This is a genomic window from Pseudomonadota bacterium (assembly GCA_036339585.1).
Lineage (GTDB): Bacteria > Pseudomonadota > Alphaproteobacteria > UBA8366 > UBA8366 > UBA8366.
This window is the reverse complement of record JAYZAS010000018.1, coordinates 1-169,374: the sequence shown is the minus strand read 5'-3', so window position 1 is coordinate 169,374 and position 169,374 is coordinate 1. Positions and strand designations below refer to the sequence as shown.

General features: G+C 44.8%; 144 protein-coding genes, 4 tRNA genes and 1 pseudogene. 78 read left to right on the top strand and 71 right to left on the bottom strand.

The genetic code is table 11. The features are described 5' to 3' along the window. Positions 1–163: 163 nt before the first annotated feature. The 5 genes from VX941_11225 to VX941_11205 all read right to left on the bottom strand — a co-directional run bounded on the left by VX941_11225 (position 164) and on the right by VX941_11205 (position 6,620). Positions 164–1,162: an asparaginase gene (locus VX941_11225; protein ID MEE2933973.1), complete on the bottom strand. Its 999-nt coding sequence runs from the start codon at positions 1,160–1,162 to the stop codon at positions 164–166. A gap of 47 nt (positions 1,163–1,209) precedes the next feature. After that, positions 1,210–2,292: an ABC transporter ATP-binding protein gene (locus VX941_11220; GenBank protein ID MEE2933972.1), complete on the bottom strand. Its 1,083-nt coding sequence runs from the start codon at positions 2,290–2,292 to the stop codon at positions 1,210–1,212. Then, positions 2,292–3,992: an iron ABC transporter permease gene (locus tag VX941_11215; GenBank protein MEE2933971.1), complete on the bottom strand. Its 1,701-nt coding sequence runs from the start codon at positions 3,990–3,992 to the stop codon at positions 2,292–2,294. The genes VX941_11220 and VX941_11215 overlap by 1 nt, the downstream gene beginning before the upstream one ends. Positions 3,993–4,034: 42 nt before the next feature. Continuing rightward, on the bottom strand, positions 4,035–5,042 hold the full coding sequence (locus VX941_11210) for an extracellular solute-binding protein (GenBank protein ID MEE2933970.1): 1,008 nt from the start codon (positions 5,040–5,042) through the stop codon (positions 4,035–4,037). A gap of 561 nt (positions 5,043–5,603) precedes the next feature. Beyond that, positions 5,604–6,620, bottom strand: a complete 1,017-nt coding sequence (locus tag VX941_11205) for an amidohydrolase family protein (protein MEE2933969.1) — start codon at positions 6,618–6,620, stop codon at positions 5,604–5,606. 235 nt (positions 6,621–6,855) lie between these two features. Here VX941_11205 and VX941_11200 point away from each other — a divergent pair, with 235 nt between their 5' ends. Further along, entirely contained in the window at positions 6,856–7,638 is a 783-nt protein-coding gene (locus VX941_11200) for an enoyl-CoA hydratase/isomerase family protein (protein ID MEE2933968.1), read from the top strand. Between the two features lie 75 nt (positions 7,639–7,713). Here VX941_11200 and VX941_11195 read toward each other — a convergent pair whose 3' ends face one another. Continuing rightward, the gene (locus VX941_11195) at positions 7,714–8,508 is read right to left on the bottom strand and encodes a hypothetical protein (GenBank protein ID MEE2933967.1); all 795 of its coding nucleotides are present in this window, start codon (positions 8,506–8,508) and stop codon (positions 7,714–7,716) included. Between the two features lie 245 nt (positions 8,509–8,753). Here VX941_11195 and VX941_11190 point away from each other — a divergent pair, with 245 nt between their 5' ends. Together VX941_11190 and VX941_11185 are read left to right on the top strand one after the other, a co-directional pair. Beyond that, the gene (locus VX941_11190) at positions 8,754–9,998 is read left to right on the top strand and encodes an MFS transporter (protein MEE2933966.1); all 1,245 of its coding nucleotides are present in this window, start codon (positions 8,754–8,756) and stop codon (positions 9,996–9,998) included. A gap of 48 nt (positions 9,999–10,046) precedes the next feature. Continuing rightward, positions 10,047–11,096 carry a zinc-binding dehydrogenase gene (locus tag VX941_11185; GenBank protein MEE2933965.1) on the top strand — a complete coding sequence of 350 codons (1,050 nt, stop codon included), beginning with the start codon at positions 10,047–10,049 and terminating at the stop codon, positions 11,094–11,096. A gap of 84 nt (positions 11,097–11,180) precedes the next feature. Here the strand turns inward: VX941_11185 and VX941_11180 are convergent, their stop codons facing one another. Next, positions 11,181–11,447, bottom strand: a complete 267-nt coding sequence (locus VX941_11180) for a hypothetical protein (GenBank protein ID MEE2933964.1) — start codon at positions 11,445–11,447, stop codon at positions 11,181–11,183. Then, a complete protein-coding gene (locus VX941_11175) occupies positions 11,447–12,814 on the bottom strand; it encodes an MmgE/PrpD family protein (protein MEE2933963.1) in 1,368 nt (455 codons plus the stop codon). Before VX941_11175 ends, VX941_11180 begins: the two co-directional genes overlap by 1 nt. Positions 12,815–12,954: 140 nt before the next feature. Between VX941_11175 and VX941_11170 the strand changes: the two genes are divergently transcribed. The 3 genes from VX941_11170 (at position 12,955) to VX941_11160 (ending at position 16,047) form a co-directional block, all read left to right on the top strand. Continuing rightward, complete coding sequence (locus tag VX941_11170) at positions 12,955–13,830, top strand: TauD/TfdA family dioxygenase (protein MEE2933962.1); 876 nt, start codon at positions 12,955–12,957, stop codon at positions 13,828–13,830. A gap of 77 nt (positions 13,831–13,907) precedes the next feature. After that, positions 13,908–15,689: a hypothetical protein gene (locus VX941_11165; GenBank protein MEE2933961.1), complete on the top strand. Its 1,782-nt coding sequence runs from the start codon at positions 13,908–13,910 to the stop codon at positions 15,687–15,689. Positions 15,690–15,720: 31 nt separating this feature from the next. After that, on the top strand, positions 15,721–16,047 hold the full coding sequence (locus VX941_11160; GenBank protein MEE2933960.1) for a hypothetical protein: 327 nt from the start codon (positions 15,721–15,723) through the stop codon (positions 16,045–16,047). A 38-nt stretch (positions 16,048–16,085) separates the two neighbouring features. Here VX941_11160 and VX941_11155 read toward each other — a convergent pair whose 3' ends face one another. The 4 genes from VX941_11155 to VX941_11140 all read right to left on the bottom strand — a co-directional run bounded on the left by VX941_11155 (position 16,086) and on the right by VX941_11140 (position 19,078). After that, positions 16,086–16,751: an aspartate/glutamate racemase family protein gene (locus VX941_11155; protein ID MEE2933959.1), complete on the bottom strand. Its 666-nt coding sequence runs from the start codon at positions 16,749–16,751 to the stop codon at positions 16,086–16,088. A 281-nt stretch (positions 16,752–17,032) separates the two neighbouring features. After that, positions 17,033–17,830 (bottom strand): metal ABC transporter permease, encoded by a 798-nt coding sequence (locus VX941_11150; GenBank protein MEE2933958.1) that lies wholly within the window; start codon positions 17,828–17,830, stop codon positions 17,033–17,035. Then, positions 17,823–18,593: a zinc ABC transporter ATP-binding protein ZnuC gene (gene znuC / locus VX941_11145; protein MEE2933957.1), complete on the bottom strand. Its 771-nt coding sequence runs from the start codon at positions 18,591–18,593 to the stop codon at positions 17,823–17,825. The genes VX941_11150 and znuC overlap by 8 nt, the downstream gene beginning before the upstream one ends. Then, positions 18,590–19,078, bottom strand: coding sequence for a Fur family transcriptional regulator (locus tag VX941_11140; GenBank protein ID MEE2933956.1), 489 nt, complete (start codon positions 19,076–19,078; stop codon positions 18,590–18,592). The genes znuC and VX941_11140 overlap by 4 nt, the downstream gene beginning before the upstream one ends. On the opposite strand from VX941_11140, the gene VX941_11135 reads away from it, so the two are divergent. Both VX941_11135 and VX941_11130 read left to right on the top strand, forming a co-directional pair. Next, entirely contained in the window at positions 19,067–20,122 is a 1,056-nt protein-coding gene (locus VX941_11135) for a zinc ABC transporter substrate-binding protein (GenBank protein ID MEE2933955.1), read from the top strand. The two genes, VX941_11140 and VX941_11135, sit on opposite strands and share 12 nt — an antisense overlap. Before the next feature lie 48 nt (positions 20,123–20,170). Continuing rightward, complete coding sequence (locus tag VX941_11130; protein MEE2933954.1) at positions 20,171–21,670, top strand: TonB-dependent receptor; 1,500 nt, start codon at positions 20,171–20,173, stop codon at positions 21,668–21,670. Between the two features lie 45 nt (positions 21,671–21,715). Here the strand turns inward: VX941_11130 and VX941_11125 are convergent, their stop codons facing one another. Beyond that, the gene (locus VX941_11125; GenBank protein MEE2933953.1) at positions 21,716–25,522 is read right to left on the bottom strand and encodes a FecR domain-containing protein; all 3,807 of its coding nucleotides are present in this window, start codon (positions 25,520–25,522) and stop codon (positions 21,716–21,718) included. 385 nt (positions 25,523–25,907) lie between these two features. Between VX941_11125 and VX941_11120 the strand changes: the two genes are divergently transcribed. The 4 genes from VX941_11120 to VX941_11105 all read left to right on the top strand — a co-directional run bounded on the left by VX941_11120 (position 25,908) and on the right by VX941_11105 (position 30,065). Beyond that, positions 25,908–27,266: a sodium-dependent transporter gene (locus VX941_11120; protein ID MEE2933952.1), complete on the top strand. Its 1,359-nt coding sequence runs from the start codon at positions 25,908–25,910 to the stop codon at positions 27,264–27,266. 52 nt (positions 27,267–27,318) lie between these two features. Further along, positions 27,319–27,795, top strand: coding sequence for a peptide-methionine (S)-S-oxide reductase MsrA (gene msrA, locus VX941_11115; GenBank protein ID MEE2933951.1), 477 nt, complete (start codon positions 27,319–27,321; stop codon positions 27,793–27,795). 1,665 nt (positions 27,796–29,460) lie between these two features. Next, entirely contained in the window at positions 29,461–29,694 is a 234-nt protein-coding gene (locus VX941_11110) for a hypothetical protein (GenBank protein MEE2933950.1), read from the top strand. Positions 29,695–29,849: 155 nt separating this feature from the next. Then, positions 29,850–30,065: a tetratricopeptide repeat protein gene (locus tag VX941_11105; GenBank protein MEE2933949.1), complete on the top strand. Its 216-nt coding sequence runs from the start codon at positions 29,850–29,852 to the stop codon at positions 30,063–30,065. 61 nt (positions 30,066–30,126) lie between these two features. Here the strand turns inward: VX941_11105 and VX941_11100 are convergent, their stop codons facing one another. Then, the gene (locus tag VX941_11100; protein ID MEE2933948.1) at positions 30,127–30,330 is read right to left on the bottom strand and encodes a DUF4169 family protein; all 204 of its coding nucleotides are present in this window, start codon (positions 30,328–30,330) and stop codon (positions 30,127–30,129) included. A gap of 536 nt (positions 30,331–30,866) precedes the next feature. Between VX941_11100 and hemA the strand changes: the two genes are divergently transcribed. Together hemA and VX941_11090 are read left to right on the top strand one after the other, a co-directional pair. Next, the gene (hemA, locus tag VX941_11095) at positions 30,867–32,102 is read left to right on the top strand and encodes a 5-aminolevulinate synthase (GenBank protein MEE2933947.1); all 1,236 of its coding nucleotides are present in this window, start codon (positions 30,867–30,869) and stop codon (positions 32,100–32,102) included. Between the two features lie 21 nt (positions 32,103–32,123). Further along, positions 32,124–32,651, top strand: coding sequence for a hypothetical protein (locus tag VX941_11090; GenBank protein ID MEE2933946.1), 528 nt, complete (start codon positions 32,124–32,126; stop codon positions 32,649–32,651). On the opposite strand, the gene VX941_11085 is transcribed toward VX941_11090, so the two are convergent. Further along, positions 32,648–33,397, bottom strand: a complete 750-nt coding sequence (locus VX941_11085; GenBank protein ID MEE2933945.1) for an SDR family oxidoreductase — start codon at positions 33,395–33,397, stop codon at positions 32,648–32,650. The two genes, VX941_11090 and VX941_11085, sit on opposite strands and share 4 nt — an antisense overlap. Positions 33,398–33,406: 9 nt before the next feature. Continuing rightward, complete coding sequence (gene pdxH / locus VX941_11080) at positions 33,407–34,000, bottom strand: pyridoxamine 5'-phosphate oxidase (protein ID MEE2933944.1); 594 nt, start codon at positions 33,998–34,000, stop codon at positions 33,407–33,409. 199 nt (positions 34,001–34,199) lie between these two features. Here pdxH and VX941_11075 point away from each other — a divergent pair, with 199 nt between their 5' ends. The 4 genes from VX941_11075 to aroC all read left to right on the top strand — a co-directional run bounded on the left by VX941_11075 (position 34,200) and on the right by aroC (position 37,935). Then, entirely contained in the window at positions 34,200–34,670 is a 471-nt protein-coding gene (locus VX941_11075) for an RT0821/Lpp0805 family surface protein (protein MEE2933943.1), read from the top strand. A 77-nt stretch (positions 34,671–34,747) separates the two neighbouring features. Beyond that, a complete protein-coding gene (locus VX941_11070; protein ID MEE2933942.1) occupies positions 34,748–35,659 on the top strand; it encodes a J domain-containing protein in 912 nt (303 codons plus the stop codon). A 380-nt stretch (positions 35,660–36,039) separates the two neighbouring features. Continuing rightward, positions 36,040–36,861, top strand: a complete 822-nt coding sequence (gene fabI, locus VX941_11065; protein MEE2933941.1) for an enoyl-ACP reductase FabI — start codon at positions 36,040–36,042, stop codon at positions 36,859–36,861. After that, on the top strand, positions 36,862–37,935 hold the full coding sequence (gene aroC, locus VX941_11060; GenBank protein MEE2933940.1) for a chorismate synthase: 1,074 nt from the start codon (positions 36,862–36,864) through the stop codon (positions 37,933–37,935). Between the two features lie 4 nt (positions 37,936–37,939). On the opposite strand, the gene VX941_11055 is transcribed toward aroC, so the two are convergent. Further along, complete coding sequence (locus tag VX941_11055) at positions 37,940–39,109, bottom strand: glycosyltransferase (GenBank protein MEE2933939.1); 1,170 nt, start codon at positions 39,107–39,109, stop codon at positions 37,940–37,942. A 179-nt stretch (positions 39,110–39,288) separates the two neighbouring features. Between VX941_11055 and VX941_11050 the strand changes: the two genes are divergently transcribed. After that, a complete protein-coding gene (locus VX941_11050; protein ID MEE2933938.1) occupies positions 39,289–40,029 on the top strand; it encodes a class I SAM-dependent methyltransferase in 741 nt (246 codons plus the stop codon). A 155-nt stretch (positions 40,030–40,184) separates the two neighbouring features. Here the strand turns inward: VX941_11050 and VX941_11045 are convergent, their stop codons facing one another. From VX941_11045 to VX941_11030, 4 genes are all read right to left on the bottom strand, one after another. After that, positions 40,185–40,928: a TlyA family RNA methyltransferase gene (locus VX941_11045; protein MEE2933937.1), complete on the bottom strand. Its 744-nt coding sequence runs from the start codon at positions 40,926–40,928 to the stop codon at positions 40,185–40,187. A 15-nt stretch (positions 40,929–40,943) separates the two neighbouring features. Then, on the bottom strand, positions 40,944–41,831 hold the full coding sequence (locus tag VX941_11040) for a farnesyl diphosphate synthase (GenBank protein ID MEE2933936.1): 888 nt from the start codon (positions 41,829–41,831) through the stop codon (positions 40,944–40,946). Next, positions 41,828–42,079 (bottom strand): exodeoxyribonuclease VII small subunit, encoded by a 252-nt coding sequence (locus VX941_11035; GenBank protein MEE2933935.1) that lies wholly within the window; start codon positions 42,077–42,079, stop codon positions 41,828–41,830. The genes VX941_11040 and VX941_11035 overlap by 4 nt, the downstream gene beginning before the upstream one ends. A gap of 79 nt (positions 42,080–42,158) precedes the next feature. Beyond that, positions 42,159–43,091: a histone deacetylase family protein gene (locus VX941_11030; protein MEE2933934.1), complete on the bottom strand. Its 933-nt coding sequence runs from the start codon at positions 43,089–43,091 to the stop codon at positions 42,159–42,161. Positions 43,092–43,204: 113 nt separating this feature from the next. Here VX941_11030 and VX941_11025 point away from each other — a divergent pair, with 113 nt between their 5' ends. Further along, positions 43,205–44,338 carry an efflux RND transporter periplasmic adaptor subunit gene (locus VX941_11025; protein MEE2933933.1) on the top strand — a complete coding sequence of 378 codons (1,134 nt, stop codon included), beginning with the start codon at positions 43,205–43,207 and terminating at the stop codon, positions 44,336–44,338. 11 nt (positions 44,339–44,349) lie between these two features. After that, complete coding sequence (locus tag VX941_11020; protein ID MEE2933932.1) at positions 44,350–47,520, top strand: efflux RND transporter permease subunit; 3,171 nt, start codon at positions 44,350–44,352, stop codon at positions 47,518–47,520. Positions 47,521–47,599: 79 nt separating this feature from the next. On the opposite strand, the gene VX941_11015 is transcribed toward VX941_11020, so the two are convergent. Next, positions 47,600–47,890 carry a hypothetical protein gene (locus tag VX941_11015; protein ID MEE2933931.1) on the bottom strand — a complete coding sequence of 97 codons (291 nt, stop codon included), beginning with the start codon at positions 47,888–47,890 and terminating at the stop codon, positions 47,600–47,602. 281 nt (positions 47,891–48,171) lie between these two features. Here VX941_11015 and VX941_11010 point away from each other — a divergent pair, with 281 nt between their 5' ends. Then, on the top strand, positions 48,172–49,008 hold the full coding sequence (locus VX941_11010) for a TauD/TfdA family dioxygenase (GenBank protein MEE2933930.1): 837 nt from the start codon (positions 48,172–48,174) through the stop codon (positions 49,006–49,008). Between the two features lie 53 nt (positions 49,009–49,061). On the opposite strand, the gene VX941_11005 is transcribed toward VX941_11010, so the two are convergent. After that, entirely contained in the window at positions 49,062–49,685 is a 624-nt protein-coding gene (locus VX941_11005; GenBank protein MEE2933929.1) for a hypothetical protein, read from the bottom strand. Positions 49,686–50,146: 461 nt separating this feature from the next. Between VX941_11005 and VX941_11000 the strand changes: the two genes are divergently transcribed. From VX941_11000 to VX941_10985, 4 genes are all read left to right on the top strand, one after another. Next, the gene (locus tag VX941_11000) at positions 50,147–50,905 is read left to right on the top strand and encodes a hypothetical protein (protein MEE2933928.1); all 759 of its coding nucleotides are present in this window, start codon (positions 50,147–50,149) and stop codon (positions 50,903–50,905) included. Further along, entirely contained in the window at positions 50,790–52,316 is a 1,527-nt protein-coding gene (locus VX941_10995) for a DNA polymerase Y family protein (GenBank protein MEE2933927.1), read from the top strand. The genes VX941_11000 and VX941_10995 overlap by 116 nt, the downstream gene beginning before the upstream one ends. Then, on the top strand, positions 52,222–55,524 hold the full coding sequence (locus VX941_10990) for an error-prone DNA polymerase (GenBank protein ID MEE2933926.1): 3,303 nt from the start codon (positions 52,222–52,224) through the stop codon (positions 55,522–55,524). Before VX941_10995 ends, VX941_10990 begins: the two co-directional genes overlap by 95 nt. 63 nt (positions 55,525–55,587) lie before the next feature. Further along, positions 55,588–56,283 carry a TylF/MycF/NovP-related O-methyltransferase gene (locus tag VX941_10985; GenBank protein ID MEE2933925.1) on the top strand — a complete coding sequence of 232 codons (696 nt, stop codon included), beginning with the start codon at positions 55,588–55,590 and terminating at the stop codon, positions 56,281–56,283. Positions 56,284–56,362: 79 nt separating this feature from the next. On the opposite strand, the gene VX941_10980 is transcribed toward VX941_10985, so the two are convergent. From VX941_10980 to VX941_10960, 5 genes are all read right to left on the bottom strand, one after another. Next, positions 56,363–57,772: an SLC13 family permease gene (locus VX941_10980; protein MEE2933924.1), complete on the bottom strand. Its 1,410-nt coding sequence runs from the start codon at positions 57,770–57,772 to the stop codon at positions 56,363–56,365. Positions 57,773–57,788: 16 nt separating this feature from the next. After that, positions 57,789–58,913, bottom strand: coding sequence for a glycosyltransferase family 4 protein (locus VX941_10975; protein ID MEE2933923.1), 1,125 nt, complete (start codon positions 58,911–58,913; stop codon positions 57,789–57,791). A gap of 8 nt (positions 58,914–58,921) precedes the next feature. Further along, on the bottom strand, positions 58,922–60,835 hold the full coding sequence (gene asnB, locus VX941_10970; GenBank protein ID MEE2933922.1) for an asparagine synthase (glutamine-hydrolyzing): 1,914 nt from the start codon (positions 60,833–60,835) through the stop codon (positions 58,922–58,924). A 238-nt stretch (positions 60,836–61,073) separates the two neighbouring features. Further along, a complete protein-coding gene (locus tag VX941_10965) occupies positions 61,074–61,847 on the bottom strand; it encodes an SDR family oxidoreductase (GenBank protein ID MEE2933921.1) in 774 nt (257 codons plus the stop codon). 34 nt (positions 61,848–61,881) lie between these two features. Further along, positions 61,882–62,349 carry a hypothetical protein gene (locus VX941_10960; protein ID MEE2933920.1) on the bottom strand — a complete coding sequence of 156 codons (468 nt, stop codon included), beginning with the start codon at positions 62,347–62,349 and terminating at the stop codon, positions 61,882–61,884. 316 nt (positions 62,350–62,665) lie between these two features. Here VX941_10960 and VX941_10955 point away from each other — a divergent pair, with 316 nt between their 5' ends. From VX941_10955 to VX941_10935, 5 genes are all read left to right on the top strand, one after another. After that, on the top strand, positions 62,666–63,529 hold the full coding sequence (locus tag VX941_10955; protein ID MEE2933919.1) for a division plane positioning ATPase MipZ: 864 nt from the start codon (positions 62,666–62,668) through the stop codon (positions 63,527–63,529). After that, positions 63,526–64,245, top strand: a complete 720-nt coding sequence (locus VX941_10950; protein MEE2933918.1) for a hypothetical protein — start codon at positions 63,526–63,528, stop codon at positions 64,243–64,245. Before VX941_10955 ends, VX941_10950 begins: the two co-directional genes overlap by 4 nt. Before the next feature lie 90 nt (positions 64,246–64,335). Beyond that, entirely contained in the window at positions 64,336–65,205 is an 870-nt protein-coding gene (galU, locus tag VX941_10945; protein MEE2933917.1) for a UTP--glucose-1-phosphate uridylyltransferase GalU, read from the top strand. A 32-nt stretch (positions 65,206–65,237) separates the two neighbouring features. After that, entirely contained in the window at positions 65,238–66,581 is a 1,344-nt protein-coding gene (locus tag VX941_10940; GenBank protein ID MEE2933916.1) for a UDP-glucose/GDP-mannose dehydrogenase family protein, read from the top strand. Beyond that, positions 66,578–67,957, top strand: coding sequence for a phosphomannomutase/phosphoglucomutase (locus VX941_10935; protein ID MEE2933915.1), 1,380 nt, complete (start codon positions 66,578–66,580; stop codon positions 67,955–67,957). The genes VX941_10940 and VX941_10935 overlap by 4 nt, the downstream gene beginning before the upstream one ends. Positions 67,958–67,969: 12 nt before the next feature. On the opposite strand, the gene VX941_10930 is transcribed toward VX941_10935, so the two are convergent. After that, entirely contained in the window at positions 67,970–69,220 is a 1,251-nt protein-coding gene (locus VX941_10930; protein MEE2933914.1) for a D-alanyl-D-alanine carboxypeptidase family protein, read from the bottom strand. A 347-nt stretch (positions 69,221–69,567) separates the two neighbouring features. On the opposite strand from VX941_10930, the gene VX941_10925 reads away from it, so the two are divergent. Then, positions 69,568–70,038, top strand: a complete 471-nt coding sequence (locus VX941_10925) for a phasin family protein (GenBank protein ID MEE2933913.1) — start codon at positions 69,568–69,570, stop codon at positions 70,036–70,038. 13 nt (positions 70,039–70,051) lie between these two features. Here VX941_10925 and VX941_10920 read toward each other — a convergent pair whose 3' ends face one another. Then, positions 70,052–70,537, bottom strand: coding sequence for a methyltransferase domain-containing protein (locus VX941_10920; GenBank protein MEE2933912.1), 486 nt, complete (start codon positions 70,535–70,537; stop codon positions 70,052–70,054). Further along, a complete protein-coding gene (locus VX941_10915) occupies positions 70,480–70,671 on the bottom strand; it encodes a hypothetical protein (protein MEE2933911.1) in 192 nt (63 codons plus the stop codon). The genes VX941_10920 and VX941_10915 overlap by 58 nt, the downstream gene beginning before the upstream one ends. Positions 70,672–70,932: 261 nt before the next feature. On the opposite strand from VX941_10915, the gene clpS reads away from it, so the two are divergent. Together clpS and clpA are read left to right on the top strand one after the other, a co-directional pair. Continuing rightward, positions 70,933–71,253 (top strand): ATP-dependent Clp protease adapter ClpS, encoded by a 321-nt coding sequence (clpS, locus tag VX941_10910; GenBank protein ID MEE2933910.1) that lies wholly within the window; start codon positions 70,933–70,935, stop codon positions 71,251–71,253. A gap of 6 nt (positions 71,254–71,259) precedes the next feature. Next, positions 71,260–73,554: an ATP-dependent Clp protease ATP-binding subunit ClpA gene (gene clpA / locus VX941_10905; protein ID MEE2933909.1), complete on the top strand. Its 2,295-nt coding sequence runs from the start codon at positions 71,260–71,262 to the stop codon at positions 73,552–73,554. A gap of 319 nt (positions 73,555–73,873) precedes the next feature. Here the strand turns inward: clpA and VX941_10900 are convergent, their stop codons facing one another. The 4 genes from VX941_10900 to VX941_10885 all read right to left on the bottom strand — a co-directional run bounded on the left by VX941_10900 (position 73,874) and on the right by VX941_10885 (position 80,371). After that, positions 73,874–75,049, bottom strand: coding sequence for a GNAT family N-acetyltransferase (locus tag VX941_10900; protein ID MEE2933908.1), 1,176 nt, complete (start codon positions 75,047–75,049; stop codon positions 73,874–73,876). 22 nt (positions 75,050–75,071) lie between these two features. Further along, entirely contained in the window at positions 75,072–75,536 is a 465-nt protein-coding gene (locus VX941_10895; protein MEE2933907.1) for a RidA family protein, read from the bottom strand. After that, the gene (locus VX941_10890) at positions 75,537–76,499 is read right to left on the bottom strand and encodes an alpha/beta hydrolase (GenBank protein ID MEE2933906.1); all 963 of its coding nucleotides are present in this window, start codon (positions 76,497–76,499) and stop codon (positions 75,537–75,539) included. A 191-nt stretch (positions 76,500–76,690) separates the two neighbouring features. Further along, on the bottom strand, positions 76,691–80,371 hold the full coding sequence (locus VX941_10885) for a vitamin B12-dependent ribonucleotide reductase (GenBank protein MEE2933905.1): 3,681 nt from the start codon (positions 80,369–80,371) through the stop codon (positions 76,691–76,693). Between the two features lie 472 nt (positions 80,372–80,843). Here VX941_10885 and VX941_10880 point away from each other — a divergent pair, with 472 nt between their 5' ends. From VX941_10880 to VX941_10860, 5 genes are read left to right on the top strand one after another with little or no spacing between them, the layout of a single operon-like run. After that, positions 80,844–81,200, top strand: a complete 357-nt coding sequence (locus VX941_10880) for an NADH:ubiquinone oxidoreductase subunit NDUFA12 (protein MEE2933904.1) — start codon at positions 80,844–80,846, stop codon at positions 81,198–81,200. Beyond that, complete coding sequence (locus tag VX941_10875) at positions 81,185–81,724, top strand: MlaD family protein (GenBank protein ID MEE2933903.1); 540 nt, start codon at positions 81,185–81,187, stop codon at positions 81,722–81,724. Before VX941_10880 ends, VX941_10875 begins: the two co-directional genes overlap by 16 nt. Positions 81,725–81,741: 17 nt before the next feature. Continuing rightward, positions 81,742–82,197, top strand: coding sequence for an MlaD family protein (locus VX941_10870; GenBank protein MEE2933902.1), 456 nt, complete (start codon positions 81,742–81,744; stop codon positions 82,195–82,197). Next, entirely contained in the window at positions 82,197–82,718 is a 522-nt protein-coding gene (locus tag VX941_10865) for an MlaD family protein (protein ID MEE2933901.1), read from the top strand. The genes VX941_10870 and VX941_10865 overlap by 1 nt, the downstream gene beginning before the upstream one ends. Before the next feature lie 45 nt (positions 82,719–82,763). Beyond that, on the top strand, positions 82,764–83,132 hold the full coding sequence (locus VX941_10860) for a DUF2155 domain-containing protein (GenBank protein MEE2933900.1): 369 nt from the start codon (positions 82,764–82,766) through the stop codon (positions 83,130–83,132). 200 nt (positions 83,133–83,332) lie between these two features. Here the strand turns inward: VX941_10860 and aat are convergent, their stop codons facing one another. Genes aat through aroQ form a run of 4 tightly spaced genes read right to left on the bottom strand, consistent with a single transcriptional unit; the run spans position 83,333 to position 86,257 of the window. Then, positions 83,333–83,971 (bottom strand): leucyl/phenylalanyl-tRNA--protein transferase, encoded by a 639-nt coding sequence (aat, locus tag VX941_10855; protein ID MEE2933899.1) that lies wholly within the window; start codon positions 83,969–83,971, stop codon positions 83,333–83,335. A gap of 8 nt (positions 83,972–83,979) precedes the next feature. After that, positions 83,980–85,332: an acetyl-CoA carboxylase biotin carboxylase subunit gene (gene accC / locus VX941_10850; GenBank protein MEE2933898.1), complete on the bottom strand. Its 1,353-nt coding sequence runs from the start codon at positions 85,330–85,332 to the stop codon at positions 83,980–83,982. Positions 85,333–85,337: 5 nt separating this feature from the next. Beyond that, positions 85,338–85,799: an acetyl-CoA carboxylase biotin carboxyl carrier protein gene (accB, locus tag VX941_10845; GenBank protein ID MEE2933897.1), complete on the bottom strand. Its 462-nt coding sequence runs from the start codon at positions 85,797–85,799 to the stop codon at positions 85,338–85,340. 5 nt (positions 85,800–85,804) lie between these two features. Continuing rightward, positions 85,805–86,257 (bottom strand): type II 3-dehydroquinate dehydratase, encoded by a 453-nt coding sequence (aroQ, locus tag VX941_10840; protein ID MEE2933896.1) that lies wholly within the window; start codon positions 86,255–86,257, stop codon positions 85,805–85,807. 159 nt (positions 86,258–86,416) lie between these two features. Here aroQ and VX941_10835 point away from each other — a divergent pair, with 159 nt between their 5' ends. From VX941_10835 to VX941_10825, 3 genes and pseudogenes are all read left to right on the top strand, one after another. Then, a complete protein-coding gene (locus VX941_10835) occupies positions 86,417–88,360 on the top strand; it encodes a S9 family peptidase (GenBank protein MEE2933895.1) in 1,944 nt (647 codons plus the stop codon). Between the two features lie 40 nt (positions 88,361–88,400). Continuing rightward, positions 88,401–88,757: pseudogene (locus VX941_10830) on the top strand (glutathione S-transferase N-terminal domain-containing protein). A gap of 18 nt (positions 88,758–88,775) precedes the next feature. Continuing rightward, entirely contained in the window at positions 88,776–89,015 is a 240-nt protein-coding gene (locus tag VX941_10825; GenBank protein ID MEE2933894.1) for a hypothetical protein, read from the top strand. Positions 89,016–89,021: 6 nt separating this feature from the next. On the opposite strand, the gene VX941_10820 is transcribed toward VX941_10825, so the two are convergent. Both VX941_10820 and VX941_10815 read right to left on the bottom strand, forming a co-directional pair. Then, positions 89,022–89,777: a DsbA family protein gene (locus tag VX941_10820; protein ID MEE2933893.1), complete on the bottom strand. Its 756-nt coding sequence runs from the start codon at positions 89,775–89,777 to the stop codon at positions 89,022–89,024. Positions 89,778–89,797: 20 nt separating this feature from the next. Then, on the bottom strand, positions 89,798–91,108 hold the full coding sequence (locus tag VX941_10815; protein ID MEE2933892.1) for a M48 family metalloprotease: 1,311 nt from the start codon (positions 91,106–91,108) through the stop codon (positions 89,798–89,800). A gap of 103 nt (positions 91,109–91,211) precedes the next feature. On the opposite strand from VX941_10815, the gene VX941_10810 reads away from it, so the two are divergent. Further along, a complete protein-coding gene (locus tag VX941_10810) occupies positions 91,212–92,714 on the top strand; it encodes a gamma-glutamyltransferase (protein MEE2933891.1) in 1,503 nt (500 codons plus the stop codon). A gap of 17 nt (positions 92,715–92,731) precedes the next feature. Further along, positions 92,732–93,874, top strand: coding sequence for an aminotransferase class I/II-fold pyridoxal phosphate-dependent enzyme (locus VX941_10805; GenBank protein MEE2933890.1), 1,143 nt, complete (start codon positions 92,732–92,734; stop codon positions 93,872–93,874). On the opposite strand, the gene VX941_10800 is transcribed toward VX941_10805, so the two are convergent. Both VX941_10800 and VX941_10795 read right to left on the bottom strand, forming a co-directional pair. Further along, entirely contained in the window at positions 93,871–96,102 is a 2,232-nt protein-coding gene (locus tag VX941_10800; GenBank protein ID MEE2933889.1) for a ribonuclease E/G, read from the bottom strand. The genes VX941_10805 and VX941_10800 overlap by 4 nt on opposite strands. Next, a complete protein-coding gene (locus VX941_10795; GenBank protein ID MEE2933888.1) occupies positions 96,011–96,373 on the bottom strand; it encodes a hypothetical protein in 363 nt (120 codons plus the stop codon). The genes VX941_10800 and VX941_10795 overlap by 92 nt, the downstream gene beginning before the upstream one ends. Positions 96,374–96,818: 445 nt before the next feature. On the opposite strand from VX941_10795, the gene VX941_10790 reads away from it, so the two are divergent. From VX941_10790 to prfB, 3 genes are all read left to right on the top strand, one after another. Continuing rightward, the gene (locus tag VX941_10790) at positions 96,819–97,988 is read left to right on the top strand and encodes an N-acetylmuramoyl-L-alanine amidase (protein MEE2933887.1); all 1,170 of its coding nucleotides are present in this window, start codon (positions 96,819–96,821) and stop codon (positions 97,986–97,988) included. A 113-nt stretch (positions 97,989–98,101) separates the two neighbouring features. After that, positions 98,102–100,552, top strand: coding sequence for a penicillin-binding protein 1A (locus VX941_10785; protein ID MEE2933886.1), 2,451 nt, complete (start codon positions 98,102–98,104; stop codon positions 100,550–100,552). Positions 100,553–100,822: 270 nt separating this feature from the next. Further along, a protein-coding gene (prfB, locus tag VX941_10780) for a peptide chain release factor 2 (GenBank protein MEE2933885.1) occupies positions 100,823–101,951 on the top strand; the annotation gives its coding sequence in 2 pieces (ribosomal slippage) (positions 100,823–100,891 and positions 100,893–101,951; 1,128 coding nt in all). Positions 101,952–102,207: 256 nt separating this feature from the next. Here prfB and VX941_10775 read toward each other — a convergent pair. Further along, positions 102,208–105,144 carry a bifunctional [glutamine synthetase] adenylyltransferase/[glutamine synthetase]-adenylyl-L-tyrosine phosphorylase gene (locus VX941_10775; protein ID MEE2933884.1) on the bottom strand — a complete coding sequence of 979 codons (2,937 nt, stop codon included), beginning with the start codon at positions 105,142–105,144 and terminating at the stop codon, positions 102,208–102,210. 97 nt (positions 105,145–105,241) lie between these two features. On the opposite strand from VX941_10775, the gene VX941_10770 reads away from it, so the two are divergent. Continuing rightward, positions 105,242–108,586: an AsmA-like C-terminal domain-containing protein gene (locus tag VX941_10770; GenBank protein MEE2933883.1), complete on the top strand. Its 3,345-nt coding sequence runs from the start codon at positions 105,242–105,244 to the stop codon at positions 108,584–108,586. A gap of 24 nt (positions 108,587–108,610) precedes the next feature. On the opposite strand, the gene tyrS is transcribed toward VX941_10770, so the two are convergent. Beyond that, positions 108,611–109,864: a tyrosine--tRNA ligase gene (tyrS, locus tag VX941_10765; GenBank protein MEE2933882.1), complete on the bottom strand. Its 1,254-nt coding sequence runs from the start codon at positions 109,862–109,864 to the stop codon at positions 108,611–108,613. Between the two features lie 66 nt (positions 109,865–109,930). Between tyrS and VX941_10760 the strand changes: the two genes are divergently transcribed. Next, the gene (locus VX941_10760) at positions 109,931–111,004 is read left to right on the top strand and encodes an anhydro-N-acetylmuramic acid kinase (protein ID MEE2933881.1); all 1,074 of its coding nucleotides are present in this window, start codon (positions 109,931–109,933) and stop codon (positions 111,002–111,004) included. 18 nt (positions 111,005–111,022) lie between these two features. Here the strand turns inward: VX941_10760 and VX941_10755 are convergent, their stop codons facing one another. Continuing rightward, positions 111,023–111,676, bottom strand: a complete 654-nt coding sequence (locus VX941_10755; protein ID MEE2933880.1) for an alpha/beta hydrolase — start codon at positions 111,674–111,676, stop codon at positions 111,023–111,025. A 244-nt stretch (positions 111,677–111,920) separates the two neighbouring features. On the opposite strand from VX941_10755, the gene cysE reads away from it, so the two are divergent. From cysE to tenA, 6 genes are all read left to right on the top strand, one after another. Next, entirely contained in the window at positions 111,921–112,622 is a 702-nt protein-coding gene (gene cysE, locus VX941_10750) for a serine O-acetyltransferase (protein ID MEE2933879.1), read from the top strand. A 58-nt stretch (positions 112,623–112,680) separates the two neighbouring features. Beyond that, a complete protein-coding gene (locus VX941_10745) occupies positions 112,681–113,790 on the top strand; it encodes a cysteine desulfurase family protein (protein MEE2933878.1) in 1,110 nt (369 codons plus the stop codon). A gap of 26 nt (positions 113,791–113,816) precedes the next feature. Continuing rightward, a complete protein-coding gene (locus VX941_10740) occupies positions 113,817–115,022 on the top strand; it encodes an aminotransferase class V-fold PLP-dependent enzyme (GenBank protein ID MEE2933877.1) in 1,206 nt (401 codons plus the stop codon). Further along, complete coding sequence (locus tag VX941_10735) at positions 114,994–115,329, top strand: 2Fe-2S iron-sulfur cluster-binding protein (GenBank protein ID MEE2933876.1); 336 nt, start codon at positions 114,994–114,996, stop codon at positions 115,327–115,329. The genes VX941_10740 and VX941_10735 overlap by 29 nt, the downstream gene beginning before the upstream one ends. A 241-nt stretch (positions 115,330–115,570) precedes the next feature. Beyond that, on the top strand, positions 115,571–116,851 hold the full coding sequence (locus VX941_10730) for an outer membrane beta-barrel protein (GenBank protein ID MEE2933875.1): 1,281 nt from the start codon (positions 115,571–115,573) through the stop codon (positions 116,849–116,851). A 17-nt stretch (positions 116,852–116,868) separates the two neighbouring features. Beyond that, positions 116,869–117,552 (top strand): thiaminase II, encoded by a 684-nt coding sequence (tenA, locus tag VX941_10725; protein MEE2933874.1) that lies wholly within the window; start codon positions 116,869–116,871, stop codon positions 117,550–117,552. A 4-nt stretch (positions 117,553–117,556) separates the two neighbouring features. Here the strand turns inward: tenA and VX941_10720 are convergent, their stop codons facing one another. Further along, positions 117,557–117,823, bottom strand: coding sequence for a hypothetical protein (locus VX941_10720; protein ID MEE2933873.1), 267 nt, complete (start codon positions 117,821–117,823; stop codon positions 117,557–117,559). A 138-nt stretch (positions 117,824–117,961) separates the two neighbouring features. On the opposite strand from VX941_10720, the gene mnmA reads away from it, so the two are divergent. Both mnmA and VX941_10710 read left to right on the top strand, forming a co-directional pair. Then, positions 117,962–119,077, top strand: coding sequence for a tRNA 2-thiouridine(34) synthase MnmA (gene mnmA, locus VX941_10715; protein ID MEE2933872.1), 1,116 nt, complete (start codon positions 117,962–117,964; stop codon positions 119,075–119,077). Between the two features lie 266 nt (positions 119,078–119,343). Beyond that, positions 119,344–119,420: transfer RNA gene (locus tag VX941_10710), tRNA-Met, on the top strand. 25 nt (positions 119,421–119,445) lie between these two features. Here VX941_10710 and VX941_10705 read toward each other — a convergent pair. The 7 genes from VX941_10705 to VX941_10675 all read right to left on the bottom strand — a co-directional run bounded on the left by VX941_10705 (position 119,446) and on the right by VX941_10675 (position 127,180). Continuing rightward, entirely contained in the window at positions 119,446–120,801 is a 1,356-nt protein-coding gene (locus VX941_10705; GenBank protein MEE2933871.1) for an adenylosuccinate lyase family protein, read from the bottom strand. A 2-nt stretch (positions 120,802–120,803) separates the two neighbouring features. Next, a complete protein-coding gene (locus tag VX941_10700) occupies positions 120,804–122,177 on the bottom strand; it encodes an adenylosuccinate lyase family protein (protein MEE2933870.1) in 1,374 nt (457 codons plus the stop codon). A gap of 14 nt (positions 122,178–122,191) precedes the next feature. Beyond that, complete coding sequence (locus VX941_10695) at positions 122,192–123,292, bottom strand: Ldh family oxidoreductase (GenBank protein ID MEE2933869.1); 1,101 nt, start codon at positions 123,290–123,292, stop codon at positions 122,192–122,194. A gap of 11 nt (positions 123,293–123,303) precedes the next feature. Then, complete coding sequence (locus tag VX941_10690; GenBank protein ID MEE2933868.1) at positions 123,304–124,383, bottom strand: Ldh family oxidoreductase; 1,080 nt, start codon at positions 124,381–124,383, stop codon at positions 123,304–123,306. An 11-nt stretch (positions 124,384–124,394) separates the two neighbouring features. Continuing rightward, positions 124,395–125,492 (bottom strand): Ldh family oxidoreductase, encoded by a 1,098-nt coding sequence (locus VX941_10685; GenBank protein ID MEE2933867.1) that lies wholly within the window; start codon positions 125,490–125,492, stop codon positions 124,395–124,397. Between the two features lie 268 nt (positions 125,493–125,760). Next, the gene (locus tag VX941_10680; GenBank protein ID MEE2933866.1) at positions 125,761–126,285 is read right to left on the bottom strand and encodes a 2,4'-dihydroxyacetophenone dioxygenase family protein; all 525 of its coding nucleotides are present in this window, start codon (positions 126,283–126,285) and stop codon (positions 125,761–125,763) included. A gap of 19 nt (positions 126,286–126,304) precedes the next feature. After that, positions 126,305–127,180: an acyl-CoA dehydrogenase gene (locus VX941_10675; protein MEE2933865.1), complete on the bottom strand. Its 876-nt coding sequence runs from the start codon at positions 127,178–127,180 to the stop codon at positions 126,305–126,307. A gap of 135 nt (positions 127,181–127,315) precedes the next feature. Here VX941_10675 and VX941_10670 point away from each other — a divergent pair, with 135 nt between their 5' ends. The 11 genes from VX941_10670 (at position 127,316) to VX941_10620 (ending at position 143,493) form a co-directional block, all read left to right on the top strand. Next, positions 127,316–128,488 carry a mandelate racemase/muconate lactonizing enzyme family protein gene (locus VX941_10670; protein MEE2933864.1) on the top strand — a complete coding sequence of 391 codons (1,173 nt, stop codon included), beginning with the start codon at positions 127,316–127,318 and terminating at the stop codon, positions 128,486–128,488. Positions 128,489–128,765: 277 nt separating this feature from the next. Then, entirely contained in the window at positions 128,766–130,307 is a 1,542-nt protein-coding gene (locus VX941_10665) for a carboxyl transferase domain-containing protein (protein MEE2933863.1), read from the top strand. Continuing rightward, the gene (locus tag VX941_10660) at positions 130,307–132,517 is read left to right on the top strand and encodes an acetate--CoA ligase family protein (GenBank protein MEE2933862.1); all 2,211 of its coding nucleotides are present in this window, start codon (positions 130,307–130,309) and stop codon (positions 132,515–132,517) included. Before VX941_10665 ends, VX941_10660 begins: the two co-directional genes overlap by 1 nt. 63 nt (positions 132,518–132,580) lie before the next feature. Next, complete coding sequence (locus VX941_10655) at positions 132,581–133,669, top strand: hypothetical protein (GenBank protein MEE2933861.1); 1,089 nt, start codon at positions 132,581–132,583, stop codon at positions 133,667–133,669. 134 nt (positions 133,670–133,803) lie between these two features. Beyond that, on the top strand, positions 133,804–135,162 hold the full coding sequence (locus tag VX941_10650) for a hypothetical protein (GenBank protein MEE2933860.1): 1,359 nt from the start codon (positions 133,804–133,806) through the stop codon (positions 135,160–135,162). 286 nt (positions 135,163–135,448) lie between these two features. Continuing rightward, on the top strand, positions 135,449–136,189 hold the full coding sequence (locus VX941_10645) for an SDR family oxidoreductase (GenBank protein ID MEE2933859.1): 741 nt from the start codon (positions 135,449–135,451) through the stop codon (positions 136,187–136,189). A gap of 183 nt (positions 136,190–136,372) precedes the next feature. Beyond that, on the top strand, positions 136,373–137,806 hold the full coding sequence (locus tag VX941_10640) for an NAD-dependent succinate-semialdehyde dehydrogenase (protein ID MEE2933858.1): 1,434 nt from the start codon (positions 136,373–136,375) through the stop codon (positions 137,804–137,806). Between the two features lie 24 nt (positions 137,807–137,830). Beyond that, the gene (locus VX941_10635; protein MEE2933857.1) at positions 137,831–138,994 is read left to right on the top strand and encodes an acyl-CoA dehydrogenase family protein; all 1,164 of its coding nucleotides are present in this window, start codon (positions 137,831–137,833) and stop codon (positions 138,992–138,994) included. 456 nt (positions 138,995–139,450) lie between these two features. Then, entirely contained in the window at positions 139,451–140,971 is a 1,521-nt protein-coding gene (locus tag VX941_10630; GenBank protein MEE2933856.1) for a 3-hydroxyacyl-CoA dehydrogenase, read from the top strand. 32 nt (positions 140,972–141,003) lie between these two features. After that, positions 141,004–142,209, top strand: a complete 1,206-nt coding sequence (locus VX941_10625) for a 3-oxoadipyl-CoA thiolase (GenBank protein ID MEE2933855.1) — start codon at positions 141,004–141,006, stop codon at positions 142,207–142,209. A 108-nt stretch (positions 142,210–142,317) separates the two neighbouring features. Continuing rightward, a complete protein-coding gene (locus tag VX941_10620; protein ID MEE2933854.1) occupies positions 142,318–143,493 on the top strand; it encodes an acyl-CoA dehydrogenase in 1,176 nt (391 codons plus the stop codon). 57 nt (positions 143,494–143,550) lie between these two features. Here VX941_10620 and VX941_10615 read toward each other — a convergent pair whose 3' ends face one another. Then, the gene (locus VX941_10615; GenBank protein MEE2933853.1) at positions 143,551–145,137 is read right to left on the bottom strand and encodes a thiamine pyrophosphate-binding protein; all 1,587 of its coding nucleotides are present in this window, start codon (positions 145,135–145,137) and stop codon (positions 143,551–143,553) included. Between the two features lie 164 nt (positions 145,138–145,301). Between VX941_10615 and VX941_10610 the strand changes: the two genes are divergently transcribed. Then, the gene (locus tag VX941_10610; protein MEE2933852.1) at positions 145,302–146,279 is read left to right on the top strand and encodes a S1C family serine protease; all 978 of its coding nucleotides are present in this window, start codon (positions 145,302–145,304) and stop codon (positions 146,277–146,279) included. A gap of 28 nt (positions 146,280–146,307) precedes the next feature. Here VX941_10610 and VX941_10605 read toward each other — a convergent pair whose 3' ends face one another. Genes VX941_10605 through VX941_10595 form a run of 3 tightly spaced genes read right to left on the bottom strand, consistent with a single transcriptional unit; the run spans position 146,308 to position 149,041 of the window. Then, positions 146,308–147,375 carry an isocitrate/isopropylmalate dehydrogenase family protein gene (locus VX941_10605; protein ID MEE2933851.1) on the bottom strand — a complete coding sequence of 356 codons (1,068 nt, stop codon included), beginning with the start codon at positions 147,373–147,375 and terminating at the stop codon, positions 146,308–146,310. Positions 147,376–147,399: 24 nt separating this feature from the next. Then, a complete protein-coding gene (locus VX941_10600) occupies positions 147,400–148,011 on the bottom strand; it encodes a hypothetical protein (GenBank protein MEE2933850.1) in 612 nt (203 codons plus the stop codon). Beyond that, positions 148,004–149,041 (bottom strand): LLM class flavin-dependent oxidoreductase, encoded by a 1,038-nt coding sequence (locus VX941_10595; protein ID MEE2933849.1) that lies wholly within the window; start codon positions 149,039–149,041, stop codon positions 148,004–148,006. The genes VX941_10600 and VX941_10595 overlap by 8 nt, the downstream gene beginning before the upstream one ends. A 288-nt stretch (positions 149,042–149,329) precedes the next feature. Between VX941_10595 and VX941_10590 the strand changes: the two genes are divergently transcribed. Both VX941_10590 and VX941_10585 read left to right on the top strand, forming a co-directional pair. After that, entirely contained in the window at positions 149,330–151,288 is a 1,959-nt protein-coding gene (locus VX941_10590; GenBank protein MEE2933848.1) for a tetratricopeptide repeat protein, read from the top strand. 85 nt (positions 151,289–151,373) lie between these two features. After that, entirely contained in the window at positions 151,374–152,672 is a 1,299-nt protein-coding gene (locus tag VX941_10585; GenBank protein ID MEE2933847.1) for a glycerate kinase, read from the top strand. A gap of 76 nt (positions 152,673–152,748) precedes the next feature. Here the strand turns inward: VX941_10585 and VX941_10580 are convergent, their stop codons facing one another. The 3 genes from VX941_10580 to VX941_10570 form a co-directional block, all read right to left on the bottom strand. Beyond that, positions 152,749–153,021 carry a sulfurtransferase TusA family protein gene (locus VX941_10580; protein MEE2933846.1) on the bottom strand — a complete coding sequence of 91 codons (273 nt, stop codon included), beginning with the start codon at positions 153,019–153,021 and terminating at the stop codon, positions 152,749–152,751. After that, positions 153,018–154,016, bottom strand: coding sequence for an NAD(P)H-quinone oxidoreductase (locus tag VX941_10575; GenBank protein MEE2933845.1), 999 nt, complete (start codon positions 154,014–154,016; stop codon positions 153,018–153,020). Before VX941_10575 ends, VX941_10580 begins: the two co-directional genes overlap by 4 nt. Positions 154,017–154,104: 88 nt before the next feature. Further along, the gene (locus VX941_10570) at positions 154,105–154,425 is read right to left on the bottom strand and encodes a rhodanese-like domain-containing protein (GenBank protein ID MEE2933844.1); all 321 of its coding nucleotides are present in this window, start codon (positions 154,423–154,425) and stop codon (positions 154,105–154,107) included. Positions 154,426–154,533: 108 nt separating this feature from the next. Between VX941_10570 and VX941_10565 the strand changes: the two genes are divergently transcribed. After that, positions 154,534–155,307 carry an enoyl-CoA hydratase-related protein gene (locus VX941_10565; GenBank protein ID MEE2933843.1) on the top strand — a complete coding sequence of 258 codons (774 nt, stop codon included), beginning with the start codon at positions 154,534–154,536 and terminating at the stop codon, positions 155,305–155,307. A gap of 7 nt (positions 155,308–155,314) precedes the next feature. Here VX941_10565 and VX941_10560 read toward each other — a convergent pair whose 3' ends face one another. Further along, a complete protein-coding gene (locus VX941_10560) occupies positions 155,315–156,484 on the bottom strand; it encodes an acyl-CoA dehydrogenase family protein (GenBank protein ID MEE2933842.1) in 1,170 nt (389 codons plus the stop codon). A 61-nt stretch (positions 156,485–156,545) separates the two neighbouring features. Next, positions 156,546–157,847 carry a selenoneine synthase SenA gene (gene senA, locus VX941_10555; protein ID MEE2933841.1) on the bottom strand — a complete coding sequence of 434 codons (1,302 nt, stop codon included), beginning with the start codon at positions 157,845–157,847 and terminating at the stop codon, positions 156,546–156,548. A 27-nt stretch (positions 157,848–157,874) separates the two neighbouring features. On the opposite strand from senA, the gene senB reads away from it, so the two are divergent. Next, positions 157,875–158,846: a selenoneine biosynthesis selenosugar synthase SenB gene (gene senB, locus VX941_10550; protein ID MEE2933840.1), complete on the top strand. Its 972-nt coding sequence runs from the start codon at positions 157,875–157,877 to the stop codon at positions 158,844–158,846. 13 nt (positions 158,847–158,859) lie between these two features. Here senB and selD read toward each other — a convergent pair whose 3' ends face one another. The 4 genes from selD to VX941_10530 are packed head-to-tail and all read right to left on the bottom strand — an operon-like array spanning position 158,860 to position 164,146. Continuing rightward, complete coding sequence (gene selD / locus VX941_10545; protein ID MEE2933839.1) at positions 158,860–161,124, bottom strand: selenide, water dikinase SelD; 2,265 nt, start codon at positions 161,122–161,124, stop codon at positions 158,860–158,862. A gap of 2 nt (positions 161,125–161,126) precedes the next feature. Continuing rightward, complete coding sequence (locus VX941_10540) at positions 161,127–162,638, bottom strand: ABC transporter permease (GenBank protein ID MEE2933838.1); 1,512 nt, start codon at positions 162,636–162,638, stop codon at positions 161,127–161,129. Next, the gene (locus tag VX941_10535; GenBank protein MEE2933837.1) at positions 162,628–163,284 is read right to left on the bottom strand and encodes an ATP-binding cassette domain-containing protein; all 657 of its coding nucleotides are present in this window, start codon (positions 163,282–163,284) and stop codon (positions 162,628–162,630) included. Before VX941_10535 ends, VX941_10540 begins: the two co-directional genes overlap by 11 nt. 7 nt (positions 163,285–163,291) lie before the next feature. Further along, positions 163,292–164,146 carry a putative selenate ABC transporter substrate-binding protein gene (locus VX941_10530; GenBank protein ID MEE2933836.1) on the bottom strand — a complete coding sequence of 285 codons (855 nt, stop codon included), beginning with the start codon at positions 164,144–164,146 and terminating at the stop codon, positions 163,292–163,294. Positions 164,147–164,425: 279 nt separating this feature from the next. Between VX941_10530 and VX941_10525 the strand changes: the two genes are divergently transcribed. Both VX941_10525 and VX941_10520 read left to right on the top strand, forming a co-directional pair. Continuing rightward, the gene (locus VX941_10525) at positions 164,426–164,626 is read left to right on the top strand and encodes a CPXCG motif-containing cysteine-rich protein (GenBank protein MEE2933835.1); all 201 of its coding nucleotides are present in this window, start codon (positions 164,426–164,428) and stop codon (positions 164,624–164,626) included. A 143-nt stretch (positions 164,627–164,769) separates the two neighbouring features. After that, positions 164,770–165,546: a sulfotransferase domain-containing protein gene (locus VX941_10520; protein ID MEE2933834.1), complete on the top strand. Its 777-nt coding sequence runs from the start codon at positions 164,770–164,772 to the stop codon at positions 165,544–165,546. 35 nt (positions 165,547–165,581) lie between these two features. Here the strand turns inward: VX941_10520 and VX941_10515 are convergent. From VX941_10515 to rlmB, 4 genes are all read right to left on the bottom strand, one after another. Continuing rightward, a tRNA-Thr gene (locus tag VX941_10515) sits at positions 165,582–165,657 on the bottom strand. 130 nt (positions 165,658–165,787) lie between these two features. Then, positions 165,788–166,978 carry a threonine synthase gene (locus tag VX941_10510; GenBank protein MEE2933833.1) on the bottom strand — a complete coding sequence of 397 codons (1,191 nt, stop codon included), beginning with the start codon at positions 166,976–166,978 and terminating at the stop codon, positions 165,788–165,790. Then, the gene (locus VX941_10505) at positions 166,979–167,881 is read right to left on the bottom strand and encodes a hypothetical protein (protein MEE2933832.1); all 903 of its coding nucleotides are present in this window, start codon (positions 167,879–167,881) and stop codon (positions 166,979–166,981) included. Between the two features lies 1 nt (position 167,882). Then, complete coding sequence (rlmB, locus tag VX941_10500) at positions 167,883–168,707, bottom strand: 23S rRNA (guanosine(2251)-2'-O)-methyltransferase RlmB (protein MEE2933831.1); 825 nt, start codon at positions 168,705–168,707, stop codon at positions 167,883–167,885. Between the two features lie 197 nt (positions 168,708–168,904). On the opposite strand from rlmB, the gene VX941_10495 reads away from it, so the two are divergent. From VX941_10495 to VX941_10485, 3 genes are all read left to right on the top strand, one after another. Further along, positions 168,905–168,989, top strand: a tRNA-Tyr gene (locus VX941_10495). Between the two features lie 82 nt (positions 168,990–169,071). Beyond that, a tRNA-Gly gene (locus VX941_10490) sits at positions 169,072–169,146 on the top strand. Positions 169,147–169,233: 87 nt separating this feature from the next. After that, the coding region (locus tag VX941_10485) for a GTP-binding protein (protein MEE2933830.1) at positions 169,234–169,374 on the top strand (141 nt) is incomplete at its 3' end.

The following is a 169,374-nucleotide window of genomic DNA, read 5'->3' as shown; positions in this document are numbered from 1 at the left end:
ATATTTATTAAGACCACAAATAACACGTAAAAATAAATTTTTTGAAATAAATTTCAAAATATCTAAATAAAAATTGTAGATAAAAATATAAATTACTCTACAAATAATAAAAAAATAAAATTTTTAGTGAACAAAATTATTGAAACACTTTATAAACTCTGGTTTACAACGAGTGAACTGCAGATACCTGTGAAAATATATGCCGTACTGTTTCTATTTCACTATTATGCGAGAGCGCAACCATTAACAAGATGCGGGCTTTAACGCAGCTTAAATAACCACAGGGAATAGCTCCTTTATCAATCATACTTTTGAATGAACCATTGTGTCCTTTGTTGAAGAAAGGACTGCCACTAGACATACGATGACCTATTACTACGGGGATGTCTGCACTAAGCGCATCGCAAACGGCATTGTAATATGGTATATTTACGTTGCCGGCGCCAATGCCCTCGATGACAATGCCATCAACATCATTTTCTATACATGCCCGAATTAAAAGATCATCAATGCCCTGAGTGACTTTTAACAATTGGACATTGGCACTCATCTCTTCAACGTTAATGAAGATGCGACGCTCCGGTTTTGCAAAATATATCAAACCGTCTTTCGAAACCATACCGAGAGGTCCGCTATCGCGCGATGCGTAGGCGTTAACTTGCATGGAGTGGACTTTGATCACATCGCGGGCACTATAGATTTCCCCGTTGAAACAGACTAAAACTCCGCGACTGCGGGAGTCGCTATGGGCTGCAGTCAATACGCTATAAAGGATATTGCGGGGGCCATCCGCATCCGTTTCGGACAGATTGCGCATGGCTCCAGTTACAACCACGGGTTTTTCATTTTTTATGGTAAGGTCGAGGAAGAATGCAGTTTCTTCCAATGTAGCGGTACCATGCGTAATCACAACACCCGCAACCACATCATCCTCTAGTAATTTGCGAACGAGCTTTCCTAGCTCAACAACGTTAGAAATATCCATAAGGTCGCTCGTGATATTGGTATGTTGTAACGATCGGACATCCGCAAAGGTAGCTATTTCTGGTGTGGCAGAAATTAGATCATCTACAGTTGCTGGGGCAGCTAAGTCACCTTCAGACACTACATAGTTGGATGCAATTGTTCCGCCGGTCGCAACAACATAAATAAGTGGCTTCATCAAAGGTCTCTCAATGGATCGAGGATCCAAACAGAAAGTTTAATGTCTTAAGCAATAATTTTTACCGATAACGGATCTATATGCACATAAACAATATCGTCTCTGCTCAATATCGGCAAACGGTGGCCGTGAATGCGTAATTGTTGACCGTATGCGTCGGCCCATATTTCCAGCATGCCCCCCATGTATACAGACTTTTCTATAGTGCATTGCAGAATATTTGGTTCATTTTTCTTCGGCTTTTTAGGGACAACGACCAAGTCTTCGGGCCTAATCGAAAGGGTGACTTGATCACCTTTAATTGCTCCCATGGCATCGCAAAAAATTATTGTTTCTCCGAGTTTTATTGGTGTTTTTCCATCGCTTCCGGGAACGTCAACTATCTCAGCAGACAGAAGATTTGACACGCCGACAAAGCCAGCAACGAATTGATTTGCAGGTTTCTGATAGACTTCGCTGGGTGGGCCCATCTGCTCGATATGGCCATTATTCATAACTATAATTGTGTCGCTCATTACCATCGCTTCGACTTGGTCATGAGTGACAAATATCGTCGTTATGCCTGTTTCGGCCTGTAGCTCTTTTAACTCGAGCCTCATCTCTTCACGCAGAGCCGCATCGAGATTTGATAGTGGCTCATCAAGTAACAATACATCAGGCTCGTAGACTAACGCGCGCGCAAATGCAACGCGCTGCTGTTGGCCTCCAGATAGCTGTGACGGGTAACGATCGCCTAAACCATTAAGACGAACCAAATCAAGTGCCCTATCCACTGCTCCAGATATATGGCTTTTGCCTGCTTTTCGCATTTGCAATCCAAAGGCCACATTCTCGCAAACCTTTAAATGTGGCCAAAGACCGTAAGATTGAAATACCATCCCCAGGTTACGTTCATGCGGCGGCAAAAGTACATTTTCACTTGAGCTAGATATTAGCCGGTCACCAACAAAAACGTCTCCGCCATCTGGATCTTCAAAACCCGCAATCATATTCAGTGTCGTCGTTTTTCCGCATCCACTTGGTCCTAATAAAGTGAGTAATTCGCCTTTTGGCACATTGAAAGAAACACCGGCAACTGCAGTCACGTCACCGAAGCGCTTCACGAGATTTTCTACGCGGACGTTCTGCATTAGGTTATTCCCTCCACATCAGTTTGTTTGGTGAGCCAACGTACCAATGCCACTGACCCAAGTGACAGGATCACAATTATCAATGACAAAATACATACGTGCGAAAATAATCCCTCGTCATAAAGTTGTATCAGAATGGTGCCAATAACTTCCTTATTCGAGCTAAAAAGCATTATAGAAGCTGATAGCTCACGCATCATTGACACAAATAAAATTATCCATCCAGCGACTATTCCTGGCATTGCCAGCGGCACTAGAACTCGCCAAAAAACAGTGAACCAGTTTGCCCCGCTGATAGCGGCTGCCCGCTCGAGCTCTTCATGAATTTGAGTGATAGAATTTGAAACAGCCTTTACGCCAAACGGGAGGAACCGTGTTATGTAGGCAAGAAGTATTATCCAGAGAGTATGGTAAAGATTGAACGGTTCACGAATATAAGCCCATAACATTGCTATAGCGATTACTGCACCTGGTATGGCTACAGGAATCAGTGCAAGAAAATCGAGCGTGCCGCGCAAGCGCCACTTACTCCTAATTACAAAGTAGGCGACTACGGCCGCTAATGCGATGCCGATTGTGGCACCAAGAAAACTCAAAAGAAGACTATTTTCTATTGAGCGTAATATGACCGCACCACCATCTCCAAGCAGTACTTCTTCTATATGCCCAAGCGTGAGAAACTCGAGTGTAGGTGGTCGCCCACGGTTTGATATAAAAGTGCCGTAAATTAGTGTTAGCATTGGTAAGATTGCCGACACTAGAAGATAAAAACCAGAAAAACCAAGCGCTAAGTATTTCCATTTGCCAAGTTGTATCAAGCGTGGCCGAAAACTTTTGCCTCCAACTGTTGTATATTTCGCACTTCGGCCAAGGGCTTTGGTTTGTCCCCAAAGAGCTAAACCACAAACTAATAGGATCGGGATGGACATTGCTGCGGCATGAGAGAAGTTTGGCGGAATGCCGATCATCATCCGCCACAATTGAGTTGCGAATACGTATATGCCACCCGATACACCAATCGTTGCTGGAATTGCAAATATTTCAAGCGATTGAATGAACACTAATAAGGCTCCGGATAATATAGCCGGCGCTGCCATTGGAATGGTAATTCTGAGCGTTGTTTGCCACTTGTCTGCACCGCTTATGTGAGCCGCATTTTCCAACGTTGGATCCATATTTTTAAATGCGGTGACTGTAAATATGAAGACATAGGGTGCGAGCGACAAAGCCATAACAAAAATTAAACCGCCCATTGTAAATATATCGAATAGAGGGTCTTTGGTGTCCATGACCCATTTCCAAAACATATTGACGAATCCAACCCTTGGTGTGCCCAGATATGCCCATGCAACAGCTACAACAACTGGCGGCATGATAAACGGCAGTATCGCTGTCATGCTGATATAGTCTTTGAAGGGGGTGTCAGTGCGACCTACTATCCAAGCCAATGGCACGCCAATCAAGACCGCAAGAATTGTGACACCAATCGACATAACGGCAGTATTACGAAGGACTTCTCCCATGTATTGAGACTCATAAATTGCAACGAACGCATCCAAATTATATTCGTTGCTAGAGAGGTCGGGCTTTACACTGCCCAACAGCAGCCAGAACAATGGGTAGAGAACAATGAATCCGACAAAAAAAAGGCATCCCCATTCTAGAATACGAACGGTGCTTGGAAACTTAAACATATTCATAGTGTGGGGATGCTATTAATTTGAGATTTATGCAGGTCGAAGTTATTTCTTTTTAGCCTCGCGAATATGCTTGGTCATAAAGTCTCGGTATTTATTCTGTTCTTTATAAACTTTCTCAGCATTAGAACTGATCGCTTTGAAAGGGTATGGAATACCTTTTACGTGAGGCACATCGGAGCGAGCTGAATTTATTTTAACGTCTTGTGTTATGACTGTTTGCCCTTCTTTAGAAAGAATCCACCTGTACACTTTTTCGGCATTCTTCGGGTTCGGGGCGCCTTTAACCATGCCAAAAGAAGCGGGAACGACAGGTGTTCCCTCTTTCATGGGGGCTATTTTGATTTTGGCGCCTTTGTTGATGCGCCGAATAGCTATATACTCAAACACCATTGTTACGTCCCGTTCACCGGTTGCAACGCGCTCGGTTGATGCTCCCATCCGCGATTGCACAAGCGCGCCGTTATATAATAGCCCTTTGATATACTTTTCACCAAAGCCGTCAGCCGCATAAAAGAAATCCCAAAGACCTGCTGATTGGAAGGGATCAACTAGTACCAGTCGGTCCTTCCATTTTGGTGTAGTAAGCTCAGCAAAACTTTTCGGCTCCTCGCCTGGTTTTACATTATCTGTGTTGTAAATTACTTGCAGCGTTGGCGCGCGAAGGCCTACCCATTGTGCCTTTTCATCCTTACCCCAGGCTGGAAACTTTTTAGCTTCGGGAAACTGAGTTACATTACTCACGTATCCCCGTTTTGCTAGATCATACCAACCGGGAGTATAACTGAAGTGCAGTAAATCAATTTTACCTTTGCCAGCGGTTCGCTCTGCAACGAAACGTTGATAAAGGCTAACGCCTCCAGCAGTAATTGATTCGACCTTTATATCGGGAAATTTTTTTTCGATTGCCTTGACTAGCGTGGCTTGAGCGGCGGTGCTGAGAGAAGAATAGAAAATTAAATTTGATTCTTTCGCTACTGATGCCGCAGAATTACAAAAGGCAAAGGCCATCAAGCCGATTGCCACAAAAAAACTATTTATATGTTTTGTCATGAAGTACGTTCTCCCTAGGTTTCAAACTAATGATGCTTTATCTCTCGGAGTACAACAGAATAAAATTGTCGGATAAGTTTGTGTTTCAAAAATCTATCCGAGAGATGATGCATTTATCTCCTGAGCATAACTCTGCATAATTCGTGCCGTAAGCTTACATATTGTTTTTATTTAGAAAAAGAGAAAATAAGTTATCCTTAAGCCTAAAAATCACACAATCTAAAGTTTTTTGCTTATATTTTATACACATCTAGGGCCGATAATAAAGATAGGTGCCACTCCAAATGGAACGAGCATTCAAGTGGCAAGCTCCCTACTGAAGATGATACCATGCACTGTGTAGTGTCAGCAAAGAGCCCTTGCAAAAATTCTAAGGCAGGTCGTAGATTTATTGTCATTAGTAAATACTTAATCAATCAGGAAGACGAGCCAGAATTATTTATCGTGCAGACCGATTATTTGCAAGAAGGCTAAAAAGAATGGAATATCAATGATTCAAGACCCCAAGTGGCTCTATTTATCAAAGTACTTCAGCTAATCGATATTGATGCTGTTTAGGTTTCATAGGCTGTATAATTTCACAGCATTGTCGTGAAATAATTTCGCTTTCTCTGAGGTTGAAAATTTTTCTGTTAGGCGTTTGAAGCTATTCCACAAAACACCATAACTGCAACTAAATTTATCAACGGGGAAATTAGACTCAAACATGCAACGGTTAGTGCCGAATGCATCGATGGTATGGTAGTGCCAAGGCCTTGTTGCCTCCATAAGTTCACGGCTTGATGGTGGCATTACGCGTTTGTGCCATTCAAAGCCATTCACATCCATTTGTAAGCCTCCAAGCTTAGCATATACATTTTCACAGGTTGCTAGCTCGCTAATATCGATCTGCCACTGTGCAAAAACCTCGTCACGCTTGTCTGCAAAGGAGCCAACTCCAATGGGGCCTCCGAAGTGGTTTAGGATAATTGTAATGTCGGGAAAGGCTCGAGCAAGGTCGGTGACTTTCTTAAGATGTGTATGGTAGCACCATGCCTCAAAAACCAGATTGCGCCTTCTAAGTTCATCAAAGCCCTCCCTAAATAATGTTTCTTGGAATTGATTATCTGTGGGGTTATTGCTGCCATTGCGTATTTTAGGGTCCGGATTCCATGTGCCCGCGAACCTTATACCCCTGAATCTGTCTCTAGCTGCTGCCAACTCTGCATCAAGGACCTCGCCAACAGCGGCACCTAAGCGCAGGTCGGCATAGCCAATTATGCCAGCACAAATTTTTGTTTTCCCGTACAGACCACTGGCCGCCATAGCTGCTTGACCATTAGCAAACTCTACCTCGCCGACCGGTTTCATTTCGTCCGGTCCATCATTTCGATACATAGCTTTGCATTCTATATAAATCGTAGACACGATGTTGTGACCACTATTTGAAATCTCAGATGCAAACTTTGATTGAAAATAGTTAGCCTCTGTGTTTGGCCGGCAAATAAATAAGTGGTGGTGCGGGTCGCAGATTTGTCTCCCCGGGTCAATCGGCTCCTCTATAACTTGGTTGAGCCATTCCTGATTATTCAATGTCATGGTACTATAGCCTCATATCTTTATCTGGGTTTCAGTTTTTGAGATCAGCAGCGTTATAATTGACTAAATTCGGTAAACTTTGAGGAGAAAATCGAACGTAATCGAATATACTGCAACTTGAGGTTTAGACTACTTTAAAAGACTTTACTTGACTTGCTGGGGCTATTGAGCTGGAAGCCTAAGAAATCTTTTTGCCGTATAATTTTTAAAAAGAACTTTAATGGGGAAATTTGAAATGAGCGACTACAAAACTATTCTGACTGAGGTGGAGAACGGCGTTGGCATTGTTACCCTAAATCGGCCTGAAAAACTCAATGCTATGAATCGAGATTTAAATAGGGAGCTGCAAGAGGCCGTATTCAATTTTGATAGTAATCCTGGGATTGGCTGTATCGTAATAACTGGCGCCGGTGACCGTGCATTTACCGCTGGGGGCGATATCCACGAGCAAGTGGCTGATGAGGGCTGCGACCCAAACGAGGTTGCCGAAAAGAAACGTCAAACTCGTTACGGGGGTTATCGAATGGCTGCTGCCGATACGCCCACAATTGGTATGATCAATGGCATTGCTTATGGTGGTGGAGCAGTTTTAGCCTCATCCCTTGATATGCGTATTGGCAGTGAAAAGACAAAATTTCGATTTCTTGCGGCAGCTTACAAACGTATAAACGCTACATGGACTTTGCCGAACCAAGTAGGTTGGCCCAAGGCAAAAGAATTTCTATTCACTGCAAAAATAGTTGAGGCTCAGGAAGCACTTGACTGCGGATTGTTGAATCATCTTGTTCCGTCCGCTGATCTTTGGAGTAAAACCATGGAAATAGCTACCATGATTGCTGGCAATAGCCACGAAGCTGTGGCGGGTTGTAAGCGCCTTCTTTTGCAAGATATGAACGCAGATCTTGAGCAGCAATGGGAAAATGAACAGAACTACGCTCGCGATATAATGCCAAATGCTTCTGCAACGGAGGCTTTCCCCGAGTTCTTGGCGCGGAAAGGGAAGCATGCCGCTGAATGATAAAAATGTGACCCGTATGAGTAGCATCTCGGTTCGCTGAAAAACCAGCGCCGAGATAGTACTGTAGTATCGTCATTAATTCGCTAGTTGACCGGCTTTTACCTGTTTGTCAACGTAACCGTTTGGGTCTCTTTTAGCCATTTTTATCGGGTCTGAGCCTGGGCGGTTAGACGGTCGCCCAAATTGCATAATCAACACACTAGCACCGTCATTTCCAGACCTGAGGACCGGGGGATCTTCCTCAGGTTCGAGGTGTATCAGTGAATTAGATTCCATAACCTTACCATCTAAATCAAATTCACCACAGCAAGTGAGTATAAATTGGCCGCCAGCATCAGATGGCGGACATTTTAAATCTGTGTTCGGGCCTAAACGAAATCCGATAGCATTTACGCCGTCCTTTTGAGGTTCCATTAGGTCGTCGCGCTCAATCATCCCACGGTCAGGAAGTTTCTTTTCATAATTGAAAAGGCCGGCGATGTTTCGTCCTGCTCGGCCTTTCATGTTTTCACGATTTCCCGGCATTACCCAATGACCGCCGCTTGCAATCGGACGTAGTGTGAAAAAAGAAATTCCATTTTCATTGCCAACTATTGGACCATAGGGCGTGTATGCGTCAGCATACTGAAAAGTAATGGGCGCGACTTTTTGCTTTCCCATGCTGCCATCACCTGCGACCACAACTTGAAATTGATCTACATCGTGAAAATGCGGATCAATTACTGGGTTTGGGTACATTCTTTCCACGAGAAAGCCCTGAGGACCCATCGCTATGGTGCCAGACTTTCCAATGTAATTTCGTCTATAACCCATGCCACCGGGGCGTGGAACTTCAGTGCGTTCTGTGTTTGAAATAGGAACTGTTTGCATCTGCCATCTCCCCATTTTAAGGAGCCCTTAACGAAGGCTCATACAGTTGCTACTAAGACTTTACTCAAAAAAACTTAATCTGTCTCTATAGTAACTATATTTGAGGCGAGAAGGAAGATCGATGCTAATTTATCTAAATTATGTTCAATAGATATGTGAGATATGTGCTAGGCAAAAATGTTTGAGGGGAACGAAAATGATTCTGTTTCGAAATTTGACCCTTTTTACAATACCGTCATAGCGGTATGACGGAAGTTTCTCCAAAAAAATTGATGTTAGTAATCTGTGTAGCCCAGCTATTTTCGCAGATGGGTGCTTATACGCTGCCAGCCTTGCTACCAACTTTCATTAGCGAATGGTCGCTCAGCAACAGTGAAGCAGGGTGGCTAACAGGAATCTTCTATGGTGCTTATATGATCTCGGTTCCCATCCTTCTGCCATTAACAGATCGGATTGATCCTAAGAAAATTTATGTGAGCTCTGTTTTTATGACTTTGCTGGCACACTTAGGCTTCGTATTTGTGGCCCAAGATTGCACTGATGGCCTGATTTTTCGTACATTGGCTGGTTTGGGTTGGGCTGGCACATACATGCCAGGTCTCAAAATTTTAGCCGATCACCTGACTGGTAAATTACAGACCCGTTCGGTATCTTTTCATGCTGCCAGCGTTGGAATTGCTGGTTCTTTATCCTTTATTATAGCAGACACCCTAGAGAGATTTGGTTCATGGCAGACGGCCTTCATTTCGGCAGCTACATTTACATTTATCGCTCTCATATTGGCTGTTCTATACATTCCCAGAAAACCATGCTCCCCTAAAAACTTGTCTACCGCTGTTTTTAATTTTATCCCAATATTGAAGAATTTTTCATCGGTGGGGTATTCATTATGCTATTTTGCACACACTTGGGAAATGTTTGTTCAGCGAAGCTGGATAGTTGTTTTTTTGGCTTATGTTGCTGCTGATTCTAGATCTTCCTCACTTTTTGTTTCGCCCGTTTTGGTTCCATTCCTAGTAGGTGTGTTAGGTACGTGGGCCAGCATCTCCGGCAATGAAGCAGCCATGAAAATAGGGCGTCAAAAATGGGTTTTAGGCGTCTCATTTGCCTCCATGGCTACGCTCGTTTTAGTCGCATTTTCTGCGAATACTTCTCTCTACTCCTTTGTGGCGGGCTTGTGTCTTGTTCATGGTATCCTCATTTATGCAGACTCGTCGGCGCTTACAGCCGGGGCGTCCGGAAATGCAGATCCTGCTAGGCGTGGCGCACAATTGGCATTGCATTCTATGCTAGGTTACGGTGGAGGTTTTGTGGGCTCGGTGACTTTTGGTGTCGTGCTGGATTTTGCGGGAGGGCAGACAGTCACTGGTTGGATGGCTGCATTCGCCAGTGTGCTCTTAGTTTTGTGTGTGGGGCCGATTGCGATTTGGTGCTTGAAACCGCATGATTTAGTTGGCGATGCACCATGGCGGCATAGAAGAAAGAGGTGAACCAACAAAACAGCTGTCTAATCAGAGAATAATACAAGGAGGGAAAGTATGAGGGCAATGGTATTGACGGCCGATGGTGCTCCTTTCCAAATGATGGAAATACCCGATCCCAAACCGGACAACGGTGAAGCTGTTGCACAGGTTATTTCTTGTGGGTCAGGTTTAACAATTCAGCATATCAGGGCAGGCCGCTCAAAAGTAGCGTACCCTAGGGTTATTGGGCATGAAATTACCGCAGAGATTGTTGAGCTCGGAAAAAATGTCAACGGTCTCAGCATTGGTGATCCTGTAACAGCATATTACTATCTTAATTGTGGGGAGTGCTATTGGTGTCGAGCTGGGCGTGAAACTTTATGCTTACAAAATAAAGGCAATGTTGGGCGCGCTTGTGACGGAGGCTACGCAGAATTTATCAAGCTTCCCGAATACAATTTCATAAAGATTCCTAATGGTTTAGATTACAAGCGTTGCCCAGCCGAAGCTGGTGTAATCACAGACGCGATCGCAACGCCAATCAAGGTCTTAAAAAAGGGTAGAATAAATCCTGAGGAATGGGTTGCCGTGATTGGTGCTGGAGGTGGACTTGGTCTGCAAATGGTGCAAGTAGCCAAATGGGCACAAGCTAATGTAGTCGCAGTTGATACGCGGGCAGAAAAATTTGATGCGTGCATTAACACGGGCGCTGATCTGACTATAGATGCATCAAAAGAAAATATTAGTGAAGCACTGCGTCAAGTAAACAACGGCTGGGGCGTCGATGTTGTGGTTGATTTTATTGCGTCGGCAGCGACCTTAGAAGAGGGTTTTGCTGGCCTAAATCGAGGGGGTAGACTCGTGGTTCTTGGTGGAGTGCCACAAACATTTTCTTTGGACACCAATGCATTGAAATATGAACGTGAAGTGATTGGCAGTAAGTATTGTACACGTGATGAAGTGAAGGAGGCATTGAAGCTCGTTGCCTCCGGTAAAATTTGGCCGATAGTCACTGAAGTCGTTCCACTAGAAGAAGCAGAGGCTTTGCATTCGCGCATTGAAGCAGGCCTTGTAACTGGCAGAGCAGCTGTTTTGGTGAACAGCGATGCAGTTGTGTCTCAATAACCAAATGGCAACAAAAAATGCATATCCTCACCGGTAACGAGACACAACGCAACGGATCGTTGCCTGATCCAGCCACTTTTCTGTTTATAACAATGGAGCTAAAATCAAAAAGATTATTGCTACAACCACCCACATCATGAATGTGAGGACTGCAATTGATTTCGTTCCATAGCGCTTGGTAAGAAAAAGTAAGCTGCCAACGGTACCTATTGTCGTTGCTAAGGAAATATTTTTAGCGTTAATGTTGTACTCGCGCATCGAATAAACCAGCGCGGTGATAAGAGCTGCCAACGCTGTCGTTGAAAAGAATTGAACTAAGTTAGTAGGCTTTCCGGGTTCAATATTTGTCATTACATCGCACCGGTTAGATTTATAGTGCTGATATCTTCTATATTTTCGATATTGCAGAGTTGGTCAAAAAGGCGTTCCGCTTCATTATCCCCCAACCGGTAGCAAAGTTTAGAGAACTTTTGCCATAAGCCCTCGCGATCAAGTGGATCGGTTGGAAGGCCCGTAAAGCTCGGAGCATTATGTCTTAACTTCCGTCCGTCAGTAAGAGATATGGTGATCCGGCTACCATAATTATAACCGAACTTTTCGGTGTCTGGCAGCTCTTCAATTTTGACCTTGCGGCAAATCTCCCTGATTTCGGGGTTATCGATGTTCTCCTGGCTAAAGTTTCTTGGGTCCATCGGATCTTTGAATAATGCTAATGCAATACAAAAATTATTTGAATACTGCCCAAGCATAACATCCGACGGCTCGGTAATGTCATGGTGAGTGACGCATTTTTTATTGCCTTGAATGAGAATTTCTGCAACGTCGCTGGGCTTCAATCCATGCTCAGCCTGAACATCAAGAATGCCCTGAATAGGCGTGTGACTTGTGATGTGGCATGCGAATCTCTTGAAGACAATATGTGATGCATCCCATTGCTTGCCGAGATCAGCTGTAAGCTTTGACTGATCTGCATCGCGGCAAAAAACATTGGTCCAACCAAATTTTCCTTCAAGAATTGTTGAAGGTCCGGTGAACCCGTCTTTCGCAAGGGTTGCTGCTAGAGCACCGCTTTCTGACGTGCGTCCAAGGTGAAGCCGCTTAACCATTCCACCAGTGCCAGATGCTGCAAATTCCAACAAGCCGGAGCAAAGCGATCCAGCAATACCAAGTGCGTTGGTCATTTGTTTCTGATCAAGTCCGAGGAGCCATCCGGCTGCCATTGCTGCGCCAAAGCAACCATTTATTCCAGGATTGTGGAACCCAATGTCCTCACAGGAGTGGTTGGACGATTGGCCAATACGGCTCAAAACTTCAATGCCTGCGGTAAATGCAGTTATTAGATCTTTGCCGCTGACACCTTGTTCTTGTCCAAAGCTAAACGCGCATGGTACTAGGCTTGCTCCTGGATGTATCCCAACAGACGGCATGCGCAAGTTGTCTAGTTCGAAAGAGTGAGACAAAGTACCGTTGGCAAGTGATGCCATGGCAGGTGTTATTTTATGACCCTCTGGTCCAAAAATACTCGCTTTGCCTGGTTTGCTCGCAGCGAGGGCGTGATTTATTACTATTTTGCTCCACGGCAATTCAGACCCAAATGTACATGCGGCAATTGTGTCTATGATGCAATCAATCGTGCGTTCTACAATTTCCGGCGGGATTGCATCAAAATTAAGTTCGGTTGCAAACTGGGCAAGTGTTTCTGTTTGTGTAATCATCATTTTTCTCATTTGTTGGGGCTATTAATATAACCGTGAGCATTAGGATTATACTTGTGGTGTTTATCAATGGATAGTGTTCGGTCTTGACCCTCGATCTTCAGCCGCCCATCATGTCATGAAATATTTTGAGGGAGGAATAAATGGACAAACAGGTGCACAAGAGGGCAGGCTCTATAAGTATTAGTCGACTATCTGAACCGGCGGGTGCCGAAGTTGTAGGTATCGATTTATCTTTGGAATTGGGAACAAACGAACGTGATATACTCTTTCACGCGTTAATTAAGCACCACGTCTTGGTGATTCGTGATCAAGATTTGACATCTGATCAACAGATGGCTCTCACCGCGAAGTTTGGAAAACCAGAGAGCCATGTTTTCCACGATGCTGAGGGTAAATCTGGCCCCCAAGTACACGTTGTTAATAATCTGGATAAACACGGAAATCCTAGCAGTCGACCGACCACGTTCGGAAGTTTTTTTTGGCATACTGATAAATCATACCACGAGATCCCATCGCTTGCGACATTTTTGCATGCCCGCGAGTTACCTCCCGGAGGAGGGGGAGATACTGAATTTGCGAATATGTACAATGCATATGAAAGCCTGGATGATTCAGTCAAAAAACAAATTGCTGATTTGCGCGCGGTTCATAGTTGGGAGGCCAATCGACGAAATACCGGGAATCGTCCTGCCACAGAAGAGGAAAAGAAGCTTCGTCCGCCGGTTAGTCATCCGTTGGTGCGCACTCACCCGGATACAAAACGGAAGACGCTCTATATCGGGATACATGCTGACTGCATCGAGGGTTTGGAGCGTAAGAAGGGGATAGAGCTTCTAAAAAAGCTCTATCGGCATTCCACAGAGCGCGAAAATGTCTATGCCCATAGTTGGAAACCGGGCGATCTTGTAATTTGGGATAATCGGTGTTTGCTTCACCGTGTGGTTGGAAATTACGATATGGACTCCTATCGTCGTATCTTACATCGTTCGGTAGTGATAGGAACAAAACCTTGTTGATAGATCTCGTTGATAACTTTGGAATTTTTAGTAGTTTTTCCGATATGACAGCACCATTATCAGGTTAAGGACTCAAAGTGAATCTGGCTGAACGGATGAACTGTGCAATTTTATTGGCAGATCAAAAAGACTTTGTTGGAGCTGATGCTGTATGTGAAGAAATTTGTGTTGCTCTGCCAGATCAGCCAGATGGTTATTACCTTCGCGGGCTTATCGCATTCCGGTCGGGCTTATTGGAGCGGGCGCTGCAATATTTAACACAAGCTGAAATTCTTGGATCTACGGAAGTGGGGCTAAAAAGGTCATTGGCTTTAATTCTTTTATCGCAAGCTGATTATTATGGGGCAATGGTACGTTATAGAGACATTGCCGCCCAAGGAGACCTTGACCGGCAGGATGCTCTTCCATTAGCGCAACTTGGCGAGGCATTACGTGATGAGGGAGCCATTGGTTTAGCAATGGAATTTTTTGCTCACTCTCGATCCCTTGATTCAAAAAATAATCCAGCTACCGTAGGGCTTTTTCTTTGCGCCCAATTGACTTGCGATTGGCGGGAGATTGATGCATTGGAAAAAGAAGTCGAAGCATTGACACAGGTTGCTTTGACTGACGGTATGGTTCCAGTCGAAAGTCCTTTTGTTCATGTAACGCGTGTGATGGATAGTGAGAAGAATTACGCTGTTGCACGTGCATGGAGCAACTCGTTAAAGATAGATGGAATTGAACGAAGTCATAAGCGATCGACTAAAGACCCTATACGGCTTGCATACATCTCAAGTGATTTTCATGAACATGCGACGGCGTATCTAATTCATCATCTTTTTAAGTTACATGACAAGCAACGTTTTGAGGTGTTTGCCTATTCGTGTGACTCCCCGTCGGATAGCAGTCTTCGTCGAGAAATTGAATCAAATTGCGATTTCTTTTTTGATATTACCGAATGGAGTGCAGACAAAGCGGCCCAGCATATTTCAAAAAACGGTATCGATATTTTAATTGATTTGAAGGGGCATACTAGAAAAAATAGACTGGATATTGCTGCCCGGAGGCCTGCTCCTTTACAAGTTACTTATCTGGGTTTTCCAGGTTCTAGTGGTGCTGATTTTTTTGACTACGTTGTTGCTGACCCAATCGTGTTACCTAAGGCTGATTGGAAGTTTTACTCTGAAAGTCCGATTCTGTTGCCACATTGCTATCAGATCAACAGCCACACAGATAAGCCCCTAGTAATGACAAAACGAGAGGCGGGTCTGCCTGAGGAGGTCTTTGTATTCTGTTCCTTTGCGAATACATATAAAATTGATCCACTTATGTTCTCTACTTGGATGCGTGTGCTGGGCGCTGTAAAAGACTCTGTGCTTTGGTTATGTGCAAATAATTCTCTGGCAGAGAGCAATCTCAAAAGAGTTGCCCATGAGCATGGTATTGCCCCTCATAGACTCATTTTTGCGCCTTTTGTAAATCAGGAAACTCATCTAATGCGGTTAAGTGCAGCTGATCTTGCGCTAGACACGCGCATATATAACGGTCACACGACAACTAGTGATGCACTATGGGCAGGAGTTCCTGTTCTTACATTGAAGGGAATGCATTTTGCTTCACGTGTCTCCGAGAGTATCTTGCATGCTATTGGGCTTGACGAATTGGTGGTTGATGGTCTTGACGCCTTTGAAGTTGCAGCAATCGAATTGGCTGAAAAAACAGGCAAAATCGATACAATTAAGGCAAGAATTGCCGATCTGAGAAATGTTGCACCCCTATTTGATACAGTTGGATTTGTTCACGATTTTGAGCGCGGTCTCGCAGAAATCCATCAAAAGAGGATGTTGGGTGAGATGCCTTCACCAGTAATTCTGTAGCTAGAAAATTCGGCCCGCAAATTGCAGTGTTATGGATATGCAAAATGGAATTTATCGTCGCTTGATATTTTGTGGACTAGTTTTTTTTGTCGTTGTGTCATCCGCTAATGAAGTTTTGGCTCAACGCACAAAAATAGTGACTTGGAATATTCAGTGCTTTCTGGAGCACAAACTCGGTGAATGTAGGTCTGGAAGGCCCATTCGCATGGAAGTCAGAGCAAAAAACCCAGATCTAGCGCGGAAGATAGCAAATACTGCTGGTCAGCGTAAGAAACAATGGAGCAGGTGTTTTCGTGTTGCACGGAAGAAGCGCCAGTTGCCAACTTGCGATCCTAAGACGGGTCGTACAGTACGTTAGGATTTTTAAACGTTGTATAATTGGCCTTCGATATTTGATTAGTTTTTGTTTTCGAAGATCTTCTTTAGTTTCAGTACGGCACTTTCTGGTGCATCCAAAACGGGTGTTCGGGCCTGATCCTCAATAAGAGGTTTGGTCGGACCCATTGAAAATTGACCAAGCAATATCGCGTCACAATCTTTTGTTTTCGCTGCCGCATTTACCACCAATGCATCATGTCCTTTTTGGTCCCCAGTTGAGATTAATGTCATGGCTGACTCAACAAATACAGCTTCTGTTTGGGGATTGGGTTTGTTGTTCTTTTTTGCATACCTTTGCAGGTCGCGGCCCAATAACCTGTTTGTTCCAGGATCGGTAGCGATGAGTGCGAAACGGTTACCAGCCATAAAGGCTGTTTCGACGAGGGCTTCGAAAGATGTGAGCACTGGAATATCTACTTCCTTACGGGCGATTTCAATAGCCTCGCCAAATAGGGATCCGGTACACAAGATTGCATCGGCATCTGCAGCCACACAATGCTTGACCAAGTTTTTTACTCGCAGCATCACTTTAGGCGGCATTGTTCTGTCTGAATTTAGGTCAATGTAGAGCGATTGATCGTAAATGCTCGTTCTTTCAGCTTCCGGCCAATGTTTTTCGAACATAGATTCGACGGCAGTGATGGCAGGAAGCACCGAATGTATTAATCCAATTCTGACCGCCATCTTCTATCCTCCTTAATTTCTTGTCAGCTTTTCGAAATGTATTTCTTATTTTGGCAAACACAAAGGTAGTTTCTGAACATTTTGGCTCAATATTCTCATATTTGTCTAAGTGAATTAGCGCACGTTTACATGCTGCTGTAAGTATGGGTTCTCTATCCTGTTATGCCTAATCAAGGTATGAGGTTGATGCCAGGAATCAAAGGTATATTGATTTCAAACTATTCATGATTGGAGCTTTGTAAAGAGATCAATAGATTATTGGATCAGACTAAAATTATATATTACTTAGGATTTGGCTGCCACAATTGGGTAATGAGAAAAATACAGAATGCCGCAACTACGATTGTTGGGCCCGTTGGAGTATCAAGTGGCAAAGAACCGAAAAGGCCCGATACTACCGACAATGAACCAATAATTGCTGCTATCACTGCCATTTGTTCGGGTGTGCGCGCAAACCGACGTGCTGTAGCCGCGGGAATAATGAGTAATGATGTTATCAGCAATATGCCTATTATTTTCATTCCTATTGCAATTGTAATTGCGAGAAGGAGTGTAAAGGTGAGGCGAGCAGCCATAACTGGCGTACCTTCCGCACGGGCCAACTCTTCGTGAAGGGAAAGCGAAATTAGTGGTCGCCAGATTGAGGCGAGTACGACGAGGACGACAATGACACCGACATAAACCGTGATTAAATCGAACTTGCTTACTGACAGCACATCACCGAAGAGGTAAGCCAATAAATCAATTTGTACATTTTGAAGCAACGCGAGCACTACCAAGCCAAGAGATAATGCGGTATGAGAGAGTATACCAAGTAACGTGTCGGATGTTAAATGTATGCCTCTGCGTTCTTGCAAAAATACGGTGACTAAAGAGAATAAAATACACGCTATTATGTTGCCTAGTGTTAGGTTAATACCCAACAGAAAGCCGAGGCCGATCCCAAGAAAAGCGGAATGGGCCAGAGAGTCTCCAAAATAAGCCATTTGTCGCCAGACTACAAAACAACCTAAAGGTCCGCTAATGAGTGCTATGCCAATACCGGCCATTAGGCCGGTTATGAGAAATTCATCAATCATTTGATTGTCGCGATTGGACGTGTTCAGCTTTTTTTAGAAAATTGTGTTGATGGTCATGTTGATGGCTATAAACTGCTAAACCTTCGGCCACGTTTGGACCAAACAGTGCTTGGTATTCTGGATGTCTACTGACCGCCTCCGGCTGGCCTTCGCAGCAGACATGTTTGTTAAGGCAAAGCACGTGATCTGTCTTGGACATAACTAAATGAAGGTCATGAGATATTAATAATATGCCGCATTTTCTTTCATTTCGAATTTTGCTGATGAGGGCATAGAGCTCTGCTTGCCCCGAATAATCAACGTTTTGGGTAGGCTCATCGAGGATCAGCAGGTCGGGATCACGAAGGAGTGCCCGCGCTATATGGATACGCTGTAATTCTCCGCCGGATAAATTTGCTACAAGGGTATCGCGGACTTTAGACGCTCCTACCTCAATTAAAGCAGAGTTTATCTTCTCATCACTAAGAGCCATCGTCATTTTCAAAAAACGGGTCACTGTCATTGGCATGTTAGGGTTAGTGGCAAGTTTCTGTGGGACATACCCGACCCTTAAATTTTCCTTTCGTTTAATTTTGCCAGTATCAGGTTTAATAATACCCAGTAAAATATGGACTAACGTTGTTTTTCCTGCGCCATTCGGCCCTATTAACGTAACGATTTCTTCAGTTCTAATTGCAACCGATACATTTTCTAACCCAGCCTGTTGCCCCAACTTCAGACTTATGTTTTCCGCCGTTATCAAGGAGTCCGAACTTTGGTTCATGCACTATCCTGACATTGTGAACAGCATCCACTCACCTCGACTGTATTGAGTTTGACTGTAAAGCCCATTAGGTTTGCCTTTTCAGAAATTACCTTCTTCACATCATCATCTATTACCTCAGCAGCTTGCCCACAATCGTCGCAAACAAAAAAGTAAGAGTTGTGATTATTATTTGACGCAGTAGATCCTATGTATGCATTAAGCCTCGCGAGGCGATGAACAAGACCTTGTTCAATTAAAAAATCAAGCGCTCGATACACTGTCATTGGCGCTAGCCGTTTTCCATCTTGTTTGTGCAACAACTCAAGGAGCTCGTATGCTCCTACGGGTCTGTGACTGCCCCAGACTAGTTCCAGCACGCGCCGCCTTTGAGCAGTAAGTCTTACACCGTGTTCTGCGCAAACCTTTTCAGCATGCGTCAGCGCTGTATTGATGCAGTCCCTATGATTGTGGTGGGGAGGAGGGAAAATGTTATGTGTCGCCATGTAATAACCTCTTTCTATCGCAATCTACTAGAAATCGACTTGACTACAATTACTTTATATTATACCGAACGTTATAAAGTAACATTAAAAAATTCTTTCGGGGTTCAAAAGATGCGCTTAGTTCGTTTAACTGCTGTCATGATTTTTGTAATAGCAAGTGCAGCTTTACCAGCAACCGCTGCACCTAAAGTGGTAGCATCTATTATGCCAGTTCATTCGCTAGCATCGTCATTGATGGAAGGTGTAGGCAAACCAACCTTACTGATACCAAGTAATATTTCTCCACACCGATTTGCCTTAAAACCCTCCCAACGCAAGGGCATTGCGGACGCAGACCTAGTTTTTTGGATTGGTCACGGTATCGAAGGTAGGTTGTCAAAAATCATTTCTAGTAAGGGCACAAGCGCTTTGGCGCTCACCAAATCAGCTGGGTTGCAGATTTTAAAGGCACGGAGTGGTGGTGTATGGGGAAGCGATGATGGACATGACCACCATGATCACCATGGGCATGGAGAACATGCAGACAGCACCAAGGATCTGCATATTTGGTTGGATCCAGCAAACGCCCGCTTAATGGTTCAGGCAATGGTTGCAGCACTTATTGAGACAGATAAAAAAAACCAAGCACTTTATAGGGCAAACGGCAAAAAGTTACTCGCTCAATTAAAAAAGCTCGAAGGTGAGATGCTGCGCACTTTAGCGCCGGTCAAGAATAAGCCGTTTATCGTTTTTCATGACGCATTTCAGTACTTTGAAAAACGGTTTGGTTTGAATGGTGCGGGGGCTTTAATGGTGCACTCAGGGCATCCTCCAAGTGCGAAACGACTGTTTGAAGTTCGTAAAAAAATTCTCCAGGCGGGTGTAAACTGTGTCTTCCGGGAGCCTCAATTCGATGGTCGATTAGCTGTGTCTGTTGTGCGTGGCACGCCGGCAAAAATCGGGATACTGGACCCGCTGGGCAGTGACATTACGCCCGGCCCAACTGGTTACAGTCAATTAATGCGCAGTGCTGCCAAGAATCTCAGCGACTGTTTGAAGAATTAATGGTTCCAACTTTAACTGAAAACTTTCAAAACTGTTTAGGAAAATGTGATGTTATATCATAATATTAGAAAAAAGCTTCGGGGATTTGCAGCGGCTTGTTGCACAGCATCGATATTAGTGTCGATATATCCATCTAACGGCTTTGCACAAGCATCTATGGAAAAGCGGATGCAATTACTCGAGGAAACTTTAAAAGACCTGCTTGATAGAGATGTTGCCAAAGACAAAGAGATCGCCCGTCTGAAACGCGCGCTTGGAAAGAAGCGAGCTATTAAAAAGAATGAAGGACACCGTGGGCATTCGGACCACAGTGGGCACTCGGACCACAGTGGGCATTCGGACCACCATGGTAGTCACTCAGACCCTCATGATAGCCATGACGAATCTCTTGCCTCAACAGTTGTTCAAGGCCGGAAAGTGGCACTGGATTATCTCGGGCTGAGCGTCAATATGGCTGGCGGTTATAGTTCTGAACCAAGCGCAGTTTCGCAGAACTTGACTGCGGGTGGTCACGATCCGAAAGCATCTGGCTTCCGATTACAAGCCGCAGATTTTGCGATGATGGGAAGTGTTGAACGCGCATTCGATGCTGAACTTCATATCGCTTTTCATATCAATCAGCTGACCGGTGCGACAGTTGTTGACTTGGAAGAAGCCTTTATGCGCACAAACAGTTTACCTTTTGGTCTCGACATTGAAGCGGGCCACATGTTTACGGAATTTGGTGTGCACAACCCTAAACATCTCCATGATTGGGAATGGATTGATCAACCTGTAATCATATCAAGGATGTTTGGCCCTGATGGTATGCGGCAAACTGGCATGAGGGTCGGCTGGGAAACGCCAAAGGTTGGCCTATGGAAGGCGCACTTCCATGTTGGAGCTCAAAATCCAACCGGAGAAACAATGAAAAGTTTTCTCAATAATGACGAAACATTAAGTGATCGGACACGGAATAAAGGTAATGTTAACGGACTCGATGACCTCGTTTATTTAACTCGGTGGGACAATAGATTTGATTTCGGTAAGACTAAAGTACGGGCAGGCTTTTCGGGTGTTTATGGCCCGAATACAACTGGGCAGTCCGCAAATACACAGATTTATGGAATGGACTTAACGGTAAAACATGCCCTAGCAAAAAAGTGGGATCTACGTTGGACGAATGAACTGATGTACCGACGTTTTCAAGCAGCGTTTGACGAGGCAGGTGGGTTTGAAGCTGATAATTTGATTGATCATGGATTCTACAGTCAGATAGCATTAGAGTTTAATAATGCGTATTGGGCTGGCTTCCGCTACGAACGTGCAACCGGCAGTGGTGATGAAGATACAAGAGATAGCAATTCTGACTTAGATCAACGCCAACGGTTTTCTCCAATCGTTGGTTGGCGATTTGCGCCCAACGGCAACCTCCGTCTGCAATACAATTACGATAAAGCAGACCATCTGAATGAGGTTGACACTAAAGATGATCCATCAGCTCACGCATTCTGGTTTGGTCTCGATTGGGCGTTTGGAGCGGGATCTAAAGGGCACCACGACCATTAAATCTCAGATCCCTGTGTGTTTATTGTTGTTGTATCGTCGTCGAGTTTAAGCGAAGCTAACATCTTGTGCGATCGCTACCTCGACGTCGGTATCGTTCTGATATATTGAATAACTACTTCCATTAATGGACGTAGTCCCCGTATTACTCCAGTCGCCAGCTATTTCGACGTGGTGCCCCTTTTGTCCGCTAATCACCAATGAATTTTCTTTGCCAGTGAGGTCGTTCATGTCTCCGAAGAGCCCACTTAAGTTATCGTCGCTGAGCGTAAGTGTTGCTGAGTCAAGTGCACTGAGATCGATATGCTCAATATTCTGAATTTGGTCACTACGCAAATTAGTTAGATTAAATATTTGAGTCTCTCCAGTAAAATAAAGCGTGTCAGTGCCAGTACCGCCGTCAATTCTGGAAAAACCTAGCTCCTGAAGTTCAAACGCATCGTTGCCGGCTTCTCCAAACATAATATCCTCGCCACCATTGCTGATAATCGTGTCTCGGCCAGCGCCGCCCTTAATGACATCTTCCTTCTCGGAGCCAATCAAATTATCATTGTCTGAAGTTCCGTGAAGGGTTACGGCCTTTCCACGAAGCAGCACAGAGTTATCATTCTGATCCATATCTAGTATGACGTCATCGCTGAGATTAAAACCCACTACCTTACTGAAGCTGCCGCTTATATTATTGGCCTCGAAGATATTAAAACTATCGCCAACGCCAACTTTGAAGCCGCCATATTCTAAAACCTGTAAAGTGCCATCCAAGTGCAGATCACCATTTACGACGACTTTGTCATGTTCAGAACCAGGTTCAGTGCCGCCAATTTCAACATGAGAAATTGCCCTTTCACCGTTTGTAAAGTTTCCAGCAAATGTAAGTATGCCTGGTGATTGTCCCGCGCTAATTACACCATTGTTTTCTAACGTAACATCCGTATCGGTAGTATTGAGAGTTCCTGTACCACTGATAGTTTGGCCCGATGAATTGGTAAAAGTCGCTCCTGCAGTGTCACTTTGTACCATCAAGGTGATCCCATCTATCTCTATGCTCCCGTTATTAGTGAAATCACCTCCATTTAGCTCAATGGTACTGTTATTTGTATTAAAAATCATGGTTCCGTTGTTTGTATTATCGGTGCCATAAAGGTTAAAAGTCGTATCATCGGAAACGGTGATGGTTTGACTGACCGAATTTATAAGGGCTCCATTGAAAACGGAGCTGTTATCGTTATCGGAATTAAAGTTAATTGTGGTGTTGTTTGTGAGGGTGCCCGCGCTGTCATTAATTGTCAGAGTGCTGCCTGTAATATCAAAAATTCCGGTGTTGGTGAAAGTGTCTGAACGAATGTCCAACGTCGCTGAATTAACCAACGAAATGGCTCCAGAGGAATTGAACTCAGCACCCACGATAGTCGCATCTGCGTTTGCACTTAATGACAAGGTGTTGCTAAGCGTTACTGTGCCCTGATGGCCGAGGGTTCCCTGGGTAAGCGCTACAGGACCGGTAAGTGTTAGCGTATCTCCGCTATTTGGACCAAGCTGGCCACCGTTGATAGAAATAGTGCCGCTTAGTGTTGAATTACTATCTATAAGTAGTTGTCCACCAGTTAATGAAAGCCCCTCGCTTCCGCTAATAGCCGATACAGTGACGGAACTTGTGTTACTTCCGGCGCCACCATCAAATAATACGTTAGTTGTGCTAGCGATATCAGGAATATCAATCGTTGACCCGCTCGTCTCCGGTGCAACATTATTGTCCCAATTAGCAGCTGTAAACCAGCTGTCATCGGTGCCGCCACCATCAAATGAATACTGAGTTGTTTTAATGTCATCAATGTCGATGGCGGTATCAACAACCAATGTTGCAGAGTTACTTGTGAGCGTTTCGAACCCGCTCGCTGTGCCAGTTGAAATCCATGAGTCTACCGATGCAATCTCAAGCCCAGAGGTTTTCCTGTTTGTTGCATCAACCTTTAGAACCGAACCTCCGATTACGTCACCGGTAATATCGGCGGCGTCAACGGTTAATGTCTGATTAGAACCCTTAAGTTCAACCCATTCAAAATTCTTGTAAACGCTGGCAAAAGTTTCTTCGCCTAAATCAACCGCATTTATGTTTGCATCGATCACCAGGGTATCCGTGCCTGTGCCACCATCGACGGTGTTACCATTGGAGCTGTCTCCGGCAGAATAATTTACGGTGTCATTACCCCCGCCGGCATCGATTTTGTCGACGCCGTTACCGCCATAAATTGTGTCGTTACCATTTCCGGTGGTAATTGTGTCGTTGCCTGATCCTCCCTCGACAGTATCACTGCCTGCCCCCGTTGTGATAACATCCTGACCTGACCCTGTCTTGACGGTGTAAATCTCATTATCGGACGATGTAAAATCTACCCCGGTAGAATTAGTGGTATAGTCATAGGTTCCACCACCCGTTGGGGTAACCGTTATGCGTCCAGTATCGCTATCTCCACTATCTCCGTCATCCGGTGGGTCCGATGACTTCGGCGGTGTTCGAGGGGGGGGTGATGCCTCTGGTAAAGATGATGCCGGTGGTTGGGGTGGAGGCTCTGGCGGCAGCGGTGCGGTTGTTGAATTTCCTCCCTTAGGTTCAGAGCTAATATTTCCTAGTTCACCCTGTGTGCGATTACTGGGAGAAGGTTGTGTGGGCTTGGTATTTCCGTCTGGACCTTGTTTGTCAGGTTGTTCCGTTTCTGCCTCTGCCTCTGCCTCTGCCTCTGCCTCTGCCTCTGCCTCCGCTTCTTGACTTTCGTCGCCCTGCTCTTCGTTGGTCCCTTCGCCCTCTGGTTGTGAGCCATCACTGCCTTCAGAGCTCTCTTCGCTGCGCTCATTGCCAGAGCTATCGCCGGTTTCACTGTTTGAACTCTCTCCGTCAGCACCTTCATTTGTATTGTTCCCGGAGGTTCCAAGCTTAGTACCGCTCGAAACGCTTGCAACACTTCCATAGGCTTTTTGCAGTTGGGCCGGATTTAAAGTAAATATCGCACTTGGAGCCGAATTGATATCAGAGATTGAAGTAGTTTCACCTTGAGAACCTAGGGTGGCAGTGCCTGCGTTGGTAGATACAGTCACAGTACCGTCTAAAACTGTGATTTGGGCCCCCTCGTCGGAAATGTCCCCTGAAACTTCTGTTCCGCGAATGCCAATGGTAGCAACTGGCGTGGTAACTATCATTTTTGAATTATCTGTTTTAGCAATTTCACCAGATGCGAATACAAAAACACCTTTTAAGATAGAGAATTGGGACTGGCCTTCCTTAGTGGCGGGGTTGTACACCATTTCGTCGAGTGCCAGGCGAGCTTCATCACCTATTGCAAAAGTTGTTTTATCGGCCAGCAGCATATTGGCGGCGCTATCTTTTTCAGTCTCTATTACATCCCCTTGAAATACATTGTCTCCTTTTTTAAGCTTAACTCTAGTGCCATCGGTGCGAACCGCGAAAACCACTCCTTTTAGTTCCGCAACCACGCCAATGGGCTCTGCCGAGCTTGCTGGAACCGCATTTCCGAGTTGGGCATATTGGGTGTAAGGCGTGGGTAAAATAAATGATTTTACCAATTCGGCTCCCACCGCCTGTTTGCCATCAGGCGAGATTAGGTCCGGTTTTTCAGTTACATCGAAATAATTTTTAACTATCAGTTGGGTGCCATTCACATCCGAGAGAACTAAATCAGCGCCTCTTTTTTGGTAGGTGGCATCCAATAGGAAACTTTTATAGGGAGCCCGCACCGAAGTGCTTGCAATAGCATCAGCTACTGTAACTTTATGGTCTTCGTGCGAAGTAAACACATAGAACTTTTCCAAAGCACGAGAAACAGGCTCTTCCTTAACCATTTACGTAGAACCCCACGGAACACCCTATGTTTTCAAATTGAGACAAACTATGTCATAGATTAAATTAATAACGCGCCTTCCTGTTCGAACATGCAAGAACTATGCTCTAGATTGCTAAAAATTGGAATAATCATTCTCGTAAATATATTATTTATCTTTTAGAAAGCCCCTCATTAGAAGATATAGTGGCGATACATTTTTGCTTTGCAGGCCCTTCATGATTGTTGTGCACTCATTGGGGTCTGCATTCGACTGGAGATAGTTGCGGTTTTTTTTGGCACAACTTATTTTACGGTCTTTTTCCTTAGCGGCATCCACGACACATTTTTAATACTATGTAAGTTAAAGCTATTGTTTCAGTTGAAAACATCTAGGATGAATTCTTATGGTCCAGCGACTCTCTCATCAGGCTAAGCGAGAACAATGGGGTACGAAATTAGGCTTTGTCTTTGCCGCAATGGGTTCTGCTGTTGGTTTAGGTAATATCTGGCGGTTTCCCTACGTTGTTGGTGAAAATGGAGGGGGAGCATTTATTCTCGTTTATGTGGCCTGTATCATTATTTGTGGCCTGCCGATCATGCTTGGGGAATTAGTGATAGGCCGGACGGCTCAAAGTGATGCTGTTGGATCTTTTGGAAAGTTGGCCCCGAGACAAATCTGGTCGGTTGGGGGACTACTCGGGGTGCTTGCCGGGTTCTTTATTTTATCATTCTACAGTGTTGTTGCAGGCTGGGCTCTCAAATACCTGTTTTCTGCCGTAGGCGGTAGCTTGTGGGAAGTTAATATTGCTAGCCATGGTAAATTTTTTGGCACTTACATCTCAGAAGTTTGGGAGCCATTAATTTGGCAAGGCGCGATGATGGTGGCTACGGTCGTTATGGTTGCTCGCGGCGTGAGAAAAGGGTTGGAACAATGGAATCGGGTTTTAATACCTATTTTAGCCACATTGGTATTAGTTCTTGCTGGATATAGCATGAGTTTGGATGGTGCTGTAAAGGGGATTGCTTTTTTATTCGCCCCCGATTGGGAAAAGTTACTTGAACCTGAAATTTACATAATCGCACTGGGGCAAGCATTTTTCTCTCTCTCAATCGGTATGGCAGTATTCATTACATACGGCAGTTATCTGTCGCCAAATACGCGCTTGCCAACTTCGGCTGGAGCTATTGCGACGGGTGATACAGTTTTTGCGATTGTAGCAGGATTGGCTATTTTCCCGGCAGTATTTGCGTTTGGTTTAAGTCCCTCTGCTGGCCCTGGGCTCAGTTTTATCGTGTTGCCTGAATTATTTCAAACGATGCCTTTTGGTGAGGTTATAGGTATTCTATTTTTTCTTCTCTTAGTATTTGCGGCGCTCACTTCCATGGCTTCGTTACTAGAAGTACCAGTTTCTTTCTTTATGAGAATTTTTGACCAGAACCGTCTAAGGACTACATTCTGCGTCGGCTTTCTCATATATTCTATCGGTATTCCATCGTCCCTCGGATTTGGAGTTTTAAATGATGTTAAATGGGGCAGTAAAAGTATTATTGACGTCATGGAATTCTTTACTCTCAATCTTGCACTACCAATCGGTGGTATGTTGACTGCCCTTTTTGTAGGATGGGCGTGGCACAATCGTCCCAGCAGCGGTGTTATCGGGTTTAAAAGCCAAGTATTGGGTGCCCTTTGGCTGTGGTCGCTTCGGATTATTGCACCGATCACTGTTTGTTTTGTATTTCTGCGTAGTTTAGATTTAATCTGACTTTGAGCATTGAACGGCTGAGAGCAGGTAATATTGATTAAAAGGAACTTAAATGGCTGAAGCTATATTTGCTGCGGGATGTTTTTGGGGCGTTGAACAAGCGTTTCGTGACACCACCGGTGTATTGGAGACTGCGGTTGGGTATATTGGTGGTAATTCAAAGGACCCAACCTACGAAGAGGTTTGTACCGGGCAAACAGGACATGCTGAGGCAGTAAAGGTGCAATATGATCCCATGGAAATTAGTTTTGAGGCGCTTTTGAATGTTTTTTGGAGTTGCCACAACCCAACTCAGGTTGATCGGCAGGGTCCGGATGTGGGCACGCAATATCGGAGCGCTATTTTTTATGTTGGTGCTGATCAACGGGCCGCAGCTGAAAAGTCTAAGCGTGCGTTACAGTCCTCAGGTAAATTTGAGGCGGCAATAGCAACACAAATAGTATCCGCTGGTCATTTCTACATGGCCGAAGATTATCACCAGCAGTATTTTGAAAAACGCGGACAGCGGCCACATTTTTTTGGATTATAGGGGCAACGATTGGCGCTAAGTAAATATAGATGGATAGGGTTATTCCGAATACTTAACTTGAAATGAAGTCGACAAAAACCGTAATGCGTTTTGAACCGTTGACTACATTTCTGTGGCGCTTTTTTACTTAAAAAGTTATGCCGAGACGGATCCGTTTTTGCGTGATAATTCAAGTATAAGTGTTGTGAATCAAAAATATTATGATTATTTTAAAATTTTAATAGTAAATATTAAATAATAGTAACAATATTATTATATTTTGTATTTTTGGTATAAAAAATAGTAATGATTTGGGATTTATAAAAAATAAATCCCTATGTAAATATTATTGTAAGTGATTTATACATTATTTCATTTCCTGAAAAATAAATAAACGAGTATTTTGGGATTGATGTATTTGTTTGTGCCGAGCGACAATAAACATTCAGAGGCGATCTCATTATTGGGAGACAAAAAGTAATACAGAATTTTATACATGTATAACTTTTTTTAAATGTATCGCGTTTGGCGATAATATTGAGGTACTATTTACTGATAAAGGGCTATTTATTGATGATCTCGATATACTACCGGCTCCTGATTCAAATCTATGTATTGATGGTTTAACGTAAATATAAATATTATATTTGGTAAATATAGACGCTTCTCTTTGAATTTTATTTTCTTTCATTATACAAAGTATTACGGGCTATAACGTCAAAAATACTAACGAATTCTATAAAAAAATTTAAAAGAAATATTATATAGTAATATAATACTAAATTTTTTATGTACAAAATATTTAATAACATAAAAAAATTGACAGGGACTAATTTTGAAATAATTAAAAAGTATAGAAAAAAAATATCATCATTAACTATGTAATTAGGAATTTATTTCATTTGGAAATAAGTAATAGATCGTGTAAAAGGTGCGAATATTAATGTAATTAGATTTGTTCTGCAAAGTTTGAGTATGGATGTAATGTAGGCTGTTGATCAGAAGCAAAGTACTAAATTGATTGGTGAAAATGTTAAATATATGCAATGTCTAGGTATAGAAAAAAAATGCAATTATTATATAAATTGCCAAAAGAAAAAATAATAATTTACCTTAATTCAATATATTGTGGATTTTCAATTGGCTTTAGCAAAGTAAAAAACGCACCAATTGTAGACCTTGCCCGGAACGCCAATGTATAAAAATCTGAAATACTTGGTTTAGAATTTATTGATGAAGGAGAACGCCGAATTATTTCCACGCCTACCATGAGCTCCTCTGATCTGACGTTGACGGGGCACATTGCCGAGTTAGTACAGGTGTTTTTTAATAATAGGACTGCGCGAAGTCCACTCCTTTGTTATTAACCATACAGTATAAAGTAAAACTCTCAATTATTAAATAATAAAATAAGTATGGGATAATAAAAAAAATTATATAAATAAAATTATCAAAAAAAAATTAAAAATTAAATTTTTACGCATTTAAAAAAATTGGGAAAAAATTGTAGGTATTTAACCATTATTACGAGATCTCAATCGTTTTGACTATAATACTTGTCATCTTAATTTTGAAGGTGAAGAGGTCTATGCTGCATTTTCCCACGATCCGGTAAAATTAAAGGCCTCGCCAGACGTAATTCTTTAACAGTCACCGTGCTGTTATCGATTTCGGACTGACCAAAAAATGAATAGTAATTTCCTTAATGGCCAATTTTTGAGAAAAGCGTATGATCCTACTGACACTAATACCGCTGGGTGTAATAGACAAAGTTCCCTGCCGAATTTGTATGAAAGTGTTAGCTGTATGGTTTCCGATGCGGAATCGGCGCTAGGGGCCGGAGATATCGTTGTGGCCGAAAGTCTTCTAAGGTCGGCCCGTCCAGCGCTCCTAAAAATGGTGAAATACTTCATCTTCTAGAGCTAGCGGGTGCAAGCGGTGGGCTGGCAGATCACGTAATAGCACTTTTACGTCGGGCTGTTACATCTGATATGGATCAATCGATCTACAGGGTGGCACTCGGTGCCGTGGCGGATGATAATGGGCGACCATTGGAGGCATAGCGAGAATATAAGATTGCGTTATCCATCGATCCCATACTTGTCAAAACTCATTTCAATTTGGCCGATTTGCTTATAGAAACTCGTCGGCTAGATGATGCAGTCCATTCATATCGCGAGGCGTTGGCAGTTCAGCCTGATCTCGTTGAGGCACATTATATTCTTGGTTCGGTTCTTGATGATCTTGGGCGACACGAAGAAGCGGCAAAAGCCATGCAAAAGGCATATTAATTAGCGCCTGAACTGGTTAATGAAGAAATTCAGATATGTCATTAATGAGCCAGTGAAGGTCTTACGCGGTTTCGTCGTCATCTCTTTCCGTTTGTTTAATTTGATGAGATGTGAGATGCCCTTCGGCCTTCTCTTTCTCATTAGCTATTCTCAAGCGGTCGGCTTTATTTTGGCCACTCAAGGCGCGTTTTTCGGCTGACGCGGCTTGTTTTTGATTTCGTTCTTTACGTTTGCGAAACTCCCGCAAGTTGACGATGTTGCCCATGAGTAAATGCTCCAGCTTGATAACGACACTTACTAACTTAGCAAGTTGATTTGTAAGAGTCCCCGATGGATTGTGCAGAATCAATAAGTAATCGACGGGTAAAATGGGGAAAATGGGGAAAACTTTTATAATGCACACCTATTGAGAAGAGGTGTTATTTAATTTCTATGCTTAGACGGCAAAAGACGTTATGTCCAATATTTAGTGTTGGGAGCTAAACAAGTCTGAAACCCAAATATCCCGAGAGAAGATAAGGCAAAGAACTTTTTTTGATATTCCATCGGTTTTCATGGAGGAAGTATCACCCCAGTTTTCTAAAGGTAATATTGAATTGGTTATAATCGGTAACATTTGCTCAGTTTTCACCTGACATGAAAATGTGGTCATTGTTCGAGGGGCGCGGCGGATCGTCTCATATATGTGAAGCCTGACTGGAAGCGTGGTAATAAAAACGGTATATGTAAGAGAAAGTGTGTGAGTCAGCACACGTTATATACGCTTTAATATTCGTAGTGAGCGAGGCAGTAGTTTTAGTAATGGATTACGAGGGCTTTTTTAAGCAGAGGATACAGTCGCTTAGACGCGACGGTAACTACCGTGTTTTCGCTGACATCGAACGTGAGGCGGGTCGTTTTCCAAACGCCATTCGTCATAATGATGAGACAGCCTGCGATGTTACGGTTTGGTGTTCAAATGATTATTTGTGTATGGGCCAACATCCCAAGGTCATAGCGGCAATGACTGGTGCACTTGAGCGGTGCGGCGCTGGGGCAGGGGGCACTCGAAATATTTCGGGTACAAATCATTATCATGTGTTGCTTGAACGAGCATTGGCTGACCTCCACTGCACGGAGGCTGCGCTTTTATTCACATCCGGCTATGTCGCGAATATGACAGTTTTGTCTACTCTCGCTGCGTCGATGCCCGGGTGCGTAATTTTTTCAGATTCTCATAACCATAATTCGATGATCGAGGGTATCCGCCATAGTCGAGTTTCGAAACAAATTTTTAATCATAACGACCCAGAGGATCTTGGCCGTAAGCTCGCAGAGGTAGATCCCAGTATACCAAAAATTGTGGCTTTTGAATCTATTTACTCTATGGATGGCGATATAGCTCCAATTGCCGACCTTTGTGATGTTGCCGATGAATATGGCGCAATGACATATCTGGATGAAGTTCATGCTGTAGGTCTCTACGGGGCACGTGGTGGGGGGATTGCTGAGCGTGACGGTGTATCTCGTCGCATCACGGTGATTCAGGGAACTCTTGCTAAGGGTTTCGGTGTAATTGGGGGATATATAGCTGGTTCTGCTGCCTTAATTGATTTTATTAGGTCTTTTGGATCAGGCTTTATATTTACCACAGCGCTTCCTCCCGCGATTGCTGCCGGCGTTCTTGCCAGTATCGAGGTAGTACGTGGGCAAGAGGGGGGCGCCATGCGCGCGAAACACCAGCTAAACGCTCGTAGCTTAATGGCTAAGCTGCGAGAAGCTGGGCTTCCGGTTATGCCGTCGCAAAGTCACATTGTTCCGGTATTAGTCGGTGACCCGGTGTTATGTAAAGATGCCAGCGACATGCTACTGAATGAGTATGGGATTTATGTACAACCTATTAACTACCCTACTGTTCCAAAAGGTAAAGAACGGCTGCGCATCACACCTTCGCCTGAGCACACCGAGGAGATGATGGACGACTTAGTGTGTGCTTTAGAAAAGGTGTGGGAAAAATTAGACCTTGGCTTGCCATCATCTCGGGCCGCAGCGGAATAAACAGCTGTTGGATACTTAATAATGTATCGCGACAATACGCTTATCCCGACCGAGGCGATAAGGCTCGCTGCTCTCGGGCGTTTGATGGAAGGTTCTGTGGGTTACTCAGAATTAGCCAATGAAGTTCGCCATTTTGTAAGCTCTGTGATTGGTCCATCGTTAGACATGCTTACTCCGTCGTTAGAGTTAATTCGTCTTGAAGGGCTCGCACATAGCACTTCAAAGCCATCCCAGGGGCAGGTCTCAGAGATTGTTATCACTGCCGAGGGTCGGGAAGTTTTCAATACCCTAATGACTTCTAATGTGCGTGCCCCCGTAAATGATGTCTCTAAACTTGTGATAGCATTAAAGATGCGTTTTCTTCATCTGCTTGATAGTGACGAAAGGGCCAAACAGATTGAGATGCTTTCCTGTATGTATGAAAGTGAACTTGTTCGATTAAAACAATTAAAGTCGTTACACATCAAGGGCCGTTTCGCTGACTGGCTTGGTTTTGAAATGGCTCAATTACAAGCTCGCCTAGTATGGTTTAAAGAGCAAAATGGTTAAAGATGCTGACCTCCTGTAACGAACATTTCAGCTCCGGTCACATACGAGAAATCCTTGCTACACATGTGATATACGCAAGCCGCAACTTCCTCGGCTTTACCCATGCGATGCATTGGTATGCGATTAATTAAAGGTTCGTATTCAGCACCTATCATATCGGTTTCAATTTCACCTGGAGCGATAGCATTAACGCGAATGCCGAGGGATGCAAATTCAACAGCAAGTTCTCGGGTTAAGGCAGAGAGCGCGGCTTTCGATGTTGCGTACGCAGATCCCGCAAAAGGGTGAATTGAATGCCCAGCTATAGACGTAATATTTACCACAGCAGCCCCGCGATCTTTTGCTCCCTTGCCAAGTGCTGTTGCAAAACCTCTACTCATTGCCAAAGGTGTAAAAAAATTCAACTCAAATACACGCCGCCAAGTATTTAAATCGCCGTTCAAACACCCAAGACGTTCTTTAAACTCCGTCTTAGGAGATACAGCGGCATTATTCACAAGTGCGTGCAGCGGATCACCACCAAGAAGTCGATTGGCCTCCTCAATAAAGCGCGCAACATCTTGAGAGTTTTCTAATTCTACCGGAATATGACCATGCCAATTTGGATCGCGTTGACATGCATCGGGCACTTCATCGCGGCTGCAGGTTATTATTCGCCAGTCCTCGTCCGAGAAGCGTTTAACCGTTGCGTGTCCAATTCCGCGACTAGCGCCGGTGAGAATGAGTGTTTTTGGAAGTGTCGGCATGGTGATACTCTAAGGGTAAAGTAATGTCTTTTTCCACATCTTTCCTTCAAGTCTATAGACTTCGCGTAAGTGTAACCGAAAACACCGGTCTTGCCAGAACTCCAATGCTTGTGGCTGAAGTCTCAGGCCGCTCCAAAATGGTGGGCGTTTAATAGTCGAACCAGCAAATTTTTCTGTATGCTTAGCCACGGATTGTTCAAGGTCTGACTCATTGTTCATCGGGCGGGATTGATCTGATGCCCATGCCCCGATCTGAGATCCCCGTGGTCGGCTCTCAAAGTATATATCAGCTTCTTCATCAGATACCGGGAATAATTGCCCCTCTATTCGTACTTGGCGTTTGAGTGACTTCCAATAAAAAAGTAAAGCGGCTCTTGGTGTTGAATGAATTTCCGTGCCTTTACGACTCTCAAGATTGGTGTAAAAAACAAAGCCCTTTTGATCGTAGGCCTTCATCAACACCATTCTACTGGATGGCTGCCCATCTGCTGATACCGTAGAAACACTCATTGCTTCTGGCAGTTCTGGTTCACTTTTTTTTGCCTCTTCAAACCAGTATGAAAATTTGTCGATTGGATCTTCGCAGGTCATTTGCACTCGCATTTGAATTTCCCAAAACCATTGTATATAGCTCTCAATCTAGTTAAGTCTAATAATAAGCTTATACAAATCGATTCCAATATTCTGATGGCTAAATAATGTGTTATTACGCAAAATGTTTAATATTCTGCTATTACAGAGAAAAAGTAATCGAAGTCAAATTGAGCTGACATTAGAATTAGGTAACAAACGAGGTAAAAACATGAAGATAAAAAATTTCGCTCCTCTAATTGCAAGTATTTTCATCCTGTGTTCATGTCAAGGCGCAGGGCAAAAACAGCAGGCTGGTACCGTAATTGGTGCTGGATTGGGAGCATTGGCCGGATCACAGATTGGTGGAGGTGGCGCCGGGACGATGGCTGCCGTAGCAATTGGTGGTTTACTTGGCGCTTGGGCGGGAGGTTCCCTCGGACAATCCCTTGATGAAGCTGATCAAGTAAGACACAGTAATGCATACCAAGCGGCGCAAACTGCACCGTTGAACCAGCCGGTGAGTTGGAATAATCCTAACAGTGGTGCCTCGGGAACTGTTGTAGCAACGAGAGATGGCCGTAACCAGTCAACTGGGGCCTACTGTCGGGAATTTGAGCAAACGATTACAGTGGATGGCAAGACTGAGACTAGAAAGGGACAAGCCTGTCAGCAACCTGACGGCAGCTGGAAGGTTCTTTAAAAGACTGTTGTATCACGTATGGGAGATCGGGCGTCGGAATACTCGCTCGCGCGAGTTAATTGATAGGCGGGCTTGTGATGAAGGATCCATATAGCGTTATTGGTGTAAATAAAAACGCGACGGTTGCTGAGATCAAGAAAGCCTATCGTAGTCTTGCGAAAAAACTACATCCTGATGTCAATCCTGGTGATATTTCTGTTGAGAAACGTTTCAAAGAAGTTTCGGCAGCTTATCGGCTATTATCGGATGCCGAGCAAAGAGCAAAGTTTGATCGCGGAGAAATTAAACCCGATGGTTCTCCCGCATATGAAAACTTATTTCGCACTAATCAAGGGGCTCGGAATCGTAGCAGAAGCGAGGGCGGTTTCTCTTTTGGGCAGGGTGGCTCAGATTTTGATCTGTTCTCTGACTTGTTTGGCAACCACGCAAGCCACCGGCGGCGTCCGGCAAAAGGTCGTGATCTGTCATTTTCGTTAAACGTCTCGTTGGAGGATGCTGCTAAAGGCTTAAAACATCGAATAAAAATATCAGGTAATAAGGTTCTTGATGTAAAAGTTCCTCCTGGTACTACAGATGGTCAAGTGCTTCGGCTAAAAGGGCAGGGAGAACCCGGTGTTTTTGGCGGGCCGGTGGGAGACGCGATGGTAACTATTCGTTTAGATACCCACCCATTCTTCACTCTCAACGGGCGTGACATTTATCTTATTGCTCCAATCAGTTTAGATGAAGCGGTTTTGGGAGCAAAAATTACTGTCCCTACAATCGATGGTAAGGTCGCACTCAGTGTGCCGAAGAATACAAGTTCAGGCCTCAAACTGAGGCTTCGAGGAAAGGGTTTAGCCCCGAAGGGAAAAAAAGCCGGAGATTTGATCGTTACCCTTAATATAGTTCTTCCAGATCCTGTTGACTTAGAACTGGAGGCTTTCATAAATAAATGGACGGGCGGAGAAGGTGAAAAATTGCGAAAAAAACTTGGACTTAATGACTAGATTATTACCATTCACGGAAAATTGAGATTTTGTCGCTCGTTTAGGGCAATAATTTACGTCCACGGTTGGGCGCTCAGTCACTGCGAAAATCGAATTATCGCACCCATTATCCTAAATTGCTCCCCAAAGTCGTTTGCATAAGAATTGTTACTTTGTTTGATCGAAGCATTTTTTACTGCTAGAATAAAGAGTCGCAGCAGCTTTATTATGTGCTTAGGAACTTGGCGGCAGGTTTGATCAAGCATTGGAAATCATTTAGCTTGATTTGCGTTGAACATCTTTGACCGAGATCACTATGTGGTTAAAATGGGTTTCGGTTGTCTAGCAAACCTATTGTTCTGTGTTTTTGGGAGTAGAATTTGAGCAATCCGACGAATTTGATGGCAGGTAAGCGTGGCTTGGTGATGGGGGTTGCCAATGATCGGTCAATTGCTTGGGGTATAGCAAAAACGCTTGCCGAGCATGGGGCTGAACTGGCTTTTTCCTATCAGATTGATCAGCTCGAACGGCGGGTTCGTCCACTCGCAGAATCCATTGGTTCGGACATGCTTATTAAATGCGATGCATCAGATGATGACGCACTAGATAGTCTCTTTGCCAACATAGAGAAGAAATGGGGTAGGCTTGATTTTATAGTGCACGCTATTGCGTTTTCCGACCGCAATGAATTGACTGGTAAATATGTGAATACCAGCCGAGATAATTTCCAACTCACAATGGACGTGTCCTGTTATTCATTAACAGCGCTCTGCCAACGAGCCCAGGAATTAATGTCCGATGGAGGAAGTATAATTACTCTTACCTACTACGGTTCAGAGCGTGTTATGCCCCATTACAATGTGATGGGTGTCGCCAAGGCTGCTTTGGAGGCGAGTGTCCGCTACCTAGCGGTTGATCTGGGCGCACAAGGAATACGAGTTAATGCTATTTCTGCAGGTCCCATTAAGACCCTCGCCGCTTCGGGCATTGGAGACTTTCGTTATATACTCAAGTGGAACGAACTGAATTCTCCGCTTAAACGTAATGTGAGTCTTGACCAAGTGGGGCAATCGGCTTTGTATTTTTTATCCGATCTCAGTTCAGGGGTCACTGGTGAGGTTCATCACGTTGACTCTGGCTACCATATGGTGGGTATGGTGGCAGTCGATGCTGCTGAAGAAGTTGGCAAACTGCTGAATGGCCTGAAGCCCAAGGACAAATAAATGTCTAAAAATAGTTTTGGCCGGCTGTTTCGGTTTACTACTTGGGGAGAAAGTCATGGGCTCGCAATTGGTTGTACCGTTGACGGGGTGCCCCCAAGACTTCCGTTGCAAGAGCTAGATATACAGCATTGGCTTGATAAGCGCCGACCAGGTCAGTCTAGGCACACAACCCAACGTCGAGAACAAGATCAGGTGAAAATTCTTTCAGGTGTTTTCGATGGTATGACTACTGGAACACCAATAAGCCTACTAATTGAAAACACAGACCAGCGGTCCCGGGATTATGGGGAAATCAAGAACAAGTATCGGCCGGCTCATGCTGATATAACCTACGATCGTAAGTACGGGATTCGTGACTATCGAGGTGGAGGGCGTTCCTCGGCCCGTGAAACGGCAATGCGCGTGGCTGCAGGTGGGATTGCGCGGAAAGTGCTTGGAAAAAATGTCGTAATTCGCGCCGCACTTGTTCAAGTGGGTCAATTAAAAGTTGACCGTGACCAATGGAATTGGGGAGAGGTCGACAAAAATCCATTCTTTTGTCCCGACGCGAAAAAAGTCGCAGAGTGGGAGAGTTTGATGGATAAAACACGCAAAGACGGTTCGTCGCTTGGAGCTGTCATAGAAGTGGTAGCGTGCGGCGTTCCTGCTGGTTGGGGTGAGCCCATTTATGGTAAACTTGACGCTGAGCTTGCGGCATCCATGATGAGTATTAATGCTGTTAAAGCCGTGGAAATAGGTGCAGGGATGGAGGCGGCCTGTCTTAGAGGTGAGGAAAATGCAGATGAGATGCGGTTAGGGAATGACGGTGAAGTTGTTTTCTTGTCGAATCATGCTGGTGGGGTTCTCGGAGGAATATCATCCGGCCAGGACATTGTGGTGCGGTTTGCTGTTAAGCCGACAAGCTCTATTCGTATTCCAAGACGAACCGTTACATCGGATGGTGATGAGGTGGAAGTTTCAACAAAGGGGCGACACGATCCTTGCGTTGGGATCCGAGCAGTGCCAGTGGGTGAAGCGATGATGGCCTGCGTTTTGGCTGACCAGATGCTGCGTCATAAAGCACAGTGCGAATAAATACTTAATTGTAGACACGCCCTTTCCATTCACCGCCTCTTTTAAGGTAAAAACGACGCGCTGAGTCAATAGTCATCAATAGATAAATGAGTCCGGTAACTGGAAGTAGAAGGCCATACAAGGATTTGACATTGTATAGTCTCAAAGTGGGCCGATATGTGTAGACCATGATGCCCCATGCGCATCCAGAGAAAAGCAGTGGTAAAGTTAAATCATGCAAGAATGCAAAACAAAACACCAATGGTGGAGCTACATAAACAACAGTCATCCCTATTATTGCTAGAAATAACAACACAAGGGAATGGTGAAGTTGTGTATATGCTGAACGTGTAACCATGCGCCAGATTTCCGCCAAGTTGCAATAGGCGCGAATGCTTCTGGTAGTTGTTGAAAGACCGAGCCATATCGAGCCATTATCTTTCAATTTACGAGCTAATGCACAGTCATCAATAATAGCTGATTTGATGGATGTAAATTGGCCTATTTTGTCCATAGCTGCTTTCCTAACCAACATACAGCCACCGGCTGCTGCAGCAACATGGCTATTCGAGTCGTTGACCCTATTAAAGGGAAACAGCTTTTGAAAGAAAAAAATGAATGCAGGTATTAAAAGCCAATCCCAAAGACTATGACATCGAAGTTTGACCATCAAAGAGACAAGATCCAACCTATCTTTTTCGGCCTTCGTAACAAGACGAGTAAGGTTGCCGGCATCATGATATACGTCAGCATCAGATAAAAGGTAATATTTGGCCTTTTTTTTGATGGTGCTATTTATTCCTTGTTGTAGGGCCCACACCTTGCCTGCCCAAGCGCTTGGAAGTTGTTTGCCAGAGATGATTTTGACTTTATCACCCCCCTCGAACTGTGCTGCGGCACTCTGAGCAACTTTGATTGTTGCATCACTGCTCGCGTCATCAATTAAAATTATTGAAAGTTCACCTTGATAATCTTGTTTTAATAATGAGCCTATGCAGCTGGCAACAACATCCTCTTCATTTCTTGCTGGTATTAATGCGATTATCGAAGGTAGGCTGATGGTGTCCCCATCTATCGGCAAACTTTCTAGGCGCTGATCGGCGAGCCAAAAATGGAATCGAAATAACCAAAGGTAAAGCCAAGCCCCCAAGGTAGTAATGCTAAAAATCCAAAGAAAAAGCTCAATATTGTTCATAGTGTGCGGCTTATCGGTAAGAGATAAATGACATACAGCTTAGAGGTCCATTCAGGATAACATCTGAAGTCTAGCAGGTTTAGACAGTTCGTAGGAGTACTGATATTTCGATATTTTCGTTTCAATACATCTCATTGTAAAATGAATAAAAACTGACTTGGTCTAGAGTGTTGCACTAGATGTATCCAAAAAATAAGTTTTCACTATTAACTGAAAAATCAGCCGCGGATTTAGCTACAGAATTATTGCCTCTTTCGGGCGCCAACACATTGGATGTGGGCTGTGGTACAGGAGAATTTTCATGTTTTTTATCTCGGCACGGTGCTAACGTTTCGGGGATTGATCCAAATCCCGAACGTATTTCTGCGGCTTCAGCTCAGGCCCGTTCAATGGGTTTGCGTGTAAATTTTTATGAGGGGTTCGCCGAAAACCTGCCATTTGCAAATGACGAATTTGATATTGTAATCTTCTCGAATTCTTTACACCACGTCGATATTGAAATGATACCCAAAGCTCTGGCTGAGGCAGAAAGAGTACTCTCAAAATTGGGTTTTCTTTACATTATGGAACCAGTCCCTTCTGGTGGTTATTTTAACACTGCTCAACCTGTTGTTGATGAAACCCACATTCGTTCAGTCGCGTACGACAATATTCAGGGTTTGGACCGAAATTTCTTTACTTCGGTACAGGAGGTTTTTGTATCGACACCAAAAATGCATTACGATTTTTCAGACTTTTTGAGCACGCAGACCGCGCGCAATCCACAGCGGGCTAAATTATACGAAAGGCATAGACGTGAGGTAGAACTGAGATTTAGAAGGAATGCAAAAAAAGTTCCTGAAGGTTTTGTTTTAGATGCAGCAATTCGAATAAATTTGTTCAGAAAAAACGAAAATCGAGGTTGCCCAGTGGAGGTATAATTTATTTCAATGGGAGACTGTAATTTATGGCTAGAAATGGAATATTTTCGTAAATCATTTAAAACTAGATCTTGAATAACTGCTCACAAAAATTTGGATTTATTTTTTTATAATATTTTTGGCTCTGGCGCACGGTGTATCTATAGTTGACATCGTTACCCGGAAAAAGAAGCAGCCATAAAAAATTCTTTGTTACCTTTAGGGCCAGTGATGGGACTTTCTGTAATTCCAAGTACCTTCCAATTCCTTTGATTGTTAACCCACTCTTTTATTTCCATGCAGACACGTGTATGAATTTTGGGGTCACGCACAACGCCTCCCTTCCCAACCTCTGACCGTTGTACTTGGAATTGAGGTTTAATTAATGCAATAAGGTTGCAACCGTTAGCTGCGAGTTTGAGAGATGGTGGCAAAATTTTTTCCAATCCTATAAAGCTAGCATCACAACTGATAATATTCACTGCGTTTGGGATCAAATCTGAGGTCAAGTAACGCGCATTAAACCCCTCAAACACTTCGACCCGCTCATCTATCCTAAGAGACCAGTCAAGTTGTCCTTTCCCGACATCAACAGAAAAAACCTTTTTGGCATTATTTCTGAGTAACACATCGACAAATCCGCCAGTAGATGAGCCTATATCTAAGCAAATTTGACCCTTTGGTTTAATTCCGAAGTGTTGAATGGCATGACTTAATTTGATCCCGCCTCGTGATACAAAAGGGTGGTCTTTTCCCTTAATATCTATGCGAGTGTCTGGTGATAAGAGAGTGCCAGCCTTCTCTATTCTCTTCTCACCGGAGAAGACTACCCCAGACATTATAAGAGCTCGTGCTTTGGTGCGATTTGAGGCAAGTCCATTCGCTACAAGTATTTTGTCCGCGCGTTCGCCTTTGGCCATAAAAAAAGTTACCCGTTAGTTGCGTCGAGCTATGACAAACTCTGCTGTTGCACGGAGCAGATTTGCGCGATCATCAAATGACTCCAAATGACCTACTGCGCGGCTTGCAATGCTCTCAGCCTCTTTACGCGCACCATCCACTCCAAGAATTGAAACAAAGGTAGCTTTTCCAGCATTATTGTCTTTTCTCACAGCTTTGCCTGTCTCCTCTATATTTCCTTCAATATCGAGCAAATCATCGGCTATCTGAAAAGCCAAACCAAGATCATTGGCATAGGCTATGAGGGCTCCTCTTTCCTCGTCGCTTGCTTTCCCCAAAATAGCGCCTGCCTCACATCCGTACTCAATAAGCGCCCCTGTTTTCAATCGTTGCAAGTGGGTGATATCTTCAAGATTTAGTTCTTTTTTTTCAGCTTGGAGGTCCTTCATTTGTCCACCAACCATTCCGCGGACGCCTGACGCCCTAGCTAACATATTCACTAATTCGATTCGTATTTCAGAATCCCGATGTGTCTCAGGCTGTGCGATAACTTCAAAGGCTAATGTAAGTAAAGCGTCGCCTGCAAGTATTGCTGTTGCCTCATCAAATGCTTTATGCAGCGTTGCCTTTCCACGCCGCAGGTCATCATCATCCATGGCTGGCAAATCGTCATGAACAAGTGAATAACAGTGGATTAACTCTAATGCGGCGCCCGTGCGGAGGGAGTTAATTTCGCTTACCCCAAACAAACCAGCGCTCTGCTTTACTAAAAAGGGGCGTAGCCGTTTGCCTCCACCTAAAGCGGTGTAGCGCATTGCTTCATAGATACGATCTCCCGCTGACCTATCTGGAGTTAAAATCGTATCAAGCATGACTTCCACATTATCGGCCGTATTAGTAAGGGCAGCTTTAAGGTTGCTCATGATGTCTCAATATCAGCTGGTGTGATTACGGGTTGGCCGTCACGATCGAGCGAAATCTTGTCAATGCGGGTTTGTGCTGAGCGTAACTTTTCTTCACAGTGCTTCTGCAAGGCCGCGCCTCGTTCGTAAGAATCAATTGACTCGTCCAGTTTGCTGCTACCAGATTCGAGGTCACGAACAATTGATTCAAGCTCCTCAAGGGCATCCTCAAAAGACATTTCCGAAATACTTGTTTTCTTTGCGGCCATATTTGCCTCCCTCATGCAATCAGCCTTTTTAATGTTTGCAATCTTAATTGCACCACCCGAATGACGCAATCAAATGTCTTTACCCAGCATCTATTAATGCAGCCACATGGGCAGCGGCACTGCGACCTAGCGATTCAAGGTGGTAACCTCCTTCAAGCGTCGACACCAAACGACAGTGGCAATACTCAGCAGCTATGGCACAAAGCTTATTAGTCACCCAATAGTAATCATCATCTATAAAGTTTAGTGAAGCTAAGGGGTCATCTGAATGTGCATCAAAGCCAGCAGAAATGAGCAACAAATCTGGTAAAAATTCACGCAGTGCTGGGAACACAATGTTTTCCATCGCATTGCGGAATTCTTCGGAACCTGCATATGGCTTAAGTGGAACATTTATGACGTTACCGGCTACCCCCCGCTCGTTTTGATTTCCGGTACCTGGATATAATGGCGATTGATGGGTTGAGCCAAAAAATAAATTAGGATCATTCCAAAATGCAGCTTGTGTTCCGTTACCGTGGTGAACGTCGAAGTCAATTACTGCAACACGTTCTAAACCGTGAACACAGCGAGCATGTGCCGCTCCCACCGCCACATTATTGAAAAAACAAAAACCCATAGCACGAGAATACGTAGCGTGGTGCCCTGGGGGACGAATAGCGCAAAATGCATTTTTTGCTTTCTCTGCCATAATTGAATCGATCGCGGCACAGACAGAGCCAGCGGCTCGTAATGCTGCTTCGTACGAGCCGACACTTGTGTAAGTATCGTTATCAAAAACGGCGGCACCCCTTTCCTTCATTTCCGCGAGCGCCCACGTGACATAGGAATAGTCGTGCACTCGAACAATTTGCTCAACAGTTGCTAGAGGTGGCTGGCAATATTTAAGGGTTTTGAAATTTGGCGCATCAAGTGCCGACAATATTGCGCTAAGTCTCTCAGGGCATTCCGGGTGACCAACGTGCGGATTATGGCCAAAGCAAGCATCATGAGAATATAAAACAGTAGTCATATAAATATAATGGCCTAAATTAAAAGCATATCAATGTATTACTTAATTAATATATGGTTGCTAGATAATACGTCTCAAAGTCCTAAGGTTGAAGATGGAAGATTGCGCGGAATATGTTGCGATTCAATAAAAGATTTCTCTTAATCGTCTTCCTGGTTTTTGGCATTTTTAATGCTGTGTCAGGAGAAACAGTTTTAGCGAGTGAAAAAAAAGATACGCGTGCGAGAATATTTGTTGAAACGGTTGCGAAGAGCAGAGTTACCGAGACGGCTCCGGTTATCGGCAGATTTGTTGCTCTTCAGCGTGGTGCTGTCGCCGCTCGGGTGAGAGGTACAGTTGCAGAAGTGCTTGTAGATGTTGGCACGCGGGTTAAAGCCCAGGAGGTGCTTGCTAAACTTGATGTTAGCCGCCTAGATACAGCCAAATTGATTAACGAAGCAAGGCTGAAAGAGGCAGATGGCTCACTTAGAGCTGCCCGCGCACAGTTAAAGTTGATAGGTGAGGAATTGCGGCGTAACAAAAAACTAAGGGGGTCCGCAGCTTTCTCGAGGGCACGTTTGATTGATAAACGCAACGAATATACGAAGTTTGAAAGTGAAGTAGCGGAAAAAGAAGCCGCAGTCTCTAGCGCTAAAGCCAATCTTCGAATGGCCGAAATTGACTTGAACTATGCTAATATCCGAGCGCCTTATGACGGTGTTGTGGCTGAACGCCATGTTTCACTCGGAAACTTCGTTCGCGTTGGCGACGCAGTCGTAACTTTGGTAAATGACGCTGACCTTGAGGTTGAGGTGAATGTTCCTCAATCCCGGCTTAAAGGTATCGTTCCAGGTACTAAAGTGACAATTCGCTTCGGTAATGGATTATTTAGCGAAGCGGTGGTCAGAGCGATAGTGCCAGAGGAAGATCCCTCAACCCGTACGCGATCAGTTCGGTTAGTTCCAGATATCAATGATAGATTTACTAACGGGTCACTAGCAGCAAATCAGTCTGTTACCATCGACGTTCCCATTGCTCAATCAAAGGATATGACGACTGTTCACAAGGACGCTATTATCGTTAGCGGTCAGTCATATTTTGTTTATGTCATTAAAGATGGGAAAGCTTGGCGTCGCAATATAAACTTGGGCCAAGCGGTTGCCGATCGGTTTGTCATCATCTCCGGGCTTAAGGATGGTGAAATTGTAGCCACAAGGGGTAATGAGAAGCTCAAGCCTGGCAAGAAAATAAAAATAGTAGAAAAATAACGGGGGAGTCGATGGACATTATCCAATTGGCGATTCGCCGCCCCATGGCTGTGATTGCAGCAGTAATCATGGTTGTTCTTTTTGGTGTTGCTTCTTTGAGTTCGATTCCGATACAGCTTTCACCAGATATAACCAAGCCCGTTATAACGATAGTGACACAATGGCCTGGCGCGGCACCAGCCGAAGTGGAGCGTGAGATCATCAACGAGCAAGAAGAAACGCTGACAGGTCTACCGGGATTAAGTCGTATTACAAGTAGGGCAGAGACATCCCGTGGTAGGATTGAGTTGGAGTTTGAGATTGGAACTGATATGGACAAGGCTTTACTGCTTGTGTCCAATCGTCTCGATAGAGTGCGTGACTATCCCAATGAGGCGCAGGAGCCAAAATTGCGTCGGTCGGGAGAGGATGATGACAGGATTGCCTGGTTTCACATGTCTCGTATGGAAGGAAATACAACTCCGATACACCATTTTGGGGACTATGCCGAAGATGTAATTCGCGACCGTCTCGAACGCGTTCCTGGTGTTGGGACTGTTGGGGTGCGCGGTGGTGGCACACTGGAAATGAGGGTAATCATACAGCCTGAGAAAATGGCGCAATATGGACTTACTGTGCCTGAAATACTCACCAAGCTTCGACTGGCTAACATCTCCGTTACAGCTGGTGATGTGCAGGAGGGAAAACGGCGTTATGTGGTTCGCACAGATGGAGAATTTCGTAGTACTGAAAAAGTAGGTAGTGTTGTGCTTCGTGCTGCGCGTGATAAACAAACTGGCCGAACTGCAAGGGTACTAGTCTCTGATATTGCAGATATCAAGTTTGGATACTCTAGCCCCATCCACCGGATACGTACCAATGGGGAGCCGGCTATCGCAATGTTCGCCACCCGTGAGTCTGGTTCTAATATTGTAGAAACGATGAAGGGAATCCGGAAAGCTGTCAAAGAGATTGCTGAAGATGCGGCCAAGCAGGAAGGATTAAACTTTCGGCAATTATATGATGAAACCGTTTACATTGACTCTGCGATTAATCTTGTTGTGCAGAATATATGGATCGGGGGTATATTTGCTGTCGGTATTTTATTTCTTTTTTTGCGATCAGGAAGAGCAACCCTGGTTATAGGGATCGCTATACCGGTTTCGGTGGTTTCCGCCTTTGTGGCCATGGCGATACTTGGTCGCTCCATCAATGTTGTTTCTTTAGCAGGCATTGCTTTTTCGGTGGGCATGGTGGTTGATGCCGCGATAGTCGTTCTTGAAAATATTTACAGATTACGTCAGCGTGGCGAGCCCGCTTCTGTTGCAGCCCTTGTTGGGGCGAAACAGGTGTGGGGGGCAATTATGGTTTCTGTTGTTACTACTGTCGCCGTGTTTATTCCACTTTTATTAATGGAGCGTACAGCAGGCCAGATTTTTCGTGACATTGCAGTTGCAATTTCAGTCGCGGTGACATTATCACTCATAGTTTCGATCACTCTGATACCTTCACTCTCCAACCGTTTGCTAGCCCATGATGGTACTAGCAAAGGAAGCAGGTATAAAATTCCATTAATCGATGCCTTTGGACGTTGGTTTGTTGCTGAGGTTCTAAAGCTGACAAACAAAATAACTGAAAGCCGCCGCCGCGCTTTCGGCGTGGTTGCTGGAGTGACTGGTTTTTGCGCTTTTTTTGCCTGGATACTGTTACCGTCTTTGGAATATTTACCCGAGGGAAATCAAAATTTAGTAATTGGTTATATTTATTCGCCAGCTGGTTACAATCTCAAAAGTGTCACTGAGATGGCAACTCGTATGGAAGAAAAAATAAAACCTAATCTTGCCTCAATTTCTGGGCCTCATGCTGATGTTGAGAGCCCTCCGAAATTGAAATATTTTTTCTTTTTGGCATTTCGGCAACGTACAATTGTTGGTGCTAGAGGTATGGATCCAGAGCGTGCGCGAGAAATGGTTCCATTACTCCGTGATTCTGTGAAAGACGAGCCTGGGACGAAAAGTACATTTCGGCAGTCTTCAATCTTCGGCCGCAGAGCTGGTGGTACCCGCAGTATCAACATTGATATAAAAGGTCCTGTGCTTGAGGATATCTCACAGGTAGCCCAGCGTATTTCAGAAGTGATAGAAGAACATCTGCCGAACTCGCAAGTTCGTGCACGACCGCGCATTGAGGTGGGAGAGCCGGAAATCCGCGTATTACCCGATCCTATTCGCCTTGCTGACAATGGTATATCCACGAAAGATTTAGCACTGTCTGTTGATGCTTTTAATGATGGAGTTAGGATCGCTGAGATTAATGTTGGTGGCAAAATAATTGATTTAATACTAATGGGCCCCGAAACCGATGTTGGCACCACTCAAGCGATACAAAATCTACCAGTCGTTGTAAGTTCCGGAAAAATTTTACCGGTGTCATCTTTAGCAAAGGTTCAAGTCACTACCGGTCCTACCGCTATATGGCATCGTGAACGCCAACGCGCTATTACAGTGCGGGTTCGACCCGCTAATGATATTGCCCTAGGGGATGCAATAAATATCGTACGTGACAAAGTGCTTACGCAAGTCACAGGTGAAGGGTTACCGCCGGGAATCCGTTTCCAGCTTACGGGGACAGCTAAAGAATTAAATGCCACTGCCGCCGAATTAAAGTGGGACTTAATTTTAGCTCTAGCCATTGTATTCCTTTTAATGGCGGTGCTATTCGAAAGTTTCGTATATCCATTAATTATTGTTTTTTCTGTTCCGCTTGCTGCTGCCGGAGGTGTTTTGGGACTTACCATCTTACGTCTGTTTGATAGCGAGCAGCGGCTAGATATGCTGACAATTCTAGGGTTTGTCATTCTCATTGGCATAGTTGTTAATAATGCAATCTTAATTGTTCATCAGGCTTTGCATCATTACCGTGAAGAAAAAATGGAATGCCAAGAGGCGGTTATGGAGGCCACCCGCAATAGAATTCGTCCCATTTTTATGTCAACCCTCACCAGCGTTTTTGGCATGTTACCGCTTGTTTTATTTCCGGGTGCAGGATCCGAAATTTATCGTGGATTGGGTTCGGTGGTTGTTGGCGGATTATCTTTTTCTGCGATACTTACGCTTGCTATTGTACCGCCATTACTGAGCATAGTAATGCAAACTGTTGAAAATTCACGAGTTAACAGAGCTAAGAATAAGGTAAGCTCTTAACGGTTGCAGGCTGCTAACATTCCTGGAAGAAAATATTTTTTAAAAATATTAATTAGACCTAACACCAAAAATTTGAGTGTTAAGCGAACACGTCAACCATTTTGCCCAGTGTACGGCTTGCCTCAGTCTGACTCTTATTATCATTACCAATCTCACGACTTTGCGCTGTTTCCACTTGATTTGTTGTGCGTGCATCCGGTTGGAACCTTTCACTCTGACCCGAAGTTATAAGGTTTTCTTGATTTTGGATTTCGGTCGAACGTTTGGGTTGATTGGCGGCGTTACGCTGCACATCTGTTTCACGCTTGTTTGTGCCAGTGTGAGCCACATCCAACGCATCATTGCCGCTTAATCCTGTGATGTCAGTCATGTAAGATCTTAAACCAAAAAAGCTAATATAATTACTTACGTTATATATTAAGCGGGATAAAAACAACCCTTTCAAGACTGAAAAGAAATTGTCGGGGGTTTAAGAAGGATTCAACGATCTAGAGAATGTCGTTTCAATATCTAGAAAGTAACTGTCGCGGGGATTTTGGGACGTGGCCTGTTACTGCGAGCTTAGCAAGTGCTTGCCATGTTGCCCGTGGGTCCATGGCATCCTGCAATTTAATATTGTACGCTATTCCGTGCAGTAGAGGGAGATTGAATGTGATATATTCTAAAGATATTGCGCCGGCGCTTGGGGCTGAAATTTTTGGCATTGATCTTGCCAAACCATTAGTTCCAAACATCGTGCAAGAAATTCATCAAATTTTTTTAGACCGATCGGTGCTAGTATTCCGAAACCAAGCTCTAACGCCAAAGCAGCAAGTTAGATTTGCACGTTACTTTGGATCGGTTGTCCCATATCCATTCCTTAAAGGCCTCGAATGTTGTCCAGAGGTTCTCGAAGTGATTACCCGACCGGAGGATGGTGTTAACTTTGGTGGTGGTTGGCACACCGATACTCCATATCTGGAAATTCCATCACTGGGCTCTGTTTTGTATGCGAAAGAACTGCCGCCTGTCGGGGGTGATACTATTTTTTCCAATATGTATCTGGCGTATGACGCACTAGACAGAGAGACCCGAAGTTTTTTGGATGGGCAGCAAGCGGTTCACTCTGCAAATAAGCGCTACGCAAAGCCGGCGGATCGTTCTCAAATATATGGTCAAATAAAACAGGCTGGGAACAAGAAAAACATGAGCTTGGAAAACTACCATCCAATTATCCGCACGCATCCTGAGACGAGCCGCAAATCACTATTTGTGAGTTCTCTCCACACAACAAGCATTAAGGGAATGGAAGAAAAAGCCGCCGACTCACTGCTGGCACGTCTCTATGAGCATCAGGCCAGTGATGCGTTCACCTGCCGTGTCGTTTGGGAACCAGATACATTAGTAATTTGGGATAATCGTTGTGTTCTTCATAATGCATTATTTGATTATGCAGGTTACAAACGGCGTATGCACCGTGTCACAATTGAAGGTGATCGACCAACCTAGAAATTGCGGTGTTAAAAAATTACTGCGATACTCTCAGATCTTGAGAAACAGTTCTAAATCTCAGAGCTATTCGTCCATTGTGCTTCTGTGTCTCTTATTTTCAATGCAGCAGAAATGATTGGGTCTTTCATCTCAGGTGGGATCACTAAAATACCGGTGGTGTCCCCAAATACAATATCACCGGGGCGGATTTGAACGCCATCAAGATTAATTGGTTGATTATGCGATAATGTTTCGAGGTCCCATTGGCTCTTTATTGGCGAAAATCCCTTACAGAAGACTGGAAAATTAAGTAATCTGATTTCGTCTGCATCCCGGGTTGCTCCATTTATTACCACACCAGAAACGCCGCGTGGCTTTGCCCGGTTACAATGGTTCTCTCCCCACGTTCCAGTATCTGTACGCCCTGCAGCATCAATTAGTATAATCTCTCCTTCGCTTGCAAGCTCTCTGGATACCTGTGCGTGGGTTACCAAGGCATCGGTATGATTTGCAGAAAAATGTTTTGGTATTTGTTGAACAGTGAATGCGGTGCCCGCCATCCGTTTTCCTGAGGGACCAAGATATGTGTAACCATGAAGTACGGTGCGTGGCAAAGCCATACCTTCCATTGCATCGCTTATATGGCCTGATTGTAGTTCTTTTAGGTGCTCGTAGTCTTTGGTGGATAAGGGCATGAACCGACTCTTATGAAAAATTATCAGATATATGATCATCACGTTGCGTCACTAAGTCACGTAAGAACGTAATCGATGATTTGCGAATATAATACTGCCATTTTTTCAGTAGGGTTGGTTTATTTTACAACGATTAATTATTAAAGCTTTATACGGAATGTGCAGACGTTTCTCTCTGTCAATTGAGAGCAACAAAGTAAGCGACGTATTTAGCTGTAATCACAATCTAGAATCATAATCGTAGAATATTATTATACATCGTGCAGTTTTGGCATACGTCGCAGTTTAAATTTGAGTGGTGCTCGGTAGAAAGAGTTATCCTGTATCTAGCATTTTCGAGTTCACAAATATTAGGCGGATATTTTTCCTCTTATTTTTAGCATGCACTTGACAATGTTCATGTTTTGTTCTTATTCTGATCTCCCATGGAAAAGAACTTAAAAGTATTTAGGGAAAAAGATTTGCGTGCACTGAAAGCGCGGATCCATAAGATCGAGCGGCCAAAAAAGCGACGTTCTGAGTCTTTAACTTTAGGGCTGAAAGCAATAGATTCTACACTGCCTGAGGGCGGAATCGCTTCATCAGCAGTGCACGAGGTAACTGGCAGCTCCGGCAATGGATTTGCAGCATTTTTAGCCGGTCAGGCTTGCCGCAGTAATAAGCCCATTCTTTGGTGTGTTGAAGGCGACTCTTCGAAAATGCTGTACGGCCCTGGATTATTGGTATTCGGGGTCAAAATGGAACTCCTTATAATGGCACGTTGCCGAGGAACAGATGAAATTCTTTGGGCAATGGAGGAGGGGCTCAGGGAAAAATCCATTGGGTTAGTAGTTGGTGGTTTGTCGAAATCGGTTTCGTTAACCGCCAGTCGACGGTTACAACTGGCAGCCGAGGCTGGTTGTACGATTGGACTTATTTTGCACGATGGATTGTCTGAAGAGATTGTAGCTCCGAGTGCGGTGACAACGCGCTGGCGAGTAAACTCTCTACCAACCCTTAAAAATGGGACAATGAATAATAAAACGCACTGGGGTTTATCACTTTGCCGTTGTCGGAGTGTAGCAAAAAAAAGATCTTGGGATGTGGAGTGGGACAATGCGACGAATACTCTCGCTTTGGTTTCCGATGCTAAGTGTGGAACGTTGGCATCGTCAAACAAAGTATGCCTCAAAAACAAAAAAATCATTGCCAGTACCAATAGTTCTCACGGAGTACATTAACGGTGTTTGCTTTGTTTCTGCTGCTAGTCATGATGCTTTGGCTTGTGGTGTTACTCCTCGAATGTCTCTTGCTGATGCGAGGGCATTAGAGTCCAATTTGAACATAGTGCCGGCAGACCCACGTGCAGATATTAATATGCTCGAAAGAATAGCGAATTGGGCTACTCGTTATACTCCGTGGGTCGCGATCTGTGGCCGTGACGGTTTATGGCTTGATATCAGCGGCTGCGCACATTTGTTAGGCGGCGAGGAGGCTCTGATAAAAGATCTAATCATGCATTTAACCAATTTTGGTTTCACTTCGCGTTTCAGTATTGCTGATACACCTGGGGCTGCTTGGGCTATAGCCCACCATGGGGGCGAAGAAAAGTTGATTGCTCCTGGTGCACAGCGATCGGCATTGGCCTCTTTACCCGTGATTGCGCTACGCATTGGTAATATGAAATCAGTCGAACTTATTCGTCTCGGCATTAGGAGTATCGGTGATCTTTATGCTCTACCGCGTGCTACTCTGGCGAAGCGGTTTGGCAGGGTAATTGGCGAGCGGCTGGATCAAGCACTTGGACGAATGCCAGAGCCCATATCACCTCTTCGCCCACTACCTAAATATCGTGCCGAATGCTCTTTTCTCGAGCCGGTCAGCCGAAAAGATAATATTGAATCCTGCCTACTTCAGTTGTTGGAAGATATTTGTTCAGCTTTAGAATCTGCTAGCCAGGGTGTGCGGCAATTAATTCTTGATTTATTCCTAGTTGAGGGAGCTACTAAAACACTTCACGTTGGGACGGTAAGGCCGGTTAGAGAAGCCAGATGTATAGCCAAACTTTTTGCTGAGCCACTCAGTAAAATAGACTCTGGCTTTGGAATCGAGACTATGATCCTTTCTGCACAGGTTGTTGAACCTCTAACAGAATCTCAGATTAATGTCTTGTTCGACGAGAGGGATGAGGAAATAGTTCCTCTCGCACCTTTGCTCGATAGGTTAGGCAGCCGGCTCAATTTCGAGCATGTGACGAGATTGGTGCCAAGAGCTAGTCATTTGCCAGATCATGCCGTGAGGCAGGTTTCAGTTGCAGAAAGCAAAATGCACGGGTCTTGGCCTGAGACGCAGATCCGACCTCTTGTTCTTTTAGATCAACCAGAACCCGTAGAGAGTATTACTGGTATTGCGTATTATCAGCCACCCAAAGTATTTCGTTGGCGTCAGAACAAGTACAGTGTGCGCGCGACAGAAGGGCCAGAACGAATAGCCCCAGAATGGTGGCATTGTGACAGAGGTTGGGCTAAAGGGCTTAGAGATTATTGGCGCGTAGAAGATGAGGAAGGGCGTCGATTTTGGTTATTTTGTGAAGGTAGAAGAGATAAACGGTGTAATTCATTGCGTTGGTATTTACACGGATTTTTTGCCTGAAATGTATATAGATGCCCCCGACTACGCTGAGATTCAGGTGACTTCTAATTTTAGTTTTATGCGTGCTGCCTCACATCCAGAAGAGCTGGTAACACAGGCTGCCGCGTTTGGTTACAGAGCAATCGGAATTGCTGATCGCAATAGCCTCTCGGGCTTAGTGCGTGCACATGTTGAGGCAAAAAAAGTAGGGATTCCTCTGCTGGTTGGTTCTAGGATAGACCTTAAGGATGGCGCTAGCATGCTTGCGTATCCCGAAAACCGTTCAGCATACGGACGATTATCGAAACTAATTACGTTAGGTCGCCGTCGCTCACCGAAGGGTGAATGTGAACTTTACCGTGAAGATATATTGAAATACGCCACTGGTATGGTTTTGGTCTCCATACCTCCTCGAGATTGCAATATTGAATTTGAGGTAGAGCTAGCCGCATTAAATGCAGCTGTTCCCGGATTTGTATATCTTGCAGCTAGCCATTCGCTTCGCGGTGACGATGACGCACATTTGGATTGGCTGTCCAAAGTTGCAGCACGTACGGGTGTACCAATGGTTGCTACGAATGATGTTCTAATGCATCGAGAGTCTCGCCGTCCTTTGTTAGATATCCTGACGTGCATTCGTAAGAATGTTACCGTTGATACAGCTGGTTATTGGATTTCGCGCAATGGCGAACGACGAATAAAATCTAGAGAAGAGATGGGGCAACTGTTTTCGCATTATCCAGGTGCGCTTGTGCGTACAGTAGAAATCGCCGAACGCTGTCACTTTTCACTTGATGAACTCACCTATGAATATCCTAGTGAGGTCACGTCAAGTGGTAGAAGCCCCCAAGTAGAACTGGAACAGTTGACAGATATAGGTTCTAAAAAGCGTTACCCAGATGGGATTTCAGAAAAAGTTAAAAATCAAATTTCTCATGAATTAACGCTGATTGGTGAACTCGGTTATGCACCTTACTTTCTTACTGTCTATGACTTAGTTAGTTTCGCACGAAGCAAAGGTATTCTCTGTCAAGGTCGCGGTTCCGCCGCCAATTCAGCTGTTTGTTTTTGTCTCGGTATAACCTCAGTGGATCCATCGCAAAGCGATATTTTATTTGAGCGATTTGTTTCTTCTGAGCGTGATGAACCGCCAGATATTGATGTTGACTTCGAGCATGAGCGACGAGAAGAGGTAATCCAGTATATTTATGAAAAGTATGGCCGCGAACGAGCTGCAATGACAGCCGTAGTCATAACTTATAAAAATCGTAGCGCGATTCGCGAGGTGGGCAAGGCATTAGGGCTATCCCAAGATATTATCGATGCCCTATTAGAGCAGTCTTTAAGCTTATTACGCAGTGATATCGACTTAGACCGGCTTCAGGAAGTTGGTCTTAATCCTGAAGATCGGCGTCTTCGCTTGACGTTACGCTTAGCGTCAGAATTACTAGGATTCCCTCGTCACCTGTCACAGCATGTTGGTGGTTTTGTGATTAGCCGTGGATTACTTTCTGAAATAGTGCCACTCGAAAATGCAGCTATGGAAGGGCGCACAGTGATCGGCTGGAATAAGGACGATCTTGATGCTCTTGGTATATTAAAAATAGATGTACTATCTCTCGGGATACTGACCTGTATTAGAAAGGCATTCGATTTATTAAAAAGCTATTATGCGGTTGACTTTGATTTGGCATCTATCCCCACAGAAGATCCAGCTGTCTACGATATGCTATGTGCAGCTGACTCAATAGGTGTATTTCAGGTCGAAAGTCGAGCGCAGATAGCATTTTTACCACGAATGAAGCCGCGTTCATTTTACGATTTGGTAATTGAAGTAGCGATAGTGCGACCAGGACCAATTCAAGGGGACATGGTCCATCCTTATCTTAGGCGACGGAATGGTGAGGAAGAAGTAAGTTTCCCTTCCGAAGAGCTCCGTGATGTCTTGGAAAAGACGCTTGGTGTTCCTCTGTTTCAGGAGCAGGTAATGAAAATTGCTATTAATGGTGCCGGTTTCAGTCCTAACGAGGCTGACGCGTTACGTCGTGCCATGGCGACTTTCCGCCACACGGATAATATCCATGCTTTTCGCAGCAAATTTATCTCTGGTATGCTTACTAATGGCTATGACTTAGATTTTGCCGAGAGTTGTTTTCAGCAGATTGAAGGGTTTGGGAGTTATGGCTTTCCCGAAAGTCATGCAGCGAGTTTTGCTCTTCTGGTCTATGTCTCAGCTTGGTTGAAGTGTCATTACCCAGCCATTTTTGCGACTGCCCTACTTAATAGCCAACCGATGGGGTTTTATGAGCCAGCACAAATTGTAAGAGATGTTAAGGAGCATGGAATAGACGTACTGCAGCCGGATATTAATTATTCAGACTGGGACAATATATTAGAATCTTGCGATGCTGGTATTGCTATTCGACTTGGGTTTCGTCAAATCAAAGGTTTTCGAGAAGAAGATGCAATACGGTTGATTGCTATGCGCGGCAATGGTTATCGTGATGTACCTTCGGTGTGGCTACGATCTGGTCTCAGTCTAGCAGCTCTGCGAAGGTTAGCGCGGGCCGATGTCTTCAATTCGGTTGGGCTTGGACGTCGTGATGCGATGTGGTCGGTGGCGGGACTTGGAGAACAGCCTCCACCATTATTTTCTAATGCTATGATAGAAGAGGAGACTAATGAAAGCTCTCCAATAAAGTTACCAGCGATGCCACTTGGTGTAGAAGTGGTCGAGGATTACGAAACGCTGCGTTTAACATTAAAATGTCATCCGTTAGAATTGCTTAAACCACAGTTGAGCGAAGTGGTAAGTGCTAAAAGACTATTATCGTTAGAATCTGGGGCTCGGCATTCTGTCGCCGGACTAGTACTCTGTCGTCAAAGGCCCTCTAGCGCTAGGGGAGTCTGTTTTTTAACGTTAGAGGATGAAACTGGTATTGCAAACATAATTGTTTGGCCTGAAAAATATGAATACTTTCGCCGCCAAATCTTAAGCGCGCGGTTAATGAAGGTTAGTGGGAAAATTCAAAGTGATGGTAATGTGACCCACCTTATTGCTGATGAGATAGAGGACCTGTCAGTTGTGTTGGATGAGCTCGGTAGTGAATGTCAAAAGAGCGTTGAGAGTAAGTCTATGTGTGAGATTAATAAGGGAATACCAAAATCAAATGGTTCGAGTAATATACTTGCATTACGCTCTGTTTCGTCTTTCCCCACTAGGGAATAATATTACAAAGATAAGGTAAAGGTGCTGTTCCTATCACGCAATTTCTATTAGACCATTCCTACCATGCCAACATTTTTTAACCGATATTTTAATAGGCCAAAAAATTACGCACTTTACCGGCGACTTCGATCATGCACGATGATTGGAACTTATGGACGTTTCGAGGATAATTTGTTAATTGCGGAACGCCACATGCGGAAAACAAAAATCGAAGGCGATTATGTAGAATGTGGAGTATGGCGAGGAGGTATATCTTTTGCAATGATGCATAGCCTCAAACGCTACGGTGTGACCGGTTTTCATCTTTTCGATAGTTTTCAAGGATTGCCGATGGCCACGGCTATGGATGGAGCAGACGCTTTAGAGAAGCAAAAGAACGACGAGTTATGGTTTGATGGTAACACTGCAAGTTATGAGAAATTTTTGAAAGACCTGAAACAATTTAGACCCGAAGGTGTTGACGTCACTGTTCATAAAGGTTGGTTCAATGACACTTTGGCTGATTACCCTTCGGATGGATGTATCTCTGTTTTGCGACTCGATGGTGATTGGTTCGAATCGACTATGATTTGTTTTGAAATACTTTGGAATAGAGTGGTGGCAGGTGGTCTTATACTGATAGATGATTATTATGACTGGTCCGGATGCACAAATGCGGTTCACAAGTTTTTGGCTAAAAAGTTCGAAGAGGATTCAAACTTCTATTGTCCGCTTCAAAGTACTAAATATGGCCTTGCATACCTCGTGAAGCCAAGCTAGCCAAGTGCTTTCAAGTGAAATGTTTTGAATATTTGAAGATCAAGAACATAATAATTCACTTGAAGAACTTGTATGTCCGTTACGACGAAAACATACCCAAATGATTCCACCAGAAATAGTTGGTAGGCATTATACAAAATACGTAAAGAATCGAAAAAATAATTCCAAGCTGTGCACAGTGTCTAATGGGTACTTTTGTAAGAATGATCCCGGCGAAGATAGGGGCAGCCTGATATGGTACTATTATTATGAAAAAGCTATTTATTTGACTCATTAAAACCGTTTCTAACGGCCAGCCAGTTGCTTTGGCAATGCTATCAGCCATTGGTGCAAGTACAGCAGGGACACCGGCTGGATTGAGTGCAAAAGAGAGTATGCCGCCAATCATGGTCAGTGCGCTGAACTTGAATAAATCAGTTTTGTCTTCGAAACCTACTATTTCAATTAAGGCTGCTGCTAATATCTCGGCAAGGCCGGTATGAGCTACGATAGCCCCAAGACCAATGATACCAGCGACGAAGAACCATGGAGAATAGTTTGCTCCTTGCACTAGTGCGCGGCTTTCGACCAATTTTAAAAATGGCATTAGACAGATTATTGAGGTGCCTAAGCCTATCCAGCCGGGCGCAATGCCATGGACTTTGTCGGTGAGCCAAAAACTCAAGGTGAGTAAAAGAATTATCAAAAGCCTAACTCCTTCAGGCGTTATCTTTGTGGCCGTTTGCGCTACAAAAGGTTTCTCCAGTTCTGGTTGTTTGCTGCGAAACATAAGTAACGTTAGGGTGAGAATAACAATAAAACTTCCGAATCCCGCTACCGTGAAGTGTAAGTTCATGAAATCCGTGTAATGAAGCGTAATCCCGTGTATGTTTTCTGAGGCACCTGCAAGCACTACATTCGGAACAGTTGCCGGCAGTATACTCAAGGCAGGGAACACTGTGCAGAAACAAAAAGTCAATATGAGCCCTGACCTTGCCCGGCTATTCGTCTCATAACCAAGCCGTTCTGCTATTTTAGCTACAACCGGTGCTAATATAACAACACGACCCATGGCGGAGGGCATTAGAAATGCGCTGCCAAAACCTGCCACGCCCATGCCTAGAACTAGTCCAGTGTATGAGTGGCCAAACCACTTAACCGCTCCTTCCGCAATATTCGCTCCTATTCCCGATTTTTCAACCGCAATGCCAATAACAATTCCGGCAAAAACCAACCAAACTGCACCTGAATGAAATCCCGAAAATATTATAGACGGCGGTGCTATCGAAAATATGAGTGCAAGAAAAAATATAATAAAACTTGTGAGGTGAAGTGGGAGGATTTCGGTGGACCAAAGGCCTACGGCTAGAAAGACAAGACCTAGTGCACTCAGCGCTTGCGGCGGCCAGCCCTCCGGTGTCGGTAAACACAGCAAGAATATGCACGTTGTAAGACTAATGCTAGAAATTATGAATTGCCAAGCTCTCATGGTGCCGACGTCTTTCCGCAATCATGATACTTTTCCATCACCGCAAAAGCCGATCATAAACACCAATTGTGTCCGTGATTACGGAGGCAACCCCGAATTCACTCTCTGCTAACAGTCGGCCTTGACGCCCCAATTTTTGACGTAGAACTTTGTTGGTTGCAAGTTCCGTTAATGCATCGGCTAACGCCTTAACATTTTTTGCTGGGCAGAGGAGTCCCGTAACTTCGTGGCGGCAAACTTCTCTGCAACCGGGCACATCGCTTGCGACGATGGCACGACCACAGGCTGCTGCTTCTAGGAGTGATTTTGGCAAACCCTCACGATAAGAAGGCAGGACACCAATATGAGCTGCTTGATACTCAGAAGCTATATCCGTCTGCGGACCGGCAATGTCGACCACCCCCTCGGCTTTCCAAGAATCAAGTACTTTTTGGGGTATTGCGGAGGGATTTACGTCGGTCGGTCCGACTAATCGAACTTTGATTGGAATATTCCGTTTGCTCAGAATGCGCGCCGCCTCTACTAACTCTCCTATGCCTTTATCCCATAGCATCCGTGAGACGCAGACCGCTACTGGTATGCCGTTAGGTTCGGGTTTTACACTGAATTTTTTGAGGTCTACGCCAGATCCTTTTATGAGGGTAAGGTTTTTCTCCTCAACACCAATTTCATTTTTATAAAGCGATATATCATCGTGATTTTGCAAAATTGTAAGAGTGTTTTTGCGGTTCATGAGAAAACGAAACATTCGCCCTGTTGTTTTGCGCACTAATCTTGCAAAAAAACGCTCTGATATGAAAATGAAACCCATGCCGCCTAATGCATTAACTACAGCGGGCATCCGGGTGATCCAAGCCGCAATGGCACCATATAGCGAGGGTTTGAGGGCTACATGATGAATTATGTCTGGTGTTTCACGTCTATATATTAGGATTAATCTACAAATAGTCATGAAATCCCGAAACGGATTATGCCCACTACGCGCAAGATTTAATGGAATCACCCGTATCCCGGCACGCTGAATGACTTTCTGGAATTTACTCACCTGAGTTACAACGGCTACTTCAGCACCGGCTTCAACAAGGCTTGTGCCCAAGTCAAGGCGATGTGAACAAAAATACCAGTCCTCGCTTACAACAAGCAGGACCTTTTTGTTACGCATGGTCACTGTTATGTCCACCTATCAAGCCATGCTTGCGCCATTAATACACCCCACAGCGCCTCTTGGTAATTTCCAAAACCATCTAAGTGCTGCTGCCAAGCAGATCGTATAACTTTCGCTTCAAATAAACCACTGTTCTTAAGACGGCGTTCATCTAGGAGGTCCTCCGCCCAATCGCGCAGCGGACCCCTTAGCCAAAGATCAAGCGGGACCGCAAACCCCATCTTAGGGCGTTCCATTAATTCATTGGGTAAATATTGTCTTAGCACCTGCCGGAGAATGTATTTTGATACGCCTTTTTTTAGTTTCAAATCACTTGGTACCCGCGCCATTAGTTCGACTAAATGATGGTCCAGCATAGGTACTCTCACCTCAAGGCTAACCGCCATGCTAACTCGGTCAATCTTCGTTAATATATCATCTGGCAAATAGGTAAGACTATCTTGTTGAGCCATCTCTGCAGCAAAACCTAGCTTGTCTGTGTTGTGCCAATCAGCAATATTGGGCAGTGAACCATTCTTCACTGGTTGTAACCCTTGCCAATGACTCACCAAGGCTTGGTAAACTCCCCTTTCATCAGCTTGCTGCAAAATTGCGCCCAGTTTATGGGCTTTAACACCAAATGTATTGGGCCGTTTCGCTTCTGGTAACAACTTCACTAGCTTGTCCCACAAACGTGCATTAGGGATTTGCATGGTCTTGCCGATAAAGTGACGCAGTGCATAGGGCATCCATCTTGTCTTTTGCCAAAACTTTGGTGCTGTTCTGTAACGGTTATAGCCAAAAAAAACCTCATCGCCACCATCACCAGACAGCGCAACAGTAACATCGCGCCGAGCGAGTGCAGAAACAAGGTAGGATGGAAGAGCTGATGAGTCGCCAAAGGGTTCGTCAAAAATATTCGGGATATCTGAAATTAGATCTAATGCTTTGTTTGGATGCATGACAACTTCAGTGTGATCTGTGCCGAGATATTGTGCGATTTTTTTTGCATGATCCGCTTCATCATATGCATTGTCTTCGAATCCTATTGTAAATGTGCGGATACGTTTTTCTTGTATCTGGCTCATCATTGTCACTACTGCTGTGGAATCCAGCCCGCCAGATAATAGTGCTCCTACGGGAACATCGGACACTAGGCGTCGACCAACTGCTTCTCTTAATGAGTTATCTACTGCTGAAATTAAATCTCGCTCGCTTATATCAAGTGATTTGTTTTCATAATATCGACGAAGGTCCCAATATTGGGTTATTTGTGGCTGGCTACCCGCTGTTACCTCGAGAAAACAACCAGCTTCAAGCTTATAAATGTTCTGATAAATCGTTTTTGGTGCGGGTACATAATTGAATTGACAAAAGAGATTAAGTGCTTCCCTATCGATCTTGCGATTCCAATCTGATAGTTCGCAAAAAGGTTTTAGCTCCGAAGCGAAAACAAATCGGTTTCCCGTGTGGCCATAATAAAGCGGTTTTATTCCAAGACGATCTCGCGCTAACCAAAGTTTACGGTCTACCGTATCCCAAAGGGCAAATGCAAACATACCAATACATTTTTTTACGGTGCGTTCGATGCCCCATTTCATGCAGGCTCTAAGCAATACCTCGGTGTCTGATTGGCTGCGAAAAGAAATCCCCTCGGTTTCTAAATTAAGTTTAAGATCTTTAAAATTATAAATTTCTCCGTTGAAAATGATTACATATCTTCCATCACCAAGTGTCATCGGCTGATCTGCGGCTTCGCTAAGATCTAGGATTGAAAGGCGTCGAAAACCAAGACTGATGCCAGTTTTGCTGTCAGCCCACACGCCCCCTCTATCAGGGCCACGATGTCGCAAAGTGGTTGCCATTCGGCACGCTTGTTGCTCTAGTGTCTGTTTTTCACCTTTGCCGGTGTCCTCGAGTAATCCTACTATTCCGCACATAACTCACCCTCAGTGGGTTCTGGGCTGACGATTAAAACACCATTGCCAATGCGTGTTTATAAACACATTTATTTTACCGAAAAAGAAATACATATATAAAGTAATAAATATAAAGAAGAAAAAATTTTACTTATTCTTAACACAATAAAAAAAATGTTATTGTAAATACTTAATAAAACGGACATAATTCTAAATAAAATAATGTATTAAATAAATTACTTCATTTACATTATTTCTTTTAGACTGCAGTTACCCCCCCGTCGATAACAAGTGTCTCACCAGTGACAAATGCTCCTGCGTTAGACGCCAAAAATACCACTGCCCCAGCAACCTCATCAGGCTCACCTATCCGTCTGAGGGGAGTAGAAGCTGTGCGTTCCGAGAGGATTTCCTCATTTTCCCAGAGGGCGCGCGCAAAATCAGTACGTATAAGCCCTGGCGCGATACAATTAGCGCGGACATTTTTGGGCCCGTACTCTGTTGCCAGATTACGTGCAATTTGCATGTCAGCAGCTTTTGAAATACCGTAGGCGCCGATCAACGGACGGCCTCGCAAACCGCCTATCGAGGATATGATAGTTATAGAGCCTCCTTGGATGTGATCCATCTCTGCTATTACCATGTTGCAAAGCCAAAAGTTACTTCGAACGTTTGATTCCATCGTTTTGTTGAAGGCTTCATCGGATATGTCAGCAGACGGTCCAAAATATGGATTGACTGCAGCGTTACATACCAAAATATCAATTGTGCCGAATGTTTCTACGGTTTTGTCTACCAAAAATCTCAATTGTTCTTTGTGATAAATGTTGCACGGGATTGGGATAGCTTTAGCACTATCGTTGGCCCAGTTCCGGGTTACGTCTTCCGCTACTTGATTACATGCACTGGCTTTTCGCGAGGAGATCACGACATTTGCCCCATGTTCTGCCAATCGATTAGCGGTGGCGCGACCAATACCTTTGGTCGATCCTGTTATAATTGCAGTTTTACCGGTAAGGTCGAAAAGTGTCATCACGTTAGTGTCCTCTGGTAGTAATTTTTTAACTCTAGGGCAATGTGGGTTGAGTCTTTTGACCGAGGCCAATTGATTTAAGAGCTTTCGTTGCTAAAGATGGAGAGAATACCTTCCCCGGTTTATTGCAATAGTAACCGGATAAGCTTGTTATTGGTGCGGAACTAGTTGACCTTTTCTCCAAAGACCAACGCTGTAAAAAAACTACACAGGTGCGCGTGCCAATTCCAGTACGTCGCCAAAGTACTGGTCCTAAAATGTTATTTGATTTTTTTAAAATACCGAAACTTGGTTTTTGATTGCGAAAGACCGCCCATTGACCAGCTATGTCCATGGGGTCTTGAGGGTCATTCAAAGGTGGGCCTTCGGCTGACTGGCTTAGTAAGAGACCAGCGATGCTACTTTTATCAAAACGGTACCACTCACCAAGTTCTTCAATATGATTCCCGTTATCTGAGGTGTAGCGCCGAACGCGAATTTGTGATTGTTTAAGCTCGGGCATATTGAAGATTAGCCTTGTTTCATTAGGTTTTATCCAAAGAGTCTTGCCGGAAGGCGGATTGCCGTAATCACCTTGACATCCTATTGGGGAGAGCAAACTGAGACCAAGGAGCAACAAGCCGTTCACAAATTTGTGTTTTATAAATTTTGGCACCTAAATATCGTCTTTATATCGTTGAAGCATATATCATATCGTATAGTGTTGTATTTTGTAGAGGCCTTATGCACTTCTTATGTATTGGTAAGAAACAAGGGAAGTGCTGGGGGTAAACTTTGGCGACTGAAGGTATTTAATTCAAATATTTGGTAAACCACAAATGACAGAAAACCAATCACCGGCCCAAATCATTGTAGTTGGCAATGTCAAAGGAGGTACAGGCAAATCTACAACCAGCATGCATCTGATCGCGGGCCTCCTCCACGCTGGTTACCTTGTCGGCTCGCTCGATCTAGACTCCCCTCAATCAACATTAACCCGTTATATAACTAATCGTCGCGATCATGTTGAAACAAAAGGTATCGGTTTACCTCTCCCCGAACATAGAGTTTTAAAGGCAAGCACCGTTTCAAATCGTGATATTGCGTATGCCGAGGATGAAGCAGCTGTTGACGAATGTTTGACACGGCTTGGTCAAAAGAGTGATTTCATCGTAGTTGATACTCCGGGAGGAGATGACACGTTGTCTAGGCGTGCACATAGCTATGCAGATACTTTGATTACTCCGATGAATGATAGTTTCATTGATCTAGATGTTTTAGCAAAGGTTGAACCAGAGACTATGGAAATTGTAAGGCCGAGTGCTTACGCTGAGCTCGTTTGGGAAAATCGCAAAAAGCGCATACAACGTGATGGCGGGAGTATTGATTGGATTGTTGCGCGCAATAGGCTGAGTAGTTTGGATTCCCGAAATAGGCGAGCTGTTGCAAATGTGTTAACCACATTGTCGAATAGAATTGGCTTTCGAGTGGCGCCCGGCTTCAGCGAGCGCATGATTTTTCGAGAATTATTTCTAAAAGGGCTTACACTTCTTGATCTTCGTGATCCAGACGCTGGCATTCGTCTAAACATGTCTCACCTTGCGGCACGTCAGGAGGTTAGAATGATGTTAGAAGCGATTGGTTTGCCAGAAAGTGTTGAGCAAGATGAAGGTCCAAGAGCGCTAGGGAGTGCGGATACATGATTTGGATACTCGTAGGTGCCGCCTTATTAGCAGTTTTATTGTTTTTTGCGCGTTGGTACGTCAATGCTGAGCCACGTGATGTGTTTTCGGCGCTACGATACATTGGCCTATTTTTTGCCATCGTAGTGCTTGGTATCGCTTTAATATCGGGTCGGTTTGGTATTCTTTGGCTTATACTGCTTAGTATTCTGCCCTGGTTGGGGCGGCTGAAAGCCTTTAATCGCCAAGTCGGGGAGTTAAAAGGGCCAGCGAGTGGGCAGCATATCGATAAACGTGCAAAATTTGTGGTGTTGTATGTCAATCCGGAAACGGGTGATATGGATGGAAGGGTTTTGGCGGGACCAAAAGCGGGTATGTTACTTTCTGACTTGGCCATTGATTCCCTCGTTACTCTGTATGAAGCTGCTGTTATAGAAGACGATGAAAGTGCGAAAATTATAGAAGACTATCTTGATAGGATGCACAGTCAGACGTGGAGATCTAAATCAAAAATTGTTAAAAGTCGGTCAGACGGTGCTGAAGAGAATGTAGAGGGGGACGGCGGAATGACGCGGTCTGACGCCTATGAGATTTTAGGACTACAGCCAGGAGCTTCAAAAACTGAGATCGAACGCACTTCACAGGCATTGATCGAAACGGGTCATCCTGATGCATCGGAGGCTGAGAATATCCGTCGTAAAGTCATACAGGCCAGAGGAATTCTGCTTGGAGAATGACGGTTTTGCGTTTAAGCGGTTGCCGTTAGCACGTTCGAGGTCTAAAAGTGGATCTTACTTGAAAAACTAAAAAGATTTTTGTCGATTTCGATGGCACAAAAAATACGCAAAGCTGTGTTTCCGGTCGGTGGCCTAGGCACAAGATTTCTTCCTGCAACCAAGGCTCTCCCAAAAGAGATGTTGCCTATTGTCGATAAGCCGCTCATACAGTACGCGGTAGAGGAGGCTGCTGCCGCAGGTATAGAAGAATTTGTCTTCGTTACGGGGCGGGGGAAGCAGGCGATAGAAGATCATTTCGATATTTCTTATGAATTGGATCAAACACTAAGTGCTCGTGGAAGAGATGATTTGGTGAACTCACTTAGGAGCTGGATGCCAAATCCCGGGCAGATCACCTATACAAGACAGATGGATCCACTTGGCTTAGGGCATGCAGTATGGTGTGCACGGAAATATATTGACGATGAGCCATTCGCTGTCCTCTTGGCAGATGATTTGGTATTGGCCAGTAAACCCTGTTTGCAACAATTAATAGAATCATATCAGATAACACCGGGCAATATCGTTGCGGCGATGGAAGTGTTGCCTGAGCACACTGATCGATATGGAATTTTAGATGTTGAAAAGGATGAAGGGCAATTAGTATCGGTGAAGGGTTTGGTTGAGAAGCCTCTTCGAGCGAATGCCCCCTCTAATTTAGCTATCATCGGTCGATATATATTGATGCCGGAGGTCTTTGATCATTTAGCAGAGAAACACCCCGGTGCCGGCGGAGAGATACAATTGACTGATGCACTCGCAAAAATGGTCAACAGCATGCCGTTCTACGGGTTGCGATTTGAAGGGAGAAGATTTGACTGTGGCGACAAGGTTGGGTTTTTGGAGGCTAATCTTGCTTTTGCACTTAATCGTGATGATATGAAGACAGATGTCGAGAAGCTTGTAAAGTTGTACACCTAGATACATGCGAACTTTAGCGAAAGTGTGAGAAAATGCGTATTGCAATTATCGGTACTGGTTATGTTGGGCTCGTCTCTGGCGCATGTTTCTCTGAATTCGGGATAGATGTCACTTGTATTGATGTTGATGTAGAAAAAATAAGTGACCTCCAAAACGGTAAAATACCCATATATGAACCAGGTTTGGAAGATCTGGTAGACAAAAATGTGTCTGCCCAGCGCCTTCATTTCACAAATAACCTGGGAGAAGCGGTTAGCGAGGCGGATGCCGTATTCATAGCCGTGGGCACACCTAGTAGGCGCGGTGACGGGCACGCTGATCTATCGTATGTATTTGCCGCAGCCAAAGAAATCGCGAATGCCATGAAGGGTTATACAGTTGTAGTCAATAAGTCCACAGTACCAGTTGGTACGGGCAGGGAAGTCGAGCGTGTGATCCGAGCAGAATGTCCTGACGCTGATTTTGATGTGATTTCGAATCCTGAGTTTCTTCGAGAGGGCTCGGCTATCGAGGACTTTATGCGTCCTGATCGGGTCGTTATAGGGGTAGAGACTAAGCGTGCTAAAGAGCTTATGAATGATTTATACAGGCCGTTGCATTTAATACAGACACCTATACTTTTTACCAAGCTAGAAACCGCGGAACTTGTCAAATACGCCACCAATGCATTTCTCGCTACAAAAATTACGTTCATCAACGAGGTGGCAGATCTGTGTGAAAAAGTTGGAGCAAACGTTCACGATATAGCAAAGGGTATGGGTCTCGATGGACGGATTGGAAATAAGTTTCTGCATGCTGGCCCTGGGTATGGTGGCTCTTGTTTTCCTAAGGATACTTTGGCAATGGTTCGCACTGCGCAATCGGCCGGGGTAGATCTAAGCATTGTGGAAGCAGTTGTTGAGGCAAACAAAGTCCGAAAAAAAGACATGGCAAAAAGGATTATAAAAGCGTGCGGTAATAGCGTAGAAGGCAAAACGATCACCCTATTAGGAGTAACATTCAAACCAAATACTGATGATATGCGGGATAGTCCTAGCCTAGATATTATCCCTATGCTTATTGAGGCGGGTGCAATAATCCGGGCTTACGACCCCGCTGGCATGGAAGAGGCAAAACCCCTCTTACAAAACGTAAATTGGTGTGAAGATACTTATGAGGCACTCGACGGTGCGGACGCACTTGTCATCGTCACAGAATGGAATGAATTTAGATCGCTAAATTTCGACCGTATCAAGAAAATATTGAAGGGATTGGTTGTCGTCGATTTACGCAATATATATGACCCCAAGACAATGACGGACGCGGGCTTTCAATACAGTTCGATTGGACGGCCGTTAAACAGAAAAAGGTTCCTTACTGCGAGGGAAGCTCAGTGAAGCCACACCATTTTGATCCCACTATTCTTAGAGAGTATGACATCCGTGGTATTTATGGGGAAACCTTGACCGAGAGTGATGCTTTTGCAGTCGGGCTCTTTTTCGGTTCAATCATTAAAGAAGAGGGAGATCAAACGGTTTGCGTGGGTTATGACGGGCGTAAATCATCACCAAGTTTAGCTGAAAATGTAATCAGTGGCGCGATGGGTGCTGGTATAAATGTTATAAATATAGGCTTAAATGCAACCCCAACCCTCTACTACGCAACTACTGTACTCGAGGCTGGTGGAGGCATTATGGTGACAGGTTCACATAACGCATCCCAATATAATGGCTTTAAGTTTATGCTCGGTGGCAAGCCATTTTGGGGCGCCGATATAGTTGGGTTAGGACAACGAGCTGAAGTTGCTAATTGCACGAGGGGTTCCGGGGGGATTTCAACCAAAGCCATTAGGGAATCATACGTGGCTAGGCTGATGGGAGATTTTCGTTCGGCCAAAGGATTAAAAGTTGCATGGGACGCTGGTAATGGAGCGTTGGGTCCCGCAATGACACAATTAACCTCGTGTTTGCCGGGAGTGCACATTCTTTTAAACGCAGAGGTTAACGGGGATTTCCCAGCACATCATCCTGATCCAACGATCCCTGAAAACCTTACTCAGCTCCAAGAAGTTGTTCGGAAAGAAAAATGTGACCTAGGTATCTCTTTTGATGGAGATGGAGATCGGATAGGTGTCGTAGATGGGTTAGGCCGTATACTGTGGGGTGATCAGATTCTTGCGATCTTGGCGCGTGATATGCTTGAAGAGCTTCCGGGTGCTACGATAATAGCAGATGTTAAAGCTAGCCAAGTATTATTTGATGAAGTAACCCGTCTTGGTGGTCACCCCGTAATGAGTCCTACTGGCCATTCTGTTATCAAATCAAGAATGGCTGAATTGAAAGCACCGTTGGCTGGAGAAATGAGCGGCCATATTTTTTTTGCTGACCGCTATTATGGGTATGATGATGCTCTTTATGCTGCGCTTAGATTAGTTGATATAGTTGCACGATCGGATAAAACTTTAGCGACAATGCGTGACACACTTCCGCAAATGGTTAATACACCTGAGATACGATTTGATGTGCCGGAAGACCGTAAATTTGCAATTGCACAAGAGGTGCAGGATCGTCTCCAGCAGGGCAGCGCAAGTGTTAGCACCATAGACGGGGTGCGCGTTCAAACGCGAGATGGCTGGTGGCTTCTGCGCGCCTCCAATACCCAGAATGCACTTGTTGTGCGGTGCGAATCACAGACGGAAGGTGGGCTCAAAAAGATGAAAGGCATGGTTTTGGAGCAGCTGCGGCTAAGTGGTGTGGAGCCGCCAATATTTTAGTTCAAGGGGCTGCTACCGACGGTGGTAAGCACGCGTTGGTGCCATCGGTATGCAGTCAAAATCGTGCCGCTTTAGTTCGCGGCACGCGTCATATGCATCTTTGCGACTAAGTCCGGCCAAGCGAGCCCGGTAGAGGGTTCGATTTTCTCGCTCTGCCGTCATGACAGCAATATCGTAATTTTTGCCGAATTTAGAAAGCTTTGCTGCTGCTTTGCCTGCCCTTTTTGTCGCTGGTGCTATTTTAAAATATGCACCAATTTGTATCATCCAGGCCCCGCGTGGAGCAGGGCTTGCAATGGGCTTAAAAAATGGGGGTAATTCGGAATCTTTAGCGATTTGACGGGCTGACTGTCGTGCCTTTGCTGCAACACTAGATTGTGTTGGGCGTGGGTCCGAAAAAACATTTGCCGAATTTGCATGCATCGGTTTTGAACTTGTTAACAGTATTTCGGCTTTGCGTGAGACCGCGGTTTTAGCAAAGCACTCATTCAAAAGTTTTTTTACATGGTTGTCCCGAAATTTTGCAGTTTTTCCACCGAAAACAACGGCAATCAATCTCGTTCCATTGCGTTCAGCAGACGCAGAGAGATTGTAGCCGGCCGCATTTGTGTAGCCGGTTTTGATACCGTCAGCACCCTCGTAGTGCCCAAGAAGCTTATTGTGATTATTGAAGCTATGACCTCTAAAGTGAAACTTACGAGTTGCAAAGTAATTATAGTACTTGGGAAATTTATTGATCAATATACGCGAGAGTAATGCCATATCGCGCGCGGTAGAGAGATGACCGCGATTCGGCAGCCCGTGGGGGTTACGGAATGTTGTATCTTTCATCCCAAGGGCGCGCGCACGACGTGTCATGGCTCGCGCGAAAGAGCGAACAGAACCTGATAATTGTTCGGCAACGACTACAGCAACATCATTTGCAGATTTTGTAATAAGTGCGGAGATGGCTTGTCCAACGGTAATTATGTCGCCAGGTTGTAGGCCTAATTTTGAAGGCTTGGCTTTACTCGCTCGGGTTGATGTGACTAATTCTGTACTTATTTCTAGTTTGCCTTGTCCTAAGGCTTCGAAAAGCAATAACAAAGTCATCAACTTTGTTAGGGAGGCTGGATAATTTAGGGTGTCAGCGTTGGTTGAATGCAGAACATTACCATCTTTCGCATCAATCACTATCGCAGCATAGCGAGCCTCTGATGGCTGCGCTGCCAAAAAGAATAAAACTAAAGTAAAAAATAGTAATATGGATTTTATTACATTCACGATATTATTATTTCCCCGTGCTATAATTTAGTACTACTATAGTAATACTTGTAAATTTTAAAATTATTTTGATTGTAATACTACGATAGCACCATCGAAATGTCGATAGTTTTTAAGTTTTTGGTGGAGTGTTTGGATTATGATTAGGTTCCTTGACTTGAGTGAAGAGACGTATGATTTTTTGTGTTGAAAAAATATTTATTGTGCGCTGCACAAAAAAACCTTGACGGATGAATATAGCTGAAACATATTGTTGCAGTGCAACATAGTGTACAAAAACGGTTATAAATATTTTTCTATTCACAGGACCCATCCGAGGGATGTGGCAGATAATAAGGAATTGATAAATGAGCTCGAACAAAGCTGCAGATAATAACAAAACGACCATGGAAAATGTTAACGATACTGTCGAAGCAGCAATGGCTATGGGAAAAGAAAAGGTTGAGCAAGTACAAGAAAATTATTCCCGAGCGTATGGGGAGTTCTCAAAGTTTAGTCAAGAAACTTTGGGGGTCTACATAAAGGCAGGCGAAATTTTTGCCAAAGGGGCAGAAGACATTGGGCATGCTTATTTTAAACTGGCCAAAATTACCGCTGAAACAAATGCTGAGGCAGCGAAAGCAGTATTCGCAGCGAAAACAATCAATGATGTGGTAGACGTCCAAAACGATTTTGCCCTAGAGTCCTGCCAGACCTTATTCTCAGAGGGTACAAAAATTAGTGAGCTCTCACTGAAAGTAGCGCATGACACTTTCGAGCCATTGAAGGAGCAGATGCATAGCTCGATGGCAAAGACTATGAAGGATGCATCAATATAAGATTAAGGCGAGGTCAGACAGTCTTGTCTGTGGCAGGACTGCTCCCCTCTCTCACTTTTTTGCAGCTATAGATTATACATTTATTGAGGCGATATAAACGGCGCCTTTGGCGTGGCAGAGATCTACTGTCAATCTGTGTAACTTCAAAACCAACCTCAGTGAACCGGTCTGCATAATCAGATCCGCAAGTTCGAACGTGGTAAGGGTGTCCGAAGCGCAAATAACGATCTTTTGGGTTTGTAATAGATTCGTTTTCGTCAGTCTTCTTCAGGCTCATGTCTTGGGGAACCATAATAAGGGCAAGTCCGTTTACTTTTATAACCCTATACAATTCAAGCAGCGCCTTGTGATCATCCATAACATGTTCAAGGACGTGAGAGCATATGATGCCGTCAAAGTGGTCGTTTTGGAAGCGCAGATCAATGATATTCATCTTTTGTTTTACATTAGTGCTAAAAAGGTCAATATCGGTGTAATTGATTTGGGGTAAAGTCGACAAGCATCTACGAATGCACTCCTCTGGCGCAATATGTAGGATGCGAAGGCGTCTACGCGTCCATCGCAATAAATCTCTGACATAAAGGTATAGAAACCTGTGTCTTTCAAGAGAGGCACAATTAGGGCAGCGGGCATTTCGTCTTCCATGAAGGCCAAAAGGCAAAAAGTTTTGGTATCTCTCCATACAAATGGGGCATAGGAATAATCCTCCCCTTTTACGTTTTTGCCTAGTGTGAGTGGTTAATAAAGGGTCGCCGTAAACCTTGGGTTCACTATATTTTCCGGAGAGGATTTTTGGGAAATATCGTCCAATGTTGTCCAGCATGTTATTTAGCCTTTAAACCGATCTATTTAATCTCATATTATAGGGCAAAGGTCGAATTAATGGGTATGACAATGTCAGACAAGGAATACGATACAGGTGTCGGTGTAATCACCAAAAATAAGACAAATGAACAAACAAAGAAGCCGTCCATGTATAGGGTATTATTATTGAATGATGATTATACACCAATGGAGTTTGTGGTTCATGTCTTACAGCGTTTTTTTTCGTTGGATGAGGAAAAAGCGGCACAAATCATGATGCATGTGCATCGGTCTGGTGTTGGGGTGTGTGGGGTTTTCCCCTTTGATGTTGCGGAGACCAAAGTAAATCAGGTCATGGATTTTTCAAGAAAAAATCAACATCCGCTCCAATGCACGATGGAAAAGGACTAGCCCAACATGTTGTCTTCAAATCTAGAGCAAACGCTTCACCGAGCAATCTCAGTTGCTAGTGAATGCGGACACGAGTTTGCAACGCTCGAACATCTTTTACTAGCTTTGTTAAAAGATGACGACGCAGCGACCATTTTGAAAGCTTGCGGTGTAGATATGGGCATTTTGGATGCTAACCTAAGAGAGTTTCTGGATGCTGAATTGCAAACACTTAAGACTTCTAATCACTCTGATCCGAAACCCTCATTGGGATTTCAACGTGTTTTGCAGCGTGCGGCAATCCACGTTCAATCCTCTGGCCGAGAGGAAGTTAGCGGTGCTAACGTCATTGTGGCGCTTTTTTCGGAACGTGAGAGCCACGCTGTATTTTTTCTTCAGCAACAAGAAATGTCGCGCTTTGATGCAGTGAATTTTTTGAGCCATGGAATTACCAAAACTGCAGGAATGGAAGGCCCCCAGCCTGGAGCTGGTGTCGATGATTTTTCTTCCGGAGAAAATTCACGTGAGACCGATGTTAAATCATTAGAGGCGTACTGCATAAACCTTAATAAAAAGGCATCTGCTGGTAAGATTGATCCGTTAATTGGGCGATCTGGTGAAGTTGAAAGGACTATTCAAATACTCTGTCGGCGCACGAAAAATAACCCGCTCTATGTTGGTGATCCGGGTGTTGGAAAAACGGCAATTGCTGAGGGTTTAGCTAGGTACATAGTTGAGGGTAAAGTTCCCGAAGTTTTAAGTGGCGTGGAAATTCACTCTCTTGATATGGGTTCACTTTTAGCCGGAACGCGATATCGTGGTGACTTTGAGGAACGTTTAAAGGCTGTCCTTAAGGAAATGGAGGAACAGCCTAATTCGATATTATTCATAGATGAAATTCATACAGTGATCGGAGCCGGCGCTACTAGTGGTGGATCTATGGATGCCTCAAATCTTCTTAAGCCCGCCTTGCAAAATGGTTCGTTGCGGTGCATCGGGTCAACGACATATAGGGAATACAAAAACTACTTCGAAAAAGATCGAGCACTGGTACGGCGTTTTCAAAAGATTGATGTTTCTGAACCCTCAGTTGCTGATGCAATTAAAATCCTGCACGGCTTGGCTCCTTACTACGAGACCCATCACAAGGTAAAATACACAGCGCCAGCTATCCGAAGCGCGGTTGACCTCTCTGCGCGCTATATCACAGATCGAAAGTTACCCGATAAGGCTATTGATGTGATGGATGAAGTTGGTGCATCGCAGATGTTGTTGCCACCCTCTCAACGGAAGAAAAAAATAGGTACTAGAGATATTGAGCATGTAGTTTCAAAAATCGCTCGCATTCCACCAAAGCAAGTTACAAGTGATGACCGTCAGGCGCTTAAAACACTAGAGCGTGATTTAAAAATGTCGGTGTTCGGTCAGGATGATGCGATCGAAGCATTAGCTGCATCTATCAAACTAGCACGCGCTGGGCTGCGGGAACCAGAAAAGCCCATTGGATCCTACTTATTTTCGGGGCCGACTGGAGTTGGAAAAACCGAAGTCGCACGTCAGCTCGCAATGACCCTTGGCATCGATTTGGTGCGTTTCGATATGTCAGAATATATGGAAAGGCACAGTGTTTCTCGATTGATCGGTGCGCCGCCCGGGTATATCGGATTCGATCAGGGTGGTCTTCTAACTGACTGCGTTGAAAAAACGCCACATTCCGTAGTCTTGCTTGATGAGATAGAAAAGGCACACCCGGATGTATTTAATATACTACTCCAGATAATGGATCACGGGAAACTGACAGATCACAATGGCAAAGCTGCCGATTTCCGTAACGTAATTTTAATAATGACAACCAATGCAGGGGCCGCAGATCTAGCAAAAGCGGTTGTTGGCTTTGCTCGTCAAAATAGGAGCGGTGAAGATACTGAGGCTATTAACCGACTCTTTACACCCGAGTTTCGCAATCGTCTCGATGCGATTATCGGATTTTCTTCCTTACCTGCATCGGTTGTAACACGTGTAGTGGATAAGTTCGTAATCCAGTTAGAAGAACAACTCGCTGATCGGAAAGTGACAATAATCATTTCAAGCAATGCACGGTCCTGGCTTGCAAAGCATGGATATGACCCGCATTTTGGGGCCCGGCCCTTATCGCGACTTATTCAAGAAAAGATAAAGAAGCCGCTTGCGGAGGAGCTGTTATTCGGCAAACTGACAAATGGTGGCACAGTTCGGATTGGTTTGAAGGCTGGGCAACTAACATTCTCTTGCGTAAAAATTAAGAATTTTAGGGCCGGCAAGGAAAAAAAGGATCGAAAATAACAACGGCTCGATTGAGGCACAGTGTTAATGGAAACATTTACGTATAGAGATGCTTGGAGCTCTAGCTGCAAGAATGCTGGTAGAAGTAATATGAAGGGGGCATTGGTTTCGGTATTACTGGCGGTGACTTACCAAAATGATACTTGAGCTTTTGGTTAATAGTCCTTTCAAATATTAGGTCACTCATAATTTAGTTTTCTCACAATTTTATAGGAATATTCCTCAGTTCTTAGACGTATAAAACGCAATGACAGCTCAGGTCATCTATGCCCTATTAGAGGTCTAATGTTCGGAAACCGACTAAATCAAGATCTGAAGGTTAAATTTTGCGGAAGGGGGTAAACTCTTTTAGCACTGAGGCCTCATGAGTTCGATATCTGGTCTCTTCTTCCAGGTAATGTGATACAGCAGTTCGGAAATTTTCATTTTCTATCCAGTGGGCACTATAGGTTCGCCTTGGGATATACCCCCTATGTAACTTATGTTGGCCGTGTGTGCCTGCTTCAACCCTTTTTAAATTGCGGCTTATAGCGAAATCAATTGCCGCATAGTAGCATGTCTCAAAATGAAGATATTTATGTTCCTCGCAACATCCCCAATTGCGACCATATAATGCCTGATCATCGAAGAAATTTATAGCGCCGGCAATTGGCTTCCCATTTCGGTAAGCCAATACCAAAAGTACTTGATCGGCCATGGTTTTACTAAGTTGCGTGAAAAAATCTCGTGTTAGATAAGGGTATCCCCATTTTTTGTCATAGGTGTCTATGTAAAATTTGAAGAAGGCATCCCAATGTTGAGGCTCTATATCATCACCAGTAAGCATTTTAATGCATATCCCACTTTCATTGATAAACCGGCGCTCTTTTCTTATATTTTTCCGTTTACGGCTATTTAAAGCCTCGAGGAAGCTTTCGAAATCATCGTAGTTATCGTTCTCCCAGTGGAATTGTGTATCGTGACGAATTAAGAATCCTTGGTCTTTGAGCAACTCTGCATCTGCTTTTGTACAAAAGGTGACATGTAAAGATGATAATTCCATTTGCCTAGTAATATCAATGAGTCCTTGTGCCATGCATTTGCGGTATTCCAAACAGTCTACCGCTTCCGCAGGGGCAAGTAGCCGTGGCCCTGTAACAGGGGAAAAAGGGACCGCACACTGTAACTTTGGATAATATTCTCCACCTGCACGCTCAAACGCCTGAGCCCAACTCTGGTCGAATACATACTCACCTTGGCTATGGCTCTTCACGTAGAGAGGACACGCTGCAACCAACTGGTTAGTTTCTTTTCGCAAAATAAGATGACGGGGTAGCCAACCTGTTGTGCTATTAGCTGATTGAGAGATTTCCAAAGCATTAAGGAAGGCATGGCTTAAAAAAGGGGCACCGGGTTGTCTTGTTGGTCCTGTGAGGCAGGCGTCCCACTCTTTAGGATTGATGTCAGAGATCTTTGCAATAAGTTCTATTTTATAACGATTTTTGATTTTGGACATACCGCAGGTATCATACACGATATTAGGTGCGAACGCGTACTAGGGCATCGACCTCAGTTGTCGAATTCAGTGGAAGGCTGGAGGCGCCGGTCGCAACTCGTGTATGGCGTCCCAATTCGCCGAAAACATCAACTATTAAATCCGATGCACCATTAATTACTATTGGATGGTCGGTAAAGTCGGAGGACGAATTAACAAAGCCGCTCAACTTAATCACTTGTTCCACGCGGTTGAGGTTTCCAAGTGCTGTTTTTATTTGGGCAAGTATATTTAGTCCACATAGGCGGGCGGCCATGACGGCATCATCTATAGAAACTTCGCTGCTAACTTTTCCGCGGTATTTCACCTTGCCATTCCAAAAGGGCACTTGACCGGAAATCCAGAGCAAGTTCTTTTCCAGAACATAAGGCACGTAACTTCCAGCCGGCACCGCTGTGTTTGGTAGTTTTATGCCTAATTGAGATAAACGTTGTTCTATATTTTCCATCTAACTTTCTTCAGTATTAATTTTTAGAGCTAATGTCATGCTATTCCGTGCAGCAATGTATACGCGATTAGCCACCGGATGTGTTTCAACATGTTTCATAAATCCGTGTATTAGTCCCTCGGCTCGAAATTCTTGCGTAGCCACACCCTCAGCTTTGAGGCGTACCGCATACGCCTCCGCCTCCGATCGCAAAACATCAAATTCCGCCGTTACGATGGCTGTGGAAGGCATGCGTTTGAGAGTATTAGCACGTAGCGGGGCCGCATAGGGATTATCAGTTGTTGTCTTGCCACCAAGATAGTAGCTCCAGTAAGCCTCCATTTGACTTGCGCTTAACAACGGGCCCTCCCCGTAATTGATGTAGCTCGGATTTTTAAAATTACAATCAGTAACCGGATAAAAGAGTAGCTGGAACGCTGGCATAGGGCCATTGCGGTCGCGCGCCATAAGAGCGGTAACAGTTGCAAGATTTCCCCCTGCACTCTCACCTACAACTGCTATTCGTGCAGGGTCAATTTTAAGGAGTTCCTGCTGTTGTGAAACCCAACAAAGGACATCATAACAGTCATTCGTTGCTGCAGGGAATGGGTGTTCCGGAGCTTTGCGATAATCTATGCTAATTACGGGCCATGATGTGTCCCTACAGAGAAGAATACAACTCCCCTGATGAGTATCGAGATTTCCAACCACAAAGCCACCACCATGGAGAAAGATTAGAACAGGCGTGTTTTGTTCGGTTTGCTGGATTTGCCGATATATACGAATGTTGATCTCACGCTTGGCGGTCACAACAATTTCATCATCTATAATTATATTCTCCGGAGGTGTAATAGTAGTTTGTTGCGCATCTCGAACAGCACGTAAAGTTTTAGGCGAGAGCAGGTGCGAATTGGGGAGCGCATTGTCTAATGCGCTTTGTATAAGTGAAAGATACTTCGCGTCAATTCGTTCTGTAATGTTCATGTAGGACGATTAAACTGGGCGCTGGGTTTTCACAAAGAAAGTAAAAGACTTTATCAAAGCAATGAATATCGTTTCGGTATTTGAGTCAATTTTAAATTACAACGACCCTATTGGTATTTATAAAAAAACGGGGGATGGTGATGATCACCATCCCCCAGTCACAGGGAGCACCGTGCCAGAGTGGGGCTCTGCTACGAACACCCGCTCGTAGCGCCACAAGTGTCGCATTTCAAGCAGGTACCGTTGCGCACAAGTGTGAAGTTCCCGCATTCACTGCAGGAGTCACCCTCGTACCCCTTGGCCCTAGCCTCACGTATTCGCTCAAGTGTAGTCTCGAGCACGTCATCATGCGCCAGAGCCTCCGATGCTGCGGCTGGTGCCGTAGCCTCGGAAGTAACGGCTATCTGGCCCTCCGAAGAGCTAGCCGCCACATTTGTTTCAGCGATGTCCGGAGCGTCTACTCCAACACCGCCAGAAATTACTCTAAGTTTTGAGGAACGAACGTATCCATTACTTGTTACTTTTCGAATTGCCGCGATTGTTTCAGCTGCCTCCTTTGGCAAATGGCCTTCGTCTGCACCTGTACCCAATGCGTCAGGCAATACGTCCGAGGGCTCAGCATGTGCCAAGTCATCACGACCTAGGTAGCTTATGGCTACCTCACGGAATATGTAATCCAAAACAGATGTTGCCATTTTAATCGTATCGTTGCCTTGAACCGTTCCGCTTGGTTCAAAACGTGTGAACGTGAATGCCTCGACATATTCTTCAAGTGGCACTCCGTATTGCAAACCAATAGAAATTGCTATTGCAAAATTATTCATCAGACTTCGGAATGCGGCACCTTCTTTGTGCATATCTATAAATATTTCCCCTAGGCTACCATCTTCGTATTCACCTGTTCTCAAATACACCTTGTGACCGCCGACATTAGCTTTTTGGGTGTACCCTTTTCGTCGGTGTGGCAAACGCTTGCGTTCTTGTTCAGCGGCTTTCTCAATGATCCGCTCCACGATCCTCTCAGCCACTAGGGGCGCTTGTTGGCTTTTGGGTAAGTCAACCAAATCGTCTTCCAAATCATCCGCGCCTTCGACTAACGCAGATTGAAGAGGTTGGCTGAGCTTAGATCCATCGCGGTAAAGAGCGTTAGACTTGAGCCCCAGCTTCCAAGACATCATATACGCATCTTTGCAGTCGCGCACCGTGGCATTATTAGGCATGTTAATTGTTTTGGAAATAGCTCCGGTAATGAACGGTTGGGCTGCGGCCATCATAAGAATGTGGCTTTGCCAAGAGAGATAGCGTTTCCCCACGCGCCCACAGGGATTCGCACAATCAAACACTGCCAAGTGATCTTCCTTAATGTGGGGAGCACCTTCAACGGTCATAGCCCCGCAACAGTAAGTGTTTGCTTTTTCAATTTCGTCACGAGAGAAACCTAAGGCTGGCAAAATCTCAAACGATGGGTTGTTCAATTGGTCTTCTGAAAGGTTGAGGGTGTCCCGGCAGAAATCGTCGCCAAGGGCCCATTTGTTAAATGCAAACTTTATATCAAAGGCACTTTCTAAATTTTTTTCAACTGCGTCTAACTGTTCTCTACCGAATCCATGTTCTCTTAGTGTATCATGGTTGATAGAAGGCGAATTCTTTAAGGAACCGTGCCCAACTGCATAGGATATAATCTCATCGATTTGGGCTTCGCTATATTTTAAACGCTTCAGGGCGTCTGGAACCATTCGGTTTATGATTTTAAAGTAGCCGCCGCCGGCCAGCTTTTTGAACTTTACCAAAGCAAAGTCTGGCTCAACGCCTGTAGTATCGCAATCCATAACAAGTGCTATTGTACCTGTTGGTGCGATAACTGAAACTTGTGCATTGCGGTACCCGTACTCCTTACCCAAATTGTATGCTTGTTCCCAGGCGTCCTTGGCGGCTTTTGAAAGCTCTGCTGACGGACAGCTGGAGTGGTCTAACGGCACAGGAGGTATCGCAAGTCCTTCGTACCCATCTTTCATGCCTTGTGCAGCCTTTCTGTGGTTACGAATGACCCGCAGCATTGAAGATCGATTTTTCTTATACCCGGGGAAAGCCCCAAGTTCCCCCGCCATCTCAGCTGATGTGGCATAAGAAGTGCCGGTCATTAGGGCACTTATGGCACCGCAGAAAGCCCGCGCTTCGTCACTATCGTAAGGAATTCCCGAGGCCATTAGTAATCCGCCAATGTTGGCGTAACCAAGCCCGAGTGTTCTGTAATCATAGGACAATCTAGCTATTTGATCTGATGGAAACTGGGCCATTAAAACTGCTACTTCGAGCGCTATGGTCCACAGTCGTACTGAATGTGTAAAGTCATCAACATTAAACTTGCCATGACTGTCCTGAAAGTTCAGCAAGTTGAGTGAGGCTAAATTACATGCAGTATCATCTAAGAACATATACTCGGAACAAGGATTTGAACCGTATATACGATCGGTGTTTGCACACGTGTGCCATTCATTTATTGTAGTGTCGAATTGAAGGCCTGGGTCAGCACATTGCCACGCAGCACTGCCGATTTGATCCCAGAGCTCCTGTGCATTGACTGTTTTGGCTACTTTCCCATCCGTGCGCTGAGTAAGATTCCACTTCCTATCTTCCTCTACCGCCCGCAAAAAATCATTTGTAACTCTTACAGAATTGTTCGAATTCTGGCCTGCGACTGTCAAATACGCTTCTGAGTCCCAATCGGTGTTGTAGGTCTCAAATTCAATCTCGGTAAAGCCTTGCGCTGCAAATTGAAGTACTCGTTGGATATAGCTCTCAGGAACCATTCTTTTTCGTGCTTTTATGATAGCACGACGCAACTCACGATTCTTTTTGGGATCAAAACTATCGGCGTTAACTTCCTCACCAGTGTTACACGCACCCAAGATCAAATTCATTTGTTCATTGCAAATTTTAGAACCCGTGACCAGAGCAGCCACCTTCTGTTCCTCTAAACACTTCCAATTTACAAATTCTTCAATGTCTGGATGATCAATATCAAGGGCTACCATTTTAGCCGCTCGCCTAGTGGTGCCTCCTGATTTAATGGCACCAGCTGCTCGATCTCCTATTTTTAAAAAACTCATTAAACCCGAGGATTTGCCTCCCCCGGATAACGGTTCATCTTCCCCTCGAATGGATGAAAAATTACTACCTGTCCCTGATCCATATTTGAATAGACGGGCTTCCCTTTGCCACAGGCTCATAATACCATTGTCCCCAACCAAATCATCATCGACCGATTGAATGAAACATGCATGGGGCTGGGGGTGTTCGTAAGCGGACTTTGATTTTGTCAAACGTCCTGATTGAAAGTCTACATAGGAATGCCCTTGGGCTGGCCCGTCAATGCCGTAAGCCCAATGAAGACCCGTGTTAAACCATTGGGGAGAATTCGGGGCGCCTTTCTGTTTGGCAAGAATGTAACTCATCTCACTGTAGTAAGTTAGCGCATCTTCTTCGGTATCAAAATAACCGCCCTTCCAACCCCAATACGTCCAAGTACCTGCCAAACGATGGAATACTTGTTTTGCACTAGTTTCACCGCCAAATCGGTCCTCCTCAGGAACGTTGGACATAGCGCTTTTATCCGGCACATGACGCCACAACCATTCTGGCACGTTTTTTTCTTTAACTGGCTTTGATACCGCTGGAACCCCGGCTTTCCGAAAATATTTCTGCGCAAGCACATCCGCTGCAACTTGGCTCCAATGTTCGGGAACCTCAATATCCTCATGCTGAAAAACAACAGATCCGTCTGGATTCCGGATCTCACTGGTGACATACCGAAACTCCATACCCTCTAAGGGCGTTTTTTTGTCTTTAGTGTGGCGCCTTTCGATGCGCATATCATATCCCCCAAAACATCACCAATGCGCTTTTTCAGCGCGTATTTGTACTAGCCGACCTAGGCTCGACACCTCAAGAACACGGGTTTTTAAGATTTAAGTACTGTATTAACCGATGACTAAACGAATTAAGTCTCCAGCGCCAGTTATCCCACCCTCGCCCTATAATACAATATTTAGAGCTTAAAGCCTATAGTATCTACTAGATGTTGGTGGTGCAAGTAATTATTGAGTGATTTACAAAAAATACTCTACTATCGATGCTTAATTAATTTGGTGCGCCACTGACTAAAGCTTTCACGTCAAAAAATATATCGGATTTCTGCGATTTTTAGAGATGATTGCATCACTTTGATATTGGAATGAATATTTTGTATAGCGGGTATAAATTATATTTTGTTCTGAAGCGCTGGACTGATGCGGGTGGCGATGTCATATTTACCCTATATTCTATGAAACGGAGGTTTCCTTGATGCCGACGATGATCACACGAATGATTACGTTGCTTAGCGGCGCTTATGTGGGCTCAGACGAGTCGGGAAATCGATACTACCAAAAACGACGTAATACTGGCCCTGGGCGACGCAAACGCTGGGTGGTTTACGCCGGAGATGACGAAGCTAGTCAGGTCCCGGCGCCATGGAACGGTTGGCTTCACTACACCGTAAGTGAACCGCCACTAGACAATGTTAAGACACACGCCTGGCAAAGAAAGCACATCCCGAACCTGACCGGAACAGAAAGTGCCTATCGTCCGCCCGGACACACGCTAAAAAGCGGTAAACGTGATCGTGCCACGGGCGACTATGAATCATGGAAGCCAAATTAATGGGAGAGGAATCAAGGCACGAAATCAAACACATTTTGCTAGGTATGTTAGTAATCGGGCTAACTGCGGCACTATTTCTGTTGTCGTACCAAAGCGGGCCGAAGGGTGAGGCTGCGGGTTATCTTTTGAGCGCCCGTTTCAATGCAACCGATGGTATTTCAGTTGGCAGTGATGTTGTTCTTACTGGCATTAAGGTTGGACAAGTCACGGCGCGAGAATATGATACCAATCGACAAAATGTTCTAGTAAAGATGGCATTTCAAAAGGAAACTAAGGTTCCGCATGAAAGTACAATCTCGATTGTTTCCGATGGGTTGCTTGGCCCAAAATACCTTAAAATAGAGCCCGGTGGATCTGAGGCAAATATGAAGTCCGGTGATACCTTCGAATTCGTCCAAGATTCTATACCACTTCTAGAACTATTAGAAAAAATTGTGATTGAGGCTGAAGAAAAACGTGCACAAGCAATTGGACCGGCATCGGCGAAGAAGACGGATAACCCATTTAGCATTCTTAACCCTTAATCTGTGGGTGTGGGCAAATGAAAAGAAATGTATTGGAGACCACTCTAGCCGCCATGGTTCTTGTGGTAGCAGGAGTTTTTCTCGTTTTCGCACAAAACGTTGGCAACATCGCTTCGATTCAAGGTTGGGAATTGAAAGCAAAATTTAATTCTGTTGATGGTCTTGGTGTCGGGAACGATGTCCGGATTGGCGGCGTAAAAGTTGGCACCGTCGTTGGCCTTACAATAGATCAACAAGATTACCGCGCGCTTGTGCAGATGCAAATCCTGAAAGAATTGAAATTACCCTTTGATACTGCAGCCGCAGTCGTTTCGGAGGGGGTGCTTGGGGGGAAATACATTGCTCTTGAACCGGGTCAAGGCAAGCTTTCTAACCAGAATGGGCTTTTTTTGAAAAATACTAAAGATGTAGAGCCGGTTGAAACTACTGTTGGGAAGGAAATCTTCGGTTTGGGTGTGGGAGGCGATCTCTGATGAAATCAAATTTTAGAGGGAAAAATCCTGACATCGGAGCACAAGCACTATTCTCGCGAAAAACTGCGGAGGCGGTTCTTGGATTTGTTGTTTTATTAGTTATTGGAATATCAGTTTATTTCGCATTTATATCCACCGACTTAAAGCCGGAGGGTGGTTTTAAGGTCACTGCTCAGTTCACCTCTGTTGATGGGCTGGTAATAGGGAGTGATGTGCGTATCGGCGGCGTTAAGGTTGGCACAGTAATAGATCAAAAAGTTGATCCCCAAACGTTTAAAGCAGTTGTAACAATGACGATTAGGCCTGATATTCGCCTAACAGGTGATACGCGGGTGAGAATAGGTAACGATGGGCTACTCGGCGGCAATTATATAAAACTTGAGCCCGGTGGTGGGAAAAAATCTCTTGGTGATGGGGCGGAGCTCACAAAAACAAAAGACGTTATATCGCTCGGCGAACTCTTAGAGCGAGTACTGGTATTGGTTCGCGAAGGTCCGGTGTCTCAATCACCAGGGCTCTAAGACGACGCTTGCATCATTTATGCAAAGTATAAGAGCTATTTAACGATGTTTGTATTTCGCTGTTTGCCTGTGATTTTATTTGGCCTGCTTTTCCTTGCAGTTCCGGGGCGGTGCTTTGAAGGAAATACCGTTGTATTGCAAGGGATGGATAAAGTGACAGCTAGAGTGTGGTCATTTGAGGCGCCAACCGGACGAACGGTGCGCTTTGGGACGTTGGAGATTGTGGTGCAAAAATGTGAACGCACACCTCCCGAGGAACCGCCTGAGTCTGCTGCTTATCTTGATATTTATGAGGCCAAACCAAACGAGACACGTATTGACCTTTTTCATGGCTGGATGTTTGCTTCAAGTCCGGGACTTAGCGGGTTGGAGCATCCCGTATATGATGTGTGGGTGTTAGACTGTAAGCGATAAATAAATACGATCTCAGGAAATAGCTTTAAACCAAAACCCTATAGATTTTGATTTGAACAAAGGGTAGGTGTTCAGGTTAGATTTCTTTAACAAACCATGTGGGTCAAAAAAATTTTTATTACGGCCAATAAAAGTTAATGTTTATTGGATCCTCTATTGCGGAAGGAAATTTGGGTTAGCAGCTTACTATTCGGAGTTTGTTAACCGGTATCGAGTACAAGGTTCAGTTTGTATTCGTCAATCGGCACATGAAAATTAGATTTCATATCAATCGCTTGCTTTAAAAGTGATTGATACTCAGCACGTGATATCGCGATAGCACCAAATCTACTCAAATGTTTATTTATAAACTGAGTGTCAATAAACATAAAATTCCCAGCGCGCATGCGGGCTATTAGATGCACTAAGGCCACTTTGCTTGAGTCGCGTTCACGAGAAAACATGCTTTCGCCGAAAAAAACTCCGCCGAGCGCAATTCCGTATAGACCGCCAGCCAAAAGCCCATTACGCCAACATTCAATGGAGTGCGCAAAACCCATGTCGTGTAATGCTGTATAAAGTTCAATGATCTGGCTATTTATCCAAGTTTTTGGCCGGTTGCTCACAGACGCTGCACACCCTTCCATTATGGACTTGAATTCTGTGTTGATGGTTATTTCAAAACGTTCTGAACGCACTGTCCTTTTGAGGCGTCGCGGTACATGAAACTTTTTAATTGGGAGAATACCTCTGACACGCGGATCAACCCAAAAAATTTTGGGATCGTCATAGCTTTCGGACATAGGGAAAAGTCCCGCTTTATAAGCTCGTAATATAACTTCAGGCGTAACGTCCGGCATGAGCTTAGCTACTTTTTGTTAGGTGAGGACTCAAGCCATGCTTCCAGCCAATGGATGTCATAATGACCTGCAATAAAGTCTGGTTCATTCATCAAGCGCTGATGCAATTGGATAGTGGAGTCAATACCACCTATTACAATTTCATCCAAAGTGCGCCTTAGTCGCATCAAGCATTGTTGGCGATCCCGGCCATGAACTATTAACTTAGCGATCATGCTATCGTAGTATGGGGGTACCCTATACCCAGAATAGATAGCTGAGTCGACGCGCACACCTAGACCACCCGGGGCATGAAAGTCTGTGATTGTACCTGGCGAAGGTGCAAAAGTAATGGGATGTTCTGCGTTGATGCGGCATTCAATGGCGTGCCCTTCAAGTGGGATATCAGCCTGAGAAAAGCCGAGTGATTCACCCGCGGCGATTTTTAACTGAGCACGCACAAGATCGTAGCCGGTAATCATTTCGCTTATCGGATGTTCAACTTGGAGGCGTGTATTCATTTCGATAAAATAAAATTTACCCTCGTCAAAAAGAAACTCCACTGTTCCGGCACTACGGTAGTTTATTTTCTCTAGTGCTTTGGTAACTGCTTGGCCTATATCCGCTCGCGTTTTTTGATCGAGGGCGGGCGAGGGTGCCTCTTCGAGAACTTTTTGATGCCGCCGTTGAAGTGAGCAATCGCGTTCGCCAAGATGTACGACAGTTCCATTTCCATCACCTAGTGCCTGAATTTCAATATGTCGTGGCTTCTGCAAAAGCTTTTCTATGTATACAGTATCATCACCAAATGCAGTCAGTGCTTCCTGTTTACAAACAGCAAGAGCCTCAGGCAGCTCTTCCGCTGTTTTCGCAATCTTCATTCCGCGCCCGCCTCCTCCAGAAGCCGCTTTGATAAGAATTGGATAGCCAGCATGCGCTGCGAACTCCGTTGCTTCTTCAATTGTTGTGACCGGGCCATCTGATCCCGGCACCACCGGAAGGCCAATCTCGATTGCTTTTTGCTTTGCTGTGATTTTATCACCCATTAACCGTATATGTTCTGGCGACGGTCCTATGAAAACAAGATCATGTTCTTCAACCATTCTAGCAAATTTTGCATTTTCCGAGAGAAAACCAATACCCGGGTGTATGGCATCTGCAGCGGTGATATTAGCAGCCGACAGGATTGCGGGAATATTCAGATAACTATCTCCAGAATTTGGAGGGCCAATACATACCGCCTCATCTGCCAACCGCACGTGCATGGCGTCAGCATCTGCTGTGGAGTGCACTGCCACGGTATTTATGCCGAGCTCTTTACACGCCCGGTGAATGCGCAGTGCAATTTCGCCTCGGTTAGCAATGAGAACTTTTTCAAACAAAGGGTTTACTCAATAACTAGAAGTGGTTCTCCAAACTCAACAGACTGTGTGTCGGTTACTAGGATCTTGGTAACTTTGCCGGAATGGGGCGCTGGTATCGGGTTCATGACTTTCATTGCTTCAATAATCATTATCGACTGCCCTTCACTGACACTATCTCCTTCTTTGACAAAAGCAGGATCATTTGGTTTTGGTGAGAGATAAACAGTGCCTACCATTGGTGATGTTACTACACCAGTTAAGTTTTCTTCGGCATTTTCTTCAATTTTGTGTGGGTTTGGTGCGGGTGGGTTGTTATTTTGAGTGGCAGGTACCTCAGTCCTAAAAGAAGAAATATTGCTCTCTCCCCGTCGAGACACGCGGACGGATTGACGTCCCTCGCTTATTTCGATCTCGCATAACCCCGTTTCGTCCAAGAGCTCGCTCAGTTCCCGTATGAGTTCTTTGTTGAGGTTAATTTTAGCCATGCGTTTCAATCCTGTTTGCTGAATATTTGTGCAGCAGCTTCCAGTGCCAAATTGTAACCAGCTGCACCGAAACCGCAAATTACACCGTTCGCGCATCTTGAAATGTAGGAATTATGTCTAAATTCCTCGCGTGCGAATATATTAGATAAATGCAATTCTATGATCGGAATTTCTAATAGCTGTAATGCATCTAAAATCGCTATTGAGGTGTGGGAAAATGCTCCAGCATTTATAACTATGATATCCGTTTGAAAACGAGCATCCTGAATCCAACTTACAAGTTCGCCTTCAAGATTTGTTTGCTTAAAGGTTAGTTCTAAATCGAGTCTTCTTGCCGTGGCTTGAACAGTTTTTTCAATTTCTTCGAGCGTGGTAAAGCCGTAAATGTCTGGCTCTCGTACGCCGAGCATATTTAAATTTGGTCCATTAAGGAGTAGTATTCGCTTTTTAGCGGTCAATTCAACAATCCCGAGCAGTTTATGATGTTCGTACTATATCAATTCGGAGCGGTGGGGAAGAAAAGATGAGTAAGTTATGCAAAAAAAAACGTCTCTTCCCATATCCATTGGGCAGCGGTTAAATTACCGAGCGTTTGATGCCGAAATTGATGGAAAGCCATGTTACAAAGAAAAATTGTTCCCTACGGTGGTTGGTCATCGTCGCTAAGCGCAGAGTGGATTGCAGATGACACAGTTTCGCTTGGTCAGCTTTGTCTTGATGGATCGGATGTCTATTGGAACGAGGTGCGAGCGAACGATAAAGGTCGCAGTGTTGTTTGTAAGCTCGGAGAAAAAGGCGTAGTCGAAGATTTTTCGCCGCCAAACTCTAATGTTCGATCTCGTGTGCATGAGTATGGCGGGGGGGCATATTGCGTAGAGAGAGGCGAACTTTGGTATAGTGACGTGAATGACTGCCGTGTGTGGCATAAATCGCGAGCTGGATCGGCTGTTCCCATCACTTCTGGCAAAAATTGTCGGTATGCGGATCTTGTGCGTGACCCCAATCGAAACCAGCTGATTGCCGTATCTGAGGAGCACATAGAGGGTATCAAGGAGCCCTACAACCGGCTGATAGGAATAAGAGATACTGGCGAAGTAGTAACGTTGGTTGAAGGAGCGGACTTTTATGCATCACCAACGTTGTCCAATGATGGTAAATGGTTGTCTTGGCTTTCTTGGGATCATCCGTGCATGCCATGGGATGGGACTTTACTTTGGCGCGCTTTGATAGAAAATGACGGTTCGGTGGGAGAGAGGGTGCTGTTAGCAGGCGGACCCAATGAGTCTGTTTTTCAGCCAACATTTGCTCCAGATGGCACTTTATATTTTGTTTCTGACCGGTCCGGTTGGTGGAACTTGTATAGACTTCGGGCAAATAATGTCGAATTGGTCTTGCCATTAGAGGCGGAATGTGGAGTACCTCAATGGAATTTCGGATTGTCGACATATGGATTCGCTTCCGAGCATCTTGTGGTAATTAGTTATATTGTGGATGGACTTTCTAAACTGGCGACCGTTGATCTCAGAACATCCGCGTTTAGCCCCATACATTCCTCGTTCGTAGACATAAGCGGGTTAAAAGCTGGAAACGGACGGGTTATTTTTGTAGGTGGAAGTCTCTTGAAGCTACCCGCTGTGGCTTCGGTAAATTTAGAAGAAAAAAAGATTGATATAATTTATCAATCAGGAGAGACAAATTTAGGCGTTTCAAATATTTCAAGACCGATTCCAGTCTCGATTCCTGTTGGCGAGGATGAAACAACGCATGGTTTTTTCTATCAACCGCAGAATGCCTATTGCGTCGGGCCTTTGGATGCCCGCCCTCCGCTTATTGTAAAATGTCATGGGGGCCCTACTGGACAGGCTTCAGCGGCCCTCAATCTGAAAACCCAGTATTGGACAACTCGTGGGTTTGCGGTGCTTGACGTTAATTATCGCGGATCTTCAGGTTATGGTAGGGCATATCGTGAAAAGTTAAATGGTAAATGGGGTCTGGTTGATGTTGAAGATTGTGTTAGTGGTGCAAATTGGCTAGCTGCAAAAGGTTGGGTTGATAAAGGCCGTATGGCAATTTCTGGCAATAGTGCAGGAGGTTATACAACTCTTTGTGCAATTACATTTGAGGATTGTTTTGCTGCGGGTGCTAGTTATTACGGCATTGGAGATCTTTCAGAGTTAGCAAAAGAAACACACAAATTTGAGTCAAGTTATCTTGATATTCTTATTGGTTCGCTGCCAGAGAAAAACTCAAACCTCTCTGACCGCTCTCCCATTAAATTCGTTGAAATGCTAACCTGTCCAGTGATTTTCTTTCAAGGCCTTGACGATAAAGTTGTGTCGCCCGCTCAAGCGGAGGCAATGGTTACTGCTCTTCGGAAAAACGGCATTCCGGTAGCATATCTTCCATTTTCAAATGAAGGGCATGGTTTTAGGCAATCTGAGAATATAAAACGCGCACTAGAGGGCGAGCTTTATTTTTATAGTAGAGTTTTTGGATTTCAGCCGGCGGAAAACGTGCCAACGTTATCCATTGAAAATGCTAGAGGCCTTAGTAAGGAGTAATTTATTGAAACTTCACACTTATTGACGATCCTCAGCTGCTTACCGTGTACGACTTGCTATGGCATTTAAATGTTTAGAGAGCGAAATGGTGGCAGTTAAACTGGCTAAGCGCGAGCAATGGAATAGTAAGTACGCAGCCGTGAATCCCCAATCAGTAGTACCTATCTTACAAGACAAAGGATTAAAGATAGGCCGATCAGTAGCAATATTTGAATATCTTGAAGAGACGTATCCAAAACCGTCCTTTGTGACAGAGGATCCGGCCGCAAGAGAACGCGTTCGATCGTTCGCTCAAGCTGTGGCTTGCGAAATGCACCCACGTCTTGCAAGCCGAATTAGAGATTATGTTCAAAGGAAATTTACTACCAGCGCACGTGACGATTGTTATGCACACTGAGCAAACCAGGGTTTAAGCATGCTTGAGGATTGGCTGAGTAAAGATTCATCAACAGGTGAATTCTGTCATGGCGACACTACTTTGATGGCTGATTGTTTTTTAGTGCCACAGCTTTATGCTACGAAACGCTATGATTTCCTGGACTTCGACGCATTTCCGACATTAAAAGGAATTGATACCCAATGTGCTCAACACCAAGCATTCCAAAAGGCGGCACCCAATCAGCAACACGATGTGGCTACTGACTGGCGACCTTGAGGTAAATTACTGCTTGCCATTTCGTTCTTTCTCGATGAACTTTTTCAGTTGCTTAAGGCTTGCTGCCCCTGGCACGATTTGGTCGCCGATAATAAATGCAGGTGTTCCCTTTATTCCTAGCTTTTGTGCAAGTTCAGTAGTGTCCTCAATATAGGTATCGATTGCAGGATCACTCATATCTTTTTTTAATTCTGCTGTATTAATGCCCACGCTTTTTGCAATTTTCATAATTCTTTTAGGGTTTAAACTTCCACGGTTTTTCATTAACGCAACGTGAAAATCAAAGTATTTACCCTGTTTTCTAGAGGCCATAGCCGCAGTTGCCGCAATTAACGAGGTTTTGCCTAAAATCGGAAGTTCTTTCAATACAACGCGTAGACCCGGATCATTTTTCATGAGCATGATTATTGATTCAGTAACTTGTTTACAGTAACCGCATTGATAATCGAAAAATTCAACCAATGTTACGTCACCATTTTTGTCGCCTGTATACGGCGACATTGGATGTTGGTAAATGCGGTCTGAATAAGTCCTGAGTAATCCTTTGGTCTTATTAATTTGCTCTGCCTGTTCTCGTTCGCGGAGCTTTTCCATTGATTTTACTATTAACTCTGGCTTATTGAGCAGATAGTTTTGGATAATCTGTTCAATGGCTTTCTTTTGTGAAGGCGTGAAAGGCTCAGCTTTAGTCGAAAAACTGAAAAATAAAAAAATCCCGGAAATAAATAGCGCGTATGCCGAAATAATGGAAAATCGTTTCATATTAATTCGAGCTCCGTCCATTATTGACCTGTATCGATAGATGCATTTGTAATCTCATTCTCGATGTCTTGGGCGCGAATATGCTCCGGTGACCCTGCAGACAAAATTCCTAACGCCCTTTTAACATTTTGCTTGGCCCGATTTAAGTCTCCTTTCAGCATGGCCTCTTCTGCTAGTGCTAAAGACGCTTTTCCTGTTTGGCCCCTGCGTCCGTATACGGTAGCCAATTGACGCCAAAGCGCCGGTATTTTGTTCTCGTATCGGAGAGCATTCCTCACATTGAGAATGATTTCTTCATCCAGTTTTGGATTATTAAGCGCCAGTTGCATGCGGGCAAGATTGACACGGATCAACGCTGCCCATGGGATGATTTTTATTGCCCGTGTATATGATCGGATGGCCCCATTGACATCAGCTGCATTTTTCAAAATGTCCCCCTTCAATTCGTGAAAAAACGGATCTTGGGGGGATTCGGATAAAAGCTCATCAATGATCGCTAGTGCATTTCTTTTATCATTGAGTTTCATGTAGGCATACGCCCTTGCATAACGTGCCTCAACACTCTTATCTCTAGCCTTATAAGTCTCTAGGGTTTTTGTTGGATCGTTCACATATCCATTTATTTTACCACGTGCACGGGCGTGCATAACCACATATTGCTGTGGCGTTTGCACATTCGAATAGGGAGAGCTCGCAACATGATTTTCTAGGAATAATATCCTGTCTTTCGTGAGTGGATGTGTTGATGCGTAGGGGTCACGGGAGGCAGTGTATAATAAGGCATTTTTTTGTAATATTTTGAGAAAGTTGAGCAATCCTCTGGAGGATTGTTCAGTGCGGTCGAGGATATCGACGCCAGCTTGATCTGCAGCCTGTTCCATACCTTGGGTATATTTAAATAAAGCGCGTTGACCAAGAGCTTGTCCCCCAATGATAGCTCCACTTAGCCCCTCAGGTTGGCCAGCCGCAATAGCTGCTGCGGCACCAAGCACTGTAGCAATGATGGATTGGTTTGACGCATTGCGCAGCCCCTCTTGAATTCTTGAAAGATGACCGCCAGTGATGTGCCCGATTTCATGTGCGAGCACCCCAATCACCTGACTTGGGTCATCGGCTCGACTTAGAAGACCAGTGTTCACGAAAATCTGCTGTCCGCCCGCGACAAAAGCATTAAGGTCTCGGGATAAAATAATACGGATCTTCACAGCACCTAAATTCAGACCAGCAGCTTCAAAAAGTGGCGCCCCGTATGCACGAATGGTATTTTCTATTTCAGTATCTCGAACAACCCTAGGGGCTTGCGCCTGAGCGTGTGTGCTTGTAAATGCCACAATAGTAATGCAACCCCACATTAAGATGGCAAATATGATATTCAATCGATACAGATATTTTACAAAAAAATTTGGGCACATAAAAAATAACCAACAGTATTTTTTGCGGACTGTACTAGTGCCAGTGGCATGGAGCAACCAAGGTTTCGTCCGTTTAATCATAATTACATTATTTTTTGCCCTCACCGGGTGTTCTTCGATTGAACGGGCAACCAATTCAATACTGCCCAAAACACCCCCATCCATACTCCACGCAGCTGTTGTAGCTGATGAGCCAACTGCGGTTTTAACAGCTCGTGATATGCTCGCACGAGGGGGGAATGCGGCAGATGCTGCCGTGGGACTTTATTTCACTCTCGCAGTAACATTTCCATCCCAGGCCGGGATAGGAAGTAGCGGAACATGTATGGTATATGATCCCAGAGTCAAAAAAGTAAAAGTGCTTGATTTTAGTCACACTCCTCCTAGGGTTGTTGGCGATAAGTTATCCATCCCAATGTCGGTTCGTGGTATGGCTTGGCTTCATGCGCGGTTTGGTCGTTTGAGCTGGACTTCACTACTGAATAGAATTGCCGGTGTTGCTCGCGAAGGTGTGACAACCTCGCGTGGATTTATCAATGACCTGAAATCAGAGGTGCCTAGATTAGCAAATGATGCCACTGCTCTATCTTTGTTTTTTGATCGCCTTGGATTGCCATTTGGCGAGGGGATTATTTTACAGCAAATCGAGCTTGGAGCCGTTCTAGGAAATATTGCTGCGCGGGGGGCTGGTATTTTTTATCGGGGCGCCCTTGCCAAAAGAATTATTTCTGCTGCCGGAAGACAGGGACAGAAAATTGATCACACAGCACTCAGTATTGCTAAGCCTCGATGGCTGCCTGCAAAAGAAGTACGTTTAGAAGGAAGATCAATTTTTTTGCCTGTAACAAAAAACCAAAACCGCGCAGTTGCCTTTTGGCAGCGTTTTACCAAAAAAAGAGATTTAACGTTTTTGAAAACTCGAACAGGGGCCATTGACTTGGCGAAAGCATTGGGGCCCGCAAGCGCAAAAGAAGCAACTTCTAACGTGGGTAGCGGGTTTGTGGTTGTGGATGGTGACGGTCTGGCAGTAGTCTGTTCTGTAACAACGGGGCGAAAGTTTGGCACTGGAAAATTCCTTCCGGGATTAGGATTTGCGCTATCACCAATTAACCGCAGTAGAAGCAATGCACTTCTACTAGCAATCGATTCGCAAAACCATAAGTTCTTATTTGGGGCATCTGGATACAGCAGCGCTGCTGGATCTACTGCGTTGACCGGAGTTGCGGCGAGGGTGCTATTGTCTTTCGAATCCCTGCAACAAGCTAGTGATCATCCTCGTGCACATGTAAACCATGATGGCTCAATAATTTTGGAAAAGGTCATTCGCGCAGAAAAAAATGATAACGTAGATTATTCAAACCCAAATATCGCGATTGTACCATCAATCGGCCGAATAAATGCTCTTTACTGTCCCAATGGGCTGCCACCTGTTTCGCGTGGTGATCCGGCCTGTCAGGTTAAGGCTGATAGACGGGGTACTGGTGTCGGCACTCGGTTCAAAAAAGATATTCGTGATAAGGATTAATAAAAGGAGCCAAGTTTATGGCGTTGAAGATTTCCACTAGGGGATGCATTCCATCATTTATGGTTATGGATGTGCTTAAAGCAGCGAATCAAAAAATGATTGATGGCGAAGCGGTGTATCATCTCGAAATTGGTCAGCCTAGCACTGGCGCCCCTAGCAGAGTTGTTGAGGCTGTTGGTAGTGTGCTCTCTTCAGAAAAATTAGGGTACACCGATGCGTTTGGAATGTCTTCTTTGAGAAGTGCAATTTCTAAACATTATCGTGATCATTATAAATTTGATGTGCCAGTGGAACGAATTGCCGTTACCGCCGGCTCTTCGGCAGGGTTTGTGTTAAGCTTCCTCGCTGCTTTTGATGTAGGAGATCGGGTAGCGGTAATTTCTCCTGGATATCCCTGTTACCGACATATTTTGCAGGCCTTTGGAATAACGCCAGTAGTTATTCAAACCGATATAACTTGCAGATTTCAGCCAACCCCGGAACTTTTAGAGACAGTTTTGCCGCTTGACGGATTGGTTATTGCGTCACCATCAAATCCGAGCGGTACTATGCTTCTTCCTGAAGAATTGGGGGCTCTATCAGACTTCTGTGATGTTGAGAATATTCGTCTAATCTCTGATGAAATATACCATGGGATTTCCCACGAACGCCAAGAAGTTACTGCAACTTCATTAAACTCCGATGCTATTGTTATTAATAGTTTTTCAAAATATTTTTCCATGACTGGTTGGCGAATTGGTTGGATGGTATTACCTCCAGAGCTTTTGCGCTCAATAGAGTGTCTCCAACAAAATCTATTTATTTGCGCACCTGCGGTTTCGCAGGTTGCAGCAAAAGCAGCATTCAAGTGTCATGACGAATTAGAAAACTGGGTAGCACAATACCGAAGGAATAGAGACTTTCTCATAAAAAATTTGCCTGATGTAGGGTTTGATAGATGTGCCCCAGCCGATGGAGCCTTTTACATGTACGCGGATGTATCAGCTCAAACTAATAACAGTGAGAAATTTTGCCAAGACATTCTAAATGCAACTGGAGTAGCTCTAACACCGGGTTGCGACTTTGATCCCAACTATGGGAAAACATCTGTTCGCATCTCTTATGCTGAAGCACCGGATGTTATAGAACAAGCAATTGCCCAACTTCAAAGGTCAAGTTAATTGAGTACTTTGTTCCACCAGCCCGTGCGTTTTTCCCTCTTCTCATTGTTGTCGGCAGATGTCGTAGTGCTTGCAGATAACGGTTTCTTTTCTGATGCCTTGGTCTTTTTTTTACCAATACCCGACTTAAGGGTGTCTTTAGAACCGGAATCTTGAACTTCGGGCGCATCTATTTCTTTTTGCTTTTCCTTTGCAGACACTACCTTTTTTGAAGTGCCTGAAGTCTTTTGGCGGTGCCGACCTTCTGATTTTTTCTTCTCTGATATTTTCTCAGAAATGGGCTTTTCGTTTTCAGAAAGGCTATTGGTTACAGGGTCAGTAGTACGTGCTTTTTCGTCGATATTTAATCCGGGTGATGATTGACCCTCTTTATTTTCTAGATTTTCATGAGTACTCTTACGTCCGCGACGTCTCCCCCCACGTCTGCCTCGTCTGCGACGCTTACGCTGTCCCTCACGTTCATCGCTTTCATTATCTTTAGGATGATCGGCTTGTTTAGTGCTGTCAGGGCCATTTTCAGATTGGGTCTCTTCACTACGGCCACGCCTTCGCCTGCGAGACCGCTTGTGTTTCTTCCCATCATTATCACCGTCACTGCTTTTCCGTGCCGTGGGCGAGATTCTCTCGCCGTTCTCCCCTTGAAACATACAAGTTTCGCCGCCCAGATCGCTGTCTGCAATCACGGTTACATTTATGTCATATCTTTCCTCAATATTAGCTAATGCGTCTCGCTTGTGATTGAGTATGTAAAGGGCGCAGTCAGGATTTACACAAACGGTGATCCTACCAGGCTTGCTTTTTATTGCCTCTTCTTCAATTGACCGTAAGGTGTACAATGCCGACCACTCTATTGACCGCAGTAGACCTGTGCCAGCGCAATGAGTGCAAAGTTGACTGGAAATTTCCGTCAGGCTCGGGCGCAAACGCTGTCGCGACATTTCGAGCAATCCAAAGTGGCTTATCCTGCCGACTTGGATACGAGCTCTATCGGCCCGTATTGAGTCTTTCAGGCGGCGTTCTACAGCATGATTATTCCGGTTCTCGTCCATGTCTATAAAATCAATAACTATCAGGCCTGCCAAATCTCGAAGTCGAAGCTGGCGCGCGATCTCTTCGGCAGCTTCTAAATTGGTTCTAAGTGCTGTTTCTTCGATATGGCGTTCCCGCGTTGCGCGGCCCGAATTGACATCAATTGCCACCAAAGCTTCGGTCTGATGGAGAACAACAGAACCTCCAGAGCGAAGCTGTACCTCTGGACTGTTAATGCTGTTCAGTTGGCCCTCTACTTGATATTTGTGGAACAGAGGAGTGCCACCATTTTTGTAGGGTTGAACCTTCTTTGCGTGGCTAGGCATCAGAGTTTTCATCATGTCTTTGGCAACACGGTAGGCCTCATTGCCATCAACAAATACCTCGTCAATTTCTTTGCTGTAGAGGTCACGAATGGCTCGTTTGACAAGATTAGCTTCTTCATAAATTAACGTGGGTGCAATCGACTGTAGCGTTTGCTCCCGGATCGTATTCCACAACCGTATCAGGTAATTATAATCCCGTTTGATTTCTGCCTTTGTTCTCTCTGAGCCAGCAGTTCGGACGATTACCGTCATGCCGGTTGGAATGCCAAAGTCATCAAGAACTTTTTTTAATCTTTTACGGTCATTTTGATTGGTAATTTTGCGACTAATGCCACCTCCGCGAGCCGTATTGGGCATTAATACGCAGTAACGCCCAGGTAGCGAGAGGTAAGTGGTAAGGGCGGCACCCTTATTGCCACGTTCTTCTTTAACAACTTGAACCAGTATTATTTGACTTCTTTTTATCACCTCCTGAATCTTATAACGACGTCTCAACCTTCGACGTCGTTTTTCTAAATCTTCCAGGTCATCTCCGCCGAAAGTCTCTACGCTATCACCATCTTCTGTTTCATCACTGGCCTCATCGTTATCTGTCTCTTCGGCGATGAGTTTTTCTCGATCAGCGATTGGAATTTTATAATAATCGGGATGAATTTCGTTAAAAGCTAAAAATCCGTGCCGGTTCCCGCCATAATCCACAAAGGCTGCCTGAAGTGATGGCTCCACCCGGGTAACCTTTGCCAGATATATGTTGCCTTTAAGTTGTTTCTTTGCCTCGAAATCATAATCGAAGTCCTCGATCCGGCTGTCCTTGATTACTACGACACGAGTCTCTTCGGGCTGAGATGCGTCGATAAGCATTTGTTTGTTCATTTTGATTTATCTCCATCAACTGGAACCAGGGCGCTGATCGAGCGGCCGCCGGCCGGGTTGGGTTTTTACGGTTAATAGTCCAGGCTGTGTGGTTATGTAATTGATAGCCTTTAGCTAATCGCATTATTTTAGTCTCACGAATAAATGCTGCCCTTTCAATTTGGTTGAGCTTGGGCTCACCCTGAAGTGCACTGATAATACTTTTGACCTGCGCCCAACTATTGGCATTATGGGAAGTTATTCTGGGTGTTGCCATTGGTGTTTTATGCATGGGCTGTTCATCTTGTTTAAAAAATTTTGGTCAGCGTGAGAGCCGATCACAAAGTCATTATAGTAAAATACGCCTATGAGGCACCTTTTCACAATGTGTAATTAACTTTAAATGGTTTTTTTGCGATAAACTAACGATATTCGAAGTTATTGGCTTTTAAAATTCTGCCCTTATAAATTTTATTCAAGTATAAATATAATTTTATAAATCTTTGAATAGTGAAAATTAATCCGTATTTTATAAAAATCGAATTGTATAAGTAAAAAAAAAACTTTAACTTTATTTGTACTAAAAATACTGGACAAGAGTGACTCTCTTTCACTAAAATATTATTATTTCTAAGTTTGTGACTCGATAACACGCAGTGGTATTTCAGTCTGTGAAGACATTTTTTTCTAGAGTGGCCAGTGCCATAGTCCTTTGTGTTTTTTTCGCAACACCGGGGGTGAGTAAATCAACGGTCAGTGATGCAAGGCTTGGAACTCATCCTGGTATCACTAGGCTGGTACTGGATGTTGATCAAATTGTTCCCTACAAAATCTTTACTTTGTCGGCACCCTACAGAGTAGTGATAGATTTCCCTGCGCTGAAATGGAGTGTTCCCAAAACAGACGGCCGGCGTGAGGTCGGTGTTGTCAGTAGTTATCGTTACGGACTTTTTCAAGCTGGTATAAGCAGGTTAGTTATTGACGTGAAAGAGCCAGTGGAGGTTGCTCAGCATAAATTTTTGCCGATCAATAGTTTCGGCAAACATAGGTTTCTTATTGACTTGAAAATTGTAAACCAGCAGGCGTATCGTGCCAGCAAAAAAAGCTTTCAATCACCCGGTTGGTTGAAGCTCATTGATCCAGCAGTCGTGCAGAAGGGGCCGTTACCATCGGCTAAGGCTTCGAAGCCAAAACCCCGTCTAACAAAAAACCGCATGCGGGTTGTTATGCTGGATCCCGGCCATGGTGGTCCCGATCCCGGTGCAATTGGTGTAGGTGGTTTGCGTGAAAAAGTTGTGACCATGCGCGCGGCAAAAGAGGTTCGCCGCCTGTTGAAGTCAACCGGGCGTTACAGAGTTTTTCTTACTCGTAATAAAGATACATACGTTCCATTGCGGCGACGTTATCAAATGGCTGAAAAGGTACGAGCCGAATTATTTATATCTATCCATGCTGATAGTCATAAAAATCGTCGTATACGGGGCGCGTCAGTTTACACCTTGTCTGAGAAATCCTCAGATAGGGAGGCGGCTGCTTTAGCGGCAAGAGAGAATCGGTCGGACATCATTGCCGGCGTAGATCTCTCGCGTCAGTCCGATACCGTTGCTTCAATACTCATAGGACTGCGTCAACGTCAGACAATGAATGAATCGGCAATTTTCGGAGAAGTTTTAATCGATGAGTTGGCCCGCGACATTCGAGTTTTAAGGAATACCCACAGATTTGCCGGATTTGCAGTGCTGAAATCGCCAGATACGCCCTCAGTTTTGATGGAATTAGGTTATTTATCTAGTGTGGCCGATGAGCGGATGTTTCGGACGAAAAGTTTTTACAAGAAACTTGCCAAATCTATGTACCGCTCAATAGAGCGTTATTTTCAGCGCAAGACAGCATTGAACAGGTCATAACTTAATCATACTTAGGTATCTATCGGGTATGATATTTGTTTAACAGCGCTTGGTCTAAAGGAGTTTGAAGTTCATAGTGTGTCCAAGCAAGGCGCTTCAAAAGGCAAGCATTAATGCGTAAAATATTGCGGGTATTCACTTTTCTTTGCTCAGTTGGTCTGCTTTTAGCGGTTCTAGCTGTTGCAGGCGTGTCATATATATTATGGCAGTATGGCCAGGAGTTGCCAGATTACGAACAATTAGCTGATTATAAACCACCTACCCTCACTAGAATTCATGCTGGAGACGGCCGCCTGATAAAAGAGTACGCTACGGAGCGCCGAGTGTTTGTGCCGGTTCGGGTTATGCCAAAACATCTAATAAACGCTTTTATCGCAGCCGAAGATCAGGACTTTTTTAATCATCCTGGTGTTGATTTCAAAGCCCTCTTACGCGCAAGCTTCCAAAATATCCGTCTATATTTTCAGCAACGCCGTCTCGTTGGAGCTTCCACAATAACCCAGCAAGTTGCCAAAAATTTTTTATTGACTAATGAGTTGTCAATGGAGAGAAAAATCAAAGAAGCCATTTTGGCTTTCCGCATGGAAAAAGCATTTGATAAAGAGCGGATTCTTGAGCTTTACCTTAATGAGATATACCTAGGTTATGGGTCTTATGGTGTTGCTGCAGCTGCGTTGAATTATTTTAACAAATCTCTAGATGAATTATCAATCGCTGAAGCAGCATATCTCGCCGCGTTACCGAAGGCTCCAAATAATTATCATCCGGTCCGTCGGCTTGCTGCTGCGGTCGATAGACGGAATTGGGTCATTCGTCGAATGTTGGAGGAGGGCTTTATCGATTTGGTGACAGCCCGTGAATCAAGAGCTTCGCGTCTTAGAGTCGTGCCGCGAGAAGCGGTGCAAATTGTTAAGGCGGAATACTTTTTGGAGGAGGTGCGGAGAGAACTTACGAGACGTTTTGGTGATGAAGGGCTCTACAAAGGAGGGCTTTCGGTGCGAACTACACTCGACCCCGGCATGCAACGAATTGCGGAGCAAGCTTTGCGTGATGGGTTGATAAAATATGACCGTCGTCATGGCTACAGGGGGCCGGTAGCGCGAATTGAAGTAACAGGGCAATGGCGGAAAGTATTAAGCAATATGGAGAAGCCCGCAGGTGCAGGCGGGTGGTCTTTAGCAATAGTTCTGAGGGTAGATCAAAAGACAGCTTTTGTTGGAATGAAAACCGGAAAGATTGGTAGTATTCCACTGAGCGAATTAAAATGGGCACGTGAGTGGCTAGAACCCCAAAAAATGGGTCCCAAGGTTATGGAGGCACCTGACGCTTTAAAAGTAGGCGACGTAGTGCTTGTGGAGCAATTGGCAGAAAATGATATGTCCGAGCACAGCGGGTCGAAAAAATACGGCTTACGACAAGTTCCGGCAGTAAATGGAGCCATTATTGTAATCAACCCTCATACTGGCAGGGTATATGCAATGTCGGGTGGATATGACTACGAAACCAGTGAATTCAACCGTGCAACACAGGCTCAACGGCAGCCTGGTTCGGCCTTCAAGCCTTTCGTCTACTTGGCAGCTTTGGAGGCTGGTTTTACACCCTCTACCTATATAATGGATGCACCATTTGTGATTGATCAAGGACCGGGCCAAGGTAAATGGAAGCCGCATAATTATTCCAATAAATTTTATGGGCCGAGCCCAATGCGGATCGGTATGGAGAAATCGCGAAATTTGATGACCGTACGGTTGGCACAAAAAATTTCAATGGGTCCGATTGTTGATATTGCAAAGCGTTTTGGTATATCCGACAGCCTTCCGCCACATCTCGCTATGGCTCTCGGAGCCAATGAGACCACACTCCTTAAGATCACTACTGGCTATGCTATGCTGGTTAATGGGGGTAAACGTATCGTTCCCTCACTCATTGACCGTGTGCATGATCGTAACGGCAAGACTGTATATAGACACGATTCAAGGCCCTGTGAGGGATGTCGGACACAAGGCTGGGAAAATCAGATGCCGCCAGTAATCCCTGATGCTAGAGAGCAGATTGTCGACCCATCAAGTGCTTACCAAGTAGTCTCTATGCTTGAAGGGGTAGTCCAAAGAGGCACGGGAAGAAAAGTATCTGCCATAGGGAAACCTTTAGCTGGCAAAACTGGGACCTCTAATAACAGTCGTGAAACATGGTTTATAGGTTTTTCTCCTGATCTCGTGGTAGGCGTATACGTGGGTTTTGATGATCGTCAGAGGCTTGGCAAACGCGAGACAGGCGGTTCGGTTGCTGCACCAATTTTTCAGCAGTTTATGAAGAAACAACTTGCCGATCAGCCAGCGGTGCCATTCAGAATACCGCCTGGTATTCGTATGGTCAGAGTGAACCCGCGAACAGGTATGCGTGCTCAGCCGCAAGATAAAACGTTTATCCTCGAAGCTTTCAAAGATGGAACAGTGCCTGATGATAACACACGATATACGGTTATTGATGGTACTCACGGAGGTCCTGGTAAGAGTGCTCTTCCTGCCACATCAACAATAGAAAGTCCAAGCGGCCTATACTAGTTCTGTCAGCAATATGCTGACCAAATCGAATAGAGAAAAACAAAATGAAATTTTTCCATTACACAATCCCCTCAGCTGGTGGTGATTGTAATCACTGGATGATTTTTTGCCACATTGGCCAAAATAAAAAAACCGCTACTTGTCATTCTGCCTATTAACATGCTTGGGTAAAAGACTATAAAAATTATGAACTTAAAACGGTCGGGTAACCTTGCTAAGCTCAAAGACTCTTAGTGCTAGTTTATTAATTAATTAGAAGGGTGGAACGGAATGCGTGCAGATTTGCAAAACATTGTCGATGAAATTCAGCAGTCTTTGGAACTGCTAAGGAGGCATCTTTGACCTCGAAAAGTCAAAAAAAGAACTAGAACGTCTCAATAAATGCGCAGAAGACCCAAACCTTTGGGACAACCCTGAGACGGCACAAATAATTATGCGTGACCGCACACGGCTCTCTGAAGCGATGAATGGTTTTTGGCAGATGGAACAGGGGCTTATGGACAATCTCGAGCTGATTGAAATGGCGGAGGCCGAGGGAGACAATGAGGTTGCTGCAGACGCCGAAAAGGCATTAATCAAATTGAAGAAAGAGGCAGCACGGCGACAATTAGAGAGCCTGCTCTCAGGTGAGGCGGATGGGAATGATTGCTATCTGGAAGTGCATGCAGGCGCGGGGGGCACCGAGTCTCAGGATTGGGCAGAAATGCTTTCTAGAATGTACGCACGCTGGTCCGATAACCACGGTTGTAAAGTTGAACTCCTAGAGGAGAGTGCTGGTGAGGAGGCGGGTATCAAATCGATTACGTTTAAGATTTCTGGCATTAACTCTTACGGATGGCTTAAGACGGAAAGTGGTGTTCATCGTTTAGTTCGCATCTCGCCATTCGACTCGGCCTCACGTAGGCACACAAGTTTTGCCTCAGTCGGGGTTTATCCCGTTATCGACGAATCAATTGCAATAGAAATAGTCGACAGTGAGATCCGTATAGACACCTATCGTGCCTCGGGCGCGGGCGGTCAGCACGTAAATAGAACAGACAGTGCCGTGCGTATAACTCATGAACCAACCGGTATCGTCGTGCAATGCCAAAATGACCGCTCACAACATCGTAATCGTGCAACTGCAATGACAATGCTGAAAGCAAGACTCTACCAATTGGAGTTAAAAAAACGAGAAGACAAAGCTGCGGCTGACCACGCAGCTAAGACTGAAATAGGTTGGGGTCATCAAATACGCTCCTATGTCCTGCATCCATACAAGATGGTCAAAGATCTACGAACCGCTGTTGAGAAAAGCAATGCGGAGGGAGTGCTCGACGGTGACATTGATGATTTTCTAGAAGCTGCGTTAGCGGAACGGGTTATCGGTAATCGCGAAAATGGGATGCAAGGGCAATAAACTAACCTCCCGATGCCGTGCTATCTTGGGCAGCATAGGTTTTAATTTAAGAAGCATGCTGCCGATAACTTTTAGTGGATACCGAGATATATCCGTGTTCTGCCTAAGCACCCTTTCAAAGGATTTGGGCCTGATAATGAAAAAATTTCTGTGATCCTTTTTAATGAATTCAGTTGCACCTTTCATTAATTAACGGAACGGTGTTGCCCACTCAATGACAAAATATAACAATCTTGTTTGGTCTAGATGGTCCTGTCTAAGAAATACGGATAAGGTCATTAAAATGCCTCCGGACTAAATTAGCTGTGTCGTGCATTTTTTCGACTAGCTCCTCAAAATTAGTTGTGTTCCCCGCTTGTGCCAATAATTTCTGCGGGCCTGTGGTATGTGATTTATTCTCTACGCCTTCAGTCGTTGTGATTCGAAGTGTAGATTCTAAGTCGTACCAAAACGTAAGTCCTCCGATAATCTCATTCGCAGCTCTTGAATTCAAAAACCCATGCTCGTGCAATTGATAAAGAGAATGAATAGTGTTGGGTGATAAGACCTCTGGACATTCAGCTGCATGAAGTAATTGAAGATATTGAGCGATAAACTCGGCATCAACAAGGCCACCCGGCCTATGTTTGATATCCCAAATATTACGGCCAGGAAATTCGAGTGATATGCGGTTACGCATTTCAAGTACGTCGCTAACCAGTCTGGTCTTTTCTCGTTCTTGAGAAAGAACCGCATGACGCATTGTTTCCAATCGAACTGACAAATCAGTAGGTCCGACAATGACTCTCGCCTTACTTAAGGCCATATACTCCCATGTCCATGCAGAATTCGCGTAGTATTGTTCGTATGATAGAATACGTGTTGCAATAGGCGCTCTTTTACCATCCGGACGCAGTCTGGTGTCCACATCGTAAAGTCTTCCCTCTCTGGTAAGCACGGATAGAGCTGTGATTATTCTTTGGGCTAGGCGCATAAAGTAGATATTGGCATCAAGTGGCTTTGCCCCATTTGATCTCGTTTCTGATGGTGAGTAATTATAAACAAAAACCAAATCAAGGTCGGAGCCCTGCATTAGCTCGCGGCCGCCTAGTTTGCCAAATGCTATAATTGCCATGCTGCCCGCCTCTAAAGAACCATGTGTTTTGCTAAATTTGTTATTTGCACATTCAGTCATTGCTTGCAGAGCTGTCTCTGCAATATCGGATAGCGTCTCGCAGCATTCATGCCCTTTTACAGCACCAAGTAATAACTGCGTTCCATTTTGGAATTTTTTGTCATTGGTCCAACGTCTGACTATATCGAGTTGATCTTGAAAGTCGGTTGCTTGCTGTAGATTTGTGGAAAGATCTTCGATTAAGCTCTTGCGATTACCAAGTGGCGAGTAAAAATCCCGGGAAAGCACATGGTCAAGAAGACCTGGATTTTTACTTAGTCGTGTTGCGAGTTTTGGTGCGTTTCCCATAATATCTGTAACAAGCTCTAACACTGATGGTGAATTGGCAAACATTGACAATGTTTGTACTCCACTGGGAAGAGCTTTTAGAAAAGCATCAAATCGCATGAATACCCTGTCGGGTTGAGTGCGTGAACCAAATGTTTTCAGTAGGTGAGGCATTAATTCGGTAATAATCTGTCTGGCGCGTTCCGTGCGTGTTGCACGATATTGCCCCCTATGCCAGTTGCGTACCGCTTCGGATATGGATTCTGGATCAGAAAAACCCATCTTACGCAAATTCACCAAAGTATCCGCATCATCCTCTACCCCGGTAAAAACAAGATTACCCTCAGCCCCTAGATTTTTTGACCTTTCAAATAGTTTTGCGTAATGACGTTCCACTGTCTTGAGGGTTTCTATTAATTTTTCTCTAAATGACGTTGCGTCAAGAAAACCGGCAAACTTAGCAATTGCTGTAATTCCTTCGTCAGTTTTTGGTATGTTATGAGTTTGCCGATCATCAACCATCTGCAAGCGGTGCTCTAAATGGCGAAGGAATACGTACGCCTTGCAAAGGTCTTTAGATATTTGCAACGATATTAGGTTTTTTGCGGCCAAGGCATACAGTGTTTCAATTAGGTCGCGTTTACGGAGTGCGGGAATTCGTCCGCCCCAGATGAGTTGCTGTGTTTGAACAAAAAATTCTATTTCCCGTATTCCGCCACGCCCCACTTTGATATTGTGTCCATTTATGGATATCTTATCTCCCCCACGGAAGGCGGCAATCTGTCTTTTGACTGAGTGAATATCCTGTATGGCCGCGAAATCTAAATTTCGTCGCCATACAAAAGGCCGGATACGTATAATAAAATCTGCACAAACCCTAGTGTCCCCAGCAACTGGCCGGGCGCGAATCATCGCTAGTCGTTCCCAATTTTGTCCGATACTCTCGTAATACCCGATAGCGCTATCGATTGGTATTGCCAGAGGATTCGAGCCCGGTGCAGGACGTATTCGAAAGTCAGTTCGGAAAACATATCCGTCTTGGGTGCGTTCCTCTAAAATTTTTATTATGAGCCTTGTAAGCCGAACCATCCCGCGACTAAGTTTGTCCGGTTGATATGTTATGGCGTGTCTTGGGTCATAGATCGCTATTAAATCAACGTCACTTGAATAGTTGAGTTCCTGCGCTCCAAGCTTTCCCACGCCGATAATAGCGTATCCGCCAGCCTTTTCCGGGGTTTTTGAGGTTGATATCTGCAGTACTTTTGCGTTTGAAAGCTGACGAAGTCCAAACCGAACGGCGATGTTGATAGCAGTATCGGCAAATTGACTGAGGGTTGAAGTAACTTGATTGATAGACCAAAGACCTGCGATATCTGATATTGCAACCAACATCGCAATTTGTCGCTTAGCGCGGCGAAGACCTGACATTAAATTTGTAAGATTGTTTTCCTGTCCGATCTCAACTTCTATTGCATTAATGATGGCATTGTTGACAGCTTCCGGGCCCTCTTCCAGAATTTGAAAAAATAAAGAGGACTCGCTCATAATGCACTGAGTTAGAAATGTACTGTTACCAAAGATTGCTCTCAGGAAACTGCCACCGTCATGTTTAACAAGGTATTGCCGAAATGCAGCGTCCTCTTCTGAGGCCTGAGCAAGCCACCTATCTATACCAGCCTCCGCCTTGCGAATACGTCCTGCAGATGGAAGCTTTTTTATAGATCCAAAAAATTTTGAAAATCTCTCTGTCAACTGCTGGTTTCCCTATGCAATCGAATGTCGCAGTGCTATTGCTTTAGACCTAACAATTCGGCAAATAGCTGTGTCGCAACGACGCATTAAAATAGTTATGAAAATTTTTTTAGGCCTCCTTCTAGGCGGTCTGATTCTAGCTGCTCTGTTGGCTTGGCGGTTGTCAACTTCACCACTGTCTCTAAATTTTGCTACGCCTTTTATCGAACGCAATTTTAGCGCTGTTGACAAGTCCTACGTTGTGCGTGTCGACGAAACCGTGCTCATTTGGGACGGATGGCGTCGTCCAGTTGATATTAGAGCTCGAAATATTGAGATTTTTAGCCGCGATGGGAAATTGCTGGTGAGTCTGCCGCAAGTCTCTATCGGGCTATCAATGCGCGCCATACTTAAGGGGCGTTTAGCAGTGGCTACTTTAGGAATTCGCTTACTGCGAGGCTCAATCGCACGGTTTCCAGATGGTGTACTTACAGTGGACTTGCAGCCGAAAGAGGGAAAAGCCCAAAATATTGGGGGGCTTTTAAAAGTCGCGGCTCGCGAGTTGTCGCGCCAGTATGGTTCAACTGATGGGCCACTCGGCTACTTAAAACGTGTGAACATAATTCAATCCCAGTTAACCTTCGATGATCGGTTGGCAGGAATAATCTGGCATTCTCCTCGTGCTGATATTGTAATGTTACGAGAGGCTGCAGGCCTAAAGATTGATGCTGCGATCGTCATAGAAGCTAACAAACGTCGCGCAAATTTATTTGCCCAATTTGTATATGAAGGACGGACAGGCGAGTTCTTGGCCCGAACTCGTTTCGAGAATTTAAACCCCTCCCTCGTAGCTCGATCGGTAAGTGGCCTCAACGATTTGGTCAACTTTAATATGCTTGTCACCGGGGAGGTCGCTATTGGTGGCACCCAGAATGGCACCATTACAAAAATTGGTGGAAATATTGCGACACCGGTGGGACAGATTGAAGGAGAATTTGAGATAGACCCCCGTGAAAGTAATATAGTTGGGTTAGCTCGATTTAAAGGGATCAATGTGGCTGAGGTTTCTAAACGTGTATCGTGGCTAAAAAAATTGGCTGGATTACAGGTTAATCTCAATGGCAGCGTTGGAGGCAGGGCGACTTTAAATGGTGATATTAGCGAGTTAGAATTCAACCTTGCTTCAGGCAGCGGAGCACTAGAAATCCCGCACTTGTGGAAATCGTCACGCAAAATTAAACAGGTTCGGTTAAAAGGTACTTTAAGTAATGGTTTAGAAAAAATTGAGCTTTCAGAAGCAATTGTTGATTTTGGTGGGCCTAAGATTGAAGCAGAAGCACAGGCGGAGCGCATTGGTGGTGAGGCACGGCTCAAAATAAATGCAAACCTGTTTGATTTACCGTTCGAAGGGCTGAAAAATTATTGGCCAAAACAACTAGCTAAATCTGCCCGTCGCTGGGTCACACGAAATATACGTAACGGCTTTGCGCGGGAGACGAATCTACAAATAATAGGCTGGATGCCAGACAACGACTTGAATAAATTTAAGGCGTCAAGTGTAAGAGGCACAATGCGATATGAGGATCTTAAAGTCGCGTACTGGTCGCCACTGCCAAAAATTGAGGGAGCGGGCGGTACTGCTACCTTCTCTGACAAACGATTCGATATGGTGGTTTCTAGCGGTAAATTGCGTGATATTCAAATTGATCAGGCGCAGGTGAATATGTACAAGCTCGACACTGACAATGAGCAAATTTCTGTTGATGTTGTCATGCGTGGACCGCTCCGGACTGCACTCGAAGTGCTTGACCATAGGCCTTTGGGCTATATTCGGGAACTCGGTCTATCAGCTGGAGATGTAAGTGGATCAGCGGCAATTCGACTTAGAATGGATTTCCCACTTGATACGAACGTAGATAGGGATGAGCTGAGGGTTCGATCAAGTGCCACCCTCAAAGATGTTGCTTTCGCTCCTGGGCCATTTGGTCTCGACATTCGGGATGGTCAGTTCAAATTTAAGATGGTTGAAGATGAAATGTCCGTAAGAGGGCCAGCGCAAATCAATGGAGCGGCAACTCAGATCGTCTGGCGCGAGTTTTTTTCTGAAAAACACAAAATAAAAAGCGATTATAGCCTTAACGCTTCCCTAGACGCAGCCGCTTTTGAAGGACTGGGTATTTCGACTAAAAACATAATGACTGGGGCTATGAGTGCCGATGTAAAGTATGCAGTCCATAAAAATGGAATCCGAAAGTTGAAAGGAAATATCGATTTCAGCAAAGCGTCGCTCGACTGGCCAGAATTCGGTTTGGCTAAAGAAGTTGGAACGAGCGCTGTGGCACAAGTGCGGGCTGAGTTCGATCAAAATGGGATTGTAACATCTGCCAGCACTGAATTCTCAGGTGAGAATTCCTCTGGTAGCGCAGACTTTAAGATGCATTCAGCGCCGGACGAAAGGTGGAAACTAAAATTCAATAAACTGACAATTGTTAACAACACAGTTGATGGAGCACTCGTTTGTCAGGATGATGGAGTATATGCCGGGACGTTAGGACTTGATAGACTTGATGTTCAATATGTTATGGAAAGGCTTGAAGATGAGGCTTTGGCGGAAAATACAAAACAATCTATTGCACTAAACATCAACGCCAGCATTGGATTATTAAGTTGGGGCATCAAACGGCGATTACATGGCGTGGATCTCTCACTTAGGTTTGATAACAATAGCATACAAAAATTCAAGTTGTCTGGTGGTGTGGGTAAAGGGGCTAAACTTTTGATAGATTATCAGCCGTTTTCGATAGGGTACAAATTATCGGTAGAAACGGATGATTTTGGAGCGTCGCTCAAAGCACTCGATATTGCCAAGAACGTAAGTGGGGGAAAACTTAAGATAAAAGGTAAGCGGCTGAGTTTAAACGCACCGATGGAGGGCGAATTTACTGTCAGTAAGTATCGGCTCCGAAAAGTTCCATTGTTCGCAAGAATATTTCAGGTTGCCTCATTGACCGGCATTGTCGATGCATTTGATCGAGAGGGGGTAGAGTTCGATACACTTGAAGGCCGTTATGCTTACGAATCAAAACTTTTGCGATTGGATAATACACGTACTTTTGGATCTTCAATTGGGATAACGACCGAGGGCACTTTAAATCTAAAAAATGATATCGCTGATTTTGGTGGTGCTTTAATACCAGCCTACACATTGAACCGCATCCTTGGACAAATTCCTCTTCTTGGGCCTATTCTTACAGGTGGGGACGATGAGGGTTTGTTCGCAGCCACCTATTCAGTTAAGGGCGCACTCGCTGATCCAGATATTTCAGTGAACCCCCTATCTGCGTTGGCTCCAGGTTTATTGAGAAAATTCTTAGGAGTGTTCGATGCCGAGATTGGTGATCCAGATGCTCCGGCCCCTTTAGAAGGGAAAACCGGGAATGCTAATACCGACAGCGCACCCTAATTGAACGATGTCTAGAGTTTAATTTTATCTTGGTAATAGAAGGGCGTGACGTTTTTTGCCCGCTGAGAGCTTTATTACTCCGTCTTGATTGATGTCGATGGTTGTAATTTGAGCAAGTTCTTCACTGATCTTTTTACCATTTAGTTTTGCACCGCCACTTTTGATCAATCTTCGTGCCTCACTGTTGGATTTTGCAAGACCTGCCCTAGTAAAAAGTACAAATGCTGGAAGTCCATCTATTAATTCTTCTTTCTTAAGCGAAATACACGGAAGGTCATTCCCTATTCCACCTTCAGCAAACGTTCTACGAGCACTTTCAGAGGCTGCTATAGCTGCCGCGCGACCGTGGCATAGCGCCGTTGCTTCAGTTGCGAGAACCGACTTCGCTTCATTAATGTCTGAACCCTCGAGTTTCTCATATTCGGCAATTTCGGTGTCCGGTAATTCAGTGAATAACCGCATGAAGCGGGCTACATCTGTGTCCTCGGTATTTCGCCAGAATTGCCAAAATTCGTAAGGTGGTAGACGTTCTTTGTTGAGCCAAATAGCCCCCTCGGCAGTTTTACCCATTTTAGAGCCGCTTGCGGTCGTTATCAGATGGGTTGTTAGGCCAAACAGTTCTTTACCGTCAAGACGCCGCCCGAGCTCTATGCCACTTACTATATTTCCCCATTGATCTGAGCCGCCCATTTGAAGCTGGCAATTATGATTTCTCGACAACTCCACAAAATCATATGCTTGCATAATCATGTAATTAAACTCTAAGAAACTTAGTGGCTGTTTACGCTCGAGTCTAAGCTTGACAGAATCAAGGCCGAGCATCCTGTTAACTGAAAAATGGCGCCCAACGTCGCGTAAAAAAGGTATGTACTGTAAATTATCCAACCAGTTTGCATTATTGACCAGAATTGCGTCCGTTGGGTTATCTCCAAACGAGAGGAATCGCTCAAAAACTCCTTTAATATTGTCGATATTTGATTGAATATCCTTTTCAGTAAGTAATTTGCGGCTATCGTCTTTGCCAGATGGGTCACCGACTTTAGTCGTTCCACCGCCAACAAGCACGATTGGTTTGTGGCCCGTTTGTTGTAAAAGACGCAGTAACATAATTGGCACCAAGCTTCCAATGTGAAGTGAGTCTGCGGTTGCATCGAAGCCTATGTACCCAGTAATTGAAGAGTTTGTAGCAAGAGCATCTAGCCCGCTAGGATTAGTGCAGTCACTGATATAACCCCGTGATTTTGCACGTTTGAGAAATGTAGATGTAAATTCAGCCATGTGTGCCATTTAGCACAATCAACAGAATCCGACAACGAGTGGCAAAAATGATGGTATAATCTATCTATGTTGGTAGTTGGACTCATGAGCGGCACGTCTCTAGACGGTATAGATGTCGCTTTAATCGAAACCGATGGAGAGCGGATAGAAGGTCACCTAGGTGGCATGTCACTGGCCTACGACTGTAAATTTCGAGATCGTTTGCGGGCATGTCTAGGTTCTACTACCCATGACCCCAAAATCCAGTCCATAGAAACTGAACTGACGGATCTCCATGCAAATGCAGTATCATTGCTTTTGGATGGGCTCGGTGTAAAGCCAAAACAAGTTGGTTTAATTGGCTTCCACGGTCATACCATATGTCATCAACCAGAGCACCGTTTCACATGGCAATTAGGGGATGGCGCTCAATTGGCCAATGTTACTGGCATAGACGTAGTGTGTGATTTTCGCAGTGCTGACGTGGCCGCAGGTGGGGAGGGGGCTCCTCTCGCTCCTGCTTATCATTATGCCTTGTGCAAAGGCATAGAAAAACCATTAGCCATTCTTAATCTTGGTGGCGTTGCTAATGTGACCTGGTTGGGTGACACCGGTAGCATTTTAGCTTTTGATACTGGGCCTGCTAATGCTCTCATTGATGACTGGATGCATAGGAAAGTTGGCATTGCATATGACCAAGATGGTCGGTGGGCAGCACAAGGTATCTCACACACTGATTTTGTTACCGATTGGCTGAATAACGAGTATTTTAGTCGAAGGCCTCCCAAATCACTAGACAGAGATTTTTTTAATTGTGATCCTATAGCGGATTTGTCATTAGAAGATGGCGCAGCAACTTTGACTGAATTCACGGTCAAGTCGGTTCAGCTTGCGACTCAATTTTTCCCAAGAGATCCGCTGAGGTGGCTGGTTACGGGTGGAGGACGAAAGAATACCACTATTATGCAATTTTTAAACTCAACTTTAGAGTTACCTTGTACTAGGGTGGAAAGCTTAGGATGGAATGGCGATCTGCTGGAGGCAGAAGCATTTGCTTTTTTAGCTTTAAGGTCGAAGTATAAACTGCCAATAAGCTGGCCTAGCACGACGGGTGTGTCCACACCTTTGACTGGCGGACGCCTGTTTCAGGGAAGACGATAGATTAAACTGAGAAACCTTTTAGTCGTCTGTGCCACTGAGAAGACGTTCATCAACATAGCTTGCAACTTCCTTTTCCAGCTGTTCCATTTTATTTGTAAAGAAATGATTAGCTCCTGGGATCGTAGTATGGTCAATACGTATGCCCCGTTGTTGACGCAATTTTTCAACAAGTTTTTCAACCGAGTCTGGCGGCACTATGTCATCTTTACTGCCTGTTACCATAATTCCAGATGAGGGGCAGGGAGCAAGGAAGCTAAAGTCGTACATATTGGCTGGTGGAGCTATGGAAATGAATCCCGCTATTTCAGGTCTACGCATCAGTAACTGCATTCCGATCCAAGCACCAAAGGAGAATCCGGCAATCCAACACTGACCTGCATTCTCATTATACTCTTGGAGCCAATCTAGGGCAGCTGCAGCATCAGAGAGTTCCCCCTCGCCGCGGGAGAATGTTCCTTGTGATCGTCCCACGCCGCGAAAATTAAAACGAAGACAAGAGAAGCCACGACGCACGAACATATAGTACAATGTATAGATAACTTTATTGTTCATTGTGCCGCCATGTTGCGGGTGAGGGTGCAAGAAAAGCGCGATAGGAGCGGCTGCATTGTTGTTGTGGCGATAACGCCCCTCGATACGACCTTCAGGTCCATTTATAATAACTTCGGGCATGATGTTTTTTCTTATTCTCCTCGGTATTGATACAAGTTTATCAATGCCGTCATATTGTTACGTTAATAGTGCATTCGCATGTATAATTGGCTAATCTTGACCCCCGGAGTCGAGGATTATATATCCAGTTGTTGTTATCAGGATTAAATTAAATTTTTTGTTAAAGTTAGAGAGTCAGTTTAGCATGTTTGTTTGCTTAAGTGAAAAATAACTGAACTACACCGGAACACTAGTGCATAGGCCAATGTTCAAAGTTATTCGTGATGAAATTGATGCCATGATGCAGCGCGATCCTGCGGCTCGCTCGCGTGCTGAGGTTTTTTTCTGTTATTCTGGGTTCCACGCCGTGGTTTTACATCGTTTCGCTCACCTTGCATGGCAGCGGGATTTTTGGTTTTTAGCGCGGTTAATATCCCAATTTGGAAGATTTTTGACGGGAATAGAAATTCATCCGGGTGCTTCAATAGGCAAGCGCTTATTTATTGATCACGGCATGGGCGTAGTGATTGGTGAGACAGCGGAACTTGGTGATGATGTAACAATTTATCAGGCTGTAACCTTAGGAGGAATTGCTCCATCGATTAACTCAGAAAGTCAGCGCGAAAGGAACCGTCACCCAACACTGGGCGATGGGGTTATTGTTGGTTCAGGTGCTCAAATTTTGGGTCCGATAAATGTCTCGGCCGGAGCGCGCATTGGTGCAAATGCTGTCGTTACGCAAGATGTGCCCGCAGCAATTACAGTTGTAGGAATTCCGGCTCGGGTTGTGGAACACAAAGATATTGATGTTGCAGAGGTTTTTCGGCCTTATGGCACACCACTCGGCGAGCTTCCCGATCCACTAGTGCGATCGTTAGAGGGATTAGTTGAGCATGTTGCAAACTTACAGGCGCGAATTGATTTGCTAGAGGAAGCTCTGGAAAAAAAGATAAAAAAAAATAAATGAACATCATATTAAAAATTCATTGGCACTATTTAGCCGAACTTTGTGTGGTTCTTCAACGATGATTTATCTTGATCACAACGCAACAACACCAATGAGGCCTGCGGTAAAACGTTGTGTCATCGAAGCTTTGGACATTTCAGGCAACCCATCATCTATTCACAGCAGTGGAAGACGTGCTCGCGCTATGGTAGAGAAAGCACGTGGTCAAATCGCCAGTTCATTTGGCGTAACGCATGAAAATATTATCTTCACTAGCGGTGCCACCGAAGCAAACACATTAGCGTTAGCTGGCAGTAAATGTAGGCGGGTTTTCGTCTCAGGCGTCGAACATCATTCGGTTCTTGAGGCTGTGGGTCATGTGGAAAAAATTGCTGTTGACCAGGATGGTCTTGTTAGTCCGGAGTGTCTCGAGACTCTTTTGCGACGTAACGGGAATTCTGTGCTGGTTTCGGTTATGCTGGCCAATAATGAGACCGGTGTTATTCAGCCTATTGCTGAGTTAGCGGGTATTGCGCACGATTATGGAGCATTGTTTCATTGTGACGCCGTTCAAGCACCTGGCCGAATTCCGCTAAAGATGAACGAGTTAGACGTAGATATGATGACGCTGTCTGCGCACAAAATAGGTGGGCCCAAAGGTGTCGGTGCGTTGATTCTAGCCCCTGGGATCGAGATTGCATCAACAATGAATGGCGGCGGTCAAGAGCGGGGGCGCCGTGGCGGCACCGAAAACGTCCCGGCCATCGCTGGTTTTGGTGCAGCGGTAATGCATGTAAACGAGATGCTGAATAAGGCAGGCCATATTGCCAAGCTTCGGAATGGAATGGAGCAGGCCATCCTTGAACAGGCACCGGAAGTTGTAATCCACGGACACAAAACACCCCGTTTGGTGAATACGAGTTTATTTGGGGTTGACGGAGTATCGGCAGAAACTCAGGTAATAGCCCTCGACCTTTCAGGGATTGCTATTAGCTCTGGCTCTGCTTGTTCATCTGGAAAGGTGGGCCCTAGCCACGTTCTGAGAGCGATGGGATTATCTGAAAGTATGTCAGCGTCATCTATAAGGGTAAGTATTGGCTTTGAAACAAAAGAAGAGGAAATGGCGCGTTTCGTAGATGCCTGGGTGTCGAGTTTAAAAATGATTAAACGGCAAGTTGATGCTGCTTGATCGAAGAATGAGTTCGGTGGCCTAATATGACAACAGATGAACCTGTTTACCTTGATTATCAAGCGACAACGCCAGTGGACCCTCGCGTTCGCGATGTTATGTTGCCATGGTTTCACGAGATGTTTGGCAATCCGCATTCCAGTGATCACGCTTATGGTTGGGTAGCTGAACAGGCAGTTGAGGACGCACGAGCTCATATAGCTAAACTGATAGGCGCTAAGCCGAATGAGATAACCTTCACGTCTGGCGCAACGGAGGCCAACAATTTAGCGGTGAAAGGGACTGCACGGGCGATTTCATCTGGCCGTAATCATGTCGTCACCTGTGCAACTGAACACAAATGTGTGCTGGAGAGTTGCGCTCGGTTGGAACGAGAGGGGTTCACCGTTACTTACCTTCCAGTTGAAAAGAGCGGCTTGCTTGATCTTGACCTTTTGGAAAATGCATTGAGTGAGCGCACCGCACTTGTTTCGATTATGATGGTCAATAATGAAATAGGAGTGATTCAGCCCGTAACGGAAATAGCAAGTCTGTGCGCGAGGGTCGGTGCGTTGTTTCACACTGATGCTGCGCAAGCTGTTGCAAAAATACCCATTGACGTTAACGTGATGGGAATAGACTTGCTCAGTATTAGCGCTCACAAACTCTATGGACCAATGGGTATTGGGGCATTGTACGTTCGTCAGAAGCCAAAGATCAAAATTGAACCATTATTAGATGGTGGTGGACAGGAACGTGGATTGCGCTCTGGTACCGTCCCTGCACCGCTTGCCATAGGTTTTGGGGAGGCATGTCGTTTAGGTTCGGAAAACATTTCTGAAGAAGCTGACCGAATTAGGCACTTAAGGGACCAATTTTTAGCGCAAATTTTCGATAGTTTAAATGATGTAAAATTAAACGGGGACCTCGAAAGACGCATTCCTGGAAATCTAAATTTATCATTTCTAGACATAGACGCACAGGATTTAATGATGCGTTTGCCGAGTATAGCACTGTCCTCGGGATCAGCCTGCACTACGTCCTCAGTAGCGTCATCCCATGTTTTGCAGTCGATCGGTGTTGAGAAGCGTCTATTGCACAATGCTATTCGCATTGGATTTGGCAGGTTCACAGTTGAAAAAGAAGTGATTTTTGCTGCTGAAGAAATTATTCAGGCGGTGCTATCTCTGAGAAATATTACTCAGACTTATGAGAAAAATTATAATGGCCAAAATAGTATTTCTCAGTGCTGAAGGCGACGCTCAGGAAGTGGATGCGCCAGAGGGGTGTTCGGTATTAGATATAGCGCATCGTAATGGTATAGACATGGAAGGAGCTTGCGAAGGGCAGATGGCTTGTTCTACTTGCCATGTGATTGTTGACCCGGCGTGGATTTCAAAATTACCAGCACCCTGTGAGGAGGAAGAAGGGTTGCTTGATTTGGTTACAGGCCTTACCCAAACTTCCCGACTCGGATGCCAACTTAGAATGATTGAGGCATTAAATGGTCTCACCCTGCAATTACCACACCGAAAGAGTAATTTAATTTTTGAAGACTAGCTTTCTACTTTGAAGTCTAAGAAAACTTTATTTTAATAGTATAAAATCAGTCGGTTGGCATGATTTTCTTCGTAAACATCGAGAGATGTAAACATTAAGAGATGGCCTTTTCTATGAAATACGGTCAATAAAAATATAACTCGATTTGACCGCTTTTCCCACGCTAGCTAATATTTTGTATGTATTAAGCGACGAGATACAAAATATGGTGGGTGGTTCAATTTTGTTTACATATCTGTGCTTGACTAAACTGCGCATCGCAGTGAAATATTTTTTAAGCAGTCTGGTCGGTGGCTTGCTAGCGTGTATTTTGGGGTTATTTCCAGTTGCGGAAGCTTCCGTTGGTGAAAACTACTCCGCCAATGCGAATGTTAGCGTCACTCAACTTCGAAGTGGCGAGCATGCGAATTTTTCACGCGTTGTTCTCGATACTACTGATCAAGTAAATGTAAAGTATGATACAAGTCCAGATGGAAAAACTATTGCTATTGTAATTCCAAAAGTTAAGTGGAAGGCCCGTAATACTTACACATACTTGAGGAGCAAAAATATTGACAGAATAGAATTCGTTCCTGCTGCGGGAGGTGGCGGGTCTTTGTTAATAGAAGGAAAAAGACAACTCGGCTTACGTTGGATTAGAGGATTGAAGCCGAGTGGTAAATATGGGCATCGGCTAGCATTTGACGTTGTGCCAAAAAAATCAAGAATGCTGCCATCGAAAGCAATCGTTATTCGTAATACGGTCCGCGGTATGAAAGGCCAGGTAGTTCAATCAGTTTTGTCTAAGGTGCCGACATCGGTAAACAAGGTTGCATCCGGCCATATTACATCTCAAACACCTCAGAAGTTTCCTACATCAATACGTACCAAGGCAATGGCAGGTAACATTGGCTCTGCGCGCATGGACCCCTACATTGCGCTTAAAAGTGGGTCTTTCTTTGCCAGTGACGGTTCGTTAGATCTCGATGACCCAGCGGCGTCCCATAATGTCGAAACAGATGCACCGCTTACTTCTGGTGTGTTTAGTGGTGCTTTAGGAATTAGTTGGGCGTCATATGGGTTGCCTGTAAGGAATGAGTTCGAGTTCACCTATAGAATGAAGGCTGACACCGACATAACTACAACAAATCGAACCAGTGGGGTTGCACAGGCGGGAACGGCCGAAATCAGCAGCGTAAACTTTATGCTAAATAGTTTTTACGATTTTCCAATACAATCAAAGTTCTCTCCATTTATAGGCCTGGGTTTGGGAGTTTCTCAAAATGAGCTTGAAGTGAGCACAACGCTTAACGGCGTCTCACAAACGTATGAGTCAGATGCGTCAATAGGTTTTGCCTATTCATTGATGGCAGGGACAGGCTACAGAGTATCTCCGCGTTGGCTTGTAGACTTCGCCTATCGGTACATCGATTCAGGAAGTTTGCGCACGGCTCTTGGTTCCGGCGGAAATACGAATCGTCGTTTCGACCGCGGCGGTCTTCGGAGTCATGATATAATGTTAGGTCTTCGGTATGGAATTTAGCAATATCTTTTGCCGAAATGCCAGTGATTGACCGCCCTTCCTTTTTTCATCGATTAAAAGAAACTTGTCCGGATATATGGAAGGCATACACCCGTCACCCATTCGTAGCGGGGTTAGGTGATGGAACTCTCCCAGAGGCATCTTTTCGTTACTATCTCAAACAGGATTATATTTTTCTCATACATTTTTCCCGAGCTCATGCACTTGCGGCTTATAAAGCCGACCGAATTGAAGATATACGAGATGCGGCAGCTGCAGTGAGCGCGCTTGCCGATTATGAAATGAAATTGCACATCGACTACTGTAATAAATGGGGAATAACTGAGACAGCATTAGCAAATACGAAAGAGGCCCCAGCTAACTTAGCCTACACGCGTTTCGTGCTTGAGAGAGGCATGGTCGGGGACTTGTTAGATTTACAAGTGGTTTTAGCGCCGTGCATAGTAGGATATGCAGAAATAGGTTCTTGGCTTGTAGAGGGCCCGTTAACTAAGCGTCGCAATAACCCCTATAATCAGTGGATTGATATGTATTCAGGCAAGGAATACCAAGCGATTGGACAGGCAGCAATAAAGAAACTTGACAATTTAGCGGTGCGTTATGGTGGTAACAGCAGATTTGATGCTCTTGCTGAAAATTTTCAAATAGCAACTAAACTTGAAATTGAGTTCTGGCAGATGGGGTTAACTGGCGGCTTATGACTTTCTATGTTGTAATATCAATCATTGTACCTCTTATTTGTGAAACTTGACTGCCAACCAGCCGGCCACTTGGGTCAAAGGCAATGAACTGGGGTTGTATCCGTGGGTTTCCTCTTGCAAAAGAGGCAGAATTTCGACCAGCATTATCCGATGCGAAGCTCAGCGCCCTTGCTTCTGCCGAAACAAAAGCACCGTTACCCGCGGCCCGCGCAATAGGTGTAAAAGAAAAGAAATTCGTGGAAAGGATATTTTCGCCGATTATGTCGGTCATTCAGAGAGGCTCTCAATAAGGTATCTGTTTTTCAATGTTGCGGATAGCAGTTCTGAGGTCAATAGTGTAAAGCAAGGCTTGCCAGTTTTTAAAAACGAGCATAATTGCGTTTAAATTCGAAAAGCCTATATTTAAACGATGGATTGTTTAATAAAAAATAAAAAGCCCAAAGATAGTAAGATTGTGGTGGCGATGTCAGGTGGAGTTGACTCTTCCGTAACCGCCGCTCTTTTGTCGGAGGCAGGTTATAATGTCATAGGCATTACCCTGCAGCTATACGATCATGGGGCAGCGATAAACAAAAAGGGTAGCTGTTGCGCCGGTCAAGACATACATGATGCTCGTGATGTGGCAGACAAAATTGGAATACCGCATTATGTGCTAGATTATGAGACTAAATTCCAAGAATCAGTAATGCGAGATTTTGCGGACAGCTATGTTGCAGGCGAGACGCCCATTCCGTGCGTGAGATGTAACCAAACTGTAAAATTTAGAGATCTTCTCTCAACGGCCCGTGAACTCGGTGCTGACGCTTTAGCAACTGGGCACTACATTCGGCGGGTTGGCGGTCCAAATGGAGCAGAGCTTTATCAAGGATCTGACAAAGGAAGGGATCAAAGTTACTTTCTTTTTGCTACAACTCAGGAGCAGTTGGAGTATCTTCGGTTTCCGCTAGGTGAGTTGCCGAAAGGAGAAACACGTGCCCACGCTGAACGGTTTGATCTTTCCGTATCAGCAAAACCCGATAGTCAGGACATTTGTTTTGTTCCTAATGGCTCCTACGCCAATATCGTTGAAAAACTTCGGCCAGAATCAATAGAGCCCGGGGATATTGTAGACTGTAACGGCCGTGTGCTTGGGCGACATAACGGGATAATAGGTTTTACTATTGGTCAACGTCGCGGTCTCCATATTGGAGGGCGAGGGCCGAATTCGGAACCACTGTACGTTATTCGCCTCGAACCAAAAGAAAAGCGCGTAGTTGTAGGTCCTCGCAAAGCCTTGGCGGTTCCAAAAATCAGAATTGATCAGGTGAACTTGCTGGTAGGGTCAGATGAAATAAGTCGGCTTAAAAAGGTGATGGTAAAGTTTCGATCAGCTATGGAACCAGTGCCGGCTTCGGTCAAATTACTTCCAGGTAAGCAAGCAGAAGTGCATTTTTCCGAGCCACAATTCAGCATAGCTTCTGGTCAGGCCTGCGTATTTTACTGGAATGAGAGAGTGTTGGGCGGAGGATGGATAAAAAGGCATTAATCATTGTTTCTGGTGGGCCGGCTTTGTATCGTTCGGTCGATTTTCCGATCGAGTTGACCGGTGCTGTCAAAAAGAAAATTTGTAATCGCTTGCGAACAATTATCATCCTATCCAGTCTCATTCTATGTGGCATTGATCCTTTAAAAGTAAACGTTTTGCAAATAAGGATATTGTGATTTGGTGAAGTCATTTGTGCTCTCCTGAAAATTAGTACGCTTGACAGCAGAAGAGGTGAGCAGTATTTGCTACGGCTCTACAACTTGGTTGGCGGAGTAGCTCAGTTGGTTAGAGCAGTGGAATCATAATCCATGTGTCCGGGGTTCAAATCCCTGCTCCGCCACCAGTAACTAGCAATAGAAATGGTTGCCCTATCGTGACTCTCGTGCCAGCCTGATTGTACGGTCGATCATCTGAGGTGCGGTGCCTAGATAATTAGCTGGGTCAAGAATGATCGCAATGTCCTCTTTCGCAAGATGCTTTGAAATCAGTGAATGGGTTTCTAAGGCAGTGGCAAGCATAATGCCTTTATCGATGCAGTCGTTGCACACATCCTGCACTACCTCACGGGCATTGTCGCGGCCGATTTTAGGGGCGAGCGCCATCATGGCGGCCTCGGACATAACGAGGCCCCTTGTAAGCTCTAGATTATCGCACATACGTTTTTTATCGACTACAAGTCCTCGCAAAAGTTCCAGTATCTTCTCTAGTGCGCCGCCCGTTAGAACAAAAGTTTCTGGTAGAAGTGTCCATTCCAGATGACCCCCACCAACGTCGCGCTCATGTTGTGCCACCATGCAATCGAGGGCGAGGCCAACTTTTTCCCTTGCCATTCGCCCGGTGGCGACGACTGTGGGGCAGATAATAGGGTTGCGTTTTTGCGGCAACGTAGAGGAACCACCCCGACCAGCTTCATAGGGTTCGCTAACTTCAGCAATTTCAGTTCGCATGAGGAGACCAATTTCAGCAGCGATTTTGGCACAAGTGGCCGCAATAAGGCCAAGTAGAAAGGTCGCCTCCGTCCAGCCATCGCGGGAAACATGCCACGTAATCGGAGCTTCGCCGAGACCGAGCTCTTTCATAGTTTCCGATAGCACCTCTAGCCCCCGGCTCCCTAGTGACGCATTCGTGCCGACGGCGCCGGCAATTTGCCCGACTTCAATACGAGGACGATATTCTTTTAGGCGTTCACGATGGCGAAGAAATTCTGCGAGCCAGATGGCGGTCTTATAGCCGAAAGTAATCGGGGTGGCCTGGTTGCCCATAGTGCGTCCTACCATCACCGTATCACGGTATTTCTCGGAAAGGGCAATCAACGCATCCTCTACTAAAATTAGAGTTTTTTCCAAATGAGAAAGGCCATTTTTAAGCATGAGTGCTTGGCCAGTATCAGTAATATCCTGTGTAGTGCTTCCCCAGTGCGAATAGCGGCGGGTCTCGTCGTCGAGTGCGTTGTTGAGCTGATTAACTATTGGTAGGATTGGAAATCCAGACACCTTGAAATGTTCTGTCATGGCCGCGATATCGATATTATCCATAGTCGCAGCCTCGGTGATTTTCTCAGCGGCGTATTCGGGAATGATCCCAAGTCGAGCCTGGGCACGCGCTAGTGCTGCTTCTACATCGAGCCATGCTTGGAAACGTGCCTCATCGCAGAATATTTCTTTCATGCGCGAGCTGGTGAACATGCCAGCAAAATAATCGGAATCAATCAAAGTAGTCGCCATGATTAGCCTTCTAGCCGAGCGTTGCGTGAAGCTTTTACTTCGTTCATTACTTCGTCGATCATTTCAGAGGTGACGCCAAGATAGTTTGCTGGATCGATCAGCTCATCTATCTGAGCTTCGCTCAATTTGCCCTCTATTAGCGGGTCTCTCATAACGGCTTGCTTGAGTGTTAGCCCCTCTTGTTTGGCCCGAGCACATGCATCAAAGACAACATGGTGAGCTTCATTTCGCCCGATATAAGTGGCAAGCCCCATCATCACGGCTTCCGACATTATTGCACCACCTTCCATGTCGAGATTTTTTCGCATGCGCTCCTTTTCTACCTTTAGCCCACTCAGAAGTTTCAGTGTGTTTTCTAACGCGCCACCGCATAAAGTGAATGCTTCGGGCAAAAGTGTGTATTCGATTTGTGCTGCTCCGACAGGGCGCCCATGTTCGGCGACCATAGCATCGATATTGAGTGCAGCGCGCTCACGTAGCATACGGCCTGCAGCAATCAATGGTTGACATAGGGTGGGATTGCGCTTCTGTGGCAAGGTGGAACTACCACCACGGCCTGCCACGTGAGCTTCAGCTAACTCCATGATTTCCGTGTGAGCCAATAGTCCAACTTCTTGACCAATTTTAGAAAGAGTTGCTCCAATCATCGCCAATAAACTAGCCATCTCTGCCCATCGGTCGCGCGAACAATGCCAACCAATAGCAGGCGCATTTAGACCCAGCTCCTCGGCAACTGCTTTGCGCATGGCAATACCATGGTTCCCTACGGCTGCTAGATTACCCACTGCCCCGGTAACCTGGCAGGTAAGGAACCGTGGTTTTATTTGATCTAACCGATCATGATGGCGGTTAATTTCCGATAGCCAGACTGCAACTTGATGCCCGAACGAAACGGGGGATGCTTGTTGCATGACCGTTCGTCCTGGCATTAAGGTATTACGGTGAGTTTCGCAGTGATCGGCCAGTACATCCTCAAGTTTTGTTAGCAGCTCTTCGAGAATTACGATTGCTTGACGGTATTGGAGTACAAGTCCCGTATCGATCACGTCTTGGGTCGTACTACTCCAGTGAACATAACGGCCCGTCTCTTCACTCACTCTGCTCACTAGTGCGTGGATTAGCGGGATAATGCGAGCACCTTTTTCCTTATAGGCTGCAATAATGCTATCCGTATCAATATTTTCAATCTTTGCAGCTTCCGTAATCTCATCGGCAGCCTCCTGCGGTATCATGCCTACCCGTGCTTGGCCGCGTGCCAAGCCCGATTCCATCATCAGCCACCCTTCAAAACGCCCTTGATCAGAGAATATTTTGGACATTCGTGAAGATGCAAACATATGACCAAAATAGATGCTGTCAATGGCAGATATGGGCATGAAATAGCTTTCTTTTAGATGAATAAAAACTCCGCATTACTCTCCCGGCAAACATCTTCGATAGCGCTGCGTAAGCCCGACGGAACAGGAATGCCTGTTTGTTTGCGCTCATCCCGCATAATGTCTTCCGGTTCGCCGGCAACCAACACCGGTTGATCAGGATCGATCGGTGTAGATGCATGAAGATCATCGATCATTTGATCTACGCTTTCTTCAAACGGAATGTCAGGGTTGAAAATCTTTGGGTCTATGGCGAGGAAGAAGTGCCCAATATCCATACTACCTGGTACCTTTTGCGTATCACTATCACTCGCCATTATTTTTGCACCGGAAAATGCGCAGGATAGAATTTCTACCATAGCGGCCAAGCCATAGCCTTTATGGCTCCCCAATTCGCGGGTGCCACCAAGTGGGGTCTGCGTGCCGCCTTGTTCCTCAATAACAACTTTGGCATCCGTGGTTGGCTTACCATCTGCGTCGTTAGCCCAGCCGATGGGTAGTGGTAAGTTTTCATTATATTTGTTCCGCACTTTGCCGCCCGCAACCGTTGTGGTTGCCATATCTAAACTAAAAGTTTTGTTACGCTTGGTAGGAGCGGCGAAGGCAATTGGGTTTGTTGAGAATTTAGCATCTTTGCTGAATGTGGGTGCTACTTTTCGAAGCGCTGCAGAGGTTGTGGTTATGCCCACCAAGCTCTCACCAGCCATCATTCGGGTGTAATAGCCTGCGGCTCCAAAATGAGCTGAATTCCTAACCGCCACGGAAGCCATTCCTATCTTTTTTGCTTTTTTGATTACCAGCTTGGTGGCTGTTACTCCTGGCACGTAGCCAAGTCCACCTCCACCATCAATAAGTGCTGACACTGGTGTTTCATTAACAATCGTAACCGGGCCATCGATGGTTATAAGTTTGTCTCTCTGGCGTCTAAAATAAGGGGGGAGCATCGAAATACCGTGCGTATCTATGCCGCAGGCATCCGCGTCTGCCATAGCTTTTGCGGTGGTTGAGATATAATCCTCCGGCATACCCCAAGCCCGCATGAGAACGGAAATCTGTTTGCGGAGTATTTCTTCCGAAAAGTATTTAACTTCACCTTTTCCACCGAGCTCAGCCATACCCTACGTCCTTAACTTAGATAGAAATTTGTGCCGGTTTCGGCAGCTAGGTCATTCAGTTTCTCGCGCAATCCTGGCAGGATCGGAATTCCGGTTTTGGCGCGCTCTTCTTCGACCAAATCCTCTGGTTCACCCGCCACCATTACTGGTTGGTCAGGAGTAACCGGCTTGGTAGCCCGAAGTTCATCAATCAATTGATCGGTAGTATCTTCAAACGCGCCCCTCTCCCTAAAGAAAGTTGGCGCTATAGCTATAAAAAAATGCCCTATTTCCATAGAACCTGGCTTGCGTTTGCCATGATCTGGAGACATTACCAAGCTCGAACCTGTGAGGCACGCGCTAAGTATTTCAACCATTGCGCCTAGCCCGTAACCCTTATGATTGCCCATCTCCCGGGTACCGCCAAGTGATGTCATATTGGCGCCGTTGAAATATTCCGTCGCGTCAATCATCGGTTGTCCATTTTCATCAACAGCCCAACCTTTGGGCAGCGGCTGTCCCTCTACCGCTTTATTACGAATTTTACCACTGGCCACTGTAGATGTAGCCATATCAAGATTGAATGGTCTGTTGCGTTTGGTAGGCGCTGTAAAGGCAATAGGGTTTGTGCCAAGGCGTCCCTCAGCAGCCAGTGCCGGGACGACACGTGGTGCCGAGGTGCTCGTGAAAGCGAAGCCTACCAGACCCTCTGAGGCAGCCATGCGGGTGTAATATCCGGCTGCACCGAAATGTGCTGAGTTGCGCACTGCAACTGATGCTAAACCCATTTTTTTAGCCTTACCAATGGCTATATTCATTGCCTTATGGGCCACAGGGTAACCAAGGCCGCCACCCGCATCTAGCAATGTTGTCAGAGGGTTATCACGTACTGTGGTAATTTTCCCATCTAGTGTGATCCAATTATTTTTCGATCGCGTGTGGTAGTTGGGAATGCAAGCAATGCCGTGAGTGTCGATGCCGCGCTTGTCGGCATCGGTCATAATCATGGCCGTTATTTGAACGTAATCATCGGGCATTCCGAAGGAGGACAGAAAAGCTGCTGTTTGTTTTTCAATAATGTCTGCCGAATAGTACATCATATCTTGGCCCATTTCATTTTCCCCTATTCGAATACAAAAGCGGCATTCGACTGCCGTGCTATTTCTTTGATCTGACCACGTAGACCTGGAGGTATCGGTATTCCTGTGTTCTCTCGCTCCATGCGAATCACGTTTTCTGGTTCACCGGCGACCATAACTGGTTGGTCAGGGTTCATGGGCTTTGTAGCATGGAGGTAATCGATGAGTTCATCCACACTAGTTTCTAACTCACCTTCTTCTAAGAATTGTGTTGGATCAATGGCTAAGAAAAAGTGACCGATTTCCATAGAGCCCGGCTTATTGTTACCGTGATTGGGTGAAGAATCCAGACTGGCTCCGCAGAAAGAAGCAGAGAGTATTTCAACCATAGCGGCAAGGCCATATCCCTTGTGACTACCCCCTTCAGGTGTACCGCCGAGAGGCGTTTGTGTGCCGCCACGACTAATATAAACTTCTGGATCATCAGATGGGTTGCCGTCGGCATCACTAGCCCAGCCGAGGGGCAACTTTTGCCCTTCATTCCATTTGTTTCGAATCTTCCCGGCAGCAACAGTGGTCGTGGCCATATCCAAACTGAAAGGATTATTTTTTTTAGTTGGCGCTGCGAAGGCTATGGGGTTGGTTGAGAGCTTGCCGTCTTTGCCATGGGTTGGCGCAGTGCGCGGACCCGAGCCATTTGTTGTAGCTATTCCAATTAGACCGGCGTCTGCCATCATTCTGGTGTAATAGCCCGTTGCCCCGAAATGAGCCGACTCTTTAACAGTCACCGCCGCCATACCGTGTTCTTTCGCTTTGTTAATACACATCTCAGTGGCGAGAATGGAGGGGACATACCCAAGACCACCGCCCGCATCAATTAACGCAGTGGTCGCCGTTTCCTTCACAACACTTATGTCGGCATCTACCGTTATTACGTTCCGCTTCCTCCGGTCTTCATAGGGCGGGATCATAGAAATACCGTGGGTATCAATGCCGCAACTGTCTGCATCAACCATGACGGTTGATGTGGTTTTAACATGTTCGGAACGCATGCCCCAAGCTGAGAGAATATTCGCGATTTGTTCGCGGACCACCTCTTTTGGGATCCACATGACATCATTTTCATCTACACGAAAGGTCAAATTTTTCTCCTTTCAAAATTGGTTTTGTCCTAAAGGCTATGCCTATATTTGCGTTGCAGCTTAATCACAACAGTAACTAAATAATGGCTAGCCCAATAGCTTTGACCGAAGCGATAGTGACATAAGTACAACATTAGCGCGAGATAGCTACGTGTTACTTATGAAAACCATCCGAAATTCGTAGAATTTGTCGTTTCCAAACCCACATCACGTAGAAAAAACTACGCAGAATACTAAACTCATCGCAATAAGATTTGGAACCAAGAACCTACATAATTATACGGTCAAGAATATCCATGCCTACTCCAGCTTTTTTATAATGTGACTTCACCTTTTCAATTCGGGTAAATACGTCTTCATATCCTGTTTGGTTTCCATTCTCATCCACCATAATTAAAGGCCCGAAATTATGAAATAATGTCAGCATGTGACCCTCGGTAGGTGTAACAATGAGAGTGTGTGTCTCTCCAGCAGGCTCATAAATAAAAGTACCTTCACGGGCTTCCCAATCATGCTCCAGGTAGCCCCAACTTCCCTTGAGCGTGAAGCCGGTTACAGGTGCGGGGTGGCGGTGTCGCCCAATAATCCCTTCTTTAGAAGCGCGCGTAAGATTCACCCATGATCCCTGTGTTACGTTGTACATAAGTGGGCGAAACCAAACGCCGTCACCTCGGGGAACCCACAATCTTTCATCGTCTTCGTTAGTATGAATAACTAACTCTTTTTTTGCTTCTGGGGGTAAAGGAACGTTAATAGCTTTTATATCTGCGTCGGCAAATTTGAGTGCAGTCATCTAGGAGTCGCCTTTCATGTTAATTAACGAAAGTGGCATTAGCTTTTGTGCTTATCTTGTTGTCGGGCGTTATAGACCAAAGATCAATTCCATTAGTGGTCGGTTTTCCAGCTATTTGAAACGGTGAAGTGTCAAAGAGTGGAGCTCGAGCCTCAAACTGGAAGGTCCTTAACAATTGGCCCGGGTTTTTCTCCAAAGCTAATTCGGCTAGAAAGCTTGCGGCTAATGGACCGTGAACGACCAATCCCGGATATCCCTCCACTTCAGATGCATATTTTCGGTCGTAATGTATTCGATGAGTATTTAAGGTGCTGGATGAATAACGAAAGAGCATTAAAGGGTCTGGAGTAATCGTTTTCTTAAAGGCGCAGTCCAACGTTTTAGAAGATTTCTCGATCGCACGGTCCCCTTTTACAGAGCTAGCTTTTGGTGGGTCCTCACGATAGACAATGTTTTGCAATTCACTCAATGCCAGGTCACCATCTTTTCCAAAGAAATTCTGACGCACTTTACAAAAAACAAGAACTCCAGAGCGTCCCTCCTTTAGCGTAATGTCCTCGATAACAGCAACTTTTTTATGCCTCTCACTAATAATTAGCGGCTTCTCGTACTTGATGAAAGATCCTGCAAACATTCGCCTTGGTAAGGGAACTGGTGGCATGAAAGCGCCTCGGGCGGGGTGTCCGTCTGGATCAATTTCATCGTGACTTACCTTTGGTTTGAAAAAGAGATAGTGGCACATTGGGCCCATCGGCTCGCCCTCTCTCGGGCGATACTCTTTATTTAACAGTCCATAGTATTGGTGAATTGGCTGTTCACAAGAGCGTTCCTCCTGTATTTCGGTCTTCCCTACCCACGTCTTTAAATGTTCTATATTTAATTCCCTATCGGTCATGTTCATCCCCTCGATTACGCCACCCCCTAAAACTTAAGGTGGTTCGATAACGCTATTCGTTACAATTTGAGTCGAGCAAGTTGCAATCGGCGTAATCTCTATTATCATGTTATAAAATATCAAACGGGGAATGAAATGAAAATAACAGACGTGCGGGCATATGCGCTCGAAGTTCCAATGACAGAAAAAATTAGCGCGCCCATAGGTTTCCCTCGCGCCGAAGAGGTAGAAGGCGTGGTGTTTGCGGCGTATAGATCCACTCTTGTATTCGTAGATACTGATGAGGGAATTACTGGGGTAGGTGAGTGCATGACACGTTTATCGGGTACAGCACTTCGGGACATCTGCCTTACCCTAAAGCCGCTTCTGATTGGACGTGATCCGCGTGATGTCGAGCTTATCTGGGATATAATGTGGTGCACCATGTTAAATCGAGGTCATGTGATGGGCTTCTACCAAGAAGCGATGGCCGGCATAGACTGTGCTCTTTGGGATGTTTGGGGTAAACACGCGAAAGTGCCCGTATGGCGTTTACTGGGGGGAGCAACCAACCCTAAACTTTGGTGTTATGCGTCGTCACTTCGATTGCGTGCTATAGAAATTCTCCGTGATGAAATTGATGTGCATAAGGAGAATGGCTTTGACAGCATGAAAATCAAGATTGGTAAAGATCCCATGAACTGGAGGGCAGAAATTAAGACCGTGGAGGAAATTCGCAAGCATGCAGGTGATGACATAATGCTAATGGCGGATGTTAATTGTAATTATGGCCACGATATGAAAACAGCACTTGAGGTTGGGCGCGCTCTCCATGAACTTGGTTTATACTGGTATGAAGAACCACTTTATCCCGATGATATCGATGGATACGCTTATCTTCGTGACCATTTAGATATTCGGATTGCTTCTGGCGAGGCTGATTTCAATAAGAACAGCTTCGCACGGTTTTTGCGTCGGAATGCGCTTGACATCATTCAGCCGGATGCTGCTCGCACGGCCGGTATCACGGAAACCAGGAAGATAGCTGATATGGCTAATGCATTTCGTGTTCAATATGCTCCACATACAGGATCGTCCTCTAATATCATCATGACTGTGTCTATGCATCTTGCTATGTATGCAACCAACTTCCTCATATACGAGTACATGCAAAGTAATTGGAATAAGACTCAAGAAAATCCTTTGCGTGATCAGCTCTGCACTTTGCCCATAAAGGAATTTAAGGACAGCCATATCATTATGGATGATGTAATTGGGCTCGGCATTGAGATCAATATGGAAGTTGTCGAAAAATACGCGTTACCATAGCCCTCAGTGCATACATTCACAAATGAGGTGGCAAGTTTAAAAAGAACTTACACAACAACTGACGGTGCTGCAGTTTATTGAACGTTAAAAACATGTTCTACTGTTGTAGAATTCAGTATCCCAAAAGACTGATCAGTGTGTATCACACTTACCGCTGCGATCAACCTTGTTAGGACTTGTCACGCTATTGCTGAGAGCGAAAAGATTCCAGCAAAAGAAGTTATTAAAAACCAATCGAGTAGGCGTTTGGTTGTATAGGGAAATAGGGAGAATTGTAATGTCCAGTTACGATGAGCCACTTAAGGAGCTCCAAAAACGTAGGGAATTTGCTCTAGCAATGGGTAAGCCAGAAGCTCTGAAGAAGATGAAGGATGAGGGCTTATTGAATGCCCGGGAGCGTCTAGACTACATCTTAGATAAAGACACGTTTGTTGAGATTGGCCAACTTGCACTAGGTGCTCGCGAGGAGCATCGCCATCGGACGCCAGCCGATGGCAAGGTGGGAGGTTTTGGGAAGATAGACGGGCGTATGGTCGGCATTGTCTCAAACGATTTTGCTACCATGGGAGCATCCAGTGCTCTCAATAATTTAAAAAAAATGAAATACATAAAAGATCAGGGAACAAAACGTGGCTTTCCGCTCCTATTTGTTGGCTCATCATCCGGTTCGCGCATGCCGGATCGTATGGGTGCGCCAGGCAGACTGATAATAGCGCAAGACCCTGCAGAATATAGACGTTTGCGCAAGAGTCCATGGGCGGTGGCGCAACTAGGGAGTTGTTATGGCTCTTCTACTTGGTATGCTTGCATGGCAGATTATGTTGTCATGCGTAAAGGGGCAACAATGGCTGTTGCATCAAGTCGGGTAACATCGCTCGCAATCAACCAGCCGGTTACTGATGAAGACCTCGGTGGTTGGCGCATGCATACGCGGGTAAGTGGCCTTGTAGATGAAGCTTTTAATTCTGATGAAGAATGCCTTGATGCGCTTAAACGATATTTGTCCTTTATGCCGAGCCACAGTAAGGAAGCACCGCCCATTGCTCCAGTGCCTAAAGGATCGGATGATCCAGTAGAGGGAATCATGGAGATTGTTCCGAGCGACCGTAAAAAAGTTTACAACATGCGGCACGTTATAGAGGTTTTAGCAGACAAAAATAGCCTATTTGAAACAAAGCCCTCTTGGGGCAAATCAGTTATTACTGCGCTTGGCCGTTTGAATGGGCAGACCGTAGGGTTTTTAGGCAATAATCCCATGTATAAAGGTGGAGCTGCAGATCCAGATGGTTGTGCAAAGGCTACAGGTTTTCTGGTTCATTGTGACAGCTTTAATATTCCTATTGTGATGTTGGTTGATGTCCCAGGTTTCTTAATTGGTGTCGAAGGTGAGAGAAAAGCAGCGCCTGGAAAAATCATTAATTGGATGAATGCAATTTCGTTAACAACCGTCCCAAAGCTCACTGTCGTACTCCGGAAAAGTTACGGGCAAGCATATATTAATATGGGAGGCAACAAAAACTCCGATGTTTTCGCGATGTGGCCTACGGCTGATGTAGGCTTTATGGACCCTGAAACGGGCGTAAACGTTGTTTTTGGGATTCGCAAAGAAGATGATCCAGAGGAATTTGAGCGTTGCGTAGCAAAGCTATCGGAGGATGCTGCTCCATGGGAAGTCGCTGCTATGTTCGAAGCGCAGGATATTATTGATCCTCGGGAAACTCGTAGATTTTTAATCAATATGCTTGAGGTGCAGCAACTTCGAATGACCAACGGGGTCGGAGAGCATCTTATGGCAACTTGGCCGACGAGTATTGTTTGATGTATGAGCAACGGGTTTCCTCAGAAATTCTCTCGGTCGCCCGTTTCCAAAAACGACTTTCTCTAAGCGAGCACGCCGCGAAACTGTGTCTTGAGACATACGGGGTCCCCGTGCCAAATTCGGTAGTTGTTTCAACTGCCGATGAGGGTATGCGAGCATGTAAAAAGTTAAGCGCGCCTTTTGCTGTGAAAGGTATGTCGCAGGATATTCTTCACAAATCAGATGTTGGTGCTGTCAAAATACATTTGAATGATGCTGCTGCTGTGGCTAAAGGAATCACAGAAATCTCGACAATACTTGTTCAGCATACCGATAAGATTGATGGATATTTAGTAGAGGAGATGGCGCCGCCCGGGCACGAAATAATTATTGGTGGCATTCACGACCCCTATTTTGGACCACTCGTAATGGTTGGGATGGGTGGAGTTTTTGTAGAAATTTTTGAAGACATTGCTTTTGGTATTTGCCCGATTAATTCTAATGATGCTTCGCAAATGATCGATACCCTAAAGTCCTCGGCCATCCTTGCCGGAGCCCGTGGCGCTGAGAAGGCTGACCGGGAGTCCATTATCTCTGTAATGCTAGCCATCGGAGGAGAGGATGGATTGATGATAAATCACACAAACGAAATCTCTCAGATAGAAATCAATCCGTTAGTCGTTTCTTCGGTTGGAGCTGTTGCCGCGGATGCCCGAGTGATTCTCCACAGGGAGAGTATGAGGGTACAGAAAGAAGAGGGGTTAATGCGAAACGAATTAGTGGCAGCAAAGTTCAAGCCGTTATTCGAACCACAAACCATTGCTGTTGTTGGTGCTTCATCGAGTAAGCCCAACCGGCTTAACAACTACATCGAATGGGTGCGCGATTTTGGCTTTCAGGGTCAAATATATCCCATTCATCCTTCAGCAACATTGATTGATGGGACTCCGGCATACAAATCGCTTGGTGATACACCGAAGCCCGTCGATTACGCTGTGGTGGGTGTTCCTGCGGAAAAAGTTATCGGAGTGATTGAAAAGGGTGCGGGTAACTGTAAGTTTGCACACGTAATAGCGTCAGGGTTTGGCGAAAAAGGGACGCCGGAGGGTAACAGATTAAATGATGATCTTGTTGCAGCTGCAAAGAGAGCAAAAACGCATATACTTGGACCAAATTGTAATGGCGGTCATTCACCGCGTGCTTCTTTTACCTTCGTAAACGGCATCTCCTCGGAGCTCGGAACAGTTGGCTGCATTTCCCAGAGTGGGGGCCTAGGAATTGATGTACTTAGGCAGGGAGAGACAAGGGGCATACGCTTTAGCGGCTTAATGACTGTTGGGAATGCTGTAGACATAGGGCCAACGGATCTACTGGAGTTTTATCTTTGCGATCCGTTCACTAAAGTCGTCGGTATGTATATCGAGGGTTTGGACCAGGGAGGGAAATTCTTTGAGTTACTGAAACGAAATAATGGAGAGAAACCTGTTGTATTGCTCAAGGGTGGACGCACGCATCTTGGCCAGCAAGCTGCTGAGTCGCACACAGGTGCTCTTGCGGGAGACGCAAAAGTTTGGAACGCGCTAGAGCGCCAAACTGGTGCCATTATGGTAGACACGCTTGAAGAATACCTTGATGTTTTGTTAGCATTTCAAATGATATCAATAAGACCCAAAAAGCCCACAACCAATGCGGCAATTTTTGGTAATGGAGGCGGCACCAGCGTTTTGGCTGTTGATTACTTCGCTGAGAGAGGCATTAGTGTTGACAGGTTCCACAAAAAAACTCAGACCAGATTAGCTTCTCTCGGCCTGCCGCCGGGTTGCGCTCTCAATAACCCAATTGATACACCAGGTGGCAGCATTCGGGTTGAGAATGGAGCAATGGCTGAACGTATAATGGAAATCGTTTATGCTAACGAGGATATCCATGCATTCATTATGCATCTTAATATCCCTGTGTTAATGCGACAGGTAATGACAGGACAGGATTTACTCAAAAACTTGATGGATGGAGCGGATAGAGTAGAGAGCAGGTATCGAGGGAGAACGCACTTTTTACTCGTTCTAAGATCTGATGGAAGAGCAGAAACGGATGATAAGAAACGTTTTGCGCGCAAATGGGCTTTATCAAAAGGCTACCCGGTGTTTGATGAGCTTACGAATGCGGGTAATGCCCTCTCAGCGATAAGTAAGCACGAGTTATTCTGCGCAAATCGACGAAAAAGAGATTAAACTGATACAACACTTATCATTCGTTCAAAATGTAAACGAGGCCAAAGTTCTCTTGATATAAAAATGAGTAATTTGAATTCATCGCAGAGTATTGAGGCTCCTTCTTTAAGGGAGTTTTATAGCGACGTTGGGGCAGACCCTGACGTCGACATGGACTCATTGCATGTCTTACCCCTTTCAATAGTGCCGTTTGCAACCTCTGGATTGAAACGAGCCCGGATGATAAAAAATGTACAACTTGATAGTGTTATAGAACTATTTAAAGGCACTTCATCTGGTAGTGGACAAATAGAGGTAAGTAAAATAGATACAGTATTTGATCTCAGTCAAGAACAAGGAAATATAGATAAGACCATTATTGAAAAACTATCTCATATAAACAGTTACGATATTTTTACATTAAGAATAAACTTGAGAAAACTTTCTATACAGGTTGATGAAAATGAAAAATTACAGCTTTCAGAAAGTAAAAGTAAAGAATTAATTCATTATATGACTGAATTTACGAAGCCTCTAATTAAAAATATTTACGGAAATCAAAAAAAAGAAATAAATAGTGTAAATCAACTTATCGACATGTTTAAGAATCCTGATCAAGAACTTGCACTGAAAAACTTGCGAGAACTTGCCGAAGGCCTCCAAATGGATCTTATTGAAATTCCAAACTTTCTCGAAGACTATGGTGATATTTTTCTCTCTTTAGCTTATTTTCAAGAATGCGCAGAAAAGATAATACCAAACGTAGAAGTATTTATAAGTGAAATTAATAAATTAAAAACAAATGAACAGCTAAAATTCGATAGGAATATTGTGAAAACATGCGAATACATGGATTTTAACTTGAACTATATTACGGATAATCTGAAAAATCGTTTCGATAATTTTCAGAAACAATCGGAAGTGATGTGGAATGATATTACCCCTGAATCCTTTCGACGTGTAAAGGACATGATTGCGAGCCACCATGCCACTTTAGGAGGAGTTCTCTGTGGTCTGGCAGTGAAAATGGCTCGTTGGCAAGAGAAATTCGCCGATGGTCGTGGTGGCCCTATGCAGAGAGCAGAATTCTTGATGTCTGAAATGAGGCAGGGTATTGAAAAAATTACAAGTATTGAAAGATCAGCACCAGATTTTTCTCAGATACGTCCCTAGCCCTTGGGTTTTTTTTACACTGTAGCAAGTCAATATGTGGTCCTGGCATACGAAATACGGGCGATAGCTATAAAAAAGTTCGTATTTGTGTCCGGAAAGGGTAACGTGACGAAGGATTTTTCAGGGACGGTATAGTGCGTATTTTCTTAACATTCTGTGCAATGGTTTTTATTTCAATGGTAGGTGGCTGTCAGTCGGCAACAGATGCGCCCGCATTATTTTCTAGTAAAGACCCACCGTCCGATACTAAATCTATAGTTGCGCAACCACAGCTTCAGAAAAATCGTGATGGTGCTCCTATTCCACTTACCAAAACAAATAAAGAGCGTGAGCAATTAGCAATGAATGCGCCGGTTGCAAAGAATATCGAAGCGTCTTTGATAAGCGGACAGAGTAATTTTTCATCAGATTTCAGGTTGTTTGAACCATGTGATGATATCGCCCTAAAAAATAATCAAGGCCATTTCTCTTTACCGTCGGCATCTAGCGTTGGTGATAAAACTGCAAGTCCAGGTAAACAGTTTTCGGCGATTCCCCCAGAGGAGGCGGCTGAAAAGCACGAAGTTGAGATTTACTCTCCGATCCTAAGTAAATTAATACGGCAGTATCTGGAAGGGCCAGTTGAGACCCAATCACTTAGTGATTTAAAGGCCGCTGAAATTGCTACCTCGGCCGGTTTAATGTCGTTTGAGCAGTTACGTGATCTGTATTTGGAATTCTCTTTTGAGCCGGCTGAAATAGAGGCGCCATTGAGTGATGCTTTAGAGGAAAATTCACCGCGTCGACGTGCATTACTATACCGAGCTGTTGCAGCGCAGGAGGTGCCAACAGCCATTGCTGAAGTAATAAAGGTTGCTTTTAAATTAGCTCGTCCAGTTGGGCTATATGAAATGACACTTGGTGTGTATGCCCCATTTATCAATAAACTTAATGCATCTTTTGCTTTGCGTTGGATTGGATACGAGGTCAGTCAAGCCCAATTTTATTTGGGCCAACCATGCAAGGCAAAGAATTGGCGTCGTTATCTTGAAAATATAACAGCAAATGACCCAGATGCGCGTCAAGTGATGAGAAGATTTTGGTTATGGGAAGTTCTTTCGGGTGTCACTCACATTGGTAGTATAGAAACCGACGAGATCAGAAAGTGGTTTCAGGCTGCGCGTGCGGATGAGTTCCGTGAACGAAAAATTCAGCTTACATATGCAATGCTTGATGCTCTGAATATCAGGCTGCAGGTGCAAGACTGGGGAAAAGTTTTGGATGAGGTTCGTTCAGATGGTATTACAGACAACATAAAAAAAATTGAAGAGGTAGCACAGGAAAATCAGCGTGAGGAGACAGTGAAGATAGTTGCAGATATTTTAGGGCCTCGTAGGCTCATTCAAATTCCACCTGTTGAGGTGGCAGCTATTATTGCTTCTTTAATTAAGATAGGCTTTGCGGATTATGCTCGTAAATTTGCTGTTGAGGTCGCAGTTGCAAATCAGCTTTGAAAAAAAATTTTGAATTATGCGCTGTTATCGAAAGAAGGTTATTAGTGTTTTACTTTAGTAAGAGGAATGTATTTTGAGAAGGTTGTGGGAATAAGATCCACTCAATGCGTTTCTATATAGATTGTAAACAGCAACAGTATTTTATTAGTCCTCAACAATTTTAGGCTTTTGTACTCCCACACGATCGTCGCATTTATTTTAAGTCGCAATCGGTCGATACAGTCTCTATCCATGGATGCAGTGAGCAAAATGTAATTGAATTTAAAATAATCGTAGGAGGTATCTCATGAAGACCGGACTTAGGGGGCGAACAGTAATAATAACCGGTGCTAGCCGTAATATCGGTGCTAGGGCAGCTGAGCTTTTCGCCGAAGAGGGCTGCAACCTGGCAATCTGTACAAGCTCAAAAATGCGAGAGCTAGCTGATGTAGCATCGAGATGCGAAGAAAAAGGAGCTGAGGTGCTTACCATGAAGGTTGATGTTTCTCGGGAGGACCAATGTAATAATTTTATTTCTGCGGTAGTAGAGAAATTTGGAAGGTTGGATGTTCTTGTCAACAATGCAGTTTTTAGGTCTGAGGGCGATTTACTTACAATGGATGTAAAAAATTGGCATCGCAATATTGAGGTTAATATCAACGGGCCATTTTTTATGTGCCGTGCTTCAGTGCCTCACATGATTGAAAAACAGTGGGGGCGTATCATAAATTTCTCTGGGCATTCCCCATACATTGGCCATTATCCGGGTAAAAGTATGGCAAAAATTGCAATCGTTGGTTTTACTCGTGGGTGCGCAAACGAGTTAGGCAAGCACAACATAACAGCGAATTGTATTGCGCCCGGCCATATAGACGTCGAGCGCGACGATTTTCAGGCTGCCGGAAAGAAAGTATTACCAAGTCAGCCAATTCAAACAGCCGGAGATTGCGATACTATTGCTAATTTAATGCTCCTGTTAGCATCAGAGAGCTCATTCTACATCACCGGACAATGTTATCATGCTAATGGTGGGTCTTATTATCAATAGGGTTAACGCAAATAAAACCATGTTCAATGAGGAGTTTGAAAAGTGGAAGCTCGTTATTCAGATTTTGGCCTACCTCAAATGTTGACGTCAACACTGGACGCAGTGCTCTGATAATGTTTGAATTCGAATTATCAGCATTGCCCTGAGTGACGCATGTAACTACCCGACAAAGGAAATTACAGAATGTATGAAAAACTTGAACTATTTATTGACGGTGAGTGGCGACAAGGCAGTGAGGGGAAAAGCGAGGATGTTCTAAATCCTGCAACGGAAGAGGTACTTGCGCAGTGTCCTCATGCATCAATTGCTGATCTTGATCAGGCACTAGAAAGCGCTGAGCGTGCATTCGAGGAATGGAAGGCCAAGTCTCCTTGGGATCGGGCATTAATTTTAAAGGAAGCAGCGCGGCTTATCAACGAACGTAAGCAAGAGATCGGCCAGATAATGACACAGGAGCAGGGGAAGCCGATTGGCGATTCTATCGGAGAAGTGAAAAGCGCCTCTGAAACTACCGAATGGTTCGCGGAAGAGGGAAAACGTGCATATGGAAGATTAATACCTTCTAGAATTCAAGGGCAACGCAGTATGGTTATGCCGGAGCCGGTAGGAGTCTCTTTAGCTCTCACTCCGTGGAATTTCCCGGCCCTTTTGCCCGTGCGAAAGATTGCGGCCGGTCTTGCTGCTGGATGCCCGGTGATTATCAAACCTTCCGAAGAGACCCCAGGCTCAGGTGTTGCCATAGTGCGATGCTTCGTCGATGCAGGGGTGCCCGCGGGGGTGTTGAATTTAGTGTTTGGCGTTCCCGATAATGTGTCCCGCCATCTGATAGGCTCAGGTCGGATAAGAAAAATGAGTTTCACAGGCTCGATACCTGTAGGAAAACACCTCGCAAAGGTTGCCGCCGAACATCTGGTGCGTTGCACATTTGAACTAGGCGGGCATTCGCCTGTATTGGTTTTTGATGATGCAAATATAGATACGGTTATTAAGCATATGGTCCCCTTCAAATACCGAAATAGTGGCCAAGTTTGTATTTCGCCTACTCGCTTTTATGTGCATGAAAAGGTGTACGATGATTTTGTAAGTCGTTTTACAGAGGCGGCAAACGCAATGCAGGTGGGAAATGGTATGGACGCAAAAACGCAGATGGGACCAATGGCTAATGGTCGTCGAATAGTTGCGATGGAAGAATTTATGCAAGATGCTCGGGACCATAACGTGGAAATAACGACCGGCGGTAATCGGATTGGTAATCAGGGATACTTTTGGGAACCTACGGTTCTCGCCAATGTACCCGAAGAAGCCATGATAATGTCAAAAGAGCCATTTGGGCCCTTAGCACCGATAACTAGATTCGAAGACTTTGATGATGTTGTGGAACGTGCTAATCGGCTTCCCTACGGACTTGCATCTTATTGCTACACATCCGATCAAAAACGTGCGGATCAATTAGCAGAGGCACTTGATACAGGAATGGTTGGGGTAAATAATTTCATGATTTCGATGCCAGAGACCCCTTTTAGTGGTGTTAAGGAAAGTGGTTATGGGTATGAGAGTGGTGCAGAGGGGCTAGAAGTATATCTTCATCACAAATTTATTTCACAAACCGGCATGTAGCGAATTACTCCTAAGGTCTGAAGAATGAAGTTCTCATTATCCGATCACCAAGAGGCAATAAAAGAGAGTGTTGCTAAGCTTTGTGGCGACTTTGGTGACGACTATTGGCTGCGTCATGATGAAAGTGGAAAATTTCCAGACCGATTTTTCAAAGAAATGGCCAAAGCGGGCTGGCTTGGTATTGCAATGCCAGAGGAATATGGGGGGGCTGGGCTAGGTGTAACTGAGGCGGCATTATTAATGCACGAAGTGGCATATTCAGGCGCGATGAGTGCGGCCTCAGCAATCCACATAAATATTTTTGGCCCTCATGCCATAGTTGTCCATGGCAGTGCTGAGCAAAAAGCACGATGGTTACCCGGGTTAATAAGAGGTGATTGGCTCTCATGCTTTGGTGTTACTGAGCCCGATGTCGGACTCGATACTAAACGTATTACAACACGAGCCGAAAAAGATGGTGATACTTATTTAATCAGCGGTCGTAAAATATGGACATCGACTGCGCAAGATGCATCAAAAATTCTTCTTATAGCAAGAACTTCTCCCATTGAGGACTGTGTAAATCCTATTGATGGGCTCAGCCTTTTTTATACTGATTTGGACCGTGAATATTGCGAGGTAAGGGAAATATCGAAAATGGGGCGTAAAGCCGTCGATTCTAATACGGTTTTCATAGATGCTCTGAGGGTGCCCGAGGCTGACCGGATTGGGGAAGAGGGAAAAGGCTTCCGATATTTACTTGATAGCCTTAACCCGGAACGTATTTTAATCGCTGCGGAGGGTATAGGGATTGGTCGTTCTGCCCTTGCCCGGGCTGCGAAATATGCTGGTGAACGCACTGTGTTTGATCGCCCAATAGGTCAGAATCAAGCAATACAGCATCCACTTGCAGAGAGTTGGTGCGAATTGGAAGCGGCTTGGCTCGTAACAATGCAAGCAGCATGGCTTTATGATAATGGCCAAGATTGCGGTGCGCAGGCGAATGCAGCCAAATATCTAGCAGGTGAAGCAGGTTTTCGCGCTTGTGAACGGGCGGTAATGAGCCACGGTGGAATGGGCTATGCGAAGGAGTTTCACGTTGAGCGTTTGCTGCGCGAAGTTCTTATTTGTCGCATAGCACCTGTCACACCGCATCTTATTTTGAGTCATATCGCCGAACGGGTACTCGATTTACCTAAGAGCTATTAAACCGGTTGATGCACTTATTCAACCGGGCCCAATGGCAGTCCGATTATCGTATAATGGACTATGTTAAGAGTGTAGTTTCACCATTAGAGACACGTGTTTGATATGCCACAGAGCATGGGCATGCTGGTTTGTAAAAAATTTAGAGATCTTGCCATTATTACTTGTCGATGGGTAGCATAACCCTCTTGCCTGTCACATTGTCTTTGCAACGTTGGCATAGTCTTGCATTGAGAATAGGCTGATGGCTACATCAAAAGAGGGTACCGTCTGCTTTTTTTTAAATAGATTTGATGGTTTTTAGCCTACTAGTTTTTATGCGACATCTCACCTCTTGCGCGGTGAGGGTAGTTCGATCAATAATGCAGACTGTAAGACACAAGAGTAATAATTTTGATCTGAAGAGCATCGGTGCGCGTAGCGCGCCGTTGACATTTTCGGGAGGGTTTATCGTTGGTTGTGGATGCAAGCAAAGAAGATTTGTTAATTGGGGTTTGTGGTGCTGGGGCTATGGGACGTGGAATAGTCCAAGTGGCCAGCGTGGGCGGCATTCGAGTCAAAGTCTTTGACATAAATAATGAGCAGCTCGAGGAAGCATTGAAGTTTATTGATAATATGCTTGGTAGGGCAGTTGAAAAAGGGCGTATGGAGGAAAAAGCCAGACAGGATGCTGTTTCGCGTATAGAGTTGGTTGGCGCCATATCAGACTTGAGTGATTGCGAGATAGTCATTGAGGCAGCGACTGAGAATTTAGAAATCAAAAAGAAAATTTTTGCTGAAATAGAAGATGTCGTATCAGACAGTACTATAATCGCAACAAATACCTCTTCATTGTCAGTGACAACTATCGCCTCAGCATGCAAGAGGCCAGAACGAATTGCCGGGTTCCATTTTTTCAACCCTGTTCCTTTGATGAAACTAGTCGAGGTGATCGACGGTGTATTAACAGAACCGTATGTTGGCGACCAGTTAATGGTTCTAGGATCTAGAATGACACGAGAGCCCGTCCGCCTAAAAGATGCGCCTGGTTTTCTCGTGAATCAGGTAGGTAGAGGCTACAATGTTGAGACGCAGCATTTGCAGGCAGAATGCGTAGGTGAGTTTGTTGAACTTGATCGAATTCTACGTGATGGCGCTGGTTTCCGGATGGGGCCATTTGAATTAATGGATTTGACAGGTCTTGATGTCACTCACCCAGCTTCAGAATTGATATATCGTCAATTTTTCGATGAACCAAGGTATAGGCCATCACCGGTCATGCAATCCCGAATGGAGGCCGGTATTCTTGGACGAAAGACAAGTCGTGGGTACTATGTTTACGAAAATGGAAAGAAGGTGGAGCCCGAAAGGGCAAGCATTCCAGAGTACGATGGTGGCCCGGTTTGGATTAGTAAAGCTGAGCCAGATGGGCACGCTGCGTTGAGCGATGTTGCAAGTAAGTGCGGTGCTAAAATAGTCACTGGCGATACCCCACCCGACGGAGCTTTAATTCTAGTTACTCCTGTTGGACAAGAGGTCACCCAGGCGGCAGTAGAGCAGGGGTTGGATGCTACCAGAACACTGGGTGTTGATTATCTTGTTGGGCTTGGGACGCACCGCACAGTCGTTAGTAATCCAGCAACAAGCCTTGAATATCGTGATAGAGCTCTTGGATTGCTGAATAATGATGGTGTCGGTGCTACGGCTGTACGAGATTGCCCGGCTTTCGTTTGTCAACGTGTGCTTGCTACTATCTGTAATATCGGCTGCCAGATCGCTCAGCTAGGTACAGCGGAGCCAGAGGATATAGACAAAGCAGTAGTGCTGGGATTGAATTATCCATCTGGTCCGCTGTCATTCGGTGAAACATTAGGACCAAAGAATATTTTAAAAATTCTTGAAGGACTTTACAGCTCGTATGGCGATCCGCGTTATCGGCCAAGCCCCTGGCTTCGGCGTCGCGCCATGCTCGGGCTATCGCTATTTGATAAAGAAATTTAATTTTTTGAAATACCTATAGAGAGGAAAATAATATGCTGGATGCTTACATTTATGACGGTAAACGAACTCCATTTGGCCGTTATAGTGGTTCGCTTTCGAGTGTGCGCCCCGATGATCTGCTTGGAAGTGTTATAAAAACCATTGTTGAGGAAAATCCGGTTAATCCAGATGATATTGATGATGTTTACGTCGGTTGTGGTAATCAAGGCGGAGAAGACTCTAGGTGTGTAGCTCGTCATGCAGCTCTATCAGCAGGCCTTCCTACCACAACTCCAGGTGTTGTTTTTCAGCGAAATTGCGCAAGCGGGCTTACAGCCATTTCTACGGCAGCTCAATCCATAACAGCTGGTGAAGGCGATTTCTTTATTGCTGGTGGTGTGGAGAGCATGAGCCGAGCCCCCTTTGTCGTTGGGAAAGCAGATACGGCCTTTAATCGTCAGTTTAACGTTTTTGATAGCACTATTGGATCGCGCTTCCCTAATAAAAAAATAGTCGATCAGTTTGGGGATGATAGCATGCCCCAGACAGCCGATAACTTGGCTGAGGAGTTTCAAATAACTAGGGAGGAGGCTGACTTATTTGCGCTTGCTTCACAAAACAAATATGAAGCGGCGGAAAAGGATGGTTTTTTTGCGGATGAAATTGATTCAGTAACATACGATGGCGGACGGAAGATTGGGGAAATAACAGTAAGTGATGATGAACATCCGCGTCGTGGTTCGACTATGGATGGGCTTTCAAGATTGCGAGAGCTTAATAAGGGGGGAGTTACCACAGCTGGCAATGCGTCCGGCGTAAATGATGGAGCTGTCGCTATGATTATTGGATCTCAGAAGTTAGGGGAACAAACCGGCATGAAACCTATTGCCCGTATATTAGCGAGCGCTTCAGCTGGAGTTGAGCCTCGCATAATGGGCTTTGGACCAGTGCCTGCTTCCCAGAAAGCTCTCCAGCGGGCTGGCCTAGAACTGAAAGACATGGATATAATTGAGATTAATGAAGCTTTCGCTGCACAAGTGCTGGCTTGTTTGCGGGGCTTCAACCTCGATCTTGATGATAGCCGGGTGAACCCAAACGGCGGAGCAATAGCGCTTGGTCATCCTTTGGGTGCCTCCGGTCCTCGTATTGCTCTTACGGCGGCAAGAGAGTTGCACCGTCGGGATGGAAAATATGCGCTAGTAAGCCTTTGCGTTGGGGTTGGTCAGGGCGCAGCCATGATCATGGAGCGGTGCAATTAATAAACATTGTAGGACTTCCTCAATAGTCGGACTTTAAAGTCAATAAGGGGGTCAACCTTCAGTATTATTGAGGCACGGCTTCCTTTTCGGTTGAAGGATTAAGGTATTATGGCACAGAAATTTGTATGGGATGATGCGCTTCTTTTGGACGACCAATTATCTGAAGAGGAACGCCAAATTCGAGACTCCATAGCTAGTTTTGCACAGGCTGAATTAATGCCCCGTATTCTAGACTGGAATAGAGAGGAAACGTTTGACCCCGATATAATGAAAGAATTCGGGTCTCTAGGAATACTCGGCGCGACCATACCGGACTACGGCTGTGCTGGTATTGGGCGCGTCGCTTACGGCTTGGCGTGCCGGGAGCTCGAAAGAGTTGATACCGCTTTCCGGTCCGCTGTAGGAGTGCAAACTGGGTTAGCGATGTCTGCTATATATGATTTTGGATCTGCTGAGCAAAAAGACCGGTTTCTACCGGGTATGCGGGAGGGAAGCTTAATAGGTTGTTTTGGACTGACTGAACCTGATCATGGGTCGGATGCTGGAGCACTGCAAACCCGAGCAAAAAGTTGTGATGGTGGTTATAAATTGAATGGCACAAAGGTTTGGATAACTCATTCACCCATCGCTAATCTATTGATTGTTTGGGCTCGGGATGATAGCGGCAGTATCGGTGGCTATATACTTGAACGGGGCATGAAGGGTTTAGAAACTCCAAAGATTGAGGGTAAGTTTGGCGTTAGAGCCTCTCCAACTGGTTTTATAATGATGGACGACGTGTTTGTGCCTGAGGAAAATCGTATGCCAAATGCGACTGGGCTTGGCGCCCCCCTAACTTGCTTAAATAACGCACGATTTGGTATTTGTTGGGGAGCCCTTGGGGCCGCTGAATTTTGTTGGCAGGCAACGCGCCAATACGTCATTGATCGCAAACAATTTGGCAGACCGCTGGCCGCAAATCAGATGATCCAAAGAAAACTCGCGGATATGCAGACTGAAATTTCTATTGGTCTGCAGGCGGTTCTTCGTGTTAGCCGACTGGCGGATGAGAGTAAAGCGTCTCCGGAAATGATTAGTCTTGTAAAACGCAACTCGACCGGGAAAGCTTTAGAGGTGGTTCGGCACTGTCGAGATATGCATGGCGGAAACGGTATCATTGACGAGTATCATATTATTCGTCATTTAGGAAACATGGAAGCCATCAATACCTTAGAAGGAACCGCAGATATTCATGCATTAATTCTTGGTCGCGCTCAAACTGGCATTCAAGCATTCACTGGTTAAGGCATTGCTTGTTTCTTCATTGATCCGGGTAATTCGGTCTTACCGCAAACTATATGCTTAGGGAGCTGGTAGACCCTCAATCATTACATTGAGGCAGGCTGGCATACCACTCGTAAGGGCATTTCCCAGTGCATGGTTAAGGTCGGTAGAATCCTTGATTAGTGCACCGTGGCAACCTAAGCCTATAGCCGCCTGGTCGTACGGCGTTGGTCTTAAATCGCAGCCGTAGGCTCTTCGACTACCGTAATCGCGAAGCTGTATTTGGTATTCCGCATTCCAACGCGCATCATTGCCAATAATAGCTATAAAATTTGCACCGTAACGGGATGCAGTTTCGAATTCTGCAAAATGAAATCCGACTGTTCCATCGCCCATCAGGGCAACAACAGTAGACTCAGGTCGCGCGATTTTTGCTGCAAAGGCATAACAGAGGGCCCCGCCAATAGCCCCTGACGGCCCGTTGATTACTCGTGTGGGGCAATGGATTGTAGCTTGCGCCCACTGGCCAAATTCGCCACCATCAATGATGAGTATTGGATCATTGGCGTCATCTAAAATTGTTTGAATTGTTTCCCCTACTACTGCTGGATGGATACCTTCAGTGGTGTTCCTAGAGGTGGGACGATATGCAATAGCAGTATTAACTTCTTTGCGCCAAGCTTTGCGATTCGTTGGAGATTTTGTCTGGCACAAAGATTTCGCAAGGGCAGTGCTATTTGCAACGAACGCGGCGTTTATCTTGTTCCCGAGCATTTTCTCTGCTTTTTGCAGTTCTTCTTGATCCGGGTCTACGATTATAAATTGGCATTTCGGGGAAAAGATCGGCGGTTGGCCATTACCCAAAGTGAAATCGAGACGTTTCCCAATTAAAAGAATCAAATCTGATTTCACCAGCGTAGAGGCAAATTTTCCAAGAGACGGATCCTTGATCCCCCGAGGGCTCTCCATGTTGATAGTGGGAGCATCTAAAGCTTCTGACAAGATATCATGTAAGTTACCAGTGCGACTGGGATTGAGCATAGGTCCGGTGAGTACCATAGGAGTAACGGCGTTTTTGATGGCGTGGACAATTGTATCTATTACTTTAAGGGAGGGCTTTGTGCGTGTAGGTATAAAGACTTCTTGCCTACCTTTGGTAGTTTTGGTCGCTAAATTAGTCAAATTGTCAAAGGGAAGGGCCAAATGTACTGGACCAGGTCTTTCCGATTTCGCAATGCGAATACAATTGGCTATTTCTTTGCTGATTGTATCGACACTTTTGGACCGACAAGAGTATTTTGTAACAGGGGATGATGCACTGACTTGATCTAGCTCCTGAAAAGCATTTTTGCCGTCGGCAGCCTTGGGTGAGTCCCCACTTAGAAGTAAAACCGGGCTCTCTGCTAACTTGGCAGAGTAAAGGGGAGATAAAGAGTTGGCAAAACCTGGCCCAGCTGTTACCAGGGCTACTCCAATGTCTCCAGTTAGTTGCGCATAGGCATCTGCCATATAGGCAGCTGCCGCTTCGTGACGAACGTGGTAAATCGCGACCCCAGCATCAATGCATGCATCGAAGATTGGCATAATTTGATTGCCTGAAAGAGCAAATATATGTTTGACATTAGCATTGCGTAGCGTATTTACAACTAGTTCGGCTCCTCGCATCCGACCACTCCATAGGTTCAAATTATTAGTGCAAAGTCGTGCTACTTGTGTTGTGGTCGAATTTCTTAAAAAGCAGTCAAGCAATCCAAGAACGGCCACAGAAAAGCATTATAATATGGTAAAAGTAATGGGAAGAACTTTTTTAATTCGAGATAGGTCTCTAAATGTCTGACGATAATCAAACCGAGATCCCAGCGGAAAATTATCCGAAAATTGCTAATTATACCTTCGATTTAGAAGAGAAACTGACGAGCATCTTGGCCCTTCGGTCTCAAATGGGTTCCGACGCTTTTACTGCTGGGCACCTAGGTACCGAACGTGAGGGACACGGAGTTTTAATAAGTGACGATGGTTTGGTGCTTACAATTGGCTACCTTATTACCGAAGCCGATACCATATGGCTAGTTGATGCTACAGGCGTTGCAACTCCAGCTCACACGGTTGGCTACGACCAAGAAACTGGATTTGGCCTTGTGCAGGCGCTCGGAAAATTAACTGTGCCTCATCTGGCCCTAGGGGAGTCAAGTGCGTTACGTGTGGGTGATCCAATTATTATCGGGGGAAGTGGTGGAATAGAAAAATCTGTTGCTGCAAGTGTTGTCTCCAAACGCGAGTTTGCAGGTTACTGGGAATATGTTCTGGATGAAGGCATATTTACTGCGCCTGCGCATCCTTTCTGGGGTGGTTCTGGCGCAATCGACCGAGCAGGAAACTTAGTAGGCATAACTTCACTTTTCGTACAGCAAGCGACAGCAGAGGATACGCCTTTTCATGGGAACCTCATCGTGCCAATTGATTTATTCAAACCAATAATGGATGACCTAGTGCGGTATGGACGCGTGCAGAAGCCACCGAGACCTTGGCTCGGCATCATAATGAGCGAAATTCAAAATGCATTAGTTGTTGCTAGTATTAACGAACGGGGGCCAGCAAAAACTGCTGGTTTGGAGGTGGGCGATATTATTTTGGGTGTTAATGGAAACCAAGTTGACGATTTGACATCCCTCTTTCGCGGGATCTGGCGTGTCGGTCAAGCTGGTGTCAAGGTTCCATTGATTATTGTGCGTGATGGTGAGGTCATGGAGATAGGCGTACCATCTGTGGACCGCAATTCAATATTAAAATCCCCCAAAATACATTGATCAATGGGCAAATAAAGATAAGGAATTTCTATGAGTCAGCGCTTCTGATTTTTTCAGCGACCTGCTCCCCAAAAGCATCAGTAGATAACGGTCCCCCAAGGTCTGGTGTACGGGTATTTATGTTGGAGAGCTGCTCGTTAACAACCTTATCAATACGAGTTGATGCTTCTAAAAATTCAGGCCTATTCTGGCGAATTCCGAGCGTTTCAACAAGCATTGCCGCTGATAGGATCATCGCAGTTGGATTGGCAATATTTTGTCCGGCGATGTCGGGAGCCGCTCCATGCGCTGCCTGTGCCATAGCATGCTTATGCCCGGCATTAATAGAAGGGCCTAAACCCAATCCACCAGTTAATTCTGCTGCAAGATCAGAAAGAATATCTCCGAATAAATTAGTTGTGACTATAACATCAAAATGCGAAGGTTTTCGTACCAATAGTGCTGCCATAGCATCAACAAAATAATCCTCTACCTCAACTTTGTAATGGGATGCTACTTCCCTGCATACCTCCACAAAAAATCCATCTGACATTGTTAGAACATTTGACTTGTGAACGATGGAGAGCCGACCACGACGTTTGATTGCTAAATCGCATGCTTGACGTGCTATTCGTTCGGAACACTCTCGGGTTATGCGCCTTATAGATATAGCCATGTCTTCTGACGGCATGAATTCTCCGTTGCCTTTATGCATATTGCGAACTGCATAGAAACCTTCTGTATTCTCTCGGAATATTACGAGATCCATTTCATCCACAGCTGCTGGTACGCCTGGGCGAGTTTTAGATGGACGAATATTGGCGTATAGGTCTAAATCGCCCCGAAGCTTCGCTGATGGATTAATACCACCGTCAGCTGGATCGGGGTAAGCAGCGGTATCTGCGGGACCGAGGATAATACCGTCGGCTTCTACAGCTTTTTTCCAAGTGGAGTCTGGAATAGTCGATCCATTTTGGTCTAAACTCGCTAACCCGCTATCCGAAGTTTCAATTTCAAGTCCCAGATTAAACCGGTGGCTAGCGGCCTTTACAACTTTTTTTGTGGCCGAGATAATTTCTGGGCCTATTCCGTCTCCATCTAAAAAAATAATTTTCATAATATACCAACAATAGATTCCATTTTATTTGGTTTGAGGTGTAAGCGATTTTAAGCGGGTAGCAATATCTTCATCCCAGGTAATGTACCAGCCTTCTCCTTCATCGCACAGAATTAGGTCCTCATGGGTGCGGTTCTTTCGTTCCTTTGTATAATCCTGATAAGTAGTATAGCGGTATGTCTTAGATGTATATTCACTTCGTACCCATTGGCACCTACCGTTAAGTGTATCTACTTCGGGGCTCATTAAGGTGAGTTTGCCGGCATTTGTGTTATACGGATTAATCCAAGTCACTATCTGTCCAACGGGGCCGGACAGGATTTTGTTGAGGGCTAGGTCAATGTGTTTTGAATCTTGTTGCTCTGCATAATTAGCAACTAGGAAACCAGCACTTAAGCCGGCTAATCCAAGGCCGGCTGCACCCGCTGCTCCTCCGACAGAATAACCGTTGGTGGCTGCTACAATGCCAAACATTCCTGTAGACGCCAAACTTTTAGTTTTTTGAGTGGGGTCCGTATGTGATGATTGACAACTAGCCAAAAAAATTAGCAGCCCAAAGATAGCTATAATACGCGAACCAGTCCGTAGAACAAAGGGGCGTTCGTTGTAGAGTTGCCAAGGGATCAATCTAGGCAAAGGCTTCTGCCAACAATTCATAAGAGCGTTTCCTCGACTCAAAATCCGGGCATGCCGTGAGAACGAGAAATTCATTGTTCTTGTAAAGGTCACTTAATTCATTAATTTTCTTTTTGACGCTTTTTGGCGCTCCATAAATTGTTCTGGCGCGGCTTTCTAATACATATTTTCTCTCGGCATCCGTATATGGATAAGATAAAGACTCCTCGATAGTTGGAATTGGCGCAAGATGACCTTTATCTGCACGTAACCGAAATAAGTCCCTGGTAGACATAAGCCTATCAGCTTCTGTATCAGCTTCTGTATCAGTTTCCGCACATATCACAAAAATTCCTATATTTATTTTGGGCTCCTTAAGTAAATCTGTCCTTTGGAATTGATCGTTGTACGCTCGAGTTACTGTTTCTCCACCACAAGGTGTTATAAAATGTGCAAACGAGAAAGAAAGACCAAAATGAGCTGCGTAAGCAGCACTGTAATCACTTGAACCTAATAACCAAATTGGGGGTGATGATAGCGTATGGGGCCGTGCCCTCACTGTTTGAAATGGGTGTTCTTTTGGCAGTGAGTCTGTGAGAAAACCATGAAGATCTGCGACCATAGTGGGGAACTGCTCAGATTCAAGACCACCACCATATGCAAGTGCTCGGGCCGTTGGGTGATCACTACCCGGGGCACGACCAATTCCTAAGTCAATCCTACCCGAAAACATTGCTTCCAATGTACGAAAGTTTTCTGCTACCTTATAAGGACTGTAATGACTTAGCATTACCCCGCCAGAACCGACGCGTATGGTACTAGTTTCTGATGCAATACGGGCAATCAATACCTCGGGAGATGCCGAAGCAAGTCCGTTGGTACCGTGATGCTCGGCTAACCAGTATCTATGATAACTAAGACCTTCGGCAATTTTCGCTAATGCGATAGTTTCTTGTAAAGCGTCAACAGCAGTGGCATCAGGCCGTATCGGTGATTGGTCGAAGACACTTAACTTTATTTTTTCTTTCATGATCTCATTAGTCGATTTCATATGGCATGTTTTTAGTACCCGCAAATCCAAAAATATTATGGGTACTAGAAGAATTATAACCTTTTAATATTTTTTCTTTCGAAGTGAAATATGCAAGGCGTAGCCGACAGCGTATTATTATAAATTTATGATGGATGTTATATTATTTGTAGGGGTGTTTGTGCTTCAATTTGGAAGAGCAATGGGGCGTGCCTATTCAAGATAAGAATACGGTATTGCACTAACTTTATAGAGTGATGTATCGAGATTTTTTGGCGCTTAAAAGTACTGAGGTTATGAAAAATTTTGATGAAAAAAAAATTTACCCAAGACCCATATTTAGAGTCTGCACGGAACGCCTTCAGGCAGAATGAATTGGCACGGGCTGAGGATTTCATCAAGGCTTCTATCGAATCAAATTCGACCAACCCGATAGCGCATGCCTATTATGGGGAAATTCTCCTAGCCCTTGGTCGTCCGGAGGAGGCCGGTGATTCCTATCAATTAGCTACCGACATTTGCCCAAAAGAGGGAACATTTTGGCATGGATTGGGGTTAGCTAAATTTAGGGCAGGTTCCTTGGGCGCTGGCATAAATGCTTTGAGGCGCGCAATAGACCTTATGCCTGACAATCCAGAAGCACATAATAATCTCGGCAATTTACAAAAAGAATCAGGTAATCTGAGAGATGCAGTTTTCAGTTATCAGCGGGCTCTGGAGTTAAAACCGGACTTTGGTGAGGCGTTTGGAAACTTAGGAGTCGTCTTCTTAGGCCTTGGAGAACTGCTCGATGCAGAAAAAGCTTTATCTACAGCTGCGCAGTTAAGGCCGATGGATCCAGTGATTTTAACTAATCTCGGGTGTGTCTTCGCTGCTTTGGGCCGGATGACTGATGCAACACGGTGGCATAGGAAGGCACTTAAGTTAGATGCCAAAAATACTGCAGCACTGAATAATCTAGCAATCTCTTTGAAAGATAAGGGACAAATCAATAATGCCATTAAGGTGTATGACAGGCTGATAGAATTGGCCCCCCAGGACTTTTCTGCCCGATCGAATCGTTTGATGTGTTTGAACTATAGGGACTCCTGCGATGGCGTTACAATATTTCGTAGTCACAGGGAGTGGGAAGAAAAGCTTAAAAAACCGATTAAGTTATTTAGCCCCTCTAGTAAAACCTCTCGGGGCCCCTTAAAAGTTGGAATTGTCTCGCCGGATTTGTGGACTCATTCCGTCGCTAATTTTCTAATTCCTCTTTTCAAATATTATGACAGAGAGGAATTTCACCTTACATGTTACAGCGATACTCAAGTGCCGGACGCGACAACTGAAATGCTGAAGAGGTGCAGTAACTCTTGGCGTGAAATAAGAAATTTGGGCGATGAATTTGTCGCAAAGAGAATTAAATTAGACACCATAGACATTCTTATCGACCTGGCAGGCCATACTGGAAATAACCGATTGACACTATTTGCACGGCGAGCGGCGCCTATACAGATAAACTGGCTTGGCTATCCAACGACAACCGGATTGAGTCAGATGGACTTTCGCTTGACTGATGCTATTGCAGATCCCCCTGGATTAACTGAAGCATTTCATAGTGAAGTGTTAGTTCATCTTCAGCCATGTTTTTTATGTTATTCCCCACCTAATGAAATACCTTTATTAAAAGTAAAACATAGACCCGTCACTTTTGGTTCGTTTAACAATTTCGCGAAGTTAACAGAGAAAACTGTTCACTTGTGGGCTCAATTAATGAACAGGGTTCCCGCATCGCGGTTGGTGCTAAAGTCACGGCAATTTGCTGATCCTGTAGTGACAAAGGTAATTTACGATTTATTTGAAGGAAGAGGTATTGAGCAAACAAGAATTGAATTGGTGGGCAGAGTTCAAAGCCGACAGGCACACCTAGAATATTATAATGAGGTTGATATTGCATTAGATACCTTCCCATACAACGGTACCACCACAACATGTGAGGCACTGCTAATGGGGGTGCCAGTGGTGAGTAGGGCCGGGGGTCTGCATGCGGGGCGGGTTGGTGCAAGCTTGCTTTCTGCCATGGGGTGTATGCAATGGGTTGCCTCCAATGAAGAGGAGTTCCTAGATATTGCTGTTAGCTTGGTAAATGATCGTCCGTCTAAAAAGGCTTTACGTGCCGATTTTCTTGGATCACGATTATGCGATGGTTTGGGGTTTACGAATTCTTTTCAAACGACTTTGCAAAAATTATGGCAACAGCGTCATAATCCAAACGGTAAGATATAAGCGGATAAAAGCAGTTGCCAGCAGCATTCAGATATTATTGTGAGACGTGAGTTTTTATCAGCGTGTTTTGAAAGAAAATGTAAACGTGGAAGATAATTCACAAAAGTTTCAATCAGATGCCGAAATTAGAGGTTTTTTGCACGAACTATTTGATACGGCAATAGCAGCCGCAGATCCGGCGCGATGCCTGCCGGATCATCTTCCGGAACCACCTGCGGGACGCACCATTGTTGTCGGTGCAGGTAAGGCGGCGTCCAAAATGCTGGCTTGCATCGAGGGCCGGTGGCAGGGAGAATTGGAAGGTCTCGTTATTGTTCCTTATGGATACGGGCAAAAATGTGAAGGTGTGAGGATAGTAGAAGCCGGGCACCCAATTCCTGATTTGGCAGGAAATATTGCATCGAAACAAATTCTAGAGTTAGTAACTGGGGCTGGCGGGTGCGATCTCGTTATCTTTTTGATATCAGGAGGTGCCTCGTCTTTACTGAGTTTGCCGTTGTCTGGTTTGACCGCAAATGACAAAGCGCAAGTGCACAGCACACTTTTAAAAAGTGGCGCTGATATAACCGAAATCAATTGTGTGCGTAAGCATCTATCTGCTGTTAAAGGTGGAAGGCTTGCAATGGCGGCGGCACCCGCCCGCGTTGTAACATACTTGGTTTCTGACGTGCCAGGTGATGACCCCTCTGTCATAGGGTCAGGTCCTACAATTGCAAACAGCTCAAGTTGCCACGATGCTGCAAAAATTTTGGCTAAATATGATATTAATGAGCCGGAAATTGCGATTAAAATGCTCAAGGACGGCAAAGTTCTAGCACCCAGCCCCACGGCGTCTATCTTTTCTGATCAGTCATATCAGGTGATCGCGTCTCCTCAGCTTGCGCTAGAGGCGGCAGCTAATTTAGCTAAAACACGAGGAATTCAGCCTATAATTCTCGGCGATTCGATAGAGGGAGAAGCCAAAGAAGTTGCAAAAGCCATGGCAGGTATTGCTCAACAAGTCAGGAATTATGGCCAGCCACTGTTTCCACCGGCAGTGTTATTATCCGGTGGAGAAACAACTGTTACCGTCAATGGTAAAGGTGTGGGGGGTCGAAACAGTGAATTCCAATTAGCGCTTGCGCTCAAGCTACGTGGTGCCGAAGGTATTTTTTCTCTTGCTGCAGATACTGATGGTATTGATGGAAATGGAGAGAATGCAGGCGCATTTATAACCCCTGACACGCTTGAAAATGCGGCGTTAAATTCCATCGATGCGATGAATTACTTGAGGCAAAACAATTCAGCAGCATTTTTCCAAAAATTAAATGACCTATTTATAACTGGACCAACCCATACCAACGTGAACGATTTTCGCGCTATTCTCATTCTTCCAAAGTATTAGTGGCTATTCAGTCCTTAAGAAAACTGATATCAAAAAATTCTAGCGTTGGGCACTTTTTGGCACGTTACTTTTAAGATTAGAGTATTTCATCGCACGTTTCTGTACTTAGATCTAATTTATCGCCCACTTTTAATTCATAAGTGAACTGGTTGTCCTCCTCCTTTACACTCAAAAGTTCATGCCCGCAGGTCTCACAATAATGGCGTACATCCAAATAACTCATCGGATCAGTCGCCATCAGCGTTATACGGGTTCCAGGAACAAGTCCGCGTATTGATTTTTGAAGTTTCAACACAGGCATGGGGCATAGCAAGCCTGTGGCATCGATTTTAATCGAATCACAGGTCAATTTACTTTCAACATAATTTTGCCGAGGTGAGTTGCGCTTTCCATAAGTGCATGAGCTTCAGCGGCTTTTTCTAAGGGTATAATTTGTTTAACCATTGGTTTGATTGAGCCATCATTGACCTTTGGCCAAACGTTTTTGAGAAGTTGTTTCGCAATCTCTGCTTTGAATGTCTCTGGCCTACTTCTCAGCGTGGAGCCCGTGTATACCAGTCGCTTTAACATTATTGGCATGAGGTTAATTTCTAATTTTGAACCGAGGTTAAATGCCAATTGAACAATCTTTCCCTCATGTTTTGCAGCTTTAATATTTCTTTCAACATAGGGCCCACCAACGGTATCCAGAATAACATCTGCCCCGCCAGCTTCGCGAACTATCTCAACAAAATCTTCATTCTTGTAGTCAATGACTTTATCGGCCCCCAATTCTGCAGCAAAGGAGCACCGTTCATCTGGGCTATCAGTCGTGTATACTGTTGCGCCAAATGCTTTGCCAAGTTGAACTGCCGTGGAGCCAATTCCTCCCGATCCACCATGCACAAGGAATAGATCATTTGGTTTGAGAGTCACAACGCCCATGAAAAGATTGCTCCACACCGTGAAGAAGGTTTCGGGCAAGCTGGCAGCTTCAACAAGGTCCAATTGTTCTGGGACGGGTAAGAAGTGTGCCTCGTCAGCTGCTACGTATTGAGCATAACCGCCACCATTTGTGAGGCCACATACTTTGTCGCCAATAACCCATTGTGTTACATTTTCTCCAGTGGCCACAACTTCTCCTGCAACTTCGAGACCAAGCAAGTCTGTTGCACCCTTTGGTGGAGGGTAATGGCCTCGGCGTTGTACCAGATCAGGTCCATTTACGCCCGCAGCTGCAATTTTAATCAGAATTTCATGTTTTTTGGGTACTGGGACTTTACGAGTGGAGGGTTTCAACACATCAGGTTTCCCTGGCTCAGAAATTTCAATGGCAGCCATTAATAAAGGGATATCAGCAGTCATGGATTATACCTTTTAAACTATCTTTAATTGAATTTTGTAAAAGTGGGTTGCAGCAGGTTTGAACATTTTTCGATAAAATCCTGTCATGTTAACCATGCACTGCCGGATTACCAGATGCATGCCAATCTTCTATGCCACCTTGAAGACGGTAAATCGTGCCGGAATATCCTGATTGTATTAATTTTTCGGCTGCAAAGCCGCATCGGATACCACTTGCGCAATGAAGGATAATTTTTTTTCCATCATGATCTGGCAAAGCACTAAGGGCGAAACATGAAAGAGGTAACGAGTGCGATCTATCTATTCGTGCGATGGCGCGTTCCTCTGGTTCTCGCACATCGACTAGTATCGCTTCCTCATTATCTAACCATTGAAGGACAGTTTCCGAAGTAATAAATTGTTGCTGCATGTTGAATTAGATCCGTTTTTGGCGATTATTTTCACAAAGGCTTGGCTCTAGGACCGCTTATGTGCTTACCTATGCACTGTAATCTTAGCACATTTGGGAGAGGCATACATGGGGGAATATTCCACTGTCGCACGTGAAGGTCATATTTTGACTGTAACAGTTAATCGTCCGGAACGTATGAACGCACTGCATTCCATGGCACATTTCGAAATGGCTGAGATATTCGATAGATTTGAAGCGGATGATGATCTTTGGATTGCCATTCTTACGGGCGCCGGAGAACGTGCATTTAGTGCTGGGAATGATTTAAAATTCCAAGCTGAAGGCGGCAGGCGTGACAAACCTGACAGTGGATTTGGCGGTATGGTCAAGCGTTTTAATCGCAATAAGCCAATAATTGCGGCAGTAAATGGAGTTGCGATGGGTGGTGGCTTCGAGCTTGCACTTGCTTGCGATATAATAATTGCCGCAGAAAATGCAAAATTTGCTCTGCCAGAGCCACGAGTTGGCTTGGCTGCAATGTCAGGTGGGTTGCACCGTTTGCCTCGTGCAATACCAAGGCACCAAGCTTTGGGAATGATTCTAACGGGTCGGCATGTATCGGCTGATGAAGGGTATCGTTTGGGGTTTGTAACTGAGGTAGTGCCGACGGGCGAAGCGCTTACATCGGCGAAGGCATGGGCGGGAGAAATTTTAAAATGCTCGCCGGTATCGATCAGAACATCGATGGAAGTTATGCGACTAGGTCTAGAAAAAGCGTCTATTGCAGAAGCCCTTTCCGCCGAGTATCAAGCTGAGGAAGTTCTCCGAAATAGTGAAGATTTTATTGAAGGGCCTAAGGCATTTTCGGAAAAACGTGCTCCTAATTGGAAAGGGCGGTGAACCGGGTTTAAAAAAGCCCCATTCCCGCAACACCGGTTTCTAAGTCCATTCTTTCCACAAGTTCCCGGCCAACGAAATTGCGCAGTGTTTCGGTAGTTCCCCCGCCAAGGGTTCCGTAACGTACTCCTCGATAATTTCGTGAAACGGCGAAGTCATCAAGAAAACCGTAACCGCCATGCAATTGAACACCCTCACTGCAAACCTTTATTGACATTTCGTTTACATATATTTTGGCCATGGCAGCCAGCGTTGGATTTGGAAAAGGCTCAGCCGTTGCGGCAGCTCTATACAGAATAGACCTGCCAGCCTCAATTTCAGTGAGCATGCTTGCTACCTTCCAGCGCATCCCTTGAAAGTCACCAATTGAATTGCCGAAGGCTTTCCGATCCCTCATGAATCGAATGGATTCCTCAAGGGAGGCTTCTGCCATGCCTAAACAGATTGCCGGATTAAGGCATCTTTGGGTATTGAATGCTCCAAGTAACTTCCTTAATGACCCCTCACCTAAGCCTAAATTTTCTATGGGTACCTCTACGTCTTCAAATCTTACATCGGCTAAATTCTCGCCGCCCATGGTATGATAGCAGGCATCGGCAGTTAGTCCTTTAGTAGCTTTTTCTACAAAAACACAACCAATCCCCTTTGTTCCAGGCGCGTTGTTGACCCTAGTAAAGATTACAAAAAGATCCGCTTCTTCCGCCCGACTGATCATTGTTTTAGCGCCATTTAAAACCACTCGATCATTCATTACAGATGCATTGGTTTTCATACTACCTAGGTCTGTGCCACAATCAGGTTCTGTCATACAGATAGCTAGGATACATTTTCCTTTGAGTAACTTGGGCAAGTATTTTTCTCGAAGTTCGTCAGAACCATAATGGGAGAGAATTCTGCATTGAGTACCTACCTCTCCCAAGACAGCCATCGCAGTGACATAACAGCCTTTAGCGATTTCTTCGAGAACCAGAACCGTGTCGAGGACACTAGCTCCGATGCCGCCATATTCCTCTGGCACGGCCATGCCAAGGATCCCAATCTCCGCTAAAGCATCCATATTTTCATATGGGAATTCTCCATCGAGCCACTTTTTAGCATTTGGTTCGATTACATCTTTACGAACTCGCTTTACTGTGTCCAACATCATCCGTTGGTCTTCGGTAAGTTCAAATTGCAACATGGCTAGCTCCCAAGTAACGAAGAGAATGATCTGGTTAACTATACAGTTATCGGATTTTTTTTCACAAGCTACAAGTTCTGAATCCAGCCAGCACGTCGCGTCGTTCTGGTGTGTAAAAATTTCGATGACGAGCTGTGATCATTCGACTGCGAGTGGCCCAGGCACCGCCGCGGAGTACTTTTGTCTCGTAAAATACTGGTTGGGAATAGTCTTTGTAGGCATCCGGTGAGAAGCCATCAAATGGTGCAAACGTACTTGCTGTCCACTCCCAAACGTTTCCAATCATTTGGCGGCAGCCAAATGCACTGTCACTTTTTGGCAGCGCCCCGACATCTATCGGGCTTAGAGCGTAGCCATCAAGATTAGCTAGATTTGAATCGCACGGAGCATCTCCCCACGGAAATTTTCTTTTTGAGTTAGTGAGCACGCTACCATCTAGGCTGGGCTCTCCAAGCGCAGCAGCCTCCCACTCTGCTTCTGAAGGCAAGCGACGTTTAGCCCACGAGCAATATGCATTGGCCTCATACCAGTTGACATGAATTACGGGCTGATTCAGATGTAATTCTCTAATAGTGTCAAAGTGACGTTCAATCCAGTCGCCTTCACCTGACCGTTGCCAATAAATGGGACACTCTGCTTGCTCAGTTTGGCGCCAATCCCAACCTTCACCACTCCAAAACTCATGCCTAAGATAGCCCCCATCCATAACAAACTCCCTATACTCCCAGTTTGTTACCGGTGTCTTGCATATATTGAATGGCTCCAATAGAACGGGATGTGCCCATTTTTCATTATCAAAAACGAACCCTTCATTTTTTGTTGCGCCCACTTCAAAATATCCCCCTGGTACCAAACTATCACTAGGAAGCATGTTGGCATTTAAAAACGTTTCTGACTTGCAAAAATTAGGCTTGGGGTATGCAAGGTTTTGGCGACTGTAGGTATAAGCTTCGGTATGCATATCTTCGTGGAACGTAGCAAACTGATAAATATAACTGTCGATTTCACTGGCGGTACCTTGTCCCAAACGAGAAAGGCATCGTTCAAGGATACATCCTATGTAGTCCAAGATTTCATCCATAGGCAGAAGTGGCAAATCCCACCTTACTTCGTGAGGAATTTCAATCGAATCATAAATATCGTCAAATTCTGCATTGTAGGGGGCGTAACCGTAAAGGTCGCGGAGAATAAATTTTTCATAAAACCAAGCCACGTGTCCGATTTCCCAACGAAGTGGATTAACAGTCCGAAGTTTAGGCCCCATAAGTTGACTTTCGTCTAAACCCGATACTAATTCGGTGGATCGCTTGTGAGCATCTTGAATGATATTAGAGAGAAAAGAAACGGGAACTGGTTGTGTCATACTGCAGGCTCTTATTAAAATAAGTATATGAATATAACTCTTATCACACCGGCTGGTAATCTTGCCAAAAATGGCAATCGAACCACAGCGTTACGTTGGGCAAAAATATTAACTATGCTCAATCACCAAGTACAGGTTGAAACGGTATGGGATGGAAAACGCGCTGATTTGATGGTCGCAATCCATGCTTGGCGTAGTGCAGAGTCAGCTAAGCTATTCCGGAAAGAATTTCCTGACCGCCCCCTGATTATTTTGTTATCAGGCACCGATATTTATAAATTCCAATATACACACCCAAAGGAAACTCTGTATTCGATGGAAATCGCTGATGCTTTAGCATGTTTGCATGATAAGGTGTGTTATTCTATCCCTTCTCGGTACCGACATAAATTACACACTATCCATCAGTCAGCATTGCCATTGGCCGGAGAACGCCGGCCATCCAAGCGAAATTTTGACATCTGTGTTGTGGGAAATCTTCGTGAAGAGAAAGATCCACTTCGTGCTGCATATGCGGTGCGCAACCTCGATAACACTTCTCGTCTCCGGGTAATTCACCTTGGAAAAGCACATACACCGGATTGGGCTGTAAAAGCTAAGACTGAGATGGCGCGAAATAGTCGCTACAGATGGCGCGGAGAGGTAAAGGCTTGGGAGGTTCGGCGCGAATTTGCAAAGACGCGCTTAATGGTTCTAAGCTCAATAATGGAAGGGGGTGCAAATGTTATCTCTGAAGCAATTGCTGCAGGAGTGCCTGTTATAGCATCAAAAATTGAGGGGTCGGTCGGGCTTCTCGGGTCAGATTATGCAGGCTATTATGAGGCTGGAAGTACTGAAGGTTTGCGCCGCACACTGCTTCGCGTTGAAAACGAACCAAAATTTTTGGCCCATTTATCATTCCAGTGTGAAGCTAGAAGGCATCTTTTCACCATTGAAAGGGAGAAAGAGGAATGGTCCTCCCTTTTGAGTTCTATAAATCTAAAAGACAGACTTTTATGAGTTTTCATCAAGGTTATGTTATTAATGTGACGGGTTCTAAAGTGCCAGTATTTGCGGTCACCGTTCCAATCACTGAGCTCTCACGATAACCGGCTATCTTTAACTCGTCGATACAGGCGTCAGCATTTTCTGCTGGCAAACTCGCTAATAGGCCTCCCGAAGTTTGAGGGTCGAAGATAATTGGATAAAGGGCTTCCTTAGCGGCGCTGTCCACATTCCTTATGGCGCGTCGAAGACGCACATTCTGGGGTTGTAGGGAGCTAAAGATTCCATCTCTGATTAAATCGATGGCTCCTTCCAACGTCGGAATAGCATCTAATTCAAGATTTACGTCTACCTGTGAGGGTTTAGCCATTTCGACTAAATGCCCCAGAAGGCCAAATCCAGTCACATCAGTACAAGCATTTGTTTTATGTTTGAATAAAATCTCAGCGCCTGCTTTGTTAGATTGAAGCATTGATGACAAAGCACCATGTACCCACTTGCCACGCGCTTTGTGCCGCATATCGGCAGCAAAAAGAGTACCAGTCCCGACCGGTTTGGTAAGCACTATTTTATCGCCAACTTTCATGCCGGCCTTTCGAAGTATGCGATCTTTGTCGATGAGCCCGTTAATAGCAAAGCCAAGTGACATTTCTGCACCTTCGCTGGTATGTCCACCAACCAGCGCAGTGCCGGTTTCCTGCAAAACCTTCATGGCTCCGGCCATCAACTGTTTCAAATCCTCTTCAACCTTATCCTCAAGTCCAAAGGGCAGGGTGACTATTGAAAGTGCAGACTGCGGCTCTCCGCCCATAGCGAAAATATCTCCCATTGAGTGATTGGCAGCAATCTGGCCAAACACATAAGGATCATCAATGAACGCGCGGAAGGCATCTACAGTATGAACCATTACTTTATTTTTCGGCACCTGTACCACAGCAGCATCATCTGGTTCATGAAGACCGACTAACACATCAGGGCGTTCCACGGGGTTTAGTTGCTGAAGTGCTCGTTCTAGAACCGTTGCCCCCACTTTGGCACCGCAGCCACCACAGCGCATAGCTATAGCCGAAATTTCTTTAATTACATTTTGTTCAGCTAACCCCTTTGATACATCGAGTGATTTTTTTTCATCCATTTCACGAAGTTTATTAAACTTTTTTACAAACCGTCGATCAATCCAATTTTTCCAATGCCAAATTAACTTGCCTTCAGCAGCCCAATTTGATCGTGAGGCAACGGCGTATTTATCTCCGGTGGTAATAAGACTCAAAAATTGCTGCTGAGGTCTGAAGGGTTTTAGGGGTTTCCCGAGTAGTGCACGTCTGAGATTTCTAGTAAGTGGAGGTCCTTGCCTCACTGCAAACACTCCTGATTTAGGACGAGGATGATTTACTACATCGGCTATATCCCCCACCGCAAATATACCGGGATGAGAAATTGATTCCAGTGTATCATGAACTTTCACAAAGCCACCGGGAGTAACCGCTAAGCCACTCTCTTTCAACCAATTTTGAGCGCTCGCCATGGTGACCCAAAGAATTTCCTCTAACTCATGACTAGTGTCGTTACTGCATGTAACCGTATTCGGTTCGACTTTTACTATTTTATGGCCCGCATGTAGAATTATCTCACGCTCAGTTAAGATTCGGCGGTATTTTTCTCTGACTTTATTATTGTGGGTTGGCAAAATATCGTTTGAGGTAAACAGGTGAAATTCCACTTCGTGGCTTTGGTCTTTCTGTGCACTTAAAAGCTGTTTCAATCGGAACTGAATTGCCAATGCAATTTCCACACCTCCGGCTCCACCTCCGACTATGCCTACTCTGGTTTTGCCACATGCTGTTAATACACGTTCGCGAATTTGATTCCAATGGTCAACAAACCCGTTGATTGGTTTGACTGGCATGACGTTATTTTCAGCTCCCACAACGGACGCAGTGTTGGGAGCTGAGCCTATATTAATAGAGAGAAGGTCGTACTTTACGGGCGGCCGGTCTTTACAGAAAATCTGGTTTGATTTGGGATCAATCATGGTCACTTCATTGCAGAAGAATCTCGCTTTTGCAAAACGTGCTAACGGAGCAAGGTCTATGTGAGACTCATCAAATGAGTAATGCCCTGCTATAAAACCTGGAAGCATACTTGAGTACGGCGCCTGTAAGTCACGGCATATCAAAGTTAGGCGAACGCCAGGGATGGGCTTCATCCCAAATTTTTTAAGAACCGTGATGTGACCGTGTCCGCCACCAATTAGGACAAGATCTTTGAGGATTGGGGTTTCAGCAGTTTCCATGATTAATGAGTATCCAATGAGGTTTGTAAACGTAATCTACTGCGGATTGATCGCGATAGCACATCAATTACTATATTTAAGAGGGCAGTTATAATAATCAACACGATAGCACGGTCGAAGCGGATGTCTGCAAAGGCGGAGTCAACGAAAAACCCTAGTGTTTTCACTCCAAGTATTCCAAGTATTGCTGTCTCACGAAAAATGACTTCCCAGCGGTAAAATAAAAAAGCCAAAAACTGCGGGTAAATTCGAGGAAGTGTTTCATAGGCATAGAGGTTTATGCCATTGGAACGGTCGGGTCGGAGTCGAAGGTGGTTGGTAAAGTTTCCTATGAGATGCCCAATTATCGCAGCATTATGGAAAGAGAGGGCTACGACGGCAGGGAACATGGACGGTCCCAATAACTGCAACAAGACGAATGCAATTACATACTCCGGTGTTGAACGAATAACGACTAATATAACATGTCCCGCTAGTCGAATTTTTGAGCCAAAAAAGAGTGGTGAAATGATAGGAAAGAATAGTAACGATAACACCCCAGTTGCCGCCAAAGCTATCATTGTCAGCACAACTGTATTGAGTATTCCGGGCAATGCTTCATTTACAATCAAACTCTGAAACCAAAACCAAGTTTCAAGCAATATTGGTATTGTTATGATTTCTGCATTCCGTATAGGAGTTGGCATGATGTCATCTGCAAAGAAACGCCAAGCATTTGACCATGTCATTGCGCCGCTATCTGGTAACACAATGCACGCTGCTATTAAAAGCACTGGAATTATTTCTCGTCTCATCCACTTTCGCACAGTTGAAATTAGGACATAAAAGACGATTAGGAGTGCTGATAGGTCAGAGTAGAGGCCTTCTTTGTAGGCAGTCTCTAAATAAAACCCCAGCGTAGGGAGGCCAACAAACCCCAGTACAGCACTAGAGCGAAGGCCGCACTCCAGTCGATAGAAAGAATAAGTTTTCACGTTGGCCCAGACACCAGGCAATTCTGCATAGAAAAACTTTGAGACTATTGAGGTTCCGTTGGGAATAGCTTGCATAGGGGCTGGGTCAGCCTCTTCTAAAAGCTCAGCGTAAACCTTCGCACATATTCCGCTGTAAGGGATTGCAATAGCAAGAACACCCGTCAATGCAGTTAGCCCGAAAACCTGTAGGAAGATTAAAGCCCAAAATAACTCATGGACAGCGCGGACAAAGGCACAACCAACTCTGACTGCACGGTAATGAAAAACAACCGCAAGCAAAAAACCTGTAAAATTTGCAAGCGCTACACCTAGGATGGCAAATGCTAACGTCATCATTAGGGCCTCAAGTATTTGCTTCCACTTAGCAAAGTTCGGTTGTATCAAACCCATGCCGAGTCTCTTGATCTCTGGCCATGGATCTTGGGTTGTTATCTCGATGTCGGCAAAGAGAAGGCAGCCAAATGCTACCAAAACAAACCAAAGGCTCGTCCGAACTAACGGAGATTTTGGAATTAGGGGTGTTGACACATCAAGCGCCATAAAGTTCAGCGAGGTCTGAAGAAACCATACCGGTTGATTTCCGGTCTAGGATGACTTTGCCGGACGATAGGCCAATGATCCTGCTACAGAAACTCAATGCAAGCTGAACGTCGTGCATAGCTAGCACAACTGTTTCATGATTATTGGTAATAGCTTCCATCACGCTCCATGCTTGGCGTTCATCGACTGCCGACACTGGTTCATCTCCAAGAAATATATTGCAACCCTGATAAAGTGCTCTGGCTATGCCCGCACGTTGCTGTTGGCCTCCTGACAATTCTCCAACGGGAGCAAAAATTTTGTCTGCAAGCTCAAGTTGTTTAAGGACTTTAAGCACAGCATTTTGCTCATGAGATAAAGGGCGAATGAGGTTAGCCAGATTGTAAAGAGTTGAGTTTTTATGAAGTCTTCCGACGAATGTGTTATGGAAAACAGAGAGATTAGGTACCAGTCCCAGGTTTTGGGGTAAAAAGGCGCATTCCTCAACATGATTGTCGTAAAGTAGCCGAAGCAGTGTTGATTTTCCGGCACCGCTTCGACCTACCAATGCAATTTTTTCGCCCTGTTCGACTTCAAGCGAGATTTTATTGAGAACTCGCTTGCCCTTATATGAGGCACAAGCCTCGCTGAGTTGGAACAACGCCACAGTTTTATTAATCGATTAGTCCAATTTCAACTGCCGTGTCTAAGATTGGTTTAAAATCTTTATTTACGGCTCTGATAAACCTTTTTCGAGGAAATGAAAGAAGAAGCACAGGGTCTTTCATGTCGATTAATGCCTTCTGGACCTTTTCGGTAAACCCTTTACCAAATCTTCTGTCAACATCCCCGCGGATGGACCAATTATAATCCGGATATCCAGGCGTTTTCCAAATGATAGATACCTTCTTTGGATCGATTTTACCCGCATTAAGCTCTTTTTTATACACTTTGAAATTAACTGCACCCACCTCGTATGCACCGCTGTTCACTAAAGCAACCGTGCGCGAGTGACTGCCACTGAAGCCCACTCTTTTAAACACTTTATCAGGAGTTTTGCCGAATGCTTTTCTGATGTGAAACTCTGGCATCAAACGTCCTGAAGTAGACCCCTTCGAGCCAAAGGTAAATGTCTTTCCAGCAATCCCCTTTGGAAAACTTGAACTTGGTTTAAGGCCACTTGATTCGTGTGCGATGAAATAAGTTTCGAAGAACGGGTCTTCTAATCCCTGAGCAATTGCTTTTGACCCCTTTACTAGCTGTCTGGCTCTCACTCCAGAAAGACCTCCAAACCATGCAAGTTGTACTTGGTTGTTTCGAAAGGCGGTAACCGCTGCAGCGTATGATTTTACCGGTATATACCTAGTTTTTATTGAGAGCGCTTTCTCTAAGTATCCAGCAATTTTATTAAACCGCTCTTTAAGTGCACTTTCGTCTTGGTCTGGTATTGCTGTAAAAACAAATTCTGCGGCTGTTACATGCTTCGAGAACCCAAAAATTACTATACATATTAATAGTATCTTTTTCATAAATGTTGCTTTCGATATTTTCTGAAATGTATTGATACCCGTTCGCTGTGCTTGCGTTTCATATAAAAAGTCCCGGTGCTTTTCAAGTAATGGTGGCAAAAAATATAATTGTGGAAAACATTTTTGCCTCAGCACACCAACACTTCGCAATAACTGGGTGCAAAAAATATGATTGCGCCGACTTTATTTTAACATTAGCGATTATTCATCATGCAAAATGGTTACGTCCCCAATCAGGATGTTAAAGAGAGTGCAACAAACCTAAGAGTAAATTGTCAAATGTCAGCTGAAACAGCACTAACTGTAACTTGCCACTTTTGTTTCAATGAAATTGAAGTCGACCTTGAAATAGATCAGTCCTTCGAAGGTTCTAACACAGAGATTTATGATTGCACTGTGTGTTGTAACCCGAATAAGCTGCAGTACACTGTTACTCATGGTTCCTTAGTGAATGTCCTTGTTAGTGACGGCAATGAGTGAAGGTATAGGTTAGGGCCCTACTGTTTCGTCTGGTTCAAATCACCCTGTATCGATATTGACGTAAACAATATCGGCAGCATAGATGCCACATACGTTATGCGTTAAAACTAGCTTCGGTCAGAATTTTTCGATGCAATTAAATTATGGTTAAGTTTAATACAGTTTGGGTGACCGGAACTCCTCGCACCGGTTCCATGTGGACAACAAATGTCATCAGAGAAATATATTTAACGAAACGATTTGCTCTACACCCGCAAGAGCAACTCCAACACGAGAGGGACTGGTTAAACCTGTTCAGGGACCATGCTATCGCCGACACTAATGCAAACAGCAGATATGTTCTAAAAATCCATTCGCTTTTGAACCCAAATTTACCGAAGTCAAAATTTGTTGTTAATACGCGTAATCCATATGACATATGCGCATCATTTTTTGACTTTACGAAGTGCGATTTAGACCGGGCAATAGAGGTGGCGTTGAATCATCGATCAGTAATGGAACATTATAATTCCTTCAAATCAGGACTGTTGTTTGTCGTCAAATACGAAGATTTAGAATTGGACACCATCAACTTAATTCTGGCACTCAGTGAATTTATCGACTGTGGAATTAGCAAAGATATGGCTAGGGTAATTTCTTCGAAATATGACAAGAGAGCGATTAAGAAACTGATCAAAAGAACTGAAAGCGCAGTTCAAAGGAAGATAAGGGAAAAAGATTACGTCCATAACAAAATGGTCGTTGGGCGTGCTGACGGATCGTTCCGTTCTTTTGATTTGAATACTGGTTTTCAATCTGGTCACATTTCGAGAAGGAATAGCGGGGAGTGGAGAAATACTTTTTCTCAAAAACAAATTGCCAAAGTCATAAATGCCCTGGATGATTTAGTTGCTGATATGGGATACATGTCAGAGCGGTGATGAAAGGTGCAAAAATTTTTTTTGACGGTTGGTAATGGTGCCGCCGCACGGATTTGAACCGCGGACCTGAGGTTTACAAAACCCCTGCTCTGCCAACTGAGCTACGGCGGCACAGAAAATACATACTACTTACGTTTTGGATATATACCTTTTTATTTGGGGTTGCGCTATGCGGGATTTATATCGGAACAATCTTCTATGGTACCAGACCAAAGTCGTTCCGACTATGATCTTAATATTCTCATTTGGTCAGAGTAGGAATTGGGAATTTTTGGGTCCTAGAGTTATTAACTATTACTGTTTGATCACGTTTAGAAATGTGGCCTTCAGTAAGTAATTTTTTGTACGCTGCCAGGCATAAAGCCCCTTCGAGGCCAAGATTGATACCTTGAGTAATTGCTACATCTTTCAGGATATTCCATACTTCATCGTCAGAGATCATAACGCCAAGCCCGCCAGAGTCATGGATTACCTGAAGACAAAGAAAATCTCCAACAGGCTTCGGTACTCTTAGACTTTGAATATTGGTTTTAACTGGCCCCCAAGGTTTCTCAAGGAATACTTTACGCTCCTCAAACGCTTTAACTAACGGGGCACAGCCAGCCGGCTGAACTGCAATCATGCGCGGTCTTTTCGCGCCTATCCAACCAATTTCCTCAAGTTCATGAAAGGCTTTCCATATGGCAATAAGGCCTGCCCCATTGCCCGTTGGATAAAATATAACATCTGGTAGTGTCCAGTCTAATTGCTCCGCTAGTTCAAACCCGATAGTTTTTCTGCCCTCCAACCGGTAGGGCTCCCTTAATAATGAGATATCGAACCAACCGTGTTCCTTGACACCTTCCACCATAATATTTTTCCGACGAGCGTTCGGTCCAGCAACCATCTGAATTTTTGCACCGTAAAAAGCCATTTCATTTAATGCATTATTTGAAGTGTCCTCCGAGCATATTATGGTTGAATTCAATCCCGCACGACTGCAATAGGCTGCTAATGTTTGCCCGTCACTTCCAAAATTTTGGATAGATACATGTTCAAAGCCCAGCGCCTTTGCCATTGTGACTGCAACAGCTAAATCTCGTGCTGACGCGGTGCCGTTTGGCAGGCGGCTCTCGTCCTTGATGAGGAGTTCTGACTCGTCAGTCTTCGCTGCGAAACGCGATAATGGTATCAAAGGGGTGCAGTTTTCCCCCAGACTAACTATTTCTGCCCCTGGTGGTACTGGTAATAATTCTTCATATCTCCATATATCGTTAGGCCGAAGCGCCAAATCTGCGATTGCTACTGCACTTTTTACGGACTGCAGGTCATAGCGTACTAGCAACGGTCTGCCAGCATCAGAAATCTTATAAAGATTACCGGGATCGTAGCGCTTACTGGAAAAACTGCATTCTAGGTGGCTCACAAACGAGTGGAGTAATTGCATAGGCATTTACTGGTACAGCTCCGAGAAACAGCCCAATGAGGTCAGGTGTTTACGAATTTGTTTCGAGTAAAAAGCTTCTGGATCGTCTTGACGGTTGTAACCGATCGCTGCACGAGCATTTGCTATGCTCCAAAATGCACGGGTGTGGTTAGATTTGTCGTAAAATAATTGAAATGGCACGCCATCCTCATTGAAGGCTTTTAAAGTTTCAATCGACTTTATGTAAAGCTGCTGCGGATCTCTGTTGCTGATGCACGTCGCCAAGTCCCGGCGGAGGCTGGTTTGATTGTCTACAAGGTTGGCAATATCTAATAGGTGCAGTCCGCCAATACGGATATTAATGCTTTCAATTTCTTGACCAAAACGCCGATTGGCAAAAGCAAAGCTTATGGCTTTATACGCAAACTTAAGCCAACCGTAAAAATTAACTGACTTTGGATATGTTGTGTGATCAACAATATCCATCTCGCCAACATGAATTTTTGTTTCGTACCAGTCGGCTGCGTGGTTGGAGCTGGCTGCAACTACACGTTTTATAATCTTTCGCAGCGCCAGTTGGTAAATATTGTAGGCCATATCAAGGTTTCGACATTCAGCGAGATAGCCGTCGACCGGGTGCTGAGGGCGGTCTTTTTTCCACTGGTGGTTTGGACCTGTCGCAAACTTTGGATTAGCCCTTTGGTCATAACGCGCATTATGAATAATCACATCGGCACCTGTGAAATGTTCTCCATTACGATCGACGTTTGGGTTAGTCAGATTGACTTCAATGATATTATCGTTCCATCCAGTTTTCGTTTCTTCAGATAGGACTGGTAATGTTAGGTCATGCCGTTCGCTAAACGCCGGGGGTAAAGCATTGGAGATATAGCCTCCTGCGCCCGTCACCACGACTTTCGATGAAGGCATTTTATCTACCTTTCATGTGTTGGCGAGAAAATTCATACATGGCTACAGCAGCTGCATTAGAAATATTGAGACTGTCTATATCGCTAGAAATAGGGATTCGAACCGTTTTATCACAAGCTTTAAGGGTCAGCCGGCGCAAGCCACTATTTTCTGCTCCTAAAACCAAGCAACACTTCTTCGGGAATTCAGTTTCGTTAAGGAAATCTGCCGCGTTACTGTCTAAACCAATGACCCAAAATCCCTGGTTCTTTAGACTTTCAATTGTCCGGTTAATATTTGGCACGTCTATTAAATCAACATGCTCAAGCCCGCCACTCGCGGCCTTCGCCATTGATGGGTTAGCTGATGGTGAGTTACGTTCCTGTTGAATAAGTGCAACTGCGTTAAAAGCGGCAGCTGAGCGCAAAATTGCTCCAATGTTACGAGGATCAGTAACCTGATCGAGGATTACCAAAAGTGTGTGCTCTTTGTCTTCAGTCGGAGTTATGATGTCTACCAATGATCTTTTTACTAAGGGTATGACCTCCGCCGCGATTCCTTGATGAACAGCGGTTGCACCAGTTAGCTGTTCAATTTCTTTTGTGGTTACCAATTCTAGCAGGGATTTTTCAATTTGGCAGCTAAGTTTTGCTTGGGCCTGTGTAGTAATCAGTACTCTTCGAACACGGCGATGGGGATTGTTGAGCGCCGCTAAAACTGTGTGATGACCGTAAATCCAATGCTCAGATCTGGTTGGTCTGACCTGCAACTTTGAATTTTTACGGTTTTTATTTTGTAGGCCGGATTTTGGAGACTTGCTGACATTTCTATTTTTGGCATATGGCATTTGAAATCTTGCTTTTGAATTTTTGAGACTTTAATATGATAGAGGAAAATAGTATTCGCAACACACCCTTCTTTAAAAAAGCTGTTTAGGGGGGGAGTTGCGAAGTTTGCGCTGCGTGGATCTGGATTTGCGTTGACAAGAGGTGTTAAATCACCATAGTGCCCAATTCGCTACAATAGCAATTGTGCTGGCGTACTGGAGGGGTGCCTGAGTGGTTAAAAGGGACGGGCTGTAAACCCGTTGGCTATGCCTACGTTGGTTCAAATCCAACCCCCTCCACCAGAATTGAGTTTAGGTGTGTTGATTTTTAGAAGGCTGATATAGAACATATGGGTATGATATAGGTTGGAGGGAAATTACGCGCGCGGGCGTCGTATAAAGGCCATTACCCCAGCCTTCCAAGCTGGTGATGTGGGTTCGATTCCCACCGTCCGCTCCAAAAAGATGATTAAGGCATGGGTTGTTTGTTAAGTAGTTAAAATACTATTGGTTCAAAAACACTATAAAAACAGGACTATGGAAAGTTATGGCGAAAGAAAAATTTGAACGCACAAAGCCGCATTGTAATATTGGTACAATTGGACACGTTGACCACGGCAAGACAACGTTGACCGCAGCGATCACCAAAGTATTGGCTGATACGGGAGGTGCTACGTTTACAGATTAT

Coding starts and splice junctions, on each gene's coding strand:
- VX941_11225 (MEE2933973.1), bottom strand. CDS start 1,162: ATGAAGCCACTTATTTATGTTGTTGCGACCGGCGGAACAATTGCATCC.
- VX941_11220 (MEE2933972.1), bottom strand. CDS start 2,292: ATGCAGAACGTCCGCGTAGAAAATCTCGTGAAGCGCTTCGGTGACGTG.
- VX941_11215 (MEE2933971.1), bottom strand. CDS start 3,992: ATGAATATGTTTAAGTTTCCAAGCACCGTTCGTATTCTAGAATGGGGA.
- VX941_11210 (MEE2933970.1), bottom strand. CDS start 5,042: ATGACAAAACATATAAATAGTTTTTTTGTGGCAATCGGCTTGATGGCC.
- VX941_11205 (MEE2933969.1), bottom strand. CDS start 6,620: ATGACATTGAATAATCAGGAATGGCTCAACCAAGTTATAGAGGAGCCG.
- VX941_11200 (MEE2933968.1), top strand. CDS start 6,856: ATGAGCGACTACAAAACTATTCTGACTGAGGTGGAGAACGGCGTTGGC.
- VX941_11195 (MEE2933967.1), bottom strand. CDS start 8,508: ATGCAAACAGTTCCTATTTCAAACACAGAACGCACTGAAGTTCCACGC.
- VX941_11190 (MEE2933966.1), top strand. CDS start 8,754: ATGACGGAAGTTTCTCCAAAAAAATTGATGTTAGTAATCTGTGTAGCC.
- VX941_11185 (MEE2933965.1), top strand. CDS start 10,047: ATGAGGGCAATGGTATTGACGGCCGATGGTGCTCCTTTCCAAATGATG.
- VX941_11180 (MEE2933964.1), bottom strand. CDS start 11,447: ATGACAAATATTGAACCCGGAAAGCCTACTAACTTAGTTCAATTCTTT.
- VX941_11175 (MEE2933963.1), bottom strand. CDS start 12,814: ATGATGATTACACAAACAGAAACACTTGCCCAGTTTGCAACCGAACTT.
- VX941_11170 (MEE2933962.1), top strand. CDS start 12,955: ATGGACAAACAGGTGCACAAGAGGGCAGGCTCTATAAGTATTAGTCGA.
- VX941_11160 (MEE2933960.1), top strand. CDS start 15,721: ATGGATATGCAAAATGGAATTTATCGTCGCTTGATATTTTGTGGACTA.
- VX941_11155 (MEE2933959.1), bottom strand. CDS start 16,751: ATGGCGGTCAGAATTGGATTAATACATTCGGTGCTTCCTGCCATCACT.
- VX941_11150 (MEE2933958.1), bottom strand. CDS start 17,830: ATGATTGATGAATTTCTCATAACCGGCCTAATGGCCGGTATTGGCATA.
- znuC (MEE2933957.1), bottom strand. CDS start 18,593: ATGAACCAAAGTTCGGACTCCTTGATAACGGCGGAAAACATAAGTCTG.
- VX941_11135 (MEE2933955.1), top strand. CDS start 19,067: ATGTGTCGCCATGTAATAACCTCTTTCTATCGCAATCTACTAGAAATC.
- VX941_11140 (MEE2933956.1), bottom strand. CDS start 19,078: ATGGCGACACATAACATTTTCCCTCCTCCCCACCACAATCATAGGGAC.
- VX941_11130 (MEE2933954.1), top strand. CDS start 20,171: ATGTTATATCATAATATTAGAAAAAAGCTTCGGGGATTTGCAGCGGCT.
- VX941_11125 (MEE2933953.1), bottom strand. CDS start 25,522: ATGGTTAAGGAAGAGCCTGTTTCTCGTGCTTTGGAAAAGTTCTATGTG.
- VX941_11120 (MEE2933952.1), top strand. CDS start 25,908: ATGGTCCAGCGACTCTCTCATCAGGCTAAGCGAGAACAATGGGGTACG.
- msrA (MEE2933951.1), top strand. CDS start 27,319: ATGGCTGAAGCTATATTTGCTGCGGGATGTTTTTGGGGCGTTGAACAA.
- VX941_11110 (MEE2933950.1), top strand. CDS start 29,461: ATGAATAGTAATTTCCTTAATGGCCAATTTTTGAGAAAAGCGTATGAT.
- VX941_11100 (MEE2933948.1), bottom strand. CDS start 30,330: ATGGGCAACATCGTCAACTTGCGGGAGTTTCGCAAACGTAAAGAACGA.
- hemA (MEE2933947.1), top strand. CDS start 30,867: ATGGATTACGAGGGCTTTTTTAAGCAGAGGATACAGTCGCTTAGACGC.
- VX941_11090 (MEE2933946.1), top strand. CDS start 32,124: ATGTATCGCGACAATACGCTTATCCCGACCGAGGCGATAAGGCTCGCT.
- VX941_11085 (MEE2933945.1), bottom strand. CDS start 33,397: ATGCCGACACTTCCAAAAACACTCATTCTCACCGGCGCTAGTCGCGGA.
- pdxH (MEE2933944.1), bottom strand. CDS start 34,000: ATGCGAGTGCAAATGACCTGCGAAGATCCAATCGACAAATTTTCATAC.
- VX941_11075 (MEE2933943.1), top strand. CDS start 34,200: ATGAAGATAAAAAATTTCGCTCCTCTAATTGCAAGTATTTTCATCCTG.
- VX941_11070 (MEE2933942.1), top strand. CDS start 34,748: ATGAAGGATCCATATAGCGTTATTGGTGTAAATAAAAACGCGACGGTT.
- fabI (MEE2933941.1), top strand. CDS start 36,040: ATGGCAGGTAAGCGTGGCTTGGTGATGGGGGTTGCCAATGATCGGTCA.
- aroC (MEE2933940.1), top strand. CDS start 36,862: ATGTCTAAAAATAGTTTTGGCCGGCTGTTTCGGTTTACTACTTGGGGA.
- VX941_11055 (MEE2933939.1), bottom strand. CDS start 39,109: ATGAACAATATTGAGCTTTTTCTTTGGATTTTTAGCATTACTACCTTG.
- VX941_11050 (MEE2933938.1), top strand. CDS start 39,289: ATGTATCCAAAAAATAAGTTTTCACTATTAACTGAAAAATCAGCCGCG.
- VX941_11045 (MEE2933937.1), bottom strand. CDS start 40,928: ATGGCCAAAGGCGAACGCGCGGACAAAATACTTGTAGCGAATGGACTT.
- VX941_11040 (MEE2933936.1), bottom strand. CDS start 41,831: ATGAGCAACCTTAAAGCTGCCCTTACTAATACGGCCGATAATGTGGAA.
- VX941_11035 (MEE2933935.1), bottom strand. CDS start 42,079: ATGGCCGCAAAGAAAACAAGTATTTCGGAAATGTCTTTTGAGGATGCC.
- VX941_11030 (MEE2933934.1), bottom strand. CDS start 43,091: ATGACTACTGTTTTATATTCTCATGATGCTTGCTTTGGCCATAATCCG.
- VX941_11025 (MEE2933933.1), top strand. CDS start 43,205: ATGTTGCGATTCAATAAAAGATTTCTCTTAATCGTCTTCCTGGTTTTT.
- VX941_11020 (MEE2933932.1), top strand. CDS start 44,350: ATGGACATTATCCAATTGGCGATTCGCCGCCCCATGGCTGTGATTGCA.
- VX941_11015 (MEE2933931.1), bottom strand. CDS start 47,890: ATGACTGACATCACAGGATTAAGCGGCAATGATGCGTTGGATGTGGCT.
- VX941_11005 (MEE2933929.1), bottom strand. CDS start 49,685: ATGCCCTTATCCACCAAAGACTACGAGCACCTAAAAGAACTACAATCA.
- VX941_10990 (MEE2933926.1), top strand. CDS start 52,222: ATGAGGAAGGGCGTCGATTTTGGTTATTTTGTGAAGGTAGAAGAGATA.
- VX941_10985 (MEE2933925.1), top strand. CDS start 55,588: ATGCCAACATTTTTTAACCGATATTTTAATAGGCCAAAAAATTACGCA.
- VX941_10975 (MEE2933923.1), bottom strand. CDS start 58,913: ATGCGTAACAAAAAGGTCCTGCTTGTTGTAAGCGAGGACTGGTATTTT.
- asnB (MEE2933922.1), bottom strand. CDS start 60,835: ATGTGCGGAATAGTAGGATTACTCGAGGACACCGGCAAAGGTGAAAAA.
- VX941_10965 (MEE2933921.1), bottom strand. CDS start 61,847: ATGACACTTTTCGACCTTACCGGTAAAACTGCAATTATAACAGGATCG.
- VX941_10960 (MEE2933920.1), bottom strand. CDS start 62,349: ATGCCCGAGCTTAAACAATCACAAATTCGCGTTCGGCGCTACACCTCA.
- VX941_10955 (MEE2933919.1), top strand. CDS start 62,666: ATGACAGAAAACCAATCACCGGCCCAAATCATTGTAGTTGGCAATGTC.
- VX941_10950 (MEE2933918.1), top strand. CDS start 63,526: ATGATTTGGATACTCGTAGGTGCCGCCTTATTAGCAGTTTTATTGTTT.
- galU (MEE2933917.1), top strand. CDS start 64,336: ATGGCACAAAAAATACGCAAAGCTGTGTTTCCGGTCGGTGGCCTAGGC.
- VX941_10940 (MEE2933916.1), top strand. CDS start 65,238: ATGCGTATTGCAATTATCGGTACTGGTTATGTTGGGCTCGTCTCTGGC.
- VX941_10925 (MEE2933913.1), top strand. CDS start 69,568: ATGAGCTCGAACAAAGCTGCAGATAATAACAAAACGACCATGGAAAAT.
- VX941_10915 (MEE2933911.1), bottom strand. CDS start 70,671: ATGCCCGCTGCCCTAATTGTGCCTCTCTTGAAAGACACAGGTTTCTAT.
- clpS (MEE2933910.1), top strand. CDS start 70,933: ATGTCAGACAAGGAATACGATACAGGTGTCGGTGTAATCACCAAAAAT.
- clpA (MEE2933909.1), top strand. CDS start 71,260: ATGTTGTCTTCAAATCTAGAGCAAACGCTTCACCGAGCAATCTCAGTT.
- VX941_10900 (MEE2933908.1), bottom strand. CDS start 75,049: ATGTCCAAAATCAAAAATCGTTATAAAATAGAACTTATTGCAAAGATC.
- VX941_10895 (MEE2933907.1), bottom strand. CDS start 75,536: ATGGAAAATATAGAACAACGTTTATCTCAATTAGGCATAAAACTACCA.
- VX941_10890 (MEE2933906.1), bottom strand. CDS start 76,499: ATGAACATTACAGAACGAATTGACGCGAAGTATCTTTCACTTATACAA.
- VX941_10885 (MEE2933905.1), bottom strand. CDS start 80,371: ATGCGCATCGAAAGGCGCCACACTAAAGACAAAAAAACGCCCTTAGAG.
- VX941_10880 (MEE2933904.1), top strand. CDS start 80,844: ATGCCGACGATGATCACACGAATGATTACGTTGCTTAGCGGCGCTTAT.
- VX941_10875 (MEE2933903.1), top strand. CDS start 81,185: ATGGAAGCCAAATTAATGGGAGAGGAATCAAGGCACGAAATCAAACAC.
- VX941_10870 (MEE2933902.1), top strand. CDS start 81,742: ATGAAAAGAAATGTATTGGAGACCACTCTAGCCGCCATGGTTCTTGTG.
- VX941_10865 (MEE2933901.1), top strand. CDS start 82,197: ATGAAATCAAATTTTAGAGGGAAAAATCCTGACATCGGAGCACAAGCA.
- VX941_10860 (MEE2933900.1), top strand. CDS start 82,764: ATGTTTGTATTTCGCTGTTTGCCTGTGATTTTATTTGGCCTGCTTTTC.
- aat (MEE2933899.1), bottom strand. CDS start 83,971: ATGCCGGACGTTACGCCTGAAGTTATATTACGAGCTTATAAAGCGGGA.
- accB (MEE2933897.1), bottom strand. CDS start 85,799: ATGGCTAAAATTAACCTCAACAAAGAACTCATACGGGAACTGAGCGAG.
- VX941_10835 (MEE2933895.1), top strand. CDS start 86,417: ATGTTACAAAGAAAAATTGTTCCCTACGGTGGTTGGTCATCGTCGCTA.
- VX941_10825 (MEE2933894.1), top strand. CDS start 88,776: ATGCTTGAGGATTGGCTGAGTAAAGATTCATCAACAGGTGAATTCTGT.
- VX941_10820 (MEE2933893.1), bottom strand. CDS start 89,777: ATGAAACGATTTTCCATTATTTCGGCATACGCGCTATTTATTTCCGGG.
- VX941_10805 (MEE2933890.1), top strand. CDS start 92,732: ATGGCGTTGAAGATTTCCACTAGGGGATGCATTCCATCATTTATGGTT.
- VX941_10800 (MEE2933889.1), bottom strand. CDS start 96,102: ATGAACAAACAAATGCTTATCGACGCATCTCAGCCCGAAGAGACTCGT.
- VX941_10795 (MEE2933888.1), bottom strand. CDS start 96,373: ATGCATAAAACACCAATGGCAACACCCAGAATAACTTCCCATAATGCC.
- VX941_10785 (MEE2933886.1), top strand. CDS start 98,102: ATGCGTAAAATATTGCGGGTATTCACTTTTCTTTGCTCAGTTGGTCTG.
- VX941_10770 (MEE2933883.1), top strand. CDS start 105,242: ATGAAAATTTTTTTAGGCCTCCTTCTAGGCGGTCTGATTCTAGCTGCT.
- tyrS (MEE2933882.1), bottom strand. CDS start 109,864: ATGGCTGAATTTACATCTACATTTCTCAAACGTGCAAAATCACGGGGT.
- VX941_10760 (MEE2933881.1), top strand. CDS start 109,931: ATGTTGGTAGTTGGACTCATGAGCGGCACGTCTCTAGACGGTATAGAT.
- VX941_10755 (MEE2933880.1), bottom strand. CDS start 111,676: ATGCCCGAAGTTATTATAAATGGACCTGAAGGTCGTATCGAGGGGCGT.
- cysE (MEE2933879.1), top strand. CDS start 111,921: ATGTTCAAAGTTATTCGTGATGAAATTGATGCCATGATGCAGCGCGAT.
- VX941_10745 (MEE2933878.1), top strand. CDS start 112,681: ATGATTTATCTTGATCACAACGCAACAACACCAATGAGGCCTGCGGTA.
- VX941_10740 (MEE2933877.1), top strand. CDS start 113,817: ATGACAACAGATGAACCTGTTTACCTTGATTATCAAGCGACAACGCCA.
- VX941_10735 (MEE2933876.1), top strand. CDS start 114,994: ATGGCCAAAATAGTATTTCTCAGTGCTGAAGGCGACGCTCAGGAAGTG.
- tenA (MEE2933874.1), top strand. CDS start 116,869: ATGCCAGTGATTGACCGCCCTTCCTTTTTTCATCGATTAAAAGAAACT.
- VX941_10720 (MEE2933873.1), bottom strand. CDS start 117,823: ATGACCGACATAATCGGCGAAAATATCCTTTCCACGAATTTCTTTTCT.
- mnmA (MEE2933872.1), top strand. CDS start 117,962: ATGGATTGTTTAATAAAAAATAAAAAGCCCAAAGATAGTAAGATTGTG.
- VX941_10705 (MEE2933871.1), bottom strand. CDS start 120,801: ATGGCGACTACTTTGATTGATTCCGATTATTTTGCTGGCATGTTCACC.
- VX941_10700 (MEE2933870.1), bottom strand. CDS start 122,177: ATGCCCATATCTGCCATTGACAGCATCTATTTTGGTCATATGTTTGCA.
- VX941_10695 (MEE2933869.1), bottom strand. CDS start 123,292: ATGGCTGAGCTCGGTGGAAAAGGTGAAGTTAAATACTTTTCGGAAGAA.
- VX941_10690 (MEE2933868.1), bottom strand. CDS start 124,383: ATGGGCCAAGATATGATGTACTATTCGGCAGACATTATTGAAAAACAA.
- VX941_10680 (MEE2933866.1), bottom strand. CDS start 126,285: ATGACTGCACTCAAATTTGCCGACGCAGATATAAAAGCTATTAACGTT.
- VX941_10675 (MEE2933865.1), bottom strand. CDS start 127,180: ATGACCGATAGGGAATTAAATATAGAACATTTAAAGACGTGGGTAGGG.
- VX941_10670 (MEE2933864.1), top strand. CDS start 127,316: ATGAAAATAACAGACGTGCGGGCATATGCGCTCGAAGTTCCAATGACA.
- VX941_10665 (MEE2933863.1), top strand. CDS start 128,766: ATGTCCAGTTACGATGAGCCACTTAAGGAGCTCCAAAAACGTAGGGAA.
- VX941_10660 (MEE2933862.1), top strand. CDS start 130,307: ATGTATGAGCAACGGGTTTCCTCAGAAATTCTCTCGGTCGCCCGTTTC.
- VX941_10655 (MEE2933861.1), top strand. CDS start 132,581: ATGAGTAATTTGAATTCATCGCAGAGTATTGAGGCTCCTTCTTTAAGG.
- VX941_10645 (MEE2933859.1), top strand. CDS start 135,449: ATGAAGACCGGACTTAGGGGGCGAACAGTAATAATAACCGGTGCTAGC.
- VX941_10640 (MEE2933858.1), top strand. CDS start 136,373: ATGTATGAAAAACTTGAACTATTTATTGACGGTGAGTGGCGACAAGGC.
- VX941_10635 (MEE2933857.1), top strand. CDS start 137,831: ATGAAGTTCTCATTATCCGATCACCAAGAGGCAATAAAAGAGAGTGTT.
- VX941_10625 (MEE2933855.1), top strand. CDS start 141,004: ATGCTGGATGCTTACATTTATGACGGTAAACGAACTCCATTTGGCCGT.
- VX941_10620 (MEE2933854.1), top strand. CDS start 142,318: ATGGCACAGAAATTTGTATGGGATGATGCGCTTCTTTTGGACGACCAA.
- VX941_10615 (MEE2933853.1), bottom strand. CDS start 145,137: ATGCGAGGAGCCGAACTAGTTGTAAATACGCTACGCAATGCTAATGTC.
- VX941_10610 (MEE2933852.1), top strand. CDS start 145,302: ATGTCTGACGATAATCAAACCGAGATCCCAGCGGAAAATTATCCGAAA.
- VX941_10605 (MEE2933851.1), bottom strand. CDS start 147,375: ATGAAAATTATTTTTTTAGATGGAGACGGAATAGGCCCAGAAATTATC.
- VX941_10595 (MEE2933849.1), bottom strand. CDS start 149,041: ATGAAATCGACTAATGAGATCATGAAAGAAAAAATAAAGTTAAGTGTC.
- VX941_10590 (MEE2933848.1), top strand. CDS start 149,330: ATGAAAAAAAAATTTACCCAAGACCCATATTTAGAGTCTGCACGGAAC.
- VX941_10575 (MEE2933845.1), bottom strand. CDS start 154,016: ATGACTGCTGATATCCCTTTATTAATGGCTGCCATTGAAATTTCTGAG.
- VX941_10570 (MEE2933844.1), bottom strand. CDS start 154,425: ATGCAGCAACAATTTATTACTTCGGAAACTGTCCTTCAATGGTTAGAT.
- VX941_10565 (MEE2933843.1), top strand. CDS start 154,534: ATGGGGGAATATTCCACTGTCGCACGTGAAGGTCATATTTTGACTGTA.
- VX941_10560 (MEE2933842.1), bottom strand. CDS start 156,484: ATGTTGCAATTTGAACTTACCGAAGACCAACGGATGATGTTGGACACA.
- senA (MEE2933841.1), bottom strand. CDS start 157,847: ATGACACAACCAGTTCCCGTTTCTTTTCTCTCTAATATCATTCAAGAT.
- senB (MEE2933840.1), top strand. CDS start 157,875: ATGAATATAACTCTTATCACACCGGCTGGTAATCTTGCCAAAAATGGC.
- selD (MEE2933839.1), bottom strand. CDS start 161,124: ATGGAAACTGCTGAAACCCCAATCCTCAAAGATCTTGTCCTAATTGGT.
- VX941_10540 (MEE2933838.1), bottom strand. CDS start 162,638: ATGGCGCTTGATGTGTCAACACCCCTAATTCCAAAATCTCCGTTAGTT.
- VX941_10530 (MEE2933836.1), bottom strand. CDS start 164,146: ATGAAAAAGATACTATTAATATGTATAGTAATTTTTGGGTTCTCGAAG.
- VX941_10525 (MEE2933835.1), top strand. CDS start 164,426: ATGTCAGCTGAAACAGCACTAACTGTAACTTGCCACTTTTGTTTCAAT.
- VX941_10520 (MEE2933834.1), top strand. CDS start 164,770: ATGGTTAAGTTTAATACAGTTTGGGTGACCGGAACTCCTCGCACCGGT.
- VX941_10510 (MEE2933833.1), bottom strand. CDS start 166,978: ATGCCTATGCAATTACTCCACTCGTTTGTGAGCCACCTAGAATGCAGT.
- VX941_10505 (MEE2933832.1), bottom strand. CDS start 167,881: ATGCCTTCATCGAAAGTCGTGGTGACGGGCGCAGGAGGCTATATCTCC.
- rlmB (MEE2933831.1), bottom strand. CDS start 168,707: ATGCCATATGCCAAAAATAGAAATGTCAGCAAGTCTCCAAAATCCGGC.